The 197,659-nt window shown below is 66.4% G+C and carries 204 protein-coding genes, 2 tRNA genes and 1 pseudogene (1 of these 207 only partly in view); 92 read left to right on the top strand and 115 right to left on the bottom strand.

Going from position 1 to position 197,659, the window contains the following annotated elements; all coding sequences use genetic code 11:
• A protein-coding gene (locus tag BM282_RS13015; RefSeq protein ID WP_089881771.1) for a methionine synthase crosses the window boundary here: on the top strand, nt 1-223 show its end. It extends 851 nt beyond the left edge of the window; the window shows 223 of its 1,074 coding nt (coding positions 852-1,074); its start codon lies beyond the left edge, outside the window; it ends in the stop codon at nt 221-223.
• Between the two features lie 168 nt (nt 224-391).
• On the opposite strand, the gene BM282_RS13020 is transcribed toward BM282_RS13015, so the two are convergent.
• Both BM282_RS13020 and BM282_RS13025 read right to left on the bottom strand, forming a co-directional pair.
• Nucleotides 392-703 (bottom strand): 2Fe-2S iron-sulfur cluster-binding protein, encoded by a 312-nt coding sequence (locus BM282_RS13020; protein ID WP_089881774.1) that lies wholly within the window; start codon nt 701-703, stop codon nt 392-394.
• Entirely contained in the window at nt 700-2,082 is a 1,383-nt protein-coding gene (locus tag BM282_RS13025) for a selenium-binding protein SBP56-related protein (protein ID WP_089881775.1), read from the bottom strand. The genes BM282_RS13020 and BM282_RS13025 overlap by 4 nt, the downstream gene beginning before the upstream one ends.
• 144 nt (nt 2,083-2,226) lie before the next feature.
• Here BM282_RS13025 and BM282_RS13030 point away from each other — a divergent pair, with 144 nt between their 5' ends.
• Nucleotides 2,227-3,309, top strand: coding sequence for a cupredoxin domain-containing protein (locus BM282_RS13030; protein WP_139229728.1), 1,083 nt, complete (start codon nt 2,227-2,229; stop codon nt 3,307-3,309).
• 21 nt (nt 3,310-3,330) lie between these two features.
• Here BM282_RS13030 and BM282_RS13035 read toward each other — a convergent pair whose 3' ends face one another.
• The 5 genes from BM282_RS13035 to rpl7ae all read right to left on the bottom strand — a co-directional run bounded on the left by BM282_RS13035 (nt 3,331) and on the right by rpl7ae (nt 5,444).
• Complete coding sequence (locus BM282_RS13035) at nt 3,331-3,918, bottom strand: hypothetical protein (RefSeq protein WP_089881780.1); 588 nt, start codon at nt 3,916-3,918, stop codon at nt 3,331-3,333.
• Nucleotides 3,919-4,164: 246 nt separating this feature from the next.
• A complete protein-coding gene (gene ndk / locus BM282_RS13040; RefSeq protein ID WP_089881783.1) occupies nt 4,165-4,644 on the bottom strand; it encodes a nucleoside-diphosphate kinase in 480 nt (159 codons plus the stop codon).
• Complete coding sequence (locus BM282_RS13045) at nt 4,641-4,847, bottom strand: 50S ribosomal protein L24e (RefSeq protein ID WP_089881786.1); 207 nt, start codon at nt 4,845-4,847, stop codon at nt 4,641-4,643. The genes ndk and BM282_RS13045 overlap by 4 nt, the downstream gene beginning before the upstream one ends.
• 3 nt (nt 4,848-4,850) lie before the next feature.
• Nucleotides 4,851-5,075, bottom strand: a complete 225-nt coding sequence (locus BM282_RS13050) for a 30S ribosomal protein S28e (protein ID WP_089881790.1) — start codon at nt 5,073-5,075, stop codon at nt 4,851-4,853.
• Between the two features lie 6 nt (nt 5,076-5,081).
• Nucleotides 5,082-5,444, bottom strand: coding sequence for a 50S ribosomal protein L7Ae (gene rpl7ae / locus BM282_RS13055; RefSeq protein ID WP_089881793.1), 363 nt, complete (start codon nt 5,442-5,444; stop codon nt 5,082-5,084).
• Between the two features lie 275 nt (nt 5,445-5,719).
• On the opposite strand from rpl7ae, the gene tmcA reads away from it, so the two are divergent.
• On the top strand, nt 5,720-7,984 hold the full coding sequence (gene tmcA, locus BM282_RS13060) for a tRNA(Met) cytidine acetyltransferase TmcA (RefSeq protein WP_089881796.1): 2,265 nt from the start codon (nt 5,720-5,722) through the stop codon (nt 7,982-7,984).
• A gap of 26 nt (nt 7,985-8,010) precedes the next feature.
• Complete coding sequence (locus BM282_RS18570; protein ID WP_175501531.1) at nt 8,011-8,175, top strand: hypothetical protein; 165 nt, start codon at nt 8,011-8,013, stop codon at nt 8,173-8,175.
• Between the two features lie 19 nt (nt 8,176-8,194).
• On the opposite strand, the gene BM282_RS13065 is transcribed toward BM282_RS18570, so the two are convergent.
• The 6 genes from BM282_RS13065 to BM282_RS13090 form a co-directional block, all read right to left on the bottom strand.
• Entirely contained in the window at nt 8,195-8,932 is a 738-nt protein-coding gene (locus tag BM282_RS13065; protein WP_089881799.1) for a GNAT family N-acetyltransferase, read from the bottom strand.
• Nucleotides 8,933-9,000: 68 nt separating this feature from the next.
• On the bottom strand, nt 9,001-9,381 hold the full coding sequence (locus tag BM282_RS13070; RefSeq protein WP_245758363.1) for a hypothetical protein: 381 nt from the start codon (nt 9,379-9,381) through the stop codon (nt 9,001-9,003).
• Nucleotides 9,381-11,048, bottom strand: coding sequence for an FAD-dependent monooxygenase (locus tag BM282_RS13075; RefSeq protein ID WP_089881805.1), 1,668 nt, complete (start codon nt 11,046-11,048; stop codon nt 9,381-9,383). Before BM282_RS13075 ends, BM282_RS13070 begins: the two co-directional genes overlap by 1 nt.
• Nucleotides 11,045-12,817, bottom strand: a complete 1,773-nt coding sequence (locus BM282_RS13080; RefSeq protein ID WP_089881808.1) for an electron transfer flavoprotein subunit alpha/FixB family protein — start codon at nt 12,815-12,817, stop codon at nt 11,045-11,047. Before BM282_RS13080 ends, BM282_RS13075 begins: the two co-directional genes overlap by 4 nt.
• Before the next feature lie 2 nt (nt 12,818-12,819).
• The gene (locus BM282_RS13085) at nt 12,820-13,689 is read right to left on the bottom strand and encodes an electron transfer flavoprotein subunit beta/FixA family protein (RefSeq protein ID WP_089881810.1); all 870 of its coding nucleotides are present in this window, start codon (nt 13,687-13,689) and stop codon (nt 12,820-12,822) included.
• Nucleotides 13,690-13,762: 73 nt separating this feature from the next.
• Nucleotides 13,763-14,092, bottom strand: a complete 330-nt coding sequence (locus BM282_RS13090) for a 4Fe-4S dicluster domain-containing protein (RefSeq protein WP_089881811.1) — start codon at nt 14,090-14,092, stop codon at nt 13,763-13,765.
• A gap of 83 nt (nt 14,093-14,175) precedes the next feature.
• On the opposite strand from BM282_RS13090, the gene BM282_RS13095 reads away from it, so the two are divergent.
• Nucleotides 14,176-14,655, top strand: a complete 480-nt coding sequence (locus tag BM282_RS13095; RefSeq protein ID WP_089881813.1) for a DUF456 domain-containing protein — start codon at nt 14,176-14,178, stop codon at nt 14,653-14,655.
• 387 nt (nt 14,656-15,042) lie between these two features.
• On the opposite strand, the gene BM282_RS13105 is transcribed toward BM282_RS13095, so the two are convergent.
• From BM282_RS13105 to BM282_RS13130, 6 genes are all read right to left on the bottom strand, one after another.
• Entirely contained in the window at nt 15,043-15,777 is a 735-nt protein-coding gene (locus tag BM282_RS13105; protein WP_245758364.1) for a hypothetical protein, read from the bottom strand.
• A gap of 283 nt (nt 15,778-16,060) precedes the next feature.
• Nucleotides 16,061-16,273, bottom strand: a complete 213-nt coding sequence (locus tag BM282_RS13110; protein WP_089881819.1) for a hypothetical protein — start codon at nt 16,271-16,273, stop codon at nt 16,061-16,063.
• Nucleotides 16,274-16,664: 391 nt separating this feature from the next.
• Nucleotides 16,665-17,297, bottom strand: a complete 633-nt coding sequence (locus BM282_RS13115) for a cyclase family protein (protein ID WP_089881821.1) — start codon at nt 17,295-17,297, stop codon at nt 16,665-16,667.
• A gap of 17 nt (nt 17,298-17,314) precedes the next feature.
• Complete coding sequence (locus tag BM282_RS13120; protein WP_089881822.1) at nt 17,315-19,051, bottom strand: glutamate--tRNA ligase; 1,737 nt, start codon at nt 19,049-19,051, stop codon at nt 17,315-17,317.
• A 194-nt stretch (nt 19,052-19,245) separates the two neighbouring features.
• Nucleotides 19,246-20,292: a geranylfarnesyl diphosphate synthase gene (idsA3, locus tag BM282_RS13125; RefSeq protein WP_089881823.1), complete on the bottom strand. Its 1,047-nt coding sequence runs from the start codon at nt 20,290-20,292 to the stop codon at nt 19,246-19,248.
• Nucleotide 20,293: 1 nt separating this feature from the next.
• Complete coding sequence (locus tag BM282_RS13130; RefSeq protein ID WP_089881825.1) at nt 20,294-21,646, bottom strand: ribonuclease J; 1,353 nt, start codon at nt 21,644-21,646, stop codon at nt 20,294-20,296.
• Between the two features lie 369 nt (nt 21,647-22,015).
• Between BM282_RS13130 and BM282_RS13135 the strand changes: the two genes are divergently transcribed.
• The 5 genes from BM282_RS13135 to BM282_RS13155 all read left to right on the top strand — a co-directional run bounded on the left by BM282_RS13135 (nt 22,016) and on the right by BM282_RS13155 (nt 27,377).
• The gene (locus BM282_RS13135) at nt 22,016-22,249 is read left to right on the top strand and encodes an LSM domain-containing protein (RefSeq protein ID WP_089881827.1); all 234 of its coding nucleotides are present in this window, start codon (nt 22,016-22,018) and stop codon (nt 22,247-22,249) included.
• Nucleotides 22,246-22,422 (top strand): 50S ribosomal protein L37e, encoded by a 177-nt coding sequence (locus BM282_RS13140; protein ID WP_089881829.1) that lies wholly within the window; start codon nt 22,246-22,248, stop codon nt 22,420-22,422. The genes BM282_RS13135 and BM282_RS13140 overlap by 4 nt, the downstream gene beginning before the upstream one ends.
• Before the next feature lie 303 nt (nt 22,423-22,725).
• Nucleotides 22,726-24,279, top strand: coding sequence for an amidophosphoribosyltransferase (gene purF / locus BM282_RS13145; RefSeq protein WP_089881831.1), 1,554 nt, complete (start codon nt 22,726-22,728; stop codon nt 24,277-24,279).
• An 87-nt stretch (nt 24,280-24,366) separates the two neighbouring features.
• Nucleotides 24,367-26,970 carry a PAS domain-containing protein gene (locus BM282_RS13150; RefSeq protein ID WP_089881833.1) on the top strand — a complete coding sequence of 868 codons (2,604 nt, stop codon included), beginning with the start codon at nt 24,367-24,369 and terminating at the stop codon, nt 26,968-26,970.
• A gap of 110 nt (nt 26,971-27,080) precedes the next feature.
• Nucleotides 27,081-27,377, top strand: coding sequence for a HalOD1 output domain-containing protein (locus tag BM282_RS13155; RefSeq protein WP_281244797.1), 297 nt, complete (start codon nt 27,081-27,083; stop codon nt 27,375-27,377).
• A 90-nt stretch (nt 27,378-27,467) separates the two neighbouring features.
• Here BM282_RS13155 and BM282_RS13160 read toward each other — a convergent pair whose 3' ends face one another.
• Entirely contained in the window at nt 27,468-28,028 is a 561-nt protein-coding gene (locus BM282_RS13160) for a DUF420 domain-containing protein (RefSeq protein WP_089881837.1), read from the bottom strand.
• 147 nt (nt 28,029-28,175) lie between these two features.
• Between BM282_RS13160 and BM282_RS13165 the strand changes: the two genes are divergently transcribed.
• Nucleotides 28,176-28,260 (top strand) — tRNA-Leu (locus tag BM282_RS13165).
• Nucleotides 28,261-28,438: 178 nt separating this feature from the next.
• Here BM282_RS13165 and BM282_RS13170 read toward each other — a convergent pair.
• The gene (locus tag BM282_RS13170; RefSeq protein ID WP_089881839.1) at nt 28,439-29,476 is read right to left on the bottom strand and encodes an LLM class flavin-dependent oxidoreductase; all 1,038 of its coding nucleotides are present in this window, start codon (nt 29,474-29,476) and stop codon (nt 28,439-28,441) included.
• Nucleotides 29,477-29,601: 125 nt separating this feature from the next.
• On the opposite strand from BM282_RS13170, the gene BM282_RS13175 reads away from it, so the two are divergent.
• Both BM282_RS13175 and BM282_RS13180 read left to right on the top strand, forming a co-directional pair.
• Nucleotides 29,602-30,117 carry a helix-turn-helix domain-containing protein gene (locus tag BM282_RS13175; RefSeq protein ID WP_089881840.1) on the top strand — a complete coding sequence of 172 codons (516 nt, stop codon included), beginning with the start codon at nt 29,602-29,604 and terminating at the stop codon, nt 30,115-30,117.
• A gap of 50 nt (nt 30,118-30,167) precedes the next feature.
• Nucleotides 30,168-31,370, top strand: coding sequence for an alanyl-tRNA editing protein (locus BM282_RS13180; protein ID WP_089881842.1), 1,203 nt, complete (start codon nt 30,168-30,170; stop codon nt 31,368-31,370).
• A gap of 19 nt (nt 31,371-31,389) precedes the next feature.
• Here BM282_RS13180 and BM282_RS13185 read toward each other — a convergent pair whose 3' ends face one another.
• Nucleotides 31,390-31,734, bottom strand: a complete 345-nt coding sequence (locus tag BM282_RS13185; protein WP_089881844.1) for a hypothetical protein — start codon at nt 31,732-31,734, stop codon at nt 31,390-31,392.
• A gap of 135 nt (nt 31,735-31,869) precedes the next feature.
• Between BM282_RS13185 and BM282_RS13190 the strand changes: the two genes are divergently transcribed.
• From BM282_RS13190 to BM282_RS13205, 4 genes are all read left to right on the top strand, one after another.
• Nucleotides 31,870-33,015: an acyl-CoA dehydrogenase family protein gene (locus BM282_RS13190; RefSeq protein WP_089881846.1), complete on the top strand. Its 1,146-nt coding sequence runs from the start codon at nt 31,870-31,872 to the stop codon at nt 33,013-33,015.
• Nucleotides 33,016-33,078: 63 nt separating this feature from the next.
• The gene (locus BM282_RS13195; RefSeq protein ID WP_089881849.1) at nt 33,079-33,630 is read left to right on the top strand and encodes an HAD family hydrolase; all 552 of its coding nucleotides are present in this window, start codon (nt 33,079-33,081) and stop codon (nt 33,628-33,630) included.
• A 77-nt stretch (nt 33,631-33,707) separates the two neighbouring features.
• Nucleotides 33,708-34,061: a hypothetical protein gene (locus BM282_RS13200; protein ID WP_089881851.1), complete on the top strand. Its 354-nt coding sequence runs from the start codon at nt 33,708-33,710 to the stop codon at nt 34,059-34,061.
• Between the two features lie 81 nt (nt 34,062-34,142).
• Nucleotides 34,143-34,508: a hypothetical protein gene (locus BM282_RS13205; protein WP_175501533.1), complete on the top strand. Its 366-nt coding sequence runs from the start codon at nt 34,143-34,145 to the stop codon at nt 34,506-34,508.
• A gap of 75 nt (nt 34,509-34,583) precedes the next feature.
• On the opposite strand, the gene BM282_RS13210 is transcribed toward BM282_RS13205, so the two are convergent.
• From BM282_RS13210 to BM282_RS13235, 6 genes are all read right to left on the bottom strand, one after another.
• Nucleotides 34,584-34,790, bottom strand: a complete 207-nt coding sequence (locus tag BM282_RS13210; RefSeq protein WP_089881853.1) for a hypothetical protein — start codon at nt 34,788-34,790, stop codon at nt 34,584-34,586.
• 73 nt (nt 34,791-34,863) lie between these two features.
• Complete coding sequence (locus BM282_RS13215; RefSeq protein WP_089881855.1) at nt 34,864-36,333, bottom strand: RtcB family protein; 1,470 nt, start codon at nt 36,331-36,333, stop codon at nt 34,864-34,866.
• A 99-nt stretch (nt 36,334-36,432) separates the two neighbouring features.
• On the bottom strand, nt 36,433-36,840 hold the full coding sequence (locus BM282_RS19075) for a DUF7835 family putative zinc beta-ribbon protein (RefSeq protein ID WP_449271690.1): 408 nt from the start codon (nt 36,838-36,840) through the stop codon (nt 36,433-36,435).
• Nucleotides 36,783-37,886 (bottom strand): DoxX family protein, encoded by a 1,104-nt coding sequence (locus BM282_RS13225; protein ID WP_089881859.1) that lies wholly within the window; start codon nt 37,884-37,886, stop codon nt 36,783-36,785. Before BM282_RS13225 ends, BM282_RS19075 begins: the two co-directional genes overlap by 58 nt.
• Nucleotides 37,887-37,992: 106 nt before the next feature.
• The gene (locus tag BM282_RS13230) at nt 37,993-38,406 is read right to left on the bottom strand and encodes an archease (protein ID WP_089881861.1); all 414 of its coding nucleotides are present in this window, start codon (nt 38,404-38,406) and stop codon (nt 37,993-37,995) included.
• Nucleotides 38,403-39,602, bottom strand: coding sequence for a DUF502 domain-containing protein (locus BM282_RS13235; RefSeq protein ID WP_245758365.1), 1,200 nt, complete (start codon nt 39,600-39,602; stop codon nt 38,403-38,405). Before BM282_RS13235 ends, BM282_RS13230 begins: the two co-directional genes overlap by 4 nt.
• Nucleotides 39,603-39,699: 97 nt before the next feature.
• Between BM282_RS13235 and BM282_RS13240 the strand changes: the two genes are divergently transcribed.
• Nucleotides 39,700-40,176 (top strand): GNAT family N-acetyltransferase, encoded by a 477-nt coding sequence (locus BM282_RS13240; protein WP_089881864.1) that lies wholly within the window; start codon nt 39,700-39,702, stop codon nt 40,174-40,176.
• A gap of 33 nt (nt 40,177-40,209) precedes the next feature.
• Here the strand turns inward: BM282_RS13240 and BM282_RS13245 are convergent, their stop codons facing one another.
• A complete protein-coding gene (locus tag BM282_RS13245; RefSeq protein WP_089881866.1) occupies nt 40,210-40,497 on the bottom strand; it encodes a GYD domain-containing protein in 288 nt (95 codons plus the stop codon).
• A 94-nt stretch (nt 40,498-40,591) separates the two neighbouring features.
• Between BM282_RS13245 and BM282_RS13250 the strand changes: the two genes are divergently transcribed.
• Nucleotides 40,592-41,560: a sugar phosphate isomerase/epimerase family protein gene (locus BM282_RS13250; protein ID WP_089881867.1), complete on the top strand. Its 969-nt coding sequence runs from the start codon at nt 40,592-40,594 to the stop codon at nt 41,558-41,560.
• Between the two features lie 73 nt (nt 41,561-41,633).
• Nucleotides 41,634-42,746 carry a Gfo/Idh/MocA family protein gene (locus tag BM282_RS13255; protein WP_089881869.1) on the top strand — a complete coding sequence of 371 codons (1,113 nt, stop codon included), beginning with the start codon at nt 41,634-41,636 and terminating at the stop codon, nt 42,744-42,746.
• Between the two features lie 22 nt (nt 42,747-42,768).
• Here BM282_RS13255 and BM282_RS13260 read toward each other — a convergent pair whose 3' ends face one another.
• From BM282_RS13260 to BM282_RS13280, 6 genes and pseudogenes are all read right to left on the bottom strand, one after another.
• Nucleotides 42,769-43,152 carry a hypothetical protein gene (locus BM282_RS13260; RefSeq protein ID WP_089881871.1) on the bottom strand — a complete coding sequence of 128 codons (384 nt, stop codon included), beginning with the start codon at nt 43,150-43,152 and terminating at the stop codon, nt 42,769-42,771.
• Nucleotides 43,149-44,402, bottom strand: coding sequence for a hypothetical protein (locus BM282_RS13265; RefSeq protein WP_245758366.1), 1,254 nt, complete (start codon nt 44,400-44,402; stop codon nt 43,149-43,151). The genes BM282_RS13260 and BM282_RS13265 overlap by 4 nt, the downstream gene beginning before the upstream one ends.
• A gap of 198 nt (nt 44,403-44,600) precedes the next feature.
• Nucleotides 44,601-45,395 (bottom strand): annotated as a pseudogene (locus tag BM282_RS19040) (eCIS core domain-containing protein); the annotation flags it as partial.
• Between the two features lie 206 nt (nt 45,396-45,601).
• A complete protein-coding gene (locus BM282_RS13270; RefSeq protein ID WP_089881875.1) occupies nt 45,602-45,979 on the bottom strand; it encodes a hypothetical protein in 378 nt (125 codons plus the stop codon).
• A gap of 110 nt (nt 45,980-46,089) precedes the next feature.
• Entirely contained in the window at nt 46,090-46,938 is an 849-nt protein-coding gene (locus tag BM282_RS13275) for a translation initiation factor eIF-2B (protein ID WP_089881877.1), read from the bottom strand.
• Between the two features lie 81 nt (nt 46,939-47,019).
• Entirely contained in the window at nt 47,020-47,331 is a 312-nt protein-coding gene (locus tag BM282_RS13280; protein WP_089881879.1) for a DUF5822 domain-containing protein, read from the bottom strand.
• Nucleotides 47,332-47,443: 112 nt separating this feature from the next.
• Here BM282_RS13280 and panB point away from each other — a divergent pair, with 112 nt between their 5' ends.
• A complete protein-coding gene (gene panB, locus BM282_RS13285) occupies nt 47,444-48,253 on the top strand; it encodes a 3-methyl-2-oxobutanoate hydroxymethyltransferase (RefSeq protein ID WP_089881881.1) in 810 nt (269 codons plus the stop codon).
• A gap of 15 nt (nt 48,254-48,268) precedes the next feature.
• Here panB and BM282_RS13290 read toward each other — a convergent pair whose 3' ends face one another.
• Complete coding sequence (locus tag BM282_RS13290; RefSeq protein ID WP_089881884.1) at nt 48,269-49,045, bottom strand: alpha/beta fold hydrolase; 777 nt, start codon at nt 49,043-49,045, stop codon at nt 48,269-48,271.
• Between the two features lie 165 nt (nt 49,046-49,210).
• Between BM282_RS13290 and BM282_RS13295 the strand changes: the two genes are divergently transcribed.
• Both BM282_RS13295 and BM282_RS13300 read left to right on the top strand, forming a co-directional pair.
• Nucleotides 49,211-49,459 carry an Hsp20/alpha crystallin family protein gene (locus tag BM282_RS13295; protein ID WP_089881886.1) on the top strand — a complete coding sequence of 83 codons (249 nt, stop codon included), beginning with the start codon at nt 49,211-49,213 and terminating at the stop codon, nt 49,457-49,459.
• Nucleotides 49,456-51,720, top strand: coding sequence for a CDC48 family AAA ATPase (locus tag BM282_RS13300; RefSeq protein WP_089881888.1), 2,265 nt, complete (start codon nt 49,456-49,458; stop codon nt 51,718-51,720). Before BM282_RS13295 ends, BM282_RS13300 begins: the two co-directional genes overlap by 4 nt.
• Nucleotides 51,721-51,960: 240 nt before the next feature.
• On the opposite strand, the gene bcp is transcribed toward BM282_RS13300, so the two are convergent.
• From bcp to priS, 3 genes are all read right to left on the bottom strand, one after another.
• On the bottom strand, nt 51,961-52,428 hold the full coding sequence (gene bcp, locus BM282_RS13305) for a thioredoxin-dependent thiol peroxidase (protein ID WP_089881890.1): 468 nt from the start codon (nt 52,426-52,428) through the stop codon (nt 51,961-51,963).
• Between the two features lie 72 nt (nt 52,429-52,500).
• Nucleotides 52,501-53,478 (bottom strand): hypothetical protein, encoded by a 978-nt coding sequence (locus tag BM282_RS13310; RefSeq protein WP_089881891.1) that lies wholly within the window; start codon nt 53,476-53,478, stop codon nt 52,501-52,503.
• Nucleotides 53,475-54,632, bottom strand: a complete 1,158-nt coding sequence (gene priS, locus BM282_RS13315; RefSeq protein WP_089881893.1) for a DNA primase small subunit PriS — start codon at nt 54,630-54,632, stop codon at nt 53,475-53,477. The genes BM282_RS13310 and priS overlap by 4 nt, the downstream gene beginning before the upstream one ends.
• A 293-nt stretch (nt 54,633-54,925) precedes the next feature.
• Between priS and BM282_RS13320 the strand changes: the two genes are divergently transcribed.
• From BM282_RS13320 to BM282_RS13350, 7 genes are all read left to right on the top strand, one after another.
• A complete protein-coding gene (locus BM282_RS13320; RefSeq protein ID WP_139229729.1) occupies nt 54,926-56,467 on the top strand; it encodes a substrate-binding domain-containing protein in 1,542 nt (513 codons plus the stop codon).
• A gap of 124 nt (nt 56,468-56,591) precedes the next feature.
• A complete protein-coding gene (locus BM282_RS13325; RefSeq protein WP_175501537.1) occupies nt 56,592-57,542 on the top strand; it encodes a carbohydrate ABC transporter permease in 951 nt (316 codons plus the stop codon).
• A 1-nt stretch (nt 57,543) separates the two neighbouring features.
• A complete protein-coding gene (locus tag BM282_RS13330) occupies nt 57,544-58,509 on the top strand; it encodes a carbohydrate ABC transporter permease (RefSeq protein ID WP_089881897.1) in 966 nt (321 codons plus the stop codon).
• Between the two features lie 4 nt (nt 58,510-58,513).
• Nucleotides 58,514-59,701, top strand: a complete 1,188-nt coding sequence (locus BM282_RS13335; RefSeq protein WP_089881899.1) for an ABC transporter ATP-binding protein — start codon at nt 58,514-58,516, stop codon at nt 59,699-59,701.
• A 72-nt stretch (nt 59,702-59,773) separates the two neighbouring features.
• Nucleotides 59,774-59,977, top strand: coding sequence for a hypothetical protein (locus tag BM282_RS13340; RefSeq protein ID WP_089881901.1), 204 nt, complete (start codon nt 59,774-59,776; stop codon nt 59,975-59,977).
• A gap of 72 nt (nt 59,978-60,049) precedes the next feature.
• Complete coding sequence (locus BM282_RS13345; protein ID WP_089881903.1) at nt 60,050-61,153, top strand: Gfo/Idh/MocA family protein; 1,104 nt, start codon at nt 60,050-60,052, stop codon at nt 61,151-61,153.
• A 68-nt stretch (nt 61,154-61,221) separates the two neighbouring features.
• On the top strand, nt 61,222-62,046 hold the full coding sequence (locus tag BM282_RS13350) for a hypothetical protein (protein ID WP_089881905.1): 825 nt from the start codon (nt 61,222-61,224) through the stop codon (nt 62,044-62,046).
• 45 nt (nt 62,047-62,091) lie between these two features.
• On the opposite strand, the gene trmB is transcribed toward BM282_RS13350, so the two are convergent.
• Nucleotides 62,092-63,153, bottom strand: coding sequence for an HTH-type sugar sensing transcriptional regulator TrmB (trmB, locus tag BM282_RS13355; protein WP_089881907.1), 1,062 nt, complete (start codon nt 63,151-63,153; stop codon nt 62,092-62,094).
• Between the two features lie 137 nt (nt 63,154-63,290).
• Nucleotides 63,291-64,031, bottom strand: a complete 741-nt coding sequence (locus BM282_RS13360; protein WP_089882161.1) for a proteasome assembly chaperone family protein — start codon at nt 64,029-64,031, stop codon at nt 63,291-63,293.
• 101 nt (nt 64,032-64,132) lie between these two features.
• Here BM282_RS13360 and BM282_RS13365 point away from each other — a divergent pair, with 101 nt between their 5' ends.
• Complete coding sequence (locus BM282_RS13365; RefSeq protein WP_089881909.1) at nt 64,133-65,239, top strand: mechanosensitive ion channel family protein; 1,107 nt, start codon at nt 64,133-64,135, stop codon at nt 65,237-65,239.
• Between the two features lie 3 nt (nt 65,240-65,242).
• Here the strand turns inward: BM282_RS13365 and BM282_RS13370 are convergent, their stop codons facing one another.
• The 3 genes from BM282_RS13370 to BM282_RS13380 all read right to left on the bottom strand — a co-directional run bounded on the left by BM282_RS13370 (nt 65,243) and on the right by BM282_RS13380 (nt 67,400).
• Nucleotides 65,243-65,662 (bottom strand): universal stress protein, encoded by a 420-nt coding sequence (locus BM282_RS13370; RefSeq protein WP_089881910.1) that lies wholly within the window; start codon nt 65,660-65,662, stop codon nt 65,243-65,245.
• A 91-nt stretch (nt 65,663-65,753) separates the two neighbouring features.
• Nucleotides 65,754-67,139, bottom strand: a complete 1,386-nt coding sequence (locus BM282_RS13375; protein WP_089881912.1) for a bifunctional metallophosphatase/5'-nucleotidase — start codon at nt 67,137-67,139, stop codon at nt 65,754-65,756.
• A 48-nt stretch (nt 67,140-67,187) separates the two neighbouring features.
• Nucleotides 67,188-67,400, bottom strand: coding sequence for a dodecin (locus BM282_RS13380; protein WP_089881913.1), 213 nt, complete (start codon nt 67,398-67,400; stop codon nt 67,188-67,190).
• Between the two features lie 606 nt (nt 67,401-68,006).
• Between BM282_RS13380 and BM282_RS18575 the strand changes: the two genes are divergently transcribed.
• A complete protein-coding gene (locus tag BM282_RS18575) occupies nt 68,007-70,736 on the top strand; it encodes a hypothetical protein (RefSeq protein ID WP_175501538.1) in 2,730 nt (909 codons plus the stop codon).
• A 10-nt stretch (nt 70,737-70,746) separates the two neighbouring features.
• Here the strand turns inward: BM282_RS18575 and BM282_RS13390 are convergent, their stop codons facing one another.
• The 7 genes from BM282_RS13390 to hisD form a co-directional block, all read right to left on the bottom strand.
• Entirely contained in the window at nt 70,747-71,403 is a 657-nt protein-coding gene (locus BM282_RS13390; protein ID WP_089881915.1) for a hypothetical protein, read from the bottom strand.
• Nucleotides 71,400-72,077 (bottom strand): hypothetical protein, encoded by a 678-nt coding sequence (locus tag BM282_RS13395; protein WP_089881916.1) that lies wholly within the window; start codon nt 72,075-72,077, stop codon nt 71,400-71,402. Before BM282_RS13395 ends, BM282_RS13390 begins: the two co-directional genes overlap by 4 nt.
• Nucleotides 72,078-72,128: 51 nt before the next feature.
• A complete protein-coding gene (locus tag BM282_RS13400) occupies nt 72,129-72,473 on the bottom strand; it encodes a DUF7116 family protein (protein ID WP_217642707.1) in 345 nt (114 codons plus the stop codon).
• Nucleotides 72,474-72,575: 102 nt separating this feature from the next.
• A complete protein-coding gene (locus BM282_RS13405; RefSeq protein ID WP_089881920.1) occupies nt 72,576-72,827 on the bottom strand; it encodes a DUF5816 domain-containing protein in 252 nt (83 codons plus the stop codon).
• A gap of 71 nt (nt 72,828-72,898) precedes the next feature.
• Complete coding sequence (locus BM282_RS13410) at nt 72,899-73,264, bottom strand: HesB/IscA family protein (RefSeq protein WP_089881922.1); 366 nt, start codon at nt 73,262-73,264, stop codon at nt 72,899-72,901.
• Nucleotides 73,265-73,306: 42 nt separating this feature from the next.
• Complete coding sequence (locus BM282_RS13415) at nt 73,307-74,080, bottom strand: class I SAM-dependent DNA methyltransferase (protein ID WP_089881924.1); 774 nt, start codon at nt 74,078-74,080, stop codon at nt 73,307-73,309.
• Nucleotides 74,081-75,373, bottom strand: a complete 1,293-nt coding sequence (hisD, locus tag BM282_RS13420; protein WP_089881926.1) for a histidinol dehydrogenase — start codon at nt 75,371-75,373, stop codon at nt 74,081-74,083. It abuts the gene before it with no gap.
• A gap of 106 nt (nt 75,374-75,479) precedes the next feature.
• On the opposite strand from hisD, the gene BM282_RS13425 reads away from it, so the two are divergent.
• Both BM282_RS13425 and BM282_RS13430 read left to right on the top strand, forming a co-directional pair.
• Nucleotides 75,480-76,262 (top strand): endonuclease/exonuclease/phosphatase family protein, encoded by a 783-nt coding sequence (locus BM282_RS13425; protein WP_089881928.1) that lies wholly within the window; start codon nt 75,480-75,482, stop codon nt 76,260-76,262.
• A gap of 191 nt (nt 76,263-76,453) precedes the next feature.
• Nucleotides 76,454-78,193 (top strand): BCCT family transporter, encoded by a 1,740-nt coding sequence (locus BM282_RS13430; protein WP_089881930.1) that lies wholly within the window; start codon nt 76,454-76,456, stop codon nt 78,191-78,193.
• A 9-nt stretch (nt 78,194-78,202) separates the two neighbouring features.
• On the opposite strand, the gene BM282_RS13435 is transcribed toward BM282_RS13430, so the two are convergent.
• Nucleotides 78,203-79,468: an NAD(P)/FAD-dependent oxidoreductase gene (locus BM282_RS13435; RefSeq protein WP_089881932.1), complete on the bottom strand. Its 1,266-nt coding sequence runs from the start codon at nt 79,466-79,468 to the stop codon at nt 78,203-78,205.
• Between the two features lie 114 nt (nt 79,469-79,582).
• Here BM282_RS13435 and BM282_RS13440 point away from each other — a divergent pair, with 114 nt between their 5' ends.
• Entirely contained in the window at nt 79,583-80,530 is a 948-nt protein-coding gene (locus BM282_RS13440) for an ABC transporter ATP-binding protein (protein WP_089881933.1), read from the top strand.
• Entirely contained in the window at nt 80,527-82,044 is a 1,518-nt protein-coding gene (locus BM282_RS13445) for an ABC transporter permease (RefSeq protein ID WP_139229730.1), read from the top strand. Before BM282_RS13440 ends, BM282_RS13445 begins: the two co-directional genes overlap by 4 nt.
• A gap of 39 nt (nt 82,045-82,083) precedes the next feature.
• Here BM282_RS13445 and BM282_RS13450 read toward each other — a convergent pair whose 3' ends face one another.
• Nucleotides 82,084-82,584: a hypothetical protein gene (locus tag BM282_RS13450; RefSeq protein ID WP_089881935.1), complete on the bottom strand. Its 501-nt coding sequence runs from the start codon at nt 82,582-82,584 to the stop codon at nt 82,084-82,086.
• Between the two features lie 101 nt (nt 82,585-82,685).
• On the opposite strand from BM282_RS13450, the gene BM282_RS13455 reads away from it, so the two are divergent.
• On the top strand, nt 82,686-83,105 hold the full coding sequence (locus BM282_RS13455; protein WP_139229731.1) for a hypothetical protein: 420 nt from the start codon (nt 82,686-82,688) through the stop codon (nt 83,103-83,105).
• Between the two features lie 12 nt (nt 83,106-83,117).
• On the opposite strand, the gene BM282_RS13460 is transcribed toward BM282_RS13455, so the two are convergent.
• From BM282_RS13460 to BM282_RS13475, 4 genes are all read right to left on the bottom strand, one after another.
• Complete coding sequence (locus tag BM282_RS13460; protein WP_089881939.1) at nt 83,118-84,098, bottom strand: Gfo/Idh/MocA family protein; 981 nt, start codon at nt 84,096-84,098, stop codon at nt 83,118-83,120.
• A 75-nt stretch (nt 84,099-84,173) separates the two neighbouring features.
• Complete coding sequence (locus BM282_RS13465) at nt 84,174-84,602, bottom strand: DUF6069 family protein (RefSeq protein ID WP_089881941.1); 429 nt, start codon at nt 84,600-84,602, stop codon at nt 84,174-84,176.
• Between the two features lie 108 nt (nt 84,603-84,710).
• The gene (locus BM282_RS13470) at nt 84,711-84,905 is read right to left on the bottom strand and encodes a cold-shock protein (RefSeq protein WP_089881942.1); all 195 of its coding nucleotides are present in this window, start codon (nt 84,903-84,905) and stop codon (nt 84,711-84,713) included.
• A 192-nt stretch (nt 84,906-85,097) separates the two neighbouring features.
• On the bottom strand, nt 85,098-85,811 hold the full coding sequence (locus BM282_RS13475; protein ID WP_089881944.1) for a ferredoxin--NADP reductase: 714 nt from the start codon (nt 85,809-85,811) through the stop codon (nt 85,098-85,100).
• Between the two features lie 107 nt (nt 85,812-85,918).
• Here BM282_RS13475 and BM282_RS13480 point away from each other — a divergent pair, with 107 nt between their 5' ends.
• On the top strand, nt 85,919-86,578 hold the full coding sequence (locus tag BM282_RS13480) for an HAD family hydrolase (protein ID WP_089881945.1): 660 nt from the start codon (nt 85,919-85,921) through the stop codon (nt 86,576-86,578).
• Nucleotides 86,579-86,592: 14 nt separating this feature from the next.
• On the opposite strand, the gene BM282_RS13485 is transcribed toward BM282_RS13480, so the two are convergent.
• Nucleotides 86,593-87,486, bottom strand: a complete 894-nt coding sequence (locus BM282_RS13485; protein ID WP_089881947.1) for an alpha/beta fold hydrolase — start codon at nt 87,484-87,486, stop codon at nt 86,593-86,595.
• A gap of 83 nt (nt 87,487-87,569) precedes the next feature.
• On the opposite strand from BM282_RS13485, the gene BM282_RS13490 reads away from it, so the two are divergent.
• The gene (locus BM282_RS13490; RefSeq protein WP_245758367.1) at nt 87,570-88,244 is read left to right on the top strand and encodes a helix-turn-helix domain-containing protein; all 675 of its coding nucleotides are present in this window, start codon (nt 87,570-87,572) and stop codon (nt 88,242-88,244) included.
• Nucleotides 88,245-88,311: 67 nt separating this feature from the next.
• A complete protein-coding gene (locus BM282_RS18580) occupies nt 88,312-88,755 on the top strand; it encodes a luciferase domain-containing protein (protein WP_089881949.1) in 444 nt (147 codons plus the stop codon).
• A gap of 11 nt (nt 88,756-88,766) precedes the next feature.
• Here the strand turns inward: BM282_RS18580 and BM282_RS13500 are convergent, their stop codons facing one another.
• Nucleotides 88,767-90,320 (bottom strand): ATPase domain-containing protein, encoded by a 1,554-nt coding sequence (locus BM282_RS13500; protein ID WP_089881951.1) that lies wholly within the window; start codon nt 90,318-90,320, stop codon nt 88,767-88,769.
• Between the two features lie 105 nt (nt 90,321-90,425).
• On the opposite strand from BM282_RS13500, the gene BM282_RS13505 reads away from it, so the two are divergent.
• The 3 genes from BM282_RS13505 (at nt 90,426) to BM282_RS13515 (ending at nt 93,682) form a co-directional block, all read left to right on the top strand.
• Nucleotides 90,426-91,328: a hypothetical protein gene (locus tag BM282_RS13505; RefSeq protein WP_089881952.1), complete on the top strand. Its 903-nt coding sequence runs from the start codon at nt 90,426-90,428 to the stop codon at nt 91,326-91,328.
• A 146-nt stretch (nt 91,329-91,474) separates the two neighbouring features.
• On the top strand, nt 91,475-92,476 hold the full coding sequence (locus tag BM282_RS13510; protein ID WP_089881954.1) for a PAS domain S-box protein: 1,002 nt from the start codon (nt 91,475-91,477) through the stop codon (nt 92,474-92,476).
• Between the two features lie 93 nt (nt 92,477-92,569).
• Nucleotides 92,570-93,682: a pyridoxal-phosphate-dependent aminotransferase family protein gene (locus BM282_RS13515; RefSeq protein ID WP_089881956.1), complete on the top strand. Its 1,113-nt coding sequence runs from the start codon at nt 92,570-92,572 to the stop codon at nt 93,680-93,682.
• A 32-nt stretch (nt 93,683-93,714) separates the two neighbouring features.
• Here BM282_RS13515 and BM282_RS13520 read toward each other — a convergent pair whose 3' ends face one another.
• The 3 genes from BM282_RS13520 to BM282_RS13530 form a co-directional block, all read right to left on the bottom strand.
• On the bottom strand, nt 93,715-94,764 hold the full coding sequence (locus tag BM282_RS13520) for a hypothetical protein (RefSeq protein ID WP_089881958.1): 1,050 nt from the start codon (nt 94,762-94,764) through the stop codon (nt 93,715-93,717).
• Between the two features lie 97 nt (nt 94,765-94,861).
• Entirely contained in the window at nt 94,862-95,470 is a 609-nt protein-coding gene (locus BM282_RS13525) for a hypothetical protein (RefSeq protein ID WP_089881959.1), read from the bottom strand.
• Nucleotides 95,467-96,054, bottom strand: a complete 588-nt coding sequence (locus BM282_RS13530) for a hypothetical protein (RefSeq protein WP_089881962.1) — start codon at nt 96,052-96,054, stop codon at nt 95,467-95,469. The genes BM282_RS13525 and BM282_RS13530 overlap by 4 nt, the downstream gene beginning before the upstream one ends.
• Before the next feature lie 231 nt (nt 96,055-96,285).
• Between BM282_RS13530 and BM282_RS13535 the strand changes: the two genes are divergently transcribed.
• Together BM282_RS13535 and BM282_RS13540 are read left to right on the top strand one after the other, a co-directional pair.
• Nucleotides 96,286-96,993 carry a hypothetical protein gene (locus BM282_RS13535; RefSeq protein ID WP_089881964.1) on the top strand — a complete coding sequence of 236 codons (708 nt, stop codon included), beginning with the start codon at nt 96,286-96,288 and terminating at the stop codon, nt 96,991-96,993.
• A gap of 40 nt (nt 96,994-97,033) precedes the next feature.
• Nucleotides 97,034-99,229, top strand: coding sequence for an amino acid permease (locus tag BM282_RS13540; RefSeq protein ID WP_089881965.1), 2,196 nt, complete (start codon nt 97,034-97,036; stop codon nt 99,227-99,229).
• A gap of 117 nt (nt 99,230-99,346) precedes the next feature.
• Here BM282_RS13540 and BM282_RS13545 read toward each other — a convergent pair whose 3' ends face one another.
• Nucleotides 99,347-99,769, bottom strand: coding sequence for a universal stress protein (locus tag BM282_RS13545; RefSeq protein WP_089881967.1), 423 nt, complete (start codon nt 99,767-99,769; stop codon nt 99,347-99,349).
• Nucleotides 99,770-99,853: 84 nt separating this feature from the next.
• Here BM282_RS13545 and BM282_RS13550 point away from each other — a divergent pair, with 84 nt between their 5' ends.
• A complete protein-coding gene (locus tag BM282_RS13550; RefSeq protein ID WP_089881969.1) occupies nt 99,854-101,464 on the top strand; it encodes a Na+/H+ antiporter NhaC family protein in 1,611 nt (536 codons plus the stop codon).
• Nucleotides 101,465-101,469: 5 nt separating this feature from the next.
• Here BM282_RS13550 and BM282_RS13555 read toward each other — a convergent pair whose 3' ends face one another.
• Both BM282_RS13555 and BM282_RS13560 read right to left on the bottom strand, forming a co-directional pair.
• Nucleotides 101,470-102,348, bottom strand: a complete 879-nt coding sequence (locus BM282_RS13555) for an NmrA/HSCARG family protein (protein ID WP_175501540.1) — start codon at nt 102,346-102,348, stop codon at nt 101,470-101,472.
• A gap of 261 nt (nt 102,349-102,609) precedes the next feature.
• Nucleotides 102,610-103,425: an alpha/beta fold hydrolase gene (locus tag BM282_RS13560; RefSeq protein ID WP_089881972.1), complete on the bottom strand. Its 816-nt coding sequence runs from the start codon at nt 103,423-103,425 to the stop codon at nt 102,610-102,612.
• A gap of 426 nt (nt 103,426-103,851) precedes the next feature.
• On the opposite strand from BM282_RS13560, the gene BM282_RS13565 reads away from it, so the two are divergent.
• Nucleotides 103,852-104,346, top strand: coding sequence for a cupin domain-containing protein (locus tag BM282_RS13565; protein WP_089881973.1), 495 nt, complete (start codon nt 103,852-103,854; stop codon nt 104,344-104,346).
• 18 nt (nt 104,347-104,364) lie between these two features.
• On the opposite strand, the gene BM282_RS13570 is transcribed toward BM282_RS13565, so the two are convergent.
• The 3 genes from BM282_RS13570 to BM282_RS13580 form a co-directional block, all read right to left on the bottom strand.
• Nucleotides 104,365-105,168: a helix-turn-helix transcriptional regulator gene (locus BM282_RS13570; RefSeq protein ID WP_089881975.1), complete on the bottom strand. Its 804-nt coding sequence runs from the start codon at nt 105,166-105,168 to the stop codon at nt 104,365-104,367.
• A gap of 552 nt (nt 105,169-105,720) precedes the next feature.
• The gene (locus tag BM282_RS13575; protein WP_089881977.1) at nt 105,721-107,100 is read right to left on the bottom strand and encodes an NAD(P)/FAD-dependent oxidoreductase; all 1,380 of its coding nucleotides are present in this window, start codon (nt 107,098-107,100) and stop codon (nt 105,721-105,723) included.
• Nucleotides 107,101-107,210: 110 nt separating this feature from the next.
• Entirely contained in the window at nt 107,211-109,055 is a 1,845-nt protein-coding gene (locus BM282_RS13580; RefSeq protein WP_089881978.1) for a sensor histidine kinase, read from the bottom strand.
• 148 nt (nt 109,056-109,203) lie between these two features.
• Between BM282_RS13580 and BM282_RS13585 the strand changes: the two genes are divergently transcribed.
• Complete coding sequence (locus BM282_RS13585; RefSeq protein WP_089881980.1) at nt 109,204-110,169, top strand: D-2-hydroxyacid dehydrogenase; 966 nt, start codon at nt 109,204-109,206, stop codon at nt 110,167-110,169.
• Nucleotides 110,170-110,380: 211 nt separating this feature from the next.
• On the opposite strand, the gene asd is transcribed toward BM282_RS13585, so the two are convergent.
• The gene (asd, locus tag BM282_RS13590) at nt 110,381-111,415 is read right to left on the bottom strand and encodes an aspartate-semialdehyde dehydrogenase (RefSeq protein WP_089881981.1); all 1,035 of its coding nucleotides are present in this window, start codon (nt 111,413-111,415) and stop codon (nt 110,381-110,383) included.
• A 197-nt stretch (nt 111,416-111,612) separates the two neighbouring features.
• Between asd and BM282_RS13595 the strand changes: the two genes are divergently transcribed.
• The gene (locus BM282_RS13595) at nt 111,613-113,412 is read left to right on the top strand and encodes an acetyl-CoA carboxylase biotin carboxylase subunit (RefSeq protein ID WP_089881983.1); all 1,800 of its coding nucleotides are present in this window, start codon (nt 111,613-111,615) and stop codon (nt 113,410-113,412) included.
• Between the two features lie 32 nt (nt 113,413-113,444).
• Here BM282_RS13595 and BM282_RS13600 read toward each other — a convergent pair whose 3' ends face one another.
• Nucleotides 113,445-113,999 (bottom strand): maltose acetyltransferase domain-containing protein, encoded by a 555-nt coding sequence (locus BM282_RS13600; RefSeq protein ID WP_089881985.1) that lies wholly within the window; start codon nt 113,997-113,999, stop codon nt 113,445-113,447.
• Nucleotides 114,000-114,185: 186 nt separating this feature from the next.
• Between BM282_RS13600 and BM282_RS18955 the strand changes: the two genes are divergently transcribed.
• Together BM282_RS18955 and BM282_RS13610 are read left to right on the top strand one after the other, a co-directional pair.
• Nucleotides 114,186-115,634, top strand: coding sequence for an eCIS core domain-containing protein (locus BM282_RS18955; protein ID WP_139229732.1), 1,449 nt, complete (start codon nt 114,186-114,188; stop codon nt 115,632-115,634).
• A gap of 122 nt (nt 115,635-115,756) precedes the next feature.
• On the top strand, nt 115,757-116,773 hold the full coding sequence (locus BM282_RS13610; RefSeq protein ID WP_089881988.1) for a biotin--[acetyl-CoA-carboxylase] ligase: 1,017 nt from the start codon (nt 115,757-115,759) through the stop codon (nt 116,771-116,773).
• A gap of 21 nt (nt 116,774-116,794) precedes the next feature.
• On the opposite strand, the gene BM282_RS13615 is transcribed toward BM282_RS13610, so the two are convergent.
• From BM282_RS13615 to BM282_RS13635, 5 genes are all read right to left on the bottom strand, one after another.
• Nucleotides 116,795-117,301, bottom strand: coding sequence for a universal stress protein (locus BM282_RS13615; RefSeq protein ID WP_089881989.1), 507 nt, complete (start codon nt 117,299-117,301; stop codon nt 116,795-116,797).
• Between the two features lie 96 nt (nt 117,302-117,397).
• Nucleotides 117,398-118,411: an amidohydrolase family protein gene (locus BM282_RS13620; RefSeq protein WP_089881991.1), complete on the bottom strand. Its 1,014-nt coding sequence runs from the start codon at nt 118,409-118,411 to the stop codon at nt 117,398-117,400.
• Nucleotides 118,412-118,488: 77 nt separating this feature from the next.
• Nucleotides 118,489-119,715: an HD domain-containing protein gene (locus tag BM282_RS13625; protein ID WP_089881993.1), complete on the bottom strand. Its 1,227-nt coding sequence runs from the start codon at nt 119,713-119,715 to the stop codon at nt 118,489-118,491.
• A gap of 72 nt (nt 119,716-119,787) precedes the next feature.
• Nucleotides 119,788-120,966: an HD domain-containing protein gene (locus tag BM282_RS13630; RefSeq protein WP_089881995.1), complete on the bottom strand. Its 1,179-nt coding sequence runs from the start codon at nt 120,964-120,966 to the stop codon at nt 119,788-119,790.
• Between the two features lie 76 nt (nt 120,967-121,042).
• On the bottom strand, nt 121,043-121,663 hold the full coding sequence (locus tag BM282_RS13635) for a hypothetical protein (RefSeq protein WP_175501542.1): 621 nt from the start codon (nt 121,661-121,663) through the stop codon (nt 121,043-121,045).
• A gap of 93 nt (nt 121,664-121,756) precedes the next feature.
• Between BM282_RS13635 and cofD the strand changes: the two genes are divergently transcribed.
• The 5 genes from cofD (at nt 121,757) to BM282_RS13660 (ending at nt 125,312) form a co-directional block, all read left to right on the top strand.
• Nucleotides 121,757-122,749 (top strand): 2-phospho-L-lactate transferase, encoded by a 993-nt coding sequence (cofD, locus tag BM282_RS13640; RefSeq protein WP_089881997.1) that lies wholly within the window; start codon nt 121,757-121,759, stop codon nt 122,747-122,749.
• Entirely contained in the window at nt 122,749-123,546 is a 798-nt protein-coding gene (locus BM282_RS13645; protein WP_089881998.1) for a tRNA-dihydrouridine synthase, read from the top strand. The genes cofD and BM282_RS13645 overlap by 1 nt, the downstream gene beginning before the upstream one ends.
• The gene (locus BM282_RS13650) at nt 123,543-124,409 is read left to right on the top strand and encodes a triphosphoribosyl-dephospho-CoA synthase (protein WP_089882000.1); all 867 of its coding nucleotides are present in this window, start codon (nt 123,543-123,545) and stop codon (nt 124,407-124,409) included. Before BM282_RS13645 ends, BM282_RS13650 begins: the two co-directional genes overlap by 4 nt.
• Nucleotides 124,406-125,023: a DUF447 domain-containing protein gene (locus BM282_RS13655; RefSeq protein WP_089882001.1), complete on the top strand. Its 618-nt coding sequence runs from the start codon at nt 124,406-124,408 to the stop codon at nt 125,021-125,023. The genes BM282_RS13650 and BM282_RS13655 overlap by 4 nt, the downstream gene beginning before the upstream one ends.
• 94 nt (nt 125,024-125,117) lie before the next feature.
• Nucleotides 125,118-125,312, top strand: coding sequence for a 30S ribosomal protein S17e (locus BM282_RS13660; RefSeq protein ID WP_089882003.1), 195 nt, complete (start codon nt 125,118-125,120; stop codon nt 125,310-125,312).
• Between the two features lie 47 nt (nt 125,313-125,359).
• Here the strand turns inward: BM282_RS13660 and BM282_RS13665 are convergent, their stop codons facing one another.
• The 3 genes from BM282_RS13665 to BM282_RS13675 form a co-directional block, all read right to left on the bottom strand.
• A complete protein-coding gene (locus BM282_RS13665; RefSeq protein ID WP_089882005.1) occupies nt 125,360-125,644 on the bottom strand; it encodes an amphi-Trp domain-containing protein in 285 nt (94 codons plus the stop codon).
• Between the two features lie 106 nt (nt 125,645-125,750).
• Nucleotides 125,751-126,023 carry an acc operon protein gene (locus BM282_RS13670; RefSeq protein ID WP_089882007.1) on the bottom strand — a complete coding sequence of 91 codons (273 nt, stop codon included), beginning with the start codon at nt 126,021-126,023 and terminating at the stop codon, nt 125,751-125,753.
• Nucleotides 126,020-127,564 (bottom strand): acyl-CoA carboxylase subunit beta, encoded by a 1,545-nt coding sequence (locus BM282_RS13675; RefSeq protein WP_089882008.1) that lies wholly within the window; start codon nt 127,562-127,564, stop codon nt 126,020-126,022. Before BM282_RS13675 ends, BM282_RS13670 begins: the two co-directional genes overlap by 4 nt.
• A gap of 157 nt (nt 127,565-127,721) precedes the next feature.
• Here BM282_RS13675 and BM282_RS13680 point away from each other — a divergent pair, with 157 nt between their 5' ends.
• Nucleotides 127,722-127,886: a DUF1059 domain-containing protein gene (locus BM282_RS13680; protein WP_089882010.1), complete on the top strand. Its 165-nt coding sequence runs from the start codon at nt 127,722-127,724 to the stop codon at nt 127,884-127,886.
• 127 nt (nt 127,887-128,013) lie between these two features.
• Here BM282_RS13680 and BM282_RS13685 read toward each other — a convergent pair whose 3' ends face one another.
• From BM282_RS13685 to BM282_RS13705, 5 genes are all read right to left on the bottom strand, one after another.
• Nucleotides 128,014-128,913, bottom strand: a complete 900-nt coding sequence (locus BM282_RS13685; RefSeq protein WP_089882012.1) for an EamA family transporter — start codon at nt 128,911-128,913, stop codon at nt 128,014-128,016.
• 75 nt (nt 128,914-128,988) lie between these two features.
• Nucleotides 128,989-130,407, bottom strand: coding sequence for a sodium-dependent transporter (locus BM282_RS13690; protein WP_089882013.1), 1,419 nt, complete (start codon nt 130,405-130,407; stop codon nt 128,989-128,991).
• 174 nt (nt 130,408-130,581) lie between these two features.
• The gene (locus BM282_RS13695) at nt 130,582-131,964 is read right to left on the bottom strand and encodes a sodium-dependent transporter (RefSeq protein WP_089882015.1); all 1,383 of its coding nucleotides are present in this window, start codon (nt 131,962-131,964) and stop codon (nt 130,582-130,584) included.
• A 163-nt stretch (nt 131,965-132,127) separates the two neighbouring features.
• Nucleotides 132,128-132,838 carry an SDR family oxidoreductase gene (locus BM282_RS13700; RefSeq protein ID WP_089882017.1) on the bottom strand — a complete coding sequence of 237 codons (711 nt, stop codon included), beginning with the start codon at nt 132,836-132,838 and terminating at the stop codon, nt 132,128-132,130.
• Between the two features lie 62 nt (nt 132,839-132,900).
• Entirely contained in the window at nt 132,901-133,857 is a 957-nt protein-coding gene (locus BM282_RS13705) for an NADPH:quinone reductase (RefSeq protein ID WP_089882019.1), read from the bottom strand.
• Between the two features lie 54 nt (nt 133,858-133,911).
• Between BM282_RS13705 and BM282_RS13710 the strand changes: the two genes are divergently transcribed.
• Nucleotides 133,912-134,100, top strand: coding sequence for a hypothetical protein (locus tag BM282_RS13710; protein WP_089882021.1), 189 nt, complete (start codon nt 133,912-133,914; stop codon nt 134,098-134,100).
• 28 nt (nt 134,101-134,128) lie between these two features.
• Here BM282_RS13710 and BM282_RS13715 read toward each other — a convergent pair whose 3' ends face one another.
• Nucleotides 134,129-134,908: an SDR family NAD(P)-dependent oxidoreductase gene (locus BM282_RS13715; RefSeq protein WP_089882023.1), complete on the bottom strand. Its 780-nt coding sequence runs from the start codon at nt 134,906-134,908 to the stop codon at nt 134,129-134,131.
• 120 nt (nt 134,909-135,028) lie between these two features.
• On the opposite strand from BM282_RS13715, the gene sucC reads away from it, so the two are divergent.
• Together sucC and sucD are read left to right on the top strand one after the other, a co-directional pair.
• Nucleotides 135,029-136,174, top strand: a complete 1,146-nt coding sequence (gene sucC / locus BM282_RS13720) for an ADP-forming succinate--CoA ligase subunit beta (RefSeq protein ID WP_089882025.1) — start codon at nt 135,029-135,031, stop codon at nt 136,172-136,174.
• Complete coding sequence (gene sucD, locus BM282_RS13725) at nt 136,171-137,040, top strand: succinate--CoA ligase subunit alpha (RefSeq protein WP_089882026.1); 870 nt, start codon at nt 136,171-136,173, stop codon at nt 137,038-137,040. The genes sucC and sucD overlap by 4 nt, the downstream gene beginning before the upstream one ends.
• A gap of 56 nt (nt 137,041-137,096) precedes the next feature.
• Here sucD and BM282_RS13730 read toward each other — a convergent pair whose 3' ends face one another.
• Nucleotides 137,097-137,402, bottom strand: coding sequence for a zinc ribbon domain-containing protein (locus tag BM282_RS13730; protein ID WP_089882028.1), 306 nt, complete (start codon nt 137,400-137,402; stop codon nt 137,097-137,099).
• 194 nt (nt 137,403-137,596) lie between these two features.
• Between BM282_RS13730 and BM282_RS13735 the strand changes: the two genes are divergently transcribed.
• From BM282_RS13735 to BM282_RS13765, 7 genes are all read left to right on the top strand, one after another.
• Nucleotides 137,597-139,888 carry a methyl-accepting chemotaxis protein gene (locus BM282_RS13735; RefSeq protein ID WP_089882030.1) on the top strand — a complete coding sequence of 764 codons (2,292 nt, stop codon included), beginning with the start codon at nt 137,597-137,599 and terminating at the stop codon, nt 139,886-139,888.
• A gap of 58 nt (nt 139,889-139,946) precedes the next feature.
• A complete protein-coding gene (locus BM282_RS13740; RefSeq protein WP_245758369.1) occupies nt 139,947-140,222 on the top strand; it encodes a HalOD1 output domain-containing protein in 276 nt (91 codons plus the stop codon).
• A 436-nt stretch (nt 140,223-140,658) separates the two neighbouring features.
• Nucleotides 140,659-141,492 (top strand): HFX_2341 family transcriptional regulator domain-containing protein, encoded by an 834-nt coding sequence (locus tag BM282_RS13745; RefSeq protein ID WP_089882033.1) that lies wholly within the window; start codon nt 140,659-140,661, stop codon nt 141,490-141,492.
• 121 nt (nt 141,493-141,613) lie between these two features.
• The gene (locus BM282_RS13750; RefSeq protein WP_089882034.1) at nt 141,614-142,732 is read left to right on the top strand and encodes a DUF7350 domain-containing protein; all 1,119 of its coding nucleotides are present in this window, start codon (nt 141,614-141,616) and stop codon (nt 142,730-142,732) included.
• Nucleotides 142,733-142,782: 50 nt separating this feature from the next.
• Complete coding sequence (locus tag BM282_RS13755; protein WP_089882036.1) at nt 142,783-143,079, top strand: DNA-binding protein; 297 nt, start codon at nt 142,783-142,785, stop codon at nt 143,077-143,079.
• A 59-nt stretch (nt 143,080-143,138) separates the two neighbouring features.
• Nucleotides 143,139-144,536, top strand: a complete 1,398-nt coding sequence (locus BM282_RS13760) for a hypothetical protein (protein WP_394327792.1) — start codon at nt 143,139-143,141, stop codon at nt 144,534-144,536.
• 102 nt (nt 144,537-144,638) lie between these two features.
• Nucleotides 144,639-145,946: a 5'-deoxyadenosine deaminase gene (locus BM282_RS13765; protein WP_089882038.1), complete on the top strand. Its 1,308-nt coding sequence runs from the start codon at nt 144,639-144,641 to the stop codon at nt 145,944-145,946.
• 18 nt (nt 145,947-145,964) lie between these two features.
• On the opposite strand, the gene BM282_RS13770 is transcribed toward BM282_RS13765, so the two are convergent.
• The 5 genes from BM282_RS13770 to BM282_RS18960 form a co-directional block, all read right to left on the bottom strand.
• Entirely contained in the window at nt 145,965-147,113 is a 1,149-nt protein-coding gene (locus BM282_RS13770) for a DNA-methyltransferase (RefSeq protein WP_089882040.1), read from the bottom strand.
• Nucleotides 147,114-147,242: 129 nt separating this feature from the next.
• Complete coding sequence (locus BM282_RS13775; RefSeq protein WP_089882042.1) at nt 147,243-147,665, bottom strand: low molecular weight phosphatase family protein; 423 nt, start codon at nt 147,663-147,665, stop codon at nt 147,243-147,245.
• An 82-nt stretch (nt 147,666-147,747) separates the two neighbouring features.
• Nucleotides 147,748-147,939: a DUF5786 family protein gene (locus tag BM282_RS13780; protein WP_089882044.1), complete on the bottom strand. Its 192-nt coding sequence runs from the start codon at nt 147,937-147,939 to the stop codon at nt 147,748-147,750.
• Between the two features lie 127 nt (nt 147,940-148,066).
• The gene (locus BM282_RS18875; protein WP_245758370.1) at nt 148,067-148,570 is read right to left on the bottom strand and encodes a DUF7344 domain-containing protein; all 504 of its coding nucleotides are present in this window, start codon (nt 148,568-148,570) and stop codon (nt 148,067-148,069) included.
• Between the two features lie 133 nt (nt 148,571-148,703).
• Entirely contained in the window at nt 148,704-148,835 is a 132-nt protein-coding gene (locus tag BM282_RS18960) for a hypothetical protein (RefSeq protein ID WP_281244798.1), read from the bottom strand.
• 127 nt (nt 148,836-148,962) lie between these two features.
• On the opposite strand from BM282_RS18960, the gene BM282_RS13790 reads away from it, so the two are divergent.
• Entirely contained in the window at nt 148,963-149,865 is a 903-nt protein-coding gene (locus tag BM282_RS13790) for a DUF4352 domain-containing protein (RefSeq protein ID WP_175501543.1), read from the top strand.
• A 219-nt stretch (nt 149,866-150,084) separates the two neighbouring features.
• Here the strand turns inward: BM282_RS13790 and BM282_RS13795 are convergent.
• From BM282_RS13795 to BM282_RS13810, 4 genes are all read right to left on the bottom strand, one after another.
• A tRNA-Val gene (locus BM282_RS13795) sits at nt 150,085-150,159 on the bottom strand.
• Between the two features lie 50 nt (nt 150,160-150,209).
• On the bottom strand, nt 150,210-150,479 hold the full coding sequence (locus tag BM282_RS13800; RefSeq protein ID WP_089882048.1) for a DUF7553 family protein: 270 nt from the start codon (nt 150,477-150,479) through the stop codon (nt 150,210-150,212).
• A gap of 237 nt (nt 150,480-150,716) precedes the next feature.
• Nucleotides 150,717-151,250, bottom strand: a complete 534-nt coding sequence (locus BM282_RS13805) for a cob(I)yrinic acid a,c-diamide adenosyltransferase (RefSeq protein WP_089882050.1) — start codon at nt 151,248-151,250, stop codon at nt 150,717-150,719.
• The gene (locus BM282_RS13810) at nt 151,247-151,489 is read right to left on the bottom strand and encodes a glutaredoxin family protein (RefSeq protein WP_089882051.1); all 243 of its coding nucleotides are present in this window, start codon (nt 151,487-151,489) and stop codon (nt 151,247-151,249) included. The genes BM282_RS13805 and BM282_RS13810 overlap by 4 nt, the downstream gene beginning before the upstream one ends.
• A gap of 176 nt (nt 151,490-151,665) precedes the next feature.
• Between BM282_RS13810 and BM282_RS13815 the strand changes: the two genes are divergently transcribed.
• The 3 genes from BM282_RS13815 (at nt 151,666) to ddh (ending at nt 153,977) form a co-directional block, all read left to right on the top strand.
• On the top strand, nt 151,666-152,127 hold the full coding sequence (locus tag BM282_RS13815) for an acyl-CoA thioesterase (RefSeq protein ID WP_089882053.1): 462 nt from the start codon (nt 151,666-151,668) through the stop codon (nt 152,125-152,127).
• Between the two features lie 91 nt (nt 152,128-152,218).
• A complete protein-coding gene (locus BM282_RS13820) occupies nt 152,219-152,983 on the top strand; it encodes a DICT sensory domain-containing protein (protein WP_089882055.1) in 765 nt (254 codons plus the stop codon).
• 46 nt (nt 152,984-153,029) lie between these two features.
• Entirely contained in the window at nt 153,030-153,977 is a 948-nt protein-coding gene (gene ddh, locus BM282_RS13825) for a D-2-hydroxyacid dehydrogenase (protein ID WP_089882057.1), read from the top strand.
• Nucleotides 153,978-154,025: 48 nt separating this feature from the next.
• Here ddh and BM282_RS13830 read toward each other — a convergent pair whose 3' ends face one another.
• Nucleotides 154,026-155,477 carry a PAS domain-containing sensor histidine kinase gene (locus tag BM282_RS13830; protein WP_089882059.1) on the bottom strand — a complete coding sequence of 484 codons (1,452 nt, stop codon included), beginning with the start codon at nt 155,475-155,477 and terminating at the stop codon, nt 154,026-154,028.
• A 156-nt stretch (nt 155,478-155,633) separates the two neighbouring features.
• Between BM282_RS13830 and BM282_RS13835 the strand changes: the two genes are divergently transcribed.
• Nucleotides 155,634-158,540, top strand: a complete 2,907-nt coding sequence (locus BM282_RS13835; protein WP_175501545.1) for a S8 family serine peptidase — start codon at nt 155,634-155,636, stop codon at nt 158,538-158,540.
• A 688-nt stretch (nt 158,541-159,228) separates the two neighbouring features.
• Nucleotides 159,229-159,396, top strand: coding sequence for a DUF7838 family putative zinc beta-ribbon protein (locus BM282_RS18585; RefSeq protein WP_175501547.1), 168 nt, complete (start codon nt 159,229-159,231; stop codon nt 159,394-159,396).
• A 52-nt stretch (nt 159,397-159,448) separates the two neighbouring features.
• Here the strand turns inward: BM282_RS18585 and gcvPB are convergent, their stop codons facing one another.
• From gcvPB to BM282_RS13860, 5 genes are all read right to left on the bottom strand, one after another.
• Complete coding sequence (gcvPB, locus tag BM282_RS13840; protein ID WP_089882063.1) at nt 159,449-160,864, bottom strand: aminomethyl-transferring glycine dehydrogenase subunit GcvPB; 1,416 nt, start codon at nt 160,862-160,864, stop codon at nt 159,449-159,451.
• Nucleotides 160,865-162,187 (bottom strand): aminomethyl-transferring glycine dehydrogenase subunit GcvPA, encoded by a 1,323-nt coding sequence (gene gcvPA / locus BM282_RS13845; protein ID WP_089882065.1) that lies wholly within the window; start codon nt 162,185-162,187, stop codon nt 160,865-160,867. It abuts the gene before it with no gap.
• Nucleotides 162,184-162,564 (bottom strand): glycine cleavage system protein GcvH, encoded by a 381-nt coding sequence (gene gcvH, locus BM282_RS13850; RefSeq protein ID WP_089882067.1) that lies wholly within the window; start codon nt 162,562-162,564, stop codon nt 162,184-162,186. The genes gcvPA and gcvH overlap by 4 nt, the downstream gene beginning before the upstream one ends.
• A gap of 1 nt (nt 162,565) precedes the next feature.
• A complete protein-coding gene (gcvT, locus tag BM282_RS13855) occupies nt 162,566-163,663 on the bottom strand; it encodes a glycine cleavage system aminomethyltransferase GcvT (RefSeq protein ID WP_089882068.1) in 1,098 nt (365 codons plus the stop codon).
• Nucleotides 163,664-163,850: 187 nt separating this feature from the next.
• Nucleotides 163,851-164,246, bottom strand: coding sequence for a hypothetical protein (locus BM282_RS13860; protein ID WP_089882070.1), 396 nt, complete (start codon nt 164,244-164,246; stop codon nt 163,851-163,853).
• 103 nt (nt 164,247-164,349) lie between these two features.
• Between BM282_RS13860 and BM282_RS13865 the strand changes: the two genes are divergently transcribed.
• Nucleotides 164,350-164,547 (top strand): hypothetical protein, encoded by a 198-nt coding sequence (locus BM282_RS13865; protein WP_089882072.1) that lies wholly within the window; start codon nt 164,350-164,352, stop codon nt 164,545-164,547.
• Nucleotides 164,540-165,553, top strand: a complete 1,014-nt coding sequence (locus BM282_RS13870) for a hypothetical protein (RefSeq protein WP_089882074.1) — start codon at nt 164,540-164,542, stop codon at nt 165,551-165,553. Before BM282_RS13865 ends, BM282_RS13870 begins: the two co-directional genes overlap by 8 nt.
• 50 nt (nt 165,554-165,603) lie before the next feature.
• On the opposite strand, the gene BM282_RS13875 is transcribed toward BM282_RS13870, so the two are convergent.
• Nucleotides 165,604-166,008: a hypothetical protein gene (locus tag BM282_RS13875; RefSeq protein WP_089882075.1), complete on the bottom strand. Its 405-nt coding sequence runs from the start codon at nt 166,006-166,008 to the stop codon at nt 165,604-165,606.
• 481 nt (nt 166,009-166,489) lie between these two features.
• On the opposite strand from BM282_RS13875, the gene tuf reads away from it, so the two are divergent.
• Nucleotides 166,490-167,755 carry a translation elongation factor EF-1 subunit alpha gene (gene tuf, locus BM282_RS13880; RefSeq protein ID WP_089882077.1) on the top strand — a complete coding sequence of 422 codons (1,266 nt, stop codon included), beginning with the start codon at nt 166,490-166,492 and terminating at the stop codon, nt 167,753-167,755.
• A gap of 469 nt (nt 167,756-168,224) precedes the next feature.
• Here the strand turns inward: tuf and BM282_RS13885 are convergent, their stop codons facing one another.
• Nucleotides 168,225-169,799 carry a S8 family peptidase gene (locus BM282_RS13885; protein WP_089882079.1) on the bottom strand — a complete coding sequence of 525 codons (1,575 nt, stop codon included), beginning with the start codon at nt 169,797-169,799 and terminating at the stop codon, nt 168,225-168,227.
• Between the two features lie 187 nt (nt 169,800-169,986).
• Here BM282_RS13885 and BM282_RS13890 point away from each other — a divergent pair, with 187 nt between their 5' ends.
• The 5 genes from BM282_RS13890 to hmgB all read left to right on the top strand — a co-directional run bounded on the left by BM282_RS13890 (nt 169,987) and on the right by hmgB (nt 176,286).
• Nucleotides 169,987-170,541 (top strand): NYN domain-containing protein, encoded by a 555-nt coding sequence (locus tag BM282_RS13890; RefSeq protein WP_089882081.1) that lies wholly within the window; start codon nt 169,987-169,989, stop codon nt 170,539-170,541.
• A 55-nt stretch (nt 170,542-170,596) separates the two neighbouring features.
• Nucleotides 170,597-171,445 carry a TatD family hydrolase gene (locus BM282_RS13895; protein WP_089882084.1) on the top strand — a complete coding sequence of 283 codons (849 nt, stop codon included), beginning with the start codon at nt 170,597-170,599 and terminating at the stop codon, nt 171,443-171,445.
• 46 nt (nt 171,446-171,491) lie between these two features.
• Nucleotides 171,492-172,082 (top strand): DUF2150 family protein, encoded by a 591-nt coding sequence (locus BM282_RS13900; protein WP_089882086.1) that lies wholly within the window; start codon nt 171,492-171,494, stop codon nt 172,080-172,082.
• Between the two features lie 54 nt (nt 172,083-172,136).
• The gene (locus BM282_RS13905) at nt 172,137-174,869 is read left to right on the top strand and encodes a LamG-like jellyroll fold domain-containing protein (RefSeq protein WP_089882088.1); all 2,733 of its coding nucleotides are present in this window, start codon (nt 172,137-172,139) and stop codon (nt 174,867-174,869) included.
• Nucleotides 174,870-174,948: 79 nt separating this feature from the next.
• Nucleotides 174,949-176,286 (top strand): hydroxymethylglutaryl-CoA synthase, encoded by a 1,338-nt coding sequence (hmgB, locus tag BM282_RS13910; RefSeq protein ID WP_089882090.1) that lies wholly within the window; start codon nt 174,949-174,951, stop codon nt 176,284-176,286.
• 23 nt (nt 176,287-176,309) lie between these two features.
• On the opposite strand, the gene BM282_RS13915 is transcribed toward hmgB, so the two are convergent.
• Nucleotides 176,310-176,861 carry a hypothetical protein gene (locus tag BM282_RS13915; protein ID WP_089882092.1) on the bottom strand — a complete coding sequence of 184 codons (552 nt, stop codon included), beginning with the start codon at nt 176,859-176,861 and terminating at the stop codon, nt 176,310-176,312.
• 144 nt (nt 176,862-177,005) lie between these two features.
• Here BM282_RS13915 and BM282_RS13920 point away from each other — a divergent pair, with 144 nt between their 5' ends.
• Nucleotides 177,006-177,293 carry a hypothetical protein gene (locus tag BM282_RS13920; RefSeq protein ID WP_089882094.1) on the top strand — a complete coding sequence of 96 codons (288 nt, stop codon included), beginning with the start codon at nt 177,006-177,008 and terminating at the stop codon, nt 177,291-177,293.
• Nucleotides 177,294-177,401: 108 nt separating this feature from the next.
• On the opposite strand, the gene BM282_RS13925 is transcribed toward BM282_RS13920, so the two are convergent.
• Both BM282_RS13925 and BM282_RS13930 read right to left on the bottom strand, forming a co-directional pair.
• Nucleotides 177,402-177,830: a hypothetical protein gene (locus BM282_RS13925; protein ID WP_089882096.1), complete on the bottom strand. Its 429-nt coding sequence runs from the start codon at nt 177,828-177,830 to the stop codon at nt 177,402-177,404.
• A gap of 95 nt (nt 177,831-177,925) precedes the next feature.
• Nucleotides 177,926-178,633 carry a helix-turn-helix domain-containing protein gene (locus BM282_RS13930; protein ID WP_089882098.1) on the bottom strand — a complete coding sequence of 236 codons (708 nt, stop codon included), beginning with the start codon at nt 178,631-178,633 and terminating at the stop codon, nt 177,926-177,928.
• A 142-nt stretch (nt 178,634-178,775) separates the two neighbouring features.
• Between BM282_RS13930 and BM282_RS13935 the strand changes: the two genes are divergently transcribed.
• Nucleotides 178,776-179,438 (top strand): metal-dependent hydrolase, encoded by a 663-nt coding sequence (locus BM282_RS13935; protein ID WP_089882171.1) that lies wholly within the window; start codon nt 178,776-178,778, stop codon nt 179,436-179,438.
• Between the two features lie 48 nt (nt 179,439-179,486).
• On the top strand, nt 179,487-179,981 hold the full coding sequence (locus tag BM282_RS13940; protein WP_089882100.1) for a GNAT family N-acetyltransferase: 495 nt from the start codon (nt 179,487-179,489) through the stop codon (nt 179,979-179,981).
• Nucleotides 179,982-179,985: 4 nt separating this feature from the next.
• On the opposite strand, the gene BM282_RS13945 is transcribed toward BM282_RS13940, so the two are convergent.
• From BM282_RS13945 to BM282_RS13950, 3 genes are read right to left on the bottom strand one after another with little or no spacing between them, the layout of a single operon-like run.
• Nucleotides 179,986-180,357, bottom strand: coding sequence for a GNAT family N-acetyltransferase (locus BM282_RS13945; protein ID WP_342712820.1), 372 nt, complete (start codon nt 180,355-180,357; stop codon nt 179,986-179,988).
• A 31-nt stretch (nt 180,358-180,388) separates the two neighbouring features.
• Nucleotides 180,389-180,664: a hypothetical protein gene (locus BM282_RS18880; RefSeq protein ID WP_245758371.1), complete on the bottom strand. Its 276-nt coding sequence runs from the start codon at nt 180,662-180,664 to the stop codon at nt 180,389-180,391.
• Between the two features lie 33 nt (nt 180,665-180,697).
• Nucleotides 180,698-181,150, bottom strand: a complete 453-nt coding sequence (locus BM282_RS13950; RefSeq protein ID WP_089882102.1) for a pyridoxamine 5'-phosphate oxidase family protein — start codon at nt 181,148-181,150, stop codon at nt 180,698-180,700.
• Between the two features lie 192 nt (nt 181,151-181,342).
• Here BM282_RS13950 and BM282_RS13955 point away from each other — a divergent pair, with 192 nt between their 5' ends.
• From BM282_RS13955 to BM282_RS13965, 3 genes are all read left to right on the top strand, one after another.
• Entirely contained in the window at nt 181,343-182,161 is an 819-nt protein-coding gene (locus tag BM282_RS13955; RefSeq protein WP_089882104.1) for a hypothetical protein, read from the top strand.
• Between the two features lie 171 nt (nt 182,162-182,332).
• Complete coding sequence (locus tag BM282_RS13960) at nt 182,333-182,875, top strand: hypothetical protein (protein WP_089882173.1); 543 nt, start codon at nt 182,333-182,335, stop codon at nt 182,873-182,875.
• Nucleotides 182,872-184,569, top strand: coding sequence for a GMC family oxidoreductase (locus tag BM282_RS13965; RefSeq protein WP_089882106.1), 1,698 nt, complete (start codon nt 182,872-182,874; stop codon nt 184,567-184,569). The genes BM282_RS13960 and BM282_RS13965 overlap by 4 nt, the downstream gene beginning before the upstream one ends.
• A gap of 39 nt (nt 184,570-184,608) precedes the next feature.
• Here the strand turns inward: BM282_RS13965 and BM282_RS13970 are convergent, their stop codons facing one another.
• Together BM282_RS13970 and BM282_RS13975 are read right to left on the bottom strand one after the other, a co-directional pair.
• A complete protein-coding gene (locus BM282_RS13970) occupies nt 184,609-185,370 on the bottom strand; it encodes a hypothetical protein (protein WP_089882108.1) in 762 nt (253 codons plus the stop codon).
• A 113-nt stretch (nt 185,371-185,483) separates the two neighbouring features.
• A complete protein-coding gene (locus tag BM282_RS13975; RefSeq protein ID WP_089882110.1) occupies nt 185,484-186,236 on the bottom strand; it encodes a hypothetical protein in 753 nt (250 codons plus the stop codon).
• 106 nt (nt 186,237-186,342) lie between these two features.
• Between BM282_RS13975 and BM282_RS13980 the strand changes: the two genes are divergently transcribed.
• The 3 genes from BM282_RS13980 to BM282_RS13990 are packed head-to-tail and all read left to right on the top strand — an operon-like array spanning nt 186,343 to nt 189,954.
• Nucleotides 186,343-187,845, top strand: a complete 1,503-nt coding sequence (locus tag BM282_RS13980) for a replication factor C large subunit (protein WP_089882112.1) — start codon at nt 186,343-186,345, stop codon at nt 187,843-187,845.
• Between the two features lie 48 nt (nt 187,846-187,893).
• Nucleotides 187,894-188,841: a TIGR03557 family F420-dependent LLM class oxidoreductase gene (locus tag BM282_RS13985; protein WP_089882114.1), complete on the top strand. Its 948-nt coding sequence runs from the start codon at nt 187,894-187,896 to the stop codon at nt 188,839-188,841.
• 51 nt (nt 188,842-188,892) lie between these two features.
• Nucleotides 188,893-189,954, top strand: coding sequence for a zinc-binding dehydrogenase (locus BM282_RS13990; RefSeq protein ID WP_089882116.1), 1,062 nt, complete (start codon nt 188,893-188,895; stop codon nt 189,952-189,954).
• A gap of 178 nt (nt 189,955-190,132) precedes the next feature.
• Here BM282_RS13990 and BM282_RS13995 read toward each other — a convergent pair whose 3' ends face one another.
• The 5 genes from BM282_RS13995 to BM282_RS14015 all read right to left on the bottom strand — a co-directional run bounded on the left by BM282_RS13995 (nt 190,133) and on the right by BM282_RS14015 (nt 193,929).
• Nucleotides 190,133-190,324, bottom strand: a complete 192-nt coding sequence (locus BM282_RS13995; protein WP_089882118.1) for a hypothetical protein — start codon at nt 190,322-190,324, stop codon at nt 190,133-190,135.
• Between the two features lie 57 nt (nt 190,325-190,381).
• On the bottom strand, nt 190,382-191,113 hold the full coding sequence (locus BM282_RS14000) for an amino acid ABC transporter ATP-binding protein (protein ID WP_089882120.1): 732 nt from the start codon (nt 191,111-191,113) through the stop codon (nt 190,382-190,384).
• Complete coding sequence (locus tag BM282_RS14005) at nt 191,110-191,940, bottom strand: amino acid ABC transporter permease (protein ID WP_089882122.1); 831 nt, start codon at nt 191,938-191,940, stop codon at nt 191,110-191,112. Before BM282_RS14005 ends, BM282_RS14000 begins: the two co-directional genes overlap by 4 nt.
• A gap of 35 nt (nt 191,941-191,975) precedes the next feature.
• The gene (locus tag BM282_RS14010) at nt 191,976-192,893 is read right to left on the bottom strand and encodes a basic amino acid ABC transporter substrate-binding protein (protein ID WP_089882124.1); all 918 of its coding nucleotides are present in this window, start codon (nt 192,891-192,893) and stop codon (nt 191,976-191,978) included.
• Nucleotides 192,894-193,110: 217 nt separating this feature from the next.
• Complete coding sequence (locus tag BM282_RS14015) at nt 193,111-193,929, bottom strand: COX15/CtaA family protein (protein ID WP_089882127.1); 819 nt, start codon at nt 193,927-193,929, stop codon at nt 193,111-193,113.
• Nucleotides 193,930-194,114: 185 nt separating this feature from the next.
• On the opposite strand from BM282_RS14015, the gene BM282_RS14020 reads away from it, so the two are divergent.
• Together BM282_RS14020 and BM282_RS14025 are read left to right on the top strand one after the other, a co-directional pair.
• Complete coding sequence (locus BM282_RS14020) at nt 194,115-195,239, top strand: M24 family metallopeptidase (protein WP_089882129.1); 1,125 nt, start codon at nt 194,115-194,117, stop codon at nt 195,237-195,239.
• 95 nt (nt 195,240-195,334) lie between these two features.
• Nucleotides 195,335-197,581 (top strand): NADP-dependent malic enzyme, encoded by a 2,247-nt coding sequence (locus BM282_RS14025; RefSeq protein WP_089882131.1) that lies wholly within the window; start codon nt 195,335-195,337, stop codon nt 197,579-197,581.
• Nucleotides 197,582-197,659: the final 78 nt, after the last annotated feature.

Genomic DNA, 197,659 nt, shown 5'->3' on the forward strand with positions numbered 1-197,659 from the left:
CGAAGTCGAGTCCGTCGAGGAGATAAAAGAGAACATCAAAGAGGGTCTCAAGGTGGTCCCGCCGGAACGACTCACCGTCTCGCCCGATTGCGGCGTGAAACTCCTGCCGCGCGAGGTGGCCTACCGGAAGATGGAGAACATGGTGACGGCCGCACGCGAAGTCGAGGCCGAACTCGACGCGGGCGAGATAGACGTCACCGCGCCGACGCCGCAGGCGGACTAACCGCGTCGACGCCGCAGACGACGGAAACACCGGCGACACGCCGCCGGCCGCCGTGCTTCGATGTGCCGCGGCCCGACAACGTTCGATTTATTATCTGTTACGGCGGACGTGACTCCGTCAGAGGCACCTTCTTTCCACTTCGGTGAACGTTGCCGCTCGCGCCCGCAGTCACCGCCACGGATTCTGCCGGAGTTCGCGGACCACCTCCGGTCCGACACGGAGCGTGCAGGCCGTCTCCGGACGCGCGATGCAGGGGAGGACGTAGCCGCGACGCCGATGTCTCGTTCTGAGCGCCCGCGGTTCGGTGTCGTATCCGACGACACCGGCGACGAGATAGCTGGTGCAGGTGCCACAGAACCCGCGGCGACAGCCTGCGGGAAGACGCACCCCTTCGCGTTCCGCCGCCGCGAGGACGCTCTCGTCGTCGCAGGACACCACGTCCTCGCGGCCGTCGGCCCACCGCAGGCGGACACGGGTCACACCCACACGTCGCTGGTGCAGTCGGCGTCGGGCCAGCGAATCTCGTGCGCCCGGGCGGGCCCCGCCGGGAGCGTCCCGAAGTCGACGAGGAAGTCCGTATCGAGCGTCATCGTCCCCTTCCGCGGGTTCACGTCGGCTTTCAGCATGACCGACCCCGCCTCCGCCTCGCCGGGGAAGAACTGGTCGTCCCACGTCGAGTACAGCGAGGTGGTGAAGTACAGACGCGTCCCGTCGAGCGACAGTTGGAGCATCTGCGGTCCGGCGTTCAGTGGGCGGTCACCCGTCGGGTTCGGGTCGCCGTAGAGGCCGCCGACGGCGAGCGTGTCCGTCAAGCGGGGGTGCGCCCGGTCCGAGGCGTCGTACATCCGCACCTCGCCGTGGACCCAGTTCGAGAAGAACAGATACCGGTCGTCCATCGACACCACGAGGTCGGTGATGACGCCCGGGACCGGAATCTCCCAGTCGTCGTGCTCTCTCGTCTCCACGTCTATCACCTTCTCGGCGCGGAACTCGCCGTCGCGCTCGAAGAAGTGGAATACGTTCGAAGAGAGGGCCGCACCGACGTAGCCGTGCGTCGACTCCGGGTCGTGGAGGAACCGGACTTCGAGGGGTAACAGACCCTCCTTGCCCAAGTCGAGCGTCTGTCTCACCTCCCGTTGCTTCCAGTCCCAGACGTGGATGCGCCGACCGTACCGCCCGGCTTCGACGTCCGCGAAGTCGAACCCCGGTTGGTACGTCTTCGGTGCGGCCCACTCCGAGGAGACCATCACGTTTCGGCGAGGCTGGTACCAGAAGTCGTAGTTCATCGATATCTCGCCCGGCGGGTCCCACCGACCGACTATCTCGAACTCCGCGTCCAGTTCGAGGAAGCCGCCGGGGAGGTCACCGTCCGCGTTCCCGAGCATGCTCACGAGGATGGACCCGCCCGGTGCGCAGTGGACCGTGTGCGGCGCGGAGAGGTCGTACTCGGACACCGACTCGGGTTCGATGGTCCGCACCAACTCGGGTTCGCGCCGGTTCTCGGTGTCTATCACGTGGATGCGCGAGGACCGCTGACCGGGGACGAGGAGGTAGCGCCGTTCGAGGCCCTCGACGTGGCACGACGACGAACAGGCGTTCCACCCGAAGTGGTGCAGTTCGTCGCCCGCGTGCGGCATCGGAACCTCGTGAAGCACCTCGCAGTACGTCGCCGAGTCGGGGTCGACGTCGACGACGGTGAGTCGGTCCGGCGCGTCCACGTCCGTCCCGACGTACAGCGCGGGGACGTACGCGACTCGCTCCGGTTCCGACTGTTCGATAGCCGCCTGCGGCGTCGCGTATCCGACGTGGTGGTGGGCGTGGTGGGCGTGTCCGTCGGTGTGCGTCGCTACGTCGCTCATGTGAGAGGATACTATCGGGAAGAGAATAGCGGCGTGAGTTACCGCAGGGTAGTATCCGTGCGGATACGGTACGAACCCGGGACTGTCAGCACAACGTGATTATAGCTAGATATTTGCGCTCAGTCTGCGATATCTCCCGTACTCATGCGGGAAGATAACATGGGGGATGGAGAGGGACCGACGAGAGGGGGAGCGCGACGGGCGTACCCGGTCGCTCGGCGAGCAGTTCTCAGAGCGGTCGGCGCGTCGTCCGTCGTCGGACTCGGCGTCGGAAGCGTCGCGGCCCAGGAGGGACACGGCGACCACCACGGTGACGAGAGCGGCGGGGAGAACGGAGCGGGGAACGGAGTCGCGGAGACGCCGCCGCGGATAGACCCGCTGTTCGGGTACGCCTCTGGCGGGCCGAACCCGTGTGCCGGGAGCCACCACGAGGAGTCGGACGAGACCGGCGGCGGGTCCGACCACCCCGCCGACTGCTTCGCGTCGTTCCCCGGGTCCGTCCGTCCGACGCACGAAGTCGAGATGCACATCGGCATCCCGGGACTCCTGTTCGCCGTCGGGGGGCAGGGCGTGCTCTCGGACGTGACGACGCAGAGTATCGGCGAGGCCGTCGCCGACGGCACGGTCGACCGGTCGGAACTGCACCGCCCGCGCGCGACGGTGACGGTCCAGACGCCCGACGGACCGGTGGACGTGACCGTCGAAGAGATAGCCCGGTTGGTCGCACAGACCGTCGGCTTCCACTTCGAACCCGCCGGACTCCACGTCGCGCCGGGGGACGTCGTCCTCTACAGCGCCGAGACGCCCGACCACGCCGTCGCGTCGTACCACGAACGGCACGGCCGACAGAACCGCGTCCCCGACGGGGTCGGGCCGTTCTCGTCGCCGCTCGTCCCGGTCGGCGGCTACTGGCTGTACCGGTTCGACACGCCGGGCGTCTACGACGTCTACTGCCCGCCGCACGAACCGTTCGGAATGGTTCAGCGCGTCGTCGTCAGCGACGGCGACGTCCCGGAACCCTCGGTGGAGATGACCGGTCGGCCTCCGGAAGACCACAACCAGCTCGCGGCCATCCTCGGCGGCCTCGACCCGAACGTCCCGAGTTCCGCGGCGGCGCTGGAGACGGCGGCGCTCTCCCCCGCGGCCATCGTCGAACGGGGAGCGGTGCCGTGGGCGGACGTGGTGGCGGACCACCGAAGCGGTGGCCCCGGAACGCCGGGCAGTTAAAATCGACCGTTCACTGTTTTTTCAGGACCGTCGAAGGTCGCGGAGCCACGACTCGTCTTCGGTCTCAGGCGTTCGTGCGGTCCCCGGCGTCCGCGCTGTCCTCGCCGTCGCCGCGCCGACGACCCAGCGGTCCCCGACCCGCCGGACGGGTATCTCCTCGCCGACGGCGTCGGAGAGGCGGTCCGGCGAGACGCCGCAGGCGGCGGCGACGCGTTCGAGCGGCGTCGTCCCGGTCAGTCGGTCGGGAAGCGGCGTCCACACGGGGAGCGTCGCGTCCGGGTCCGTCATCGGAAGCGCCACGTCGAATCGGACGCCCGGCGTCCGCGCGAACCGCCAGAACAGCCTCCCGCCCTCCCGACGCGACTCGGGGACCACTCGGCGAACGACGCCGGAGTCGAGATGTGGCGTCTCCGCGAGCGTCGCGAGGTGCGTCTCCACGTCGCGGATGTCCGCCGTGGAGCCGGTTCGGACGGGTGCGACGGCGGCGAACAGGCGGTCGAACACGCGCGTCGCCGTCCACGCCGTGACGGCCGTCAGCCCGACGGCGAACGTCGTCCCCGCCGCGAGCACGGCGACGAACAGCCAGAACAGCAGTTCCAGTTCGCTCATGGCTGTGGTCGGTTCGCAGAGAGATTAGCCGTTTTTCGGCGTCGAGAGGACGGTCAGACGGGCGAGAACGTCACCGGCCGCTCGCCGCCACGCGCCGCTGGCGGTCGGTCTCTCCGTTCGGTCGGGGACGTCGTCGCCGCGTCCACCGGTCCGGACGCGAGAACGAACGCTCTCAGCGCGTCGAGACGGCCGGTGACACGGACGTCGCTCTGCACGGTGAGAAAAACGGAAGAACGCGCAGCAGACCTAGTGGTCTTCGTCTTCGTAGAGCCACGTCGCGTCGACGCGCTCGTAGTCGACGAGTTCGTCCTCGTCGAAGAACAGCGAAATCTCGCGCTCGTTCGCACCCTCGTCCTCGTGGTCCGAGGCGTGGATGACGTTGCGGCCGAGGTCCAGTCCGTAGTCACCGCGGATGGTGCCCGGTGCGGACTCGGCGGGGTCGGTCTCGCCGACCATCGAGCGGACCTGACGGGTCGCGTCAGCGCCCTCCCAGACCATCGCGAAGACGGGTCCGGAGGTGATGAAGTCGACGAGGCCGTCGAAGAACGGCTTGTCCTCGTGTTCGCCGTAATGTTCGTGAGCGAGTTCCTGGTCGATCTGCATGAACTTGCCACCGACCATCTTGAGGCCGCGCTCCTCGAAGCGGGAGACGATGTCTCCGACGAGGTTGCGCTGGACGCCGTCGGGCTTGACCATCACGAACGTGCGCTCGTCGTGGTGGCTCATTCCTCAGACGCCCCCGAAGGACCCTTCTCCGCTCGACCCTGCGCCGTCCACTCTAAGTCGCGCGCCTCGCGACCGAGGAAGTAGTTCTTCTCGGCCTTCGAGTCTTTGAAGTGGAGGATGGTCCCGTCGTTCTTCACGTACATCGTGCCCGTTCCGGGCTCTATCTCGTCGCCGCTGTAGTCGCACGTGCGGTGTTCTACCATTGGTTACTGACCTCCGATGGAGTCTGCGTCGCGCTGGGTCTCGCGCAACTGGAGGATGTCGCCCTCGCGGACGGGGCCCAGCACGTTCCGCGTGATGATTCGGCCCTTGTTCGAGCCCTCGCGGATTCGGCACTTGACCTGCATGGCTTCGCCATGCATCCCGGTCTTGCCAACGATCTCGATGACTTCAGCAGACGTCGAGTCGCTGGCGGTCTCTTCTGCGCTCATGGTCGATTACTGGAGTTCCTCGACCTTCGCGGCGATGTCTTCGACCTGTTCGGCCGCCTCGCCGGCGTCGACGATGGCGGCGGCGGCGGAGCCGACTTCGAGACCGGCGGCGTGACCGACTTCGTCCTGCGTCTCGATGAAGATGTACGGGATGCCCTTCTCCTCTGCGAGTTCGGGGAGGTGCATCACGATCTCCTCGGGGGAGACGTCTTCCGCGACGAGGACGAGTTCCGCGTTACCGCGCTCGACGGACTTCGTCGTCTCGTTCGTTCCTTTCTTTACCGTGCCTGTGTCTCGTGCGACCTCGAGCGCCTCGAGGGCGTCCTCTGCGAGGTCGGCTGGGACGTCGAATTCTACGTATACTGCCATGTTGTTCACCTATTCCTGCTCGCGGGCTCGACTTCCTCGCCGGCGGACCTTCGTGGTCGCGGTCGTTCCCTCTCGGCGAGGAGCATTCATCAACCCCGGACAGGCTGTACACTCAGGTTGCTCAGGACCCCATAAAAACGTGTCCAATGCTCCCCTGCCGTGTCACCCGTCCACACGACGGTCTGCGGCACATTCACGCCCCCTCGAACGTCCGTTCGAGACAGCGCTGACTCGGCTTCGGAAACTGGCTTTGCCGACCCCCTCGAAGGACGGGTATGACGCTCTCGGCTCTCGCTTCTCGTCTCCGCTCCGACGCACGCCGGACGAACCAACGACGGCTCCTCGTCCTCGCGGGCGCTCGCGACGCCGGCATCGACGCCGCCTTCGACGTCCTCGACGGGGCCGACGTCCCCGACGACGAGGTGACGTTCGTCACGGCTCGGGAGGGGTTCCGGTTCGACCGCGTCCACCCCAAGCACGCCGGGACGCTCCTCGGCACCACGCGGACCGCCGTCGTCTGCGACGCGCACGAAGACTTCTCGCCGAACGTCGTCGGTCGTCTCGCGGGCGTCGTCGACGGCGGTGGTCTGTTCGTCCTCCTCACCCCGCCGCTCGGGGAGTGGCCCGCGACGGACGGTTCGTTCGAGGAGTCGCTGGCCGTCCCGCCGTACGCCGTCTCGGACGTCGGCGGCCGCTTCCGGGAACGACTCGTCGACACGCTCCGAAGTCACTCCGGCGTCGCAGTCGCGAACGTCGACGACGGAACCGTCGAACGCGAGGGGGCGACGGACGCGCCGGCGTCGACCGGCGACTGGTCGTCGTCGTCCCCCCGAGCGCACGCCTTCCCCGCCGCCGCCTACGAGGCGTGCCGCACGAGCGACCAGTCCCGGACGCTTTCGGTCCTCGAACGACTCCGAGAGACGGACGAAGCCGTCGTCGTGGAGGCGGACAGGGGCCGCGGGAAGTCGAGCGCCGCCGGACTCGCGGCCGGGAGTCTCGCGGCCGCGGGAACCGACGTGCTCGTCACCGCGCCCGCCTATGACGGCGCACGCGAGGTGTTCGCTCGCGCCGTCGAACTCCTCGCGGAGACGGACTCGCTCGCCGAACACGACGACGAGGCGCACGTCGTCCGCGCCGTCGGCGGCGGCCGAATTCGGTTCGAGGACCCGCCGACGGCGGCGGGTCTCCCGGACGACCCGGACGTGGTCCTCGTGGACGAGGCGGCCGCGATTCCCGTCCGCTTGCTCGCGGCGTTCCTCGACGCGCCCGCGGCGGGCTTTTTCACCACCGTCCACGGCTACGAGGGGGCCGGACGGGGGTTCTCGGTCCGGTTCCGTGACCGCCTGACCGAGAGCGACCTGTCGGTCACCGAGGTGCAGATGGACGAACCCATCCGCTACGCCCGCGGCGACCCGGTGGAGACGTGGTCGTTCCGGACGCTCCTGCTCGACGCGCGACCCGCCGTCGACCCACTCGTCGCCGACGCGACGCCGAGTTCGGTCGAGTACCGCGCGCTCTCGGCTGACGAACTGGCCGCCGACGAACACCTGTTGCACGAGGTGTTCGGCCTCCTCGTCCTCGCGCACTACCGCACCGAACCGGACGATTTGGCCCGCCTCCTCGACGCGCCGAACCTCTCCGTCCGCGCACTCCTCCACGACGGCCACGTCGTGAGCGTCGCGCTCCTCGCCCGCGAGGGCGGACTCGACGAGGCGACCAGACGGTCGATGTACGAGGGCGCGAGGGTGCGGGGAAACATGCTCCCCGACGTGTTCACGAGCCAACTCCGCGACGAGGACGCCGCGGTTCCGGTCGGCTCCCGCGTCATGCGCATCGCGACGCACCACGCCGTCCGGTCCTCGGGGTTGGGGTCGAGACTCCTCGCGGAGATTCGGCGCGAGGCGGTCCGCGAGGGGAACGTCGACTACCTGGGCGTCGGTTACGGCGCGACGCCCGAACTGCTCTCCTTCTGGGACGACAACGACTACGGCACCGTCCACCTCTCGACGACGAGGAACGACACGAGCGGCGAGTACTCGGTGTTGATGCTCTGTCCGCTCTCCGAGGCGGGCCGGGAACTCCACGACAGACACGCCGACTGGTTCCTCGACCGGTGTTCGGGCGTCCTCGCGGACCCCCTCCGCGACGCCGACCCGGACGTGGTTCGCGCCGCGATTCGCGCCTGCGACGCCGCGCCACCGCTCGAACTCACCGACCGCGAGTGGCGCATCGTCGTCGGCGCGTCGTTCGGGCCGGGGATGTACACCACCGCACCCGACGCCTTCCGGACGCTCGCACTCGTCGCACTCGCCGCGGAAGACCCGGTCTGTACGGAGAGAGAGGGGCGACTGCTGGTCGGGAAACTGTTACAGGGACGACCGTGGCCCGTCGTCGCCGACGAACTCGACTACCACTCGCCGCGGAACGCGATGAAGGGACTCGGCGAGGCGTACGTCTCGATAGTGGAACGGTACGGGGCGGGCGTTCCGGCGGTCGAATCGGAACGGGCGCGGTTCGAACGCGACGAGAGCGGAGACTGAAGTCGCTCGCACCCGTCGCCCCGCGTATGAAGACGTGTGCGGAAGAAGGCTGTGCGGACCCGGCGGCCGTCCGCGTCTACGTGCCGTGGGGCGAGGACAGAGACGTCTGTACGGGGCACGCGCGGGCCCTCGTCCAACGAGACGGCGTCGTCGCCGAACCCCTGCCGGGGAGCGACGAAGACTGGCGGTGAGTCGGGTTCGCTCGTCGCCTCAGCGTATCTCCACCGCCATCATCACTTCGTCCACGTAGTCGTCGTCCATCTTGTAGTGGTTCTCGCGGACCGCTTCGGTCTCCCAGCCGTGCCGTTCGAGGAAGGCGATAGCCCCCTCGTTCGTCGACGGGATGGAGTTGTACAGTTTCTCGAAGCCGTGTTCTCTGGCCCAGTCGACGCCGCGTCCGAGGAGGCGACTCCCGAGGCCCTTCCCGCGGAACGACGCGCGCGTTCCGACGGTCAGGACCGCGGTGTGACGGAGTTTCCCCGTCTCCGGTAAGTCGAGGTGGACCCACCCGGCGAGTTCGTCTTCGACGGTGGCGACGAACACCATCCGCGAGCGAACCTCGTTGTGCCGGATGACGACCTCTTCGTGGTCTATCATGTCGCCCACCGTCTCCGCCTCGATGTACGTCCCCTCTTCGGCGACTTCGCGAATCGCGTCGACGAGCGCGTCCAGGTCGACTTGCTGTGCCATCCGGATGGTGCACTCGGTGCCGTCGTCCATCTCGAACGTCTGCGCGTCGCCCTCGTCGTACGCTACCTGTAGCTTGTCGCCGACCTTTCTGATGTAGCCGTCTCGTCGCAGGACGGTCAGGTGCGCTCCCAACGCGCCGGGGTCGAAGTTGAGCGCACGGCGGACGTCGTCCTCGCGGACGATTCCCTCCCGCTCGATGTAGTCGTAGATGTCCTTTCGGTCCTGGTGGTCGAACGTCAGCGCCTCGGTCACGTCCATGACACATGATACCATCTATCGGTAGTTAATGTTTTTTCGTGAAGGTAAGAAAATCCGGCTGAGAGACGTTATCCCGACGGCGTGTCGGTCAAGAGACGGGCGACGTCGCGTGCGCTGTGCGTCTGGAGGAGCACCTCCGCGGCCGTCCGAACCGTCGCGTCCGGGTCGACCCGAACCCCGTAGCACCGCGCGTACAGCGTCAGCCAGTCGTTCAGCGCGCGGTGAAGCAGTTCGAGTTCCGTCGCCGAGAACCGCACGTTTCGCCCGCCGGTGTGGCCTTCGAGGTAGACGCCCGTCACCGGCGCGACACCGCGGCGGACGTACGACAGCGCGCGTTCCTCCCGTTCGTCCTCGTCGGGCGACTCGAAGCGCCGTCGCTCCTCCCGCGCCGCGGCCGCCAACGACCGAATCTCCTCGTAGTACGAGGAGTGCGCGTGTGTCTCCGCCATCATCCCTCGTCGAAGACGACGCCCTTGCCGCCGCTTGGGTGGTGCCACTCGGTGTCGGCGACGACGGCGCACGTCCCGCACTCCACGCAGGGTTGCGTGTCGAGGCTGACGAGGCGTTCCTCGTGGCCGTTCGTTCGGACCAGTTCCTCGCGGTAACAGCCGCCGCCGAAGCCCTTCGCGCTGACCGGACAGGCCGTGATGGCCGCCCCACTCGCCTCGTAGGAGTCGTCCACGAGGACGATGTGGGGGTTGCCCACGTCGGTGTCGTACGTCAACTCGCCGATACGCTCCTCCAGACTCGGCGGTTCGACCCGACTCGTCTCCGTCACGCGCGTCCCCAACTCCTCCGCGATGACCGTCGGGAGCGTCACGTACGGGGTTCGCGTGTCCGGAACTATCGCGGCCAACCGCGGCGACCCGTACAGTCGTTCGAGGTTCCCGCCGAGTGCCCGGACGCCGAGGCGTCCGAGGCGGGAGGTCAGAAGCGAGTCGACCACCTCGGTCACGTCGTCGCGTTCGCCGACCGTTCGAACCAGGTCGTAGCCGCGGGGCCGGAGTTTGTCCATCACGCCCTCCTCGCGGAGTTTCTTCGCGTAGAGTCTCCCTGCCCTGTCCGGCTTGCCGCGTCCCTTCGCCTGCGCGTACGCCTCGGCGGCGAGTGCGCCCGCGGTGACGGCGTGGTTCATCCCCTTGATGATGGGACCTTGCGCCTGCATCTGTCCGGCGGCGTCGCCGACGACCAGCAGTCGTCCGGCGTGCGGTTCCCGCAACGCCACCTTCTTCGAGTCGGGGACGAGCTTCGCCGCGTACTCGCGTTCGCGGTAGTCCTCGCCTATCCACTGCGCCAAGAGCGGGTGCGTCAGCAGTGCGTCGAGCAGTTGGTGCGGTTCCGCCTCCTCGGCCACGAGACTGTCGAGGTGGAAGACGGTCCCGACGGAGAGCGAATCGCGGTTCGTGTAGAGGAATCCGCCGCCGCGAACGTCGCTGAACAGGTCGCCCGAGAACAGATGCGCGGCCCCCTCGTCCTCGCTCAGAGCGAACCGGTCGTTTATGGTCTCCGCGGGCATGTCGACGACGGCTTTGACGCCCTGGAACCACTGTCCGGGGTCCTCCCAGTCCATCAGTCCGGCGTCGCGCGCCAACTCCGAGGCGACGCCGTCGGCGGCGATGACCACGTCCGCCTCGATGGGGTCGAGTTCGTCCGTCGTGACGCCGCGTATCTCGCCGTCGTCGCCTCTGAGGAGGCCGTTCGCGCGGATGCCCGTGAGCAGTCCGCCGCCCGTCTCGCTGGTCATCTCGTGGACCTGCGATTCGAGCCACGAGTCCATCTTCCGGCGGAGAACGGCGTCGGCCCACTCGGTGTCGTGGTCGTGGAGTCGCCCGAGGTCGAACGTCTCCACCCGGTCGCCCGCGACGTTGTGGAGGTAGTACCGCGTCACCGGTCGCTCCGCGGCCTCCTCGCGGAAGTCGGGGAACAGGTCGTCGACGGTCACCGGCGCGGACTGTTCGGCGTAGATGAGTCCGCCCGAGACGTTCTTCGACCCCGCTTCGACGCCGCGTTCGAGTACCAGCGTCTCGATTCCGTATCGCGCCAGCGTCGCCGCCGCGGCGGCCCCGCCGGGTCCCGCGCCGACGACGACCGCTTCGTAGTGTTCGTGTTCGGTCATTCCTTGTCACCTCCCTCTCGCCGCCTGCTATCGCCCGCTCTCGCGCCGCCGTCCGTCGCCGCCTCCTCCGTCGCCGTCCCGAACGCGAACGTCCCCGCGCGAACCGACTCGGTCAGACGCGGGAGCACCTCGAACAGGTCGCCCTCGACGAAGAAGTCCGAGAAGTCGCGGATTCGGGCCTCCGGGTCGGTGTTGACGGCGACGATGGTCTCGGACTCGTCCATGCCGACCTTGTGCTGGACCGCCCCGGAGATGCCCGCCGCGACGTACAGTTTCGGCGCGACGACCTGTCCGGTCTCGCCTATCTGGCGGTCCTCGTGCGTGTACTCCTCTACGTGCGGGTCGAACGAGTATGACCCCGTGACGATACCGCGCGAGACGCCGACGGCGGCGTCGTCGAACGCGTCGGCGAGTTCCAGCGCCAACTCCATCCCGCGCGTCGGGTCCGCGCCGATGCCGCGTCCGACGGCGACGACCACGTCGTGACCCGAGAGGTCGACCCCCTCGTCCAGTCGTTCGTAGTCGCCGACGCTGACGCGGAACCAGTCGTCGGGCAGGTCGAGTTCGTGTTCGACGACGACGCCCTCGCGTTCTGGGTCCGGGTCCGGCACGTCGAAACTCCCGGGGATGACCGACGCTCCCTGCGGGTGGAACTCGCGTCGGGGGTTGTCCAGACAGAGGATGGTCGAGTACTCGAACCCCGAGAAGTCCGGCCGCTTCATGTGCAGGACGCGCTCGAACGTCCGCTTCGACCCCGCCGAACCGGTCTTCACCGGGTTCGAGATGACCTCCTCGTCGATGTAGAGCCCCGAGCAGTCGCTCGCGAGTCCCGAGTCCAGTTCCGCCTGGACGAGTGCGGACAGGTCGCGCCCGTTGTTCGTCGCCGGGAAGAGGAAGTAGCGCGGTTTGTCGTAGTCGCGCCACGCCTCCTCGCGGCCGCCGACGACGTCCCCGCCCTCGTGCGTCGCGCCGGCGCGGGCCATGTCGCAGACGATTTCGGTGTACGGTTTGTGCTGGAAGCGCGCGAGTCGCGGGTCGTCGTGAACGACGGCCACGTCCGCGCCGAGTGCGAGTACCTCCTCGGCGTGCTTCTGCACGTCGTCGCCGACGAGAACCGCCACGACGCGTTCGTCGCCCCCGGTGTCTCCGTCCGCACCGACGTCACCGTCCGTACCGTCTCCCTCGCCGCCGTAGCGGCCGTTGTAGTCGTCCATCAACTCGCGGGCCTTACCGAGCATCTCCTTCGACACCGAGACGAGTTCGCCCGCCTGCGTCTCGCAGTACACCCACATGTCGCGGTAGCGTCCGTCCCTGAGGGACCGAACGTGTCGCTTGTCACGCGTCGGGTGCGAGAGGTCCGGGTGGCGTTCCTCCGGCGAGCGGTCGTCGATTTCGGCCGCCTCGCCGTCCTCGTCCTCGCTACCCTGCACGGCGTCGAGTCGTCGCTGGACGAGACGCTTCACCGCGCCGCGGTCCTGTCCGGACTCTTCCTCTTCGAGGAGCCGTTCGAGTTCCGCCGGGTCGTCGAGGTTCTGGAGGGCGTTGCCGACTTCGGCGGCCGACATGGAGTCGAGGGTTATCTCGCCCGCGTCGGCGTCGTCGTCCTCGGTGAACTTCTCGATGCGACTCTCGACGAGGGCGACGACGGCGGGGCGGTTCTCGCCGGCCCGTTCGGTCTCCAGAATCTCGCGAAGTTCGTCGGGGTCCTCGACGTCCTTTATCTTCGGTCCCAGTTCGGAGATGTCGTACTCAGTCGGGTCGAGTGCCACGCTCAGTCACCCCCCGCGGCCGCGGCGTCGGAGGCGAACGGTCGCATCGCGTCCAACACCGCCCGCATCTCCGCCTCGTTCGCCGGGTCGACCATCGTCGCCTCGCGCTCTGCTGGCGGTTTGGGGATGGGGTCGACCGAGGAGACGATGGTCGGCGACCCGTCAAGCCCGATGTAGTCGGGGTCGACGTTGACGTCCGCGTGGTCCCAGACCGTCAGTACGTCCTCGTACGACTCCGCTCGCTCCCGCGCCGTCGCGCGGAGTTGCTTCAGCGTGAGTCGGTCTCGCGCCGTCCGATAGGAGGGTTCGAACTCGGGGTCGACGACGACGAACGCCGGGAGGTCCGTCTCCACCGTCTCCACCTCCGCGATGTCACCCTCGACGAGACGCCGTGCGCGGACGCGACCCGCCTTCTCGTCGACGTCGAGGGCGACAGCGTGCGTTATCATCGGCATATCCAGACACCAGCAGGTCTGCGGACCGGTGTGGCCGGTCTCCCCGTCGGCCGTCTTGAACCCCGCGAACACGAGGTCCGGGACGCCGAGTTCCTCGATGGCGGCGCTGAGCGTGATGGCCGTCGCCCACGTGTCGGCGGCGGCCATCTCGCGGTCCGAAACGAGGTAGAGGTCGTCGGCGTACGCCGAGGCCATCGCCTCCTGAAGCACCTCTTTGTACCCCGGCGGCCCCATGCTCATCACCGAGACGCGGCCGTCGTGTCGAACGCGCGTCTGCAACGCCGCTTGAAGCGCGTGCGCGTCGTTCGGGTTCATCACCGTCGGTGTCTTCCCGCGTTCGAGGTGGCCGTTCTCGTCGAACGAGACCTTACCCTCTCGAAAGTCGGGGACACCCTTCGTCAGGACGAGTGTGTGCATCGTTGACTCCCCACGTACCGGAGTCGGGCGACAGTTCCTTAACGATTATTCTGGAAAGAATGAGCGTCGGTCGTCAGACGCGCCCTGCGCGGCCGGGGTCGACGTCGATGGCGTCGACGGGACAGACGTCAACGCAGAGCATACAGTCGATACACTGGTCTTCACGGGCGGGTTCGACTTTCACCTCGGACTCGGGGTGGTCGGGCGTGTCCACCCACGAGAACACGTCGACGGGGCAGTCTTCGAGGCACGCACCGTCGCCGATGCAGATGTCGAAGTCGACGGCGACGTGCGTCCCGTGGATACCGAGTTTCTCCGGCGGGTCGACCGGTCCCCAGACGGTCACGCCCTCGTTCTCGTCGACCGGTTCGCGGTTCGTCTCGAAGTTCGGGTCTATCGGCATACCCCGAAGATGACCACGAGTTCGCTTAAACCTACGGCACCGGCGGGCACACGATATTTCCGCGCCGGGGGCGAACGACGGCCATGGACGTTCTCGCTCTCGTCGCCATCGCCCTCGCCGTCCTCGGCGTCGTCGGCACCGTCGTTCCCCTCCTCCCGGGCGCACTGCTGTCGCTCTCCGGCGTGTTCCTCTACTGGTGGTCGACGGGCTATACGGACCCCTCGCTGCCCGTCCTCGCCGCCCTCGTCTTCGTCGGCCTGTTCACCGTCGCCATCGACTACTTCGGCGGAGCCATCGCGGCGCGGGCGGGCGGCGCCTCCGCGGTCACGACGGGTCTGGCCGTCGTCGTGGGCCTCGTCCTCCTCGTCGTCACCGGTCCGGTCGGCTTCCTGCTGGGCATCGCCGCGACGGTCTTCCTCGCCGAGTTCTACCGCAACGACGACGCCGAGGCGAGCGCTCGAGTCGCCTTCTACGCCACCGTGGGCGTCCTCGCCTCGACGGTGATGCAGGTACTGCTGACGGGTGCGATGCTCGTCGTCCTCCTCCTCGCGGTGTTCTTCTGAGGAAACTCTCCTCAGAAGTCGTCCGACGACGGCGTGCATCTAGAAGGCGCACTGTTCGACGAGAGGCACATCGGTAGGGAACTCCCGGAGATGACGGCGTAAGCCGTGATTACGTGTGCTCCAGATATTCCGCCGAGTGGCCTCATACTCCCCATACCCGTCGTATACGAGAGACGTATCTTCGAGGAACTGCGTGTTCCTGAATTTGAAACTCTCTGGCTCGATAGCCGAGAGGTTAGTGATGCGCGGAGCGGTTCCCACGGACGACACTAGATATGAAGAAAGGGCTCTGTTGAAATCATCCGGAACTGACAGAATCCACGTGCGAGATACAGAGGGCGTGTTCAGCAACTCGTCCGTACCTATCTCACGCGACCGTCAGTCGAGTCACTCCCTGCGAAGGTGCGCGGAGGCTTCGCGACGGCCTGCGCGTAACAGGAGGACGCCGAGCGCGACGAACCAGACGATCTGGGTCAGCCCGAAGACGCCACCGCCGATCTCACCGAGCGCTGGAATCGCCGAGAGGATGCCTGCACCTCCGACCACGAGCCCGAGATAGTTCACCAGCCGGTGGAGCGCCCGCGTCCGGAGCGCGACCACGCTCACGAGTAGCGTCCAGAGGCCGCCGACGATCTCGTTGCCGCCGCCCAGCCCGTCGATGACCGGACTGACCGCCAACCAGACCGTCGTCGCCTGCGTCGGGTCGGTGCTGTAGAGGTCGACGACGACGTCCGTCGCGAGGGTGGCGACCATCCCACTGGCGATGACGAGCCCGGCCCAGATGAGCCCGAACGCGGTCGTCGCTCGCATCAGCATCGGTGCCCCGGCCGCGAGGCGCTCGTGGAGCGTCAGCACGAGCGCCACCAGTACGATGCCGAAGACCACGTAGATGAGCAGGTACATCGCGGACAGCGTCGTCTCGTTCGCGGCGAACAACTCGACCTGCTGGAGCGCCCCGGTGACGCTCGCGAAGTCGAGGACGACGAGGAAGTACGCGATTCCGGCCACGTAGATGGCCGCCTCGGTCAGCGCGGCAAGGCCGCCCACCGTCAGATAGTTCCAGCGGCCCACCGTGGGCGACTGCTCGATGCTCTCCCCTACTTGACCGGTCGTTGCTGCCATTCGGTTTCTGTCGTGGTGACATTACCGCCGGAGGAGATAGCCCTGTCGTACACGGTTCTCCCCCACGATGGAGCGCGAGCGGCCAGTGGACTACGCGAGTGGATTCCGACCGAGCATCGTCGCGATGCCGGCGAACACACGCAGGAGCGGTCGCTGAACCACCCACGGAAGTCCTGCGAGACGCACGTCCGCTCGGTGGTGAGAGAGAACTGCCGCCACCGCGAACAGATCGGGATAGCTCACAGTAGCGCTGCGGCGCTCGGCTCGTGGAGTCGTCGACCACTCAATCGGTACGACCGTCGCGTCTCAGCCGTGGCGATACGAGCGAGATGCTGGTGGCGGCCGCTCCCGAAGCGAGGATGACGAGGATTCCGGCGTCCGGGGTTCCCCGGAGGACGTACGCAATCCCGATGATGAGTACACCCCAGACGAGTACGTTGGCGAGAACGAGACGCTCGCCGGGACTCTGGAGCGCCTTCCGAACGTTGTAACCCATGCCCTCTGGACGCCAGAAACGGAGATAGCCCTTGTGCTTCCGCTGTAGTGGGGCTGAAGGCTGTTGTGTGGTTCGCGGGGGTCACAAACGGAGTCTTCCAGTCTGACTCGATTCGAGTACTGTGACGTTGGGCCGACCCGTCTGACCGACTCGCGCGCTATATTCAAGCAGCGGCCTCAACAAACTATCAACAGTTGAGGGTTTCAACAGAGCCGAAGAAAGTAAAATTATATTGATGTGCGACGTTCGTGTCGGTGTCCGTGGGACACCCACACAGGGTGTGCTCTGATTCGAAGGTGCGTCGGACTACATCGACGAGAACGACCCAGGCTGGCCCTCCATCGAGTTCGTATTCCAAGCAGCCTCGGATTTGCAGTCGTTTGATGAAGGACTATATTCTCGCGACGGCCCGTACCGGCGCGCCGTCCGCATCTACCTTCAGCGGAAGCACCAGCAACTCGAACCGGTCGGGCACCGCGTCGAGGTTCGTCAGATTCTCGACTATCAGCAGTCCCGCCCCGAGGAGTGCGTGGTGTGCTGGAACGCCTCCGTCGCCGTCCGTTGGGTCCGGACTGAGCGCGTCGATACCGACGTGAAAGTCTCGTTCGGCGCATCGCTCGGCCGTCTCCGGTGCGAGGGAGGGATGCGCGAACATCTCGTCTGACCCCCACTTCTCGGCCCATCCCGTCCGGAAGACGAGCATCTCGTCTGTGTCCGCCGCGTCGTTCGGTTCCGGAACCGCGTCGGGACCGATGGCCTCGTTCGCGCCGACGCCGCGACAGTCCACGACGCGAGCGTCGAACCGGAACTCGTCCGCGTCGAACGCGCCCAGCGAGTCGCCCTCGCTTTCGGTGTGCGCCGGGGCGTCGACGTGGGTTCCGGTGTGCGTGCCGAGTTCGAGACGCGAGACGCGGTAGCCGTCGGACTCCTGCGTCGCGTGCGGCGCTACCGAGACGGCGGGGTCGCCGGGGTAGGTAGGCATCCCGGACTCGACCGAGCGCGTGAGGTCGACGAGACGTGTCATCGGTCGTTCCCCCGGGCCTACTTGTGCGCCCAGTAGACGACCGACTCGTCGCCGTCCGCGTCTCGCGAGTCGCCGTCGTGCCCGTCGACCCTGACGAAGCCGAGGCGCTCGAACTGCACCACGTCGTCCGCGTCGGTGTCGGCGAAGTCGGGTTCGGCCACGCCCGTCACGTCGCCTTCCATCGTCCGCATCCGAACGGTGACGTTGTCCTCGGCGGGGGCCCAGTGAACCACGTCCACGTCGCCCGACCGGACGACTTCGATGCTGTCGTCGGTGTGGACGAGGGCGTCGCCCTCTCGGCGGACGCATCCGTACCCCTTCAGCCAGGTTCGGTCGCCCTCCGCCGGCACGTCGTCGGGTTCGACGACGACGCCGCCCGTCACGGGGACGGTCCGGTCGCCGCGTTCCTCGTGGTCCGGGTGGAGTGCGGGGTGGCCCGCGTCCGGTCCCCCCTCGACGGCGAACCGCTCTCCGTCGCGGACGAAGAAGTAGCGGTCCGACTCGTCGTCGACGATGTCGCGGTTGTTCGCGTAGATGGCCGACATCGACAGGTCCACGTCCGAGGTGGAGGTGCCGAGTTCGAGCATCGCGTCGACGACGGCCGACCCGCGGATACCGCGGCGACGGAGGCTCTTCAGCGTCGGGGCGCGCGGGTCGTCCCAGCCGTCGAGTTCGCCCGCGTCTATCTTCTCTTTGAGCGTCGAGGTAGACATCTTCACGTCGTAGGCGTCCACCTGCACGTGGCCCCAGTGGACGACTTCGGGGTAGTCCCAGCCGAAGTAGTCGTAGAGGAACTGCTGGCGCTTCGCGGAGTCCTGCAGGTCGATGCCGCGGATGATGTGCGTGACGCCCGTGAGGTGGTCGTCGACGCCGGACTGGAAGTCGAGCATCGGCCACGCGCGGTAGTCCTCGGCCTCGGGACGCGGGTGGGGAGTGTCGACCATCCGGAACGCCACCCAATCGCGCAGCGCGGGGTTCTTGTGCTCGATGTCCGTCTTGATTCGGAGCACCATCTCGCCGGAGGAGTACTCCCCGTCGACCATCGCCTCGAACTCCTCGCGCGTCGTCTCTACGTCCTTGCCGCGGTGCGGACACGGTTCGCCGGCGTTCTTCAACTCCGAGAACGCCTCGCCGGAGCACGAACAGGTGTACGCGCCGCCCATCTCGATGACCTCGCGAGCGTGGTCGTAGTACGTCTCCATCCGGTCGGAGGCCGTGATGACCTCGTCCGGTTCGAAGCCGAGATAGTGGACGTCTTCGAGGATGGCGTCGTACGCCTCCAGGTCCGGTCGCTTCGTCTCGGGGTCGGTGTCGTCGTAACGGAGGACGAACGACCCGTCGTAGAGGTCTTTGTACGTGCCGATGACGGCCGGCATCCGCGCGTGGCCGATGTGCCACGGACCGTTCGGGTTCGGCGCGGCGCGCATCCGCACCTCGTCGTAGTCGTCGGCGTTCGGCAAGTCGGGCAGGACCTGGTCGTCTCCTTCGTCTTCGGCCTCCATCTCGGCCAGTTCCTCGGGAGCCAACTCTTCGAGTCGCGCCCGCTTCTCTTCCGTGGAGAGGCCGTTGACGCGACTCACGACGCCGCCGATGACGCCCGGAATCTCGCCGCCGTGGGGTCGGAACTCGGGGTTCTCGCCCATGAGCGGCCCCATGACCGCCCCAACGTCGGCGTCGCTCTCGTACTTGACCGCGTTGAGGAGGGCGTGCTTCTCCGCCTCGCGCTCGACGCGCTCTCGTAACTCGTCGTCCATTACCCTCTCGTTCCGCACGCCGAGTGAAAACAAGCCCGGATTCGGGCACACCTCCGCCGTGCCCACCGTACGGGCGCACGGGTAGGGGTACGTTAGCAATTGTCAGTCGAGACGTAAAACGCTTTCTGCGGTGTGTATCGGTGTTTCGGACGAGAGACCGCACGGACGGCGCGCGACGCGCCGAACCGACGGCGTCAGTAACCGCGAGTGATGAGGTAGTCCGCGATGTCCTCTAACAGCGACCGGGCCTCGTTGTCCGGGAGGACTTCGAGGTGGCGTTTCGCGCGGTCGGTGAGGTCCTGTGCCTTCTCGCGAGCGTAGTCGATGGACCCGGCGTCGTCGAGTTCGGCGACGGCGGCTTCGACGTCCGCCTCGGTGACCTCGCTGACCGTGTCGGCGGCGACGAGGCCGTCCACGTCGACGCCCTGTTGGCGGGCGTGAAGCGTGATGAGCGTCTCTTTGTTCTCGACGAGGTCCGAGCCTCGCTGTTTGCCGAGTCGCTCCGAGGAGACGGTCAGGTCGAGCACGTCGTCCTGTATCTGGAACGCACAGCCGGAGTCGATTCCGTAGCGGTAGAGCGCCTCGATTATCTCCTCGTCCGCTCCCATCAGCGTCGCCGTGATGGACGCCGCCGCGCCGTAGAGCACGGCGGTCTTCAGTTCGACCATCTCCAGGTACTCCTCGGGGAGCACCTCGGTTCGCTGTTCGAACTCGATGTCGACGGCCTGTCCCTCGCAGATGCGCGTACAGGTCGTCGCGAGCAATCGGACGGCTTCGAGGCCGTCGGCGGGGTCCGCCCCCGTGCCGGTCATCAACTCGAACGCCTTCGCGTAGAGCGTGTCGCCCGCGAGGATGGCCGTCTCGGTGTCGTACTCCTTGTGGACCGCGGGGACGCCGCGACGGAGGTCGTCGTCGTCCATGATGTCGTCGTGGATGAGCGTGAACGACTGGATGACCTCGATACTCGCGGCGGCGGCCATCACGTCGATGCTCGTGCCGTCGAGCGACGGGAACGAGCGGTAGTCTTCCGTCAAGGGGTCGACGTCTGCGAGTGCCTCGGCGGTGAGCAACGCCACCGTCGGGCGGAGTCGCTTCCCGCCGGCCTGTAGGAGATACCGCGTCGCCTCGTACAGACGGGTCGGCTCCGCCATCGGGACGTCCTCGTCCAACGCGTCGTTGACGAGTTCACGCCGCGCTCTGACCGCCTCGAGTACTCGCTCCTCCGTCGCTTCCGAACTCATCTCACTCCACCAGCTGAATCATGTTGCCGTTCCGCGTGACGTGGAGGTCACGACCCAACGCGTACCCCTGCGACTCGCAGAGGTCCACGTACGGCGAGAACCCTTTGAGGTTCTGGTGGGCCGGGATGACGTGTTGCGGCTGCAGTGCGTCGAGCATCTGGTAGTGCCCCTCCTCGCGGAGGTGGCCCGACACGTGAATCTCGTCGTAGATGCGCGCGCCCTGCATCTTCAGGAGACGCTCGGACTGGTAGCGCTGCCCCTCGTTCGTCGGTTCCGGGATGACCCGGGCCGAGAAGATGACCTTGTCGCCGTCCTCGATTTCGTACGGCGTCTCGCCGCGGCCCATGCGGGTGAGCATCGCGCGAGGCTCTCCCTGATGGCCGGTGACGATGGGCAGGAAGTTCTCTTTGCCCTCCTTCATGATGCGCTTGAACGTGCGGTCGACGGACTTACGGTGGCCGTACATCCCCACGTCGTCGGGGAAGTCCACGAAGCCGAGTCGCTCTGCGGTGCCCGAGTACTTCTCCATCGAGCGTCCGAGGAGGACGGGTTGGCGACCGATGTCTTTGGCGAACTCGACGATGGAGGAGACGCGGGAGACGTGCGAGGAGAACGTCGTGGCGACGATGCCGCCGTCGTAGTCCTCGATGGAACGGATGGTGTCTTCGAGGTGCTTGCGCGCGACGGACTCGGAGGGCGTGCGGCCCTTGCGCCCGGCGTTCGTACAGTCCTCGATGTAGGCGAGGACGCCGTTACCCTCGCGGCCAATCTCGCGGAACCGCTGCATGTCGATGGGGTCCTCGATGACCGGCGAGTGGTCCATGCGCTTGTCGAGACCGTAGACGATGGCCCCTTCCGGCGTGTGGAGGACGGGGTTGATGGCGTCGATGATGGAGTGGGTGACGTGGACGAACTCGAGTTCGACCTGTCCGGAGTCGCCGATGGACATCGTCTCGCCCGCACTCATCTTCACGAGGTCGTTGTTGACGTTGAACTTGTTCTCGCCTTCGACCTGCTGTTTGACCAGTTCGATGGTGAACGGGGAGGCGACGACCGGCGCGTCGTATCGGTGCGCCAGTTTCGAGATGGCGCCGATGTGGTCGAGGTGGCCGTGCGTCGGCACGATTGCTTTGACGTCCCCTTCGAGGTCGGACATGACCCGGTCGTCCGGGATAGCGCCCATGTCGATGAGGTCGAGGCTGTGCATCTTTTCGGTCTCCACGTTGTCGTGGATGAGGACCTGGCTGAGGTTCAGGCCCATGTCGAAGACGACGACGTCGTCGCCTGCGCGGACCGCGGTCATCTGGCGACCGACTTCTTCGTATCCGCCTATGGTTGCAATTTCGATTTCCATGGTTTTCCGAGCATTGAAAGCCACAACTGTGGCGCGGGTGCTCACTGAAACGCCCCGCCGGTTCCCGACCCGCCGTCTCACGGCGAGTCACGTCACGGGACTGAACGGCCCCGGCATCTTACAGCACGTCGGTCGTCGGCCCCGCGTGTGGCGATTCCGGCCGCCACACTTACCCGCGGGTGTATCGGTAGATGAGGCTACACACTGGGGTATTAAAAACTACGTGGGTTAGTCGCGGCGCGGTGCCGCGCGCGTTCGCCAACGTCGAGAACGGCGAGAGCGGACGCGACGGTGTGAGGATGTGTGTGACTCACAGAAATCGGCCGTCCGTTCGGCACATTTAATACCGAAACCCGATGCGTTGTGTCCATGAGCGGACGACCCCTCGACGTACTCGAGGCCTCGCTAGACGAATCCGTGACTGTCAACCTGAAAGACGGCAGTTCGTACCACGGGACGCTGGCGGGCTACGACCAGCACATGAACGTCGTACTCGAAGCTCCCGCGGAGGAAGAGGAGGCCATCCTCGGAGAGATAGAAGTGACGCCAGTGGAAGACACAACCATTATACGCGGCGATAACGTCGTGACCATCAAAGCATGACGGGAGCAGGAACCCCGAGCCAAGGAAAGAAGAACAAGACGACGCACGTGAAGTGTCGTCGCTGCGGAGAGAAGTCCTACCACGTGAAGAAGAAGCAGTGCTCGTCCTGTGGCTTTGGCAAATCCGCCAAACGCCGCGGCTACGAGTGGCAGTCGAAAGCGGGCGACAACTGAGTCTCCCCTGCGAACCGAATCTTCTCTCACTCTCCTCGCGTCCCAGCGGTGCCGCTCTCCTCGTTCGTCTCTCGTCTCGTCTGCGTTTCGTCTCCCCCATCTCCCTCCGCTCCCCGCTTCGTCCACGGCGTGAGAGCGCTCTCGTGACACCGACGCCGTCGATGCGTCGAGGGCGAACGGACCGTCCGTCGTCCGGAGGTTCGCGACGAGAATATACACAATCGTGTGCATCTTAGCGTGTCGAACCCGGCAAAGAACACACAAGGACGGGTTTTTTACCGCTCGGCTTCCGTACCTTCTCCTATGTCAGACGGGCGGGACGCTCAGACCCCCACACCCGGACGGGACGCCGGCCGACAGCAACCGACAGCCGAAGACCTCTCGGGTCCGACGGAGAAATGCGGCGTCGTCGGCGTCGCCCTCGCGGACCGCGCCGCCGCGCGGCCCCTGTACTACTCGCTGTACGCTCTCCAACACCGCGGGCAGGAGTCGGCGGGAATCGTCACCCACGACGGGTTCCAACAGCACAGCCACGTCGAAGTGGGCCTCGTCGGCGACGTGTTCGACGAGGGGAACCTCGACTCGCTGGCGGGGTCGACGGGCATCGGCCACGTCCGCTACCCCACCTCGGGCGGGCTGAACTCCTGCTGTGCGCAACCGTTCTCCGTCTCCTTCAAGTCGGGGTCGCTCGGCCTCGCGCACAACGGCAACCTCGTCAACGCCGACGAGATTCGCGACGAACTCGAAGACCTCGGCCACGCGTTCACGTCCGAGGGCGACACCGAGGTCATCGCCCACGACCTCGCGCGGAACCTCCTCGAAGAGGACCTCGTCCGCGCGGTCAAGCGCACGATGCAGCGCATCCACGGGTCGTACTCGCTGACCATCATGCACGACGAGACGGTGCTAGCCGTCCGCGACCCCGAGGGGAACCGACCGCTCTGCATCGGCGAACTCGACGACGGCTACGTCGTCGCCTCGGAGTCCGCGGCCATCGACACCCTCGACGGCGAACTCGTCCGCGACGTGCGACCGGGCGAACTCGTCGTCCTCGAACCGGACGGCTCCGGCTTCGACTCCTACCAACTCGTCGAACGCGACAACACCGCCCACTGTTTCTTCGAACACGTCTACTTCGCCCGGCCCGACTCCGTCATCGACGAGACGCTCGTCTACGAGGCGCGCCGCGGCCTCGGCCGAAAGCTCTGGGAGGAGTCCGGCATCGAGTCCGACGTCGTCATGCCCGTCCCCGACTCCGGTCGCGCGTTCGCCTCCGGCTACGCCGAGGCGGCCAACGAGACGACGCCCGACGGCGAACCGCGCGACGGCGACGACAGCGTCGAGTTCGCGGAGGGGCTGATGAAGAACCGCTACGTCGGGCGGACGTTCATCATGCCGACGCAGGACGAACGCGAACGGGCCGTTCGACTCAAACTCAACCCGATAAAGAGCACTATCGAGGGTCGCTCGGTCACCATCATCGACGACAGCATCGTCCGCGGCACCACCTCCCGCCAACTCGTCCAACTCGTCCGCGACGCCGGCGCGGAGGAGGTCCACGTCCGCATCGGCGCGCCACCCATCGTCGCGCCGTGTTACATGGGCATCGACATGGCGACCAGGGAGGAACTCATCGCCGCCGACAAGACCACCGAGGAGATTCGCGACGAGATAGGCGCCGATAGCCTCTCGTACCTCTCTATCGACGCCATCGCCGACGTGCTGGGCGAGTCTCGACTGGACCTCTGTCTCGGCTGTGTGACGGGCGAGTACCCCTACGACATCGACGGCGAGACGACCGACAGAGCCGTCGAACGTCCGTTCATCGGCGACGACACCGCGACGGCGGACGACTGAGGACCGACGCTCGCCGGCGCGACGCGTTCGTTCCGACTACCTGTCAGACGATGCGCTGTTTATGTCCGTTCGAGACGTAAGAACGCTATGAACTCCGAATCGTCTCCTTCCGAACCGGACGAGTTTCGCGTCCTTCTCGTCGGGAGGGAGGCGTGGCGGCGGTCCACGGCGTCGCGTCTCGAACCGCGCGGCGTGACCGTCGTCGAAGGGCCGCCGGGGACCGTCTCGAACGTCGACGCCGTCGTGGCGCCGCGGGCCACCGTCCCGAACGGCCTCGTCCCCCCACCGGAAGTGCTCAACCGCGTCACCGACGGCATCTTCGCCCTCGATAGCGAGTGGACCGTCACCTACGCGAACGACCGGATTTGCAACTACTATCGCAGGCGGGGCGCGACCGACTCGTACTCACCGGAGACGAGCGACTCCGACGAGTACGAAGCGCACCGGAGAGCCGAGTTGCGCGAGTTCGTCGGCGGTCACTTCTGGGACTTCGTCGTCGACGCGGAGGAGACGGCCATCTACGAGGCGGCGCACCGCGCGATGGAGGACCAGCGACCGGTCGAACTCGAAGCGTACTACGAACCGTTGGACCGCTGGTTCGCGACGAGTATCTTCCCCTCGGCGACTGGACTGACGGTTCTCGTCCGCGACGTGACCGAGGTGAGAGAGAACGAACGGGAGTCCAGAGAGCTTCATACCATCCTGAGCGTCGTGAGCGACGGCGTCTACGCGACGGACGCGGAGGGACGGATACGCTGGCTGAACGACGGCTACCTAGAGATGACCGGCTACGACCGCGAGGAACTCATCGGCCAAGTGGGGGCCGGGTTGCTCTTCGACTCCAGCGAACGGGAACGCGCGGTGGCCACCCGTGAGTCGGTCGCCGCGGGCAGCGAGACGCCCGTCGTCTTCGAGACGGACCTGCGGCACGCGGACGGGAGTCCCCTCCCCGTCGAGACGCGCGTCTCGGCCCTGTTCGACGACGGGGAGTACCGAGGAACGGTGGGCATCGTCCGCGACGTGACCGAACGACGGCGGCACGAACGACAGGTACGGACGCTCACCGAGACGGCGCGGGAGTTGCTCTCCGCGTCGGACGCGGCCACCGTCGCGCGCGTCGTCGCCGACGCGGCAGTCGAGGGGTTGGGGTTCGAAGGCGCGGCGGTGTGGCGGCCGGAGGAGTCGGCGAACTACCTCGTTCCGACCGTCTTCGCTGGCGGTGCGCGGCGGGCGTACGCCGCAATCGGGCAGACCGGCGCCGCTGGTGACCGGACGGCGTGGTCGGTGTTCGCCGACCGCGAGACGCGCACCGAGGCGGACGCGGACGACCCGCCGTTCGCGGCGACCGTCTGGGTGTCGCTCGGCCCCTACGGCGTTCTCGTCTGCGGGTCGGACGCGGCGTCGGCGACGGACGCGACGGAGGTGGTTCGCGCCCTCGCGAACGACGCGGTGGCGTCGTTCGCGCGCCTCGACAGCGAACGGATACTGTCGTCGCAGACGACCGAACTGACCGAACACCGGCGTTCGCACGAGTCGCTCGACCGGTACTTGGACGTCTACACCGACGTCATCTCGGCGGTCGTCTCCGCGGACTCTCGCGAAGAGGTGAACGAACTCCTCTGCGCGCGCCTCTCGGACCACGAGGGCGTGGACTTCGCGTGGGTCGGCGAACGAACTCCGACGGGCCGAGTCGTCCCTCGGTCGTGGAGCGGAGACGCCGTCGCGTACCTCGATTCGGCCTCCGACTGGACCGGCGAACCGGCAGTCCGTGCGGCGGCCGATGGACGTACCGTCGTCGTCCACGACGTGTGGGCGGGCGTCGACGACGAACCGTGGCGGCGCGACGCGACGGCGCGCGGGTTCCGGTCGGTCGTGAGCGTCCCGCTCACGCACCACACGCGTGACTACGGCGTCATCTCGCTCTACGCGGGCGAGGCGAACCAGTTCGACGCGGACGCCGTCGAACTGTTCGAGACGCTCGCCGCGTTCGTCGCGTTCGCCATCGGTGCCGTCGAACGGACGGCGTCGTTCCTCTCGCGAGGCCCCGTCGAGTTGACGTTCGAGGTGACGGACCCCGGCTTCCCGCCGTTGGCCCTCGCGCGGCGACTCGACCGGTCGCTCCGTCTCGACGGCGCCTCCCGATTCGTCGGCGGCCACATCGTCACGACGCTCTCCGTCCCCGACTGCACCGAGGCGGAGATTCGCGCCGCCGCCGCCGAGATGGCGTCCATCGACTCGGTGACCGTGACGCGAGTCGAAGGCACGAATCTCCGCGTCGAGGCATCCATCGTCGCCTCGCACGCCTACCGCGAAATCGCGGCGCAGGGCGCGGTGTTGAAGTCGCTCGAGTCGACGCCGACGGCGGCCCTCGCGACGTTCCTCGCGTCCGAGGCGACGGACAGTCGCGCACTCGCCGACGTCATGTCGATAGTCTACCCCGACACGCGCCTCGTCTCGAAACGCTCGGCGGCGGGCGCGACGGCGTCGGGCGACACGCTCGGGGAACTCACCACCCGACAGTACGAGGTGTTCATCACGGCCGTCCGCGGGGGCTACTTCGAGTCGCCGCGACGCCACACCGGCGAACAGCTCGCCGACGAACTGGGCATCTCCGCGACGGCGTTCCACAAGCACCTCAGAACGGTCGAACGGAAGTTGTTCGAGCGGCTCGTTGACCGGGGGGTTGTGTAAGCAACCCCTCCTCGACGAAGGGGTGGACAGCACAACCACGAGAATGAGACGACTAGCACGCGAGAGACGGTTGTCGATACCGAATCGGGACGACCCGACGACGACTGACGATGATACATCAACGCGACGGCAGGCGGTCGGCGGAACTCGTCGAAGAGGTAGCACTCCGCGGGGAGCCGCAACAGCCGGTTTGTATGGCCGTCGTCCGCGCGTTGTCACGGGCCTGCGGAGTCGAGCCGGAGCGGCTCGACCCGCTGTACCACGTCGTCGACCCCGAAGCCATCGACGCGCTGTTCGTCTCGCACGACGAGACACCCCGGACGCTCGCGGTCGACTTCGGCTACCGTGACTTCGACGTTCGGGTCACCCCCGACCGCGTCACGGTGTGGAGGCACCCAGAAGACTGACCCGAGACACCGCGGGACGCCGGCGGGTTCGGTCCCACCGGTCACCGTGCGAGATACCGCGCTCCCCGTCGGCGCTCTGCGACCGTTCTTTCAGTACACGAGATACAGCAGGACGTACACCACGTCGCCGAGAACGAACGAGACGAGCCACAGCGACGCGGCGACGCGCCCGACCAGTCTGTGCCGCGTGTCGTAGATGTCCGCGACCGGACGCGTGAGCGCCAAGAGGAGAACGTAGTACAACAGCGGGATGCACGCGACGGCGAGGAGGATGTGCACGGCCAACGTCGGCAGATAGACGAACCGGTACACGACGTCGGGGCCGGGGAACGCCGTCGTCCCCTCCAGAACGACTTTGTAGAGGTAGAGGACGAGGAAGGCGACGAACAGTCCGAGCGTCGTGAGCATGAACGCGCGGTGTCGCGCCACGTCGCCGCGTCGGATGGCGCGGACGCCGAGGACGATGGTGACGATAGCCGTCGTACTCAACACCGCGTTGACGTGCGGAACGGCGGTGAGTACCGCCGGAGAGGCGCGCGGGAACACCGACTGCGGGATGTAGCCCAGAACCGCACCGAAGACGAGTGCGAGAGAGACCAGACTCAAAAGCGCCGCGACGCCGGGAACGTGGTCTCGAACACGAAGTTCCATGTCCGGAGAGGGAGTCCGGACGGGCAAAACGATGCCGACAGACCGACGGCGCGACAGTGGCGACTGCGAACGCCCGACACGACACTGGCGAAAGGAAACTCATTTAAATTACCCCGGATAACGAAGGAGTGCAACAAGACACAGCGAGCGTGGGTAGCCAAGCCAGGCCAACGGCGCAGCGTTGAGGGCGCTGTCTCGTAGGAGTCCGCCGGTTCAAATCCGGTCCCACGCATCGCAAGGGTGGTCGAACCGACCACCGTACCGAGGCGACCACAGTCGCCGCGGCAACACGATGCAGGTGATCTCCCTTCCGGGACATCACCCACGCACAATCCTTCCGACGCTAACTTCCGAGCGACCGCCCCACGGTTCGCTCGCCCTCGATATCGACGCGGAGAGTCTCTCTTTCCTCACCGGGACGCGAGCCCGACGCCCTCGGCCAGCAGTTCGTGCGAGCGAAGCGCGTCTTCGTGGTCGGGGACGACGTGCTGAATCATCACCTCGTCCACGCCGACGCGGTCCGCGAGTTGCTCCAGAATCCGGCTCAGCGTCTCCGGACTGCCCGAAATCGCTCGCGGCCACTCGTCCTCGTCGAGCGTCGCGGGGGTGGGGTCGGGGACGTCGCCGAGTTCGTCGATTGCCTCTTCGACCGACGGCGCGGGACCGACCTCACCGCGTCGCATCCGTTCGTACGACGCCTCCGACACCGCTCTGAGTCGCGCCGCCTTCTCGTCCGTCTCCGCGCAGACGGCGTTGACGGCGACCATCCCCTGCGGGTCGTCGACGCCGCCGGGGGACGCCGGACGCGGCGACGACCGGAAGGCGTCGCGGTAGTCCTCGAAGGCGTACTCGGCGAACTGCGGCCGGATGAACGCCGCGAAGCAGTAGCGAAGGCCGAGTTCGCCCGCTATCCTCGCACTCGACGTACTCGACCCGAGGGCCCATGGCACCGGTGGCTCGGCCCCCGACCGCGGAATCGACAGGTCGGCGTAGGCGTGCCCCTCGGGGTAGTCGTCGAACAGGTGCGAGACGACGGCTTCGACCTTCTCGCGGTGGTCCTCGTCGGGGTTCTCGACGTGGCGTTCGGTTCCGAGTGCGCTGTCGACGGCCGGCGAACCGTTGGCTCGACCCAGTCCGGCGTCGATGCGACCCGGCGCGAGGCCGTCCAGCGCGCCGAACAGTTCGGCGACTTTGAACGGACTGTAGTGGTTCAACAACACCGCCCCGGAGCCGAGACGTATCGACTCCGTCTCCGCGGCGAGATGGCCGAGGAGCACTTCGGGCGTCGTTCCGGCGAGGGCCTGCGGGACGCCGTGGTGTTCTGCGACCCACACGCGGGAGTAGCCGAGTCGCTCGGCTTGCCGGGCGATTTCGACGGTGTTCGCGTAGGCGTCTGTCGCGGTGCCACCGCGCGGAACCGGCGAGAGGTCGACGACGGAGAGGTTCACACCCGAGGTGAGAGCGTGGGCCGAATAACGGTTCGGCTCGCGGCGGTCTCTCGGTTCGCCTCGCCGGGGTTCCGTCTCGCGTCCGGTGCCGCGATTTTAAAAGGATAGAGACGGTAGAGAGTGCCATGCCGAAGTACTCCACCGGAGGCGGGGGCGGCGGGAGCGACGGCGAGAGCTGTGAACTCTGCGGTCGCTCGACGCCGAAACTCCGCCGCGCCAACGTCGCCGGGGCGAACCTGCTCGTCTGCCCGGACTGCGCGCCGCACGACGACTCCCGACACGGGAAGCGCCAGTCTTCGGACGACGACGCGTCCGGCGGCGAGCCGAGTCGCAAGAAGCGCGCCGCCCAGCGACAGGCGAAGATGTACGACCAGGCGAAGGGCGACGCGAAGCACTGGGAGAAGGAGGGGACGAACTACGAGAAAGACCGCCTGCCGTACCTCGTCTCCGGCTACGGCGGCGTCGTCGAACAGGCCCGACAGGACGCCGGTCTGACGGCCGAAGAGTTGGCCGACGAACTCGAAACTGACGAGAAGGCCATCCTCGCCGTCGAGCAGGGACGGGCGACTCGCGCGGGCGTCGGGGGGTCGCTCATCCGCAAACTCGAAGAGCGACTGGACGTCGCGCTGGTGGACGAGTAACGTCTTCCGCGACGAAACCACTTTTGTCGACCGGCGGCGCACCATCTCCCATGTTGACGCGCGCGCCAGTAGAGCCGACCATCCGCGAGTTCGAAGCCGAGGTGACGAGCGTCGACGGCCGCGACGTGACGCTCGAACGGACGTACTTCTACGCCGAGAGCGGCGGCCAACCCGCCGACCGAGGGACGCTCGGCGGCGTCCCCGTCGCCGACGTGCAGTCCACCGGAGACGACGTGGTTCACACGCTCGAATCCGCCCCGGAGTTCGAGTCGGGACAGACCGTCACCGGCGTCGTCGACGACGACTTCCGGACGTACTGCATGCGAGCGCACACCGCGAGCCACGTCCTCTACGGAGCGGGGCGGAAAGTGCTGTCCGACCTCGGCTACGGCGGGTTCGACATCTCCCCGGAGAAGGTCCGCGTGGACTTCACCACCTCGACGGACATCGACGACGAGACGTTGGTCGAACTGGAACGCCTCGTCAACCGCGCCGTCTGGGACGGCAGAGGCGTCTCGTGGGAGGAGGTGCCGACGGAGGAAGCTCTCGACAGAGACGACGTCGCGTTCAACACGAAGACCGAAGAGGGCGTGATGGGCGACGCCGACACGATTCGCGTCGTCACCGTCGAGGACTGGGACGTGGCCGCCTGCGGCGGCACGCACGTCTCGAACACCGCCGAGATAGGCCCGGTGACGGTGCTCGGCCGGTCGAACCCCGGCGAGGGACTGACCCGCGTGGAGTTCGCCGTCGGACCGACGGGTATCGACCGGCAGTCGGACGTCCACCGCGCCGCCCTCGACGCCGCGCGCGAACTCGGCACCTCGGTGACCGACCTCCCAGAGGCGGCGGCGTCGCTCCGCGCGGACAAACAGTCGCTCGAAGACGAGGTGCGCGAACTGGAGTCTGAACTCCTCTCGAACCGCATCGCGGAGTTCGAGACGCTCCCGCGAGACGGCGCGACGTGGCACGTGGGCGTCCTCTCGGGGTTCGAGGCGAACGAGGCGGGCGAGGCGGCTAAATCCGCGGTCGACGACGGCGACGGCACCGACGTGGTGGCCGTCGTCGGCGCGGGCGAACGCCCGTACCTCGTCGTCGCCGCCGGGGAGGCAAGCGGCGTCGACGCGGGCGACGTCGTCGCCGACGTGACCGACGAGTTCGGCGGCGGCGGCGGCGGCGGCGCGTCGTTCGCGCAGGGCGGCGGCTTGGACGCCGACCCCGTGGACGTGACGACGTTCGTCACCGACAGATAACGGGCGTCGGCGCGGCCGACTACGACTCGACCTCCTCTAACACGGACGAACCGGTCCCCGGTTTCGACTCCCACTCCCAGTCGTCTTCGACGCGGACGCGGCCGTCCGGCAGTTCCGTGACGACGCCGACGGAGTGACCCGTCGCCGTCTCGCCCGCGGCGTCCACCTGCACGTACCGCACGTCCCACCGGTCCCCGTCGAACGTCCCGAGCAAGTGGCCCTCGGCCACGTCGCCGCCCGCGTACCGGGCGCGAATCCGGTCGCCGTCCTGTTCGAACTCGAAGCGCGTGTCGCGTCCGACGTCGCCGGACGCCGCGTTCTCGACGCCCGCGAGCGTTCGGCCGTCGAGCGAGATGTCGGTCATACGTCCGCTGTCTCGCGCGTAGTCGTAACTGTTCGGAACGCCCCGGCGACGTGGCCGACGTCTCGCGTCTGCGAGACGAGCGCACACCGCCGGCGATTCAATCACCTTTTTCCATCATAGACCCGAGCGAGAGGTATGGCAATCGCAGACGCCGGTTCGTCGCTCACGGACGAGCAACGGGCCATCCGCGACGTGGTTCGCGAGTTCGCCGTCGAAGAGATTCGCCCGACGGCCCGGGAGGCGGACGAGACGGAGACGTTCCCCGAGGACGTGTGGGACGGCCTCTCGGACCTCGACCTGACGGGCCTCACCGTCCCCGAGGAGTACGGCGGATTCGACGCCGACCGGACGACGTACGCCCTCGTCAACGAGGAAGTCGCCTACGGCCAACTCGCCGTCGCGACGGCGCTTTCGGTCCACTGTCTCGCCACCTCCTGCATCGCCGAGTTCGGTTCCGAGGACCAGAAGGAGACGTGGCTTCCCGAGATGACTCGCGGGCGTCCCGTCGGGATGTTCGCGCTGTCGGAACCCGACGCCGGGTCGAACCCGGCGCAGATGTCCACCGTCGCCCGCCGCGACGGCGACGAGTACGTGATAAACGGGAAGAAGCAGTGGATAACGAACGGGCAACGCGGCGAGGTGTGCATCCTCTTCGCGAAGACGGACCCCGACGACCCCTCCTCGGTGACGCAGTTTCTCGTCCCGAAGGACGCGGGCTTCGAGGTGGGGAAGAAAGAGCACAAACTCGGCCTGCGCGCGTCGGACACGACGGGCCTCCTCTTCGACGACGTGCGCATCCCGGCGGAGAACCGGCTCACCGAGGAGGGAAAGGGCCTCTCCGCGGCGTTCCACATCCTCACGGGCGGGCGCGTCGGTATCGCCGCGCAGGCGGTCGGCCTCGCGCAGTCGGCGTTCGACGAGGCGCGCGAGTACGCCCACGAACGCGAGCAGTTCGACGGCCCCATCTCCGACATCCAGTCGGTCCGGCACAAGTTCTCGGACATGGCGACGCAGATTCACGCCGCCCGTCTCATGGTCCGCGAGGCGGCCAGACAGGACGACGCGGGCGAGGACCCCCGAACCGCGGCGGCGATGGCGAAGTACTTCGCAAGCGAGGCGGCTGTCGACGTGACGAACGAAGCCGTCCAGATTCACGGCGGCTACGGCTACACGACCGACTTCGAGGTCGAACGGATGTACCGCGACTCGAAGATAACGACCATCTACGAGGGGACGTCGGAGATTCAGAAAGACATCATCGCGCGCGGCGTCCTCGACTGAGTCACCGCACGGCCACCGCCTCCCTCCCGAACGGTCTTGTTCTCCCCCGCCCTATCGCCGTCGATGAGCACGCCGGACCTCACCGCGTTCGACGCCGTCGTCTGGGACTTGGATGGAACGCTCGTCCACCTCGTCGTCGACTGGGCCGCCGTCGCGACGGAGGCCGAACGGACGTTCGAGACGGCCGGCGTCGACGCCGCCGGGATGGACCTGTGGGCGATGCTGGACCTCGCGGACGAGGCGGGGATGCGCGCCGAGATAGAGGCGGTCATCGCCGGTCACGAACGCGAGGGGGCGCGGCGTTCCGACCGACTCGCGTGCGCCGACTCGGTGGGTCGGTTCGAAGTCGAGGGCGTCTGCTCGCTCAACTGCGAGGACTCGTGTCGGGTCGCACTCGACACGCACGACCTCTCGGCGGGCGTGGACGCCGTCGTCGGCCGCGACACCGTCCGAACGCGGAAACCCGACCCCGAACCGCTCTTGGAGACGCTCCGTCGGATGGACGCAGAGCCCGAAGACGCCGTCTTCGTCGGCGACTCGCGCAGAGACGAACTGACGGCCGACCGGGCGGACGTGGCGTTCCGCTACGTCGGCGACGGCCCCTCCGGCGTCTGACCGCGCGACTGCTCCGACGGCGAGAGCGAGACGCGCCGACGCGGACGTTATGTGCTTCACGCCCTAACTGCGAGGCGATGAGCTATCCGGTCAGCTACTACTGCCCGCACTGCGGTGCCGTCGTCGAACTCGCGCGAGACGGCTACCTCTCCGATAAGTCCGTCACCCCCTATCCGCTCGTCGGGTGGGCGTACGCCGACCCCGACGAGTCGTTCGAAGACGGTGCCGCCGACGGCGTCCACCTCGTCTGCGGCGAGAGCGAGGCCGACGGCCTCCGCTGGACCGGCGACGTGAGCGAGGCGGACGACGTGGACGAACCGCACCTCGACTCGCCCTGCGGCCGCGAGTTCTACCTCTCGTTCGTCCGCTACGAGAACGGCCGAGAGGTCGAACCGGTCCCCGAGACGGAGTACGTCGACATCGGACTGTGACCCGGGTTCGCGCGCCGTGGGCCGAAGGGAGTGAACACCGCTCACAGCGGTCTCTATCTCCTCGGCACGCGATATCGGGGTATGGAACTCACACCCATTCAGTCGATACTCGGTGACGCGGTGTTCTTCGGCGGATTCGCGCTGATAGTCCTCGCGATGCTCGGACTCGTGGTCTACATCACCCGCCTCGAACACGCAAAGGAGATGGCGCTCATCGAAGCGGGCGAGTACCAACAACTCCGCAACGACAGGCGCGCGTGGGTGCTCGGCGGTGGTCTCGTCCTCGTCGCTCTCGGCCTCGCCGACGTGACGACGACGTTCCTCGCCGGCGGCGTCCCGCAAGAGGGCGTCGCGGCGACGTTCGTCGGTCTCGCGGCTCTCGCGTACTACTTCTACAAGCGCCGCGAGGACCGCGAGGACGACGCGACGACGACGGCCCGCGCCTGAATTCGTCTCTTCGCTTCTCGACGGTTTCCGCTTCGCTCTCTCGGACCCCCGTCGACGCGCTCTTTCCGCCGCATCTCACGCTCCCGTCCCGGACCGTTTCCGTCGACGAGAGACGAAGACCCAGACGAGAACCACGGTCCAGCACGCGGCGGCGAAGACCCCGGCGACCCAGTAGCCGACCAACTCCGCGAGGCCGAAGAAGTACGGGACGACGAGGAGGACGAGGAGGAGGTTCTGCCGTCGTTCGATGTTACGGAGTCGGTTCTGGAGGGACTCGTCCATCAGTGACGACGTATGCTTGCGCCGTGAAAGTTCTTTACACCGACAGTATTCGGCGTATCGGAGGGGTCCGGGGTCAGCCCTTGATGTTGCAGACGGGGAACGTCCGCACGACTTTGTCGCCGATACCGAGTTCGTCGGAGACCCGGACGACTTCGTCCACGTCCTTGTAGACGCCCGGTGCTTCCTCCGCCACCGTCGCGCCCGACTGCGCTTTCACGTATATCTTCTGTTGGTCCTGCAGTTCCTTCTGGACCGTCTCGCCCCAGTACTCTTGCTTGGCCTTCGTCCGACTCATCGTCCGACCCGCGCCGTGCGCCGTGGACCCGAAGGTGAGGTCCATCGAGTTCTCGCCGCCGCGGAGGACGTAACTCCCCGCGCCCATACTGCCGGGGATGATGATGGGTTGCCCCACGTCGCGGTAGGCGGGCGGCAGTTCCGGCCGACCGGCGGGGAACGCGCGCGTCGCCCCCTTCCGGTGGACGTACAGTTCGCGCTCTTCGCCCTCGACGGTGTGTACCTCCTTCTTCGCGATGTTGTGGGCGACGTCGTAGAGGAGGTCCATCTCCATCTCTTCCCAGTCGCGGCCGAACACTCGCTCGAACACCTTCCGCGTCCGATGCATGATGAGTTGGCGGTTCACCCACGCGAAGTTGATGGCGGCGCACATCGCCCCGTAGTACTCTTCTGCGAGGTGCGACCCGGCGGGCGCGGCGGCCAGTTCCTTGTCCGGGAGGGCGGCCAGCATGTCGCCGTGTTCCTTCTCGATGCGCCGGAGGTAGTCGCTGCAGACCTGATGACCCAGTCCGCGGGAGCCACAGTGGATGAGGACGACGACCTGGTCTTCCGACAGACCGAACTCCGCGGCCACCTCGTCTCGGTAGACGTCCGTGACGCGTTGCACTTCGAGGAAGTGGTTTCCGGACCCGAGACTCCCGAGTTGGTTCTTCCCCCTGTCTTTCGCCTTCTGCGAGACGGCGTCGGGGTCGGCGTCCGGCCGGAACCCCTCGTCCTCGCAGTGCGCCAGGTCGTCTTCGACGGCGTGGCCGTGTTCGAGTGCCCAGTCCATCCCGCGGGCGAGGACCTGTTCGACCGTCTCCGCGTCGCCCTCGACGATGCCGCCGCCGCCGAGGCCCGAGGGAACGTTCGCGAACAGGGCGTTCACCAACTCCTCCTCTTTGCCCTGCACGTCGTCGTACGTCAGGTTCGTCTTCATCATCCTGACGCCGCAATTTATATCGTAGCCGACACTTCCGGGCGAGATACAGCCGTCTTCGGTGTCCGTCGCACCGACGCCGCCGACGGGGAAGCCGTACCCCTGATGACCGTCGGGCATGCAGATGGCGTACTTCGTCATCCCCGGGAGGTGCGTGGCGTTGCGCAACTGCTCTAGCGTCTTGTCCTGTCGAATCTGCTCTAAGAGTTGCTCGCTCGCGAGGACGCGCGCGGGGACGCGCATCTCGCCCTCGCGGGGCATCTCCCAGACGTGTTCGCGGACGCGTTCGAGGCGAACGTCACCGAACTCCTTCACGTCGTCGTCGCTCATACGGAGAGATTCGACAGGCCGACTGAATAGGATTCCGTCCGCGAGTCGTGACGGTCACGTCGTCGCCGACGTCGCGGTCGAAAAATCCGCGAGGCCCTCTCAGTCGACCTTCTCTGTGGTCGACCGGCCGCACTCGATGCACGTGTGCACGAGGTGTGGTTGGCGGGAGAACTTCTCGTTCTCCGCCTGGACGTTCTCGCGACGGGTGTCCTCTCCGATTCGAATCGACGTCTCCCGTTCCGTCGGTTCGTCACATCGAGGACAGTACTTTCGCGTCGATGCCGGGGAATGGGGGTCGCGGGTTTGGTGTGACACTGTCGTGCTCCATCCCCGCCGGATAGTGAATTGTGAGCATCTCTCATATATTCTTCTCAGATTTCTGAGAATGTAGTTGCAGCCGTACGAACGGCAGACGTAGCGGGTCTGAAAAGGGCGTCCGAAGATACGTGTCAGTCTGCAGTCGGTGCACTCACGTCCCGCGTTCGTTCGTCCGCGTCGTGAAGCCACGCGTCGACGGAGAACGGGCCCGCCCCCGTTATCAGGAGCGCCGAGACGAGGCCGAAAAGCGAGATGTGCGCGAGCACCGGGTCGTCCGGGAGGCCGAACAGCGTCGTCGTGAAGAGGAGAAACGAGACGGCCGCGGCCCCGCGGGTGAACGCCCCGGCGAGGAGGGCGACGCCGACGAGCACTTCGGTGAGGCCCGCGCCCACGACCCAGAGTTCGGGGGCGACGGAGACGACGCTCGTGAGGTCGTACTTCGCGACGACGGCGAGCGCTTCACCGGGGTTCATCAGTTTCTGGGCGACGCCGAGGTAGACGAACGAGACGCCCAGACCGACGCGCAGGACGACGGGGACGACGGACGTGTACGGTTGGACGCGACGGACGAACGGAAGGGCGACGGCGCGGTAGAACGGGTCGATGCGCGAGTAGACGGTGTCCTCGGCGGCGAGTCGGGCGACGACGTGGTCCGCGCTCGGACGGCCGCCGCCGAGGAGTGCGATGGCGAGGAAGCCGGGGACGTACTCGACGGCGAGGAACAACGCCGGTTCGAACGCGAGGCCGACGAGGTAGGCGACGAGGCCGAACGTGGCGACGATTCGGGTCCCGAACCCGAACAGGAGGAGAAAACCGACGCCGATGCCGAACAGGCGGGTGACCGTCGGCACGGACAACTCGACGACGGGGCTGAAGAAGTACCCCGAGAACCCGGCACCGACGAGTGGGAGGCCGACGCTCAGGCGGAGCAACCACGGTAGCAAGTCCCGGTACCCGTTCATCGTGGTCCGGAACACGGCCACGTCGCGACGTGCGGGACGGACGCGCAGATAGACCGCACCGGCGGCGACGACGGAGGCACCGCCGACTCCGAGGACGGCGAGCGTGAACGGGTCCGACAGCGTCGTGACGAGGAACTCGACGACTTCCCGCGGTTCGCTCCCCGGCGCGACGTACTTCACGTGCGCACTCGCCCGCCCCGTCGCTCCGACGAGGACGAAGACGAGCGCCGATACGAGCAGTCCGAGTCGGGGGAAACTCCCTCTCTGCTCCATGTGTGGGAGTTGGACCGAAGGGGTGTAAGACCGTCGGACGATTATCACCGAGAGAGAACGCGAGCGGGTCGTTAACGGACGATAAGGTCGGTTCGAGAACGGCGTCTCACACGTCCAAGACGACGTAGGCTTCCCACCCGTCTGCGGTCTCTTCGACGCGCATCTCCGAGTACGTCACGGCCTTTATCTCGCGGGCGTCCACGTCGGCGAGGGGGACGCCGCGGGCCGACCCCGACAGTCGCCACCCGTCGGGCCGTTCTTCGACGGTCACCTCGTTGTCCACGGGGAGGACGGCGCGCACGTCCCGTTCGTAGATGAGGTGGTCGAGGTAGTCGAACAGGAGGGCTTCGACGCCCTCCGCTCGCACGTCGACGTCGAACCGGTCGCCGCCCGTCTCCGGAATCTCCTCGCACCCGGCGGCCGCGAGTCCGTCGCCGACGGCGGCGAACAGTTCCGAACGCGTCGGTGCGGACGCGGCGACGGCGACGTCGGCGGTGTGGTCGCGGAGTTCGAAGCTCATACCGACTGGTCTTCGCCGCTCCCGTCCTCTGTCTTCCGGTCTCCGTCAGTTCGAGACGTGGGGCCGCGGTCGGTGTGGGGGCCGCGTCCCTCGTCTCGGCCGCCGGAGCCGAACTCGTCGGCGGGCCGGTCCGCCGGCGATACCGACGCCGGTGGCTGGTTCGTCCGTTCGGACTCCGCGGCGGTTCGCCCGGCCATCTCTTCGGGCGTCCCGTCGGTCGAGTCTCGGTCCTCCGGGGTTCGCCCGCGCGCTGCCGGCCTGTCACGCGGGCCGTGCGCCGCGCCGTCGTCGGCCCGTTCCGCCCGTTCGAGGTTCTCGGGGGTGTCCGCGTGTCGAGGCTCGACCTGTCTGTCGTACGCCGTCGGTCGGTCGGTCCGCACGGGGTCCCGGCGGTGTGCGTACGGGTCGTCGCCGTCGGGGTTCATCTGCTGGTCGGCGCGTTCGACGCCCGAGAGTTGGCGCATCTGCGCTTCGGTGAGGCCGGCCACGCCGTCGCCATCGCCGCCGCCGGAGATAGCGACACCGCTCGTCACGACGGCCTGTATCCCCTCTTCGACGGTCATGTCGACGTCGATGACGCGGTCCGCGGGGAGGTGGACGAGGTGCCCGCCCATCACGGGGTTCGGCGCGAGGGGGAGAAACAGCGTCTTCATGTCGGGGTAGCCCGCCGGCGTGCTGAGGACGTCCGGGGTGTCGGTCGTGACGAACCCGAGCGTGTACGCCCCCTCGTGGGGGAACTCGACGAGTTTCACGTCGCGGAAGTTCTGGGCGTCGCTGTCGAGCATCACGTCGCTCATGCGCCGAAAGCTGTCGTAGACGGAACCGATACCGGGTATCTGCGACATCACGTAGTCGAAGTACGAGACCGCCCGTTCGCCGTACCGCGAACTGTTGACGAGGAGGCCGACGACGAGAACGAACAAGAAGAGGACGGCGGGGGTGAGCAGTTCCACCATCGTCTCTCGGGAGATGTCGAGGACGCCGGGGATGACCGTCACCGCGGGCGTCCCCACCACCACGTCCGAGAGCATGTTGAGGAAGGGATAAATCGAGTTGAAGAGGAAGACGATGACCGCGGCGGTGATGATGAGCGGTACGACGACGGCGAGACCACTGATTATCGCTTCTCTGAACACGTCGCGTAGCGACCCGCGGACGCGCTTCATCCGCGGGTCGTTCCAACCAGTCCCGGACATGTGTAGTCGATTCCGCGTTCGTGGTTCCCCCACAAAACGTTCGCGGCCCCTCGGATGCGACGGTGGAGTTATATTCGTGACCATTCTATCGGGTGGCGTGAGCGTCAACGTGGAAAAGCGGGTGGACGGGCCGGGGTCCACCGAACACGCCGAACAGGCGTGGGAGCTCAAAGAGCGCATCCGAAAATCAGAGGGCGTCCTGAAGCAGCGACGCGGTTTCTTCTTCGACGCCTATCGTCGCGCGACGACGCATCTGTTCTTCGAGGACGAGACGCTCATGGGCTTCGCCTCCACGCGTCGCGACGGCTACATCCTCTTTCTCGCCGTCGCGCCCGAAGCGCGCGGGCAGGACTACGGCAAACGCCTCGTCGCCGAAGTCGCCCACGACCACCGCTCGGTTTCCTGTCACGCCCGGACGACGAACGAGTCCGCACTCGCCTTCTACGAACACATCGGGTTCGAGACGAAGCGAAAAATCACGAACTACTACGAGGACGGCGGCGACGCCTACTACCTCCGTCTCGGCGAGAAGGCGAGCATCCGCGAGAAGTTCTCCGAACTGTTCCGCCGGTAGCGTCCCGCCGCCGGAGTCGGCGGACGCGCCGATTCAGACGTCCTCGACCAACTCGCCCAGTCGCTCGACCGGAAGCGCCTGCATCGTCTCGGTGTCGAGTCCGTGGCGTTCGACCACTTGCGTCACCTGGAACGCGGTGTCGTCGTCCGTCGCCTCGAACCGGACGTCGAAGTCGTACGACCCGAGGACGGCGTAGGTGTCGAGGAGTTCCGCGTCGAGTTCGCTCATCTCCTCTCGGATGGTTCCCCAGACGGAGACGAGTTCCTGCGAGTTCTGGTACTCGCTCTCGTTCACGTCGACGTGCATGATGTACGTCGGCATGCTTTCACAACGTCACCCCAAGATGAAAAGGCTGTAGGCCGCGGCGGCGGCCGTCACCTGAACCTTTAATCGAATCCCGTCTGTTGGCCACAGTATGTACATCGGCGTACTCACCGTTCCGCTCGGCGGCGAATCGCTCTCGGACGCGCTCTCGTACCTCGACGACATCGGCGTCGACGGCGTCGAAATCGGCGTCGGCGGCTATCCGGGTGAGGACCACATCGACCGGCAGGCCTACCTCGGCGACGAGGAGAAGCAGGCCGACCTGCACGACCTGTTAGACGAACACGACATGCAGGTCAGCGCACTCGCCACGCACAACAACCCGCTTCACCCCGACGACGAGACGGCCGAGGAGGCGGACGCCGAACTCCGGGAGGCCATCGAACTCGCCGCGGAACTGGACGTGAACACGGTCACCTGCTTTTCGGGACTCCCCGCCGGCGGCCCCGACGACGAGGTGCCGAACTGGATTACCGCGCCGTGGCCGACCGAACACGCCGACGCGCACGACTACCAGTGGGAAGTCGCCGTCGACTACTGGTCCGACCTCGCCGAACACGCCGACGACCACGGCGTCGACGTCGCCATCGAGATGCACCCGAACATGCTCGTCTACGAACCGTCGGGCATGATGCGCCTCCGCGAGGCGACGAACGAGCGTATCGGCGCGAACTTCGACCCCTCGCACCTCTACTGGCAGAACATCGACGTCGTTCACGCCATCCGCTTCCTCGGCGAACACGACGCCATCCACCACTTCCACGCGAAGGACACGAAGGAGTACTCGTGGAACTCGCGCCTGAAGGGCGTCCTCGACACGACGGACTACGCCGACGAGTCGAACCGGTCGTGGCTGTTCCGCTCTATCGGCTACGGACACGGCGAAGAACACTGGAAAGACGTGGTGTCGACGCTGCGGATGGTCGGCTACGAGGGTGCGCTCTCCATCGAACACGAGGACTCGCTCACCTCTTCGACCGAAGGACTGGAGAAGGCCGTCGACGTGCTTCAGCGCGCCGTCTTCGACACCGAACCGGGCGAGGCGTACTGGGCGGAGTAGCGACGCACCGGCACGGGGCGTAATCGCTGTCGAGACCACGATTTTGAAGACGGTCGCCCGAGAACCGCACGCCATGACACTGAAAGTCGGTATCCTCGGCTACCGGTTCATGGGACAGGCTCACTCGAACGCGCTGGCACGACTGCCCATGTTCTTCCCCGACGCGCCGGACGTAGAGCGACACACGCTCGTCGGTCGGAACGAGGAGGCACTCGCCGACGCGGCGGACCAGTACGGCTTCGAGCACACCGAGACCGACTGGGAGTCGGCGATAGACGAGGTGGACGTCTTCTACAACCTCGGCCCGAACCACGTCCACGCCGAACCCTCCATCGCCGCGTTGGAAGCTGACACACCGGTCTTCTGCGAGAAACCGCTCGCGCCGACGCTCGACGAGGCGGAAGCGATGCGCGACGCCGCCGCCGACGCCGACGCCATCGCCGGGTGCGCGTTCAACTACCGATTCGTCCCGGCGATTCGCTACGCGAAGGGACTGATAGACGACGGGAAACTCGGCGAAATCCGACACGTTCGCGGACGCTACCTCCAGGACTGGCTGACCGACGCCGACGCGCCGTGGTCGTGGCGCAACGACGAGGAGATGGCGGGAAGCGGTGCGCTCGGTGACCTGGGTGCCCACACCGTCGACCTCCTGCGCTTCCTCGTCGGCGACCACACCGGCGACATCGACAGTCTCTCGGGCAGTCTGCAGACGTTCGTCGACGAACGCCCCGTCGAAGGCGGGGACGAGACGCGGCCGGTCACCGTCGACGACGCCTACTCGGCGCAGGCGACGTTCGAGAACGGCGCGATGGGGACGTTCGAGGCGTCCCGCGTCGCGGACGGCCACAAGAACGACCACACCGTCCAGATTCACGGCTCCGAGGGGAGTCTGAAGTTCTCGCTCGAACGTCTGAACGAACTGGAGTACAAGGGACCGGACCACCGCGGCTACGAGACCATCCTCGTCACCGACGGCGACGACCCGTACCTCGACCACTGGTGGCCGCCGGGCCACGTCCTCGGCTGGGAGCACACGTTCGTCCACGAGAACTACGAGTTCCTCTCAGCCGTCGAAAGCGGCGAGGAGTTCCACCCGTCGTTCGAGGACGGCTTCGAGGTGCAGAAAGTGCTGGACGCCATCGAACGGAGCGACGAGTCGGGCGAACGCGTGGGAGTCGAGTGAGACCTGTGTGGGACCAACGAGGTTAGTCGAGGGTCTCTTCCGTCAGCCATCGCTCGAAGTCCCGTAGCATCGAATGTACTTCGGGGTCAAGAGCGTGACCAGTCTCGGTCTTCACGAAATACCGCCTCGGTCCACCGTACGCGGGCCCCGAGGCTCCACTGTAGGCTTCGAACGTGTGCTGACTCTCTCGGTCACGAACGTGCACGGAGAAGCCGTCGTCGGTCTCCTCGACGTTGTCGAACGCCGATTCGAGGAGCGCTCTAAACGCCGCTTCGTCGAACGCCTCCTCGACAGATATGTCGGGGTTCACCTCTCGTCGACTGCAGAGCTTCCTCCCGCCTGCGGGGTCGTTCGATTCGACGAACCGCGGTTCGGCAGGTTCCGATGGTGCGTTGGACTCGGTCACGCTGTATCACCGCCTTCCGTACCATCAGACCCCATGAGCGTGTCGATGGCTCGTGACAGTACGACCAAGACCAGCGCTGCGCCGGCGGCGACCGCACCAGCTACCCCGGCCGCTGCAGCGGCTTTGGCCAAGAGAATCGCTACGCCAACGACGAAAGCGAATATCGCTGCTGCCACGATGAACGCACCGATGATCATCAGGACCTTCTCCGCGACCGTCAGGACCGCCTCGAAGAAGCTCTCGATTGCCTGTTCGATAGCGTTGATCGCTGCGGCGACCTCCTGAAGCATCGCGGTCGCCAGTGTCGCGAGAACGGACTGGACAGCGACCGGGACGAGCCTTCGTGCTTCTTCTTCGAGCAGTTTTCTGAACTGGTCCATCAGTGCTGCTAAGGTCACGACTGGGACACCCACGCAGGCCGCCGCCACCGCCTGCCGGAGGAGTATGCGGACACTCTCACGGAGGAGCCGTCTCATCTCGCCAAGCAAGATGTTTTTCAGCCGCCGGGCGAGCGTTCGGCTCATGCTTCGGACGGGGCCGCGGACGTTCGACTCCACGAGCCGAGCGATGCGTTCGACAGTCTCTTGATCCAACTGCGGAATGGTCGCCAGCGGAACTCCGAACTGTGTGGCGACGAGTGCCCGGACTCGCTCGCCGAAGTATTCGTTACCAGCCGTCAGCAACTGACGGAGGTCCATCTGGTCTATCGCCTTGTCGATTGGCTGAACGAATCGCTCCTCGAGGAACCGGTCCACTTCGTGGTACGCACTCGAAGTCACACGGTCGAGGAACTCGGTTACCTGTTCCGAGGATGCGTCGCACGGGAGTGTCTCTGAAGCACCACCAGTGCACCAGTAACCGACTGCACCCGGCGACGTGAGACGTGCTTTCAGCGTCCGATCTCGATCTCCGTCGAACGACCCGATGACCGTGTCGTTCGTTAATACACCAGTCAGCATCTCAAACGATGTCGGAACTGCGATGGGACCCAACACCCCGACATCGGCCGCGAAGCGCAGGTCGTCCTCACCGGCGGGCTGATTCCCGCACCCAGAGGGTCGCATTTCTGGGCCGAGTACTCTGTCAACGGACTGGTTGGCGCGCCTGATGTAGTGTTTGGCTTCAGGTATCCCGTAGCTGTCTGCAAATCCGATAGGTTTTATCTCACCTACTTGGACGGTGAACCCGTCCCTCCACAGATCCGCTCGACCTGGGTTCCGGGACGGCGGTTGGCAGCCAGTGTCGTCCATATGTCGCTTCGTCGCACGCGGAACCTCCTGTTCGGCAAAAATACCACTCCCGAATAAAAACGATTGAATTTGGGCGTGGGCGACGGCCCCGGCACGGAGAGGTCCTTCTTCGTCTTCGTCTACCGCTCTTGGAGGACCGCATCCGCCCGCTCCACGGGTCGTTCGACGTTGAACTAATCTTGCCCGAGAACCCTGCTGAAGCGTGTGGGTCAGTTCGTGAGCGAGTAAGAATCGCCCCGACCGAGTCGTCGGGCGGTACTCGCCGGCCGCGAACGCGATATGCTCTCCCACCGCGAACGCTCTGGCATCGACTGACCGCGCAGCGACGTCCGCTCGCTCGCCGGTGTGTACTCGGACGGTGCCGAAATCTGTCCCGAATCGGGATTCCATGAACGTGCGCGTTGTTGCGTCTAGCGGCCGGCCGGGCGACCGAACCGCGTCACTGACCACGGACGGTGCGCGTTCGAGCATCGAACTACCGCCTGTCTGCGGTGTGGGACGGTTATCGCTCAAACACCGTGAACGTGAGACAGGCACACGGGTGACGAGTCTCTGAACGGCGGCGGGTCGCGTGCGCTGAAGTGTCTCCTCACAGTCGGGACAGGCGAGTGGCTCGCCTCTCGAAAGTCGTTCACGGCACCGAGGACAGACCTCTCCGAGTGGCTGTCCCAAGTCGGAAGAATCACCGTTCGAGACCGATGTCTGCTCCGGACTTCGCGCGACCCGCGTGGCGACCCGTTCGGCTTCACGCTCTTCTGTACCGTTCGCTGGGGCGACCGAAAGCGGCCGAACCGTGTTCCGACTCATTCGCTGTATCCGTTGATTGCCGAGCGTTCTATGGAGTCGGTGTACAGACGTCGTGGGCCTTGTGGAGACTCGTTCCACGGCCGGGCCCTGATGCTCGCAGATCGCACCCGTAGAGCAGCGGACGCCGCCACTTCCCTCGCTCTTCTCGCCGTCTCGTCGGCGGTGCATACGAACGGCCTCCGTCATTCGGTCTGTTCCTCACTTCCCGCGAAATCACGGCGACTACTGACCGCTCCGATAGCCCCCACACGAGTCTCTGTCGTCCACGAACTCACAATAGGTATTCATCTTGACAAGAATTAACACTTTTCCACGCCCGCAGTAGTGTCTCGCTCAGCAGACAGTTCCTCGCTACCGATGTGCGTTCGCGTTGAAACGAGGTGTTTCGTCTCTTAGCACCCCCCAGACATCGACAGCTCTTCGGACCACTCAGTGAGATGCGGTTCGGGCACCGCCGAGGAGTCACCGTCCAAGAAGACACCCACTGTCGTGCCGGCGTGCAACGGGACCATGACGGCGACCAGTTCCTCGAAGTAGTGGATAGAGCCGCGGAGTCCCCCCGGACCGCCCGGGAGCGCCTCGTGGCGACGGACCGACTCCTGTCCGATATAGAACCGACGGAGAAGATGCGCGTGCTCACGCGCTTCGGCAGGGTCCACGTCGGACCGCAGATAGTGTGGTTGCACCTCCTCGCCTGCGTACTCCACGCAGCATCGCAGGTCCTCGTGGAGTTCGCCGCGGAGGTGGTCGACCAACTGTGCGATAGACATACCGCCCCCGAGGGAACCCCCCACCAATAACCCTCGGTCCCGAGTATCACTGCCGAGAACGGGAGACGTCTCGGACCAAACGACGGGACGTCCGGTCGTCGGTCGTCGACTCAGAACGTCTGGACGCCGTCGTCGGTGATGACCTCACTCACGAGCGACATCGGCGTGGCGTCGTAGGCGGGGTTCTCGATGACGACGTTCTCGACGGGTTCCAAAGAGACCTCCGCCGAGGAGCGAATCTCGTTCTCGAAGACGAAGCCGTCGTCGACCATCTTCGCGCCCGACCCGACGACCGTGACGGGGACGCCGAGTTGCTTCGCGGTGGCGGCGATGGGGAACGTGCCCACGCGGTTGTACAGGACGTCGTCGACGATGCAGTCCATGCCGACGACGACGCGGTCGCACTCTTCGAGAAAGAGGCCGGCCGCGCCGTCGACCATCAGGTGCGGTTCGACGCCGTCGACGTCCGATAACGCCCGCGCGGTCTTTCGACCGAGGTAGCGCGGCCGGGCCTCGGTGACGTACGCGGTCAGGGTCGTCCCCGCGTCCGCGGCGAGTTCGACCGCTTCGAGCACCGTCGAGGAGTAGTCGTGCGTGAGAATCGTCTCGCCGTCTTCGAACGTCTCGGCGGCGTTCGCGGCCGCCCGAGACTTCCCCTGTTCGATCTCGTCGACGACCCGGTCGATGGTCTCTTCTGTCAGCGTCTTCGCCGCCTCGACGGACGACGCTTCGCCCTCGACGCTGCGGAGAATCTCCTCCATCGCGTTGTAGAGCGAGGCGTGCGAGGGGTTCGCCCGTTTCAACGCGCCGACGTTCCGTTCGAGGTCGCGTTCGAACTCTTCGACCGTCGCGTGGTCCCGTTCGGTGAGGGCTCGCAAGGCGTACGCGGCCTTGACGGCGACGACCGAGGAACTGTGTGTCTGCATCTCCCGAATTTCCTCGATGGTGTCGTCGATCATACCGAGAGGTCACGGAGTCGGGACAAAGGCCTTCCGGGAGTGGTCGTCGCACGCCGCCGCGATTCGCGCGACGGAGACGGGTCAGTCGTCCGTCTCGGCGGTCGCATCGTTCGTCGCCTCGGCGGTCCCCTCCACGTCGGCCTCGGGAGGCGTCCCGCCGTCGCCCGCGTCGGTCCGCTTCGCGTAGACGAAGACGGCGACGGCGGTGAGAATCCAGATGACCGCGCCGACGCGGATGGCGAACGAGACGCGTGACGCCCACGTGGGGAGGTCGTACGCCAGCGAGAGTGCGGCGACGGTCGGTGCCCCGGTGAGGATGGTGACGACGAACGTCGTCTGCATCACCCAGCCGTAATCGACACCGTCGGGGTCCGTTCGTTCGACGCGTGACACACCGGCAGTTCGGTGGGTGGGGCTATAATCTGTGTGAAACGCGTCGGAGGCGTCGCCAGCGGAACCGGCCGACAGCGGGACGCTTAACACGCACACCGGTGTGCAGTAGGGCATGACGACGGTACGAGACGTGCGCGAACAAGCGGGGTCGACGCCGATAACGATGTTGACCGCCTACGACGCGACGACGGCCGCGGTGGCGAACGAGGCGGGCATCGACGTGGTCCTCGTCGGCGACAGCATGGGGAACACCGACCTCGGCTACGACTCGACGCTGAAGGTCACCGTCGACGACGTCGCCTCTCGGACGGCCGCCGTCGCCCGCGGCGCGGACGACGCACTCGTCGTCGCCGACATGCCCTTCCTCTCGTTCGGCGTCGACGAGACGGCGAGCATCGAGAACTGCGGCCGGATGGTGAAGGAGGCGGACGCCGACGCCGTGAAGTTAGAGTCCGGCGAACACACCGTCGAACTCACCGAACGCCTCGTCCAACTCGGCATCCCGGTGATGGCGCATCTCGGGCTGACTCCGCAGCGTATGAAAGAGACGGGCTACGCCCGACAAGGGACGACGCGGGACGAGGGTCACCGCATCCTCGATTTGGCGCGCAAGCACGAGGAAGCGGGAGCGTTCTGTCTCGTCCTCGAACACGTCCCGTCGAACCTCGCCGAACAGGTGACGGAGGCGCTCACCATCCCGACCATCGGTATCGGCGCGGGACCGCACTGCGACGGGCAGGTGCTCGTCGTCGACGACGTGGTGGGTCTGTCGACGTACTCGCCGCCGTTCTCGAAACAGTACGGCGACCTCCGCGAGCAGATGCTGGAGGCCGTGAGTGCGTACCGCGAGGACGTCGAGTCGGGGGCGTTCCCCGCCGAGGAACACGGCCACGTCGCCGACGAGTTAGACGACCTGTACTGAGTTCGGCCGCGCCGGTCAGTCGGCAATCCGCTCGATGAAGTCGAGAATCGCCGCGTTGAACGCCTCCGGTCGCTCCAGCATCGCGAGGTGAGCGGCGTCTTCGACGACGCGGAGTTCGCAGTCGGGCATCGTCTCGCGGAGGTACTCGTGGTATCGCTGCGGCGTCAGTCGGTCGTGTTCGCCGACCACCGCGAGCGTCGGCACCGACAGGTCTCCGAGTTCGCCGCGCACGTCGAACTCGTGGCAGGTGCGGAAGTCCCGTTCCGTCACCGCGCGTCCCACCTCGTGCATCGCTTTCTCGGAGAACGTCACGTACTCGCTCTCCGCGTCGTAGAACATCCGGTTCGGTTCGTGGAGGAACGCCACCGCGCGGTCGAAATCGTTCGATAGCCACGCCAACAGGTCGTCGAGGACGGCGAGTTTTGCGCCCGTCCCCGCGAGAACTAATCCGTCGAGCGACAGGTCGCGTTCGAGCGCGGCCGTGAGGGTTACGGCACCGCCGAGCGAATTGCCGACGAGCACGGAGGCGTCCACCGCTTCGGCGACGGCGACGACGTCGTCGACGTACGCCGCGCGCGTCTCGTAGCCCGCGTCGGCGTCGATGTCGTCGCTCTCGCCGTGGCCGCTCAAGTCGAGGGCGGCGACGGACACCTCGTCGGAGAGTCGGAACTGCGACTTCCAGACGGCGTGTGTCCCGCCGCTTCCGTGGACGAACAGGAGCGTCGGCCCCGTCCCGCCCCGGTCGGAGACGTGATACGCCGTCTTCCGACCGTGATGTGTGACGGTTTCCATACGAGGGTATCACACGGTTCGGTGATAAACCCTCCACGACGACCGGACGGTGACAGAGAGTGTGAACCGCAACACAACCGTAGAATGTTCTTCCGTCTCCCGTCGTGCGATTCACCAGCGATACATTTATATTCTCCAGAGGATTACTTGTGGTTAGGCACTATCATGAGTACGCAACAGTTCGCAGGCGGCAACGAGCGATTCCTCCGTCGCTACGAGTACGAGGATAGCTGGGTCATCGCCGCCGACTTGGACACGTTCGGGCGGGAGGTGGACGTGGACATCGTCGGCAGCACCGCCATCGTCGTCGCAGAGACGGGCGACAGAGTTACCGAGACAGAATTCGAACTCCCCGGTGAGGACGCAGCGGTCGCGACGAACAACGGCGTACTCACCATCACCGTTCACAAATGAAGCTCATCGTCAAACCCCTGAAACAGAAGGACGCCGGTCGCGGACTCGCGGCTATCGACCGGGACGCCGCCGAAGAACTCGGTCTCGAAGGCGGCGACTACATCCGCATCGAGGGCGACGGCGGCACCGCCATCGCCCGCGTGTGGCCCGGCTACCCCGAGGACCGCGGCACCGGCGTCATCCGCATCGACGGACGACTCCGCCAGCAGGCGAACGTCGGCATCGACGACCGCGTCCAGGTCGAACAGGCCGACGTCAAGCCCGCCCAGCGCGTCTCCATCGCCCTCCCGCAGAACCTCCGTATCGGCGGGAACGTCGGGACGTACATCCGCGACAAACTCTCCGGGCAACCCGTCACGAAAGGCCAGAGCATCCAACTCCCCCTCGGGTTCGGGTTCATGTCGTCTTCGAACCAGTCGGTCCCGGTGAAGGTCGCCTCCACGCAACCGCAGGGAACCGTCATCGTCACCGACTCCACCGAGGTGCAGATCAGCCAGAAACCCGCAGAAGAGATTCACGGCAGCGGTACCGGCGAGTCCGGTGACGGTCCCTCGGTCACCTACGAGGACATCGGCGGACTCGACAGAGAGCTAGAGCAGGTCCGCGAGATGATCGAACTGCCGATGCGGCATCCGGAACTGTTCAAGCGCCTCGGCATCGACCCGCCGAAGGGCGTGCTCCTCCACGGCCCGCCGGGCACCGGGAAGACGCTCATCGCGAAGGCCGTCGCCAACGAGATAGACGCCTCCTTCCACACCATCTCCGGGCCGGAGATCATGTCGAAGTACTACGGCGAGTCCGAAGAGCAACTCCGCGAGATATTCGAGGAGGCCGAAGAGAGTTCGCCGGCCATCGTCTTCATCGACGAGATAGACTCCATCGCGCCCAAGCGCAGTGAAGCGGGCGGCGACGTCGAACGACGCGTCGTCGCGCAACTGCTCAGCCTCATGGACGGCCTCGCCGAACGCGGCGAAGTCGTCGTCATCGGCGCGACGAACCGCGTCGACGCCATCGACCCGGCGCTCCGCCGCGGCGGTCGGTTCGACCGCGAAATCGAAATCGGCGTGCCGGACCGCGAGGGCCGCAAGGAGATTCTGCAGGTCCACACGCGGAACATGCCAACCGCGGACGCCGTCGACCTCGACGAGTACGCCGACATCACCCACGGGTTCGTCGGCGCCGACTTGGAGACGCTGGCCAAAGAGTCCGCGATGAACGCCCTCCGGCGCATCCGCCCGCAGTTGGACTTAGAGGCCGACGAGGTGGACGCCGAAGTGCTGGAGTCGCTCGAAGTCCGCGACGACGACTTCAAGGAGGCGATGAAGGGTATCGAACCCTCCGCGCTCCGCGAGGTGTTCGTCGAGGTTCCGGACGTCACCTGGGAGGACGTCGGCGGCCTCGAAGACACCAAAGAGCGCCTCCGCGAGACCATCCAGTGGCCGCTGGAGTACCCCGAGGTGTTCGAGCAGATGGACATGCAGTCCGCGAAAGGCGTCATGCTGTACGGCCCGCCGGGGACGGGGAAGACCCTCCTCGCGAAGGCCGTCGCCAACGAGTCCGAATCCAACTTCATCTCCGTGAAGGGGCCGGAACTGCTCAACAAGTTCGTCGGCGAGTCCGAGAAGGGCGTCCGCGAGATATTCAAGAAGGCTCGTCAGAACGCCCCGACCGTGGTGTTCTTCGACGAGATAGACTCCATCGCGACCGAACGCGGACGCAACTCCTCGGACTCCGGCGTCTCCGAACGCGTCGTCTCGCAACTGCTCACCGAGTTGGACGGCCTCGAATCGCTCGAAGACGTGGTCGTCGTCGCGACGACGAACCGGCCGGACCTCATCGACTCCGCGCTCCTCCGCCCGGGGCGACTCGACAGACACGTCCACGTCCCCGTCCCCGACGAGGAGGCGCGCCGCGCCATCTTCGCGGTCCACACCGAGCACAAACCGCTCGCCGACGACGTGGACCTCGACAGACTCGCTCGCGAGACCGAGGGCTACGTCGGTGCCGACGTCGAGGCGGTCTGCCGGGAGGCGTCGATGGCGGCGAGTCGCGAGTTCATCCGCAGCGTGAAACCCGAAGAAGTGGCTGAGTCCGTCGGTAACGTCCGCGTGACGATGGACCACTTCGAGGCGGCACTCGACGAAGTCGGGCCGAGCGTCACCCAAGAGACCCGTCGCCGCTACGAGGAGATCGAAGAGCGGTTCCAGGCGAGCGAGGTCGAACGGGACCCCGAGTCCAGCGTCGGCCGGACGTTCCAGTAGTCACCGACCGCCCTCCCGTCGTTCTCCGGCGCTCTCCCGTCGAAGCCCGACTTTTCGACAGGACACGACGGCTCCGGAGACGAACCGTCGAACCACCCAATCGACGGGCTTTTAGTACCCCGTTCGACTACGTAGAGATACGTTCTCTCGGTAGACCCAGAAATCCACTAGTTGAAAGTTTATTTCACCGGAAATACGGTGTGTCGGAGCCCGGTTCGCCGTTCGCCGCCGTTCGTTCGACTACGCGCCGTGACGCTCGATGTCCGAGAGAATCTGTGCGGCGTGGCCCTCGGGTGAGACGCCCTCGTAGACGAACGCGATGGTTCCGTCCGGCCCGACGACGTACGTGTTGCGGAACACGCCGTCGAAGGTGTTGCCGAACATGTTCTTCTCGCCGTAGGAGTCGTACGCCGCGGAGACGGTGCCGTCTTCGTCCGAGAGGAGTCGGAACGGAAGGTCGTGGTCGTCCTCGAACTGCTTCAGGTCGGAGACGGGGTCGTCGCTGATTCCGAGGACGGTCACGTCTCTCGACTCGAACTCCTCGTAGGCGTCGCGGAACTCGCACGCCTCGGTGGTGCACCCCGGCGTGTTCGCACGGGGGTAGAAGTAGACCACGACGTACTCGCCCGCGACGTCCGACAGCGAGACCGTCTGGCCGTCCTGGTCGTGCAACTCGAACTCTGGCGCTTCGTCGCCGACGCTGAGCATGGTTGTCGTGTCGGATGCGACGGTAAAAACGCCGCCGGTCGGGCGGTCACCGACCGCGGGCGAATCCGGGAGTCAGTCGAGGCGTTCTGCGGCCCCGCGGTCGACGAGTGGTCCGGCGTTCGTCGCCGGGAGGGTCACCACGTCCTCCGTGGCGAGGTCGTACTCGCGTTCGTCCACGCCGAAGATCTGTCCCACGTCCTCCGTGATGCGGAGCGTGACGCGTTCGGTGTCGGCGGCGTCTTCGGGTTCCTCGTTCGCGGCGTCGTCCGGGTCCGCGCTCGGAGTCGTCTCGTCGGGTGAGTCGCCCGCGACGACCGCCGCTTCGGTCGCCGGCCGAGAGTCGTTCGACTCGCCGGCGTCGCGGGCCGCCTCCGCCGACGCCGCGTCACTGGTCGATGCATCGGTGGTCGGAGCGTCACCGGTCGGAGCGTCGCCGTCGGTGTCGCTGTTCGCTCCGTCGCCGCCCATCGCGTCCGCGAGGACGCCGCCGGAACCGGCGTCCGCCGTGGGTTCGTCGGGGTCGACGTCCGGCGGAGTCGGCGGCGTGTCGTCCGCGGGAGTGGCGGCCGTCTCCGTCTCGTCCGGGGCCACCGCCGACGACGCGTTCGTCACGTCCGCGTCCACCGCCTCGTCCAACTCCGTCGTCGTATTCGACCCGGAGCGTTTGCCCGCGAGGACGTCCAGTACGGTTTCGCGGTTCGTCTTGATTCGAGCGACGAGGCCGTCGAACAGGTCGCGTTCCTCGGCGGTGAGACCGTTCGTGTCGGCGCTCATGTCCGCCGCGGCGAACGACGCGAGTTTGACGACCTTGCCGACGCGGCGTTCGTAGATGGCTTCGACCACGTCTTCGGCCGTCTCTATCTCGTCGGTCAGTCGTCCAACTTCCGGGTCCGAGAACGGGTCGTCGGCCCCCTCGGCCGCGCGGTTGCGTTCGGCCTTTCGCTCTGCGATGAAGTCCGCGACGTCTTCGTAGAACGAGTCGCGGAGATGCTGGAGGCTGTCCTTCTGCCGCTCTGTCCGCCGGACGCTCCGTAACTCGTCTAAGTTCATTCTTTCACCTTCTCAGCGCGACCGCGTGCCATGAGGAAGACGCCGAGGCACTCTTCGACAGACTGGTCACCTGCGCTGAGTGTAAAACTATCGCCGTCGAACTCGACGGGTCCGGGGTCGGTCACCCGAACGGCGATGTCGCGCCCGCGGAATCGGGAGGCTACGGCGTCCGAGAGCGGGTCGAACGCCTCGATTTCGTCGCGTTCGAGCGTCCGGACGCGGAGCGACGACCCGCCGTGGAGACTCCCCGGCAGGCGGATGAGGCGTTTCGTGTCCGTCGTCACCGGTTCGTCGATGGGGGCCGTCTCCTCCGCGACGGCTTCTCGCGCGAGGGCGTCCACGAGGATGCGCGTCCCGGGGCCGCCCGCCTCGACGTTCCCCTCGCGGATGGCGTCGAAGTTGTTGTGCACCTGCCCGAGGATGGTCTTCGCGCGACCCTCTCCGATGCCCTGCAGTTCCTGGAGTCTGTCGAGTGCGTCCGCGTCCTCCATCTCGCGGAGGTTCTCGGCGAGTTCGAGGAGGCGGTCGTGGACGCGTTTGCCCCACCCGCCGTGGCGCCGGAGGACGCGGCGCGTCGTTCCGCGGTTCGACTCCGTGCCGACCAGTCCCTCCACGTCTAAGTCGATGGCCCGGACGTAGTCGACGACCTCTCGTCGCGCCTCGCTGTCGAGTCCGCGAACGCTCTCGTCTCGCACGTGCACGTGATACCCTCTCCCACCCGAGAAGACGACCTGCGTCTCCTCGAACGCGAAGTCGTCGTCGAGGACGTCGAGCAGTTTCAACAGGTCGTCCTTGCAGGCGTCGAGCATGTCCGCGTACGACGTCGTCTCGGGGTCGACGCCGGGCAGGTGGTCGGCGTCCAAGTCGAACACCAGGTCCGCCGACTGCCAGCCCTTCTCGTCCATCGTCCCCGCGCCGGGGTCCGTAAAGCGCGCGGACGAGAAGTAGACGTGGCGCGGCGCCGTCCGAGTGAGGAAGTCGCCGAGGTCACCCACGTCGAGGAGCGACTGGTGGCGAACCATCGTCGTGCCGCCGGCACTCCACGGGATGTAGCCCCACTCGCGTCGCTCCGCCGCGGGCGGGAGCGGTATCTGGGCGCGTCGGTAGTAGTCTCCGAACCGCCCTTCGAGGTAGTCCCGAGTTCGTGCCTCCATCTCTCCGCGAGGATAGCGAAGGCGAGACTAAAGCCGTTTTGTCTCGCCGAATCGCGTCGGTCGCTGTCACGCTCTCGGGGAGCGTTCGAGTCCCCGTGTCACCCACGGAAAAGCGTTATACTCACGACGCCCGTACTGTGATGCGAGTTAGCGACGGGTGCCATCACCGCAGGACTCGAAGCCGGTGGCGAGGAGATTCGTGCGTCGAGATAGTGACATCGAAATTACTACAACAGCAGTAGTTACTACTACCAAAACTATAAATAATCCTGATTCTAAACGTACCAACTGTAATGGACGATTCCGATACACGCGAAGGTAAGCGCAAGCTCAGTGGCGTCTCGCGACGGAGCTTCGTGAAGGCGGCGGGTGCGTCTGGTGTTACTGTCGGCTTGGCGGGCTGTATCAGTAGCTCCGACGGCGGCGACGGTGGCGACGGTGGCGGTGGCTCCGACGACACCGAGACGGGAACCCCAATCAGCACCGAAGAAGTGACCGAGGACATCACGATTCAGCTCGCGGGCGACTCGCGGATGTCCGACAACATCGAGGGCATCCGAGAGATTCTGTACGACAACGGTCTTCCGGAGAACATCACGCTCGAAATCATCGCCGGTTCGCAGGTGACGAACAACCGTCAGAACCAGTACCAGCAGTGGCTGGGTTCGGGTCGCGAAGAACCGACCCTCCTGATGATGGACAGCGGGTGGACGATTCCGTTCATCGCGCGCAACCAGATTCAGAACCTCTCGCAGGCGCTGCCGGAGGACATGATCTCGACGGTCAAAGACGAGTACTTCCAGGCCAGCGTCGGGACGGCGACGGGCGACAACGGGGACCTGTACGGCATCCCGCTGTTCCCCGACTTCCCGACGATGCAGTACCGCAAGGACCTGCTCCGGAACGCGGGCTACGACGACTCCGACTTCGAGACGTGGGCGACGGAGTCCATGTCGTGGGAGGAGTTCTCGAAGATTACGAAGGAGGCCATGGAGGCCAACTCCGACATCCAGTACGGGTTCACCTTCCAGGCGTCGGCCTACGAGGGCCTGTCGTGCTGTGACTTCAACGAGTTCATGACCTCGTACGGCGGCGCGTACTTCGGCAACCCCGAAGAGAACCTGTTCGGTCCCATCGGCGACCGACCCATCACGGTCGACGAGGAACCGGTCCTCGAATCCATCCGGATGGTCCGGACGCTCATCAACGGCGAGGACGACGAGCACTCGCTCGACGGCATCACCGGGAACATCGCCCCCGAGGCGGTGCTCCAGTGGACCGAAGAGCCGTCGCGCAAGCCGTTCACCGGCGGCGACGCCATCATGCACCGCAACTGGCCGTACTCCATCACCATCAACGGTGCGGAGGACGTGTTCGGCGAGGACCTCGGCGTGATGCCGATTCCGTACGGCGTGACCGAAGACGAAGCCCAGTACCCGATGACGGGCGGCCCCGTCGCGGCCCTCGGTGGCTGGCACCTCGCGATGAACCCGAACGCGCCCGACCGGAAGAAGCAGGCGGCCGTGCAGGTGCTTCGCGCCTTCATGCAGCCCGAGGCGGCGCTCGCCAACTTCGGTCTGCAGGGCTGGATTCCGCCGCGACCGGAACTGCTCGACTCCGAAGAGGCACAGGAGGTCGACGTCATCGGCCGCTACCTGCCACAGCTGAAAGTGGCCGGTGAGAACGCTATCCCGCGGCCCGTCACCGTCGTCTGGCCGCAGCAGTCGAGTCAGATCTCGACCGCAGTCAACGCCGCCTACGCGGGCGAGAAGTCGCCCGAACAGGCGATGTCCGACCTGAAGTCGACGCTCGAGCAGATAGAGCAGAGCCAGTAGGCCGGCGGATAAACATAAGTTACCTCGCGATACGTTATTATTTATCATGGCAACAGAACAAGACTCGGGGGATACACTTCGGGATAGCTCCAGGAGTGGGCCCTACGTCTCCGCCGTCCGGTGGATGGAATCTCTGTCGGAGACGCAGTTCGCCTACTTCCTGTTGAGCCCAGCACTGCTGATACTGCTGGTCATCGCGCTATACCCCCTCATACAGACGTTCGGCTACTCGTTGTACGCCGACCAGTTGACCGGGTCGTCCAGACTGGGCCAGTTCGTCGGCCTCGAAAACTACGTCGCGCTGTTCACCGGGGCACGCGACTTCGCGTTACCGTCGGCGTTCCTGCCGGGGTTCTCGTCGTCGTTCCCCTTCGTGACGGGAATCTACTCGAGCGCGCTGATGGTCACGCTGCTGTTCACGGCCGTGAGCGTTCTGTTCGAGACGCTCCTCGGCTTCGTGCAGGCGCTCGTCCTCGACCAGGACTTCCGCGGACGGCGCTGGGTTCGGGTCGCCATCATCATCCCGTGGGCCGTCCCCATCGTCATCCAGGGGATGATATGGTACCTGATGTTCCAGCCGAACATCGGGTTCCTCGTCGGGTCACAGGGCGACCCGGCGTTCCTGAACTATCTGGGGCTCAGCTACACGCCGCTTCGTAACACGGCGGACTCGCTGTTCCTCATCATCGTCGGCGACGTGTGGAAGACGACGGCGTTCATGGCCCTCCTCATCCTGGCGGGCCTGCAGAGTATCGACCGGTCGCTGTACGACGTGGCTCGCGTCTCCGGTGCGAGCAACTGGCAGCAGTTCAAGATGATTACCTTCCCGCTCATCCTCCCGACGGTGCTCGTGGCGATGCTGTTCCGCACCATCGGCGCGATGCGCGTGTACGGTATCATCGAGACGATGGCGGGATGTACGACGGTGCCGTCGCTGTCGTGTCTCGTCGTGACCACGTTCAACAACTCGATGTACGCGACGTCCGCCACGGTGGCGTTCGTGACGGCGGGCCTCATCGGCATCGTCGTCTCCGTGTACATCTTCAAGTTCGCCGACGCGGAGGGAGGCTTCTAACATGGCGACAGAGAACGAACAACAGAGCGGTATCGGAAAGCAGGGCGACGCGGACATCAAACGAGGGCCGTTAGAGCGGTGGGTAGGCGCGGCCATCAAAAACCCCAAGCGCGCGTACAGGGCGATGTTCTACGTGGCGACGGTGTTCTTCCTCGTCACCACGCTGTTCCCCTTCTACTGGCTGTTGGTGCTCGCGCTGACGCCGAACAACCTCATCTCGGACATGGGGCTGCTTCCGAAGGGGTTCAACCCCGAGGTGTTCATCACGATGTTCGAACGGGTGCCGTTCCACCTGTACATGTTCAACAGCTTCGTGCTCGGCCTGTCGACGACCATCATCGTGCTCCTCCTGGCCAGTCTGGCGGGGTACGTGTTCGGCCGACTCCGCTTCCCCGGCCGGAGCGCGCTCATGCTGGGCATCCTGGCCATCTCGTACTTCCCACCGGCAGCGTTCTTCCTGCCCCTCTTCGAGCTGTTCACGGGCGGGACGGACATCGTGCTCGGACCGGTCACCGTCTCGTCGCCGGACCTGTTCAACACGCCGGCACCGATGGTGCTGCCGTTCAGCGCGCTGTTCATGCCGCTGTCCATCTTCATCCTCACGACGTTCTACGGGCAGATTCCCGACGGGTTGGAGGACGCGGCGCGCGTCGAAGGGACGACGCGACTCGGCGCGCTGTTCCGGGTCATCATCCCGCTGTCGGCACCCGGTGTGGCGACGGCGGGCGTCCTCACGTTCATCAGCGTCTACAACGAGTTCTTCTTCTCGTTCCTGATGAACAACGGCGAGGCGTCGTCGTGGGCACCCATCGTCGCGGGTATCCTCAAGTACCAGGGGCAGTTCGACACCCCGTACAACCTGATGGCGGCGGCGAGCATCGTCGGGGTCCTCCCCGTGGCGATTCTCGTCATCGTCGCCCAAGAACGAATCGTGAGCGGACTGACTGCGGGCGCACTCAAGGAGTAAGACAATGGGAGACGTAACACTCGAACACGTGACGAAACGCTACGAAGACGTAACGGCAGTCGACGACATGAACCTCGCCATCAACGACGGCGAGTTCATCTGTCTCGTCGGCCCCTCGGGGTGCGGTAAGTCCACCACGATGGAGATGATCGCCGGACTGACGATGCCCACCGAGGGCGAGGTGTTCATCGGCGGCCGCGAGGTGACGAACCTCCCGCCGAAAGACCGGGGAATCGCGATGGTGTTCCAGAACATCGCGCTGTTCCCGCACATGGACGTGTACGACAACATCTCGTTCGGTCTGCGCCTCCGTAAGTACGACAAAGAGGAGATAGACCGTCGCGTCGAACGCGCCTCCGACATCGTCCAGTTGGAGGGGATGTTAGACCGGATGCCCGACGAGATGTCGGGCGGACAGCGACAGCGTGTCGCCATCGCCCGCGCCATCGTCCGGAACCCCGAAGTGTTCCTGATGGACGAACCGCTGGCCAACCTCGACGCGAAACTCCGCGTCCACATGCGGACGGAACTCCAGCGCCTGCACAAGGAACTGGACACGACCATCATCTACGTCACGCACGACCAGGCGGAGGCGATGACGATGTCCGACCGCATCGCGGTTATCGACTCCGGGCAACTCCAGCAGATAGACCCGCCGTTGGTCTGTTACAACGAACCTGCGAACCTGTTCGTCGCCGGGTTCATCGGCAGTCCGTCGATGAACTTCGTCGACGGCGAGGTGACGGAGGCGGGCTTCCACGGCAAGAACGTCGAAGTCGACTTCGACCCCGCCGACGTCGGCGTCTCGCCCGGCGACGACGTGACGCTCGGCGTCCGTCCCGAAGACGTGTACACCGAGGACGAACAGGCCGGTATCGCGCACCCGACGAAGCGCATCGAGGCCACCACGGACGTGCTCGAACCGATGGGCGACGAGATATTCGTCTACCTCCTCTTGAGCGAGGACGCGACGACGAGCATGGACGACGCCAGCGAGGGCATGTCCGACCAACTGCTCATGAGCGTCGACCCCGACTCCTCCATCACGGAGGACCAGGACGTCTCCGTCGTCCTCGACAGGGCCAAACTGCACCTGTTCGACACGGAGACGGGCGAGGCTATCCAACACGGCATCGCGACGACGACGACGACCAGCACGGACAGCAGTACGCCCGCAGAGAGCGACGACTAGTCGGCTTCGCGTCGGCTTCGCGGCGATTTTTTCAACACCGGACATAAGTGGCACGCACACCACAGCGTAGCTATGGTCACCGAACTCGGGTGGTTCTACATCGGCGGGATGACGCTGCTGTTTTTCTTCTGGGCGTACGGCGTCGTCTCGTTCGTTCTGGACCTGAAGAACGTCATCGTTCCGAAGACGAGACAGTACATCAGAGGCCGCAAGAAGTTGAAACGAGAGCGCAAAGAGGAGGAAGAACGCGAGGAACGAGAACGCCAACTCTACTGACGGCGACGACGGCGCGGACGGGACGACCGGTCTAACGAGAAACTTAACAATCCCGGTAGTAAATCAGGAACTATGAGCTCCCGGAAAGCCCCACAGATAGGTATCGTCGGTCTCGGCAACATCGGTCACCACCACGCGGACCGACTCGTCGAGTTCGGTGCGAATCTGGCCGGTGGCCTCGACATCCAACCGGAGGCCCGAAGCCGATTCGGTGAGAAGTACGGCGTCGACACCTACGAGGAGAGAGACGCCCTGTACGACGCTGTCGACGCCGTCGTCATCACGACGCCGAACCGATTCCACGAGGAGTACGCCGTCGCGGCACTCGACGCCGGCCTCCACGTCCTCTTAGAGAAACCGCTCGCGCACTCGCTCGAATCCGCGGAGCGAATCGCCGCGGCCGCAGAACGCGCCGACGGCGTCTGCATGGTCGGCTTCAACAACCGCTTCGGCAACCCGGTCAGAGTGCTCAAGAGCTATCAGGCCGAGGGTCGCTTCGGCGACGTTCGACACGTCGAGGCCAACTACGTCCGCCGTCGGGGCATCCCCGGGCGCGGGTCGTGGTTCACGTCGAAGGACGTGGCCGGCGGCGGGTCGGTCATCGACATCGGCGTCCACGCCATCGACCTCTCGCTGTACTTCCTCGACTACCCCGCGGTCGAAGAGGTGTCCGCGGTCACGCGGTCGCAGTTCGGCAACCGCGAGGACTACGCGTTCGTCGAGATGTGGGGCGAAGACATCGGACCGGAAGGGTTCGACGTGGACGACTCCGCGTCGGTGTTCGTCCGGTGTGCGGACGGGAAGACGATATCGCTGGAAGTCGCGTGGGCGGCCAACCGACCGACCAACGACGAGTTCTACGTCCGCGGGACGCAAGCGGGCGCGTTGTTCGACCGGGCCAGCCACGACCTGACGTTCTTCGAATCGGGCGTCGGCGGGAGCAACCACCTCACCGAGACCGACGTCGAGACGCAGGCCAACGACACCCACAAGTCCGAACAGAAACTGTTCTTGGAGGCCGTCCGAACCGAAGAGCATCCGGGCATCAACACCGTCGAAGAGGGCCTCGAAGTCCAACGCGTCATCGACGCCATCTACCGGTCCTCGGAGAACGGCGCGGCGGTCTCGCTGACCGACGACGCGGCGGAGACGGACCCCCAGTCCGCACAGGACTGACGGACGACGGCGCCGGGGCCGACGCGCGTCGAGAAAGTCATAAGTCCCCGTCGGAACCACGGTACGCTATGTCACTTCTCGAAACGATTCGTCGCCCCGACTACACCGGGTCGCAACGTTGCTGGCCCTGTACGGCCGTCAACGCGGCACTCCTGGTTCTCCTCGCGGGCGTGCTCCTGTTGTTCTCACCGTTCCTCGCCGTCGTCACCCTCGTCGGCGGCGCGACGCTCGTCTACCTCCGAGGGTACGTCGTTCCGGGGACGCCCGACTTCGCGCCGGAACTCGTCTCCCGGCTCGGACTGGCGTTCCTGTTCGAACACACCGGCACGGACACCGAGGACGCCCGCCGGTCCGACGAACTCGGCGACGCGGGCGACGACGACGCGCCGGACGGCGAAGCCGTCCTCTACGCCCTGTTCGAGGCGGGCGTCCTCGAAGACGACGAGACGGGTGCGCTGTTCCTCGCCGATTCGTTCTGGTCGGCGTGGGCGGACGAGATGGCGACGCTCCGCGCGGCGGACGACGAGACGGTCGCCGAGGCCACCGCGGACGTCGCGCCGTTCGACGCCGAGGGCGGCACGGGCTACGGCGGCATCACCGTCGACGGCGGCACGCACTCCATCTGGCTCTCGCGCGCCCACGCCGTCTCGGACGCGGCCGCGATGCGGACGATGGACGCGTTCGACGTCCCCGAGTCGATGCGCGCGCCCGCGACGGAACCGCTCCGGATGTTCTTAGAGACCTGTCCGCTCTGCGGCGGCGACACCGAAGAGACGACCGTCTCTGGCTGTTGCGGCGGGACCGCCAGTATCTACGACTCGCCGACCGACGAGGTGTTGGCGTGCGCCGACTGCGGCGAGATACTGTACGTCTACGAGGACGAGACGGCGTAACGGGCGGCGAGAAGACGAGTCCGTCTGCGATTTCGACGACGCGGCTCAGACGAACTGGTTTCTGTCCGGGACGCCGTCGTGGCCGAGGATTATCTCCTGCGCTTCGACGTCTTCGAGCGCGGAGACGAGACCACCGACTTCGAGGATACCCTCGTCGGTTTCCATCTCGAACGACGCGACTTCCTCGGACTCCTCGAACGTCGTGGTGACGACGCGTCCCTCGACGACGATGGGGTCGCCCGACTCGACGTGCCGACCGGAGACGGAGGCGTAGAACTCGCCGTCGAGTTCGCGGACGTCCTTGACCGCGCGGCGGATGGACGCGTACCGACGCGGGAACGGGCGACGCTTGCCGTCGGCGGCCAGCGTCTCGGCCGTCGTCCAGAGGACCGTCCCGAAGAACCCGCTGACGAGAAAGCCGAGCGCAGAACGGTTGAAGATGACGCCGTAGCGGTCCCTGTCGTCGCGGAGGGCGTCCTGCGTCGCGTAGACGGAGTACTCGCCGTCGGCGACGGCGAGGACGGGCGTCGTGATGCCGCGGCGGGCGCGAGCGATGGTGGCGACTTCGAGGTAGTCGAACTCCGCCGGGTCGGGCGCCTGCGCCAACGGGGTGATGAGGAGGTCGATGCTCACGCCGTCGTCGATGGCCTCCGCCAGGTCGTCGCGGAAGCGACGCAGGAGGTCCGGCGTGAGAGAGAGCACGAGTTCGTACTCGGCGTTCTCGATTATCTCTTCGATGTAGCGGAGGATGGTCGACCGCGACTTCACCAGCGAGACGGCCTCGGTGTCGCGTGCGGGGGCCGTGTAGCGGGCCTCCAACTCGGCGATGAGTTCGTCGAGGGAGGTCTGGACGTTCGCGAAGGCGTCGTCGGGGTCGACGGCGACTATTTTCATCGGGCGCGACTCGCGGAGTTCGACCAGTCCGCGGTCCGAGAGACTGCGGACGGTGTCGTACACTCGCGGTTGCGGGATGTCCGTCCGGTCGGCTATCTCGGAGGCCGTGAGTTCGCCGTGTTCGAGGACCGCGAGATACGCCTCTATCTCGTACTCGCCGAGGTTGAACCGTTCTCCGACGCGTTCCATCGTCGTCCGGAGTTCGTCTGCCATATCTCCCGGTTGGCGTCGAGCCCCTTGGTGTTTACTATCATCTGAGTAGCACCGGATTTCAGAAAACGATGGTATATAACGGTCGAACGTCCGAAAATCGGAGGGCGGTCCGTCGGGGAGGGGTCGAACCGCCGGGGTCACATGTACATCCGGTCTTCGGGCATCTCCTCTTCGCGGTCTTGCAGTCGCTCGGCCAACTGCGCGTAGTACTGGCGAACCTCGTCGGCGAACGCCTCCAACGGGTCGGCGTCGAGGCCCAGTCCGTAGACGGACTCGACCGCTTCGACGAGTCGAATCGCCGCCTCCACGTCGGGCACCTGCGCGTGCACGGGCGTCACGTAGACGCAGACGCCGAGCGAGGAGTCGATGCCGCGTTCGACGAGGGCGGCGTTCGTCCCGTCGAAGAAGCCCCGTCCCATCGGTTGTACCGCGGTGTCGGTCAGTCGCCGTTCGCGGTAGTCGTCGGTGGCGACGAAGTACGTCTCGTGCTCGTCGGGTCCGTGTGGGATGGGGACACCCGAAAGGACGGCTATCTCGCTCACACCCTGCGCCTCGGTCCACTCCAGAACGGCGTCGGCGAACTCCCCACCGACCGCCGCCGGGACGAACAGTTCGCCGACGAGGACGGTCACGTCCAGGTCGTCGCGGGAGAACAGGCGCGTGTGGTGTCGCGGCCGACCGTCCTCGAACGGTGTGACGGCCGGGAGACCGTCAACCGTGAGGTGACCCGTCTGTTCGAGGTCGAGTTGGTCGACGACGAAGTCCGCCGCGGTCAGTCCCGCGAGTCCGAACGAGGAGAACCCCGCGAGCAGGACGTCACCGGGTGTCTCGTCGCTCGTGATGGTGAAACCGGGCGACCGTCGAAATGAACCGAACATGTCGGACCACACGCAACGAGAGGACTTAGCGGTTCACCCGGTCCGGTAGCGGGGACGGAGAAGTGACACCCTTTTTGCGTCGCCCCGCCGTGGTCCGGCGTATGCAGACGGGGACGGGAACGGCTGAGTCGCCGACCGGGGCGGAGACTGCCACGGGAGACGGCGGCGGTGGCGCGTCGGCGCCGACGCCGACGGAAGCGGGCGCTACCGGCGGCACCGGGACGCCGACGCCGACTCCGGGTCCGGGAGAGACGGAGCAAGCCCTCCAGCAACTCCTCCCGGACTTCTTCTTCTTCTCCGGGTCGCAGTACGTCGCCGCCGTCCTCGTTCTCCTGTTGGGGTACGTCCTCTCCGGCTACGCCGTCAGATTCGTCGGACGACCCGTCGCCCGCCGATTCCGGCGACAGAGCGTCGCCCAGGTGGTTCTCCGTATCGTCCGCTTGAGCGTGCTCTTGCTGACGCTGGTGACCGCGGCGGCCGTCGCCGGGTTCGAGTTCAGCAACATCGCCATCTCCGTCGGTGTGTTCTCCGCCGTGGTCGGTATCGTCCTCGCACCCATCGTCGGGAGCACCATCAACGGCCTGTTCATCCTCGCGGACCAACCGTACGAAGTCGGCGATATGATCGAACTCGACGACGGGCGAAAGGGGTTCGTCGACGAGATAACCATCCGCTACACGAAGGTTTTCACGCTCGACAACACGTTTCTCACCATCCCGAACTCGACGATTCGCGAGAATTTGGTGACGAACTACTCCGCCGAGGACGAACGCATCCGGATGCGCATCGGCTTTCTCGCCACCTACGAGTCGGACATCCCGCGGACGCGCGAACTCCTCGAACGGGCCGCCAGCAACGCCGAGATGGTCATCGAGGGCGGGCCGGACATCCGAATCGGGAGCGCACGCTACCCCGCGAAGCCGACGGCCTACCTCGACCAGTACGGCGACAGCGGCATCCTCGTCACGCTTCGGTTCTGGGCGAAGAAGCCCTACAAACTCCTCACCGTTCGCTCGCAGGTGCAGACGAACCTGTACGACCTGCTCGAAGACGAACCCGACGTCGAGGCGGCGTACCCGCACCAGCATCTCGTCTTCGACGACACCAGCGGGTCGCTTCGCGCCGAGGTGTCGGAGGGGCGAGACGAGTCGTGGTCGGAGGCGGGGACGCGACTCGACCCGGACGACGAGGACGGACGCGACGACTGACCGTCAGGCCTCGCTCTTCTGGTCGGGGCGGACGGTGATGACCGTACAGTCGAGTTTCTGCCGGAGGTACGTCTCGATGTCCGGGTCGTCGAGGAACCGCCGGAGCATCCGCCGCCAGCGACTCGCCTGTTTCGACCCGATGACGACGATGTCGGCACCTTCTGCGGCCGCCTCTTCGAGAATCGTCTCCTCGACGAGGAAGCCGCGCCGGATAACGTACCGCGTCCGGTCGAGTCTCCCGAACTCTCGTTCTATCGCGCGTTTCAATTCGGCTCTCGTCACGCCGCGGTTCTCTTGATAGAGGTCCACGTGGAGTATCGTCAGTTCCGCTTCACGCTCCTCGGCGATACGGACGGCTTCCGAGAGCGTCGCTTTCGAGTGTCGCGTCAGCGGATATCTGACGGGGACCACCACTCGCGTCATCGTCGGGGAGACGTGGCCCGCCGTCCTGAACGTTTCCCCTTCGGCACGACTCGCTCGTCGGACCCGTCGACCCGTCTCGCAGACGTCCCGCTCAGTCGTCCGCGGCGACGCCGGAGACGCGTTCGATTCGGCCGTCCGTCTCGCTCCGGACGCCGACGGCGCGGGCGTAGTCGGCGAGCACCTCGTACTGGATGTCGCCCTCGGCGGCCCGGTGGCGCGCCTCGATGGTGGGGAACTCGTGGTCGGTGTGGAGGACGTAGTCGGAGGTGGCGACGGCGTACGTCCGGTCGGCGATTATCGGGTCGCCGCCGACGCGCGCGGAGACGATTTCCGCTCGGTCGTCGTCCCAGACGAGTTCGACGCCGCTCAGATGTCCCTGCCACCAGTCGGGTTCGCCGAAGTCAACCGTCGCGGCGGCGCACTCGCGGAGGACAGAGCGGAGTTCCTCGCCGGTGAGTTCGGCGACGACGACGTGTTCCTCGAAGGGGATGACGCTCACCAGGTCGGCGACGGTCACCTCGCCGTCGAGGGCCGGACCGTTGCGAATCCCGCCGCTGTTCTGGAGGCCCACGTCGGCGTCCATCGCCCACCGGTAGGCGTCCGCGACGAAGTTGCCGACGGCGCACTCGCCCCCGAACACCGTCTCCTCCGTGCGGTCCAGCGGTCCGTCGGTGACGGCGACCACCTCGTCTAACTCCGCGGCTTCGACGCGGCCGCGGAGCGATTCCGCGAGCGGTTCGTAGACGGGCGCGTCTGCCGTCTCGTGGCGCGTCGCAGTCGGTCGATTCTCGCCGTCGCCCTCCAGTTCCACCTCGAAGACGACGTGGCCGTTCGCGCCGGGGCGCAGGAGAAGGGTGCCGTCGACGTACTCGTGTCGCTCCGAGTGGACGTGGCCGCCGAGAATCACGTCGGCGTCGACGCGTTCGGCGAGTTCGTCGTCGCCGCCGCCGAGATGCGAGAGGGCGACGACGTGGTCTACGCTCTCGGCTCTGAGGGCGGCGACGCTCTCGGCGGCGGCGGCGTACGGGTCCGAGAACCGCAGCGTCGCGGCCATCGGGTTGAGCGAGGGCGTCGCGGGGTCGGTGACGCCGACGAACCCGACGCGCACGCCGTTCACCTCGCGGACGGTGTGAGGGACGACGTGACCTGCGGCGAACCGCTCACCGCTCTCCTCGAAGACGTTCGCCGACACCCACGTCTGCGGCGAGTCGGCGACGACGCCGCGCGTCGCCTCCGGGCCGTAGTCGAAGTCGTGGTTGCCGAACGTGTCCACGTCGGCCGAGACGGCGCGGAAGAAGTCCAACGACTGGCGTCCGCGTTCGACGAGGGCGAGGACGCCCGGTGAGGTGGTGTCGCCCGTCCCGCAGACGACTGCGTCCTCGCCGTCGAGTCCGCGGACGCACCCCGCGAGGCGCCCGGCGCGCGTCGGGTCGTCGTAGACGTTCTCGATGTCAGAATAGTGGAGCAGACGCGGCATTCGTCTGTCGTGACGGCGCGGAGAAAATGAAGCCGTCGGTCCGGTCGTCTACTCGTCGGTGCCGGACTGCAGTTCGAAGGCGACTTCCACTTCCGCTTGGTACTCGCGCGAGTCGACGCTCGCTATCTCGACGCCCATCTCGACCACTTCGACCCAGTGGACGTTGTCGAGTGTCTCCTGTGCCCGGTCGACGGCGTCGTCTACCGCCGCGTCGAAACTCTCGCCGCTTCGCCCGATGAGTGTCACTTTCTTGTATACCATAAGCCAGGTCAGTGTACATCTCGTGACAAGATAAAAGACGGGGCCGACCTCACTCGCGGGCTTGCGATTCGGACGCACGCTCTCGGTCTGTCGCGGGTCCTGATGGTCCCACCGGAGGACTAGTTCGACTTCGAGAGTCTCGGATAACCCTGCATTAACTGCGTGTCTATCGATTGACGGGTGCATAACTTTGTCACACCGCTCTCGACAACGACGCGAGTTTGGGGTGTTCGATGCAGCGAACTAACGTACGACAGTCCGACGCATCGGTTCACGAGGCGAGGGGTCGCTTCGGAGAGAAACGAATTGAGACCACGCGAGGGTGGGGAGACGGACGTGCCGGATGACGAGTCTCGCCCGACGCCGAGAGCGTCGCTTCCGACCGGTACGTCCAGTGCCGTCTTCTGCGTCGTACTGCTTGTCGGGTCGCTCTTGACACCACTCGGAGCGGTGGCAAGCGTCTCCGCGGCGGCCGGCACGTCGGTCGACGCCGCAGGTATCGACGGGGACTGGAGCAGCGTTTCCGACGCCCCGTGTACAGCCGAGTGTACCGCTCCACCCACGAAGCAGTTGTTCGGGTCGTCGAAGAACGGAGGTATAGAGCGCGTGAGCGTCGTCGACACGACCGACGAGGACAGCGACGGTGTGGTCTCGCAGTTCGACGTCGCCGTGACCGCCGACACCCGCATCGGAGGGGACGTGATGAACCCCGGAGACCCGGTCTTTCTGGTCACCGTCGGGGACGTGACGAAGCGGATGGAAGTCGCTCGCGGTCAGGGGACGTTCGACGTCGCCATCGATGCGAGCGAAGTCGCCGACGAGAGCGCACGTCTCACGGTGACGGTCGAGTTGGTAGACGACGACGTCGTCGGTCACGACGAGATAGACGACCACCGCACGTCTGTCCGCTACGAACCCACGAGTGCGGATACGCCGACACGGAAACGCGCGCTCCGAGGTATCGAGTGGCTGGAACCACAGTACGAGCAGTACCACGAGCAGTTCTTCAACAAAGAGTGGTGGTCCGGCAAGTCGGGCGAGGCGCTGAGAGAAGCGGCCCGTGCGGCCAACCCCGTCCCGACGTCGCCCAAGGAGGGGGCGATGTACGCTCTGGAGAAACTGGGTAAACGCGCCGGAGAGAGCGCCGCCGGCGTCTGGACGGGGACGCAGGTCAGCGTCTGGTCCGGTATCGGCTTCTTCGACTCGAAGATGGCTCGCGTCCTCGGGATGACGAACGAGTACGGCGAGGGAGGATACGACGACTTCCGGCGAAAGCTCGACCGACTCCACCGAAATACGGAGCGAATCCAGCGAGCGGACTCGGAGGCGGAGCGACGAGAACTGTTCAGAGAGCGCGTTCGGCTCCTCGAAGACCTCTACCGGACCGAACAGCGATACAAACAGAACATCCGCCGGTCGATAGCCGACGGAAACGGCTTCGGCCTCGACGGTCCGTTCTGGGACTTCTGGGAGGTGAACCAACGAGATTACGAGTGGATGGAGAACGGATTCGAGAAGTTGGAAGCCGACTTGGAAGCGGACTACGCGTGGACGCAGATGTATCTGAATCCCGACGGAGAGAGCTACCAACCGCTCTCGGAAGCGGCTCGAACACCGGCCTCGACGTCACCCGACCCCCGTATCGAGTCGTTCGAGGTTCCGGAGACGGGACGGGTCGGAGAGTCGGTCGAAGCCACCGTCACCGTGACGAACGACGGCGGGGACGCGCCGTACCAGACGGTCGCACTGGCGTTCCCGGACGTGAAGGGCGCCAGTTCGGTCGAAATCGTCGGCTCTGACTTCAGCGACGCGAAGTACGCGAAGGTGTACACCCGCGGGACCTCGGTCGGAGCGAAGTACGGCCAAGAGGAGACGCGACTCAACTACCCGCTCGCCGAGACCGGTGGGGCGTGGGACGCCGGAGAGACACACACGGTCCGAATCCGGTTCACACCACGGCGAACCGGGACGTACGAGGTGTACGCGAAGACCGTCGCACAGGACGGTGCCTGGTACCGCGATCCGGGGGTCGGTGAGACCGACGTCCGCGACCAACAGTCGGAGTTCGTGCGGTCGAAGACGGTGGCCGTGCGAACAGCGCCGACGAGTACGCCGCCGCCGGGTCCCAGCGAGTCCACCGTGACCGAGAGCGATACCCCCGCGTCCGGTCCCACGGAGACCGAGACGGGAATCTGGAGTACGTCGACGACTCTCCCCGACCGTGATACGGGAACCGCGACGCCGACGGCCACGCCTACCGCGACGCCGACGGCCACGCCTACCGCGACACCGACACCGACGCCTACCGCGACGCCGACGGCCACGCCTACCGCGACACCGACACCGACGCCTACCGCGACACCGACACCGACGCCTACCGCGACGCCGACGCCTACCGCGATACCGACGGCCACGCCTACCGCGACACCGACGGCCACGCCCCGGTCGCAGGCGGAACCCGACGACAGAGCAGAGACGCACACGCTGACCGTCACGAAAGACGGCGCACCCGACGGCGTGGCGACGTACGAACTCTCCGTCGACGGTGACGTCTCGGCGAACGACGACTTCGAGGACACCATCGATGGCGACAGCGCCGAGGGTCGAGTCGGTCCGACGAGCGGAACCGACTCGGTCACGTTCACGGGGTCGATAACCTCGCTGTCCGTCGACGGTAACGCGAACGTGTTCGTCGACGGAAAGCAGGTCCGGACGTCGCGGGTCGACGGAAGCGACGGGACAGCGACGCCGTCCGAGTCAGCGCCGTCCGACGATGAGTCGGAGAGCGAACTGCCGAACACGCTCCGCGTGACGAAAGACGGCGCCGCGGACGGGCGAGTCTCTTTCAGCGTCACCGTGAGCGGTCGAACGGCCGCAGGCTCGGATTTCGAGCGGAACGACGACGCAGGAGGCCCGACTGCGAGCGGTAGTATGGGTCCAAAGTCGGGGACGGATACGGTCCGGTTCGCCGGCGACATCGTCTCGTTCTCGCTCGACGGCGACGCGACGGTATACGTGAACGGCGACCGAGTCGACCCCGGGTCGCTCGGAGCCGAGAGCGACGACTCCGAGAGCGAGTCGTCCACTCACGTCCTGACGATAACGAAAGACGGCGCGCCCGACGGCGTGGCGACGTACGAACTCTCCGTCGACGGGAGTCTCTCGGCGAACGACGACTTCGAGGACACCATCGACGGCATCACGGCGAGTGGGCGGGTCGGCCCCGAGAGCGGAACCGACTCGGTCACCTTCACCGGCGACATCACCTCGTTTGCGCTCTCCGGCGATGCGACCGTCTATCTCGACGGTGAGGAGGTGGACCCCGAAGAGCTCTGAGGCGGTTCTGTCACGCCCTCGTCCGGTCGAACCGCGTCGTGAGAGCCGAAACGACGTCGGTCAGTTGCGGACTTCCCCACGTCGCGACGACGACGGCCCCCGCCGTGTCGAACAGCAAGTCGAGCATCGTGTCGCCGAGGCCGTACTGCGTCAGGACCGACCCGACGCCCAATCGCGCCGCCGTCAGCGAGATGAGGAACTCGATGACCTCCCAGAAGACGCCGAACGCGAGGGTGAACGTGAGGATGAAGACGAACATGAAGCGCGGGGGGAGGTGGACGGAGTCGCTGTGCAGGTCGAACGCCCGTGCGGTCGAGTACCCCGTCGCGGCGACGATGCTGGCCGAGAGCGCGTGCGTGAGGTGGTCCCACCACCAGACGCTCGTGTAGGGGGTGCCCACGACGGGAAGCGCGATGGTGCCGAGGGCGTGGAGGAAGACGGCCGACGTTATCCACAGCGTCAGGCCGGCGTCCATCGGGATGCCGTGGTCGCGTTCGAGCGTCGCGGGCAGGAAGGTGACGGCGAAGCCGACGCTGGCGTTGACGAAGACGCCGCCGTTTCTGGTGACGAGGCCGACGACGACCATCACCCCGAGGAGCACCTGCATCACCCGCGTGGTCTGTCGCTGCCGGCGGGTCGAGATGTGGAGAACGTCGCGTATCTTCACTCGTCGCTCACCTCGTCGTCGGACAGCGGAAACGGCCTCGCGCCGGCGTCGCCCTCGGGAATACGGCGACGGAGGCGCGCGCGCCGACGGAAGTAGTACTCGAAGAGGACGCCGGCGAAGAGACCGGCGACCGTCGCGGCGACGAAGTCCCACATCAACGCCTCTTCGATGACTGCTTCGGGGCGTCCATCGAACAGGAACGACGTGCCGAGGAGGATGTCCGAGAGCCACCGCACGACGGCCCAGACGCCCGCGGCGGCCATCGTCGTGACGACGACGAACGCGACGGCGAACGAGTGGTTCATGCGGACGGCCGTGAACACGTCGAGTTCGACGGCGACGAGGAGGGCGACGGCGGCGACGGCGAGGAACGTGGTGACGCGACCGGTGAACGTCATCCCGCCCACCGTCTCGCCGGCGACGAGTGCGCGACCGATGAGGGGAAGCGACGCGAGGAAAAGCACCTCCCACGGGAGCATCGACGTGGGGTCGCGGCGGGCGACGGCCGGAACGACGGCGACGGCGACGACGGCCAACGTGAACCCGGCCCACTGGAGTTCACCGTCGACGAACTGACCGACGGCGGTAGCGACGAGAAAGAGAACGAGGAGCCACCCGAGGGCGGTGTTGAGGCGTCTGCTCTCGACGGCGCTGTGCAACCCGGTCTGTGACATACCGACGCGTAGGAGTGCAAGAACAAAAACGGTTCGCGCGACGCGCGTCGCTCAGCGCGCTTCGGGCAGGACCACGTCGTACTCGCCGGTGTCCGCGTCGTCGACGCCGATGACCGCCCACTCGTACGACGGGTCGGCGTCGGTGAGTCGACTGCGAAGGTCCCCTGCGGTGTCTTTCCACGTGACGAAACAGCGGAGTGGATACTCTCGTGTTCGGCCGCCGTCCGCGAGTGCGCGCCGACCGCGCAACTTCGTGTCGGTGCCGACGACGGTCACCTGAACGGTCCGCCACTTCCGCTCGGCGACGAACTCCGGTCCGTCGCCCGAGACGGTGTAGCCGAGCCGACTGAATATCGACCGAGCTTCCTCCGACGGAGGCATGCTGACAGGGGGCATGTACCCTACGATACCACCGGACGTGTGATAAAGATTGGCACGGATTGTCACCTCGTAAGAATGTCTCTCATATGACGTCTCTTCGGCCGAGGGACGCGTCGACTACTCGTGGGCCGCGTCCCACTCGTCCGGTTTGCGGATGTTGCCGCAGACGTTGCACTCGACGCGTCCCATCGTGTCCATCGCGGTGTCCAGCGAGTCACAGTTACCACAGAAGTAACCCCATCGAGTCTCGCGGTTCTCGGTGACGTACACGACGAAGAACGGGCCCTTCGCGCCTCGTTCGCCCTCGCTGCGGTCGACGTACACCGTCTTCCCGCGGTCGGTCTCGACGTCTTCGAGTTCGACAGCCATGGGCGTCGTTCGCCCCCGTGGTGGTTTATCCTGTCGCTACCGTCGCCGTCACGCTCTCCGTCGTCCGGCGCTTACGTCCGGAACGACTCGCCGCACCCGCACTCGCTCACGACGTTCGGGTTCTGGACGTGAAAACCCGCACCCTGCAGACCGCCCTCGAACTCCAGCGTCGACCCGCCGATGTAGTTCTGACTCGCCGGGTCGACGAACACGCGAAGCCCGTTCTGTTCGACGATTGCGTCGTCGTCCTCGGGTTCGTGGTCGAACCGCATCCCGTAGGACAGGCCCGCACAGCCGCCCTGTTGGACGAACAGGCGCAGACCAGCCACGTCGAGGTCCATACCTTCGGACTCCATCAGTCGGAGCGCCTCCGACGCGGCCGATTCCGTCACCGTCACGGCCGTGTCGGTCCCGCCGTCGACCGTCTCGGTACTCATGCGTATCTGTACCAGATACACCCTGTTAACGTTGGCGCCGATTCACTCGCTTGTCTCGATCGGTCGGACCGCCGAGCCGACGACTTCTCCAGCCGTGCCACCGTCGTCAGAGACGCTCACGTCCACGAATCCGGCCGATTCGAGCGTCTCTTCGATGCTCTCGGCGTCGTCGACGCGGAACGGGAGGCGTTCGGAGGTGACGCCCACCTCGCCGGTGCGCAGGTCGGTGACCCGGTAGTCCGCGTGGACCACCGGCGGCCGTCGCGCGACGTCGACGGAGCGTTCGAGGACGTATCTGGCGGTCCGGTACGTCTCCACGCCGGACGTGGCGGCCGCCTGCGGGTCCGAGAGCGCGTCGAAGACGAAGAGACCGCCCGGCCGGAGCGTCGCGTACGCCGCCTCGGACAGCGCCGAGAGCGGCCGGTTCGCCCCGAGATGTTCGAACGAACACACCGCGTCGAACGCGGCGCGAAGCGGCGGACGCGCCGGGTCGCCGCAGACGACGGACCCGCCGCGCGCGGCGGCGAACGCGAGCAGTCCGGGGGCACTGTCGACGCCGACGGCGTCGTACTCGTCGTCGAGTCGAGAGAGGAGCGTCCCCGTCCCACACCCGAACTCGGCGACGCGTTCGACGTCCGCGGGGAGGGTGCGCCGGAGCAGGTCGAACCGCGCGTCGGTCCGCCGGTCTTCGGCCTCCGTGACGGCGAGACGCGCCTGCAACGGGGCGAGCGTCGTCGTCACCGAATGCGCCGCGTCCGGGTCCGAGACGACGCGCGCACAGGCGTCGGCGAATGACGGCGGGCGGGGACGAGGCATCTACTCGTCGTCCGCGAAGCGGGCGCGGACGCTCTCGGCGTGCGCCTCCAACCCTTCGGCCTCGGCCAGCGTCGTGATGGTGTCCGAGAGGTCAGAGAGGGCGCTCTCGTCCAGTCGCTGGACCGTCGACGACCGGAGGAACGTCTCCACGGAGAGGCCGCCGTAGCGCTTCGCACCGCCGGAGGTGGGGAGGACGTGGTTCGTTCCCGAGGCGTAGTCGCCGGCCGCGACGGGCGTGTGCGGCCCGAGGAAGACGCTCCCGGCGTTCGAGATGCGGTCTAAGAGCGCCTCGTCGTCGTCGGCCTGAATCGACAGGTGTTCGGCGGCGTACTCCTCGGCGAACAGGACGGCCTCGGACATCGACCGCGCCAGCAAGACGCCGGAGGCGTCGTTCTCGAACGCGTCGCGGACGGTGTCGGCGCGTTCGCGGCCCTCGACCTGCCGTTCGACGGCGTCGACGACGGCGGCGGCCGTCTCGGCGTCGTCGGTGACGGCGACGACGGAGGCGTTCGGGTCGTGTTCGGCCTGCGCCACCAGGTCGGCGGCGACGTACTCCGGTTCCGCCGTCTCGTCGGCGACGACGAGAACCTCGGACGGTCCGGCGAGGAAGTCGATGTCGACGTCGCCGCGGACTTCAGCCTTCGCCGCCGTCACCCACTTGTTGCCCGGCCCGACGACTTTCTGCACCGCTTTCACCGTCTCCGTCCCGTAGGCGAGTGCGGCGATGCCCTGCGCGCCGCCGACGCTGTATATCCGGTCCGCGCCGGCGACGTGCGCCGCCGCGAGCGTGATGGGGTTCATCGGGTCGGCGGGCGGCGTGGCGACGGCGACGTGTTCGACGCCCGCAACCTTCGCGGGGACGACGCCCATGAGGACGCTGGAGGGGTACGCCGCCGTCCCGCCGGGCGCGTAGACGCCGACGCGTTCGAGGGGGCGGAACCGACGGCCGAGTTCGCGTGTTCCGGGACCGCCGAACTCCTCGCGCCAGTCTTCGGGGAGTTGTCGCTCGTGGAACTCGCGGACGTTCTCGGCCGCCGCCTCGATGGCCGCGATGACGTCGTCGTCCACCTTCTCGTAGGCGCGTTCGGCGTCGTCGGTCACGTCGATGTTGCCGACTTCTACGCCGTCGAACTCGCGGCAGAAGTTCCTGACCGCGACGTCGCCCTCCTCGTGGACCCGCGAGACGATGTCGCGAACGTCCGACCGCACTTCGGCGACGCCCGCGTCCCGTTCGAAGAACGCCCGGCGTTCGTCCGGCGAGAGTTCGGCCACGTCCCGAACGTCGAGTTGCATACCTCGCGGTTCGACACGAGTCGGTAAGGACGTTCCGAAACCCGTCACCGCCGCGCCGGCCGCCCCGCGACAGGATTGATGTATCGGGCGCGCGTCACCGCAGACGATGACTCCCGCCCCGGTTCGCGTGCTGAGTTTCAACGTCCGCTACGACACCGACGACGACGGCCCGGACGCGTGGCCGCACCGCCGCGACGCCGTCATCAGCCTGCTCCGGTACCACCGTCCCGACGTCGTCTGCCTGCAGGAACCGCTGAACCACCAACTCGACGCGGTTCGCGAGGCGCTCGACGACTTCGCGTGGGTCGCCGTCTCCCGAACCGGTGGGGAAGACGTGACCGGCGTCACGAACGAGTACGTCCCCGTCGGCTACGACACCACCCGCTTCTCGCTGGAAGACGACGAGACGTTCTGGCTGTCGGAGACGCCGGAGCAACCGGCCAGCGTCGGGTGGGACGCCGACCTACCGCGCATCCTCTCTCGCGCGACGCTCACCGAGGACGACTCCGGAGAGCGGTTCCACGTGGCGAGTATCCACCTCGACCGGAAAGGGGAGACGGCACGCGTCGAGGGAGCCCGCACGGCCTGCGACCGACTCGGCGAGTTGGACGGCCCCGTGGTCCTCGCGGGCGACTGTAACTCGACGCCGGGGTCGGCCCCCTACGAGGTGTTCACCGACTCGTTCGACGACGCGCGCGACGTCGCCGAACTCGGTCACCACGGCCCGGAGAAGACGATGCACGAGTTCTCCGGCGACCCGACGGAGCGAATCGACTACGTGTTCGTTCGGGACTGCGACGTGCGCATCCACGCGACGCTCCCCGACCACACCGACCGGGGCTACCCCTCCGATCACTTCCCCGTCGTCGCCGACGTGATTCCCACCTGACCGGTCGACCGAATCGGCAAGCAGCCTTTTTAGTGCGTGTGAGAAAGAGATGGATATATCTTCGTGCCGTGACGGTTCGAGCGTGAGACTCGGTCGGTCGATTCGGCGGGCGGCCGTGGGCGAAGTCGGCGTCGACGAACTCGGAACATGAACTCAAGCGAACACACACCGCAGTCACAGAGCCGTATCGCATGACAGACAACGAGGACTCCGGCGGCGACGCGGACGGACTCCAGACCGAACTGTTCCACCCCGAATCCGGTCGCGAACCGGGGGACACGAACATTCGACGCTTGGGCTTCGACGTCCATCCCGTCGTCTTCCCGGCCGCACTCGTCGTCGTCGCGTCGTTCGTGGCCGCGACGCTCCTGTTGGGCTCGCAAGCGGCCAGCGTCTACTCCGCCGTCCGGACGTTCTTCGAGGGTCACTTCGGCTGGTTCTTCCTGCTCTCGGTCAACGTCTTCATCGGCACCATCCTGTTCTTCGCGGTCAGCAAGTACGGGACCATCCGCATCGGCGGCGTGAAAGCCGAGAAGGAGTTCGGCGACTTCTCGTGGATGGCGATGCTGTTCAGCGCCGGGATGGGCATCGGGCTGATGTTCTACAGCGTCTCGGAACCGCTGTACTACTTCGGTACCGTCCCGGGGTTCTTCGAGGCGGAGGGCGGAACCGGTGCCGCGGGCTCTGCGGCCATCGCACAGACGTTCTTCCACTGGGGTATCCACCCGTGGGCCATCTACGGACTGGTCGGCCTCGGACTCGCGTTCTTCTCGTTCAACCGCGGCCTCCCGTTGACGTTCCGTTCCATCTTCTGGCCGTTGTTGGGTGACCGAATCTACGGCTGGCCGGGGCACGTCATCGACCTGGTGACCGTGTTCGCGACGCTGTTCGGCCTCTCCACCTCGCTCGGACTCGGCGTCAAGCAGGTCAACAGCGGGTTCTCGTACGTCCTCGGCGACGTCCTGAACGTCGCGCAGATTCCCGTCGGAACCGTCCCGCAGATACTCCTCATCGCCGGTATCACCGCCATCGCGACGCTCTCCGTGGCGGCCGGACTCGACGGCGGCGTCAAGCGACTGAGCACGCTGAACCTCTATCTCATGTTCGCACTGCTGGCGTTTCTCATCGCCGTCGGGCCGACGGTGCAGATTCTCGGGACGTGGGTGCAGGGGCTCGGACGCTACCTCAACGTGCTCCCTCGGCTGTCGTTCTTCACGGGCGCACTCGGCGAGGGCGGCGGCACCGTCTCGGGGTGGACCGTGTTCTACTGGGCGTGGTGGATCGCCTGGTCGCCGTTCGTCGGGATGTTCATCGCCCGCATCTCGAAGGGCCGGACCGTCCGGGAGTTCGTCGTCGGCGTGCTGTTCCTCCCGTCGCTGTTCTCGACGCTCTGGCTGTCCACGTTCGGCGGGAGCGCCCTGTTCAACTCGCTGCAGGGCAACGGCGCGGCGCTCGACATCTACACCGAGATGGGACAGACGTACGCGCTGTTCGGCCTGTTGAATCAGTATCCGTTGGGTGCCGTGTCCGGGCTCTTGGCGACGCTCCTCGTCGTCACGTTCTTCGTCACCTCCTCGGACTCGGGGTCGCTCGTCATCGACCACCTCACCTCCGGCGGCAAACACGAAGTCCCGAAAGTACAGCGTATCTTCTGGGCGACGACGGAGGGGGCCGTCGCGGCGCTCCTGCTGTACGGCGGCGGCCTCGAAGCGCTCCAGACGGCGGCCATCGCCACCGGGTTCCCGTTCGCCGTCGTCCTCCTGTTGATGTGCTACACGCTCTATCTCGGCCTCAGACGGGAGTACGAACTCCTGCAGTCCGAGCAGTTCGCCGAGCGAATCCGCGAGATGGCCGACGAAGAGGGAATCGACGTGGTCACCTCGAGAGAGGACGTGGTGACGGACGTGCGAGACGGGACGACGGACGACTGAACAGGCCGCTCAGGAACGCGTCGGCGTCTCGGCCGTCTTCCGGTACTCCCAGTCGTCGGTGTAGGCGTCGAGGAGGCGCGAGAGCATCGTCGGGTTCGCCGCCAGTTTCGCGAGGAGGACGGGGTGTCGCACGAGACGCGAGAAGGCGTGCCTCGGCTCTCTGTCCACCGCCTCCACGTCGATACCGGAGACGGCGTTCATCACGCCGCCGAGGATGTCCGGTCGGCCGTCTTCGAGTGCGCCGCGGACGACGTACGCCAGTCGGTACTCGTTTTTCATCCGGTCGTACAGTTCCTCGGGGTAGTCGTCGAGACGGTTCCGCGCCGCCAACTCCGCGAGGAGGTACGACGACTCGACGGCCTGCGAGATGCCTTTTCCCGTGAACCGGTTGGCGACGCCGGCGGCGTCGCCGACGCGGGCGATACGCCGTTCGGCGTCCCAGGTTCGCTCGGGGTCGAGACTCGGCCCGCGCGGGATGGTGTAGATGTTCATCGCCGACCGGTCGGGAACGGGCCAGTCGTTGCGCTCGCACGCCGCGACGAACGCCGCGTAGTAGTCGTCCGGGAGTTTGTCTTCGGCCCAGCCGATGCCGACGTTCGCGCGCGTCTCCGACTTCGGGAACGCCCACGCGTAGCCGAGGTAGTTCTCGAACAGGATGCGAGAGTTGGGATAGAGCTCCGAGAAGTCCCCCTCGACGTCCGCGTTCAACGCGGTCATGCGCCCGGCGTACTCGCCCGTCGTGCCGTCGACTTTGCTCGCCATGGAGGGTTGTCCCGTCGCGTCCACCACGAGGTCGAACTCCTCGGAGAACGCGCGGAACTGCGCCTTCCTCACGCCCGTCGACTCGCGCACGTCGACTCCCTGTTCGGCCAACTGCTCGGCCCACCGTCGTTCGACCACGTTGCGGTCGGTGACGTAGCCGTCCGTGGAGGGGAAGACGCCCTCGCCGGCGAGTGTCCGCGCGCCCGTCTCGCCGGTGTAGACGTGCACCTCGAACGCGGGCGGGCGGTTGGCGAAGCCGTACGCCGGCGTCTTGGGGAGGGGAATCGACCCGGCGTCGGTCATCGCCTCGCCGCAGTTGACGCGCTTGTCCGCGTACGACTGCCGTTCGTACAGGACGACGTCCCAGTCGAGTGCCCGCAGTGCGTGCGCCGCGGCGAGGCCAGCCATCGCCCCGCCGACGACGACGGCCGACCCGCCCCGTTCCCGGGCGGCGCGGAGCGTCGGGGCGTCGAGTCGGGAGACGAACGGGTCCGTCTCGTCGAGTTCGCTCATGTCTCCGTCTTGTCCCTGTCACCTCAAAAACACGCCGAGACGGCGCGGACGTCCCTCGAATCCCGACGGACGGCGGATTCATCAGTTCGTGCCGCGTACTCCTCGCCACAATCCATGGTCGAGAGAGGCCGACGGGACGGCGTCGACGCGGCTTCCGCGGCGGACCGAGAGCCGGACGTACGACCGACCGAGGCGTCGTCGGACCCCGTCGTCGCCGTCTCGGGACTCCGATTCACCTATCCCGGCGCCGCCGACGAGACGCTCCGCGGCCTCGACTTCGAGATTCATCCCGGCGAAGTGGTCGGCTTTCTCGGGCCCTCGGGGGCGGGGAAGTCGACGACGCAGAAGGTCCTCGTCGGCCTGTTGGACGACTACGAGGGGTCGGTCACGGTCCTCGGCCGCGAGGTGCGCGAGTGGGGCGGCGACTACTACGAACGAGTCGGCGTCTCCGCGGAGTCGCCGAACACCTACGTGAAACTCACGGGCAGAGAGAACCTCGACCTGTTCGCCTCGCTGTACGACGGGGAGACGCGCGACGCCGAGGAACTCCTCTCTCTCGTCGGCCTGTCGGACGCGGCGGACCGCCGCGTCGCGGACTACTCGAAGGGGATGAAGATGCGGTTGAACTTCGCGCGGTCGCTGCTTCACGACCCGGACCTCCTGTTCTTGGACGAACCGACCACCGGCCTCGACCCGGCGAACGCCCGGCGCGTGAAAGACATCGTCCTCGACCTGCAGCGGTCGGGGACGACGGTGTTCGTCGCGACGCACGACATGAGCGTCGCCGACGAACTCTGCGACCGCGTGGCGTTCGTCGTCGACGGCGAGATACCCGTCGTGGACGCCCCGGACGCCCTGAAACGCCGCCACGGGTCGCGTCGCGTCCGCGTGGAGTCGACGGAAGACGGACGGGAACGGGTACGCGAGTTCGACCCCGCGGACGAAGCGGACGCCGCCGCCCTCGCCGAGGTGGTTCGGTCGGGTCGCTACGACACCATCCACACCGAGGAGGCGACGTTGGAGACGGTGTTCATCGACGTGACCGGGAGGACGCTCCGGTGACGCTCTCCGCGTCTCGGCTGGCGTCGCTCGTTCGCACGGACGTTCGACTGCAGTCCAGATACGGCTTCTACGCCGTCTACATCGTCGTGACGCTCGCGTTCGCACTCGGCCTTCGACGGGCACCCGACGCCGAACTCGGCCGGTTCGTCACGCTCGTCGTCCTCGGCGACCCCGCCCTCCTCGGCTTCTACTTCGTCGGCGCACTCGTCCTCTTCGAGAAGGCCGAAGGCGTGCTCGACGCCCTCGTCACCTCGCCCGTGCGCGCCTCGGAGTACCTCCTCTCGAAGGTCCTCTCTCTCACGCTCCTCGCCGTCGTCGCCACCTTCGTCGTCGTCCTCGGCGCCGTCGGAACGGCGTTCGACCCCCTCGTCCTCCTCGTCGGCGTCCTCCTCACCGTCCCCCTCTACGTCCTCGTCGGCTTCGTCGCCGTCGCGCGGTTCGACACCATCAACGCCTACTTCATGACCGCGCTCGCGTACATGACGGTACTGACGCTTCCGATGCTGGGTCTGCTCGGTCTCTACGAGACGCCGCTCTTCTATCTGTTCCCGGTGCAGGCCTCTATCGTCCTCGTCCGCGCCGCCTTCGACCCGACGACGACGACGATGCTGGCGTACGGCGTCGGCTACTCGCTCGTCGCCACCGCCATCGCGTGGGTGTTCGCCCACCGGGCGTTCGTCCGTCACGTCGTCCGCGACGACGGCGGCGCGGGCGCGTCGAAACCCCGCCCGTGGACCGCCGCGACGAGACCAGGCGTCGGTCGTCTCGCGGGTCGCCGTCGCCGACGAGGACCGGTCGAATCGATGGTGCTCGCGGACCTCAAACGGTGGGGGACCGACCCCCTGCTCGTCTACATCGGTCTGTCTCCCCTCCTCATCGCCGTCGTCGCGCGGTTCGGCTACCCCGCGGCCGCCGCCTCGCTCTCGGGGCGCGTGGACTTGCTCGCGTACGCCGACGTGGCGGTGGCGTTCGTCGCCGCGTTCGCCCCCGCGACGTTCGGGTTCGTCGCCGGTTTTCTCGTCCTCGAAGACCGGGACCAGGGACTCGTCGCTGCCTTCCGAACCACCCCGCTCACGGGCCGGGGCTACCTCCTCTACCGAGAACTCTCGGTCGTCGTCCTCAGCGCCGTCGCCGGCGCGGTGGCCGTTCCGCTCGCGGGGTTGGTCGCCGTCCCGCCCGCGGTTCTCGCCGTCGCCTGCGCCGTCTCGGCGCTCTGGGCGGCCGTCACCAGCCTCCTCCTCGGGTCGCTGGCCTCGAACTCGGTGGAGGGCGTCGCGGTGAGCAAGGTGCTCGGCCTCCTCGTGATGGTACCCCTGTTCGGCCTCCTCGCCGTCCCGGAACCGTGGCAGTACCTGTTCGGCGTCTTCCCGCCGTTCTGGACCATCAAACTGTTCGTCGTCGGCGTCGCTTCGGGGACGACCGCGGAGTTCGTCACGCTCGCCGTCGCGGGCGTCTTCGCACATCTCGTCGTCGCGGGCGTCCTCGCGCGCCGGTTCCTCGCGCGCCCGGACTGACGCCGACGACGACGCCGCCGCCGACGACGCCCACTCCGACTACTCCCGGGCGAACAGCACGCCGAGAACGGCGATACCGGCGAGTTCGGCGGTCTTCGAGACGGCCGCGAGCGGTTCGGCCGTGAGGTGGTTCACGACGTTCTGAAGCGGCGAGACGCCGTGGTGATGCAGCGGTTCTCGGCCGGGCAGGAAGCTCCCGTGCCCCGAGAAGTGCCACGCGAAGTAGCCGCCGAGATAGAGCGCGAGGATGGCGATACCGACGGCGTAGTACGGTCGTCGGGAGGGGGCGTTCCGCGCCAACGGGACGCCGACGGCGAGGGCGAACGCCGAGAGGACGAACGCCAGCGGTCGGGGGTCGTACACGAGGAGGCTCGGGTCGCCGAACAGGCGCACGGAGAGTGCGGCGAGGCCGTGACTCGGGTGGAACAGGTGGAGACCCGCGACGACGAGGACGAGGGCGGCGGCGACGTACGAGAGCCACCGCGTACTCCGCCTCCGGTCGTCCGCGGACCACGAGGGAAGCGCGTCGGACGTGCTCATTCGAGCGTCCTTCTTCGAGGAGGAACCTTAGTCTTCGCACGTGGTGTGCCGCGGCTACACGAACGTAACTGACTCCCGACTCCGTCCCGTCCGCCTACGAGATGACCGACGACACGTCCGAACCGCGCCCGTACGACCACGTCGCCGGCGACGGAGACGCCCTCGCGAGGGGGACGTTTCGTGTCGTCGGCCGCGCCGACGAGAGCGCCGCTGACGGCGAGGACGACACCGCGAGCGTGACGCTTCTCAGAGTCGCCGACGCGTCCGGCCGGCGGGTCCACTCCGGCGAACTCGTCTCCGTCTCCGCGGCGGCGTTCGCGTCGCTCGAACCGGCGGCGAACCCCGACGAGGCGAGCGGGTTCACCACGTGGGGTCTCGTCCTCCTCGGCGGCCTCGTCGTCACGTTCGGGACGCATCCGCTCGTCCTCTCGGCGACGGGCGCGCCCGAGGGCGTCGTCTCGCTGGTCGGCGTCGCACTGTTCGCCGTCGGTCTCGTCCGCGTCTTCAGGAACCGTCGATGACTCCGCGAACCGTCACTCCACCCGCGAATCGGCCCGAATCTCGACCGTCCCGCCCGCCGAGTCGAAGACGGCGTCCACGACGCGTTGCACCCGCGTCGCCTCCGCGAACGACACCAACTCGGCGTCGCCGCCGTCCATCGCCGTCACGAACTCGTCGACGAGCGTCAGCGTCGTCTGCTCGCGGTCTTCGTTCAGCACCGCCTCGTCGTCCTGTTCGCGGTTTTCGAGGAGTCGGTACCACTCGACGAGCGTGAGTTCCGACTCGGTGCCGACGACGGTTATCGAGTTCTCCTCGTCCTGTTCGTGGTCGCACAACAGGTCGATGGTGCCGTGCACGCCGTCCACCTCGAAGTAGCCGACGACGGAGTCTTCGTACGCGTCCGGTCCCGAGTACGACACCGTCGCGTTCACCCGTTCGATGGGGCCGAAAAGCTCCTGCACGCCGAACAGGAAGTGCGTGCCCACCTCGCGAATCGGCCCGCCCTGCTCTCTGGAGCGTAGCCACGCGACGTCCTGCCACTCGCGCGGCCACTGCGGGAAGCGGAAGTCGAGCGTCACGCGTTTCGGCGCGCCTATCTCGCCCGCCTCGACTCGCTCGCGCATCTCCACGAAGCCCGGGGTGTAGCGGAACGGGAGGTTCACGGCCGTCTCCCGGTCCGTCTCGCGTTCGAGTGCGACCATCCGCGCTCCCTCGGCGGCGTCCTCGGCGATGGGTTTCTCGCAGATTGTGTGTCGGTCGTGTTCCAGAGCGAACGTCACCACCTCGCGGTGGACCGTCGGCGGGACGCCCACGTAGACGACGTCCACCTCGTCCGACCGAATCATCTCGCGGTAGTCGGTGAACGCGCGGGCGTCGTACTCGGCGGCGAACGACTCGGCCTTCGACTCGACGAGGTCGCAGACGCCCCAGACGGTCGTCTCCGGATGTTCGGAGAACGACTCCGCGAGACGGCCCCCGACGACTCCACACCCCACGATAGCGGCGTTGTACATACGCGGAGGATTCGGTCGTCGGCTGATGGGTGTTCGGGTTTCGGCGGAGGGCGTCGCGCGGACCGCTTCGACGGGCTACAGTCGAACCGCCCCGACGACGAACGCGACGAGGGGGACGGCGACGAACACGTGGAACGCGGTGAGGACGAGTTGGCCCGCTGGCGTGACGCCGAGTTCGGGCGCGAACGTCAGCACGGGGACCATCATCGCCGCGAAGACGCCGGCCGCGAGGACGACGAAGTTTCGCGCCGGACGGGCGGTCGCGCGGTCCAACACGGCGTACGCGACGGCCGCGCCGATGCCCGCGACGACGGTGCTCCCGAGTATCGGCGCAGTGGCGAACGGACTCGCCGCGCCCGAGACGCCGAGGTCGACGCCGAGGAGACCGACGACGACCCGCGTCGCGAACACGAACGCGAGTGCGACGAGGACGCCGAACGCCGTCTGTCGGGCGAGGTCTCCGGCCGAGGTGGGTGCGACTGCTCTGGTGGTGGTGAGTTGCATGGGAGACGTACGCTCGCTGACGATATAAGCCAGTAGCTCGCCGGTAACAGTAAAATCGGAAGATGGTTCGAATTCGTCTGCCGCGGTGACGCGGCGTACCGAACCGAGTTAGAGACGCGTCAGGTTCGCCGCGCGCGGACCCTTGGGGGCGTCTTCGATCGTGAATTCTACGTCCGTTCCCTCTTCGAGGTCCTCGCCGCCGATGTCTTCCATGTGGAAGAACACGTCGTCGTCAGCGTCGTCCGTCGAGATGAAACCGTAACCGCCAGTGTCGTTGAAGAAATCAACGTTTCCTTTCGCCATTGCTTTTGAACACAATGGAGGTATACGGATAAGACTTGCGAGGTACGTAGTACCAATGGATAAATTAGTAGACGAGTGTGCTACAGAAAAACCGAATCCGAGACGAATGTTCTGATGCGTCGATTCGGGGGGCTATCCTCGTCGGGGTCGGCGTCTCTGCACGCTGCTTCTGTGGTATCGTCGGTTCGAACGTCAGTCGTCCGCCGCGTCGGACTCCCAGCCCTCCGTGTAGATGTGCTCTTCGTCGACGCCTTCGTCTTCGAGGAGTTCACGCGTCTCGACGACCATCTCGGGAACGCCGCATACGTAGAAGTCGGTGTCGTCGACGCCGTCCAGCGCGTCCGGGAGGTGGTCTTGGACGTGTCCCGTCTTCCCGTTCCAGTCGGCGTCGTCGTCGGCGTCCGAGAGCACGTAGTTCACGTCGAGGTTCTCGTGTTCGGCGCGGAGTTGGTCGAGGCTCTCGCGGAAGATGAGGTGTTCTTGGTCGCGTTCGCCGAACACGAGGTGCGCGTCGCCGTCGCCCTCCTCGGCGTACTGTTTGAGCATCGGGTACAACGGCGTGATTCCGGTTCCCGTCGCGACGAAGACGGCGTCCCGGTCGAAGTCGCGCACGCGGAGGTTGCCGTCTAGCTCCTCTATCTCTATCTCGTCACCGGGACGCCGTTCGTGCATGAAGACGGAGGCGTTCCCGTCGTCGTAGCGCTTGATGGCGAGGACGAGTTCGTCCGTTCCGGGGAGGTTCGCCGCGGTGTACGGCCGCGCCTCCTCCTCGCCGTCGTTCTCGAAGTGGACCATCGTGTGCTGGCCCGGGTCGTACTCGAACGTGTGGTCGTCGGCAGCGAGGCGGAACTGCTTCACGTCGGGCGTCATCTGGTGGACGTCTTCGACGGTGACGGTGAGCGTCATGTTCGGTGGGTGGAGTGGAACGCCCAAAGGCGTGCTGGCAGACCGAGAACAGGTTCGAAGTCGCACCGTTCGAAGCACTCAGTGTCTCCCGGCGCGCATCGGCGTCTGTGCCGAGATACGACGCGTTCCTGTTCGACAGCGACGGTGTCCTCGTCGAACCGCCCACGCGGGAGACGCAACTGGCCGCCGTCGAGTCGGCGTTCCGCGAAGTCGGCGTGGACGCCCCGCCGACTGACCACGCAGACGCACTCGCCGGCGGCGTGACGCCGGCCCGACTCACCGAGGTAGCGGACGCGCACGGCGTCGCAGTCGACGACCTGTGGGACGCCCGCGAACGACACGACGAACGCTCGCAGTTCGAGGCGTTCCGCGCCGGGGGTCGCACCCGGTACGACGACGTGACGGCGATTGCAGAGTTGCCGCCGAACCGGGGCGTCGTCAGCAACAACCACCACACGACCGTCGCGTTCAAACTCGACTTCTTCGACCTCGGGGACCTCTTCGATACCTACTACGGCCGCGAGATGACCGTCGAGAGCCTGACGCTGAAGAAACCGAACACGCACTACCTCGAACTGGCGGTGGCCGACCTGGGGGCCGAGTCGGCGCTCTACGTCGGCGACAGCGAGAGCGACGTCGTCGCCGCCGAACGCGCCGGGATGGACTCGGTGTTCGTCCGCCGCGACCACAACCGCGACACCGACCTCTCGGTCACACCGACCTACGAGGTGACGACGCTCGCCGACGTGGTGGCACTCGCGGAGTGAACCCGGGAGGCGAGTTATCGACCGGCCGCGCGGTCGTCGAGAACCGCTGGAACGCCTCGAAGCAGGGCGTACAGGTGGTCTGCGCCGTCGAGCGCGTTCCACCGCGCCGAGAGGCGGTCGGCGAATCGTCGGGCGTCCGCCGCCGGAACGTTCGCGTCTCGCGTGCCGTGCCAGAACGTCACCGGCACGTCGAGAGACGCGGGCAGCCACTCCCATCGGTCGCCGAGGAGACGCATCTCGGTCACGAACCCCCGCCGGGACCGACCGAACGCTTCGACGAAGTCCCGCCTGACGGCGTCCGCGTCCGCGTCGTCGACGCCGTCGCTCTCGTCGGTGTACTGCGAGACGACCAGTGACGGCGGCGCGCGGGTCGCGACCCACCGCTGGAGTCGGAGCGTCGCGCGGAGGAGGGCCGGAGCGGTGTTCGCGAGGGACTCGAACAGTCGGAGAGCGGGCGGTTTCGAGGCGGTCACGGACGGCGGTACCGCGCCGGACACCACGTCGACGCGTCTGACGCGCCGTCCGTGCGTCGCGGCGAACGCCAGAGCGTGCGGGCCACCGCCGGAGAACCCGACGACGCCGACGCGGTCGACGTCGGCGTCCGACAACACGGGTTCGACGAACCGCCCCGTATCGGCGAGCGTCCGCGAAGGCCACGGCGACGACCGACCGTACCCCGGTCGGTCGGGCGCGAGGAGGCGGACGCCCCGTCGTCTCGCCGAGTCGTGGAACAGACGGCCGAGGAGGCGCGACCCCGGCGTCCCGTGGAAGAAGAGGACAGGCACCCCAGCGGGGTCGCCGTAGTCGGCGTACGAGACGGTCCGCTCCGCGCCGTCGACGGCGACGGAGACCGTCCGACTCGTCGGAGACGATGCGTACGCGTCCCGTCTCTCGGATGTCTGCTCCACGACTACTGCTCGGGTCGCGACCGTGGAGAGCGTACTGCCGCACGAGTGCGGCACTTTATATACTCTCCCGCACTTGGTCCGCCGTGAAACGAGCCACGCTCGAACTCACGTACCCTCCCGACCTACTCCATCCGATACACCGGAGACTCGCGCGAACCGACGGCGTCTCGCGGATGGAACTGCTCGCGTGGGGGCCGACGACGAACGTGCGGACGCTCTCGTGGTTCGACGCTGACCGCGAAACGACACACGGGGTGCTCTCGGTACTCGACACGCTGTCGTCGTCGAGTCTCGTCGCGGACGACGGCGGGACGTACGCGTTCGTCGGACAGACCGGCTTCGAGATGGACGACGGCGTCCTCGGGGTCGTCGCCGAGGCGGACGTCGTCTTCTTGGGTCCGGTCGTGTTCTTCGACGACCGGACGGCGACCGTCGACGTGGTCGGCGAGTCCCCGGCCGTCGCCGACTGCTACGAACGGCTGGACGAACTGACAGACGCCCGAGTCGCCCGCGTTCGAGGGTTTCGACGTGGTCTCTCCGCGTCCGCGACGCCCACCGAGAGACAGCAGTCGGCACTGGAGGCGGCGGTGGCGGTCGGTTACTACGACGTGCCGCGAACCGGGTCTCTCGAACGGGTCGCCGACGAGTTGAACTGCGCCGTCAGTACCGCCGGAGAACTGGTTCGAAAAGCCGAGTCGAAAGTGCTCGCCGGCTACGCCGACACGGCAGACACCGGCGTCTGCGACCGACGACTGTAGTCTCGCGCCCCGACGAGGGAAGGACGGGAACCGCCGAATTATCACCCTAGACGACGTTCTTCTAGCGATGACGACAGACCTCGAGTCGGCAGTGTCGGCGTGGCCGGGCGTCGTCGCCGGGCCGCACCGCTTCGCGGGCACGGAGTTCACCGTCGGTGGGCGAGAGTTCGGTCACGTCCACGGAACGCGGCAGGTCGATATCCCCTTCCCGAAGGGGGTCCGGGACGCCGTCGTCGACGAGGGCCGGACCTCGAAGCACCACCTGTACCCCGACTCGGGGTGGGTGACGAAGTATCTCCACGCAGAGAGCGACGTCGAACAGGCCGTCTGGTTGCTTCGCCTCTCGTATCTGCTGCACGTCGCCGCACTCCAACGGCGGCCCGACGCCGAAGAGGCGATACGCGCCGTCGACGTGGCCGCAGAGACCGCCGCGATGGACCTCTCGGCCGGCCTCCGGGAGATGTTCGCCGCGCGGACCGGCGGTCGGACGAGGCGCGCGAGCGACGCGTGAGAGAACGAGCGCTACTCGGGACCGGAAGCGTTGCTGCCGCGAATCTCCAAGTACGGGGGTTCCTGAAGACAGCTGACGTGGCAACTGACGTCCGTCTGGCCGGCGTCGCCCTTCTCTAAGCGCAGGTACTCCATCCCGTTCTCGTGGACCCACTGGCGGAGCACTTGCTGTGCGTCGTGGACGTAGAACTCGGCGAGTTTCTCGCCCATCGAGACGGGGTTCTGGATGAACACGACGTTGTCGTCGGGGTTGAAGATGTTTCCGCGCGCCCAGTTGTACTGAAAGCGCACGTCTGAGGCGTCGAAGTCCTGCAGCATCGTTTCAGTGTACACCCACGCGGTGAGGGGGGACTCGCGTCGCTCTTTGATGGTGCTGTAGATGCGGAGGAGCTTCTGCGTGAGGTAGAGTTGGCTCTTCGAGACGAGACCCAACAGGCCCGAGAGGTGGACGTTGAACACGTTCCGGTGCTCGACGGGCCACGTGTTCGACCAGTCGACGACCATCAGTCGGTCCTCGTCTAACAGTTTCTTCATCGAGCCGACGTGCTGACCGACGTGCTCGCGGAACCACTCCGGCGTGATGTTCGGCGTGGGAAAGAGGACGATGACGCGACCCTCTTCGAGCGTCGCGAGGAGGCCCGCGGCGACGGTGCCGTTCAGGTTCGCCCGGCCGTCGTGTTCGATGACCGTCGAACTCCCCTCCGAGTAACCGCCGCCCATGAGTCGGTCGAGGCCCTCGATACCCGTGCTGATGGGCGTGGTGACGCCGTTGGCTCGCCTGTCGTCGCGGGGGAGCACTTCGATACCGCGGCGGGTTATCTCGAACTCGTGGGGAGCGGTGTCGTGGTCGACGCCGCGCATCTTCGCGATTTCGAGGTATCGGTGGTACTCGCCCGCGACCCACTCGCGAGACACCTGTATCGCGCCGTGCGTCGTGAACTGGAGGAGTTCGGCGGCGGGCACGTCCCGGTGTTCGGCGGAGGCTTCGGCGACGAGGAGACTGGCCGCGCCGAACTCGTCGGAGAACGTCCGGATGAGTTCGAGGAGGCTCCGACGGAACCGCGGCGTGTTCTCGGCCATCGGGGTCAGGCCCGAGACGCTGTCGAAGACGATGCGGTCGCAGTGGCGGTACTCGGCGAGCTGTTCGCGGATGTACTGAATCTCGAACGGCCGTTCGATGCTGAACAGTTCGTTCTCGCCGGCGGACTCGGCACCCTCCATGTCGCTCAGTATCAACTCGTCGTCGCGCTCTATGGTCTGGCCCGGGACCGCGTGAATCGAGGTGACGTGACAGTTCGGTGCGTCGAGGTCGAAGGCGAACTCGCCGAACGAGTCCCGCAGTTCGTCGACGGTCTGTTCGGTGCTGACGTAGAGGACTTCCTCTCCCGCTTCGATACCCGTCTGGAGGAACTGCATACCGAGCGTGCTCTTTCCCGCCCCCGGGCCACCGCTCACCAGGACGGCTCGTCCCCGCGGAACGCCGCCTCTGAGCATCCTGTCGAGTACTGTGTCCCCCGTACTTGCTTCGCCTATGTCCGTCTCGGTCACAGAGGAGCCCACCTGCATGGTCACTGCGTTAAATCACACCCATCTTATACGTTCTGATTGGATTCTCTTTATTGATAACTGGTACACAACTAATATATCTCTCTCCGATAAAATCGGTTCAGAATGACTACACTCGCCATCTCGCGCGAGGAGGTGCGGTCCCTGCACGCTGACCTCGCGGACGACGTCGCGGGTCGCGAGGCGCGACTCGGTGCCGAACTCCCCGTCGACTCGACGGCAGACGTCGCCGCGCGCCTCCGCGAGGTGGTCGGAAAGTGGGAGCGCGGACGCAAGTCGGTTCGAACCGTCCCCGCGTGCAACGCCTACGCTCGCGTCTGCGACGAACCGGTCCCCGAATCCGTGAAACGGACGCTGACCGCGCTCGACGCGACCATCAACGTCTTAGACGACATCATCGACACGCGCGACCTGCGGACGCAAGAGAAGATAGCGCTCACGGTCAACGCGGCGTTCTCCGGCGTGGCGATGGTCGGAAGCTGTCCGCCGGCGTACCGCGCGGACGTCGAGGACGCCCTCTTGGAGTACTACACGTCGGTGTTTCAGATTCCGCTCGTCGAACGCGAACTGTTCGAGCACATGGAGGCCGCGGACGCGACGAGCCAGAAACTCGCCGCCGCGGAAGCGCTGTACGCGTACCGTTCCTGCGACATCGACGCGTTCGCTCGCATCCCCGCCATCGTGATGGACGTCGGCGAGGAGACCGAACGGCGGATGCTCGAAGACCTGCGCGCGTACCGCTGTCGTCGCCTCCTCTACAAGGACATCGGCGACGTCGAACGCGACCTCGTCGACGGCGACGTGACCCCGGTCATCCACTTCCTCGGCGCGTCCGCGTCCACCGACGCGGTGGTCGACAGCATCGAACGACTGCACGACCGCTTCACGTACTCGACGGTCGGTCGACGGCAGTACGGCGACGTACTCGAACTACTGGAGGAACCACCAGAAGACCTCCACGCGGCGGTCCGGGAGGCGCGACAGAACGTTCTCGAGATGACGCCCTGACGCCGCGGTCGGAGATACTGTCTCGGTACTGGTATTTTTCGAAATCGATAACACGGGGACCGGCGAACTAGCGCGGTGAGAAGGCGGCGTGCGCCGGAGACGACGGAAGCCGAGACGGAGCGTAACGTGTCCTTCCCGCTGTACCAATGTCCGACTACCGCGAGATATTCGAGAAGCTTCCCGACGGCATCTTGGTCCACGAGACGGACACCGGCGAGATTCTCGACTCGAACGACCTGTTCTGCGAGATGCTCGGCTACCCGCGCGAGGAACTCCTCGAACTGAGCTTTCAGGAGATACACCCGAACGAGCCACCGTACACGCTGGACCGCGCGGCGGAGTTGGTCCGCCGTGCGGCCGCGGAGGGGCCGCAACAGTTCGAGTGGGTCGTCGAGACGAAGGCGGGCGGCCGACTGCCGGTCGAGGTCCACCTCTGTGAGACCGCCATCGAGGACGAGAGTCGCGTCCTCGCGGTCGTCCGCGACATCACCGAACGGAAACGGCGCGAACAGGAACTCCGACTGCAGAACGAGCGTCTCGCGAAGTTCGCGAGCGTCGTCAGCCACGACTTGCGGAACCCGCTCTCGGTGGCGCACGGACGCGTCGAACTGGCCCGCGAAGAGTGTGACAGCGACCACCTCGACGTGGTCGCTCGCGCCCACCGCCGAATGGAGGACCTCATCGAAGACCTACTGGTGCTCGCTCGCGAGGGAATGGCCGCCATAGACATCCACTCCGTCGCACTCGCAGAGCGAGCGGAGGCCGCGTGGTCGCACGTCGGACACGACGAGGCGACGCTGACCGTCGACTCCGACGGCACCCTCCGCGCGGACCCGATGCGACTCGACCAACTCCTGGAGAACCTCTTTCGGAACTGCATCGAACACGGCGGCGACGACGTGGCCGTGTCGGTTGGCGAACTCCCGGACGGGTCGGGGTTCTACGTCGAAGACGACGGCGTCGGTATCCCCGAGAGAGACCGAGACGCGGTGTTCGAGGTGGGCCACACGACGTCGCCCACCGGAACCGGAATCGGGCTGAGTATCGTCTCGGAAGTCGCCGCCGCGCACGACTGGGAGGTTCGCCTGACTGAGAGCGACGCGGGCGGCGCGCGGTTCGAGATTCGCGGCGTCGACGCCGCCGAGTGAGTCGGTCGCTCGCGGCCGAACGGCACCCGGTGGTGCGGAATCAAAAGTACCATGCCATCACGATGCACAGTGCAGCGTACTCAGGTGGTTTCTGTGACCAAGAAACGCGAATACAAAGACGACTATCCGGAGAAGAAGTTGTACATCCCGGGCCCGACGGGCGTGCGAGACGACGTCGTGGAGGCGATGTGCCAGCCGATGTTCGGCCACCGCATGGACCGCATGACGGACCTCTACACGACCATCGTCGAGGACACGAAGGAGTTCCTCGGCACCGACAACGACGTGATGATTCTCACGGCGTCGGGGACGGAGTTCTGGGAGGCGTCGACGCTCAACCTCGTCGACGAGAACATCCTCGTCACGACGTGCGGGAGTTTCAGCGAACGCCACGCCAACGTCGCCGAACGACTGGGGAAGGACGTCGACAGACTGGCGTACGAGTGGGGGCAGGCGGTCAAGCCCGAGGACGTCCGCGAGGCACTCGAATCGAGCGAGAAACAGTACGACGTGGTCGCCTGCGTGATGAACGAGAGTTCCACCGGCGTCCGCAACCCCGTCGAGGCCATCGGTGACGTCATCGCGGAGTATCCGGACACCTACTTCGTCGTCGACGCGGTGTCCTCTCTCGGCGGCGACTACGTCGACATCGACGAACACGGTATCGACGTCGTCTTCGCGTCGACGCAGAAGGCGTTCGCGATGCCGCCGGGACTCGCCGTCTGCGTCGTCTCCGACGAGGCGTACGAGAGAGAACTGCAGAAAGACTCCGCGTCGTGGTACGGCGGGTTCCAGCGCTCGCTCGACTACTACGACCGGAAGGGCCAGACGCACTCCACGCCCGCGATACCCATCATGCTGGCCTACCGCAAACAGATGAAGCACATGCTCGACGAGGGCCACGAAGAGCGCAGTCGCCGTCACGAGGAGATGGCCGAGTACACCCGCGAGTGGGCCGCAGAACACTTCGCGATGTTCCCCGAGGAGGGCTACGAGTCCCAGACCGTCGCCTGCATCGAGAACACGCAGGGAATCGACGTCGCGGCGACCATCGAACGGGTGTCCGAGGAGTACGACATGGTGTTCTCGAACGGCTACGGCTCGCAACTCGGCGAGGAGACGTTCCGCATCGGCCACATGGGCGAACACACCGTCGAGTCGATTCGCGAACTCACCGACGCCATCGAAGACGTCGCCGGGTTGTAGTCACTCGCCTCACCGCGCCATCCGCACCACTCTCATCTCCACGACAGTCCTCGCGGGTCCGTCGGCGGCGCGAGCGGACTCGTCGGAAGGTCACCGGTCGGGTTCGGGTCGTTGTACGCCTTCGGGGCCACGTCGTTCGGGGCGTCCGGGTAGAACAGCGACGCGATGGCGTGGATGTGTTCGCGACCGACGTCGAGTTCGAACTGACCGCCACCGAACGTCCGTATCTCGTGCTCTCGGCAGTAGTCTATCGTGTCGAACAGCGACTCGACCGACCCGAATCGGGACGGTTTGACGTTCAGCCACTCGGGTTCCCACGGGAGGTCCTCGACCGTCTCGACGCCGCGAATCGGGTAGTCCCACGTCACTCGCGCCTCTTGGCCATCGAACAGCGGTCGCGTCTTCTCGTTCAGCTCCGGGTCCTCGACGAGTGCCTCGGGGAAGCCTGCGAGGACCCGTTCGTACAGGTCCGCGTCGGCGGGCTGGTCCACGGTCGTCCCGTGATACTGCCCCTTCAGGTCGAGAATCCGCACGGCGTCGGTCGCGGCGAGGCGTTCGACGACGGCGTCGGTCCAGTCGGACGTGGGGTCGAGTTTGAACTCCAACTCGGGGTTTCGGTCGAGCCAGTCGAGCACTCGGTCGCCCGTCGGCGGGTCCTCTAACCGGGTGCTCACGACGAACCGGACCGGGTCGTACGTCCGGTCGAGGCGGTCCGCGAGGTCGGTGTCGGCCTGTCTCAGCGCGAGGTCCAGCGCGGCGCTCTCGAACGCCCAGCGGCGGTAGTTCCGAAAGATCGACTGGCCGGGTTCCTCGCCGAAGAAGAGGTCCTGCTCGGAGAGGTGCGCCGAGAACTCGTCCAGCGTGAACTCACCCGTGACGGCGAAGTCGACCGCCGTCTCTCGGAACGAATCGTGCGCAGCCGTCTCGTACGTCACGTCCTCGCCGCGTCCGGTCTCGCCGTCGCCGTGCAGCGAGACGACGGTGGTCGCGCGGGTGAAGCCGCTCGACGTGTCTCGCTCCCGCCGGTCGAGGTCGTATCCTGTGACGCTGAGGTCGAGGTCGGAGACGTGGTCGTACAGCATGTACCCCACGTTCGCCGCCGCCGAGCATAGTTCCCGTGCACGTCTCCGCGCCGTCGGCCGCGCGGGTCGAGCGAGAAGACGGTGCAGCCGTCACCGCTCACGTACTCGAACGCAGTCGCTCTCTGAAGAACTCGACGAGCGTGCCGACGTAGCCGGTGCCACCGACCGCGACGATGACCGCGCCGACGGCGTTGAACACGAAGTCGGTGACGATGTCGTCGATTCCGTAGACGGTGATGAGGTCGCCCAGAGCGAACTCCAACACCTCCCAGAGCATCCCCGCCGCGAGGACGAACACGACGATGAACACCGCCCGAAACGTCGACGGGACGTCGATGCTGTCGGAGTGTAGTTCCAGCGCCCGGAAGGCGGCGTACCCCAACCCGGCGACGAGCGTCGCCGAGACGGTGTGCGTTATCTCGTCGTACCACTGGTACTGCTGATAGAGACCCAGCGACCCCACCGTGTGAAGCGTCATGGCGACGGTTATCCAGAGGACGAGTCGGGCGTCCATCGAGTAGCCGTACTCTCGGCGTACCAACGCCGGAAGGAGCGTCACACCGAGCGCGATGCCCCCCATGACGACGATTCCGACCCGCATCGTCACCACGCCGAAGAGCATCAACCCGACCAGTGCGAGTTGCAACACGCGCGCGAGGAGTCGCTCTCGGGAGTCGGGCACGACGAGCGAGTCTGTACCCGTCATCGCGAATCGACCCCGTTGCCCGACCGTCTCACCGTCTCCGCGGGGTCGAACCGGTCGAAGTACCAGTAGAAGACCGCTCCCACGGCGAAGCCGACGAGGGTGACGAGGACGATGTCCTCTTGCAGTTCGGTCTGCGTGCTCAAGAATTCGGTTCCGAGCCACCGGTCGGAGTAGAACTGCGCGACGATCCAGAGCGCCTCGAGAGCCATGGTGGTCAGGACGCCGAACCCGACGGCGAACCGCCGACCGAGTTCGACCGACGTGTACAGGTCGAGTTCGACGACCACGAGGAACGCGAGCGTCGCAATCGCGACGTAGCCCGCGACTTCCGGGTACAGTCCGACCGCTCTGGCGACTATCGCGGCCGCGGCACAGAACAGAAGCGGCCACGGAACCATCGCCGTCCGACTCCGGGTCGCCAGCGCCGGCAACGACGCGACGAGGGCGAGAAGCAGCGAGAACCCTCCCCAGAGGAGCGACCCCCTGAGAACGCCCTCGACGGCCCCGAGTGACAAGACGGCCACCAGAGCCCATCCGGCGATTGCGTTGCTCCGTTCGCTCGGCGTGAGTGCGTTGAGAGCCACGAGCGCTGTTCGAAGGGGTGCCCTGTAAACGCTGTAGCCGAACCCGTCGGTCGGCGTCGCCTGCCACCGTCTGCGACCCCGACACCGAAACTCTTCGGAATCCGTTCGCCGAGAGAGAAGAGACGCCCTCGAAGCGGGCGTGTCGAGAGACCCACACTCGAAGCGTCAGCAGAGCGGACCCCCGAGTATGCGATGGATTGACGACGCTACCCTGCGAATCGTTCGCACATCATGCCCCCGATAGGCGAACTGACGATTCTCATTCCAATCGACGTCTCGAATCCCGACCCTCCGGGACTGGAGGTCATCGACGCACTTCGTCCGTTCGAGGTCATTCTACTCGGATACTTTCCCGTTCCCGACCAGGCGGAACCAGCGCTCATCAAGCACGAATACGAGGACGAAGCGTCGGCGAGGCTCGCTCGCATCGCCGAGGGACGAGACGGCGTGACGGAAGTCTTGGTGTTCACACACGACAGGGAGGCCACCATCGACCGCATCGCCGACCAGTACGACTGCGACGCCGTGTTGACCGCCGGAGATACGGACCACATCGAGAAGGTGCTCGTTCCGATTCGGGGGGATGCGAACGTCGAGCGAATCGTCTCCGTCGTCGCGGGGTTGCTCGGGAGGAGCGACGCGACGGCGACGTTCTTTCACTCGGCCCTCGAAGACGCCGAACCCAGTCAGGGGGAGTTTCTCCTGCGCGGAGCGGTCGAACGGCTCACCGAATACGGCATCGACGGGAGCCGGGTCGACTGGAAACTCTCCGAGGAGGGCGACCCCTCTCAGAACATCGTCGCGATGGGAACAGCGTACGACATCGTCGTTCTGGGGGAGACGGAGCCCTCGCTCCGAGAACGTATCATCGGGGTCTTCTTGTCGACGCTCATCGACGAAATCGAAATTCCGGCACTCATCGTGAGAGACGTCGAATGAGTCCGCGCGAACCCAACACGACCGGCGGCGCGAGGGTGCGATGAGCGCCGACGGAGGTGAACTGGAGCGCACGCTGGGATTTCTCGAAGCGATGACGCTCGGCGGCGGGACGATGATCGGGGCCGGAATCTTCATCCTGCCCGGTATCGCGGCCCGAAACGCGGGCCCAGCGAGTTCCATCTCGTACGCGATTGCTGGTCTCGTCGCGCTACTCGCGGCGCTCTCGCTGTCCGAACTCGCGACGGGAATGCCCATCGCGGGCGGGAGCTACCACTACGTCAACCGCGCGCTCGGCGGACTGTTCGGTGCCATCGTCGGGTGGGGGATGTGGACCGGGTTGATGTTCGCGAGCGCGTTCTACATGGTCGGCTTCGGGCAGTACATCGTCGGGCCGATTCCCGGCCTCGACGGTCGTCACTTCGTGATAGCGCTCGGACTTCTCGGATTGGCACTGCTCGTCGGGGTCAACTACTACGGGACCGACGAGTCGACCGCACTCCAGAACTGGATGATCGGAACCGAGACGGCAATCGTCGTCCTCTTCGTCGCCGTCGGTCTCTTCTTCATCGACTCCGCGAACCTCACCCCGTTCGCCCCCACGGGTCCGACGGGTATCGTCGCGACCACCGGAATCGTCTTCGTGTCGTTCCTCGGGTTCGAGATCATCGCCACGGTGGCTGGCGAAATCAAGAACCCGAGTCGGACGATTCCGCTGTCGATGATTCTCTCGGTGGTCTCCGTGACGGTTCTGTACGTGCTGGTGATGCTGGTGAGTACCGGTGTCGTCCCGCTCGAGGTACTCGGCCAATCACCGATTCCCGTGTCCGACGTCGCCGAGGTGTCGATGGGTCCGGTCGGGGTGGCCGCCATCGCGTTCGCCGCGATAATCGCGGCCATCTCGAGTTCGAATTCCTCGATTCTCGCCGCGTCGCGGGTCATCTACGCGATGGGCCGAGACGGACTCATGAGCGATTGGTTCAACGAGAGCCACGAGCGGTTCTACACGCCGCACCGTGCGATACTGACCACGGGCGGCGTGACGGCGCTCCTGATAGCGCTCGGACTGCGTGTCGACACCATCATCGCCCTGTTGGCCGAGGCGGCGAGCTTCAGCTTTCTCGTGGCGTATCTGTTGGTGCACGTCTCGCTCGTCGTGTTCCGGCAGGCGGACCCCGACGAGTACGACCCGTCGTTCGAACTGCCCAGCGTGCTGTATCCCGCCGTTCCGGTGCTCGGAGTCGTTCTGACGGTCGTGGTCATCTCGCAGATGGCCACGGTCATCGTGCTCATCGGGTCGGGCATCATCGGCCTCGGAGTCGTCTGGTACTTCGCCTACGCGAGACGCCGCGTCGTCGGCGAGGGCCTCTTCCGAGAGGCGTTCGAACGGACGCCGGCCGAAACGTACCGCGTCGTCGTTCCGGTCGCGAACCCGGAAACCCAGCACGGACTGCTCCGACTCGCCGCGGCGACCGCCCACGCCAACGTCGAGAGAGGGACGCCGGAACTCGTGGCTGTCAACGTCGTCGAAGCCCCACAGGACACGGAACTGCAGAATATCGAGTCTGCGCGACTCGACCACCAGCGGGAACTGCTACAGAACGCTCGAGACATCGCCGCCGAGATGGACGTCCACCTCCGAACTCGCTCGCCCGTCGGTCCCGAAATCAGCGCCTCGGTACTGGACATCGTCGCGCAAGAGGACGCCGACCAACTCCTTCTCGGCTGGGACGGTGCGGTCGGAGAAGACGGATACGCGTTCGGCCACACGATCGATCCGATACTCGGGGGTGCGAGCTGTGACGTCTCGCTCGTCAACCTCTCGCGGGACTCGATTGGGACGCCGGTGGCGCTCGTCGCCCCCGGACCGAACGCTCCGGTCGTCGCTCGCCGCGCCTACGAGTTCGCCACGGTCGAGGGAACGAGACCCACCTTACTGTACGTCGACGCGTCCGGCGTCGAGACCGGGTCCGACTCCGACGGAGCGGACGAATCGATAGTCAGAGAGATTGCGGATTCGGCCGGTCTGGATACCGACGAGTACGACTGCGTGGTCGTCGCCGACGACGAGGTCGAAGAAGCGCTGATGGGAGCCATCGAAGGGTACGATACGGTCTGTATCGGGCTCTCCGACCGGACCGACGGTTCCGGCATCGTCTACGGGAGCATCACCCGTTCCATCTCCGAGAGCGCGGCCGGAAACGTCGCGTTGGTACGAGGCACGAAGACCGGCCGGTGAGGGTGAGGCGCGGTTCCTCTTGGCTTCGATTCCGAGACGCCTCTCGAGAGGCTACGAAGATGTCGCCCGGTCCGGTCAGGAGTGACGACGGACCCCTCGACGACCGGCACTCGCCGGTTACCGGATGAGGGTGACCGGGACCGGAATCCGATCGACGACGCGTTCGGCGACGCTTCCGACGAAGAACCGCTCGAGGAGATCACGGCTGTGACTCCCGAGAACGACGTGGTCGACGTCGTGATCGTCGACGTAGTCGAGTATTTCCTGCCACGGTCGGCCCTGCTCGACCGCCGTCGTCACGGGCGCGTCGAACTCCGCAGCGACCGCCTCAGCCTCCTCGAGTATCGCTTCGCCCTCCTTCTCGCGCTGCTCGTAGATCTCGCCGAGTTTCACACCCACGTACGTTTCGGGCTGGTTTGTGACGCTCGTGTCGACGACGAACAGCGCCGTCACCTCCGCCTCTGGGAACCGCTCGTAGGCGAACCGAAGGGCCTGGACTGCGAGCTTCGAACCGTCGAACGGAACCAGAACGTTCGTCATGGCCTACCCCTCGAGAGCCAGCGCATTATTCTCGGGTTCGACTATTGGGTGGCATTTATATAAATCTGTGTAGTGTGTGCACGTATGACAGAGTTTGGAGCACTGTCGCTCATCCCGCCGTTGCTGGCCATCGTTCTCGCGATCGCCACTCGAAAAGCGGTCCTCTCGCTGTTCGTCGGCGTCTGGGCCGGGGGTGTCATCCTCACCGGTGGTGTCGGGCTCGGACAGACGTTCGACTGGATCGCGGCGGCGGTCGGCGAGAGCGTCTTTCACGCCCAGATAATCATCTTCACGCTGTTGCTCGGCTCGTCTGTCGCGATGATCTGGCGGCTGGGTGGCTCGCACGCTGTCCGGGACTTCGCGATCGAACGCATCGACACGAAGCGCAAGGCCGGCGTCGCGGCGTGGATACTCGGAGTCGCGCTGTTCTTCGACGACTACGCGAACACGGCCGTCGTCGGGAGTACGATGAAAGACGTTTCGGACCATCTGTACATCTCGCGGGAGAAACTCTCGTACCTAGTGGACTCGACCGCCGCGCCAGTCGCGACGCTGGCGATATCCTCGTGGGTCGCGTTCCAACTGTCGATGATCGAGTCGGGCTACGGGGCGACGAACCTGGCCGAGAGCGAGATTCCCGACTCCTTCGAAATCTTCCTGCAGTCGATTCCCTACAACATGTACGCGATTCTGGCCATCGTGATGGTCGGTATCATCGTGCTCACCCAGCGAGACTTCGGCGAGATGCTCACCGCCGAACACCGCGCCGCCAGAACCGGCAAGGTGACCCGCGACGATGCCCGACCGATGCAGGACGTCGAATCCGAACTCGGGACGCCGAACGTCGACGACCCACGACTGATATCGTTCTTCTTGCCTATCGTCGTGCTCATCTCCGTCACCATCGGTTCGGCGCTGTACACCGGCTACGAACCGGGGGCGTCGCTGTACGATATGGTCACGGGTGCCGACTACGCGGTGGCGTTGATATTCGGCTCCTTCGCGATGGTCGTCTCGACCTACGTGCTCGGATACGCGTACGACGTGCTATCGCTGGGCGAGAGCGTCGACACGACCATCGACGGGTTTGGAATCATGCTGACAGCAGTGACGATTCTGGTCCTCGCATGGAGTATCGGCAACGTCGTCGCGCCGGTCGAGGACGGCGGACTGGGGACGGGCGCGTACATCGCGGCCCTCGTCGGACAGTTCCTCTCGCCCGAGATACTGCCCGTCGCGGTGCTGATTACGGCCGCGTTCATCGCCTTCTCCACCGGGAGTTCCTGGGGGACAATGGCCATCGTTACCCCGATCGCCGTTCCGGTGGCTTGGGACCTCACCGGTAGCCACACCATGGTCGCTGCCATCGTCGGGATGGTGTTCTCCGGGGCCATCTTCGGCGACCACTCCTCTCCCATCTCCGATACGACGGTGCTGTCGTCGACGTTCACCGGTGCCGACCTCATCGACCACGTCCGCACGCAGTTCTACTACGCAGCGACGGTCGTCCTCGTGGCTATCGTGCTGATGCTCGTGTGGGGGTACACCCGTATCACGCCGTTCGTCCTGCTCGCGGTCGGCGTCGTTTCCCTGGTCGGACTCGTCTACGGTCTCTCCGAGTTCGACGCGAATCGCCGCGGGATCGACCCGAAGTCGACCGACGAACCTCCGGAGGCCGCACCGACCGACGACTGATGGTGTCAGGCCGAAGTGGGGGTCGACCGGAACTCCTCGTTGAACGCGAGGAACGCCTCGAGGTCGTTCGGTTCGATGCCGTAGGTCTCTGCGTCAGCGACCGGGTTGGCACCGTAACCGACCTCCTCGAACCAGACGTACATGTCTGCCATCTCGTCGCCGGCCATCTGGCGGTAGTCGTCGATATCGGGGCGAACGTGCGTGATCTCGTGGCCCAGCACCGTCGAAAGGGCCGCCGCTATCTCTGCTGGTGTGCGGTTGTCACCGGCGAGTTCGATAGTCTCCCCGACGAAGCGCTCGGGATTCGCCAGTGCCATCGCGGCGGTCTTCCCGATGTCCGTCGCATCGACGAGTGCAAGCGGCGTATCGGACGCCATCGGAATCGAGAGGGTCCCTCTGGCGAGTTCCTCGCCGTAGAACTGCGTGAGATTCTGCATGAAGAACACCGGGCGGATAATCGTGTAGTCGAATCCCAACTCTTTGACCCGGTCCTCGACGCGCGCCTTCGACGCGAAGTGTGCCAGCGGCGCTTCGTCCGCTCTGCCGACCGACGAGAGGACGAACCGCTCGACTCCGGCTTGCTTTGCGGCCTCGGCGAGGGTGACCCCCTGTTCCGTCTCGACGTCGGTACCGGCTTCGAAGAACGTCGTCACACAGAAGACGGCATCCATCCCCTCACAGCACTCGCGCATGCGCTCTGCGTCGGTGAGGTCCCCTTCGAGCATCGTGACACCTCGCGTTTCGAGTGCCCGGGCCGCGTCACTGTCGACGTCGCGCGTCAGTCCGTACACGTCGTACTCCCCGTACGCTCCGGAGAGAAGCTGATCGACGACGCTCCCACCCTGTGTACCGGTCGATCCGGCTACGAGTATCTTCGTGGCCATACGAGCACTACGTTGGTCTTTTGACGACATAAGCTGGCCATGACGCGTGTTAGCTACGTGACGGTAGATCGTGTCTCGGAACTCGTCTACGAACCCCGTGAAACCGGTGTCCGGGGGCCGAACGTGGCGGGGGAACTTTCCTCGGTGTGGATATCACTGCGTCTCTGACGACCGTTCCGTTCGCTGTCGGGACGATTCTGCTCGGGAAAGCGCTCCGAAAACGGTCGGAAACGGTCGAAAGCGAGTCGCGGACTGGGTGCGTCACCGTGCCGTAATCGACGTCTGGTCAGCGAGGAAAGCTCGAACTGCGCTGTTGAAGAACTCCGGGTTATCCCAGGGGGACGCATGGCCTGCGTCGGGGACCTCTCGAACGGTCGAGTCGGGGATTTGTGCAGACAGCGTCGGGGCGTGGCGGCTAATCAGAGAGGTTTCGTGTTCACCGTAGAGGACGAGCGTCGGGACGGTAATCGAGGAGAGGTCGATGTCCGTGGTGTGGAAGCCGGCGACGGCCTCGAGGGCGTTCACGGCATCCACGGTGTCCATATCTGGGAAGGCGTCGGGACGGAGACTCGTCGTCTGGTCTCGCTCGAGTTTGCGTCCAAACCACAGGATGAGGCCCTTCGCACGGTTGTATCCCACGAGACGAACGAGTCCGGCCGTAGTTGCCACCAGCGTAGATCGCTGGAATCGGTCGCGCCAGTCGAGGAACGCCGGGGAGAACGTGTCGGCGAGTACGAGGGCGCTGAGCTGATCCGGATAGCTGCTTGCGTAGACCTGGGCGATCATCCCGCCCATCGAGACACCGCAGAGAACCGGTCGTTCGAGGCCCATCTCGTCGATAAATCCGTGTAGGTCGTCCGCTAACCGGTCGATCGAATACGGTTCGTGTCGCGGGTTCTCGGTGTCGCCATGGCCCCGGAGATCGTATGCAATAGCAGTGTGCGTGTCGCTGAAGGCCGCCAGCTGTTGCGTTGCTGCTGAATGGTCGGACAGCGCCCCGTGTATGAAGACGATCGGCGGACCATCGCCCCTCACCTCGTAGTATATCTCGATATCGTCCGTCTGAACGGTAGGCATAGTCGGTGTATCTATATGACACGACGCGAGATGAAGCTGCGGTCGGAGCCAAAGACGGAGTCTCACCCCTCACAGAACGTCTACTCGATACTGCGTGACGGCTGTCGAACACACCCGTCGATCGAACGCTGACTATGCGCGCTCTATTCGGCACGGTCATCCAACACGGACAGATGTCAGTACTCCCGGCAGACCTCGTTCCGGGCTCGCTATCTTCGACTATCACCAGAGATTCGGCAGGAGAGTGGGTCGAACTCCCGACTGTAAGCCGACAGTTTCGCGTTGCCGAGACGAGAGCCGTTCGACGGGTGAGAGTTTCTCGCCAGGTAACTACAACCTCGTTCGAGGGGTCTGTACGGTCGACGGGGCGGACGAGTTTGGAACGCCCGGTGGCGGTCCTCTGTCGGTGCCCTGTCGGAGAAACTGATGGCCACGTACACGCACACAACAGACCGCCGAAACGAATCCGAACACTACCACGTCCTCGGTGCGACCCTCTCGATTACGGCCGACTCCGACGCGACAGACGGGGAGTACCTGGTACTCGATATGCTCGTGCCCCCGATGTTCGAGAACGGACTACACACGCACGAAGAGAGCGAGGTGTTCCACGTCATCGAGGGGGAGGCGCGACTCCACGTCGACGGACGAGACGAGATTCTCGGGCCGGGGACGTCCGGCTACGTCGCGGGTGGTGACCCACACGGGTTCGCCACCGAAGGGGACGACGTGTGTCGAGTCATCGCAGTCATGACTCCCGGTGGTGCCGAAGGGTTCTTCAGAGCGGTCGGCCAACCGACCGAGGAACGGTCGCTCCCCGAACCCGTCGAGCCGACCGAGGAGATGCTCCAGTCGGTGTTCGCGACCGGCGAGCAGTACGGCTTCCGATTCTTGGGTCCGCTTCCCGAGCGGACGGTGTGACCTCGAAAGAACGTTCCGTCACGTACCGCCGTCGGCGATGACCGCTCGAGTGCCGATGTCGTCCAGAGAAACCTGCCTCGCGTCTGCGAGATAGCTGTCGACAGTCTCCTCGGCCCACCGTCGGATGACCTCGTCGTCGCTCACAACGAGCCCTTGGGGGCACCCGCTCTCGTCGACGGCTCCGAGAATCACCGTCTCGTCGGCGATAATCAGGACGAGTGGGACCGAGTCTGCGGCGACAGCGATGGTCGAGCCCTGTGCGAGCAGGTCCTCGAAGTGTGCTGTCGCCGCCGGGTCGGCCAGAAGCGTCTCGACGAGCGTCGGGTCCAACACGCCTTCGAAATACTGGTCCGCTTCGATGAAACACCGTCTGGTGGCGGGGTCGCCCTCCGGGAGGAACGTGTAGGTGACCATTCGGATACGGTCCGCGCCGTGGATTCGACGCAGCATCCGCCTGGTCGGCGCGAACGGGTCGTTGTGATGTGGCAGAACGACCTCGGCGTCTCGTAGCCGGGCAAAGTCGAAGTCGAACTCCGCCGCCGGGAGCCACCTGACGACCCGGCTCAGCGCGGAGACGGTGTCCATGACCTCGAACACTCGTGCGAACTCGGCGGCCGCGAGTTCGCCAACCGGCGTGAGCGCGAACTCCCCGTCGCGCTTCACCACCAGTCCGTCCGCTTCGAGCGCTCGGACCTGCCGATGAATCGTCGGCCGTGACACGCCCACTCGTTCTTGGAGGTCCCGCCGGTCCAGTGGTCCCTCGCGGAGCGCACCGAGCACTGACGACCGTCTGGTGAGCCCGACGAACTCATCAATATCCATCTGTTTGTAGATTGATGCCGAGTAGCATGAAGATGGCTGTCTCTCCAATCGCGAGGGTCGATACGTCTGACGACGGATAGAAACGTGCGCTTGGAACACGAGCAGTCGACGAGCGACTAGCAGATTCTCAGCAGAGAGAGATAGATGTCTCCCAACGGCTCCCTACGAGGTACGTTCGAGGCACGCACAGAACGCTTCGGAACCCCTCTACCAACCAGCGGTAGTCGGACGTTCCGCACGGCGATTCGGTCGCGAGAGACGACTTGCACACGGGAACCAACTGCTCCCCAGGAACACGTCCACAGCGAAGCCACTGCTGGTGAATTCGGAGATGTCGCCCGAGACACTAACGGCCGGCATCATCCCGTGGCGGCGTGCCGTGTCAGCCGGGAAACCCTCGTGTCAGGCGGCCCGTCTTTGCGGCGCGGGCGTCCGGTACTGTCGCACACCTGGGTTCTCCGCCGATTCATCGCTCCCGTAACGGGACAACTCGGGCGGGGACTAGTGGTGTGCAGATGCCGTTACGACACCGAGGATAATGGGGGTTCCGACTCAGACGACGAACTCGTCGGCGTGCAGTTGGACGAACCGGTCGCCGCGCAGGCCGTACTTCGTCTTCTTGTACGTCGCGACGAGGCGCGCGGCGGTCAGGCCGGCGGTGACGTTGTTCATCTTGAACAGCGTGTCGCCCGAACTCGCCTCCATCAGTTTCCGCGCCACGGAGAACGCCTTGTCCCAGTCGTCGGGCCCGTAGTCGCGGACGACGTCGGAGAGGGCGACGTTCCGGCGCACCTCGTCGCCGATGGCGTCCTTCCACCGGTCGTTGTACGGCGAGAGGTCGCCGTCGGCGGCGAGTTCTCCCGCGATAGCGCCCGTGCGGACGGCGACGTGGTCGCCACCCTCGTGGAACGCCGAGGTGACTCCCATCGCGCCGCCGGTGACGACGATTCCCGCCTCCGTGGGCGAGTCGATGGGTCGCGTCGAGGAGATGGCGTACGTCTCCGTCCCTTTCGACTTCCCGCGGTCTTCGACGAGTGGGAAGTCGGTCTCGATATCGTACTCGTCGCCGTACTCCTGTTCGAGCAAGCGACGGATGTACTCCTTTCCGGGCGGGATGCGCTCGTCGGAGTCGCGGAGAAGCGCGTACTGCTCTCTGGCTTCGACCGCCGAGAGGTCCATCCCGATGGGCATCGTGAGTCCGATGCGAGCCACGTTGTCGTCGTTCGGGAATATCCACGGGTAGGCGGTGTGGCCGGGCATGTAGCCCCACCAGAACTTGATGGCACCCTCGACGTCGCGGGCGACGTCCTCGGGCAGGCGACGGTGTTCTTGGTAGGCGATGTGGTTCACCTTCGTCGTCGCCAGTCGGTCGGTGATGTCGAACGGCACGTAGCGGTCTAAGACCTTGTTCGTCACCTGTCGCTGGGGGCCGTCCGCGAGAACGAGAACGTCGCCGCTCACGTCGTCGCCGTTGGCGAGGTGGACCGTGTGTCGCGGACTCGCTTCGAGGTCGGTCTCCACGTCGCGGACGGACGCCTTGACGCGGTACTCCGCGCCCGCGTCGGTGGCGCGGTCACGCAGGAAGTCGTCGAACCGCGCGCGGTTCATGCAGTAGCCGAAGTGGTCGTACGAGGAGTCGAACCCCGTCCGGTGGAGGACGAGTGACTCTTCGGGGCCGATGAACTCCGCGCGGTCGAGCGTCGAGACGACGACGTCGTCGGGCATCTCGTCGGGGTGGATTCCCATGATGTCCACCCAGTAGTCGAGGATGCCCGCGGCGTCCGTCGAGTCGGGCCCGAGGCGGTCGGGTCTGTCCGCCCGCGGAACCCCCTTCTCCAACACCACCGCCGACGCGCCCGACTCCGCGGCGGCGTGCGCGGCGGCCGACCCGGCGGGGCCCCCGCCGACGATCACAACGTCGAATCGCTCCATGTCGCTACACCTGCGTCGGTCCGGTATTAAACCCCGTGAACTACCGAGGCTCGTGCGACAGTGTACCCCGATTCCGGCGTGTCGCCGCGACGGGAACGCCGGGCGAACGCTCAGTCGCCCGCCGTCGACGTCCGGCCGTCGCCGCCGTCTTCGTTCGCGGCACCGTCTTCGCTCACGGCACCGTTCTCTCCGTCTCCCCTCGCGTCGTCGGGCGTCGCGAGGACGTCGGCGAAGACGAACCGCGCCCCGTCGGTGTACGTCCCGTCCACGCTGACGGTCCACCCGTGCGACTCCGCCATCGTTCGGACGATGGAGAGACCGAGTCCGCTCCCTCGCCGAGAGGTCGTGTAACCGTACTCGAACACCTGTTCGCGTTCGCGTTCGGGGATACCCGGCCCGTCGTCGGTGACGAGAAAGCCGTCTTCGGTCGTCTCGACTTCGATAGTCGTCGACGGTTCCGCGCCGCGTTCGACGGCGTCGTCGGCCTCCGTCCGACCGTTCGTGGACCCGTGTTCCACGCAGTTCCGAAACAGGTTCTCGAAGATGCTGAGGACTCGCGACCGGTCTCCGACGACGCACCCGTCGCGGACGACGGTGAGCGACGCGCCGTCGCTCTCCACCGTCTGCCACGCCGCCGCCGCCGTCTCGCCGAGGCGCATCGACTCGGTCGCTTCGACTGACTTGCCCTTCCGCGCCAGCGTCTCCAGGTCTTCGACGATATCGCGCATCCGGCCGTGGGTCCGAGCGACCGTCTCGAATCGGTCGCGAATCGTCGCGACCGTGGCGGAGTCCGCCGACGCCGTGACCGTCGTGACGTCGGCGGCGGCGAGTTCGAGGTAGCCCTGCGCGACGTTCAGGGGGTTGCGCAGGTCGTGCGTCACCGTCCGGGCGAACTGGTCGAGTTGTTCGTTCTGCCGTTCCAGTTCGCGGCGGTACGCGACGAGGTCGGTCACCTCGCGGAAGACGAGCGCGTACCCCACGTCGGCGGCCGACGAGAGCCTAGTGCGTTGGACCGAGTAGTGTCGGTGTTCGTCGTCGACCCGGAACGTCGCGGCGCGGGTCGACTCGTCTTCGAACGCCGAAAGCGGGGCGACGGCGGCGAGCGACGGACAGACGTCGGCGTACGGTCGTCCGACGGCGTCGCTCGCGTCGAGACCGGGACACAGCGCCGTCGCGGCCGCGTTGTAGTCGATGAGTCGCCCCCGGCCGTCGACGGCGACGACGGGGTCCGCGAGTTCGTCGAAGAGGATGTCTCGGGCGACGGGGTCGACGGTGAGAAACCCGCTGTCGAACACCGCGACGGCCGCACCGGCGGCGAAGAAGCCGACACCGAGCGCCGTGTGGTCGAACGCCGGGACGGGAGCGAGTCCCGCTTCCGCGGCGACCGACGGGAGCGTGGCGGCACCGGCAGTGAGAAGGAGAGCGAAGACGGCGGCCGGCGAGCGGTGCCGAGAGCGGAGGAACAGCGACCCGAGGCGTGCGATACCGCCGAAGATACCGGCCGCCGAGAAGGCGATGACGGCTACGGTCAGGGCGTTCACCCGCGCGACGGCGTGGACGAACGGCGCGTCCGCGGCGACCGTGTACGCCGGCGGGAAGAGAAACACCCCTCCGACGAGCGTGAGGTAGACGGCGGCGACGACGAGCGACCACGGGTCTTCGCGGAGCGTCGACCGCCCGGTGTATATCGACGCGAACCGGAACCAGACGACGACGGCCGTCAGCGACAGCACCCCGCGAGCGGTCGCCGCGGCGACGACGACGTCGGGAGACGAGGCGAGGACTTCGACCGCCGAGGCCAGCACCCACGCCGTGTCCACGGCCATCAGCGCGGCGAACGCGTTCGAACCTCTGACGTCGACCTGTCGCGTCGCCCAGAGACCGACGCCGGCGGCGACGGCTGCCGAGAAGAGGTGTGCGAGTACGTACGCCGTCTCCGTGGTCGTCGTGAACACGACTCGTTCGTCTGAGAACTACCGTCTCGGTTATTAACGTATTTGCTCAACGCCGAGACACGAGGTCCGAGACGGGCGCGCCGAAGACGGCACCGCCCGCCGGATGAGGTGGACCTTTGTAGCCGGTACTGGTAGCTGTTCGCACACGATGAGCGCAGACGATACGCCGGACGTGGTGGTGCTTCGACAGAAGATACACGGCCTCTCCGCCGACGAGTACGCCGAGACGCTTCGAGAGCGACTCCCCGACAAGAACGTCGTCCTCGCTCGCACGCCCGCCGAGGAGCGCGAGTTGCTGAAACAGACGCCCGTCGCGACGGGGTTCAACATCGACGCGGACGTCCTCGCAGAGGCGGAGAACCTCGACCTGTTCGCCTGCGTCTTCGCCGGGACGGGACACCTCCCGATGGAGGCGTTGAACGAACACGGCGTCGCCGTCACGAACGCCTCGGGCGTCCACGGCCCGAACATCGCCGAACAGGTCGTCGGCGCGATTCTCTCGTTCGCTCGGCGATTCCACGTCGCGTGGCGACAGAAACAGCGCAACGAGTGGCGGTCGTACCCGACCCACGAACTGCAGGGGTCAACGGTGACGGTCATCGGCCTCGGGGCCATCGGACAGGCCATCGTCGACCGTCTGGACCCGTTCGGCGTGGACACCATCGGCGTCCGCTACACGCCCGAGAAGGGCGGCCCGACGGACGAAGTCGTCGGCTTCGACGACGAGGCGGGCTTCCACGACGCCCTCGCGCGCTCGAAGTACGTCGTCGTCGCCTGCCCCCTGACGGACACGACGCGGGGCATCCTCGATTCGGACGCGTTCAAGACGATGCATCCCGACACCGTCCTCGTCAACATCGGCCGCGGACCGGTCGTCGACACCGACGCACTGTTAGACGCCCTCCGCGGGAACGCCATCCGCGGCGCGGCACTCGACGTGACCGACCCCGAACCGCTCCCGGACGACCACGAACTGTGGAACTTCGACAACGTCCTCATCACGCCGCACAACGCGGGTCACACGCCGAAGTACTGGGAACGGATGGCCGACATCATCGCGGAGAACGTCGAGCGGTTGGGGAAGGGGAAGACCGAGTTACAGAATCAGGTCTGAACGGCGGTCGGCGGTTCCACCGCGAGCGGTCGTCCCGCGGCGAGCGAACGGGGTGAGCGAGTCGCGGCGTTTTTTGTCGCCAGAACGCGAAGCGTTCTGGCTGAACGACCAGAAATCTTCGATTTCTGGTAGTGGTCCAGCTTTTTCCGACGAGGGTTCCCGCAGGACCGTGTAGCGGTCCGAGGAAACCCGAGTGTGGAAAAAGGTGGGTTTAGACCCAGCCCTCTTCGACCAGCAGTTCGCCGTTGAGGAGAGAGGCACCGGCGGCACCGCGAATCGTGTTGTGCGCGAGACAGTTGTACTTCAGCCCGTTCTCGGTCTCCTGAATTCCGCCCGCAGAAATCTGCATGCCGTCGCCGCGTTCGCGGTCCAGACGAGGCTGGGGTCGCGAGGGGTCCTCGAAGACGTGAATCAGTTGTTCGGGTGCGGTGTGGAGGTCGATACCGGGGTACTCGCGCATCGCGTCGGCGGCCTCTTCGGGCGTCACGTCGTCTTCGGTCTCCGCGAAGACGTTCTCTAAGTGGCCGTCGAGCGTCGGGATGCGGTTACAGGAGGCGGCCACCTCCATCTCGTGGAGTTCGACGTCGACGCCGTCGAACTCGCCGAGGAGCTTTCTGGACTCGGTCTCCATCTTGTCCTCTTCGCCGCCGATGTGCGGGATGGCGTTGTCGATGATCTCCATCGAGGAGACGCCGGAGTAGCCCGCGCCGGAGACGGCCTGCAGGGTGGAGACGTGGACCTCTTCGAGGCCGAACTGGTCGAGAGCGGCCAGCGTGGGGACCATCGTGATGGTCGAACAGTTCGGGTTCTTCACCAGTGCGCCGTCCCAGCCGCGTTCGTCGCGTTGGACCTCGATGAGGTCGAGGTGTTCGGCGTTCACCTCCGGAATCGTGAGCGGAACGTCGGGGGCCATCCGGTCGTTCGAGGAGTTCGAGGAGACGACGTAGCCCTCGTGGAGGAACTTCGGTTCGACTTCGGCGGCGACGCCGGAGGGGAGCGAGGAGAAGAGGAGGTCCACGTCCTCCGGGACGGCTTCGGGCGTCGTCGCGCCGACTTCCATCTCGGCGACCTCGTCCGGGATGGGCGCGTTGACGCGCCACTTCGCGGCCTCCGCGTAGGTCTTGCCCGCGCTCTCCTCGCTCGCGGTCAGCGCCGCGAGTTCGAAGGTCGGGTGGTCGTCGAGAAGTTGGATGAATCGCTGTCCGACCGCACCGGTCGCGCCGAGGATACCGACTCGTACTGCCATTGGCGTGCTTTTCCGTGGCACACGCATAAGGCCGTTTGGATTGGGGACGTATTTCACGAACGTTCGTATCGGACGTCAGTTTCGGCGGAAGAACGGACGTTCGTCCACTCGGTCGCCTCACGGGTCTGCCGAGTGGCGAATTAACTCCGGTTCGGAACCGATAGAATGAGGTGCCACCTTCGGGAATACTCCCGTAAATGTTCAGTAAGGTTCTCGTCGCCAACCGAGGAGAGATCGCCGTTCGCGTCATGCGAGCGTGCAAGGAGTTGGGCGTCCGAACCGTCGCCGTCTACAGCGACGCCGACAAGCACTCGGGCCACGTCCGCTACGCCGACGAGGCGTACAACGTCGGGCCCGCGCGCGCGGCGGACTCCTACCTCGACCACGAGGCGGTTATCGAAGCCGGCGAGAAGGCCGGTGCCGACGCCGTCCACCCCGGGTACGGCTTCCTCGCAGAGAACGCCGCGTTCGCCGCGAAAGTCGAGGAGTCGGAGATGACGTGGGTCGGCCCCTCGGCCGCCGCGATGGAACGACTGGGCGAGAAGACGAAGGCGCGCGCGCTGATGCAGGAGGCGGACGTGCCCGTCGTCCCGGGGACGACGGACCCCGTGGAGTCGCCGGACGAGGTCAAAGAGATAGCCGACGAGTACGGCTACCCGGTTGCCATCAAGGCGGAGGGCGGCGGCGGCGGCCGCGGTCTGAAGGTCGTCCACAGCGAGGACGAGGTGGAAGAGCAACTGGAGACCGCCCAGCGAGAGGGCGAGGCGTACTTCGACAACGCCTCCGTCTACGTCGAGAAGTATCTCGAAGCGCCCCGACACATCGAGGTCCAGATTCTCGCGGACCACCACGGCAACGTCCGTCACCTCGGCGAACGCGACTGCTCGCTCCAGCGCCGTCACCAGAAGGTCATCGAGGAGGCCCCCTCTCCGGCGCTCTCGGACGACCTCAGAGAACGCATCGGCGAGGCGGCCCGTCGGGGCGTCGACGCCGCCGACTACACGAACGCCGGGACGGTCGAGTTTCTGGTAGAGGACGGCGAGTTCTACTTCATGGAGGTCAACACCCGGATTCAGGTCGAACACACCGTCACCGAACAGGTGACGGGCATCGACGTGGTGAAGTGGCAACTGCGCGTCGCCGCCGACGAGGAACTCGCCTTCGAGCAGGACGACGTGGAAGTCGAGGGCCACGCGATGGAGTTCCGCATCAACGCGGAGAACGCCGCGAACGGCTTCTCGCCCGCGCCGGGCGGTAAACTGGAGACGTACGACCCGCCGGGCGGCATCGGCGTCCGCATGGACGACGCCCTCCGACAGGGCGAGGACCTGGTGACGGATTACGACTCGATGATAGCCAAACTCATCGTCACCGCAGGAGACAGAGAGGAGTGTCTCGCACGCTCCGAACGCGCCCTCGAAGAGTTCGTCGTCGAGGGGTTCCACACCATCATCCCGTTCCACCGACTGATGCTCACCGACGAGAAGTTCCGCGCCGGCGAGCACACGACGAAGTACCTCGACGAGGAACTCGACAAAGAGCGAATCGAACGGGCCGTCGAGAAGTGGGGTCCGGGCGACTCGCAGAGCGAGGACGACGACGAGGAGGTCACGGAACGCGACTTCACCGTCGAGGTGAACGGCAAGCGCTTCGAGGTGAGCCTCGAAGAACGCGGCGCGCCCGCCATCCCGACGCCCTCGGGCGGCGGCAGTGGCGGAAACACTCGCTCGCGTCCCGACGTGGCGACCGAAGACGACGAGGACGACGTCGTCATCGAGGGCGACGGCGAGCAGATAACCGCCGAGATGCAGGGGACCATCCTCTCGGTGGACGTCGAAGAGGGCGACGAAGTGTCCTCCGGCGACGTCGTCTGCGTCCTCGAAGCGATGAAGATGGAGAACGACGTCGTCGCCGAACGCGGCGGCACCGTCGCACAGGTCCTCGTCGGTGAGGGCGAGAGCGTCGACATGGGCGACGTGCTGGTTGTCTTAGAGTAACTGGAGACCGGAGAACCGCACGACTCGACCGCTTACAGTTCTTTGACGACGTCCGCGGGGTTACCCTGTACGACCACTTCGCTCGGTACGTCCCGCGTGACGACGGCACCGGAGGCGACGACGCTGTCGTCGCCGATGGTCACGCCGGGGTTGACGACGGCCCGCCCGCCGAACCACACCCTGTCGCCGACGGTGACGGGCTTGCCGTACTCCTCGCCCGCCATCCGCGCGTCGGCGTCGAGCGGGTGCGTCGCGGTGTAGACGTGGACGCCCGGCGCGAGCATGCACTCGTCGCCGAACTCGATGCGACAGACGTCGAGAAAGACGCAGTCGAAGTTCGCGAAGAAGTCGTCGCCGACGTGGACGTTGTAGCCGTAGTCGCACTTGAACGTCGGTTCGACGAACGGACTGTCGCCGGCGGACCCGAACAGGTCTCTGAGGATGGCTTCGCGTCGTTCGGGTTCGTCCTCGCGCGTCGCGTTGTACTCGCGGGTGAGACGCCGCGCGCGACGCCGTTCCTCGACCAGCGTCGGGTCCGAGGGGTCGTACATCTCGCCCGCCAGCATCTTCTCCTTCTCGGAGGGCATCGTTCGGGTCTTCGGACGGCTGAAGAGGAGTTAGGTCTTTTGCGGACCCACCACGCGTCTGTCGTCCCTGCTTGGCTTACACTCCCCCCGGCGTGCAACTGTGCTTATGCCTGTTCACGTCGAATTCCGTACGGTAATCCGGTGGTGGGGTCGGCGGTGTCGGAGGCGAATCCGGTGACGAGAACGATGCACACCAGACAGCTCGAAAAGGAGGGACGGACGTCGAAAGTGGTCCGTTCGGGGCGGAGTCCGGGTGGAGAACGGAGCGACCGCGAGCGCGCAGGGTTCCAGCCGAAGAACGGCGGAGCCGTCGGCCGGGCCGACCGTCAGTTCGGTAATCAGGCGGTCCAGCGACTCGTTCGTCTCCGGCGGGCCGAGTCGACAGGACGGGAGGGTCCGAGCCCCCGGACAGAGTCCCAGCGGTCCCCGCCGTTGTGCGCTCGGTGTCGACGGCTGCTGCGAGCGGGGAAGCCACTGAACTGCCCCGACTGCGAGCGGACGCTCCGGAGGTCCGTCGCCGACGCCGCCCGCGAAGTGAGAGCGGGCGCGGAGACGGAGGCGCTCTCAACGGCCATCGGCTCGGTTTCGGCGGGTGGGCGGCCGCTTTCGGAAAACACCCGGTCGCACTTCGAGCGTCGGTTCCGTCACGACTTCGGCCGCGTTCGGATACACGATGGGCCGCAGGCCGCCCGCACGAACCGACGCCTGAACGCGGAGGCGTTCACCGTCGGAAGCGACATCCATTTCGCCAGGGGAAACTACCGCCCGGACACGGACGCTGGCCGGCGATTGCTGGCGCACGAGCTCTCTCACGTCGTCCAACAGCGCGACGCCTCCCGAACCCCTACCCGAGCGCGCGTCGAACTCGGGCCGGCGGACGACAAGTTCGAGCGCGAAGCCGAACGCGCCGCCGAGACGGTGGCCACCGGCGGGACCCCGACCCTGTCGCGGGACGGCGGAGCCTACGCCACACTCCGCCGGTTCACCCGCGGCGAGCGAGGCCAGATCTCGAACGTCGACGACGTCGTGAAGACCGCAGAGACACTGGCCGACGAGACGTCGCTGGGGTTGATGCGATGGGGACGGTTCACCGCCGCCGCTGAGGGAGTTGGCGCGTGGGAGGCGCTCACGACCCCCGAGTCCGGCAGCCAGGGGAGGCTGTCGAACCGCTACCTGTTCACCTGTCGTTGCGGGCTCATCGACATGCGTCACTTCTACCAACTCATGTACATCGGCGTCGTCGCGAGTAACGAGACGGCGACCGAGAAGGGCCGAGAACACGAACTGAGCGCGGAACCACAGTCGCGTTTCGCACCGGAGGACACGACGTCGAACGCGTTGGGCGCGTACTTCGGGTCGCAGCAGTCGTGGTTCCAGCAGCCGAGCACGTTCGTCTCCAACCTCCGGTCCTTCCTCCAGCAGTGCGCTCCCGTCGACTTCGCGGCGATGCCGCGGGCCGACCAGGACACCGTCGTCGACTTCTACGCTGCGCGGACGGCTACCGGCGAGCCAGCCACCCCCCGCGAAACCGCCGTTCCGGACGTCCTGAGCGTGAGCGTGTGCGCGACAGGCGACCGCTCGTTCCCGTACCGGGTCGAACCGTCCGACGAGAAGACGATACGCGGCCGGCGGTGAGACCGAGGTGCGGGCGGTCGCTCGGCTTCGGAACCATCCCGACGTCGTCTCGGTTCCGGTCGACTCACGCCGGGCACGGGGAATCCCCGAGATTCATCTGCTCGCGACGACTCTCTCTGCGTATGAACGAGACGCGACGCGCCCTCCTCCGCGCACTCGCCGACGGGCCGACGACGGGCCCGGCACTCGCCGACCGACTGGGAATCTCTCGCGCCGCCGTCTGGAAACAGGTCGAAGCGCTCAGAGACGAGGGGTTCGGCGTCGAGAGCGGCGACGACGGCTACCGCGTCACCGACGTCCCCGCGTACGGCGCGGCGGCCGTCGAGTTCGGACTGGACGCGCCCTACGAGGTCGAGTACCACGACTCGGTCGGGAGCACGAACGACCGCGGACGGGAACTCGCCGCCGACGGCGCGTCCGACGTCGTCGTCGTCGCCGACGAGCAGACGGGGAGTCGCGGCCGACTGCGACGCGAGTGGTCCGCCCCGTCGGGCGGCGTCTGGGCGAGTCTCGTCCTCCGTCCGGAGATTCCGGCCGCGCACGCACCGCTGTACACGCTCGCCGCCGCCGTCGCCGTCGTGCGCGCTGCCCGCGAATCCGGCGTCGACGCGTCGATAAAGTGGCCGAACGACGTCCTCGTGAGCGGAGCGAACGAGGGCCAATCAACGGAGGTTGATGAACTCCTCGTGAGCGAAGCGAACGAGGGCGGCGCACGACCCGCCACCGACCGCGGCGGCCGCAAACTCGCGGGCGTCCTCACGGAGATGGAGGGCGAGGCGGACAGAGTGTCGTGGCTCGTCGTCGGCATCGGCGTGAACCTCAACGTCGACGCCGCGGAGTTACCGCCGGGCGCGACGAGCGTCCGCGACGAAGTCGGCGACGTGGACCGACGCGTGTTCGTCCAGCGACTGCTGGAGACGTTCGCGGCGGTGACCGAAGAACCGGAGACCATCCTCTCGGCGTGGCGCGAGCACGCGGCGACGCTGGGGCAGTACGTCAGAGTGGAGACGCAGAACGGCGTCGTCGAGGGCGAAGCCGTGGACGTGCGCGTCCCCGGCGCACTCGTCGTCCGAACGGACGACGGAGAGCGTGTCGTCCACGCGGGCGACTGCGAACACCTCCGTCCGGCGACCGAGTAGCGGTAGCGGGTACTGCTCGGCTCAGTCGGCTTCGACGCCGGCGTCGACGTCCGCCTCTCGTTCCGCCTCGGAACCGTTCTCCGCGTCGTCGCGTTCGCCGACGCGGACCGTCAGGACGGGAACTTTCGACGCGCGGACGACTTTCTCGGCGACGCTCCCGAGGAGGAGTCGGTCGATACCGCCGCGTCCGTGCGTCCCCATCACCACGAGGTCACAGTCCTCGCGTTCGGCGAACCGGACGATTTCGCGACTCGGCGTCCCCTCGACGATGCACGTCTCGACGGGGACGTTCGACTCCGCGGCCACGTCGCAGACGTCCGCTATCGCCGCCTCGGCGTCCTCGCGGAGCATCTCGTCTAACCCCTCCCACGAGGACTCCATCGGGAGTCCGGCGAAACTCCCGGTGTTGACGACGTACAGCGCGTACACCGTCGCCCCGTGAACCGCGGCGAGGCCGATGGCGTGTTCGAGGACGCGTGCCGACCCGGCCGAACCGTCCGTCGGAACGAGGATACGCTGGTACATCATTGGTAACTCGTCACATACTATCAGTCTCGGCGGCTTAATACTATCCACCGAATATATTACGAAACGAAAGGGTACGAGGGGAGACGTGGGGAGAGACTACAGAACGACGCGCTTCACGTCGGCGTGACCGGCCCTGCGGACGACGGCGCGGACGGGGTCTTTCACGCCCGCGAGATTGTCCGAGTCGCCGTCTAAGACGAGGAGCTTCGCCGGTCTCCCCTCCTCGACGACGCCGTAGTTCAGTCCCGCTATCTCCGCGCCGTTGACCGTCGCCATCCGGAGGACCGCCTCGGCCGAGACGTCCGCGAGTTTCGACGCGAACTCCATCTCGCGGAACATCGACGGCGAGTTGAGCATCACGTTGTCCGTCCCGAGGGCGACGGTGGTGCGTTCGACCCACTCGCGGACGGGCGGGACGCCGACGCCGGTGACGAGGTTCGACCGCGGGCAGACGACGATGGGAACCTCCTCGCTCTCGACCCGGTCGTAGTGGTCCGATTCGGGGTGGACCATGTGGACGAGAAAGTCCGGTTCGAAGTCGAGGGCGGGCGTGATGTCGTGTGGGTCGCGTTCGCCCGCGTGGATGCCGAACAGTTTGCCCGCCTCGCGCGTCGCCTCGCGGAGGTCACCGAACTCCGCGTCTCGCGCGCCCGACGCGCCGAACCCGTCGGAGACGCGCATGGCGTCGGCCGTCTCCCGGCCGAGAACGACCGGGTCGATGTCGAGTCCGTTCGCCGCCTCGCGGATGGCGTCGACGCCCGAGACGCCGCCCTCGCGGAACTCGATGCAGGTGGCCGTCCCCGTCTCCTCCATCAGGTGCAGTGACCGGCGCATCGCCTCGACTTTCTCTTCGTGACTCGCCGCGCGGAGCAGGCGGTGTTTCAGGCCGTCCGGCGGCGCGACGAGGTCATCCAGCGACAGTCCGGCGCCGGCCTCCTTGGCGATGGAGTCGCCGATGTGGGTGTGTGCGTTGACGAACGCCGGGAGGACGATGTCCGTGGAGTCGACGTCGGCTTCTTCGACGGCCGCTATCTCGCCGTCTTCGACGACGACGCGGCCGCGAACGGGGTCGAAGTCGCGGCCGCGGAGGATAGTTCCCTCTACGTGCATACTCGTCAGTCGCCGCGGACCGTGTTGAAACTCCCGACCGCGGCACCGTTCGGTCGTCGCGTCCCCCGGTCTCTCCCTCACTCGGCGAACTCGTCCAGCGTCTTGTGGACGCCGTGACGGACGTCCGAGACGAGTGCGCCGTCGATGTCGAGACCCATCGTCTCGACGGCGGCGCGGCCGACGGCGTCCGCCTCTCCGCCCGGCGTGTACACGCCGAAGCGCCACTGCTGTTTCTGCGCCGTCCGGAGGGCGGAGACGAGTGGCGACTGCTTGCCGAGGTGGCGTATCTCGCCGGAGACCATCACGCGGGAACTCGACTCGGTCATCGACGGGCGCGCCGGGGCGTCGACGATGACGGACTCGGCGTCGACGCCGACGCGGTCTGCGATGTCGACCTCGAACTCCCGGAGGGTCTCGTGGTCGGCGTCGATGACGTCGTCGGGGACGGCGTCCATCTCGGCCCAGACGGCGCGCTTGTACAGGTCGCGACTCCCGAGGCGGTCGGCGAACACACGCGTCTCGGGCGTCATCCGCAGGGCCGCAAGCAGGTCGTGGTCGTCCATCCGGCGGAGTTCCTCGGCCGTGAGGTCGGGTTGCGCGACGAGGCGTTCGGTCGCCTGCCTGAGCATCGCCTTCGAGATACGGGCGACGTGGTGCTGGTAGACGGTCGGGTTCATCAGCGCGCGGGCGAGAAGCAGCGACTCCGCCGTCTGGACGTTCCCCTCGTCCAAGACGAGTTCGCCGTCGACGAACGTGAGTTCGCGAATCAGGCGTTCGTGGTCGATGGTGCCGTAGGGGACGCCCGTGTGGTGGGCGTCGCGCACGAGGTAGTCCATCCGGTCGACGTCCAACTCACCCGACACCAGTTGGCCGTACTTCCCCTCGCCGGCCACGAGGTCGGCGATTCTGTCGGGGTCTAAGTCGTGGTCGCGGAGGACGTCGCCGACCGACCCGGTCGCGATGAGTTCGTGGACGTCGTCGTGGTACTTGCCGGTGTAGCGGTGCGTCACGCTCTCGATGTTGTGGCTGTACGGGCCGTGACCGACGTCGTGGAGGAGGGCGGCCGCGCGGAGTCGTTCGGCCTGCACACCTTCGATGCCGAGGTGACCGAGGGCGCGGGAGGCGAGGTGGTAGACGCCCAGCGAGTGCTCGAACCGCGTGTGGTTCGCGGAGGGGTAGACGAGTTGCACCGTCCCCAACTGCTTGATATGCCGGAGACGCTGCATCTCTTCGGTGTCGAGGAGGGCTTCGGCGACGCCCTCGACCTCGATGTGGTCGTGGACGCTGTCCTTGATGGTCGTCATGGAGGAACGTCGGCCGTCTTCGGATAAAAACCGTCGGAGGTCGAACGTGACGAAACGGTACCGTCCGCGGCGTCACCGACCGAGGTCGACGCGAATCTCCGACAGTCCGAGGACGTCCGCCGCCGCGGCGCGCACGTCGTCGGTGGCGTCAAAGGGAGCGTAGACGCCGAGTCGCCACTGCGCCCGTTCGGCCGCCCGGAGGCCGGTGACGAGTTCGGACGCCTCCTCTAACCGCTGGACGACGCCGTTGACGACGACGCGGGTTCTCGACTCTTTGAAACTCGGTCGGGAGGGAACGTCCACGAGTACTTCGTCGGCGTCGACGCCCGCCGCGTCGGCTATCTCGCGGGCCGCCGCGCGCGTCTCGGTGTCGTCCATGTCGACGACGTTCGCGGGGACGCTGGCGATGGGGGCCCAGACGGCGCGTTTGTACAGGTCGCGTCGTTCGATTCGCCGGCCCAACTCGGGGACGTGGTCGCGGAGCGAGACCAACAGGTCGTGGTCGGCCATCCGGCGGAACGCCTCGATGTCGACGTCGCCGGTGTCGAGCAGTCGTTCGGAGGCGCGTTCGAGCATCGCGCCCGCGATGCGCGAGACGTGATGTCTGTAGACGGTGCCGTTCATCAGGGCGCGGGCCAGAAGCAGCGACTCCGCCGTCTGGACGTTTCCGTCGGCCAAGACGAGTTCGCCGTCGCGGTAGCGGAGTTCGCGGACGAGACGCCCGGTGTCGATGGTGCCGTAGGGGACGCCCGTGTGGTGGGCGTCGCGCACGAGGTAGTCCATCCGGTCGACGTCCAACTCCCCGGAGACGAGTTGCCCGAGTTCGCCCTCGCCGCGGACGAGACTCGTGATGCGGTCCGGTTCCAGACCGTGGGCGACGAGGGCGGCGGCCACGTCGGTCCCGTCCAAGAGGTGTCCGATTTCGTCGTGGTGCGCGCCCGTCCGCCGCCGAATGACCTCCTCGGTCTGATGGCCGTACGGACCGTGTCCGATGTCGTGGAGGAGGGCGGCCGCGCGGACGTGTCTGGCTCTGTCGCCGTCGATACCGAGGTGGTCGAGGGCGCGGGAGGCGAGGTGGTAGACGCCCAGCGAGTGCTCGAACCGCGTGTGGTTCGCGGAGGGGTAGACCAACCTGACGGTAGAGAGCTGTTTGATGTGCCGGAGTCGTTGCACCTCCGGCGCGTCCACGAGGTCCTCGGCGAGGGGGTCGAGGGTGATGTAGTCGTGAACGCTGTCTTTGATGGCGCTCATACGGCAAGTCGTCGGTAAGTCGTCAAATAGCCACGCGTTCTCCCGTCGCGTCTGCGACGGCCGACCGAACCGTCGCTCACACGGTCGTCTCGCGCCGAATCGCCTCCAGCGTTCGGCGGGCCGTCTCCTCGCCGACTCGTTCGGCGAGATGGCGGTCGTACGCCGGACGCGAGACGAGTCCCGTCCCGCGGTCACGGAGTCGGTAGTCGCCCGAGACGACCGCGTCCGGCCCCGAATCGAACCGAATCGGCTCGTCGGCGAGAGCGGCGTCGACGTGTCTCTCGTGGCCGTTCGCATCGAACGCGGCGCGCCACTCGGCGCTCGCCGACGGGGTCACGGGGTTCCACCGCGCGTCCCACGAGTCGACGACGACCACCACGACGGGCGTGCCGTCGTCTGGTATCTCGGAGGCGACGGTCACGTCGAACCCCTCCTCGGCGAACGTCTCGCGGGCCGAGCGTTCGATGGCCGGGCGAACCGCCTCCGGCGCGCGGACGACGAGTGTCGCCTCGGCGACGACGGGGCGCGAGTCGTTCACCGTCGCCGACGACGCCGTCGTCGTCCCCCGTGCGGTCGTCTCGAACTCGGCCGCGGAGACGTCCGCGAGGAGGAGGATGCCGGACGCGGGCGCGACGACGGCGACGAGGACCACGGCGAACGCGACGAGGAGACCGAGGCGGGCGTCCAGTTCGGACATCGACGTGTGGTTGGACCGCCGCGTGGAAACCCCTTCTGGAACCCCGGGTGCCGCTGAAGGAAGGTTGAAACCGTCCGTGCACAAAGCGTCGCTATGGTCACCTTTCTCGCCGGGGGAACGGGAACCCCGAAACTGCTTGACGGCTCCGACGAGGTGTTCGACCCCGCGGAGACGACAGTCGTCGCCAACACCGGCGACGACGTGGAACTCGGCGGCCACCTCGTCTGCCCGGACGTCGACACGGTGCTCTTTCACGGCGGCGGCGTCCTCGACACCGACCGCTGGTGGGGAATCGCGGGCGACACCACGGCGACGGACGACGAACTCCACCGCCTCGCCGACGCCGCCGGACTGGACGGCGGCCCGCGCTACCTCTCCGACGAGGCGCAGACGGCCGGGCGAGACATCTCGCGGTGGCGGCGGTTCTCCGGCGTCGCGGAGTTCATGGAGATAGGCGACAGAGACCGGGCGGTCCACATCACCCGCACGTCCCTCCTCGACGAGGGGAACACGCTGACTGAGGTGACGCGGACGCTCGCTGAGGCGTTCGACCTCGAAGCGGACCTCCTGCCGATGTCGGACGACCCCGTCGCCTCCATCGTCCACACGGACGAGGGGACGATGCACTTTCAGGAGTACTGGGTCCACCGTCGCGCCGACCCCGCCGTCGAGGACGTGGAGTTCCGCGGGGCCGACGACGCCGAACCCACCGACGCGGTGCTCGACGCCCTCGCGGACCCCGTCGTCGTCGGGCCGTCGAACCCCGTCACGAGTCTGGGGCCGATGCTGGCGATGGACGTCTTCCGCGACGCCCTCTCGAACACGCCCGTCGTCGCCGTCTCGCCGTTCGTCGAAGACCGGGTGTTCTCCGGTCCGGCCGCGGAACTGATGGCCGGCGTCGGGTTCGACCCCTCGACGGCGGGCGTCGCAGACGCCTACCCGTTCGCCGACACGTTCGTCCTCGACGCCGACGACGGAACCGAGTTGGACCGTCCGGTCGTGCGGACGGACACGCGGATAGACGGCCCCGAAGACGCCGCCCGCGTCGCCCGCGCCGTCGAGTCGGCGCTCTCGGAGGTGTCGTAATGTTCGAACCGCGCGTCGCCCTCGCGAGTCTCAGCGGCGAAGCGGACGCCGCGTGGGCGAGACGGGGCGCACCGTACGCCGGGATGGCGTTTCTCGGCGGCGTCAGCCTCGACGACGAGAGCAGGCGGGCGGCCCGGGAACTCGTCGCGCGCGACAGAAACGAGTTCCTCCCCGAGGACCCGTTCGCCTTCGTCCACGCGGAACTCTCGACGCTCGCCGACGCCAGCGCGGACGCGGACGCCGACGCCGACGCGACCATCGCCGCGGGCGTCAACGTCCGGAGCGCGACGCTCGACCCGATACGCCGCGCGGCCGCCGTCTGCGCCGCCCACGACGCCGTCCTCGAAGTCAACGCGCACTGCCGACAGGCGGAACTCTGCGCCGTCGGATGCGGCGAGACCCTCCTCCGAGACACCGAGAGACTCTGCGAGTACGTCGCCGCCGCCGCCGACGAGGGCGCGACGGTGAGCGTGAAAGTCCGCGCGGAAGTCGACGGCGTGGACCTCGCAGACACGGCGAGACGCGTCGCCGACGCGGGCGCGGCGATGCTCCACGTGGACGCGATGGATTCGGAATCTGTCGTCGCCGACCTCTGTGACACACCGCTCTTCGTCGTCGCCAACAACGGCGTCCGCGACGAGGAAAGCGTCCGCGAGTACCTGGGGTACGGCGCGGACGCCGTCAGCGTCGGCCGACCGAGCACCGACCCGCGCGTCCTCCGTCGCGTCCGCCGGGCGGCGGACGACTGGTTCGCCGAGCGCACGCCGTCTGCGACCGACGAGGTGGTCGAGTCGTGAGCGACGACGGACCCGGCGCCCGTCGAGAGAGTCCCCGAACGCCCGCCGAGAACGCCGAACTCGCGCTCCTTCTGGAGGTGTCGGCGACGCCGAAACCCGGCAACGTCGACCGGGGACACGACCTCTCGGACCTCCGGTTCGAGCACTTCCTCGCCGGGGCCGTCGGGTCCGGAGAGGGCCTCCGACGGGCCGAATCGGGCGCGCCCGTCGGCGTCGCCTTCGAACGCGCCGTCCGCGGGATGCGGACGCAGGAGGGCGGAAACACGCAGTTCGGGTGTCTGCTCCTCCTCGTCCCCCTCGTCCGCGCGGCGGCCGCCGGGGACCCGACGGCGTCGGGGGTGACCGACGTGGTCGAATCGACCACCGTCGCCGACGCCGCGGACTTCTACCGGTCGTTCGAGCACGTCGACGTCGCCGTCTCCGACCCGCCCGAAGACTTCGACGCACTCGACGTCCGCCGCGGGAGCGACGCGATACCGACGCTCAGAGAGCGCGGACTGACGCTGTTCGACGTGATGGCCGCGAGCGACGGCGACGGCAACGCCGCGGAGTGGACGGGCGGGTTCTCCCGGACGTTCACCGCCGCCGAGGACATCCTCGCGGACGACGGCCCCGTTCTCGACCGAATCTCTCGGGCGTTCGTCCGCCTCCTCGCCGAGCAGGAAGATACGCTCGTTCGGACGAAACACGGCCCCGACGTCGCCGCCGACGTGGTGCGCCGGGCCGCCGAGGCGCGCGGTGACCCCGAGGCAGTCGCCGAACTCGCCGACGCGTTCGTCGCGGAGGGAATCAACCCCGGGACGACGGCGGACGTCGTCTGCGCGGCGACGTTCGTCGCCCTCGAACGGGGGGTGAGCGTATGACCGGTGAGGAGACTGCGGGGCGTCCGGCCGGGTGGCCCGTCTCGCTCCGCGGCGTCACGGAGTCGGTGGTGACGACGCTCGGCCCGAACGACCGCTGGAACGCCGCCGCACTCGGGTTACACGCGCCCGAGAACGACGGCGAACCGGTGACGGCGACGACGTGGGGGAACACCAGAACCCGGCGGAACTTCCACCGGCGGGGCGGCGGCGTCGTCCAGTTCGTCGCCGACCCACGGGTGTTCGTCGCGGCGGCGGCGACCATCCACGAGGTTGACGACCCCGTTCTCGACGACGCGCGCGCGTGGGTCGAAGTCGAAGCGACGCGCGTCGACGGCGGCGAACGCGGCGGGACGCGCTGGGAGGAGTGGAGCCTCCGACCCGTCGAGAGCGACGTCGTCTCCGAGACGGTGCCCGTGATAAATCGGGGGTTCGGCGCGGTGATAGACGCCACCGTCGCGGCGTCGCGGTTGGACGTTCCCGGCTACGACACCGAGGAACTACTCGCCCGACTCGACTACTTCGCGGAGACGGTGCGAAAGTGCGGCGGTCCGGCGGAGCGAGAGGCGTTCGAGACGCTGAGCGAGGTGTCGGGGTGGCGAGAGCGCACGGACTGAGGCTCTCGGCGCGTCTGCGAGGGACCGTGACACGCCGTCGCGCCGACGACGCCGGAACGAATCGTTTTAGTGCGCGCTGACGGTATCGTCGGGCATGGCTATCAAACCCAAGTACGTCAAGCAACTCGGCAAGGTGCTGTTAGAGAAGTACCCGCAGGCGTTCAACACCGACTTCGACACGAACAAAGAGAGCGTCAGCAAACTGACGAACGTCGAGTCGAAGGAAGTGCGCAACCGCATCGCGGGCTACATCACGCGAAAGAAGGGCGGCGTCGCGCAGACGGCGTAATCCGGCGAACGCTTCTCGATATCGCCGCTACGGGCCGAGCGACTGCGCTACGATATCTCTAGGCTGCCGTCGCCTCCACCGTCGCCCGCGTCCTCGTCCCACTCTAACTCGAACTCGATGCTCAGTTCGCCGGGCTGTCCGGTCGGCCCCTCGCGTTCGGCCTCCACCTCGAACGTCAGCCGAGACGGGGGGTCCATCGTCACCGACTGGTCGCCCGCCGAGAGCGTGAGCGACTCACCCGATTCGAGTTTGTCCGCGACGCTCCGCAGGTACGCCGCAATCTCCGCTCTGTCACGGTCACTCTCCGACTTGAACAGTGTCTCTTCTGGCATGTGCCGAACCCTTCGTCGGCGACGTGGATAAGTACACCCGTCGGCGAGAACCTCGAACCCGAGAACGGCCCGCCGCGTCCGTCGCCGTCGACGCGGTCCGTCGCGTTCAGAACCGGTCGACGCGGCCCGCCGCACTCCACCCGTCTCGCGGCGCGCCGTCGGTGACGCGGACCCCGTGCCGTCCGGTGAGCGTCGCCACGCGCCCGGCAAACGCCCAGCGCTTGCCGTCCCACGAGTCGCCGCCGTCCTCGGCGGCCGCCGCGGCGGCCGCGGCCTGTTGGTCGCGGAGGTGCGCGGCGACGGCCGCGGCGATGGCCGCGGCTTCGTCCTCGTCGGCCGTCTCCGGGATGGAGAGTTCAACGTCCTCTCCGTCGCTCATATCGGGATGTTACCGTGCTTCTTGTCCGGGAGCGACGTGCGCTTCGAGCGAAGCATCTCCAGGTCCTCGACGAGGCGCGCCCGCGTCTCCGTCGGTTCAAGCACATCGTCGACGAAGCCTCGGTCGGCCGCGGTGTACGGGTTGGCGAACTCCTCTCTGTACTCCTCGATGAGTTCGTCGCGCCGGGCGTCCGGGTCGTCCGCCGCCTCCAACTCGTCGCTGTAGAGGATGTTGACCGCGCCCTGCGGCCCCATGACGGCGATTTCGGCCGTCGGCCACGCGTAGTTCACGTCCGCGCCGAGGTGCTTCGACGCCATCACGTCGTACGCGCCGCCGTAGGCCTTCCGCGTGATGACGGTCAAGAGCGGCACCGTCGCCTCAGAGTACGCGTACAGCAGTTTCGCGCCGTGGCGGATGATGCCGTCGTGTTCCTGGTCCGTTCCGGGGAGGAAGCCCGGCACGTCGACGAACGAGACGATGGGGACGTTGAAGCCGTCGCAGAAGCGGACGAAGCGGGCCGCCTTCTCCGAGGCTTCGATGTCGAGCGTTCCGGCGTTGACGCGCGGTTGGTTGGCGACGACGCCGACGGAGTGGCCGTCCAGTCGGGCGAACCCGACGACGATGTTCTTCGCGAAGTCCTCGTGGACGCCGAAGAACGACCCCTCGTCGAGGACGCCGTCTATCACGTCGTGGGCGTCGTACGGCTTTCTGGGTTCGTCGGGGACCACCGAGTTGAGCGACTCGTCGGCGCGTTCGGGGTCGTCCCACGGTTCGACGCGCGGCGGGTCCTCGACGTTGTTCGGCGGCAGATACGACAGGAGCAGTCGAATCTGGTCCAACGCCTGCTCTTCGTCGTCGCACGCGAAGTGCGCGACGCCGGACTCGGAGGCGTGCGTCGTCGCGCCGCCGAGTTCCTCGAACGTCACCTCTTCCCCGGTGACCGTCTTGATGACGTCCGGGCCGGTGATGAACATGTGGCTCGTGTCCTTCACCATGAACGTGAAGTCCGTGATAGCGGGCGAGTAGACGGCCCCGCCGGCGCAGGGTCCCATGATGGCGGATATCTGCGGGACGACGCCGGACGCCTCGGTGTTGCGGCGGAATATCTCGCCGAACCCGGCCAGCGACTGGACGCCCTCTTGGATGCGCGCCCCGGCGGAGTCGTTCAGGCCGACGATGGGTGCGCCCACCTCGACGGCTTTGTCCATCACCTTCGATATCTTCTCGGCGAACACCTCGCCGAGACTGCCGCCGAAGACGGTGAAGTCGTGGGCGAACACGAACGTCTTGCGCCCGTCGACTTCCCCGTACCCGGTGACGACGCCGTCGCCGGGCAGTTGTTTCTCTTCCATCCCGAACTTGTGGTTGCGGTGCGTCCGGAACTGGTCGAATTCGTTGAACGTTCCGTCGTCGAGGAAGTAGTCGATGCGCTCTCGCGCCGTCATCTTCCCCTTGTCGTGTTGGGACTGGATTCGGTCTTCACCGCCGCCTTTGCGCGCGCGCTCGCGCTTTTCGCGGAGTTCGTCGATACGGTCGTCCATCGTCACGCCGGACCACCTGCGGTCATTGTCACGAACGTCCGTCCGGGGTGCAAAAGGGTTTCCGCTCTCGGCCAAAGGTGGATTCGACGTTCGTCGAACCACGAGGAGAGGTTATGCTGGTCGCGCGCCTACTCTCACTCCCGGAAGGGTGTGAACCATGAGCATGAGAGTCACCTGTAGAGAGGCGGGCCACGACTGCGACTTCTCGGTCCAGTCGGAGAACATGAAGGAACTGGTCGAGATGGTGCAGATGCACGCGCTGAACACGCACGCGATGCAGGTATCGTCGTCCGACGTGCGCGGTATGGCCGTCGAGGCGTAGGGCGAACGTCCGCGACCGGTCGTCCATTTTCTCGTCGTTTGCGCCCCGCGAGCGTCTGCCACCCCGCTTCGGCGACTGGCATCGGTACCTCGTCGTCGCTATCCCGTCGCCGCCCGCTCGTCTCCACCTACACCGTCACGAGCGCCGCCCCGACGACGACGAGCACCGCGCCCGCGACGATTCGCCACGTCACCCGTTCGAGGTCCGAGAGCAGGAAGTACGAGAACAGCGTGGTGAAAAGCGGCGCCGTCGCCACGAGGGGGTCCACGATTGCGATGCGTCCGGCGGGCATCGAGAGCGCGGTGAACATCGACAACAGCGCACCGGCGGTGAGGACGCCGCTGACGGCGAACACGAGGTACGTTCGCGGCGGCGCGGTGAACACGTCGCGACGCCCGCGGGCGACGACGTACGCGAGGAGGGCGACGAGCGCCGCGAGTTCGTTCAGCGCGACGGCTTCGAGCGGGGTCGTCGCACCCGCGTCGAGACCGAATCGCCTGAGGACGTTGCCGACGGCGAACGCGACGGCGGCGGCGAGCGGAACCAGCAGGTCCCGCGTCTCCCACCCCGAGAGGTCGCCGCCCTTCGCCACGGAGAGCACCGCGAGGCCGCCGACGAGGACGACGATACCCGCGACGGTGGTGAGCGAGGCGACTTCGCCGAGGAAGCCGACGGCGAGCGCCGTCGCGAACAGGGGGCGAGCGCTGACGACGGCGCTACTGACGCTCGCGCCGACGCGGGCGTTGCCCGCGAAGATGGCGATGCGGCCGACTGCGGTGCCGAGCACGCCCGCGAGGACGAACACGGCGAGCGTCTCCGCCGACAGGTCCGCGAACGGCACCTCCCCGCGCGCGAGGAGTGCGAGCAGGTAGAGTATCGTGTCCACGACGACGACGGTCAGCGCCGCTTGGAGGGGTCGCCCGCCCCCGGAGAGCGCGCGCTTCTCGATGACCGGGGTGAACCCCCAGACGACGGCGGGAGCGAGCGAGAGCGCGTAGACGGCGAGCGGAACGCTGGCGGCGTCCATACTGGACCGTCCTGCGGGCGAGAGGAAAGCGTACTGATACCAGAAGAACGAGCGAGGCGAGTCGAACGCGCCGCGTCAGACGAGCGAGCGTTCGCCGCGCAGACTCGCGAAGGCGACGGCGGCGACGCCGACGGCGGCGGCGACGGTGGGCCAGAAACCGATTCGGCCGTCGACGCCGAACGTCGTGAGGAGCGTGAAGACGAGGAAGGTAGGGATGAGGACGCCGACGCCGAACAGCCACGGCGTCGAGACGGCCCGCCCGACCGGTCCCGACCCCGACCGGAACTCGACGAGTGCGTCGCGCCCCATCACCCAGCCGACGAAGACGAGGCAGGCGGCGAGGCCGGCGGTGAGAAGGATGTCGACGAGCGTTCCGGCGACGAAGCCGAACACGCCGGATTCGAGCGCGCACACCGACCCCGTGACGGCGACGAGAGCGCCGACGGACGCCGCCGCGCGACGCCGTTCGAGGCCGTACTCGTCGACGAGGAACGACACGGAGATTTCGAGGATGCTGATGGACGAGGAGAGCGCCGCGAGGGCGACGACGGCGAAGAACGCCGTCGCGATGAGCGCGCCGCCGGGGAGTTGCGAGAACGCCCCCGCGAGGCCGACGAACAGCGCACCCGCGCCCGTCCCCGTCTCGCCGGGTTCGATGCCGAGCGTGAAGAGCAGGGGGAAGACGACGAGGCCCGCGAGGACGCCGACGACGGTGTTCAGGACGGCGACGCTCGCGCCGTCGAACGGCAGCGAGCGGTCCTCGTCGAGGTAGGAGGCGTACGTTATCATCGTCCCGACGCCGAGCGAGAGGGTAAACAGCGCCTGTCCGGCGGCGGGACCGAGGAGGCCGAAGAAGTTGTTCTGCAGCGTCTGCGAGTCGAATCCGAGGTAGAACGCGTACGCCTCCGACGCGCCCGCCTGGGTCGAGGCCCACGCGCCGAGGCCGACGAGGAGGAGGAAGATGGCCGGCATCATCCACTTCGTCGCGACTTCGATGCCGCCGCGGATGCCGGCGACGATGATGAGCGCCGTCAGTCCGAGAAAGAGGAGGTGGAAGACGACGGCTTCGAGACCGAACGACGCCGACGCGAACGCGGCACCGGGGTTCGAGAAGTAGCCGACGCTCCCGGTGGCGAGGCCGAGGGCGCTCTCGCCGAGGTAGCGGAGAATCCACCCGCCGACGACGCTGTAGAAGGAGATGAGTACGAGCGAACTGGCGACGAGGAAACCGCCGACCAGCCCCCAACTGTTCGACCCCGAGAGCTCTCGGAGCGCACCGACGGGGTTCCGCTTCGAGCGTCGGCCGATGACGAACATCCCGACGAGCGCGGGGACGCCGACCAGGAGAACGATACCGAGATACACCGCGAGGAAAGCGCTACCACCGTTTTGTCCGGTTATCCACGGAAACCGCCAGATGTTCCCGAGCCCCACCGCACTCCCGACGGCGGCGAGGATGAAGCCGAGGCGCGTCGCCCACGTTTCTCGTGTCATTGTCACGCAGTCTCAGTTTTGCGGCAAAAGCGCTTTCGAACCGAGGATTCGTCAGGCGGCGAAAGTGACGGACGATACCGCGGTGAAGGGGCGATTCTCGTCGCTATCCGACCGGAAAAACGCTCGTTCGGTTACGATTCGTCAGTCGAACGGCGGCGCTCCGAAGGCGGTCGTTCAGAGCGGTGGGACGATGGCCGGGTCCTGTCCGCCGAACAGCGTCACGAGTCCGAGGACGAGCGTCACCACGACGGCGAGGAAGACGACGCTCCGAACCGTCCAGAGCCACGTCGCGCCGACGCCGTGGCCGAAACTCGTCCCGCGAAGGAGTTCTTCGAGGGCCGGGCGGCCGAACACCCACCCGACGAACACGAGGATACCCAGCACCGACAGCGGGAGGAACAGTTGGTACGCGAGATTGTCGAACCAGGTGAGCCACGCCGTGTCCCACGCCGAGGGGAGGCCGAGGAGGAAGATGACCGCCCCGAGGCCGACGGCGACCTGTGGGCGCGAGACGGCGTAGTTGTCGATGGCGTAGGCGACGACGACTTCGAGGAGGCTGATAGCCGAGGAGAGGGCGGCCACGAGGACGACGCCGAAGAAGACGACGCCGACGACGCGCCCGAACGGGATGGACGCGAACGCCCCGGCGACGCTGATGAACAGCGCACCCGCGCCGCCGCTCCCGGGTTCGACGCCCTGCGCGAACAGCAGGGGGATGACGACCAGACCGGCGAGGATACCGATGAGGCTGTTGAAGACGACTATGGTCGCACCGTCGCCGAACAGGCTCTCGTCGCCGTCGATGTAGGAGGCGTACGTTATCATCGCGCCCATCCCGAGCGACAGCGAGAAGAACGCCTGACTGACGGCGAAGGGGATTATCTCCGCGAGAGGGCCGCCGAACGAGACGAACGGGAAGCCGTCGGTCGTCGCGACCGTCAGTCGCAGTTGGCTCAGGTCGGGCGAGAGGAAGTAGCCGTACCCCGGTCCGGACCCGGGGAGCGTGAACGCCCACGCGGCGAGGGCGACGAGGATGACGAGGATGCTCGGCACCATGAACTTCGTCGCCTTCTCGATGCCGTCTTCGATACCGAACGCGACGATGCCGACGACCAGCGCCATGAACACGGCGTGGAGGGCAATCGCATCCGGTCCGGCGGCGATGCTCGAGAAGTACGCCGCGGAGTCACCGAAGTACGCGCCGGTGAGACTCCCGCCGACGTAGCGGAGCACCCACCCGCCGACGACGCTGTAGTACGACAGAATCCAGAACCCGGTCACGAGTCCGAGGACGCCGACGAACCGCCAGTTCCTGTATCCCAACTTCTCGAACGCGCCGATGGTGTTGAGGTTGCTCTTCCGCCCGATGACGAACTCCGCGAGGATGGCCGGAAGCCCGATACCGAACGCCGCCACGAGGTAGACGACGAGGAACGTCGCCCCGCCGAACTGCGCCGTCTTGAACGGGAACTGCCAGATGTTCCCGAGTCCGACGGCGCTGCCGACGGCGGCGAGGATGAAACCTGCCCGCGTCGCCCACGTCTCTCGTTCGCTCATGTCTGGCTCCCTCTACCAGACGAGAACGTGATAAACGACACGATACGAGGGCGGAAACGCGAGGATAGTCCGACATATTCTCCCTGCGTATATATACTGACGAAACGTTCGTGGGTTTTGTCTGCTCGGCAGAACTTGTGAGACACCCTCTCTCAGGGGACGGTCACGCCTCGCCGTAGACGGGAACGGCCGCACCGGAGGTGACGCCCGTCGCGTCCGAACAGAGCGCGAGGAACGTCTGCGCTATCTCCTCGGGTTTCACCCACTTGTCGTGGTCCGCGTCGGGCATCATCTCGCGGTTCATCGGCGTGTCGATGACGCTCGGCATCACCGCGTTCGCGCGGACGACGCCGCGGTTCTCCTCGGCGATGGTCTCCGTGAGGAGTCGCACGCCCGCCTTCGACGCCCGGTAGATGCCGTCGCCCTCGCCGCCCTCCAGCGAGGATTTCGCCGAGACGCTGACGACCGCGCCCTCGCGTTCTCGGAGGTACGGTAGGGCGTGCTTCGACGCGAGGAACATCGTCTTGAGGTTCACGTCGAACAGGAAGTCGAACGTCTCTGCGTCCGTCTCGTGGATGGGGTCGCCACCGCGCCACGTTCCGGCCACGTTCGCGAGGAAATCGATACCGCCGTGGTCCGAGATGACCGAATCGACCACGTCTCGCACGTCGTCCTCGTCGGTGAAGTCGCCCTGGTAGAAGTGGATGCCGTCGCCGGCGTCCAGCAGTGCGTCCTCGTCGTCGGGTTCGACGACGTCCGTCGCGGCCACCGTCGCACCCGCGTCCCGGAACGCCTCGGCGACGGCACTGCCGAGGGCCCCGGAGGCACCGGTCACCAGTGCGACGCGCCCGTCGAAGTCGAAACTGACGTTCATGTTCGTAACTCGTCACCACGGCACATAAACGAGCCGGCGGACCCGCGATTCGACCGCCGGAGTCAGGGGACGAGCACGAGTTTACCGAGGAAGCTGTCGTGCAGCACCGCCCGTTGGGCCTCGCCCGCCTCCGCCAACTCGTACGTCTCGTGGACGACGGGGCTCACGTCGTCGCGCAGGAGGAGGTCACCGAGACGGGAGAGGACGGCGTCCGTCTCGCGCGTGTTGAACATCGACATGAACTGGTAGCGCAGTTCCTTGCCTTTCGTCACGCCGATGTCGTCGAACCCGCCCTCCGCGGTGTCGTTGCCGACGCCGACGATGCGCGCCCCGTCGGCGGCGACGTTGGCGTTCAACTGGAGGTAGCGGTCCATGTGCGTGTCGAGGACGACGTCCGGCGCGTACTCCTCGGAGATGGCGCGTTCGAGGTTCGGGTGGTCGTAGTCGAAGGCGGCCTCGGCACCCAACGCGGTGAGTGCGTCGTGAGAGTCCGGCGACGCCGTGGTGACGACGTGCGCGCCCATCGTCGCGGCGAGTTGGACGGCGACGTGGCCGACGCCGCCGCTTCCGCCGTGAACGAGGACCGTGTCCGCGGGCTTCACCTCGCCGTGTTCGACGAGCGCCTGCCACGCGGTGGTGCCGACGAGAGCGAGGGCCGCCGCGTCGGCCAACTCGACGTCTTCGGGCAGGTGCGCGAGGAGTCCGGCGGGCGAGGCGACCTGTTCGGCGTACGTCCCGGACATCCCGTTGCCGAGGCCCGTCCCGAACACGCGGTCACCGAGCGTGAAGCGTTCGACGCCCTCACCGACCGAGACGACGGTGCCCGCGAGGTCCGACCCGGGGACGAACGGCAGACCGGGAACGGGGTACGCGCCCTCCCGGAAGTACGTGTCGACGGGATTGACGCCGATAGCGCCGACTTCGACGACCACCTGTCCGTAACCGGGGTCGGGTTCGTCGACGTCGTCGACGGTCAGTACGTCCGGGCCACCGTGTTCGTGGAACCTGACAGCACGCATGGGGCGACCGTTCGAGGCGGAGGTTCATAAAGGAGGACGAGGCAACGGTGGCGTATGGGCGAGCGAACGTGCCCGGACTGCGAGACGGCGATGCGGCGAGTCGGTCACACGACGACGTACTCCGGCGACGGCATCCGCGTCGACACCGACGGCGGCGTCCTCGGCGCACTCGACCTGAAGGGCGACCACGTGCAGACGTACGTCTGTCCGGACTGCGGGTTGGTTCGGTTCTACGCCGAGTGAGCCGGGCGGCCGACGCGGGCCGACCGCGCTATCGAACCGTGTACCCGCCGTCGACGACGACGGACGCACCGGTGACGTACCGGGCGGCGTCGCTGGCGAGGTAGACCACGGTGGGAGCGACGTCCTCCGGCGGTGCGATGTCGTCCATCAGCATCTCCGACTTCCACACCTCGTCGATGTCGGGGTCGATAGCGTCGGCTTGGTCGGTGTTGTCGGTGCGGATGTAGCCCGGCGCGACGGTGTTCACGCGCACGTCGTGTTCGGCCCACTCGGAGGCGAGTTGTCGCGTGAACGACTCGACGCCGCCCTTCGAGGCGTTGTACGCCACCTGTCGCTGCGGGTAGTTGGCGACGAACGCCGACATCGAGGAGACGCTGACGATAGCGCCGCCGTCGCCCGCGACCATCGGCGCGCCCGCGTACTTCGAGCAGAGGAAGACGCCCGTGAGGTTCGTCTGGACGACCGAGTTCCACTCCGCGAGCGTCATGTCCTCGATGCCCTCGTGGACGACGATGCCCGCGTTGTTGACGAGGACGTCGACGCCGCCGAACTCGTCGAGTGTCGCCTCGACCATCGCCTCGACGGAGGACTCGTCGGCCACGTCGACGGGGACGGCGAGCGTCTCCGCGTCGGTCGAATCGGCTATCTCCTCGGCGGCGACGCGCCCGGATTCCTCGCTCCGGTTGGCGACGACCACATCCGCACCGGCCTCCGCGAGCGCCTGCGCGATGGCCCGGCCGATGCCGCGGTTGCCGCCCGTCACTATCGCCGTCTGGCCGTCGAGTCTGAATCGGTCGAGGACTGCCATGAGGGAGCGTCACGCCGAGGTGACATAAGTCGTCGTCGAGGGGTTCGCGGAGAGACTAACCGGAACTATCGTTACCGGATGAACGGGATTTAAGCGGCCGTCCTTCGCACTCACGGACGCATGAAACTCCACGAGTATCAGGCGAAGGATATCTTCGCCGAGGCGGGGATTCCGGTACCCGAGTCCCGCCTCGCGACGTCGGTTGACGAAGTCATGGAGGCCGTCGAGGACATCGGCTACCCGGCCGCCATCAAGGCGCAAGTACACGTCGGTGGTCGCGGGAAGGCCGGCGGTATCAAGATAGCCACGAGCGAGGACGAGGCGCGCGAGGCCGCCGAAGACATCCTCGGCATGGACCTCAAAGGCTACACCGTCGAGAAGGTGCTCGTCGAGTCCGGCGTGGACTTCGAGAACGAACTGTACGTCGGTATCACGATGGACCGCGGCGAGGGCGAACCCGTCGCCATGGTCTCCACCGAGGGCGGCGTCGACATCGAGGCCGTCGCCGAGGAGACGCCCGACGCCATCGCGCGCGAACACATCGACCCCGCGTTCGGTCTGCACCCCTACCAGGCGCGAAAGGTCGTCTACGAGGCGGGCATCCCCCGCGACGTCGCGGGCGACGTGGCGTCCATCCTCTCGACGCTGTACGACCTCTACGAGTCGAAAGACGCCGCGGACATCGAAATCAACCCCGTGATGATAACGTCGGACCGCGACGTCGTCGCCGCGGACGCCGTCATGAACATCGACTCGGACGCGCTCTTCCGCCACCCGGACCTCGCGGAGATGGAGGACGAGGCGGCCGAAGACGAACTCGAACGCAAGGCCAACGACTACGGCTTCGACTACGTTCGACTCTCCGGTAACGTCGGTATCATCGGCAACGGCGCGGGCCTCGTCATGACGACGCTGGACCTCGTCGACCACTACGGCGGCGAGCCCGCGAACTTCCTCGACATCGGCGGCGGCGCGAAGGCAGAACGCGTGACGCAGGCGCTCGACATGGTGTTCTCCGACGAGAACGTCGACGCCGTCGTGTTCAACATCTTCGGCGGTATCACCCGCGGCGACGAAGTCGCGAAGGGTATCAACGAAGCGCTGGAGTCGTTCGACGAGATTCCGAAGAAGGTCGTCGTCCGACTCGCGGGCACGAACGCGAAAGAGGGGATGGAGATTCTCAACACCGACCTCGTGGAGGTCGAAGAGACGCTCGAAGACGCGGTCCAACGGGCCGTCGAGAACGCACAGGAGGCGAGCCAATGAGCATTCTAGTCGACGACGACACGCGCGTAGTGGTACAGGGAATCACCGGCGGCGAAGGTCGATTCCACACCGAACAGATGGTCGAGTACGGCACGAACGTCGTCGCCGGTGCGGTCCCCGGCAAGGGCGGCGAGAAGGTCAACGGCATCCCCGTCTACGACACGGTCAATCAGGCCGTCGAGGAGGAGGACGCCGACGCGTCCGTCGTCTTCGTCCCGCCCGCGTTCGCGGGCGACGCCGTCTTCGAGGCGCTCGACACCGACCTGGACCTCGTCGTCGCCATCACGGAGGGCATCCCGACGCAGGACATGGCGAAGGTGAACAAGCGCCTCGGCGAGGTCGACACCCGACTGCTCGGACCGAACTGCCCCGGTCTCATCACGCCCGGCGAGGCGAAACTCGGCATTCTCCCCGGCAACATCTTCGAGGCCGGAAACGTCGGTCTCGTCTCCCGTTCGGGGACGCTCACCTATCAGGTCGTCTCGAACCTCACCGACCGCGGCATCGGCCAGACGACGGCCATCGGCATCGGCGGCGACCCCATCATCGGCACGTCGTTCGTCGACGCCCTCGAACTGTTCGAGGCCGACGAGGACACCGACGCCGTCGTGATGTGCGGCGAAATCGGCGGCGAGGACGAAGAACAGGCCGCGAAGTTCATCGCGGAGAACATGGACACGCCCGTCGCGGGCTTCATCGCGGGTCGCACGGCACCGCCGGGCAAGCGCATGGGTCACGCGGGCGCTATCGTCTCCGGGTCCGGCACCGGCACGGCCGACTCGAAGATTTCGGCGCTCAACGACGCGGGCGTCCCCGTCGGCGACACCCCGAACGAAGTCGCAGAGTACGTCGAAGACTTCCTGTAGACCGTCTCTTCCGGTCTCGTTTCTCGTTTTTTCACCGAGCGCAGAGGACAGAGGGCTCACTCGTCCAGCGACGCCAGGCAGGCACCGCAGAACTCCGCGTACGGCGGGTTCGGCGCGCCGCACTGCGGGCAGGCGTCGGTTTCGCCCGTCTCCGTCGCCACCGACATCGGCACGAACCCGGGCGTCGAGAGCGACGACCCGCCCGCGCCGTCGTACTCCTCGTCCATCTGCATCAGCACTCGCTCGACGAACGGGTCGTCGCGGAGTCGTTCGAGGGCCCGAACGAGGCCGACGTACAACGCGGTCGGTGCGAGGATGCAGAACCCCGTCAGGAGGAGTCTGAACGCGACCTCCCACTCCATGTGGTGTGCAAGCGTGCGACGACCATGGTTCTATCGCCACCGGCGACGCGAGAGCCGGAAATCCCACGTCTCTGAGGACTGGCTCACCGTTTTCTCACTCGTGAGAGACACACGTCCACACCCCGCACGAGAGACTATCAGAAACGATAACTCGCCAGACAGTTTTAACCGTCTGTTCCGGCGTTCGGCAGACGATGGCTGAGTTCACACGTCGCGTGTCCGACCTCGTCCCGGACGCGATTACGCAGAGTTACACCCGCCAGTTGGCGGCGATATTTCTCCTGGTCGTGCTCGTCGTCTCCGGCGTCGCCGGCGTCCAGTACGCGGCGACGGCGTCCGCGTTGAACGAGGACGCCCGAAGCGGCTTACAGGCCGCCGCCGAGCGACAGGCGATACAGGTCGAACAGTGGGAGACCGAGCACAGACGACTGGTGGCGACCATCTCCGGTGATACCAGCGTCAACAGCGTGATGGCAGAACGGAGCAACGGCGCACTCGCGCAGTACATGGAGTCCGCGCCCGAGGACGTGACGGGCCTCTACCTCCTCGACTTAGAGTCGGGTACCGTCGCCGGGTCCTCCGACACCGACGCGGTCGGTGAGACGCTGTTCCCCGGCGGTGAGGTTCCCGTCTCCGAGGACGCGGACCTCACCGACACGAACACGATACACCGCACGGCCGTCTACACGCGAGACGGGCGAAGCTACGTCGCCTTCGTGAAGCGACTCCCGTCGATGCGGCCCCGCGCCGTCGTCGTCGTCGCGGACGCGACGGCGCTCGGCGACCGGATGCGCGCGAACGTCGACGACTCGTTCACCCAACTGGTGACGACGGACGGCACCGTCGTTTACGGAACGGGCGGCGGCGCGCCCGGGCGCGACTACCCGGCGGCCGAAACCGACGCGTTCGCGGCCGCCACGACGGGCGAGTCGGGCGTCTCCGCCCAAGACGCCGTCGGCGGATTCACGGCAAACCCCCACCTGGTCGGCTACGCCACGCTCGACAGCGGCGAGACGGTTCTCCTGCACGCGGAACGCGCGTCCGTCCTCTCGCTCTCGCGGCGCGTCGGCACCGACATGGCGGCCGTCATCGGCCTCTCGCTCCTCGGCTTCCTCGGACTCGGGGCGCTCTTGCACGTCAACACGGTCAGACCCCTCCGCGGCCTCTCGGGGTCGGTGTCGCGACTCCGCGACGGCGAGTTGGACGTGGACCTCTCGACGGACCGCAGCGACGAGTTCGGCGACGTGCTCTCCGGCGTCGCGAAACTCCGCGACGACCTGCGCGACCAGCGGGGCGACGCGCACGCCTACAGCGACGTGATGGTTCGGGCCGCCGACGGCGACCTGACCGCCCGTCTGGACGAGGACTCCGACTCCGAGGACATGCGGACCATCGCCGTCGCGTACAACGAGATGATGGACGAAGTGGAGGCGACGGTCCGTCGGACCCGCGAGTTCGCAGACGACGTCTCCGCACTCGTCACGCGCGTCGCCGAGAACGCCGAGGAGGTGAACCACGCGAGCCAAGAGGTGAGCACCGCCATCGAACAGATATCCGCCGGTGCGACCGAGCAGAGCGACAACCTCGTCGCCGTCTCCGGCGAGGTGAACGACCTCTCGGCGTCCGTCGAGGAGATAGCCTCCTCGGCCGACGAACTCCTGACGCTCGCCGACCGAGCGACCGAAGAGGGACACGACGGCGAACGCGCCGCCGAAGACGCCCTCCGCGGCATCGACGACATCCGGACGGAGACCGAACGCACCGTCGAAGAGGTGCGCGAACTCGACCGGCAACTGGGCGAAATCGGCGACATCGTCGAGGTCATCACCGAGATAGCCGACCAGACCGACGTCCTCGCGCTGAACGCGAACATCGAGGCGGCGCGGGCGGGCGAGGCGGGCGAGGGCTTCGCCGTCGTCTCCAACGAGGTGAAGTCGCTCGCACAGGAGACGAAGTCTTCGGCGGCGGACATCGCAGCCCTCGTCGAGGACATCGAGTCGCAACGCGACGACGTGGTCGACGGCATCGAACGGATGCGCGAGGAAGTCGACGCGGGCGCGGCGTCCGTCAACGACGCCCTCGGGTCGCTGGGGAGCATCGTCGACAGAGTCGACGAGACGGCAGCCAGCGTCGAGGAGATTCACGACGCGACGGCCGACCAGGCCGAGTCCGCACAGGAGGTGTTGGCGATGACCGACGAGATAGCCGGAATCGGCGAGGAGACGACGGCTGAGACGCAGACGGTGTCGGCCGCCGCCCAGCAACAGGCGGCCTCGCTCGACGAAGTGACAGACGAGTTATCGACGCTGGAGACGGGTATCGCACGACTCGAAACCGCGCTCGCAGGTTTCGAAGTCGACCGAGCGGACGGGGCGAGCGAGACGTCTCCGGCGGAATCGACCGACGAGACACGGCCTGTGCGAGCCGAACCCACGTCAAACGTCGACGAGCAGTCTGCCAAAAAGAATAATCAACTGACACGATAGTCGCACGGACTGCAAACGAGTAGAGTACTTATATGTCGCAACTCCATTCTCGTCGCATATGAGGAACGACCATACGACGCCAACCACCCCAGAGATGCTCCCAGCGTCCATCGTCTCGCTGGTCGCAGAACTGGAAGGCGTCGACGTATTAGATATTCCACCGCTCGCGTCCGTCGTCGACCCCGATGCACTCGTCACGCTCTTCGACGGAGAGAGCGGTTCCGGGTCGTGCGTCCTCGAGTTCGACTACGCCGGCTACCGAGTGTTCGTCCGCGGCGACGGCGACGTTCGCACCCTCGAAGCGTCGCCCATCGAGTTCTGCGACGCCAACTGAGTCCGCGCGTCTCGCGTTCGACGTCTTCGACTCCGCGAGTCGCGACTTCGTCCACTTCGACGCTCGGAGCCGTCCCGGTTCTCTCGACTGTCACGACGGTCACGTGTCAATACGGACGTTGCGGTGGGGCCTCGCTTCGACTGCACGCGTTCGTCGCGCCCCGGTCCGGCGTTCCTCCGCGCCGGACGGACGCGTGCGGGTGCCTTCCCCGCTGGGCGCCTCGCCTCGCGGACCCCATCGCCTCGTCGTCTCGCCTCGACCGACTTCGGCCCTTCACACCGTCCCTCCACGCCGACTCCCCACCCGGGAGCGTTCCACCCGATTCGCCCCGTCCGGGTCGATGGTCTGCGACCGAGTCGTGCTCTCGTCACCGCCCGGTCGCGCGGTTCTGACAGTCGTTCAGAAGATTCATGTGTAGGTTCGAACCATTCCGACCATGGACAGCGGACTCCCCTCCGGCCGGCGCGTGCACATCGCACCGCTCGGTTACGAACGCGACCGCGTCGTCGACCCCGTGCGGACCGAGGCCGCGGACGTGGTCTACCTCCTCGTCGACGACCCCGCCCGCACCGCGGCCGACTACGGCGACGTCGACGACGACGCGGATTGGTCCTCTCCCGACACCGAAAGCGTCTCCTGGGAGACGGCGACGGCGTACCAACGCGCCGTCCGCGAGGAACTCGGCGCGTACTGCGACGCCCGGGGTCTCCCGGTCGACATCCACAACGTCTACGACGTGATGGGTGTCACCACCACCGTCGCCGCCACGCACGCCGACGACCAGGTGTTCGTCAACATCTCCTCGGGGACGAAGGTCGCCGCCGTCGGTGCGGCCATCGCGTGCATGACCACCGCCGCCCTCCCCTACAGCGTCGAACCCGAGCGCTACGGTCACGACGTGGGCGCCGACCCCCTCTCGGAGGGCGTCGCCAGCATCGACCGCGTCCCCGACTACCCCATCGAGGCACCGACGCGAGAACAGGTCCACATCATGGGCTACCTCTACGAACAGACCGTCGAGAATCCCTACACGCTGAACAAACGGAGCCTCATCCAGCGCGCGAACGACTACGGCCTGCCGTTCCTCGCGAACTACTCCACCGAGAGCAGACAGTCGGAGTACCGCCGCCTCGACACGGCCATCGTCGACCCACTCGTCGCGAAGGGCTACCTCCGTCTCGAACCCGCGGGAAAGCAGAAGAACGTCGTCCTCACGGAGACGGGAATCAGCGTCTACCGAGCCTTCAGACACAAAGTCCGGGTGGAGTAGCAGATCGACGGTTCGGAGACGACTCCCCGTCGAACGCCGCCGTCGGTCCGCAAACGTCATCCCCATCGCCTCGTAACCTCCGACGACGACACTCGCCCGTCTCGCGGGCGAGAGACACCACATGGTCTCGTACTTCACTCGTCGACAGGTCCTCGGCACGCTCGGGTCCGGTGCCCTCGCCGGTACCGCCGGGTGCCTCGGCACGCTCGGATTCGAGACGCAGTCGGCGTGGCGCGACCCCCCACTCGTCGAGAACCGACCCGACGCCGTCTACGTCCCCGCCATCACCGAAGGGATGGCGATGTTCGGACGGACCACCGTCGGCCCCTACGGCGTCGCTCTCACCTACTCGTACCCGCACCGCTTCTGGACGCTGACGGGCACGGAGTTCTCGAAAACCGTCGTGGAGTCCGAGGACTCCGTCCACCTGATGGCGTCGCTGTGGGACGCCGAGACGAACACGGTCCTCCCCGTCGACTCCGGCGTCACCGTCGAGGTGACGCGGGACGGCGAACTCGTGACGCAGGAGGTGGCCTACCCGATGCTCTCCCAGCAGATGGGGATGCACTACGGGTCGAACTACGCGCTGGACGGCGAGGGCGACTACGAGGTCAGCGTCCGCGTCGGCGGCGTCTCACTCCGTCGGACGGGAGCGTTCGAGGGACGATTCGAGACGCCCGAGACGGCGACGTTCGACGTGACGTTCGACACCGACGAGTTGTACGACGTACCGATAGAGAGCCCGGAGAACCCCGGTTCGAGGGGAGCGATTCCCCCGATGGAAATGATGGGTATCCCCGTCGGACGCGCACCCGACCCGGAGTCGCTCCCCGGCGACCACCTCGGCCGGGCGACGACCGGTGACGCCGTCTTCCACGCGTTCGCCGTCGGCGTCGACGGCGGTGACGGCGCAGACGACGGAGCGGACGAAGCGGCCGCCCGATTCGGGGACGACCCGTATCTCTACGTCTCCGCACGGACGCCGTACAACGGTATCGTCCTGCCGATGATGGGTCTCTCGGCGACGCTGTCGCGCGACGGCGAGACGGTCGCGGAGACCGAACTCGCGCGGACGCTCGACCCCGAACTCGGCTACCACTACGGGGCGCACGCCGACTCGGTCGAACCCGGCGACGAACTCCGCGTCGCCGTCGACGTGCCGCCGCAGGTGGCCCGCCACGACGGCTACGAGACGGCGTTCGTCGAGATGGGACCGACGACGTTCACCGTCCCCGAGTGACGCGACGAGCGACGGCACGACGCCAGCGAGCACACCACAGACACGAAGCCATGGAGAACACGACGACGGAACCGACGGAACCGACGGAGGCGACGAGGACGACTGGGGAGACGACGAACGGGGGCACCTGTCGCGTCTGCGGTCGGACGTTCCCGGAGACGCGCTTGCTCGTCCTCCACCGCGGCGTCCGCCACCCGAGCGTCCTCACCGACGCGGAGCGAGAGGCGTACCGGGAGGCGTACCGAGCGGAAGAAGAAGAGATTCGGTCGTTCAGGCTCCGAGCGCTCGTCGTGCTCGTCGTCCTCTACTTCGGCTTTCTCTTCCTCTACGCCGGGTTCGCGGGGTGACCACCGTGCCCGACACAGACAGACTCCTCGCGCGCACGCTCTCGGCCTGCTTGGCACTCGTGGGCGTGCTTCTCCTCGCCCGCGGCGTCGACGCGAGCAACGCGGCCGTCGGCCTCGGCGACGCCTCCAGAGACCCCCTCAGCGTCCCGCGATGGCTGTACGTCGCCACCGGCGGCGCGACCATCGGCGCGTCCGCCCTCCTCGCCAGTTTCGTCACCGACCGCCGACTCGTCCGCCGCATCCACCGCTGGTCGGTGACGACCCCCGACCGAGCGACGGCGCGTCGCGTCGGCGTCGCCGCCGGCAACGCACTCGGCCTCGGACTCCTCGCACTCGTCGTCTATCGGGGGTTCGCCGGGCCGCAGATTCCGACGGTGAACCTCGCCGTCGTGTTCGTCTTCGCGGGGATGCGCGCCGGACTCACGATGTTCGCGTACCTCGTCGGGAACGCCTGGCCCGCGCTGAACCCGTGGCGCGCCGTCGCCCGGCGTCTCCCAAACGGGTTCGTCTCCTACCCCGTCCGAGTGGGCCGGTGGCCCGCCGTCGCCGGACTCCTCGCGCTCGTCTGGATGGAGACGACCACCGGGATGACGAAGCGGCCCGAACTCCTCGCGAGCGTCGTGCTCGCGTACTCGGTGCTCACCGTCGTCGGTGCCGTCGTCGTCGGCGTCGGCCCGTGGTTCCGCAACGTCGACCCCGTCTCGGTGTTCTTCCGGTTCTACGGCCGCGTGGCACCGCTCTCGTGGGACGGCGGCACGCTTCGTCTCACGCTCCCGGGGATGCGGCTCGTCGGCGACGACGATGCGAGCGAGGGCGACGCCGCGGCCGACGGTGTCGCCGCGAACGGTGCCGTGGACGGACCGTCAGACGTGGCGTTCGCCGTCCTCCTCGTCTGGGAACTCACCTACAGCGGGTTCGTCACGACCGAACGGGGAGCGACCGTCGTCCGGGCACTCGTCGACGTCGGCCTCCCGCCCCTCGCCGTCTACGGCGGCCTCTACCTCCTCGGGTTCGCGGCGTTCGTCGGCGCGTACGTCCTCGCCGCCCGGGTGTCCGCGTCGCGGTTGCAGACGCACCGCAGGGCGCGGGAACTCGCCGTCCAGTTCGCGCCTCCGCTCCTCGTCATCGCGGCGGGCTACCACCTCGCGCACTACCTCGCGTTCTTCGTCTCTCTCACCCCGTCGTTGGCCGCCGTCCTCGCCGCTCCGCTCTCGACGCCGGCGAATCCCCTCGTCCTGACGTTGCCGTCGTGGGTGAGCGCGGCCAACATCGTGTTCGTCCTCGGCGGCCATCTCTTGGCCATCTGGGTGGCGCACTCGACGGCGTACCGCCTGTTTCCGAGTCGGATGCAGGCGATTCGGAGTCAGTACCCGTTCGTCGTCGTGATGATGGGCTACACGGCGGCGAGTCTGTGGCTCATCTCGCTTCCCACGTCGCCGCCGCCGTTCCTGCCGTGACTGGGGGCGAACCGACTGTGACCGGTCGGGCGAACCGGCCATCGCCGCCGCACGCCGTTCCGCAACCGCTTTGACACCGGCCGCCGACCGAACCGAGGGAACATGCTCCTCGCCGGAACCGTCATCGCCGACTCCCAGACCGTCATCGACGACGGGGCCGTCGTCGTCGACGCCGACCGTATCGAAGCCGTCGGCGACAGAACCGAGGTAGAAGCCGCCCATCCGGACCACGAGGTGCGCGAGTTCGACCTGCTCTTGCCGGGACTCGTCGGCGGTCACGTCCACTCCGTCCAGAGCCTCGGCCGAGGCATCGCCGACGACACCGCCCTCCTCGATTGGCTGTTCGACCACGTCCTCCCGATGGAGGCGTCGCTGGACGCCGAGGGGATGCGCACCGCGGCCGAACTGGGCTACCTCGAACTGTTAGAGAGCGGTACGACCACCGTCGTCGACCACCTCTCCGTCGCGCACGCCGCGGAGGCGTTCGAGGCGGCGGGCGAACTCGGCATCCGCGGCCGACTCGGGAAAGTGATGATGGACCAGCGCGCGCCCGACGGCCTGCTGGAGGAGACCGAGGACGCCCTCGCCGAAACCGAACGACTCGTCCAGACGTACCACGACAGCCACGACGGCCGAATCAGGTACGCGGTGACGCCACGTTTCGCCGTCAGTTGCACCGAAGAATGTCTCCGCGGTGCCCGAGACATCGCGGACCGGTACGACGGCGTCACCATCCACACGCACGCGAGCGAGAACCCCGACGAGATTGCGACCGTCGAAGAAGACACCGGGATGCGCAACATCGAGTGGCTCCACGAAGTCGGCTTAACCGGCGAGGACGTCGTGCTCGCACACTGCGTCCACACCTCCGAGGCCGAACGCGAACTCCTCGCGGAGACGGGCACGAACGTCACCTACTGCCCCTCCTCGAACATGAAACTCGCCTCGGGCATCGCCCCCGTCGTCGACTACCTCGAACGCGGCATCACCGTCGCTCTCGGTAACGACGGCCCGCCGTGTAACAACACGCTCGACCCGTTCACCGAGATGAAGCAGGCGAGCCTCCTGCAGAAAGTCGCGGCGTCGGACCCGAAAACGACGCCCGCGCGAGTTGTCTTCGAGATGGCGACGGTGAACGGCGCGCGGGCCGCCGGGTTCGAGGACGTCGGCGAACTCCGCGAGGGGTGGAAAGCCGACGTCGTCGCACTCGACACCGACCTCACCCGAGCGACGCCCCTTCACGACGCGCTCTCGCACCTCGTCTTCGGCGCGCACGGCGACGACGTGCTGTTCACGATGGTCGACGGCGAAGTCGTGTACGACGAGGCGTTCGGCGGCCTCCAGACGGGGGACGCCGACGAGATTCGTCGCCGCGCCCGCGAGGTGGAGTTCGACGGCAAGCCGACGTAATCGACCGGACCGCCCCGGTCAGACCGTCTCGTGTCTGGCGACCCACTCGCGGCCCTCGCGCCGAACGTCCGAGACGACGCGGAACCGTATCTGTTGCTCCTGTCTCGTCACGACCGGGAACTCGTAGTGTTCGGCGTCGTACCCCGGCGGACTCCCCGTCTCCGCTCGCTCGTCGACGAACGCGCGGTGCGCGTCGAGTCGCTCCTCGACGACGCGGCGAGACAGGTCCGGCGCGTCGGCCGCGCGGGCGTCGAACGCCTCCACGAACGCGTCTTCGAGTTCGTAGCCGATGGAGTTACGCGCGGCGACCATCGCCGCCACCGACGTGGTTCCGGTCCCGAAGAACGGGTCCAGGACGGTGTCGCCGTAGACGGAGTACATGTTCACGAGACGGTACGGAATCGCGAACGGGAACGCCGCCGTTCGCTCCCGGAGTTCGTCCGCCGCGTCGGCGTCCTCGCTCGTGTCGCCGTCGCTGTCGGTGCCGTCGCCGTCGTCGCTGTCGGTGCCGTCGCCGTCTACCCGGACCGCTCGGCCCCGCGCCGCCGTCTCGTCTGCGACGCGTTGCGACGCGCCGGTGACGTCCGTCCAGACGTCTGTGAACCAGGCGTTTCGCTCCTCCCAGAAGTAGGCCGACTCGTAGCGCAGAGGGTCACGAGGTTCGAAGGAACGCGAGTCGGTGCCGTTTCTGAACACGAGAACGTACTCGTGTTCGAGCGTCACGTAGGCGTTCGGCGGGAGCATCCCGCTTCCCATGAACTTCGCCGCACTGTTCGTCGGCTTGCGCCAGAGGACGTCCGGCAGCGGTTCGAACCCGCGCTCGACGAACGCCTCCGTCACGCGGGCGTGGTTCGGGTACACCCGAAAGCTGTCGCCGACGGTTCGCGTCGCGTCGCCGACGTTGACGCAGGCGATACCGCCCGCCACGAGGACGCGTTCGACTTCGGACCAAACGTCGTCTAACACCGCGTGCATCGCCTCGAACGCCCGTTCGCCGTCGCCGTCGGCGAGGGCCTCCTCCGCGTCGTCGTCGAGCGTCGAGAACAGGTCGTCCCACATCTCGACCATCGGATACGGCGGCGAGGTGACGACGAGGTCCACGCTGTCGTCGGCGACGTCGCTCATCTCTCGGGCGTCGCCGGTGACGACGCGGTGTCGTGACTCCACGATGGCGAACCCACGGTTCGAAATCTGATATAACCTTCCCCTGTTCGCGGCGGCGTCGTCGGGCGGCGAGGACGCTCCGGGGCGAAGCGAACAGTCGGCGGAGAGAACTCCCCGAACCGCCGCGCGGCCTCACTCCTCGTCGAAGTACTCGTCGAACAGCGCGGAGACGCGGGACTCGATGTCGCCGCGAATCTCGCGGACGCGTTCTGCGTCCTTCCCGTCGGGGTCTTCGAGGGCCCAGTCGCGCACGTCCACGCCGTCGGCGTCGAGTTCGAGCGTCGAACAGCCCATCGTCGCCACGACGTCACAGGACTCCAACTCCTCGGTCGACACCTCTCGCGGCGTCCGGTCGGAGACGTCGACGCCCAGTTCCCGCATCGTCTCGACGACGCCGTCGTGGACGTGGTCTGCGGGGTGCGTCCCGCCGGTCACGATTTCGACTCGGCCGCCGAGTCCGCGGCGGTCGCGTTCTCGCTCGGCGAACGCCGTCGACATCTGACTTCGACCGGCGTTCTGCACGCAGACGAATCCGAAGCGCACTGGGTCGCTCATACGTGAAAGCGACCACACACCTAATAAGCAGTTACTATGTGTGCTCTGTAGCGATATAGAGAGAGAGACCGAACGGGCCGGGTTACGCGTCGTCTTCGTCGTCGTCCTTCATCTCTCCCAGACGGTCGACGAGCGCGTCGGTCGACACGTCGCTCTCGACGGTGACGGTTCCTTCGTGCTCGTGTTCGTGGCTCTCGACGCCCTCGGACCCGTCGTCCTCGTCGTTCGACTGTTGACGCTCCTGCTCTGACTCGTCGTAGCTTCCGAAGCCCATGGGGGTCGTTCCCGGGTAGGAGGGAAGAAACACACGGTGTCGCCGTCGTGTGCGAGCCGTGAGCGTGAGTCGGTGTCGACCGCCCCGAGTCGTCGCCGCGGGGATTCGGCGACGGGGGCGACCGGTGCTACGCTCTGCGGACGATTTCGCGAAGTTGCTCGAAGACGTCCGGGCGGTGTTCCGCGAGGAGTCGGACGTCGGCGGCGACTTCGTCTCTCATCCGCTCTCGGAGGCGCGCGACCGTCTCGCGGTACTCGTCCGCGTCGGCGTCGCCCGCTTCGAGACGCGCCCGTTCGACGTTCGTGAGCAGTCCCCGCCGCGTCTCCGCCTCCGGGGCGAAGAACTCAGTGGGAATTCGGTCGGCGAGGTCGGCCGACGCGACGGTGTCCGTCTCCGGGTCGTGGACGACCAGACCCGCGTGAATCAGCTTCGGGAGGTGGACGTGGACGATCTCCGCTTTGACGTCCAAGCGGTCGCTGTCGCCCACGTCTCGGTCGCTGAGTCGCGAGGCGACGGCGTCCACCGTCATCGGACGGCCAGCGCCGTCGAGTTCGTAGAGGAGGGCCCGTCGGAGGTCACTAGAGAGCGCAGAGTAGACGTCGTCCCAGTCGACTAAAACGTTCTCTGGCATGTTGTGTTTAAATAACCGTGTCCCGTCGCGATAAGAGATTCGGCTAGCCGTCCATCGATATCCGGTGTGGGTACCACGTCCGTCGTCCGTCTCCTCCAGAAGTCGCAGTACGACTCGCGAACAGATTAATTTCTCAGTCCGGGTCGGCCGAACGCGAAGGTGCGGTCACGTCGTCGGTGGTCTCGGGGACGGCCCAGTCGTCGAGGGCCCGCGCGTCGTGAAACTGGCCGTCCCATATTAATAAACACATCAACCAATCTGCCATACCGGTTAGAAGGAATGGAAGTGGCCACTCGACCGTTCACCCTGTTGAACGGGTTTCGTCACGTGAGGGTAGCCGCACGTAGTGACACTGGGAGAACATTTAAATGTCGATGTACAGTCATGAAAATGTGTCATTCTCAGATACTATTCCAGGGATGAAGGGTGGATCGACCATCCGAAACGTCCTGGTCGGAATCGTGTACGTATTCCTGCTTCCACTGTTGTTCGCACTGCTTCCCGTGACGGTCGGCCTGATAGTGGGTATGAACGTCGGTGGTGCCGCGGGCAAACTTTCTGTCCTCCCGGGTGTCGGCGACGGCGGTGGTGCGATCGCGGGCGTTGCGGCAGGCGTCTACGCGGTCTTGATTCTCGGCGTCCTCGGAGCAGTCGTCCCCAGCGACGATACGGCCGAGGCACCGGAGCAGAACGTCGAAGGTGCGACTGGCGAGGCGGCGACCGCCGCTGACGGCGGTAACCAAGGCGCAACCGCCGAAGAGAGTTCGACGGCGGCACCCGAGCCGACCGTGACTGCGACACCAAAGTCAACCCCGGAGCCAACAGCCGAGCCGACACCGGAACCCACGCCAACGGCGACAACTCAGCCGGAGATGCCGATGCACGATGTCGGCGAGTCGTTCACCGTCGGCGACGGTGAGATGTCTATCGAGTACACCGTAACTGACGTGACGACAGCGGACAACGTCGGCGGCGAGTACGGCGAGGACGCCGATGGGGAGTTCGTCATCGTGACGATGTCGATGGAGAACGTCGGCGATGAATCGCTAGACATCACGTCCCGACCGTTCACAGTTGTCGATTCGGAGGGTCGTGAATTCGAGGTAGACACTAATGCGATGGTTTACGCGGAGGACTCTATCGTCTTCGAGCAACTGAATCCTGGTCTGTCGAAAGAGGGTGTCGTGATCTTCGACGTGAATCCCGATGGCGAATACACGATGCATATCGCCCCCGCTGGGATGTTCTCGACGGCGACAACTCACCGCGTCGCGATTAGCGGCGAGATACAGTAGTCAGAAAAGAACTGACCCAGTCGTTCCGTATCTGTAAGAAGAGAGGTGGTGGACCGAGGCAGATTCGAACCTCACTCGCTCACTGCGTTCGCTCGCTGGTTCGAATCTTCGGCTACCACACACTTCGACGGACGCTCCTCGCTCCGCTCACGGCTTCGCCGTTCGCATTCGAGGTCGAACACGACCTCGCGTCGCTCGTCGTTGCGAGGAATCAGAAAATGGGTTGGGGCAGATTCGAACTGCCGACCTGCTCCGTGTGAAGGAGCCGTCATAACCTGGCTAGACCACCAACCCCAGGCAAAAACTGCTACCCGCGGGTGAGACTTAACCGTTCTGCTTCGCCCTCACTTCGCGGCACCGCCGCGGTACCGTTCGATGCGCCCGCGGGCCTGGCGAATCGCCTTCTTGCCGCCGCGTTCGGCGCGCCGCGGAACGCCGCGCAGTTCCGTCTCCAATCGCTCACGCCCCGTCGGTGTCGGCTCTTCCTCGCGTTCTCGTCCGAGCGCCTTCCGAACGCGGCGCTCCACCGGTGCGCCTTCCTCTCGCAGTCCCGCCGCGAGGTGACCGCCCGCGCGTCGAAGGTAGTACCACGCGTCCTCGAAGTGTCGATTCATATCTGTCCATATACGAGCGACAAATAAAAGAATTGTGTGTGTCAATACCATTCATGAAGATAGTTTTAGGCCAGCCAAAATCGAAGCGTTTTTGTATTTGTTAGGCGTGCCTAAAACTGGTGAGGCGCCGGCCGTGACGGCGTCCATCGCGCGTCTGTCCCTCAGAGACCGACCGTGGGCATCATACACAGTCGGTCCACCTACTTCGTCGCCGCGAGCGAGCGACCCGCCCAGCCGTCAGTACGTCGGCGACTCTTCGGGCACGCCGTCGCGTTGGTTCACGAGTCGAGCGAACACGAACAGCGCGTCCGAGAGGCGGTTGAGGTAGCGAATCGCCTCCTCGTTCGCCGGTTCGTCCCTCGCGAAGGCGACGGCGCGGCGTTCCGCCCGCCGCGACACCGTCCGCGCGTGGTGGAGTCTCGCGCCCGCGTCGCCGCCGCCGGGCAGGATGAACGACCGGAGCGGTTCGAGTTCCTCCTCGGCCTCGTCGATGAACGACTCCAACTCCGAGACGTGGTCGGCCGTCACGACGGGGGCGTCTTCGTTCGGGTCCGGGTTCGCGAAGTCCGCCTGGAGGACGTGGAGGTGGTTCTGGACGCGTTCGAGTTTCTCGTCGACGTCGTCGTAACCGGTCGGACGGACCCTGCCGACGAGGGCGTTCACCTCGTCGACGGTGCCGTACGCCTCGATGCGCGGACTCGTCTTCGAGACGCGCGACATATCCCGCAGGTCGGTCATCCCCTCGTCGCCGCGCCCGGTGTATATCTTCATGCGGCGAGCGTCGTCTCGACGTACTGCAGGATGTTCTCGGACTCGCCCATCGTGACGCCCCGGTCGTCGTCGACGAGGACGGGAACCGCGCGCTGACCGCTCACGCGCTTGACCTCGTCGCGTTTGGAGTGGAGCGCCTCGACCCAGACGGTCTCGTACTCGACGCCGTTCTCCTCCAATGCGTCGTGGACCTTCACACAGAACGGACAGCCGTCCAACGCGTACAGCGTGATACTCATACACGCCCCCTTCGGGCGCCGGCCGCAAAGAGATTTGGCCGGCGGCAGGACGCGTCCCCGGCGGATTCAGTCGACGGCGTGGGCTCCCGCGCGGCCATCGACGGAACCTCACGAACGACCGGGAGGGACGCTCTCGCGTCAGAAGCGTTAATCCCCGCCTCCGAGTACGTCGGCGTATGATAGACATCGAGGAGACGTACATCGAGAATCGCGTCCTCGTTCACCCGAACGACACCAACAACTACGACATCGCCCACGGGGGCAACGTGATGAAGTGGATGGACGAAGTCGGCGCGATGTCGGCGATGCGGTTCGCCGGCGAGACGTGCGTCACCGCCCGAATGGAGAGCGTGAACTTCCACCGACCCATCCCTCGCGGTAACGCCGCCCTCATCGAGTCGTACGTCTACGGCGCGGGCCGAACGAGCGTGAAGGTCCGCCTCCGCGTCTTCTCGGAGGACCCGCTCACGGGCGACACGGAACTCACGACGGAGTCGTACTTCGTCTACGTCGCCATCGACGAGGACCGCGAACCGACGGAAGTGCCAGAACTGGGGACGAACACGGAGTACGGCCGCGAACTCCTGGAGGCGGCGGTCGAAGGCGAGAAAGCGAGCAACGGCCACGGCGACGACTGACCGACGCCCGAATTCAGTCTCTCGAACGGACTATCCTTCACTAGCGACATTCTTACTAACGATAAGAACGTAGTTAGAAACGAGGGCCAACGTGACAGAAACACACACACTCGAATCGCTCGTCGAGGACGTCGAGGCGTCTACCCAGACGTTCTCTCTCGTCAACTACGACGGTCCGGACGCCGAGAAAGCGCGGGTCGTCCGCTACTTCGAACCGCAGAGCGTCGACGTGAGAGAGGGGGTAACCGACCCGAATCTACCCCGGAACTTCGCCGTCCTCCACGACGGAGACGAGTTCGTCGCCGCGGCCGCAGTCGAGGACGTCCACCGGCACGTCGCCGGCGGCGTCTTCGAGGGCGACGCCTTCGAGAGACGCGACAGACCGACGATTCTCGCGCACGTCGACGACCGAACGTTCACCAGTTACGACATGCGGCGGATGCTCCTCGCCTCCCACGAAGTCGAACGGTACGCGTGGCGTACCGGCGCGGGCGAACTCCACGCGGGGTTTCAGCGACTCTCCACGCTCGCGTCGCAGTCACACATCTACGACGAACTTCGCGCGAGCGGTGTCGACGTCCACGTGTACGGTGCCCCGGACGCGTCGGTTCCGCCGGGCCTCGTCGAACACGCCTCGGAGAGTCCCGAGATTCGAGACTCGTGGTTCGTCGTCTACAGGGGCGAGAGACGGGCGGACCACCGCGCCCTCGTCGCCGTCGAAACCGGGCCACGCGAGTTCTCCGGGTTCTGGACGTACGACGAGGATACCGTCGACGACGTCCTCGAACGTCTCGACGCGACGTACCCCGCGACGGCCGACAGCGACGCCGCCGCCCCCGGACAGAACGGGCGGTAGTTGCCCACTCACGAACCGCTTTTTCGACCGGTGAGAGACCGGGTGTATGACCACTCATCTCGGGATTCACGGCTCCGTCGAGCGCATCTTTCCGCCGTCGCTGCTCCGGTCGAGACTCGTCGACGGCGACGACGCCCCCGACGCGGACGCCGACCTGACCGTCTCCGTCGTCGACGACGACTTCGACGGCATCGACGCACTCGTCACGTTCGGCTACGACCCCGCCGTCCTCGACAGCGACGTCGAGTGGATTCACGTCGTCCGCGCGGGGTACGACGAGTTCCCTGTCGAGACGCTCCGAGACGACGGCATCTCGCTGACGAACAGCACCGGACTCCACGGCGCGTCCGTCGGCGAGACGACGGTCGGCTACTTCCTCCAGTTCGCTCGCGGCCTGCACCGGTATCGGTCGGACCAACGCGAGAAGGAGTGGAACCCGCCCGCGTGGGACGAGACGTTCACGCTCGAAGGCGAGACGGTCTGCGTGGTCGGCCTCGGAACGCTGGGCCGCGGTATCGCCCGCCGCGCGGACGCCCTCGGGATGTCCGTCGTCGGCGTCCGTCGAACTCCGACGCCGGTGGACCACGTCGAGACGCGGTACGGCCCCGCCGACCTGCACGAGGCCGTCGAAGACGCGCGGTTCGTCGTCCTCGCCGTCCCCCTCACCGACGACACCGAGGGGATGTTCGGGGCGGTCGAACTGGACGCGATGCGCGAGGACGCCTACCTCGTGAACGTCGCGCGGGGTCCCGTCGCCGACCAGTCCGCTCTCGTCTCCGCTCTCCGAGACGACGCCATCGCGGGCGCGGCCCTCGACGTGTTCGAAGAGGAACCTCTCCCGGAGGAGTCACCGCTCTGGGCGTTCGAGAACGTCGTCGTCACGCCGCACGCCTCGGCCGCCCGGAGCGACTATCCCGACCGAATCGCCGAACTCGTGGGCGAGAACGTCCGCCGGTTCGAGCGAGGGGAGTCGCTGGCGAACCAAGTCGTCTGACTCCGGGTTCGGTGCTCGCCCCGGAGGCGGCGGGCGAGAGACGCCCCCTCACGGTTCGTGTTCTGCGGCCCGGTCGAACGTCACCGTCACCTCGTTGCCGCCGGTCTCGCGTTCGGCGAACGACACCGTCCCGTCGGCGTGCTTTACGACCCACCTGACGACCCACAGGCCGAGTCCGGAACTGTGGCTGATTTGGTCGATGGGCTGTCGGTCCGTGAGTATCTCCACCTCGAAGCGCGGAATCGGCGGGCCGGCGTCGGCGACGCGGAGAGAGACGTCGTCGCCGACTGCCTCGACGGTGACCGTCACCTCGGGCGCCGGGTCGTCGGCGTGGACGACGGCGTTCTCGACGAGTTCGGAGACGGCGTAGTGGACGTTCTCCGTGGCCGAGACGACCGCGTCGGAGTCGACGCGGCAGGTAACCTCGGCGTCGGGGTAGTCGTCGCTCACCGACCGAACGACCCGCCGGACGACCGCAGAGAGGTCTATCGGGCGGGGGTCGGGGTCGCCGACCATTATCCCGAGGATGACCTGTTGTTCGTCTATTAGCCCGAGGAGGTCCTCCGCGGCGGACAGGATGGAGTCGAGGTGGCCGCTCGGTTCCTCGTTGGCGAGAAGCGCCGCCCGCCCGACGACGATGTTCAGTTTGTTCCGCATGTTGTGCCGGACGACGTGGTTCGTTATCCGCAGTTGCCGCTCGCGGTCCTTCTGGCTCGTGATTTCTTCGGCGATACCGACGAGACCGACGATTTCGCCGTCCGCTCGCCACGGGACTTTCGAGGTGACGAACCACCGGTCGGTCTCCGCGAAGTGCTCTTCTTTCTCGAGAATCGGCTCGCCCGTGGCGACGACCGACAGGTCGTCTTCGTAGGGTCCCCGCGCCTCGGCGTCGGGAACCACGCCGTCCACGTCTCGCCGACCGAGGTACGCGCTACTCTCTCGGTGAATCCGGCTCTCGACCGGACCTTCGCTCACGACGACGTGTCGCCCCGTCCGGTCTTTGACGAACACGTGGAGCGGAATCTCGGTGAACAAGTGGTCGAACAGGTTCGCCTTCCACGCGTCCATCTCGCTGGCCTCCGTCGGATGTGCGCCGACGACGCGGGGGTTCGTACGGTCGGGAACGACGTCCCGCACGGCGTCGGCCAGTCGGGGCCCGAAGTCCGGTCGGTCCCGACGGACCACGTCGGCGAACGGCGCCGTGACGGCCGCGGCGGGAACCGTTCCGTCGCCGCCGTCGACCACGAGGACGACCGGCGGCGACCCCGACTCGGGCAGTCGGTCGAACAGGTCGTCCGCCGTGCCGTCGGTCAGTTCGTACGGGGAGACGACGCAGTCGACCGTCCCGTCGCACCGGTCGACGCCCTCGGAGATACCGTCGGCGACGACCACGTCGGCTTCGGAGAGGTCGACGTCGAGTTCGCGGTCGGCGGTCTCGTCCCCTCCCGCAGGATGGAGGCGAACGACGCGAAGCGGAGGGCTGGCTTCGTCGGATGTCACACTGCGTCTCTTTCGGCCCGAAGTATAACAGTATGTCTCACCGTCACGTCGCACCCGCGACAAATTTCCGCTCGTGACTCGAATAACCGTAATCGCCCGCGCGAGAGGCGACAGCGGGCGAACACTAAGCTGACGGGACGCGTCTGTTCTACTCTGATGTGGAGCAGGGGTGCAGTGCTCGTCGTGACGGTGTTGCTCGTCGTCGCTGGCGTCGCTCCGGCGACGTCGGTGGGGACGGCTGGAATCTCGCAGATGGCGAGCGAGACGGCGGTGAGTGTACCGGTCGGGGTCGAGCGAGCGGGCGGCGCCGAGGAACCGAATACGCCGAGAGACGCGGAGTCGAACGACACGGGTTCGGGAGATTCGACCGCCGAACCCGCCGCAGACGACGGGCGGCCGACGCCGACGACGGCGAACGCCGAGACGACTGCTGACGGTGGCACGACTGCCGACGACGGCACCGACGACGACCCGCGCGGGGCGCGGACGGTCGGTCCCGACGACGCCGGAGGGGTCTCGTTGGAACTGTTGGCCGACACCGACTGGCTACGGACGGACTTCGGGCGAGCCGAGTCGTTCGCGGTGTCGCTCCCCGAGAACGCCTCGGCGTCGATGCTCGTCCAGTTCTACCGACCGGAGTCGTTGCTCCCGGTCGGCGTCGTCGTCGTCGAACCCGGGGAGACGGTGGTGCTCCCCGTGACGGCGTCGGGCGCGAGCACCGTCGGTGTCTCGAACACCACCGCGCTTCCGCAGACCGAACTGGAGTCGTTGCCCCCGGAGGATACGTTCTACTCGTTCGGGTGGGACGAGACGATAGGGAACGACGCCGGTTCCGGGTACAACCTCCCGGACGGACGCTACTACTTCCCGGCGAGCGTCGACGGGTCGGTTCGGCCGGTGAATCCGCCGGCGTCCGTCTCGAACTCGGGTCTCTCGTCGCTCGCAGTCGGGACGGCGACGGACGACGCCGACTCCGCACCGGAGACCCAGTTCCTCCTCGTCCTCCCGTCCGCCGAGAATCTCCCCGAAGACGACGACGCCGTCGTCGACGCTCTCCTCGCACACGCGAACGCGACGCAGGAACCGCTCGTCGCCGCCGTCGACGCGCGTCCCGGCGTCCGCGTCGTCCAACGCTTCTGGCTGACGAACGCCGTCCTCGTGAAAGTGGACGAGGACGTGATGACCACCTCTTCGCTGCGCGACTACCCCGGCGTCTCGGCCGTCGTCGCCAACCAACGGGTGTTCACCGTTCAGTCGGCCGTCGGTGCACCGCTCTCGGCGACCGAACAGGTGGAAACATCTGCCGCCGCGACCACCTCCGCCACCGACCCCCGCGCGACGTACGGCGTCCGGCAGGTGAACGCGCCCGCCGCGTGGGAGCGGTACGGAACGACGGGCGAGGGCGTCACCGTCGCCGTCCTCGACAGCGGAATCGAGCCTTCACACCGCGACATCGACCTCCACACGACGGACGCGACGGACGCGACGTACCCCGGCGGGTGGGCCAAGTTCGACGGCTACGGCAGGCAGGTAGTGGGGGCCGTCCCGGCGGACAGTTCGTCGTTCTCGCACGGGACGCACGCCAGCGGAACCGTCGCCGGCGGCGACGAGGGCGGAGTTCACATCGGCGTCGCGCCGGGCGTCAGACTCCTGCACGGGCAGGTGACCGACGGCGAGGCGGGGACCGTCTCACAGGTCGTCGCCGGTATCCAGTGGGCCGTCGAACGGGACGCCGACGTGGCGAGTGTCAGCATCGGCGCACCGTTCCGCGTGCCGCCGTACGTCGACGCCGTTCGGAACGCCGAGCGCGCGGGAACGCTCGTCGTCGCCGCGTCGGGCAACGACGGACCGGGCGTCACCTCCTCGCCGGCGAACGTCTACGACGCGGTGAGCGTCGGGGCGACGGGGCCGAACGAGGAGCTACTCCCCTTCTCCAGTAGCGGCGTCGTCACTCGCGAGGAGTGGGAACTCGCGCTCCCGCCGGACGACTGGCCCGAGTCGTACGCCGTCCCCACGGTGGTCGCCCCCGGCGGCGCCGTCCTCAGCGCCTCCGCGCAGGGCGGGTACGCCTCGCTCAGCGGGACGAGCATGTCCACGCCGCACGTCGCGGGCGTCGCCGCCCTCGTCGTCGCCGGAGCGGGCAGAGAGGTGACGTCCGAGGAAGTCCGCGCGGCACTCGTCGCCTCCGCCCGGCGGCCCGCGGACCTGACGCCGGCCGAAGAAGTCGCGTACGGCGCGGGTGTCGTGGACGCCGTCGCCGCCATCGAGGCAATTCGAGCGATGGACGACGACACGGGCCGAGTGCTCGACTGGAACGAGGTCCAGTCGTCGTCGCTCGCCGAGAGCGAGACGCACCGCTACTCGCTGGCGACGGACGGTCGGTCGACGCGCGTCGTCGTCGCCAGGCCGGACGCCGGAGACGGTCCGTTCGCGGTGGCACTCCTCGACGAACGCGGGCGGCCGTCGGGGCTGTTCGACGCCGGCGGCGAGTCGCGTCGGTCCGTCGAACTCGCGCCGGGCGAGGCCGTCACCCTCCGAACCGTCGCCGCCGGAACGTACACGCTCGCCGTCTCCTCGTCGGGAGGGGCGGGCCCCTACACCGCCGCGCACTCGGTGTCGCCGCCTCTCGCGGGCGACCCGGCGGACACGGCGTCGCAGTTCGACGCGGCACTCCTCGGGCGCGGCACCGAACTCCCGGGTCGACTCACCGCGTTCGACTGGGCCGACTGGTATCTCTACCTCGGTACCGGGGCGACAGAGCGGTTCGTCCTCTCTCGCCCCGCCGAGGGCGGGGGAGACGTGACGATGGAACTGATGCGGCAACCGGCGGGGTTCGTCGCCGAGACGAGCGTCGTCGTCCCGCCGGGGTCGGCGAGAGTCGTCGAGTACGACTCCGCCTTCGGCGCGGCGTACGTCCGCGTCACGAGCGAGAATTCGAGTCGTGAAGCGGGCGCGTACCTCCTGTCGTACCTCGACGAGACGGAACTAGTGGCGGTTCCGACCGGGAGTCGGCGTGGACGAATCGGAACGCCGCCTGCGAACGCCTCGGGATATCTTCGATAGCCGTCTGTCTCTCGATTGCGTTCCGTTTTTGGGTTTCGACTCAGGAGTTTTCGGGGCGCACCTCGGGAGGGACACAACCACCTCGACCGTAGACGTCTCGTTCGCTCTCCGCATTCACGAAAATCGAATCGGCACAGTAGGGCTGGAGGTAGACCGCATAGGTTGCATCTTCGTGGCGGATATAGATGCCTGAGGGGGAACTGGAGTCCTTCTCCGGTTCGTACCACGGCAACGGAGTGAGCGCAGTAGCGGTGGTATCGAATTCCGAACTGTCCAGTCGCATAGCATCCAGACCGTCATCACGTGCTGTGTCGAGAGCGGTCTGGAGGGGTTCCACGGTACGGATTCGTTCGTCGTCAGACGGCGTAACCGTTGTTTCGTCGGGCGTCTCTGCTTTGAGTACGCTGAGTAACCCTCCATTTTGACCCGGGCTGGAGATACAACCCGATATCGAGAGGAGAGCGCAACTGGACGCGACGAGCAGGGAACGGCGCTTCATAATGCGAATTAGCAAACATGTTTATATTGTTTTCCGCTACCGCGACACCGCCTATCAACTGGGGAGGCGACTATTCGCGCCGCGTCTTCAGATACGCGACTCTGTATCGCGCGATACCGTTTATCGGCCGTTCGGAACCGTCCCCTCGAACCAGTATCTTCAATTGTCCCCCACACGGAATCCCGAAGCATGAGCATGGAGATCGAACGCGAGTGCCCCTCGTGCGGCGAGACGGCGACGTTCTGGAAGACGGCGTACATGGAGATCCACCTCGGAAAGAAGACGAAGTGGCGCTGTGCGGAGTGTGGCTACGGCTACATCCAGATCGACGGCGACATCTCGACGGCCGAAGCGTAGTCGACGAGGGCGCTGTTTTCGCGGCGTGAGAAGAAAACTCGGAGCGGAGCGCTTACTCGTCGTCCAGCGCCTGCCAGGAGAGTTGCGGGTCCCGCGCGGCACCCACCTGGTCGATACGCCGCGCCGTCGTCCGCGAGGGGGCGTTCTCCAGTTCCTCGTCGGAGTCGGCCATCGCGGCGTTGAACGCGTGCGCTAAGTCGTCCAGAGAGTCGCGGTTCTCTATCTCCGTGGGTTCGGTGAGCATCGCCTCGGGGACGAACTCGGGCCACTTCGTCGTCGGCGGGTGGACGCCGTAGTCGAGCATCCGTTTGGCCACGTCGGCGGCGTCTCTGTCGCCCGCCGTCGCGGCGAACTCGTGGTGGAACGGTTCGTACGGCACCTCGTAGTCCAGTTGCTCGGCGAGGTAGTTCGCGTTCAGAACGGCCTTCGCCGAGGCGTCGGAGAGGCCGGCGTCGCCGAGACGGGCGATGTAGGCGTACGCCTTCACGAGGACGAACCAGTTGCCCGTGTAGCCGTGGACCTTCCCGATGGAGTCTTCGGCGTCTTCGAGGCGGTAGTTCCCGCCCTTCTCGCGGACGCGCGGGTTCGGGAGGAACGGTTCGAGTTCGGAGACGACGCCGACGGGTCCGGCCCCGGGTCCGCCGCCGCCGTGCGGTGTCGCGAACGTCTTGTGCACGTTGTAGTGCATGATGTCGAAGCCCATGTCGCCCGGCCGTCCGCGGCCGAGGAGGGCGTTCAGGTTCGCGCCGTCGTAGTAGAGCAGACCCCCGACGTCGTGGACCATCTCGGCTATCTCGACGATGTCACGCTCGAACAGTCCGACCGTGTTCGGGTTCGTGAGCATCAGCGCCGCGGTGTCCTCCGACAGGGCGGCGTCCAGTGCCTCCATGTCGACGCGGCCGTCGTCGCCGGACGGGAGTTCGACCACGTCGTACCCGGCCATCGCGGCCGAAGCGAAGTTCGTCCCGTGCGCGGAGGCGGGGATGACGACTTCGCTTCGGTCGTCGCCGTTCGACTCGTGGTACGCCTTCGCGACGAGGATACCGGTGAACTCGCCGGCGGCGCCGGCGGGCGGTTGCAGCGTCACGGCGTCCATCCCGCCGATGCGAGCGAGGTAGTCCTGCAGTTCGTAGAGGAGTTCGAGCGTCCCCTGCGACGTCCGCGGGGAGCGGTCGGGGTGAATCGCGGCGTTCGGGTCCGCGGCCACGTCCTCGGTGAACGACGGGTTGTACTTCATCGTACACGACCCGAGGGGGTACGGCCCGCTCTCGACGCTCCAGTTCATCTGCGAGAGGCGCGTGTAGTGGCGCGCGAGTTCGGGTTCGGACAACCCGGGCAGTTCCACCGCGTCGCGCGTCAACTCGTCCGGAAGCGGCGAGTCGTCTATCTCTTCGCGCGCGGCGTTCTTCTCTGAGAGGAGCGGTTCGTACCGGTCGTCGCGGGCGTAGCGTGCTTGGTCGAAATCCATCTAGAGCACCTCCTCGAACGCCGCGACCAACTGGTCGACTTTCGGGGCGTTCAGGTCGCTGACACACACTTGGAGTTTGTGTTCGCTGACGACGTGGACGGCGAATCCCTCGGATTCGAGGTCGGACGCGATAGCCTTCGCCGGTTGGTCGGTGTGGACGACGAACTCGCGGAAGTGGTGTCTGTCGTGGACGGGCGCGCGGACGCCGCGCAGTTCGCTCAACTCCGCGGCGAGCGACTCGGCGTCGGTGACGCACTGTTTCGCCAGGTCGACGAGGCCGTCCGGACCCAGGTACGCCACGTGCATCGCCGTTCGGAGGGCGACCCACGCCTGGTTCGTACAGATGTTCGACGTGGCTCGCTCCTTGCGGATGTGCTGTTCGCGCGTCTGCAACGTGAGCGTGTACGCGCGCTTGCCGCCCGCGTCCTCGCTCGCGCCGACGAGTCGCCCCGGCACCTGCCGGAGGAACTCCTCGCGGGTGGCGAACAGACCGAGACCCATTCCGTACGCGTTCGGCATCCCGAGTGCGCCCGCCTCGCCGACGACGACGTCGGCACCGACGCTGGCCGGCTCCTGAAGCAGGCCGAGGGCGACGATGTCCGTGCCGAGGCAGAACAGCGCATCCACCTCGTCGGCGAGTTCGCCGATTTCGGTGAGTCGCTCTTCGATGGTCCCCCGGACCGTCGGGTTCTCGGCGTACACCATCGACACCTCGTCGTCCGCGAGGTCGGAGAGGGCGTCGACGTCGACGTTCCCGTCGTCCATCGGGTACGTCTCGACGGTGAGGTCGGTGCCCGCGACGTAGTTGTCGAGGACGCTCCGCTTGCCGTCGTGCAGAATCTCGGGGACGAGGATACGGTGACCGGACGCCTGCCTGACGCGGTTCGAGAGGCGTGCGGCCTCCGCGAGCGCCGTCGCCGCGTCGTACATCGAGCAGTTCGCCACCGGGAGACCGGTGAGTTCGACTAGCATCGACTGGTACTCGAACAACACCTGCAGGAAGCCCTGCGTTATCTCCGGTTGGTACTGCGTGTAGGAGGTGAGAAACTCCGAGCGACGCGACAGGTCGTTCACCAGCGACGGGACGTAGTGGCTGTGGTGCCCTCGACCGAGGAACTCGGTCAGCTTCTTGTTCTTCGCGAGCGTCGAGGACAGGAGCGTCGTCGCGTCGCGTTCCGAGCGCTCTTCGAGGCCGAACTCGCCGTCGAAACGGACGTCTTCGGGGATGTCGAACAGCGACTCTTCGTCCGCGGCGCCGACGGCGTCGAGCATCGCGGCCGTCTCTGCCTCGGTGTGGGGGGCGTAGGGGCTTCCGCGTGTCATTCGGTCTGGTCGCGGTACTCCTCCGCGGAGAGCAGTTCGTCGAACGCTCCCTCGTCGGCCACCTCGACTTCGAGCATCCAGCCGTCGCCGTAGGGGTCTTCGTTGACGAGTTCCGGCGCGTCGAACAGGTCCTCGTTGACGGCGACGACGGTTCCCGAGACGGGGGCGTAGAGGTCGGAGACGGCCTTGATGGACTCCACGACGCCGAACTCCTCACCCTTCGTCAGTTCCTCACCCTCGCCGGGAAGTTCGACGAAGACGACGTCGCCCAGTTCGTCCTGTGCGAAGTCGGTGATGCCGATGGTGGCGGTGTCGCCGCCGGTGGTTGCGTACTCGTGCGATTCCAGGTATTTACGGTCTTCTGGTACTTCGAACATGTTAGTCTAAGAACGGTGTGCTGACGATTTTCGCGCGCTTCTCCTGTCCGCGGACGACGACTCGAAGGTGCGTGCCGGACTCGGCCAGTTCGGTGGAGACGTAGCCGAGTGCGACCGGTTCGCCGAGCGTCGGACTCATCGTTCCACTGGTGACGCGGCCGACGACGTCGCCGTCGTCGACGACGTCGTAGCCGTGCCGGGCGACGCCGCGGTCTAAGAGTTTCAGTCCGACGAACTTCTCGTCGGTGCCCTCCTCGTACGCCGCTTCGAGCGCGTCGCGGCCGACGAACTCCTTGCCGAGTTTGACGGTGAACCCGACGCCCGCCTCGTAGGGGTCGTGCGGTTCCGACTCGGGGTCGAAGTCCTGTCCGGAGAGCAGAAAGCCCATCTCGATGCGGAGGGTGTCGCGTGCACCGAGGCCGCAGGGCTGACAGTCGTGGTCGTCGACGAACGCGTTCCACACGGCCTCCGCGTCGTCGACCGGACAGAGTATCTCGAAGCCGTCTTCACCGGTGTAACCGGTGCGAGCGACCCACGAGCGCACGCCGACGACGTTCTCGTAGGCGGCCTCGAACTTCGAGAGGTAGCCGATACCGCCCTCGGCGGTGGCGGCCACCGCGTCCTTCGCGTCGGGCCCTTGGACGGCGAACATCGCCCACTCGTCGGTGACGTTCTTCACTCGGGCGTCCAGTCCCCACTCGTCGCGGTGGTCGGTCCACCGGGCGTACATCTGTTCGTCGTGGCCCGCGTTCGGGATGAACAGATAGCGCTCCGCCTCGTCGTCGGGAAGGCGATAGACGACGGTGTCGTCGAGAATCGTTCCCTCGTCGTCGGTGATCATCGCGTACTGCGAGTCGCCGGGTTCGAGGAGCGTCACGTCGTTCGTGGTGAGACGTTGCATCAACGCCGTCGCGTCCGGGCCCGACACCTCTATCTCGCCCATGTGCGAGACGTCGAAGATGCCGGCCGATTCGCGAACGGCCGTGTGCTCTGTCCGAATCGAGTCGAACTCGACCGGCATGTCCCACCCGCCGAACTCGGTGAACTTCGCGTCGCGAGCGGCGTGAACCTCCCGTAACGGCGGCTTCCGAAGGGCCATGGGTGGGAGTTGGGTGCGAGAAAGTAATGCTTTGGTATGTCGGTTCGTGTGGGTCGCGCCGTTCGTCGAACCGCGCGTCTCGGAACGATAAATCGAATATCGCGATAGGAAATCGCCCGTCAGTGGTGAACGAGACTGTAGACGGCGGTGCGTCCGTCCGTGTCGGCGCGTCGGTCCACCGCCCGCCTCAGAACACTCTCTCGCCCGTCGTCGTCACGTTCAGCGTCTCGACCGTGCTGGAGTTGACCGAATCGCTCGCGACGAGGGTGACGTTCTGGTGGGCGGGGAGAGAGAAGGTGAGCGTCCGTTCGCCGGGGTCGACCGTCGTCGTGTAGAACGTCTTGCCCGATTCGTCGACGACGGTGAGCGTCGTCACGTCTTCGACGGCGTCGGTCGACCGAAGCGTCACCTCCGTTCGGACGCCCGGTCCGGACCACGACTCGGTGGCCGAGACGTCCGCGAAGACGTCCGATTGGCTCGTGTCGGTTTCCGCGGCGGGGTCGAGCGTGAGACACCCGCCGAAGGCGAGACTGGAGACGACGAGGAGGGCGACGAGCGCCCGGCGTGTCGGAGGTGCTGACATACGGTCACTCTCGCCGGGAGCGTTCAAGAGGGCTCTCCCTCGGTGGATAGGATTCCGTCGAACCAGCCACGAAACCTAACTACGTCGCCGCTGTCGCGGACGTATGAGCGACGACCGACCGGTCGAGTGGGAGTACAAAGCGGTCGAACCCCCGAAGGGGTTGACGAAGCGAGAGGCGATAGACCCCACCGACCGACTCAACGAACTCGGCGCCGAGCGGTGGGAGTTCACGGGGACGATAGAGTACGACAAGGGCGGCACGAAGTTCATCGTGTTCAAGCGGCCAGTCTCCGATGAGTGACGGCGAGGACGCCAGAGACCTGTCGACGGCGAACACCCTCCGCGAACGGACGGACGTCAACGCGTACCTGTTCTGGGTGCTGTTGAACGCGAACCGGCAACTCGTCGTCGCCGGGTTGGCCACCGTCGTCTTCGTCTCGTTCATGACGTTGGGGATACTCAAGCCGGTGTCCCTGCAGTCGACGATGCAGACGAGCGACATGGTCGAGACGCTGTTCTCCGGGCTCGTCGGCGCGATAATCACCAGCACGACGCTCGTCGTCTCCATCAACCAGTTGGTGCTGTCGCAGGAGATCGGTTCGCTCGGGACGCAACGAAACCGGATGGACGTGACGATGGACTTCTATCAGAACACCGACGAGTTGCTCGGGACGACGACGCCCTCGGAGCCCAACGTCCTGCTCAAGAAACTCATCGACGTCTGCGTCGAGAGAGCCAGAGCGCTCCGCGAGGCCGTCGCCGGGAACGACAGCGACGAACTTCGGAGTCGGGTCGACACGTACGTCGACGACTTAGAGGAGAACGCCGACACCGCACTGGACGAACTGGAGGGCGCGGAGTTCGGCGTGTTCGAGGTGGTCTCACCCGCACTCGACTTCAACTACGCCCAGAAGATGCACGACATCCGTCGCCTCGGCGAGAACTACGAAGACGAGATAGACGGCGAGGAACGCGCCGCGTTCAGAGAGATGCTCGAAGCCGTCACGATGTACGGCCCCGTCAGAGAGTACGTCAAGGTACTCTACATCCAGTGGGCGCTCGTGCGACTCTCGCGGGCGATTCTGTACGCGTCGGTTCCGGCACTCGTCGTCGCCGGCGGCGTCGTCGTCTTCGTCGACGCGACGACGTTCCCCGGCGTGCTCTTCGGCATCGACCACGTCCTCTGGGTCGTCAGCGCCGCCTTCACGCTCTCGGTCCTCCCCTTCTTGGTGTTCATCGCCTACGTCCTCCGCCTCGCGACGCTGGCGAAACAGACGCTCACCGTCGGGTCGCTCATCCTCAGTTGAGCATCGCTTCGGCCAGGAGCGCACGACGCTGGCGCAGTCGACTCACGGCGTCACCGCGTCGTCCGTCCGCCGACGGTGCGGGCGAGACGCGGTTCGAGGTAGTAGACGGCGACGGCCGCCACCAGTGCGCCGAGCGCGTACGAGACGGGGACGTACAGGACTCCTTTGACGGCCGCGTGCGCCGACAGTTGGCCGCCCGTACTCACGTCGCCGGTCTGGAGGACGAATCGGACGAACGCGACGGGCACGACGAGGACGACGGCGAGGAGTCCGCCGAACAGACCGGCGAGTGCGCCGTCGAAGATAGCGTCGGACACGCGGACGACCGAGTACCCGACGAGCGCACCCGCGACGAGTCCTAACGGTTGCATCCCGCCCCACCCGACGATGGACCCGGCGAACGCTCCCAAGACGGCGGAGACGACGGCCGCACGGAGGACCACAGTGCGGTTCATGACCGCTGATTGTCGGCATCGAGACATAAACGTTCGGTCGACGTGACCAGACGGAGCGATAGCCGCCGACCGGACGGCCCGGCACGCCGGGCACGCGAGGCGTGAGGAACGTCGCGTAACGCGCCTGCGCCCGGTCCGTGTCACTCGTCACCGTGACGACAGCTAGATTTATAACCCAGCAGGCGTAAGAAGTTACTATGATAGTAGCAAATAATTCTGCCGAGGCCGACGTCACCGCCGACCGCCGCGACCGCGACCGCCGCACCGCCACGTTCGCCGACATGGACCGCGTCATGCGTTCGTTCTAAAATCCGGAATTTCTGCGTTCTGCGAGTTCTCTCGCGGGAAATGGTTTTCAGCTTTGGTGTCCATCTAGACACGATAGGCGTCGGCGTCGCGTCTCGTCAGCCGACTCGTCCCTCGTCCGGACTCGCTCTGGAAGGAGAGAGTCGGCCGAGTCAGCGTCCCGCGCCTCCAACTCATGGCAGACAAACCACATCAGAACCTGGCTATCATCGGACACGTCGACCACGGCAAGTCCACACTCGTCGGTCGACTCCTGTTCGAGACGGGGTCGGTTCCAGAGCACATCATCGAACAGCACAAAGAAGAGGCCGCAGAGAAAGGGAAGTCGGGATTCGAGTTCGCCTACGTGATGGACAACCTCGCCGAGGAACGCGAACGCGGCGTCACCATCGACATCGCCCACCAGCGGTTCGACACGGACAAGTACTACTTCACCATCGTGGACACGCCCGGTCACCGCGACTTCGTGAAGAACATGATTACGGGCGCGTCGCAGGCCGACCACGCCGTCCTCGTCGTCGCCGCCGACGACGGCGTCGCCCCGCAGACCCGAGAGCACGTGTTCCTCGCGCGCACGTTGGGTATCGAGACGCTCATCATCGCCATCAACAAGATGGACGCCGTCGACTACAGCGAAGACACCTACAAGAAGGTCAAAGCGGAGGTGCAGGAACTCCTGAAGCAGGTCCGCTTCGACTCCGACGACGCGCGCTTCATCCCCATCTCGGCGTTCGAGGGCGACAACATCGCAGAGCACACGGGCACGATGGACTGGTTCGACGGGCCGACGGTGTTGGAAGCGCTGAACAACCTCCCCGAACCGTCGCCGCCGACGGACGCTCCGTTACGCATCCCGATTCAGGACGTGTACACCATCTCCGGTATCGGGACGGTTCCGGTGGGACGCATCGAGACGGGGACGCTCAACACCGGCGACAACGTTCGCTTCATGCCCTCGGACGCGGGCGGCGAGGTGAAGACCATCGAGATGCACCACGAGGAAGTCGCCTCGGCCGGTCCCGGCGACAACATCGGATTCAACGTCCGTGGCGTCGGCAAAGACGACATCCGCCGCGGCGACGTCTGCGGTCCCGCCGACGACCCGCCGACCGTGGTCGACACGTTCAAAGCGCAGATCGTCGTCATGCAGCATCCCTCGGTCATCACCGCGGGCTACACGCCGGTCATCCACGCGCACACGGCGCAGGTCGCGTGTACGTTCGAGGCGTTGGACCAGAAGATAGACCCCTCGTCGGGCGAAGTCGCCGAAGAGAACCCCGACTTCATCAAGGCGGGCGACGCCGCCGTCGTGACGCTTCGGCCACAGAAACCGATGGTGCTCGAACCCTCCTCGGAGATTCCCGAACTCGGGTCGTTCGCCATCCGCGACATGGGCCAGACTATCGCGGCGGGCAAGGTGCTCGAAGTCAACGAGAAGTAGTCGAGAGACGACGCGCGAAGTCGTCTCCGATGCGTATTCTTTCAGAACGGAAGCGAGAGAGCGACCGCGACAGGCGCGGCGCGGACGCCCACTCGTCTCGAACGATACCGAGAGAGGGACGGTCGATACAGACTAACGTGGAACGTCGGCGGACGTTCCGGTGACGGTACGGCGGAAGACGGGTCGCGGTCGAGTTCGCACCGCCCCTCTCAGTCACCTCCGGCCGTCTCGGCGATACGCTGCCGGTGGAGCGACCCGCCGCGGTCGCTCGGCCCACCATCGACAGTGGACGATTCGATTCTATCTCTCGTTTTCATGTGTTCTTCGCTAACAACTGAGCCGAAATAGTAGATAAATCTGCCCAATTAAGAGTATTAAGTGTACATACGCGTTTGGAAAGAGAAGCGGACGGTGTCGGAGGGAGCGGAGCGACTGCGAACCGGTCGGCGGTCCGCCGAGCGTCGTCCGACTACTGCGTCTCGGTTATCGTGACCGTGTAGTCGCCGCTTCCGCTGTAGCGGTCGACGAGGATACCGAGTGCGGCGGAGTCGTCGGGGTCGTCGATGGCTATCTGCTCTTGGCTGTCGGTCGTCCACGACCGGTAGTCGTAGGAACTCGTCGTCGGCGGACTGCCGGTTCCCTCGCTCACGAACAGGTCGAAGTCGGCGTCCGCGGGACCGTCGAGTTCGACGACGACCCGCGAGGGCGAACTGTACGACCAGTCGTACGTGTAGCCGTCGTCGTCGTTGTACCAACTGAGCGTGCCGGATGCAGTGGCCGTCGTGGAGTCACCGCTGCCACCGTCGCCGTCACCCCCGTCGCCGCCGCCGGACCCGGGCGTGGTCGTGACGGCGTTCGCGGCGTCGACGCGTCCCGACCCCTGTTGGTCGTCCGAGAGGCCCACGTCCACCGCGGTGTCGCGGAGGTGTTGCCGGAGGTCGGACGGCGCGAGCGAGAACTCCGAGAGCGCGAGTGCCGCGACGCCGCTGACGACGGGCGTCGCCATCGACGTGCCGGAGATGCTCTCGTACTCGGTCGACGTGGTCCAACAGGAGAGGACGTTCGTCCCCGGCGCGGCCACGTCTATCTCGGGGCCGTAGTTGGAGTACGACGCCAGCGTCTCGTCGGGGTCGAGCGCGGACACCGCGAGCGCTTCGCTGTACGCCGCCGGGTAGGAGACGCTTCGCTGCCCGTCGTTTCCGGCCGCCGCGACGACGAGCGTTCCGTTCGTCGTCGCGTACGAGACGGCGTTCTTCATCGTGTTCGTGTAGCCGCCACCGCCGAGCGAGAGGTTCACCACGTCCGCACCCCGGTCCGTGGCCCACTGGACGGCGTCGGCGATGTCGGACGTCGACCCCGACCCCTGTTCGGAGAGCGCGCGACCCGAGAGCAACGAGGCGTTGCTAATTCCGCCGATTCCCTCGTCGTTGTTCGTCGTTCCGGCGGCGATGCCGGCGACGTGCGTCCCGTGGTACTCGTCGGCGAGGACGTCCGGATACGGGTCCGAGTCGGCGTCGACGAAGTCGTAGCCCTCGTCGGACCCGAACTGCGCGCTGAGGTCCGGGTGGTCGTACTTGACCCCCTGGTCGACGACGGCGACGGTGACGTCCGAACTGCCGAGCGTCGTGTCCCACGCCGTGTCGGCGTTGACCTGTTGCGGCGCGTACTGGTCCCCGTACTGCGGGTCGTTCGTCGTGTAGAGGGCTTCGTGCGTCGCGTTCGCTTCCGCGTACTTCACGCCCTCCTTCTTCGTGACGGCGTCGACGAAGTTCTCGCGAGCGTTCGCGGGCGCTTCGGACGGGAACTTCACGGCGACGTAACTCAGCGTCTCGTTCTCGTGGACGATTTCGGCGTTGCCGGGGACGTGCTGTTCGACGGCCTGCCGGGTGTCGACGTGCTTCGAGACGCCGACGAGAATCTCGTCCGTCTTCGGGCCGGGGTCGCGTCCGGGCGTCGCGGAGGCGACGCCGGAGAAGCCGAGGAGGGAGAGGGCAGCGGTACCTTTCAGGAACGAACGCCTGTGCAGCGGGTTGTCAGGTGACATTCCGTCTGACACATATGACCATCGATAATTAATAGTTTTCCGAAAATTTATTATAACTGAATTTATTCGTGATTGTATCTTACTATCTGTACATACTGGTAGTGTATCCTGTTACAGTGCACGAATCGCGAGAAGGGAGTACGCCCGGAATCAGCAGGGCTATCCATTCCGGTGTGATACCGGAGGTATGGACCGCTCGCGACGGACCGCCGCGGCCGAGAACGACGCCGACGCCGACACCGAGGAAGACGGCGTCGACGAGAGCGCCGACGCCCGCGACAGCACCGCCCGAGACGACGAACTGCGCGTCGCCCTGTTCGTCGACGGCCCGAACGTGCTCCGCGAGGAGTTCGACGTGGACTTAGACGACGTGCGCGAGGCCGCCGCCGCCGTCGGACGGCCGACGGCGACCCGCCTCTATCTGGACGAACACGCGACGCCCGGCCTGATTCAGGCCGCCGAGGCGCGCGGCTTCGAAGTCGTCGTCACCAGCGGCGACGTCGACGTGCGACTCGCGGTGGACGTGACGCGGTTCGCCGTCGAACGCCGCGCGGACGTCGTCGCCATCGCCTCCCGAGACACCGACTTCAAACCGGCCATCGAGACGGCCAACGCCTACGGACTCCGGACGCTCGCCATCGCGCCGGGCGAGTTCGGCCGGTCCGACGCCCTCCAGAACGCGGCGACGGAGGGGGTCACCCTCGAAGACGACGGCCCCACGATGGTCGGCTACGACGAGTAACGACGGCGAGTCGCGAGCGAGCAGCCTTTTTGCGCGCACTGTCCAACGGCCGGCCATGGAACATCTCGAGACGCCCGTCCTCGACAACCACCTCCACTTGGACCGGACGCACGGCCGCGGTATCGACGCCGTGCGCGACTTCGCGAACCTCGGCGGGACCCACCTCCTCGTCGTCAACAAACCGTCGTGGCACCACGGCGTCGAGGCGACGGAGGGCGCGGACTTCCACGCCGTGTTCGAGGAGACCATCGATACCGTCGCGGCGGCGAACGACGTGCTCCCGGGCCGCGCGTGGCCCGTCCTCGGCGTCCACCCCGGACTCGTCTCGCGTCTGGTCGAAGAGCGAGGCTTCACCCCGCCCGAGGCGCGCGACGTGATGCAGGCCGGGTTGGACGCGGCGGCGGAGTACGTCGCGGCGGGTGACGCACTCGCGTTGAAGTCCGGACGACCCCACTACGAAGTCTCCGAGGCCGTCTGGGAGGCGTCCAACGAGGTGATGCGCCACGCGTTCTCGCTGGGCGCGGACCTCGACTGCGCCGTCCAACTCCACACGGAGGCGACGGAGGACCTCACCGAGGTGGCCGAGTGGGCCGAGGCCGCCGGCATGGAGCGAAAAAAGGTGGTGAAACACTACGCGGCGGGGCGACTGGCCGGACCGACGCCGAGCGTGATGAGCGAGAAGGACAGACTCGAACGCGCCGCCGAATCGGGCGACCCGTTCCTGATGGAGACGGACTTCGTCGACGACGCCGACCGGCCGGGCGCGGTACTCGGACCGAAGACGGTGCCACGCCGAGTGCGGTGGATGCTAGGGGAAGAACTGGACGACGCCGTCGAGATTGCGCACGTCGAGACGCCTCGTGACGTGTACGGCATCGACACACGAGAGACGCTGACTCGGTGAGTGTGCATAGGAAAGGCATTTGAGTGCCCACGGGGATTCATGAGACATGACCGAGGCCGAGGAGACATACTACACCGAGGACCGTTGGCAGAACTGGCTCGACAGAGTCGAAGAGGAGGAACTGGACCCCGAGAACGAAGACTCCGCTCGACTGCTGTTGAACCTGCAGGACGACGCCGCCATCGCCATCGCGAAGATAGTCTCCGCGTACGAGGAGGACACCCTCTCCGAAGAGGCCGCACTCGACGAACTCACCGGCGTCCGCGACATCGTCCTCTCGGAACCCACGTTCGAGGGCGACGACGTCGAGGAGAAAGTGATGCTCATCGACGGCGTCCAGACGAGTCTCGTCTGCGTGTTCTACGCCGCCGAGGAGTACATCGTCGCCGGACCGGCCGAGGCGGTACCCCTCGGCGAGTACGTCGAGGCCGCGGCGGCGGCCGAGAAAGAGGAGGACTTAGACGCCGCACTCGGCTACCTCGTGCAAGCCGGGACGCGCATCATCGAGGGCGACGAACTGGACATGTCCGTCGCGGAGGACATCGAGTACGGCCTCGTCTCCGAGTGGCTCAACGGTCTCGACAGTCTCCAGAGCGCCATGAGCGACCCCGAAGTCGTCGAAGAAGAAGACGAGTGAGGAACGTCTCACGAAGACTAGTATTTTTGTAGTACACTCACGAACGCGTATGTAATGGGATTTGGGGGGGAGGACAGAGCGGTGACGGTCCAGATCGGGGCCGTGCTGATATTCGGGTTCCTCATCATCAGCATGTCCGTCTATCAGGCGACCGTCGTCCCGGAGGACAACAAGGCGGTCGAGTTCGAACACAACGACGAGGTGCAGACGGACCTCCAGGAGTTGCGAAACGCCGTCGTCCGTGCCGGGTCGACCGGCGAACGCTACCCGGTGAGCGTCCGCCTCGGGACACGCTACCCGCAACGGACGATGTTCGTCAATCCGCCGCCCGCGTCGGGGTCGCTCTCGACGGAGACGCTCGGCGCGGTGTACGTCAACAACTCGAAGGCGGCGGACCCCGAGGTCAGAGACTACTGGGAGGGGTCGCAGTCGTTCGACACCAACGCGTTCGTCTACGAACCGCGATATTCGCGGTACGACGAAGCGCCGACGACGCGCTACGAACACACCGTTCTCTACAACTCGTTCGACAACGGTGCGAACCTCAGTCTGACCGACCAGGCGATGGTCGACGGCCGTCGAATCTCGCTCGTCACGCTGGCGGGCGACTACGAACAGTCGTCTTCGGGCACCGTCTCGGTGGACCCGAACGCCGTGTCGGCGTCGGAGACGACGGTCACGATTCGCGACGACGGCGGCCCGGTCACGCTCCGTATCCCGACGACGCTGTCGGAGTCCGCGTGGAACGAGGTGCTCGAAGACGAACTGTCGTCAGTGTCGACGACGACGCACCACAGTGCAGACTTCGAGGGAGGAACGCTCGCCTCCGAGTCGTGGACGCACGACCCCGGAGATGCGGACGCGGCCGCGGGTGTGAACGAGAACACGTCGAACTCCGGCAATCACAGCGCGTACCATCGATCCGGTGCGGGTAGCATCGTCTCGCCCGACCTCGACACCTCCGCGGGGTCGCAGGTCGTCGTGGACTACTGGGTTCGGAAGGGCGACGACGCGTTCAGCGAGAACCCCGACGTCGGAACGAACGAGGACCTGTTCGTCGAGTACCGAAACGACGCGGGCAACTGGGTGCAGATAGACAAAGTCGACGCCGACGAACCCGACGGGACCATCGTGGACGAGTCGAAAGTCGTCTCGGCGTCGGACGCCACGCATCCCAACTTCGCCGTGCGGTTCAGACAGGAGGGCGCGTCGAGTACCGACGGCGACTACTGGCACGTCGACGACGTGACGGTGAAGACTCAGAGCGGGTCCGGCGAAGGCTACGTCACCGGCGTCGACTACGACGCGACGGGCGACCCGAACGTCGTCACGCTCACCCTCCAGCAGGGAATCGACTACCAACTCTCCGTCGCGAACGTCGGACTCGGTTCCGACGCCGCCGTCACCGAAGAACCGCCCGCCTACGTCGTCCCCGTCCGCGGCGACGGCGCGGGCGTCTCGGCGAACGACGAACGGAAGGTCACCGTCGAAGTCCGAGACCGGTTCAACAACCCCGTCAGCGGGGCACTCGTGAACACCAGCGGCGTCCCCGACACGCGCCTCGCACCGTCGAGTGCGAAGACCGGGTCCGACGGCCGCGTGACGTTCACCTACACCGCACCGGACCCCGTCGTTCAGGAGACGTTCAACCTCACTATCGACGACAACTCGTCGGCGGCCGAACGCGCGACGTTCACGATGAACCCGACGAACGACCCCGGCACGAGTACGCTGACGTGGGAGACGGCGGCCGACTGGGACGCCGGGTCCGGGACGAACGTCGTCCACGAGACGCGGCCGAACACCGGGTGGAGCGACGAGACGCTCAGAGTCGGCTACACCGCAACCGACTCGGATCTCGTGAGTTACTGGTCGCTGGACGAGTCATCGGGAGCGACGAAAGACGTCGCCGGGACCCACGACGGAACGACGAAGAACGGCGTTCTGCAGGGGCAGACGGGAGTGTTCGGCACGGCGGCGTCCGAGTTCGACGGCGCGAGTAGTCGCGTCGACATCGACGACAACATGGACGTGTCGGGTAGCGAGATGACCATCTCCCTCTGGGTCAACGCCGACACGTGGGAGGGAACCGCGAACGACATGCGGTTCGTCTCGAAGACGACGAGCAGTTCGAACTCGGATCACTACTGGATGTTCAGCGAGGCCCAGGACCAACAGCTCCGATTCCGCCTGAAGACCGGCGGGTCGACGACGAAACTCGTCGCACCGAGCGGTACGAGTCTCACCTCCGGCACGTGGATTCACGCCGTCGCGACGTACGACGGCAGCCAGATGCGCATCTACAAGAACGGGAACGAAGTCGCTTCCACCTCGAAGTCCGGGAACATCGATACGAGTACGTCGGTCCCCGTCGCCTTGGGGAGCAACCCGCAGGACTTCGGGACGTTGGACGGCCGCCTCGACGAGGTTCGCATCTACGACCGCGCACTCTCGCAGAGCGAGATAGACGACCTCTACGACGCCCGAAACGGCGGGTCGTACACGAGTGACTGGAAGGAGGGCTCGCTGGACGCGAGTAACGTCGAACTGAAAGACGTGACGGCGACGCTCCCCTCCGGCACCGGAATCGACGTCTACGTCGAGATGGACACCGACGGCGACGGCTCCGTCGACGACACGAGTTCGGCCGTCGCCCTCGACGGGAGCGGAGGCCCGTACTCCGTCTCGGGTCTCTCCGGCGACGCGCAGGCGTACCGCCTCCGCGTCGAGTTCACCAACACCGAGACGAGTTCCGCGACGTTCGGTGGCGCGACGATAGAGGGCTGAGCGACGAACGCCGGTTTTTCGACAGCTGACGTAACACCCCATCGACAAACCCATATGCCCCGGCTTAGAATGGAGGAGCATGACAGCCGTCGGCATCGACGCCATCGAGATTTGGACGGGGAAGCTGAAACTCGACCTCCCGAACACGTTCGCACCGGAGAAGGGTGAAGACCCCGAGAAGTACACGAAGGGACTCGGCCTGGAGTCGTCGTCGTTCCCGGACGTGTACGAGGACATCGTCACGATGGGGGCGAACGCGACGAAGCAGTTGATGGACCGCGAGGGGTTGACCCCCGACGACATCGGACGCATCGACGTGGCGACGGAGTCCGCGTTCGACAACTCCAAGCCCGTCTCGACGTACATCGCCGGATGCCTCGAACAGGTGTACGACGGCGACTTCCACCACGCGAACAAAGGTGAGCGGAAGTTCGCCTGTCTCGCGGGGACCCAGAGTATCGACGACGCGTACAACTGGATCAAAGCGGGCCGGAACCGCGGCCGCGCCGCACTCGTCATCGCAACCGACACCGCTCTGTACGCCCGCGGTGACCCCGGCGAGGCGACGCAGGGCGCCGGTGCCGTCGCGATGCTCATCGACGAGGACCCCTCCATCGTCGAACTCTCGACCGAACAGGGCTACGGCAGTGCGGACGAGACGGACTTCCTGAAGCCGAACCAGCAGTTCCCGAGCGTCGACGGCAAGCGGTCGGTGCAGGTGTACCTCGCACGCATGCGCGAGGCCTTAGAGGACTACGAGTCCGTCGCGGGCGACACCCACCCCGACGACTTCGAGTACATCCCGTTCCACACGCCGTTCCCGGGGATGGTCCGGAAGGCGGCCGTCCTCGGCTATCGGCACATGACGCGCGACACGGACGTCGAAGAGAAACTCGCCGACGAGATAGGGCTCCAACCCCGCGAGGAGGCGTTCGAGACGTGGGACGACTACGAGGAGGCCATCCGCGCGTACATGGACGAACTGAAAGAGACCGAAATGTACCGCGAGTGGTACGGTCGGACCATCGAACCGACGCTCAGCATCTCGCGGAACGTCGGCAACTGGTACACCGGGTCGGTCCACATCGCGCGGTTGTCCGCGCTCCGCGACGCCCTCGAACGCGGCGAGGAGATGGCCGGCAAGCGACTGCTCGTCGGGTCGTACGGCTCCGGCGCGCAGGCGGAGATTCACGCCGAAACCGTCGTTGAAGGCTGGGCCGAACACGTCGAGGACGTCGAAGTCGACGAGCAACTCGCCCGCCGGTACGACATCTCGTACGACGAGTACGAACTCGTCCACGACGTGCACAACCACGACAAAGACGTCGACGTCGAGGAGTTCACCGCCCCCGAAGACGAGTTCGTCTTCACGGGGTGGGGCCGGATGAACGAACGACGCTACGAGTACGTCGAATAGCGGGGACCGCTCGCACGAACGCGTTACAGAATTATCTGCCCGAGTTCCGCTTCGAGTTCGGTGCTGAACGTCGTCGCCGAGAGCGAGGGGTGTGCCTCGACGATAGCTCTAAATTTGAGCGAGTTGAGGCTGTTTCTCCCGAGACGGTCCTCTCGAGTGTCGGCGGCCCGAAGGACTTCAGAGTTCGGCCCCAACTCGAAGTCGCTCCCGCCGAGACGTCGCCGGACGTCGTTCGAGAGACGGAGTCGTACCTCAAAGTCTTGGGTATCTCCATCTTCCGGCCGCGTGTTTCGCGTGGGGAACCAGCCGACGAAGTCGTCTTTGTACCGCGCGTCAGTCGTTCGCTGCGGCACGCGAAGGAACCGAACGAACCGACCACCGTTCGGCCACGCGATGTATTTGTCTAGCCAGTCGTCGACTTCGTACAGTGCTGCGAACACGGCGTAGCGGAGATTCAGTCGTTTCTCGTCGTCATCGAATCGAAGCCGATAGGTGAGAACTGCATCGAGTTTGTCATCTCGCTCGTCGAGACGCACTTCGGGGTAGCTTCCTTCGAGACCGGTTACGTACGGCATACCCAATAATGTATATCTTAAATAATAAAATATATTACAAATTTGTGAGACTGTGTGTCGCCGTAGATAATGCAGGAACTGATTCGCTCGGGGCTGTCGCCACCACGCCTTAGTATCTACAACCATCTATCATTTAGGTGGCACGTGACCGACCGTGTCAGTACGTCCGCTACGGAGGATGCGGCGGACGACGGGCAGTCGGACGAATCGTTCGTCAAGCGTGTCGCGACAGACGTGGCGCGGCACTGGCAGGCGGCGACGTTCGCGCTCGGAAGTCTCGCAGTCGCCTACTGGGCGGCGTTCGTCAACCCGGCGATGTCGCCTCGGTGGTACGTCCCGATACTGCTGATATACGCGACGCTCGCAGTCGGGTACATCTACCTGACCGAGGAGTCGTCGCTCAGCTTCGGGTCGGCGGAGACGAGTACGTAGTCCTCACTCGGCGGCGCGGTCGCAGCCGTCACCGGCGGGGAAGCGCTCGCCGCCGAGACAGATTTTTGCGCGCTACGTCCCCCACGAACGTTCGCTCTCGTCGGCAGTCTACACCGAGAACAGCGCACGGAGCAACCGCGTCGCCGGTCTGATGTTCGCCGTATCGCCGTCCAGTCCGACGTACACCGTCGGAATCTCCGTCGTTCCCCAGCCCATCACGTTGATTCCCCCCTCGAAGACGCGAACCGTCACTTCGAGTTCACCGAGCGGTTCGTACAGCTTCTCTTGTTGCCGCGCGGTGAGCTGTTCCAACGCGATGTCGTCGACGATGTCCTCGACGTCGTTCGAGGAGTAGTCGTCGAGTACCGTCGGATTAGCGTACGCCACCTGATATGATCTGGTCTCGAAGTCGCCGTAGAACACCCCGCGAAGCCCCTCACCGACCTCCGTTTCGAGCGACTCGACGAAGTAGTCGAGACCCTCCCGTGGCTGGAGCGTCTCCAACCGCTCGACGACGTCCGCTACAGATTCAGTCACGGTTACCAGTTGGTTTCCAACAATATAATACAGACGGTCGAGAGACGACAAAAACGTCTGTCGGCTAACAACAGCGTCGAGCGGACCTGCGCGTCTCAGGAGAGCGTCCGGAGGTCCGCCAACATCTCGTCCAAGTCGCGGTTCGAGATGGCGAGCGAGAATCCGTCGAGGCTGGCGAGTGCGGGTGCGTGCTCCCACAGGTCGTCCTCGGTGAGGCCGTGGAGGACGACGGCGTTCGGCGTCGGGTTCACGACGCGCATCGCGACCAGGGGCGACTCCCCTCGACTGACGCCCGTGAAGACGAGTGCGCGACTCGTCGACTGGCCGTAGAGCCGGTAAAACTCCTCCGAGGAGAGACGCGTGATGGCCTGAATGCTGTTGATGACGGTGTGACCGCTGACGTGGTCGTGGTCCCCGCGGACGAGTTCCGTCGCGTCCATCACCTCGTAGAGGCGTTCCAGCGGCATCGACGTCGAGTACTCGCGGAGGTCCTGTACGATGTCGCTCTCGAACCCGGCGGAGATGACGCGCGCGTACTGTCGGATTCGGCTTCCCCCGCGCGACTGGTCGATATCGAGGAGGGCTTCGACCATCCGGCGGACGACGCCGATACCGGGGCTCTCGCGACGGCCGCTCTCGTAGTCGGAAATGACCGACGACGACACGTCCAGTTGCTCTGCGAGCGCCGTCTGCGAGACGTCGAAGTCGGTCCGCCACTTCCGAAGCGTCGCACCGGCGTCGTCGCTCAACGTTATCTCACCGGCGATTCGACGTGCGAGTTCGTCGCGCGGAACGTCGCTCATCGACGCTCACTCCGCTGTTCGTCCCCGACCATGCTCGGTAAAAGCTGTGTGACTCGTGCGCAAAAGCGTATCGAAAGTCGGGTTCGACGAACGACGAGATGCCGTGGGAACGTTCAAGAGGTGGAGCGCGTCACTCTCCTGTGTGCCATCGACTATCGTCCACCTCGCGCTGGCCGGGTTGCTCGCCGCCGCCCTCCTCGGCGACGACTTCGACGGCCGAAGCCTCCTCGTCGTCTTCGCGTTCACCGCGCTTCCGGATTTAGACGTGGTCGCGGAACCGTTCCTCCCCGGTGCGCACCGTTCGCTCGGCCACACGTTCTTGCTACCGCTCCTCTTGTTCGCCGTCCTCGCGTGGGACACGCGACGGGGGGCAGCGTCCCTCCTCTGGCGACGGTACGGCGCGCGCGGCGTGAAAGTCGCGTGGATGGCGGCCCTTTGTCTCCTCGCCGCGGGCATCCTCCCCGACCTGTTCGTCGGCGGCGTCAACGCGTTCTACCCGGTGCACGACCGGTTCTACACGTTCGACGGCCGACTCGTCTACTCGACCGACAGAGGCTGGGTGCAGACGTTCGTCGAACTGTCGCCGCCGGACCCGAAGCCGACGCGGACGACGGCGAACTTCCAGTTCCGCACCGTCCTCGACGCCGAACCGACGCGCGGAGTGGAGGCGACTCCCGGGGAGGGGCGTGTCGAGCGAATCTTCCCCGTCGCGACGACGGGCTTTCGGTTCGGGATGGTCCTCCTCGCTCTCGTCGTCGTCCCGGTCAGACTGTGGGGGTCGCGACTCCGCCGGTTCGTCGGCTGAGTCTCCGGTTTCGGCGCGTTCTTGTCGGTAGACCGAGGACGGTAGCGCATGACCGAGACGACCGTCCGACCGTACGAGTCGACCGACTCGGCGGCGCTGTGGGAGTTGAAACGCGGCTTCGAACTGGGTATCGGCGAGCACACCGGCCCCGAGGACAAACAGTCGAAGTACGAGGGAAAGCTCACCGACGACTACCGGGAACGGTGGCTGGCGTGGGTGGACCGCTGTGTGGACGAGGACCCGGCATGCGTCAGCGTCGCCGCGGTGGAGGACGAACTCGTCGGCTACGCGTTCGTCCTCCCCGAGTCGCTGTCGTTCGTCTGGGACGCCGCCGTCCTCAACGAGATATTCCTCGCGCCCGACGCGCGCGGGACGGGCGTCGCGGACGACCTGATGGACGCGGCACTCGACTGCGCCCGCGCACAGGACCTCCCCCTCGATCGGATGGTACTGGACGTGGACCGCGAGAACGACCGTGCGCGGGCGTTCTACGACCGCTACGGCTTCGAACACTGGGGCGAGATGGTCGCCCGCGACCTCTGACCGGTCAGGGAGAGTCCGAGAGCGACTCCGTGAACGACACCGAGTCCTCGGCGCCGCCGGCCTCGCGCCACTCTGCTCGGATAATCGAGTACCGCGCCTCGTCGCGGACCGACCCGTCGGCGAACTGCATCTCCCGCCGGAGAACGCCGTCGAACCGGCCGCCCGCGGCGTCGACGTACTTCTCGACCGCCCGTCGGGACGAGTCGTTCTCGGCGGCGACGCTCACGAGGACGGCGTCGATATCGAGTCGGTCGGACGCGAGCGTCAGCAGTGCGCGGGCGCGTTCGCCGGAGTAACCGCGGCCCCAGTACGGCTTTCGGAGCCAGATACCGGGTTTGGCGACGTCTCTGTCCCAGTCGAAGTCGAGTCCGGCCATCCCGACGAGTTCGTCGTCTCCCCCGTCGGCGTCACCGGTATCGGTGTCGCCAACGCTGTCCCGGAGTCGGATGGCGTACTCCGCGGCGTCCCTCGTCCCACATCTTCTCGGTGCGGGCGAGGAACTCTCGCGACTCGTTCGGCGTGCGGTGGGGACCCCACGGGACGTGTTCGGTCACTTCGTCGATAGCCTCGGCACCGGCACGGCAGTACCGGTACAGTTCCAGCGGCGACACCTCCTCGCGCGTCAGGCGGCGGAGGCGCAGTCGGTCGGTCCGTATCTCGATGGGGAACTCGTAGCCGACCACACCGTCGCCCGAAAAGAAGCTACCTCCGGTGTGTCACTCGACCCCACGCATCGTCTTCTCCTTCCGACCGGTCAGGTCGTCGGGAGCGAGACGGTACATCTCGAACGTCAGTTCTTCGGTCGGTCGGTCGTAGATGGTGACGAACGGGACGTCCATCGTCCGCATCGCCTCGACGATGGTCGAGTCGAGTTGCGCCTCCGTCACCTCGCGGAGGGCGCCGCGGGCGACGACGGACTTCCACCCGTCGGGGGTGTTCTGGTGGACGACGACGGAGATGGTACTGGAGGCGTTCACGAACTCGCGTTTCTCGGACTCGGGCGCGAACGCGAGACGGAGGTAGACGTGCTCGTGCTCGGCGTCGAAGCCGTACGAGACGGGGATGGCGTACGACACGTCGTCCTTCGCGAAGGCGGCGACGGCGGTGCCGCCGGAGCCGAGGAACTCGACTATCTCGTCGTGGTTCATGGAGACTGACTGTTCGGCCATGGCTGAAGATACGGGCGCGGCCGATATAAAATGTCGTCGAGTGGAGGGGTGTCGGAGTTCGTCGGGAGCACCACCGCGCCTCTCACCCGTCGGCAGCGTTAGCCGGCCCGTAGCTAAGGACGGCAGTCGCATCTCGCGCATGTGAAGCGACGCGCCGCAGATGACAGATGGTGGAACGTACGTACGGCGAGTGTGGCGGCTGTAATCGTCCTGTTCGCCGCGGTGAGAGCGCTCCTCGGCGAGGGGCTCTCACTGGACCTCCTCGCCGGTGGACTCGTGGCCGCGACGGTCGTCTTCGGCCCGTTCGTCGCTCTCGGCGGTGCGGTCGGTGTCTTCGTCGGTGACGCGGCGACTGCGTCCGTCGGCGCGTGGACGGTCCTCGACGCGGTCGGCGTCGCCGCGATTCCGCTCGGAGTCGGTCTGTTGTGGGGTCACGCCGGAGTCGCCCGCGCGGGAGCCGCGCCGCGGATGGCGACCGCTCGGGAGGTCGGCGAGTACGCCGTCGTGACGGTCGCCGCCGTCGTCACCGCGCTCGCGGTCGAAGCGTGGCTCGCGCCGGTGCTCGGTCTGCAACCGTTCTTCGTCGGCTACGCGGCGTTCCTCGGAGACGCGGCACTCGTCGCGGTCGTCGGACTCCTCGCTCTGTGGACGCTCGGTCGCGTCGACACGGCGTCGTTCGCCGTCGTCAGCCCCGACGCCGACGGGCGAGTCGGCCTCCGCGGCGTCTCGCTCGTCGCCGTCTTCGCTGTGGGCTGGTACGTCGTCGGAACGGGTATCGCCGCGCTGACCCACGACGTCCGCCTCTCGGCGACGGCGGCGGACGTGACGGCGGACGCCGCGGCAGTCGCCGGGTCCGGTACCATCGGGACGGTGCTCGGTCGCGTCCTCGTCGTCCTCTGGGCCGCGGGTGACCTCGTCGTGTTCGGACTCGGTGCCGTCGCCGTCTCGGCGCTCGCCTACGCGTCGACGACTCGCCTCGGGCGGTCACCGCGTGTCAGCGGAAGTCGGTAGTTCGGCGGTTTAGTCGGCCAATAACGCGAGACTCGAACACGGAGGCTGTCGACCGAACGACAGTACTTGGCTCGTAACTAATTATTTCTGTATAAATTCGCTGGATAGAATGGCTATTCTGGAGGCGTTTTCGAGGAGTCTCGTCGAGGCGACTGTGGTTCGGTGGGACGCGTGAAACTCACGCGCCGCGACGCCCTCGTCGCCCTCGGCGGACTGACGGCGGGCGTCGCGGTGAGCGGAACGACCGCGAGCGTGGCCGACGTGGCGGACGACACGGAGACGGCGGCGGTCGGCACGGAAGCACGCGTGGACGCGGCGACGGCCATCGCAGCGGTCGTCTACCCGTCCGCGGTCACCGCCGAACGGGAGTTCGTCGAGACGTTCGTGTTCGGACGGTCGGAACCGCGTCCGGGGCACTTCGACGGACTCGCGTCGGCGATCGACGACGTCGAGCAGTTCGCCCGCGCGCGGTTCGGCGGACCGACGGCCTCGCTCTCCTCGCGGGAACGCCGCCGTCTCTTGGACGACATCGGCGCCTACGCCGCACACGCGAATCCGAACGGGACGAGCGCAGAGCGCGTTCGACACTACCTCGTGAACGACCTGTTGTACGCGCTGGTCACGCATCCGAAAGGCGGCGAACTGTTCGGCGTCCCGAACCCGCCGGGCTATCCCGGCGGAACGGAGCGGTACCAACGGGGGCCGACGCGGTGAGCACCCGTTCGCCGGGCGACCGCAGACCGGTCGCCGACGCGGACGTCTGTATCGTCGGTTCCGGGCCGGCCGGCGCACTCGTCGCCGACGCGCTGGCCGCGCGGGGTCGCCGCGTCACCGTGCTCGACGCGGGCGAGCGATACTCGCCGCGAGACCGCAGTCGCTGGGCGGAGTTGTGGCTTCGGCCCGACTTCGACCACAACGACTTCTGGCTCGACGACGACCGCGACGCCTACTCGTCGTCGGGCGAGATATTCGCTCGACTCAACGACGTCCGCGTCAAGGGCGTCGGCGGGTCGTCGCTCCTCTGGAACGGGAACACGCCTCGACTCCACGAGAGAGACTTCGAGTCGGTCGAACGCGACGGGACCGGCGTCGACTGGCCCATCGGCTACGACGACCTTCGGCCCTACTACGCGGCCGCCGAACGCGAGATGGGCGTCTCCGGCGAGGACGACAACCCGCACGGACCGCCGCGGGAGGAACCGTTCCCGATGCCCGGCTTTCCCCGGTCGTACAGCGACCGCCTGTTCGCGGAGGCCTGCGACGCACTCGGTATCTCGATGGCAACGCAGCCGAAGGCCATCGCGTCGGAAGCCGACGGGGACCGCCCGGCCTGCGACGGCTACGGCGTCTGTAACGCCTGTCCCGTCGGTGCGAAGTACACCGCCGAACAGCACGTCCACCGCGCCGAAGAACGCGGTGCGACGGTCATCGACCGGGCGCAGGTGCTCGAACTGGAGCACGACGAACGCGGCGAGCGAGTGACCGCCGCCGTCTACGCGACGCCGGACGGGAAGACGCACAGACAGGAGGCGACGACGTTCGTCCTCGCGGCCGGCGGGATAGAGACACCCAGACTCCTCCTCCTGTCGGATTCGGACGTTTACCCCGACGGCATGGCGAACACGAGCGGTGCCGTCGGGCGGTATCTCATGGACCACTCGGAGATAGAGGTGCACGCCGTCCTCGAAGACGAGCACACCTGGCAGAACAACATCGGCTTCGTGTCGAGTCGGTCCGACCAGTTCTACACCCCCGACGAGGGGGTTCCGGGGTCGTTCGCGCTGGTGTTTCACAACACGGCGGGACCGACGGCCGGCGGGTTCATGCAGTCCAAGACGGCGGTCCAACAGCTCCGCACGCTCGCGGGCAACCCCGACGCGGAGACGTTCGAAGAGACCGTCTCGGACCCGTTCAACTCGGTCCGACTGGGCGACGACCTGTTTGACGACGTCGACTCCGCGGGCACCCACGGTGTCGGCATCCGAGCGGTCAGCGAAGTGCTCCCGCGCGCGGAGAACCGGGTGACGCTCGACGAGTCGACGACCGACAACCACGGCCGGCCGGTGCCGGACGTCTCGCTTCAGTACGGCGACCACGAACGGGAGACGCTCGACTACGCCGAGGAGGTCGTTCGAGACGTCATGGACGAACTCGGCGCGGAGGTCACGAGCGTCGTCGATATCGACGACAGCAAACTCATGGGGTCGCACCACATCGGGACGACGCGGATGGGGTCGGACCCGCAGTCGAGCGTCGTCGACGCGGACTGTCGCACGCACGACCTCGACAATCTCTGGGTCGCCTCCAGCAGCGTCTTCCCCACTAGCGGCGCGGTGAACCCGACGCTCACCATCGGTGCGCTCTCGCTCCGAGTCGCAGAGCACGTGGACTCGGTGCTGACGGGGTAATTTCGGGCGCTCTCGGTCGGATACGAGACGACTCGCGGTTCAGGCGTCCGGGCCGTCCCACTCGCCGAGGACGAGGGAGTTGTCGCCGTCGTCCCAGACGACGGTGACCGTCGCCGCTCGGAAACTGATAGTCGAACCGTCTGCTTCTCCGGACGGGGTCGAGGTTGGCGTTGCCGTCGGGGTTGCGGTCGGCGTCGACGTCGAGGTTGCCGTTGCCGTCGGCGTCGGGGTACTTGGGCCGTCGTCGCCGCCGTTCGGTGGGCCGTTGTCGCCGCCGTTCGGTGGGCCGTTGTCGCCGCCGTTCGGTGGGCCGTTGTCGCCGCCGTTCGATGGACCGTTGTCGCCGCCGTTCGGTGGGCCTTCTTGCTGACTGCCGCTCCATCCGACGCTGGACCACGGTTCGGGGTGGCTCTCTCGGGGTCTGTATGCCCTCCCCACCCGGGGGTCACCGCCGTCAGTCGCGCGCTGGACGGCCCCCCGTACGTCGACGCTCTCGCCGGCGACGACGCGGTCGGACTCGGTGAGTTCGGCCCACCGCCACTCGAAGTTTCGTCGTGTTCCCGAGACGTTCACGTTCTCGACGCGAACGTAGACGTTCTCGGCGGCGAGGCTGTCTCCGGAGTGGTACGTCACGACGAACTCGTCGCTCTCGTACTCCCAGTCGACGACACCGAACTTCGCTTCCGACTCGCTTCGCTCAGAGACGGCGAGCGTCTGCGACCCGATGCTGACCCCGAGAACGATGACGACGATGGCGAGGAACGCCGTCGCGACGGCCGGCGATGCCCCCCTGTCGGTCATGCCAGTGTATTCGGGTACTTCGGGATGAATGTTCTGGTTTTTAAAATGTTTTCGAGATATTATTTATTTTTGTCTAATTTATTTCCACTTCTAGTAATACATTCGACAGAATGTCACGTGAGGAGGAGAAGCGCGGTGTAGCCAGTCGCTCCGAGACCGAACGCCCAAAATCGGCTCTCTCTGTCCGTCGGGAGTTCTTCTTTGATGGCGTTGAGTAGAATTCCGCCCGCCAGGGCGGCGAACAGGAGACCGAGAATCGTCTCGGAGACGTCGACGAAGAGGCCGGCGACGACACCAGAAGCGATGGCGCCAGCGAGCACCCACCGGCCGACTCGGTCGTACGTCGCGCGGTGGTGTTCGCGGAGGCTCACGTCGTTCACGGCGAAGTGGACGGCCATCGCCGTGACGTAGAACGCGAGACTCCACGCGCCCGCCGTCTCGCGGTGGACGAGCAGGTAGCCGACGAGAGCGTTGTACGCCGCGAACGACCCGACGTGGAGCCAGAAGACACCGGTCGACGTTCGCGTCCCCGACTCGTCCGGCGCGCCGTCCGGCCGCCGACGAGAGCGCCGAACGAACTGTTCGAGGCCGTAGAACGCGACGAACCCGAAGAGCGCCGCGAGGAACACCGCGTGACTATCCACCGTGCCGAGGAACGTGCTCGCCGTCCTCTCGCCGGCCGTCAGGGTCTGGTGGTGCTCCGTCAACTCGGGGAGGACGTGGACGAACACGTAGGCGACCGACACACCGCCACCGAGCGAGAGCCAGCGACTCCGCGGCATGCGACCGAACCCTCGAACGCGTCCGGCGACGAAGTGGGCCGCGACCAGTACGGTCGCCGAGAGCAAGAGGACGAACGGTGACACGGGCGAACGTTCCGAATGGCTCTCGAATAAGCGTGCGGGCCGGGCCGTCCGGCGGCGCGAACGGCGCTCCGAAACCACTAACCGCGCCTCGTTCCTCCCTCCGGTAATGAGCGACTGGACGGAGAAGTACCGGCCGTCGACGCTGTCGGAGGTCCGGGGAAACAACAAGGCCCGCGACGCGTTCGCCGAGTGGGGGAAGACGTGGGACCAACACCGCGAGGCCGTCGTCCTCCACGGTGCGCCCGGCGTCGGTAAGACCTCCGCGGCGCACGCACTCGCCGCTGACATGGGGTGGGAGACGGTCGAACTGAACGCGTCGGACCAGCGGACGGCCGACGTCATCGAACGGTTCGCCGGCCGCGCCGCGATGAACACGACGCTCGCCGGCGCGTCGCAGGGCGACGCCAGCGGTACGCGCGAGGGACGGCAGTTGGTCATCTTGGACGAGGCCGACAACATCCACGGCAACTACGACCGCGGGGGTGCGGGGGCCATCACCCGTCTGGTGAAGGAGTCGAACCAACCCATCGTCCTCATCGCTAACGAGTACTACGACATGGCGAACGGTCTCCGCAACGCCACCCAGGAGATAGAGTTCCGCGACGTCTCGGCGCGCTCTATCGTCCCCGTCCTCCGGGACATCCTCCGAAAGGAGGGCATCGAGTTCGACGACGACGCACTCGACCGCATCGCCGAGGTGAACAGCGGTGACCTCCGGTCGGCGGTCAACGACCTGCAGGCGGCCACCGAGGGGAGCGACCATCTGACGGTCGAAGACGTCGTCACCGGGTCGCGCGACCGCGGTATCGGGCTGTTCGAGTACTTAGACGCCGTGTTGAAAGAGGACTCCGCCCGCGACGCGTTGCAGGCGTCGTACTCGGTGGACGAGACGCCCGACAACCAGGTCAAGTGGATAGAGGACAAGGTCGGCCTCGTCTACGACGACGACGAACTCGCCCGCGCCTACGAGTTCCTCGCGAACGCCGACGTCTGGTTGGGTCGCGTGATGGCGACGCAGGACTACACGTACTGGCGGTACGCGGGCGACAACGTCGCGGCGGGCGTCGCGGCGGCGCGGGACCGAACCCGCGGCGGGTGGACCCGGTACGGCGGCGCACCGTACCGGTCGACGCGGAACAAGACGCGCGACGACGTCGTGCGGAAGATAGCCGAGTCCGGCGGGTTCTCCATGGGGACGGCCCGACGTGACGTCCTGCCGTTTCTCGCGACCATCACCCACCACTGTAAACCGCGCGACGTGACCGTCGCGATGGCCGCCTGGTACGACTTCGACGAGTCGGCCGTCTCGTTCGTCACCGGAAGCGGGGAGACGACGAACAAAGTCCAGTCCGTCGTCGAAGACGCCCGCGAGATGCGCGAGGCGGAGATGGAGGCGCACACGGGCGGCGCGTTCGCCGGGTCGGTTCCGGACGACGAGGGGGCGGCGACCGGTGACGGCGGCGGCGCGACGACAGACGGAACCGACGCGAACGAGAACGACGCGGGCCAGAACGGTGCGGACGACGTTCTGGACCGCGACGCAGCAGAATCTCCCGAAGACGACACCGAAGAGGACGACGGCCAGTCCGGACTGGACGACTTCTTCTGAGGCGAATCTGCCGTTTCATTTATCGAACGTCCGTTTGAACGCACAGATATGACAGATTTCGGATACACGCTGTCGAGCGAGGAGTTCGGCCCGAACGAACTCGTCGGGTTCGCGAGAGAGGCGGAGTCGCGCGGCTACGACTTCCTCTCGGCGTCCGACCACTTCCATCCGTGGCTGGCCTCGCAGGGCGAGTCGCCGTTCGTCTGGAGCACGCTGGGTGCCGTCGCCGAGGCGACGGACGACGTCGACTTAGGCGTCGGCGTCACCTGTCCGACCGTCCGAATCCATCCCGTGAACGTCTCGCAGGCGGCCGCGACGACGAAGGAGATGCTCGGCGACAGAGAGTTCTACTTCGGCGTCGGGACGGGCGAAGCCCTGAACGAACACGTCACGGGCGAACGCTGGCCCGAACACGAGGTGCGACTGGCGATGCTCGAAGAGGCCGTGGACGTGATTCGGAGCCTCTGGACGGGTCGACAGGTCAGCCACCACGGCGACCACTACACCGTCGAGAACGCGCGTCTGTTCACGCTCCCGGACGAACTGCCACCGATAGTCGTCTCGGCGTTCGGCGAACGGACGGCGCGGGCGGCGGGCGAGTTCGGAGACGGTTTCTGGTCTGTCGGACCACAGGACACCGTCTCCGAGTTCGACGGCGACGGACCGAAACTAACGCAACTGTCCGTCTGCGTCGCCGAGACGGAAGCCGAAGCCGTCGAGACGGCCCACGAGAACTGGCGGCAGTCGGCGCTCCCGGGCGAACTCGCACAGGAACTGCCGACGCCGAAGCACTTCGACCAGGCGAGCGAACTGGTGACGAAAGAGCGGATTCGCGAGGGGAGCATCCTCACGAGCACCGACCCGCAGGACCACGTCGACAGCATCCAGCAGTGTCTCGACGCGGGGTACGACCACGTCTACTTCCACCAGATAGGCGACGACCAGTCGGCCTTTTTCGACTTCTACGAGGAGGAAGTGTTCCCCTCGTTCAGGTAAGCGAGGCGGGTGAACGGGAGGCTTTTCGACCCGGTGACCGAAGCCGTGTGCATGCGTGCCGCAGTGCTCCGCGAACACGGTGAACCGCTCGACGTGACGGACGTCCCCGAACCGACCGCAGACCCCGAGGGCGTCGTCGTCGACGTGGAGGCCTGTGGTATCTGCCGGAGCGACTGGCACGCGTGGATGGGCCACGGCGAGTGGGCCGACGACGCGGTTGACCCCGGCCAGATTCTCGGCCACGAACCCGCCGGACGAGTCGTCGACGTCGGCGAACGCGTCGAGACGGTCGAAGCGGGAGACCGAATCGCCCTCCCGTTCAACCTCGCCTGCGGGTCCTGCGGCTACTGCCAGACGGGACACGGCAACGTCTGCACGGGCGAGCACCCCCACGGACTCGGCTTCTCGCTGGACGCGCAGGGGGCGTTCGCCGAACGCGTCCACCTCCCGTCCGCGGACTACAACGCCATCCACCTGCCCGACGGCGTCGACCCCCGAGACGTGGCCGCACTCGGCTGTCGGTTCATGACCGCGTACAACGCCCTCGGCGCGCGCGCCGGACTCGGAGCGGGCGAGTGGCTGGCGGTCCACGGCTGTGGCGGCGTCGGTCTCTCGGCGATTCAGGTCGCTCGCGTCCTCGGTGCCCGCGTCGTCGCCGTCGACGTGCGCGACGCGGCACTCGACGCGGCGGCCGAACTCGGCGCCGAAGTGCTCGTGAACGCCGCAGCAGACGACGCCGTCGCCGTGGTTCGGGACGCGACGGGGGGCGGCGCGCACGTCTCGGTGGACGCACTCGGTGTCGCCGAGACGTGCCGGAACTCGGTCCGGTGCGTCAGACCCCGCGGGACGCACGTGCAGGTGGGGCTGACGACGGACGAAGAGCGAGGCGAGGTGTCGCTTCCGACCGACTGGATGACGAGACACGAGGTGTCGTTCCTCGGCGCGCGCGGGATGCCGCCGACGAGCGCGGACGACCTGTTGTCGCTTCTCGCCGCCGAGTCGGTCGACCCCGGCGCACTTGTGACCAGAACGGTGGCGCTGGACGAGGTTCCCGCCCGACTCGCGGCGATGACCGACTACGACACCGTCGGCGTCGAAGTGCTGACGTTCTGAACGCGCGACGGGCCGAACGTCCGGTCCGCTCACCGAGCCGAGCGAAGCGTCCCGAGGGGCGGGTCGGTCCGCGAGGAGTCCGGCGGCGACGGCACCGAGAACGGCGAGAAGCGCTCCGAGCGCGGCGGTACCGACGGTGCCGGCGACGGCGAAGCCGACGACCAGTACGTGTTTTGTGCTAGTCTGACAGGTTCGCGCGGGCGGTCAGCGTCGCGCCGCAATCGGGACAGGCGAGCGTCTCGCCGTCGTCGGTCGTCGTCAGCACCCACTCGTCGACGGCGGCCGTTCGGTCGCACTGCGAGCAGAACAGGACGGATTTTCGATGTGACGTGCGGCGTTCGGGAGGAGAGCGCTGTGTGAGGGCGTTCATACCCGATATATCGGCGCGTGAGAAGATGAGGATAGCGTGCGGTACGCCAGCCGGCGTTCAGAGCAGCTTCGAGAGGAACTTCTTGCCGCGTTCGGTCTCGGGGTTCTCGAAGAACTGCTCGGGCGCGCCCGTCTCGACGACGCTGCCGTCGGCCATGAGGACGATTCGGTCGCCGACTTCGCGGGCGAAGCCCATCTCGTGGGTGACGACCATCATCGTCATGCCGTCGTCGGCGAGCGTCCGCATCACTTCGAGCACTTCCCCGACGAGTTCGGGGTCTAACGCGCTCGTTACCTCGTCGAACAGCATCACCTTCGGGTCCATCGCGAGGGCGCGGGCGATGGCGACGCGTTGCTGCTGGCCGCCCGAGAGCTGGTTCGGATAGGAGTTCATCTGCGCGCCCAGTCCGACCTGTTCGAGCAGTTCCTCGCCGCGGGCGTTGGCCATGTCTTCGTCGATTCCCCGCACTTTCAGCGGGGCGAGCGTCACGTTCTCCAGCGCCGTCTTGTGCGGGAAGAGGTTGAACGACTGAAACACCATGCCTATCTGCTGGCGGAGGCGGTTGATGTCGGCGTCCGGGTCCGAGAGGGGAACGCCGTCCAGTCGAATCTCGCCGCCCTGAATCTCTTCGAGGCGGTTCGCACACCGCAGGAGCGTCGACTTGCCGGACCCCGACGGACCGATGACGACGCACACCTCCGTCTCGTCGACGTCCAGAGACACCTGCTTCAGCACGTGCGTGTCGCCGAAGTACTTGTCCACCTCGTCGAACTCCAGGAGGTGACTCATCGCGAATCACCGCCCCAGTCGGCGCGGTGTTCGAGATACTCGACCAGTCGCCCCATCGGGATGGTGATAGAGAGGTAGGCGATGGCGACGAGGACGAGTGGCGTCCACGGGTCGAACGTCGCACTGTTGACGAGTCGGAACTGTTGCATGAGTTCGGGGATGGCGATGACCGTCAGGAGGGACGTGTCTTTCACGAGGATAATCTGGTCGTTACCGACGGCGGCGAGGGCGTTGCGCCACGCCTGCGGGATGACGACTTCGCGCATCGACTGCACGTAGCCCATGCCCAGCGAACGCGCGGCCTCCATCTGCCCGTCCGGGACGGCACCGATACCGCCGCGGACCGCTTCGCCGACGTAGGCCGCGTGGTTCAGCGTGAGCGCGATGATGGCCGTCGGAAGCTCCCAGCCCTGGATGGGGAACGTCCCCGGCCAGAGGACGGGAATCCCGAAGTAGACGACGAATATCTGGAACAGAAGCGGCGTCCCGCGGAAGAACTGGACGTACGCCGCCGAGATTCCCTTCGTGATGGCCGTGTTCGACACGCGGGCGAGACCCACGAAGATGCCGGACGTCACCGAGAGCACGCTGCTCACGACGACGATACCGAGGACGAGAGCGAGCGCTTCGAGGAACCGCGGGATGATGGTCTGAAGCAGCGTGAAGCTCACCTGCGTCGCGAGGATGTACAGGACGAGAAGCACGACGCCGAGCGCGAAGAAACTCGAGATGCTCGCGCCGAGAATCTTCAGCGTCTCGTCGTCGAGGAAGCCCTCGGCACCGGTGGTGTCCGCCTCCGTCGACGCGCCTGAGTATGAGTCTGCCATTGTTTGGAAAGAGACGAGAGGCTACGGTAAGGCTGTTATCCCGAGAAGTACTCCGAGTATATCTCGTCGTACTCGCCGCTCTCGCGGATGGCGGCGAGTGCCTCGTTCACCTGCTCGCGGAACTCGTCGTCGTCCTGACGGAACGCGATGCCGTAGTTCTCGACGGTGAGCGTGAGGTACGGCGGGGCGTTCTCGCCCTCTTCTGCGGCCGCGCCTTCGCCCTCTAAGAAGACCACGCCGTCTTGCTGGTCGGCGAACTCCGCGTTGACCGTGTTGTCGTTGATGACGGCCTCGACCTGCCCGTTCATGAGCGCCTGGAACGCGCCGTTGATCTGGTCGTACTGCTTGAGTTCGAGGTCGCCGCCGAACTCCTCTTTGAGTCCCTCCGCGGCACCCGCGCCGGTCGTCCCTTTCTGGACGCCGACGACCTTGCCCTTCAGGTCCTCCTTTCCGGAGATGGAACTGTCCTTCCGGACGAGAACCGTCTGGTACGCCGTGAAGTATGGGTCCGAGAAGTCGACCTTCTCCGCACGCTCGTCGTTGATGGTCATCGCGGACATGATGATGCGGAAGTTCCCGTTGTTCAGAGAGGGGATGATGGAGTCGAAACTCGTCGGCTTGAACTCGTATTCGACGCCGAGTTCGCCCTCGAAGACGGCTTTCGCGATGTCCACGTCGAACCCGGTGAGTTCGCCAGCGGCCGTCTCGTACTCGAACGGCCGGTACGGGATGTCCGACCCGATGACGACTTTCGAGGGGACGACCGACTCTTCGGTCTCCGTTTCCGTCTCCATCGACTCGGTTCCCTCGGCGGTCGTACCGGCTTCGGTGTCCGTCGCTTCTGACGCCTCGGTCGCGGTACTGCCCTCGCCGTCGCCACCGCCGGTGCACCCTGCGATGAGGCCACCCGCGACGACGCCAGCGCCGGACTTCAGGTAGGTACGTCTGTCCATAACAGACTGTGGTAACCTATCCGGGTATAACACGTCTTCGATTCGGAGAGCTCAGCGCCTCCGAGGAGCGCTGTGCCTCCCGAAATGCACAGAATTTGCCACGTCCACAAGTTGCCCCCCCGGAGCGCGTGACGGAAGTGTGACGGAAACTGTCCGGGCGTCGAAAACGAAGACGCGTAATCGACGGCGCAGAACGGAAGACGGCGATGAGGCGGCGTCAGTCGCTCCCGCGCGGGACGCCGCGGGACCGCGTGGCCGACCGGCCGTGCAGTGCGTACGCCGCGGCGGCGACGAGTCCGAGTGCGAGGAGCGTCCCGCCCAGCGAGACGTACTGGAGGCCGCCGCCGTACACCTGTCGCCCGAGGACGAGGAGGGCGACGAGGAGGAGCGACGCCCCGCCGGTGGCGAGGCGGACGCGGCCGAACTCGTCTCGCGACGGGAGCCACGCCGTGACGGCGACGAGCGAACCGTACGTCACCAGACCGAGCGTGTAGTAGACGGCCTGCGTGTTCGGCCCGAAGGAGACGAACGCGTGCGGCGTCAGGACGAGGAGGACGCCGAAGGCGGCGCACGCGCCGAGGACGGTGCGGCGAATCTCGCCCACGTCGGGTCGCTCCGTGGCCCACGCGGCGGCGAGGACGACGCCCGTGAAGATGGTGGAGGCGGTGACGAAGTGCGCCGAGAGGATGACCCACTCGTACGTCGTCACGGTGAGCGCGCCGAGGATAATCTGTGAGGGGAGAAGCACCGTCGACGCAGCGAGTGCGTAGCGGACGCGCTTCGCCGCGCCCGTGCGCCACGCCTGTACCGTCGTGCCGAGGATGACGAAGCCGACGACCATCGCGACGAGGCGGTGGAACCACTCGATGAAACTGCTCCAGTTGGCCGGGAACAGCCCCAAGAACCCGTCGCAGAACGGCCAGCGACCGGCACAGGTCAGGCCGGCACCGGCGGCGGCGGTGTACACCCCGAGAACCATCAGAAAGCCCGTCAGTGGCACCGAGAGCGCCACGAGGCGTCGGAGGCGAGCGTGCATATCGGTGCTCGGTGTCGGACGCACTTGAACCCCTCTCTCCGCCGACGCGCGAACCACGGTGGGTCGAGTCGAGCCACTCGGGTCGAACCGAGTCGAGTCCGGCCGACGAGTCGTGTCGAGGGCGGCGGACGGCGGAGGCTCCCGCATCGACACGTTTCAAGTCCCCGCTGTGGGTACGCACGTACATGGCCGACGACGAAACCGTCGCGAGACATCTCGACAGCCGACGAGAGCGTCTGGACGACTATCTCGACAGCGAGGGACTGGACGCCGTCTGGTTCGCACAGCCCAACTCGTTCGCGTGGTTGACCGGCGGGAGCAACGTCGTGAGTCGCGACGCGGACGTGGGCGTCGCCGCCGCGGGCTACGACCGAGACGACGAGTGGGTCGTCGTCACCGACAACATCGAGGGGCGACGACTCGCCGACGAGGAACTCCCCGACGAGTTCGCCGTCGAAGAGACGGCGTGGTACGAGTCCTCGCTTGCGGACGCCGTCGCCGAACGGACGACCGGTGACGCCGCCGCCGACTTCGACGTGCCGGGCCTCGACTCGCTGAACCCGAGCGAACTCCGCCAACCCCTGACGGAGACGGACGTCGAACGCTACCGCGAACTCGGGCGGGACACCGCCGACGCCGTCGAACGGGTCGCCCGAGAACTCGAACCCGGCGACACCGAACACGAAGTCGCGGCCGCCCTCCGAATCGCACTCGCCACGCGCGGTATCAACGCGCCCGTCACCCTCGTCGGCGGCGCGGAGCGGGCGCAGAAGTACCGCCATTACACGCCGACGTTCGCCGAGTTGGGCGACTACGCCCTCCTCTCCGTGACCGGAGAGCGCGGCGGTCTGTACGCCAGTACGACTCGCACCGTCGCGTTCGACCCGCCGGAGTGGCTGGCTGAACGACACGCGAAGGCGATGCAGGTGGAGACGACGGCGTTGGCGGCGACGCAGGCCGTCTCCCGGTTGGGCGGAACCGCGGGCGGCGTCTTCGACAACATCACCGCGACGTACGAGCATCTCGGCGTCCCCGACGAGTGGCGCGAACACCACCAGGGCGGGGCCGCGGGCTACGCCGGGCGCGAGTGGTTCGCCTCGCCGGGCAACGACGCGCCCGTGCGGACGCCGATGGGGTACGCGTACAACCCGACAGTGCAGGGCGCGAAGTCCGAAGACACCGTCCTCCTCACCGAGGGCGACGCCGAAGTGCTGACGACGACGGGCGAGTGGCCCACCACCGCCGTCCGCGGGTGGGACCACGAGTTCGCCGTCGAACGCCACGAGATACTCCACCTCGACGCCGAGTGAACGAACTACTCGGACCCGAGTAATCGTTCGTCGTCTGTCGAAACGCGACTTCGACAGTACGGTAACTTTTTGACGGTTCCCGCGGACGCAGAGCTATGGGATTAGACGACGACGCCCGGGAGTACCACCGGCAAGAGCCTCCGGGAAAACTGGAGATTTCGACGACGAAACCGACGAACACACAGCGTGACCTGAGTCTCGCGTACTCGCCCGGCGTCGCCGCACCGTGCCGCGACATCGCAGAAGACGCGAACAAGGCGTACGAGTACACGGCGAAGGGGAACCTCGTCGGCGTCGTCTCGAACGGGTCTGCGGTGCTGGGTCTCGGCGACATCGGGGCGCAGGCGTCGAAACCCGTCATGGAGGGGAAGGGCGTCCTGTTCAAGCGCTTCGCCGACATCGACGTGTTCGACATCGAACTCGACCTGGACGACCCCGAGGCCATCATCGAGGCGACGCGGGCGATGGAGCCAACGTTCGGGGGCATCAACTTAGAGGACATCAAAGCGCCCGAGTGCTTCGAGATAGAGTCGCGCCTGCGCGAGGAGATGTCCATCCCCGTCTTCCACGACGACCAGCACGGCACGGCCATCATCTCCGGGGCTGCTCTCCTCAACGCCGCCGACATCGTCAGCAAGGACCTCTCGGACCTCAACATCGTCTTCTCCGGTGCCGGCGCTTCGGCTATCGCGACGGCGCGTTTCTACGTCTCGCTCGGCGCGAAGAAGGAGAACATCGTGATGTGCGACTCCGACGGCGTAATCAAACCCGGACGCGACGACGTCAACGAGTTCAAAGCCGAGTTCGCGAACGACGTTGACGGCGACACGCTCGCGGACGCGATGGAGGGTGCGGACGTGTTCGTCGGTCTCTCTATCGGCGGACTGGTCGACCAAGAGATGGTCGCGTCGATGGCGGAAGACCCCATCATCTTCGCGATGGCGAACCCCGACCCCGAAATCGCCTACGAGGACGCCAAGGACGCCCGCGACGACACCGTCATCATGGCGACGGGTCGCTCTGACTACCCGAACCAGGTGAACAACGTCCTCGGTTTCCCGTTCATCTTCCGCGGCGCGCTCGACGTGCGCGCGACGGAGATAAACGAGGAGATGAAACGCGCCGCGGCGGAGGCGCTCGCGGACCTCGCACGACAGGACGTCCCCGACGCCGTCGTCAAGGCGTACGGCGACCAACCGCTCCAGTTCGGCCCCGACTACGTCATCCCGAAACCGCTCGACCCCCGCGTGCTGTTCCGGGTCGCCCCGGCCGTCGCACAGGCCGCGATGGACAGCGGATGTGCCCGGATAGAACTCGACACCGAAGAGTACGAAGAGCGCCTGGAGGCGCGTCTCGGCAAGTCCAGAGAGATGATGCGCGTCGTCCTCAACAAGGCGAAGTCGAACCCCAAACGGGTCGCACTCGCGGAGGGGACCGACGAGAAGATGATTCGCGCGGCGTACCAACTCCAAGAGCAGGGTATCGCCGACCCCGTCCTCGTCGGAAACGAGACGAAGATTCAACAGACCGCCGAGCGACTCGGCCTGGACTTCGAACCCACCGTCGCGGACCCGCGAAGCGGCGACTGGGACCACTACGCCAACCGACTGTACGAACTGCGACGACGAAAGGGGCTCACGAAGAACGAGGCGCACGAACTGGTGCGCCGAGACACGAACTACTTCGCCAGCGTGATGGTCGAAGAGGGCGACGCGGACGCGATGCTGACGGGGCTGACGCACCACTACCCCTCGGCGCTCCGCCCGCCGCTTCAGGTCATCGGCACCGCGCCCGACGCGAACTACGCGGCCGGCGTCTACATGCTGACGTTCAAGAACCGCGTCATCTTCTGCGCGGACACGACGGTCAACCTCGCGCCCGACGCGGACGTCCTCGCGGAGATTACGAAGCACACCGCCGACCTCGCCCGCCGGTTCAACGTCGAACCCCGCGCGGCGATGCTGTCGTACTCGAACTTCGGGAGCGTCACCAACGAGGGGACGAGAAAGCCCCGCGACGCCGTGAAACTGCTCCACGACGACCCCAACGTGGACTTCGACGTCGACGGCGAGATGCAGGCCGACACCGCCGTCGTCGAAGAGATTCTCGAAGGCACCTACGAGTTCTCCGAACTGGACGAACCGGCGAACGTCCTCGTCTTCCCGAACCTCGAAGCGGGCAACATCGGCTACAAACTCCTCCAGCGTCTCGGCGGCGCGGAGGCCATCGGACCGATGCTCGTCGGCATGGACAAACCGGTCCACGTCCTCCAGCGCGGTGACGAAGTGAAGGACATCGTCAACCTCGCGGGTGTTGCAGTCGTGGACGCACAGGACGAGTAGACGGACGCGAGCGAAGCGAGCGCGTTTTTGGTCCAGATTTTTGCGAGGAGTGGTCTGCGAAGCAGACCCGAGTCGGAA

Origin of the sequence: Halogeometricum limi, from assembly GCF_900115785.1 — an archaeon.
Taxonomy (GTDB): Archaea; Halobacteriota; Halobacteria; order Halobacteriales; family Haloferacaceae; genus Halogeometricum; species Halogeometricum limi.

Coding starts and splice junctions, on each gene's coding strand:
- BM282_RS13025 (WP_089881775.1), bottom strand. CDS start 2,082: ATGAGCGACGTAGCGACGCACACCGACGGACACGCCCACCACGCCCAC.
- BM282_RS13030 (WP_139229728.1), top strand. CDS start 2,227: ATGCGGGAAGATAACATGGGGGATGGAGAGGGACCGACGAGAGGGGGA.
- BM282_RS13035 (WP_089881780.1), bottom strand. CDS start 3,918: ATGAGCGAACTGGAACTGCTGTTCTGGCTGTTCGTCGCCGTGCTCGCG.
- ndk (WP_089881783.1), bottom strand. CDS start 4,644: ATGAGCCACCACGACGAGCGCACGTTCGTGATGGTCAAGCCCGACGGC.
- BM282_RS13045 (WP_089881786.1), bottom strand. CDS start 4,847: ATGGTAGAACACCGCACGTGCGACTACAGCGGCGACGAGATAGAGCCC.
- BM282_RS13050 (WP_089881790.1), bottom strand. CDS start 5,075: ATGAGCGCAGAAGAGACCGCCAGCGACTCGACGTCTGCTGAAGTCATC.
- rpl7ae (WP_089881793.1), bottom strand. CDS start 5,444: ATGGCAGTATACGTAGAATTCGACGTCCCAGCCGACCTCGCAGAGGAC.
- tmcA (WP_089881796.1), top strand. CDS start 5,720: ATGACGCTCTCGGCTCTCGCTTCTCGTCTCCGCTCCGACGCACGCCGG.
- BM282_RS18570 (WP_175501531.1), top strand. CDS start 8,011: ATGAAGACGTGTGCGGAAGAAGGCTGTGCGGACCCGGCGGCCGTCCGC.
- BM282_RS13065 (WP_089881799.1), bottom strand. CDS start 8,932: ATGGACGTGACCGAGGCGCTGACGTTCGACCACCAGGACCGAAAGGAC.
- BM282_RS13070 (WP_245758363.1), bottom strand. CDS start 9,381: ATGGCGGAGACACACGCGCACTCCTCGTACTACGAGGAGATTCGGTCG.
- BM282_RS13075 (WP_089881805.1), bottom strand. CDS start 11,048: ATGACCGAACACGAACACTACGAAGCGGTCGTCGTCGGCGCGGGACCC.
- BM282_RS13085 (WP_089881810.1), bottom strand. CDS start 13,689: ATGCACACACTCGTCCTGACGAAGGGTGTCCCCGACTTTCGAGAGGGT.
- BM282_RS13090 (WP_089881811.1), bottom strand. CDS start 14,092: ATGCCGATAGACCCGAACTTCGAGACGAACCGCGAACCGGTCGACGAG.
- BM282_RS13095 (WP_089881813.1), top strand. CDS start 14,176: ATGGACGTTCTCGCTCTCGTCGCCATCGCCCTCGCCGTCCTCGGCGTC.
- BM282_RS13105 (WP_245758364.1), bottom strand. CDS start 15,777: ATGGCAGCAACGACCGGTCAAGTAGGGGAGAGCATCGAGCAGTCGCCC.
- BM282_RS13110 (WP_089881819.1), bottom strand. CDS start 16,273: ATGGGTTACAACGTTCGGAAGGCGCTCCAGAGTCCCGGCGAGCGTCTC.
- BM282_RS13115 (WP_089881821.1), bottom strand. CDS start 17,297: ATGACACGTCTCGTCGACCTCACGCGCTCGGTCGAGTCCGGGATGCCT.
- BM282_RS13120 (WP_089881822.1), bottom strand. CDS start 19,051: ATGGACGACGAGTTACGAGAGCGCGTCGAGCGCGAGGCGGAGAAGCAC.
- idsA3 (WP_089881823.1), bottom strand. CDS start 20,292: ATGAGTTCGGAAGCGACGGAGGAGCGAGTACTCGAGGCGGTCAGAGCG.
- BM282_RS13130 (WP_089881825.1), bottom strand. CDS start 21,646: ATGGAAATCGAAATTGCAACCATAGGCGGATACGAAGAAGTCGGTCGC.
- BM282_RS13135 (WP_089881827.1), top strand. CDS start 22,016: ATGAGCGGACGACCCCTCGACGTACTCGAGGCCTCGCTAGACGAATCC.
- BM282_RS13140 (WP_089881829.1), top strand. CDS start 22,246: ATGACGGGAGCAGGAACCCCGAGCCAAGGAAAGAAGAACAAGACGACG.
- purF (WP_089881831.1), top strand. CDS start 22,726: ATGTCAGACGGGCGGGACGCTCAGACCCCCACACCCGGACGGGACGCC.
- BM282_RS13150 (WP_089881833.1), top strand. CDS start 24,367: ATGAACTCCGAATCGTCTCCTTCCGAACCGGACGAGTTTCGCGTCCTT.
- BM282_RS13155 (WP_281244797.1), top strand. CDS start 27,081: ATGATACATCAACGCGACGGCAGGCGGTCGGCGGAACTCGTCGAAGAG.
- BM282_RS13160 (WP_089881837.1), bottom strand. CDS start 28,028: ATGGAACTTCGTGTTCGAGACCACGTTCCCGGCGTCGCGGCGCTTTTG.
- BM282_RS13175 (WP_089881840.1), top strand. CDS start 29,602: ATGCCGAAGTACTCCACCGGAGGCGGGGGCGGCGGGAGCGACGGCGAG.
- BM282_RS13180 (WP_089881842.1), top strand. CDS start 30,168: ATGTTGACGCGCGCGCCAGTAGAGCCGACCATCCGCGAGTTCGAAGCC.
- BM282_RS13185 (WP_089881844.1), bottom strand. CDS start 31,734: ATGACCGACATCTCGCTCGACGGCCGAACGCTCGCGGGCGTCGAGAAC.
- BM282_RS13190 (WP_089881846.1), top strand. CDS start 31,870: ATGGCAATCGCAGACGCCGGTTCGTCGCTCACGGACGAGCAACGGGCC.
- BM282_RS13195 (WP_089881849.1), top strand. CDS start 33,079: ATGAGCACGCCGGACCTCACCGCGTTCGACGCCGTCGTCTGGGACTTG.
- BM282_RS13200 (WP_089881851.1), top strand. CDS start 33,708: ATGAGCTATCCGGTCAGCTACTACTGCCCGCACTGCGGTGCCGTCGTC.
- BM282_RS13205 (WP_175501533.1), top strand. CDS start 34,143: ATGGAACTCACACCCATTCAGTCGATACTCGGTGACGCGGTGTTCTTC.
- BM282_RS13210 (WP_089881853.1), bottom strand. CDS start 34,790: ATGGACGAGTCCCTCCAGAACCGACTCCGTAACATCGAACGACGGCAG.
- BM282_RS13215 (WP_089881855.1), bottom strand. CDS start 36,333: ATGAGCGACGACGACGTGAAGGAGTTCGGTGACGTTCGCCTCGAACGC.
- BM282_RS13225 (WP_089881859.1), bottom strand. CDS start 37,886: ATGGAGCAGAGAGGGAGTTTCCCCCGACTCGGACTGCTCGTATCGGCG.
- BM282_RS13230 (WP_089881861.1), bottom strand. CDS start 38,406: ATGAGCTTCGAACTCCGCGACCACACCGCCGACGTCGCCGTCGCCGCG.
- BM282_RS13235 (WP_245758365.1), bottom strand. CDS start 39,602: ATGTCCGGGACTGGTTGGAACGACCCGCGGATGAAGCGCGTCCGCGGG.
- BM282_RS13245 (WP_089881866.1), bottom strand. CDS start 40,497: ATGCCGACGTACATCATGCACGTCGACGTGAACGAGAGCGAGTACCAG.
- BM282_RS13250 (WP_089881867.1), top strand. CDS start 40,592: ATGTACATCGGCGTACTCACCGTTCCGCTCGGCGGCGAATCGCTCTCG.
- BM282_RS13255 (WP_089881869.1), top strand. CDS start 41,634: ATGACACTGAAAGTCGGTATCCTCGGCTACCGGTTCATGGGACAGGCT.
- BM282_RS13265 (WP_245758366.1), bottom strand. CDS start 44,402: ATGGACGACACTGGCTGCCAACCGCCGTCCCGGAACCCAGGTCGAGCG.
- BM282_RS13270 (WP_089881875.1), bottom strand. CDS start 45,979: ATGTCTATCGCACAGTTGGTCGACCACCTCCGCGGCGAACTCCACGAG.
- BM282_RS13275 (WP_089881877.1), bottom strand. CDS start 46,938: ATGATCGACGACACCATCGAGGAAATTCGGGAGATGCAGACACACAGT.
- panB (WP_089881881.1), top strand. CDS start 47,444: ATGACGACGGTACGAGACGTGCGCGAACAAGCGGGGTCGACGCCGATA.
- BM282_RS13290 (WP_089881884.1), bottom strand. CDS start 49,045: ATGGAAACCGTCACACATCACGGTCGGAAGACGGCGTATCACGTCTCC.
- BM282_RS13295 (WP_089881886.1), top strand. CDS start 49,211: ATGAGTACGCAACAGTTCGCAGGCGGCAACGAGCGATTCCTCCGTCGC.
- BM282_RS13300 (WP_089881888.1), top strand. CDS start 49,456: ATGAAGCTCATCGTCAAACCCCTGAAACAGAAGGACGCCGGTCGCGGA.
- bcp (WP_089881890.1), bottom strand. CDS start 52,428: ATGCTCAGCGTCGGCGACGAAGCGCCAGAGTTCGAGTTGCACGACCAG.
- BM282_RS13310 (WP_089881891.1), bottom strand. CDS start 53,478: ATGAACTTAGACGAGTTACGGAGCGTCCGGCGGACAGAGCGGCAGAAG.
- priS (WP_089881893.1), bottom strand. CDS start 54,632: ATGGAGGCACGAACTCGGGACTACCTCGAAGGGCGGTTCGGAGACTAC.
- BM282_RS13320 (WP_139229729.1), top strand. CDS start 54,926: ATGGACGATTCCGATACACGCGAAGGTAAGCGCAAGCTCAGTGGCGTC.
- BM282_RS13325 (WP_175501537.1), top strand. CDS start 56,592: ATGGAATCTCTGTCGGAGACGCAGTTCGCCTACTTCCTGTTGAGCCCA.
- BM282_RS13330 (WP_089881897.1), top strand. CDS start 57,544: ATGGCGACAGAGAACGAACAACAGAGCGGTATCGGAAAGCAGGGCGAC.
- BM282_RS13335 (WP_089881899.1), top strand. CDS start 58,514: ATGGGAGACGTAACACTCGAACACGTGACGAAACGCTACGAAGACGTA.
- BM282_RS13340 (WP_089881901.1), top strand. CDS start 59,774: ATGGTCACCGAACTCGGGTGGTTCTACATCGGCGGGATGACGCTGCTG.
- BM282_RS13345 (WP_089881903.1), top strand. CDS start 60,050: ATGAGCTCCCGGAAAGCCCCACAGATAGGTATCGTCGGTCTCGGCAAC.
- BM282_RS13350 (WP_089881905.1), top strand. CDS start 61,222: ATGTCACTTCTCGAAACGATTCGTCGCCCCGACTACACCGGGTCGCAA.
- trmB (WP_089881907.1), bottom strand. CDS start 63,153: ATGGCAGACGAACTCCGGACGACGATGGAACGCGTCGGAGAACGGTTC.
- BM282_RS13360 (WP_089882161.1), bottom strand. CDS start 64,031: ATGTTCGGTTCATTTCGACGGTCGCCCGGTTTCACCATCACGAGCGAC.
- BM282_RS13365 (WP_089881909.1), top strand. CDS start 64,133: ATGCAGACGGGGACGGGAACGGCTGAGTCGCCGACCGGGGCGGAGACT.
- BM282_RS13370 (WP_089881910.1), bottom strand. CDS start 65,662: ATGACGCGAGTGGTGGTCCCCGTCAGATATCCGCTGACGCGACACTCG.
- BM282_RS13375 (WP_089881912.1), bottom strand. CDS start 67,139: ATGCCGCGTCTGCTCCACTATTCTGACATCGAGAACGTCTACGACGAC.
- BM282_RS13380 (WP_089881913.1), bottom strand. CDS start 67,400: ATGGTATACAAGAAAGTGACACTCATCGGGCGAAGCGGCGAGAGTTTC.
- BM282_RS13395 (WP_089881916.1), bottom strand. CDS start 72,077: ATGTCACAGACCGGGTTGCACAGCGCCGTCGAGAGCAGACGCCTCAAC.
- BM282_RS13400 (WP_217642707.1), bottom strand. CDS start 72,473: ATGCCCCCTGTCAGCATGCCTCCGTCGGAGGAAGCTCGGTCGATATTC.
- BM282_RS13405 (WP_089881920.1), bottom strand. CDS start 72,827: ATGGCTGTCGAACTCGAAGACGTCGAGACCGACCGCGGGAAGACGGTG.
- BM282_RS13410 (WP_089881922.1), bottom strand. CDS start 73,264: ATGAGTACCGAGACGGTCGACGGCGGGACCGACACGGCCGTGACGGTG.
- BM282_RS13415 (WP_089881924.1), bottom strand. CDS start 74,080: ATGCCTCGTCCCCGCCCGCCGTCATTCGCCGACGCCTGTGCGCGCGTC.
- hisD (WP_089881926.1), bottom strand. CDS start 75,373: ATGCAACTCGACGTTCGGGACGTGGCCGAACTCTCGCCGGACGAACGC.
- BM282_RS13425 (WP_089881928.1), top strand. CDS start 75,480: ATGACTCCCGCCCCGGTTCGCGTGCTGAGTTTCAACGTCCGCTACGAC.
- BM282_RS13430 (WP_089881930.1), top strand. CDS start 76,454: ATGACAGACAACGAGGACTCCGGCGGCGACGCGGACGGACTCCAGACC.
- BM282_RS13435 (WP_089881932.1), bottom strand. CDS start 79,468: ATGAGCGAACTCGACGAGACGGACCCGTTCGTCTCCCGACTCGACGCC.
- BM282_RS13440 (WP_089881933.1), top strand. CDS start 79,583: ATGGTCGAGAGAGGCCGACGGGACGGCGTCGACGCGGCTTCCGCGGCG.
- BM282_RS13450 (WP_089881935.1), bottom strand. CDS start 82,584: ATGAGCACGTCCGACGCGCTTCCCTCGTGGTCCGCGGACGACCGGAGG.
- BM282_RS13455 (WP_139229731.1), top strand. CDS start 82,686: ATGACCGACGACACGTCCGAACCGCGCCCGTACGACCACGTCGCCGGC.
- BM282_RS13460 (WP_089881939.1), bottom strand. CDS start 84,098: ATGTACAACGCCGCTATCGTGGGGTGTGGAGTCGTCGGGGGCCGTCTC.
- BM282_RS13465 (WP_089881941.1), bottom strand. CDS start 84,602: ATGCAACTCACCACCACCAGAGCAGTCGCACCCACCTCGGCCGGAGAC.
- BM282_RS13470 (WP_089881942.1), bottom strand. CDS start 84,905: ATGGCGAAAGGAAACGTTGATTTCTTCAACGACACTGGCGGTTACGGT.
- BM282_RS13475 (WP_089881944.1), bottom strand. CDS start 85,811: ATGACGCTCACCGTCACCGTCGAAGACGTCCACCAGATGACGCCCGAC.
- BM282_RS18580 (WP_089881949.1), top strand. CDS start 88,312: ATGACGACAGACCTCGAGTCGGCAGTGTCGGCGTGGCCGGGCGTCGTC.
- BM282_RS13500 (WP_089881951.1), bottom strand. CDS start 90,320: ATGCAGGTGGGCTCCTCTGTGACCGAGACGGACATAGGCGAAGCAAGT.
- BM282_RS13505 (WP_089881952.1), top strand. CDS start 90,426: ATGACTACACTCGCCATCTCGCGCGAGGAGGTGCGGTCCCTGCACGCT.
- BM282_RS13510 (WP_089881954.1), top strand. CDS start 91,475: ATGTCCGACTACCGCGAGATATTCGAGAAGCTTCCCGACGGCATCTTG.
- BM282_RS13520 (WP_089881958.1), bottom strand. CDS start 94,764: ATGCTGTACGACCACGTCTCCGACCTCGACCTCAGCGTCACAGGATAC.
- BM282_RS13525 (WP_089881959.1), bottom strand. CDS start 95,470: ATGACGGGTACAGACTCGCTCGTCGTGCCCGACTCCCGAGAGCGACTC.
- BM282_RS13535 (WP_089881964.1), top strand. CDS start 96,286: ATGCCCCCGATAGGCGAACTGACGATTCTCATTCCAATCGACGTCTCG.
- BM282_RS13540 (WP_089881965.1), top strand. CDS start 97,034: ATGAGCGCCGACGGAGGTGAACTGGAGCGCACGCTGGGATTTCTCGAA.
- BM282_RS13545 (WP_089881967.1), bottom strand. CDS start 99,769: ATGACGAACGTTCTGGTTCCGTTCGACGGTTCGAAGCTCGCAGTCCAG.
- BM282_RS13550 (WP_089881969.1), top strand. CDS start 99,854: ATGACAGAGTTTGGAGCACTGTCGCTCATCCCGCCGTTGCTGGCCATC.
- BM282_RS13555 (WP_175501540.1), bottom strand. CDS start 102,348: ATGGCCACGAAGATACTCGTAGCCGGATCGACCGGTACACAGGGTGGG.
- BM282_RS13560 (WP_089881972.1), bottom strand. CDS start 103,425: ATGCCTACCGTTCAGACGGACGATATCGAGATATACTACGAGGTGAGG.
- BM282_RS13565 (WP_089881973.1), top strand. CDS start 103,852: ATGGCCACGTACACGCACACAACAGACCGCCGAAACGAATCCGAACAC.
- BM282_RS13570 (WP_089881975.1), bottom strand. CDS start 105,168: ATGGATATTGATGAGTTCGTCGGGCTCACCAGACGGTCGTCAGTGCTC.
- BM282_RS13575 (WP_089881977.1), bottom strand. CDS start 107,100: ATGGAGCGATTCGACGTTGTGATCGTCGGCGGGGGCCCCGCCGGGTCG.
- BM282_RS13585 (WP_089881980.1), top strand. CDS start 109,204: ATGAGCGCAGACGATACGCCGGACGTGGTGGTGCTTCGACAGAAGATA.
- asd (WP_089881981.1), bottom strand. CDS start 111,415: ATGGCAGTACGAGTCGGTATCCTCGGCGCGACCGGTGCGGTCGGACAG.
- BM282_RS13595 (WP_089881983.1), top strand. CDS start 111,613: ATGTTCAGTAAGGTTCTCGTCGCCAACCGAGGAGAGATCGCCGTTCGC.
- BM282_RS13600 (WP_089881985.1), bottom strand. CDS start 113,999: ATGCCCTCCGAGAAGGAGAAGATGCTGGCGGGCGAGATGTACGACCCC.
- BM282_RS18955 (WP_139229732.1), top strand. CDS start 114,186: ATGCACACCAGACAGCTCGAAAAGGAGGGACGGACGTCGAAAGTGGTC.
- BM282_RS13610 (WP_089881988.1), top strand. CDS start 115,757: ATGAACGAGACGCGACGCGCCCTCCTCCGCGCACTCGCCGACGGGCCG.
- BM282_RS13615 (WP_089881989.1), bottom strand. CDS start 117,301: ATGATGTACCAGCGTATCCTCGTTCCGACGGACGGTTCGGCCGGGTCG.
- BM282_RS13620 (WP_089881991.1), bottom strand. CDS start 118,411: ATGCACGTAGAGGGAACTATCCTCCGCGGCCGCGACTTCGACCCCGTT.
- BM282_RS13625 (WP_089881993.1), bottom strand. CDS start 119,715: ATGACGACCATCAAGGACAGCGTCCACGACCACATCGAGGTCGAGGGC.
- BM282_RS13630 (WP_089881995.1), bottom strand. CDS start 120,966: ATGAGCGCCATCAAAGACAGCGTTCACGACTACATCACCCTCGACCCC.
- BM282_RS13635 (WP_175501542.1), bottom strand. CDS start 121,663: ATGTCCGAACTGGACGCCCGCCTCGGTCTCCTCGTCGCGTTCGCCGTG.
- cofD (WP_089881997.1), top strand. CDS start 121,757: ATGGTCACCTTTCTCGCCGGGGGAACGGGAACCCCGAAACTGCTTGAC.
- BM282_RS13645 (WP_089881998.1), top strand. CDS start 122,749: ATGTTCGAACCGCGCGTCGCCCTCGCGAGTCTCAGCGGCGAAGCGGAC.
- BM282_RS13655 (WP_089882001.1), top strand. CDS start 124,406: ATGACCGGTGAGGAGACTGCGGGGCGTCCGGCCGGGTGGCCCGTCTCG.
- BM282_RS13660 (WP_089882003.1), top strand. CDS start 125,118: ATGGCTATCAAACCCAAGTACGTCAAGCAACTCGGCAAGGTGCTGTTA.
- BM282_RS13665 (WP_089882005.1), bottom strand. CDS start 125,644: ATGCCAGAAGAGACACTGTTCAAGTCGGAGAGTGACCGTGACAGAGCG.
- BM282_RS13670 (WP_089882007.1), bottom strand. CDS start 126,023: ATGAGCGACGGAGAGGACGTTGAACTCTCCATCCCGGAGACGGCCGAC.
- BM282_RS13675 (WP_089882008.1), bottom strand. CDS start 127,564: ATGGACGACCGTATCGACGAACTCCGCGAAAAGCGCGAGCGCGCGCGC.
- BM282_RS13680 (WP_089882010.1), top strand. CDS start 127,722: ATGAGCATGAGAGTCACCTGTAGAGAGGCGGGCCACGACTGCGACTTC.
- BM282_RS13685 (WP_089882012.1), bottom strand. CDS start 128,913: ATGGACGCCGCCAGCGTTCCGCTCGCCGTCTACGCGCTCTCGCTCGCT.
- BM282_RS13690 (WP_089882013.1), bottom strand. CDS start 130,407: ATGACACGAGAAACGTGGGCGACGCGCCTCGGCTTCATCCTCGCCGCC.
- BM282_RS13695 (WP_089882015.1), bottom strand. CDS start 131,964: ATGAGCGAACGAGAGACGTGGGCGACGCGGGCAGGTTTCATCCTCGCC.
- BM282_RS13700 (WP_089882017.1), bottom strand. CDS start 132,838: ATGAACGTCAGTTTCGACTTCGACGGGCGCGTCGCACTGGTGACCGGT.
- BM282_RS13705 (WP_089882019.1), bottom strand. CDS start 133,857: ATGCGTGCTGTCAGGTTCCACGAACACGGTGGCCCGGACGTACTGACC.
- BM282_RS13710 (WP_089882021.1), top strand. CDS start 133,912: ATGGGCGAGCGAACGTGCCCGGACTGCGAGACGGCGATGCGGCGAGTC.
- BM282_RS13715 (WP_089882023.1), bottom strand. CDS start 134,908: ATGGCAGTCCTCGACCGATTCAGACTCGACGGCCAGACGGCGATAGTG.
- sucC (WP_089882025.1), top strand. CDS start 135,029: ATGAAACTCCACGAGTATCAGGCGAAGGATATCTTCGCCGAGGCGGGG.
- sucD (WP_089882026.1), top strand. CDS start 136,171: ATGAGCATTCTAGTCGACGACGACACGCGCGTAGTGGTACAGGGAATC.
- BM282_RS13730 (WP_089882028.1), bottom strand. CDS start 137,402: ATGGAGTGGGAGGTCGCGTTCAGACTCCTCCTGACGGGGTTCTGCATC.
- BM282_RS13735 (WP_089882030.1), top strand. CDS start 137,597: ATGGCTGAGTTCACACGTCGCGTGTCCGACCTCGTCCCGGACGCGATT.
- BM282_RS13740 (WP_245758369.1), top strand. CDS start 139,947: ATGAGGAACGACCATACGACGCCAACCACCCCAGAGATGCTCCCAGCG.
- BM282_RS13745 (WP_089882033.1), top strand. CDS start 140,659: ATGGACAGCGGACTCCCCTCCGGCCGGCGCGTGCACATCGCACCGCTC.
- BM282_RS13750 (WP_089882034.1), top strand. CDS start 141,614: ATGGTCTCGTACTTCACTCGTCGACAGGTCCTCGGCACGCTCGGGTCC.
- BM282_RS13755 (WP_089882036.1), top strand. CDS start 142,783: ATGGAGAACACGACGACGGAACCGACGGAACCGACGGAGGCGACGAGG.
- BM282_RS13765 (WP_089882038.1), top strand. CDS start 144,639: ATGCTCCTCGCCGGAACCGTCATCGCCGACTCCCAGACCGTCATCGAC.
- BM282_RS13775 (WP_089882042.1), bottom strand. CDS start 147,665: ATGAGCGACCCAGTGCGCTTCGGATTCGTCTGCGTGCAGAACGCCGGT.
- BM282_RS13780 (WP_089882044.1), bottom strand. CDS start 147,939: ATGGGCTTCGGAAGCTACGACGAGTCAGAGCAGGAGCGTCAACAGTCG.
- BM282_RS18875 (WP_245758370.1), bottom strand. CDS start 148,570: ATGCCAGAGAACGTTTTAGTCGACTGGGACGACGTCTACTCTGCGCTC.
- BM282_RS18960 (WP_281244798.1), bottom strand. CDS start 148,835: ATGGCAGATTGGTTGATGTGTTTATTAATATGGGACGGCCAGTTTCAC.
- BM282_RS13800 (WP_089882048.1), bottom strand. CDS start 150,479: ATGAATCGACACTTCGAGGACGCGTGGTACTACCTTCGACGCGCGGGC.
- BM282_RS13805 (WP_089882050.1), bottom strand. CDS start 151,250: ATGAAGATATACACCGGGCGCGGCGACGAGGGGATGACCGACCTGCGG.
- BM282_RS13810 (WP_089882051.1), bottom strand. CDS start 151,489: ATGAGTATCACGCTGTACGCGTTGGACGGCTGTCCGTTCTGTGTGAAG.
- BM282_RS13815 (WP_089882053.1), top strand. CDS start 151,666: ATGATAGACATCGAGGAGACGTACATCGAGAATCGCGTCCTCGTTCAC.
- ddh (WP_089882057.1), top strand. CDS start 153,030: ATGACCACTCATCTCGGGATTCACGGCTCCGTCGAGCGCATCTTTCCG.
- BM282_RS13835 (WP_175501545.1), top strand. CDS start 155,634: ATGTGGAGCAGGGGTGCAGTGCTCGTCGTGACGGTGTTGCTCGTCGTC.
- BM282_RS18585 (WP_175501547.1), top strand. CDS start 159,229: ATGAGCATGGAGATCGAACGCGAGTGCCCCTCGTGCGGCGAGACGGCG.
- gcvPB (WP_089882063.1), bottom strand. CDS start 160,864: ATGGATTTCGACCAAGCACGCTACGCCCGCGACGACCGGTACGAACCG.
- gcvPA (WP_089882065.1), bottom strand. CDS start 162,187: ATGACACGCGGAAGCCCCTACGCCCCCCACACCGAGGCAGAGACGGCC.
- gcvH (WP_089882067.1), bottom strand. CDS start 162,564: ATGTTCGAAGTACCAGAAGACCGTAAATACCTGGAATCGCACGAGTAC.
- gcvT (WP_089882068.1), bottom strand. CDS start 163,663: ATGGCCCTTCGGAAGCCGCCGTTACGGGAGGTTCACGCCGCTCGCGAC.
- BM282_RS13860 (WP_089882070.1), bottom strand. CDS start 164,246: ATGTCAGCACCTCCGACACGCCGGGCGCTCGTCGCCCTCCTCGTCGTC.
- BM282_RS13865 (WP_089882072.1), top strand. CDS start 164,350: ATGAGCGACGACCGACCGGTCGAGTGGGAGTACAAAGCGGTCGAACCC.
- BM282_RS13870 (WP_089882074.1), top strand. CDS start 164,540: ATGAGTGACGGCGAGGACGCCAGAGACCTGTCGACGGCGAACACCCTC.
- BM282_RS13875 (WP_089882075.1), bottom strand. CDS start 166,008: ATGAACCGCACTGTGGTCCTCCGTGCGGCCGTCGTCTCCGCCGTCTTG.
- tuf (WP_089882077.1), top strand. CDS start 166,490: ATGGCAGACAAACCACATCAGAACCTGGCTATCATCGGACACGTCGAC.
- BM282_RS13885 (WP_089882079.1), bottom strand. CDS start 169,799: ATGTCACCTGACAACCCGCTGCACAGGCGTTCGTTCCTGAAAGGTACC.
- BM282_RS13890 (WP_089882081.1), top strand. CDS start 169,987: ATGGACCGCTCGCGACGGACCGCCGCGGCCGAGAACGACGCCGACGCC.
- BM282_RS13895 (WP_089882084.1), top strand. CDS start 170,597: ATGGAACATCTCGAGACGCCCGTCCTCGACAACCACCTCCACTTGGAC.
- BM282_RS13900 (WP_089882086.1), top strand. CDS start 171,492: ATGACCGAGGCCGAGGAGACATACTACACCGAGGACCGTTGGCAGAAC.
- BM282_RS13905 (WP_089882088.1), top strand. CDS start 172,137: ATGGGATTTGGGGGGGAGGACAGAGCGGTGACGGTCCAGATCGGGGCC.
- hmgB (WP_089882090.1), top strand. CDS start 174,949: ATGACAGCCGTCGGCATCGACGCCATCGAGATTTGGACGGGGAAGCTG.
- BM282_RS13915 (WP_089882092.1), bottom strand. CDS start 176,861: ATGCCGTACGTAACCGGTCTCGAAGGAAGCTACCCCGAAGTGCGTCTC.
- BM282_RS13930 (WP_089882098.1), bottom strand. CDS start 178,633: ATGAGCGACGTTCCGCGCGACGAACTCGCACGTCGAATCGCCGGTGAG.
- BM282_RS13940 (WP_089882100.1), top strand. CDS start 179,487: ATGACCGAGACGACCGTCCGACCGTACGAGTCGACCGACTCGGCGGCG.
- BM282_RS13945 (WP_342712820.1), bottom strand. CDS start 180,357: ATGGCCGGACTCGACTTCGACTGGGACAGAGACGTCGCCAAACCCGGT.
- BM282_RS13950 (WP_089882102.1), bottom strand. CDS start 181,150: ATGGCCGAACAGTCAGTCTCCATGAACCACGACGAGATAGTCGAGTTC.
- BM282_RS13970 (WP_089882108.1), bottom strand. CDS start 185,370: ATGACCGACAGGGGGGCATCGCCGGCCGTCGCGACGGCGTTCCTCGCC.
- BM282_RS13980 (WP_089882112.1), top strand. CDS start 186,343: ATGAGCGACTGGACGGAGAAGTACCGGCCGTCGACGCTGTCGGAGGTC.
- BM282_RS13985 (WP_089882114.1), top strand. CDS start 187,894: ATGACAGATTTCGGATACACGCTGTCGAGCGAGGAGTTCGGCCCGAAC.
- BM282_RS13990 (WP_089882116.1), top strand. CDS start 188,893: ATGCGTGCCGCAGTGCTCCGCGAACACGGTGAACCGCTCGACGTGACG.
- BM282_RS13995 (WP_089882118.1), bottom strand. CDS start 190,324: ATGAACGCCCTCACACAGCGCTCTCCTCCCGAACGCCGCACGTCACAT.
- BM282_RS14000 (WP_089882120.1), bottom strand. CDS start 191,113: ATGAGTCACCTCCTGGAGTTCGACGAGGTGGACAAGTACTTCGGCGAC.
- BM282_RS14005 (WP_089882122.1), bottom strand. CDS start 191,940: ATGGCAGACTCATACTCAGGCGCGTCGACGGAGGCGGACACCACCGGT.
- BM282_RS14010 (WP_089882124.1), bottom strand. CDS start 192,893: ATGGACAGACGTACCTACCTGAAGTCCGGCGCTGGCGTCGTCGCGGGT.
- BM282_RS14015 (WP_089882127.1), bottom strand. CDS start 193,929: ATGCACGCTCGCCTCCGACGCCTCGTGGCGCTCTCGGTGCCACTGACG.
- BM282_RS14020 (WP_089882129.1), top strand. CDS start 194,115: ATGGCCGACGACGAAACCGTCGCGAGACATCTCGACAGCCGACGAGAG.
- BM282_RS14025 (WP_089882131.1), top strand. CDS start 195,335: ATGGGATTAGACGACGACGCCCGGGAGTACCACCGGCAAGAGCCTCCG.